This is a genomic window from Actinomycetospora sp. CA-053990 (genome assembly GCF_050948445.1).
GTDB classification, from domain to species: domain Bacteria; phylum Actinomycetota; class Actinomycetes; order Mycobacteriales; family Pseudonocardiaceae; genus Actinomycetospora; species Actinomycetospora callitridis.
Window position 1 is genome coordinate 5211949 of sequence record NZ_CP192043.1, and the last position, 230686, is coordinate 5442634.

Annotated in this window: 206 protein-coding genes, 1 tRNA gene and 3 pseudogenes (2 of these 210 running past the window's edge); 107 read left to right on the forward strand and 103 right to left on the reverse strand. The window is 73.4% G+C overall.

The features are described from left to right. Nucleotides 1-1222: the 3' portion of an MFS transporter gene (locus ACQPYN_RS26680; RefSeq protein WP_433029508.1), read on the forward strand. The gene continues 179 nt to the left of window position 1, outside the view; 1222 of the gene's 1401 nt are visible here — the last part of the coding sequence; its start codon lies beyond the left edge, outside the window; the stop codon is at nt 1220-1222. 16 nt (nt 1223-1238) lie between these two features. On the opposite strand, the gene ACQPYN_RS26685 is transcribed toward ACQPYN_RS26680, so the two are convergent. Continuing rightward, nucleotides 1239-2489 carry a hypothetical protein gene (locus ACQPYN_RS26685; RefSeq protein ID WP_433029510.1) on the reverse strand — a complete coding sequence of 417 codons (1251 nt, stop codon included), beginning with the start codon at nt 2487-2489 and terminating at the stop codon, nt 1239-1241. 140 nt (nt 2490-2629) lie between these two features. Beyond that, nucleotides 2630-3241 (reverse strand): hypothetical protein, encoded by a 612-nt coding sequence (locus tag ACQPYN_RS26690; RefSeq protein ID WP_433029512.1) that lies wholly within the window; start codon nt 3239-3241, stop codon nt 2630-2632. A gap of 356 nt (nt 3242-3597) precedes the next feature. Between ACQPYN_RS26690 and ACQPYN_RS26695 the strand changes: the two genes are divergently transcribed. Next, nucleotides 3598-4266, forward strand: coding sequence for a hypothetical protein (locus tag ACQPYN_RS26695; protein WP_433029514.1), 669 nt, complete (start codon nt 3598-3600; stop codon nt 4264-4266). 8 nt (nt 4267-4274) lie between these two features. Continuing rightward, complete coding sequence (locus ACQPYN_RS26700) at nt 4275-5189, forward strand: PrsW family glutamic-type intramembrane protease (RefSeq protein ID WP_433029516.1); 915 nt, start codon at nt 4275-4277, stop codon at nt 5187-5189. Nucleotides 5190-5240: 51 nt separating this feature from the next. Here the strand turns inward: ACQPYN_RS26700 and ACQPYN_RS26705 are convergent, their stop codons facing one another. Next, a complete protein-coding gene (locus ACQPYN_RS26705) occupies nt 5241-5798 on the reverse strand; it encodes a bifunctional nuclease family protein (protein ID WP_433029518.1) in 558 nt (185 codons plus the stop codon). Between the two features lie 83 nt (nt 5799-5881). Here ACQPYN_RS26705 and ACQPYN_RS26710 point away from each other — a divergent pair, with 83 nt between their 5' ends. From ACQPYN_RS26710 to ACQPYN_RS26720, 3 genes are read left to right on the forward strand one after another with little or no spacing between them, the layout of a single operon-like run. Further along, complete coding sequence (locus ACQPYN_RS26710; protein WP_433039066.1) at nt 5882-6412, forward strand: 2Fe-2S iron-sulfur cluster-binding protein; 531 nt, start codon at nt 5882-5884, stop codon at nt 6410-6412. Continuing rightward, complete coding sequence (locus ACQPYN_RS26715) at nt 6409-7431, forward strand: FAD binding domain-containing protein (protein ID WP_433029520.1); 1023 nt, start codon at nt 6409-6411, stop codon at nt 7429-7431. Before ACQPYN_RS26710 ends, ACQPYN_RS26715 begins: the two co-directional genes overlap by 4 nt. Beyond that, nucleotides 7428-9515: a xanthine dehydrogenase family protein molybdopterin-binding subunit gene (locus ACQPYN_RS26720; RefSeq protein ID WP_433029522.1), complete on the forward strand. Its 2088-nt coding sequence runs from the start codon at nt 7428-7430 to the stop codon at nt 9513-9515. The genes ACQPYN_RS26715 and ACQPYN_RS26720 overlap by 4 nt, the downstream gene beginning before the upstream one ends. A gap of 46 nt (nt 9516-9561) precedes the next feature. Here the strand turns inward: ACQPYN_RS26720 and ACQPYN_RS26725 are convergent, their stop codons facing one another. Next, nucleotides 9562-10344, reverse strand: coding sequence for an SAM-dependent methyltransferase (locus ACQPYN_RS26725; RefSeq protein ID WP_433029524.1), 783 nt, complete (start codon nt 10342-10344; stop codon nt 9562-9564). Between the two features lie 34 nt (nt 10345-10378). Next, the gene (locus ACQPYN_RS26730) at nt 10379-10849 is read right to left on the reverse strand and encodes a hypothetical protein (RefSeq protein ID WP_433029526.1); all 471 of its coding nucleotides are present in this window, start codon (nt 10847-10849) and stop codon (nt 10379-10381) included. 111 nt (nt 10850-10960) lie between these two features. Between ACQPYN_RS26730 and ACQPYN_RS26735 the strand changes: the two genes are divergently transcribed. Continuing rightward, nucleotides 10961-11761, forward strand: a complete 801-nt coding sequence (locus ACQPYN_RS26735; RefSeq protein ID WP_433029528.1) for a class I SAM-dependent methyltransferase — start codon at nt 10961-10963, stop codon at nt 11759-11761. Here the strand turns inward: ACQPYN_RS26735 and ACQPYN_RS26740 are convergent. The 5 genes from ACQPYN_RS26740 to ACQPYN_RS26760 all read right to left on the reverse strand — a co-directional run bounded on the left by ACQPYN_RS26740 (nt 11728) and on the right by ACQPYN_RS26760 (nt 15978). Next, nucleotides 11728-12594: an oxidoreductase gene (locus ACQPYN_RS26740; RefSeq protein WP_433029530.1), complete on the reverse strand. Its 867-nt coding sequence runs from the start codon at nt 12592-12594 to the stop codon at nt 11728-11730. The two genes, ACQPYN_RS26735 and ACQPYN_RS26740, sit on opposite strands and share 34 nt — an antisense overlap. Before the next feature lie 12 nt (nt 12595-12606). Next, complete coding sequence (locus tag ACQPYN_RS26745) at nt 12607-12939, reverse strand: hypothetical protein (protein ID WP_433029532.1); 333 nt, start codon at nt 12937-12939, stop codon at nt 12607-12609. Nucleotides 12940-12997: 58 nt separating this feature from the next. Next, nucleotides 12998-13519 carry a hypothetical protein gene (locus tag ACQPYN_RS26750; RefSeq protein WP_433029534.1) on the reverse strand — a complete coding sequence of 174 codons (522 nt, stop codon included), beginning with the start codon at nt 13517-13519 and terminating at the stop codon, nt 12998-13000. A gap of 65 nt (nt 13520-13584) precedes the next feature. Next, nucleotides 13585-14835, reverse strand: a complete 1251-nt coding sequence (gene fmdA / locus ACQPYN_RS26755; RefSeq protein ID WP_433029536.1) for a formamidase — start codon at nt 14833-14835, stop codon at nt 13585-13587. A 75-nt stretch (nt 14836-14910) separates the two neighbouring features. Beyond that, nucleotides 14911-15978, reverse strand: coding sequence for a substrate-binding domain-containing protein (locus ACQPYN_RS26760; RefSeq protein WP_433029538.1), 1068 nt, complete (start codon nt 15976-15978; stop codon nt 14911-14913). Between the two features lie 105 nt (nt 15979-16083). Between ACQPYN_RS26760 and ACQPYN_RS26765 the strand changes: the two genes are divergently transcribed. The 14 genes from ACQPYN_RS26765 (at nt 16084) to ACQPYN_RS26830 (ending at nt 32189) form a co-directional block, all read left to right on the forward strand. Further along, complete coding sequence (locus ACQPYN_RS26765) at nt 16084-16503, forward strand: MarR family winged helix-turn-helix transcriptional regulator (RefSeq protein WP_433029539.1); 420 nt, start codon at nt 16084-16086, stop codon at nt 16501-16503. Between the two features lie 705 nt (nt 16504-17208). Continuing rightward, nucleotides 17209-18492 carry a sensor histidine kinase gene (locus ACQPYN_RS26770; RefSeq protein ID WP_433029541.1) on the forward strand — a complete coding sequence of 428 codons (1284 nt, stop codon included), beginning with the start codon at nt 17209-17211 and terminating at the stop codon, nt 18490-18492. A 47-nt stretch (nt 18493-18539) separates the two neighbouring features. Further along, nucleotides 18540-19262: a LuxR C-terminal-related transcriptional regulator gene (locus tag ACQPYN_RS26775; RefSeq protein WP_433029543.1), complete on the forward strand. Its 723-nt coding sequence runs from the start codon at nt 18540-18542 to the stop codon at nt 19260-19262. 596 nt (nt 19263-19858) lie between these two features. Continuing rightward, nucleotides 19859-21331, forward strand: coding sequence for a sugar transferase (locus ACQPYN_RS26780; RefSeq protein WP_433029545.1), 1473 nt, complete (start codon nt 19859-19861; stop codon nt 21329-21331). A 60-nt stretch (nt 21332-21391) separates the two neighbouring features. Then, entirely contained in the window at nt 21392-22357 is a 966-nt protein-coding gene (locus ACQPYN_RS26785; RefSeq protein WP_433029547.1) for an NAD-dependent epimerase/dehydratase family protein, read from the forward strand. Beyond that, nucleotides 22344-23192 carry a WecB/TagA/CpsF family glycosyltransferase gene (locus ACQPYN_RS26790; RefSeq protein ID WP_433029549.1) on the forward strand — a complete coding sequence of 283 codons (849 nt, stop codon included), beginning with the start codon at nt 22344-22346 and terminating at the stop codon, nt 23190-23192. Before ACQPYN_RS26785 ends, ACQPYN_RS26790 begins: the two co-directional genes overlap by 14 nt. Further along, nucleotides 23189-24283 carry a hypothetical protein gene (locus ACQPYN_RS26795; protein WP_433029551.1) on the forward strand — a complete coding sequence of 365 codons (1095 nt, stop codon included), beginning with the start codon at nt 23189-23191 and terminating at the stop codon, nt 24281-24283. The genes ACQPYN_RS26790 and ACQPYN_RS26795 overlap by 4 nt, the downstream gene beginning before the upstream one ends. Further along, the gene (locus ACQPYN_RS26800; protein WP_433029553.1) at nt 24280-25296 is read left to right on the forward strand and encodes a UDP-glucuronic acid decarboxylase family protein; all 1017 of its coding nucleotides are present in this window, start codon (nt 24280-24282) and stop codon (nt 25294-25296) included. The genes ACQPYN_RS26795 and ACQPYN_RS26800 overlap by 4 nt, the downstream gene beginning before the upstream one ends. A gap of 53 nt (nt 25297-25349) precedes the next feature. After that, the gene (locus ACQPYN_RS26805) at nt 25350-27059 is read left to right on the forward strand and encodes an AAA family ATPase (protein ID WP_433029555.1); all 1710 of its coding nucleotides are present in this window, start codon (nt 25350-25352) and stop codon (nt 27057-27059) included. Between the two features lie 48 nt (nt 27060-27107). Then, nucleotides 27108-27989 carry a glycosyltransferase family 2 protein gene (locus tag ACQPYN_RS26810; RefSeq protein ID WP_433029557.1) on the forward strand — a complete coding sequence of 294 codons (882 nt, stop codon included), beginning with the start codon at nt 27108-27110 and terminating at the stop codon, nt 27987-27989. 102 nt (nt 27990-28091) lie between these two features. Next, complete coding sequence (locus ACQPYN_RS26815; RefSeq protein ID WP_433029559.1) at nt 28092-29588, forward strand: lipopolysaccharide biosynthesis protein; 1497 nt, start codon at nt 28092-28094, stop codon at nt 29586-29588. After that, the gene (locus tag ACQPYN_RS26820) at nt 29585-30973 is read left to right on the forward strand and encodes an O-antigen ligase family protein (RefSeq protein ID WP_433029561.1); all 1389 of its coding nucleotides are present in this window, start codon (nt 29585-29587) and stop codon (nt 30971-30973) included. The genes ACQPYN_RS26815 and ACQPYN_RS26820 overlap by 4 nt, the downstream gene beginning before the upstream one ends. Then, entirely contained in the window at nt 30885-31580 is a 696-nt protein-coding gene (locus tag ACQPYN_RS26825; protein ID WP_433029563.1) for an FkbM family methyltransferase, read from the forward strand. Before ACQPYN_RS26820 ends, ACQPYN_RS26825 begins: the two co-directional genes overlap by 89 nt. Nucleotides 31581-31658: 78 nt before the next feature. After that, nucleotides 31659-32189 (forward strand): VanZ family protein, encoded by a 531-nt coding sequence (locus tag ACQPYN_RS26830; protein ID WP_433029565.1) that lies wholly within the window; start codon nt 31659-31661, stop codon nt 32187-32189. A gap of 113 nt (nt 32190-32302) precedes the next feature. On the opposite strand, the gene ACQPYN_RS26835 is transcribed toward ACQPYN_RS26830, so the two are convergent. The 5 genes from ACQPYN_RS26835 to ACQPYN_RS26855 all read right to left on the reverse strand — a co-directional run bounded on the left by ACQPYN_RS26835 (nt 32303) and on the right by ACQPYN_RS26855 (nt 38178). After that, the gene (locus ACQPYN_RS26835) at nt 32303-33109 is read right to left on the reverse strand and encodes a class I SAM-dependent methyltransferase (protein WP_433029567.1); all 807 of its coding nucleotides are present in this window, start codon (nt 33107-33109) and stop codon (nt 32303-32305) included. After that, complete coding sequence (locus tag ACQPYN_RS26840; protein WP_433029569.1) at nt 33106-34257, reverse strand: hypothetical protein; 1152 nt, start codon at nt 34255-34257, stop codon at nt 33106-33108. The genes ACQPYN_RS26835 and ACQPYN_RS26840 overlap by 4 nt, the downstream gene beginning before the upstream one ends. Before the next feature lie 99 nt (nt 34258-34356). Beyond that, entirely contained in the window at nt 34357-35382 is a 1026-nt protein-coding gene (locus tag ACQPYN_RS26845) for a right-handed parallel beta-helix repeat-containing protein (RefSeq protein ID WP_433029571.1), read from the reverse strand. Between the two features lie 190 nt (nt 35383-35572). After that, complete coding sequence (locus tag ACQPYN_RS26850; RefSeq protein ID WP_433029573.1) at nt 35573-37186, reverse strand: FAD-dependent oxidoreductase; 1614 nt, start codon at nt 37184-37186, stop codon at nt 35573-35575. A gap of 32 nt (nt 37187-37218) precedes the next feature. Continuing rightward, nucleotides 37219-38178, reverse strand: coding sequence for a glycosyltransferase family 2 protein (locus ACQPYN_RS26855; RefSeq protein ID WP_433029575.1), 960 nt, complete (start codon nt 38176-38178; stop codon nt 37219-37221). A gap of 200 nt (nt 38179-38378) precedes the next feature. Between ACQPYN_RS26855 and ACQPYN_RS26860 the strand changes: the two genes are divergently transcribed. Together ACQPYN_RS26860 and ACQPYN_RS26865 are read left to right on the forward strand one after the other, a co-directional pair. Further along, entirely contained in the window at nt 38379-39707 is a 1329-nt protein-coding gene (locus tag ACQPYN_RS26860; protein ID WP_433029577.1) for a UDP-glucose dehydrogenase family protein, read from the forward strand. A gap of 118 nt (nt 39708-39825) precedes the next feature. Then, the gene (locus tag ACQPYN_RS26865) at nt 39826-40575 is read left to right on the forward strand and encodes a sulfite exporter TauE/SafE family protein (protein ID WP_433029579.1); all 750 of its coding nucleotides are present in this window, start codon (nt 39826-39828) and stop codon (nt 40573-40575) included. Between the two features lie 3 nt (nt 40576-40578). Here the strand turns inward: ACQPYN_RS26865 and ACQPYN_RS26870 are convergent, their stop codons facing one another. Then, a complete protein-coding gene (locus ACQPYN_RS26870; RefSeq protein WP_433029581.1) occupies nt 40579-40863 on the reverse strand; it encodes a hypothetical protein in 285 nt (94 codons plus the stop codon). Nucleotides 40864-41560: 697 nt separating this feature from the next. Here ACQPYN_RS26870 and glmS point away from each other — a divergent pair. The 8 genes from glmS (at nt 41561) to ACQPYN_RS26910 (ending at nt 53007) form a co-directional block, all read left to right on the forward strand. Further along, nucleotides 41561-43381 carry a glutamine--fructose-6-phosphate transaminase (isomerizing) gene (gene glmS, locus ACQPYN_RS26875; protein ID WP_433029583.1) on the forward strand — a complete coding sequence of 607 codons (1821 nt, stop codon included), beginning with the start codon at nt 41561-41563 and terminating at the stop codon, nt 43379-43381. After that, nucleotides 43378-44391 carry a carbohydrate-binding protein CenC gene (locus ACQPYN_RS26880; protein ID WP_433029585.1) on the forward strand — a complete coding sequence of 338 codons (1014 nt, stop codon included), beginning with the start codon at nt 43378-43380 and terminating at the stop codon, nt 44389-44391. The genes glmS and ACQPYN_RS26880 overlap by 4 nt, the downstream gene beginning before the upstream one ends. Nucleotides 44392-44421: 30 nt before the next feature. Next, the gene (locus ACQPYN_RS26885) at nt 44422-45750 is read left to right on the forward strand and encodes a hypothetical protein (RefSeq protein ID WP_433029587.1); all 1329 of its coding nucleotides are present in this window, start codon (nt 44422-44424) and stop codon (nt 45748-45750) included. Continuing rightward, on the forward strand, nt 45747-48020 hold the full coding sequence (locus ACQPYN_RS26890) for a bifunctional polysaccharide deacetylase/glycosyltransferase family 2 protein (protein ID WP_433029589.1): 2274 nt from the start codon (nt 45747-45749) through the stop codon (nt 48018-48020). The genes ACQPYN_RS26885 and ACQPYN_RS26890 overlap by 4 nt, the downstream gene beginning before the upstream one ends. Before the next feature lie 4 nt (nt 48021-48024). After that, entirely contained in the window at nt 48025-48930 is a 906-nt protein-coding gene (locus tag ACQPYN_RS26895; protein ID WP_433029591.1) for a chitosanase, read from the forward strand. Between the two features lie 78 nt (nt 48931-49008). Next, the gene (locus ACQPYN_RS26900) at nt 49009-51771 is read left to right on the forward strand and encodes a LuxR C-terminal-related transcriptional regulator (protein WP_433029593.1); all 2763 of its coding nucleotides are present in this window, start codon (nt 49009-49011) and stop codon (nt 51769-51771) included. A 68-nt stretch (nt 51772-51839) separates the two neighbouring features. Next, a complete protein-coding gene (locus ACQPYN_RS26905) occupies nt 51840-52244 on the forward strand; it encodes a VOC family protein (protein ID WP_433029595.1) in 405 nt (134 codons plus the stop codon). Nucleotides 52245-52398: 154 nt separating this feature from the next. Beyond that, a complete protein-coding gene (locus ACQPYN_RS26910; RefSeq protein WP_433029597.1) occupies nt 52399-53007 on the forward strand; it encodes a hypothetical protein in 609 nt (202 codons plus the stop codon). Here ACQPYN_RS26910 and ACQPYN_RS26915 read toward each other — a convergent pair. Continuing rightward, entirely contained in the window at nt 52991-53173 is a 183-nt protein-coding gene (locus tag ACQPYN_RS26915) for a hypothetical protein (protein ID WP_433029599.1), read from the reverse strand. The genes ACQPYN_RS26910 and ACQPYN_RS26915 overlap by 17 nt on opposite strands. 212 nt (nt 53174-53385) lie before the next feature. Here ACQPYN_RS26915 and ACQPYN_RS26920 point away from each other — a divergent pair, with 212 nt between their 5' ends. Together ACQPYN_RS26920 and ACQPYN_RS26925 are read left to right on the forward strand one after the other, a co-directional pair. Next, entirely contained in the window at nt 53386-55365 is a 1980-nt protein-coding gene (locus tag ACQPYN_RS26920) for a DUF222 domain-containing protein (RefSeq protein WP_433029601.1), read from the forward strand. A 54-nt stretch (nt 55366-55419) separates the two neighbouring features. Further along, nucleotides 55420-56259 (forward strand): chitosanase, encoded by an 840-nt coding sequence (locus ACQPYN_RS26925; protein ID WP_433029603.1) that lies wholly within the window; start codon nt 55420-55422, stop codon nt 56257-56259. A gap of 7 nt (nt 56260-56266) precedes the next feature. Here ACQPYN_RS26925 and ACQPYN_RS26930 read toward each other — a convergent pair whose 3' ends face one another. Next, the gene (locus tag ACQPYN_RS26930) at nt 56267-58531 is read right to left on the reverse strand and encodes a bifunctional polysaccharide deacetylase/glycosyltransferase family 2 protein (protein ID WP_433029605.1); all 2265 of its coding nucleotides are present in this window, start codon (nt 58529-58531) and stop codon (nt 56267-56269) included. Between the two features lie 2 nt (nt 58532-58533). After that, nucleotides 58534-59307 carry a hypothetical protein gene (locus ACQPYN_RS26935; RefSeq protein WP_433029607.1) on the reverse strand — a complete coding sequence of 258 codons (774 nt, stop codon included), beginning with the start codon at nt 59305-59307 and terminating at the stop codon, nt 58534-58536. 130 nt (nt 59308-59437) lie between these two features. Between ACQPYN_RS26935 and ACQPYN_RS26940 the strand changes: the two genes are divergently transcribed. From ACQPYN_RS26940 to ACQPYN_RS26970, 7 genes and pseudogenes are all read left to right on the forward strand, one after another. Then, nucleotides 59438-60304 carry a class I SAM-dependent methyltransferase gene (locus ACQPYN_RS26940; protein ID WP_433029609.1) on the forward strand — a complete coding sequence of 289 codons (867 nt, stop codon included), beginning with the start codon at nt 59438-59440 and terminating at the stop codon, nt 60302-60304. Nucleotides 60305-60390: 86 nt separating this feature from the next. Then, a complete protein-coding gene (locus ACQPYN_RS26945; protein WP_433029611.1) occupies nt 60391-60780 on the forward strand; it encodes a hypothetical protein in 390 nt (129 codons plus the stop codon). A gap of 89 nt (nt 60781-60869) precedes the next feature. Further along, nucleotides 60870-62462: an Hsp70 family protein gene (locus tag ACQPYN_RS26950; protein WP_433029613.1), complete on the forward strand. Its 1593-nt coding sequence runs from the start codon at nt 60870-60872 to the stop codon at nt 62460-62462. Nucleotides 62463-62472: 10 nt separating this feature from the next. Beyond that, the gene (locus ACQPYN_RS26955; protein WP_433029615.1) at nt 62473-63972 is read left to right on the forward strand and encodes a dynamin family protein; all 1500 of its coding nucleotides are present in this window, start codon (nt 62473-62475) and stop codon (nt 63970-63972) included. An 89-nt stretch (nt 63973-64061) separates the two neighbouring features. Beyond that, nucleotides 64062-64607 (forward strand): annotated as a pseudogene (locus ACQPYN_RS26960) (dynamin family protein); the annotation flags it as partial. A 178-nt stretch (nt 64608-64785) separates the two neighbouring features. Then, nucleotides 64786-65841: a hypothetical protein gene (locus ACQPYN_RS26965; RefSeq protein ID WP_433029617.1), complete on the forward strand. Its 1056-nt coding sequence runs from the start codon at nt 64786-64788 to the stop codon at nt 65839-65841. 14 nt (nt 65842-65855) lie between these two features. Continuing rightward, entirely contained in the window at nt 65856-66620 is a 765-nt protein-coding gene (locus tag ACQPYN_RS26970) for a hypothetical protein (protein ID WP_433039167.1), read from the forward strand. Nucleotides 66621-66629: 9 nt separating this feature from the next. Here ACQPYN_RS26970 and ACQPYN_RS26975 read toward each other — a convergent pair whose 3' ends face one another. The 14 genes and pseudogenes from ACQPYN_RS26975 to ACQPYN_RS27040 form a co-directional block, all read right to left on the reverse strand. Next, on the reverse strand, nt 66630-67742 hold the full coding sequence (locus ACQPYN_RS26975; RefSeq protein WP_433029619.1) for an HNH endonuclease signature motif containing protein: 1113 nt from the start codon (nt 67740-67742) through the stop codon (nt 66630-66632). A 1361-nt stretch (nt 67743-69103) separates the two neighbouring features. Next, complete coding sequence (locus ACQPYN_RS26980; protein ID WP_433039067.1) at nt 69104-69721, reverse strand: SGNH/GDSL hydrolase family protein; 618 nt, start codon at nt 69719-69721, stop codon at nt 69104-69106. Between the two features lie 109 nt (nt 69722-69830). Beyond that, on the reverse strand, nt 69831-71276 hold the full coding sequence (locus ACQPYN_RS26985; RefSeq protein ID WP_433029621.1) for a polysaccharide biosynthesis tyrosine autokinase: 1446 nt from the start codon (nt 71274-71276) through the stop codon (nt 69831-69833). Further along, on the reverse strand, nt 71273-71746 hold the full coding sequence (locus tag ACQPYN_RS26990) for an acyltransferase (protein WP_433029623.1): 474 nt from the start codon (nt 71744-71746) through the stop codon (nt 71273-71275). The genes ACQPYN_RS26985 and ACQPYN_RS26990 overlap by 4 nt, the downstream gene beginning before the upstream one ends. A gap of 59 nt (nt 71747-71805) precedes the next feature. Further along, a complete protein-coding gene (locus ACQPYN_RS26995) occupies nt 71806-72855 on the reverse strand; it encodes a glycosyltransferase (RefSeq protein ID WP_433029625.1) in 1050 nt (349 codons plus the stop codon). Between the two features lie 14 nt (nt 72856-72869). Beyond that, the gene (locus ACQPYN_RS27000; protein WP_433039069.1) at nt 72870-74111 is read right to left on the reverse strand and encodes a lipopolysaccharide biosynthesis protein; all 1242 of its coding nucleotides are present in this window, start codon (nt 74109-74111) and stop codon (nt 72870-72872) included. 8 nt (nt 74112-74119) lie between these two features. Further along, nucleotides 74120-75556 carry a hypothetical protein gene (locus tag ACQPYN_RS27005; RefSeq protein ID WP_433029627.1) on the reverse strand — a complete coding sequence of 479 codons (1437 nt, stop codon included), beginning with the start codon at nt 75554-75556 and terminating at the stop codon, nt 74120-74122. After that, nucleotides 75556-76941: a UDP-glucose dehydrogenase family protein gene (locus ACQPYN_RS27010; protein WP_433029629.1), complete on the reverse strand. Its 1386-nt coding sequence runs from the start codon at nt 76939-76941 to the stop codon at nt 75556-75558. The genes ACQPYN_RS27005 and ACQPYN_RS27010 overlap by 1 nt, the downstream gene beginning before the upstream one ends. Then, nucleotides 76942-77919 carry a GDP-mannose 4,6-dehydratase gene (gene gmd, locus ACQPYN_RS27015; RefSeq protein ID WP_433039071.1) on the reverse strand — a complete coding sequence of 326 codons (978 nt, stop codon included), beginning with the start codon at nt 77917-77919 and terminating at the stop codon, nt 76942-76944. It abuts the gene before it with no gap. Beyond that, entirely contained in the window at nt 77916-78734 is an 819-nt protein-coding gene (locus ACQPYN_RS27020; protein WP_433029631.1) for an FkbM family methyltransferase, read from the reverse strand. The genes gmd (ACQPYN_RS27015) and ACQPYN_RS27020 overlap by 4 nt, the downstream gene beginning before the upstream one ends. Before the next feature lie 152 nt (nt 78735-78886). Next, a complete protein-coding gene (locus ACQPYN_RS27025) occupies nt 78887-80218 on the reverse strand; it encodes a glycosyltransferase family 4 protein (protein ID WP_433029633.1) in 1332 nt (443 codons plus the stop codon). A gap of 67 nt (nt 80219-80285) precedes the next feature. Further along, entirely contained in the window at nt 80286-81758 is a 1473-nt protein-coding gene (locus ACQPYN_RS27030) for a sugar transferase (protein WP_433029635.1), read from the reverse strand. Between the two features lie 431 nt (nt 81759-82189). Next, entirely contained in the window at nt 82190-84508 is a 2319-nt protein-coding gene (locus tag ACQPYN_RS27035) for a hypothetical protein (RefSeq protein WP_433029637.1), read from the reverse strand. Between the two features lie 73 nt (nt 84509-84581). Further along, nucleotides 84582-85817 (reverse strand): annotated as a pseudogene (locus ACQPYN_RS27040) (BTAD domain-containing putative transcriptional regulator); the annotation flags it as partial. Here ACQPYN_RS27040 and ACQPYN_RS27045 point away from each other — a divergent pair. The 3 genes from ACQPYN_RS27045 to ACQPYN_RS27055 all read left to right on the forward strand — a co-directional run bounded on the left by ACQPYN_RS27045 (nt 85720) and on the right by ACQPYN_RS27055 (nt 88565). Next, nucleotides 85720-86649, forward strand: a complete 930-nt coding sequence (locus tag ACQPYN_RS27045) for a hypothetical protein (RefSeq protein WP_433029639.1) — start codon at nt 85720-85722, stop codon at nt 86647-86649. The pseudogene ACQPYN_RS27040 and the gene ACQPYN_RS27045 sit on opposite strands and share 98 nt — an antisense overlap. 222 nt (nt 86650-86871) lie before the next feature. Beyond that, nucleotides 86872-87609, forward strand: coding sequence for a class I SAM-dependent methyltransferase (locus ACQPYN_RS27050; RefSeq protein ID WP_433029641.1), 738 nt, complete (start codon nt 86872-86874; stop codon nt 87607-87609). A gap of 140 nt (nt 87610-87749) precedes the next feature. Then, complete coding sequence (locus ACQPYN_RS27055; protein WP_433029643.1) at nt 87750-88565, forward strand: class I SAM-dependent methyltransferase; 816 nt, start codon at nt 87750-87752, stop codon at nt 88563-88565. A 7-nt stretch (nt 88566-88572) separates the two neighbouring features. Here ACQPYN_RS27055 and ACQPYN_RS27060 read toward each other — a convergent pair whose 3' ends face one another. The 5 genes from ACQPYN_RS27060 to ACQPYN_RS27080 all read right to left on the reverse strand — a co-directional run bounded on the left by ACQPYN_RS27060 (nt 88573) and on the right by ACQPYN_RS27080 (nt 94306). Next, nucleotides 88573-89682 carry a glycosyltransferase gene (locus tag ACQPYN_RS27060; RefSeq protein WP_433029645.1) on the reverse strand — a complete coding sequence of 370 codons (1110 nt, stop codon included), beginning with the start codon at nt 89680-89682 and terminating at the stop codon, nt 88573-88575. Then, nucleotides 89679-90410: an FkbM family methyltransferase gene (locus tag ACQPYN_RS27065; RefSeq protein WP_433029647.1), complete on the reverse strand. Its 732-nt coding sequence runs from the start codon at nt 90408-90410 to the stop codon at nt 89679-89681. Before ACQPYN_RS27065 ends, ACQPYN_RS27060 begins: the two co-directional genes overlap by 4 nt. Further along, the gene (locus tag ACQPYN_RS27070; protein ID WP_433029649.1) at nt 90407-91675 is read right to left on the reverse strand and encodes a lipopolysaccharide biosynthesis protein; all 1269 of its coding nucleotides are present in this window, start codon (nt 91673-91675) and stop codon (nt 90407-90409) included. The genes ACQPYN_RS27065 and ACQPYN_RS27070 overlap by 4 nt, the downstream gene beginning before the upstream one ends. A 31-nt stretch (nt 91676-91706) precedes the next feature. After that, nucleotides 91707-93173, reverse strand: coding sequence for a sugar transferase (locus ACQPYN_RS27075; protein ID WP_433029651.1), 1467 nt, complete (start codon nt 93171-93173; stop codon nt 91707-91709). A gap of 221 nt (nt 93174-93394) precedes the next feature. After that, a complete protein-coding gene (locus tag ACQPYN_RS27080; RefSeq protein WP_433029653.1) occupies nt 93395-94306 on the reverse strand; it encodes a glycosyltransferase family 2 protein in 912 nt (303 codons plus the stop codon). Nucleotides 94307-94469: 163 nt separating this feature from the next. On the opposite strand from ACQPYN_RS27080, the gene ACQPYN_RS27085 reads away from it, so the two are divergent. The 3 genes from ACQPYN_RS27085 to gmd (ACQPYN_RS27095) are packed head-to-tail and all read left to right on the forward strand — an operon-like array spanning nt 94470 to nt 97662. Further along, nucleotides 94470-95714, forward strand: coding sequence for a glycosyltransferase family 4 protein (locus tag ACQPYN_RS27085; protein ID WP_433029655.1), 1245 nt, complete (start codon nt 94470-94472; stop codon nt 95712-95714). Continuing rightward, nucleotides 95711-96688, forward strand: a complete 978-nt coding sequence (locus tag ACQPYN_RS27090) for a GDP-L-fucose synthase family protein (RefSeq protein ID WP_433029657.1) — start codon at nt 95711-95713, stop codon at nt 96686-96688. Before ACQPYN_RS27085 ends, ACQPYN_RS27090 begins: the two co-directional genes overlap by 4 nt. Continuing rightward, nucleotides 96685-97662 (forward strand): GDP-mannose 4,6-dehydratase, encoded by a 978-nt coding sequence (gene gmd, locus ACQPYN_RS27095; protein WP_433029659.1) that lies wholly within the window; start codon nt 96685-96687, stop codon nt 97660-97662. The genes ACQPYN_RS27090 and gmd (ACQPYN_RS27095) overlap by 4 nt, the downstream gene beginning before the upstream one ends. Nucleotides 97663-97704: 42 nt before the next feature. Here the strand turns inward: gmd (ACQPYN_RS27095) and ACQPYN_RS27100 are convergent, their stop codons facing one another. The 3 genes from ACQPYN_RS27100 to ACQPYN_RS27110 form a co-directional block, all read right to left on the reverse strand. After that, the gene (locus ACQPYN_RS27100) at nt 97705-99774 is read right to left on the reverse strand and encodes a Wzz/FepE/Etk N-terminal domain-containing protein (RefSeq protein WP_433029661.1); all 2070 of its coding nucleotides are present in this window, start codon (nt 99772-99774) and stop codon (nt 97705-97707) included. Continuing rightward, nucleotides 99771-101141 (reverse strand): hypothetical protein, encoded by a 1371-nt coding sequence (locus ACQPYN_RS27105; protein ID WP_433029663.1) that lies wholly within the window; start codon nt 101139-101141, stop codon nt 99771-99773. Before ACQPYN_RS27105 ends, ACQPYN_RS27100 begins: the two co-directional genes overlap by 4 nt. Nucleotides 101142-101238: 97 nt before the next feature. Further along, complete coding sequence (locus tag ACQPYN_RS27110) at nt 101239-102321, reverse strand: hypothetical protein (RefSeq protein ID WP_433029665.1); 1083 nt, start codon at nt 102319-102321, stop codon at nt 101239-101241. 98 nt (nt 102322-102419) lie between these two features. Between ACQPYN_RS27110 and ACQPYN_RS27115 the strand changes: the two genes are divergently transcribed. Continuing rightward, nucleotides 102420-103541, forward strand: coding sequence for a glycosyltransferase (locus tag ACQPYN_RS27115; protein WP_433029667.1), 1122 nt, complete (start codon nt 102420-102422; stop codon nt 103539-103541). A gap of 22 nt (nt 103542-103563) precedes the next feature. On the opposite strand, the gene ACQPYN_RS27120 is transcribed toward ACQPYN_RS27115, so the two are convergent. Continuing rightward, complete coding sequence (locus tag ACQPYN_RS27120) at nt 103564-104877, reverse strand: glycosyl hydrolase family 28-related protein (RefSeq protein ID WP_433029669.1); 1314 nt, start codon at nt 104875-104877, stop codon at nt 103564-103566. A 126-nt stretch (nt 104878-105003) separates the two neighbouring features. Here ACQPYN_RS27120 and ACQPYN_RS27125 point away from each other — a divergent pair, with 126 nt between their 5' ends. Beyond that, nucleotides 105004-105129 carry a hypothetical protein gene (locus ACQPYN_RS27125; protein ID WP_274194126.1) on the forward strand — a complete coding sequence of 42 codons (126 nt, stop codon included), beginning with the start codon at nt 105004-105006 and terminating at the stop codon, nt 105127-105129. A 344-nt stretch (nt 105130-105473) separates the two neighbouring features. Here the strand turns inward: ACQPYN_RS27125 and ACQPYN_RS27130 are convergent, their stop codons facing one another. Next, nucleotides 105474-106190: a GNAT family N-acetyltransferase gene (locus ACQPYN_RS27130; RefSeq protein ID WP_433029672.1), complete on the reverse strand. Its 717-nt coding sequence runs from the start codon at nt 106188-106190 to the stop codon at nt 105474-105476. 236 nt (nt 106191-106426) lie between these two features. Between ACQPYN_RS27130 and ACQPYN_RS27135 the strand changes: the two genes are divergently transcribed. Next, nucleotides 106427-106591 carry a hypothetical protein gene (locus tag ACQPYN_RS27135; protein ID WP_433029674.1) on the forward strand — a complete coding sequence of 55 codons (165 nt, stop codon included), beginning with the start codon at nt 106427-106429 and terminating at the stop codon, nt 106589-106591. A gap of 13 nt (nt 106592-106604) precedes the next feature. Here the strand turns inward: ACQPYN_RS27135 and ACQPYN_RS27140 are convergent, their stop codons facing one another. The 4 genes from ACQPYN_RS27140 to ACQPYN_RS27155 form a co-directional block, all read right to left on the reverse strand. Further along, a complete protein-coding gene (locus ACQPYN_RS27140; RefSeq protein WP_433029676.1) occupies nt 106605-107231 on the reverse strand; it encodes a histidine phosphatase family protein in 627 nt (208 codons plus the stop codon). Next, a complete protein-coding gene (locus ACQPYN_RS27145; RefSeq protein WP_433029678.1) occupies nt 107180-108163 on the reverse strand; it encodes a lysylphosphatidylglycerol synthase transmembrane domain-containing protein in 984 nt (327 codons plus the stop codon). The genes ACQPYN_RS27140 and ACQPYN_RS27145 overlap by 52 nt, the downstream gene beginning before the upstream one ends. Before the next feature lie 230 nt (nt 108164-108393). Beyond that, a complete protein-coding gene (locus ACQPYN_RS27150; protein ID WP_433029680.1) occupies nt 108394-109308 on the reverse strand; it encodes a methyltransferase domain-containing protein in 915 nt (304 codons plus the stop codon). Continuing rightward, complete coding sequence (locus ACQPYN_RS27155) at nt 109248-110267, reverse strand: glycosyltransferase family 4 protein (protein WP_433029682.1); 1020 nt, start codon at nt 110265-110267, stop codon at nt 109248-109250. Before ACQPYN_RS27155 ends, ACQPYN_RS27150 begins: the two co-directional genes overlap by 61 nt. A gap of 41 nt (nt 110268-110308) precedes the next feature. Here ACQPYN_RS27155 and ACQPYN_RS27160 point away from each other — a divergent pair, with 41 nt between their 5' ends. Then, nucleotides 110309-110848 carry a DinB family protein gene (locus ACQPYN_RS27160; protein ID WP_433029684.1) on the forward strand — a complete coding sequence of 180 codons (540 nt, stop codon included), beginning with the start codon at nt 110309-110311 and terminating at the stop codon, nt 110846-110848. A gap of 54 nt (nt 110849-110902) precedes the next feature. On the opposite strand, the gene ACQPYN_RS27165 is transcribed toward ACQPYN_RS27160, so the two are convergent. Next, complete coding sequence (locus ACQPYN_RS27165) at nt 110903-113152, reverse strand: transglycosylase domain-containing protein (RefSeq protein WP_433029686.1); 2250 nt, start codon at nt 113150-113152, stop codon at nt 110903-110905. Between the two features lie 325 nt (nt 113153-113477). On the opposite strand from ACQPYN_RS27165, the gene ACQPYN_RS27170 reads away from it, so the two are divergent. Then, the gene (locus ACQPYN_RS27170) at nt 113478-113909 is read left to right on the forward strand and encodes a L,D-transpeptidase (RefSeq protein WP_433029688.1); all 432 of its coding nucleotides are present in this window, start codon (nt 113478-113480) and stop codon (nt 113907-113909) included. Nucleotides 113910-113922: 13 nt separating this feature from the next. Here ACQPYN_RS27170 and ACQPYN_RS27175 read toward each other — a convergent pair whose 3' ends face one another. The 4 genes and pseudogenes from ACQPYN_RS27175 to ACQPYN_RS27190 all read right to left on the reverse strand — a co-directional run bounded on the left by ACQPYN_RS27175 (nt 113923) and on the right by ACQPYN_RS27190 (nt 116086). Beyond that, on the reverse strand, nt 113923-114324 hold the full coding sequence (locus tag ACQPYN_RS27175) for a 6-pyruvoyl trahydropterin synthase family protein (protein WP_433029690.1): 402 nt from the start codon (nt 114322-114324) through the stop codon (nt 113923-113925). A gap of 45 nt (nt 114325-114369) precedes the next feature. Continuing rightward, entirely contained in the window at nt 114370-114597 is a 228-nt protein-coding gene (locus ACQPYN_RS27180) for a hypothetical protein (protein WP_433029692.1), read from the reverse strand. Between the two features lie 192 nt (nt 114598-114789). Continuing rightward, nucleotides 114790-115035: an FmdB family zinc ribbon protein gene (locus tag ACQPYN_RS27185; protein WP_433029694.1), complete on the reverse strand. Its 246-nt coding sequence runs from the start codon at nt 115033-115035 to the stop codon at nt 114790-114792. 86 nt (nt 115036-115121) lie between these two features. Beyond that, nucleotides 115122-116086: pseudogene (locus tag ACQPYN_RS27190) on the reverse strand (zinc-dependent alcohol dehydrogenase). Nucleotides 116087-116137: 51 nt separating this feature from the next. Between ACQPYN_RS27190 and ACQPYN_RS27195 the strand changes: the two are divergent. Then, nucleotides 116138-118459 (forward strand): CDP-alcohol phosphatidyltransferase family protein, encoded by a 2322-nt coding sequence (locus ACQPYN_RS27195; RefSeq protein ID WP_433029696.1) that lies wholly within the window; start codon nt 116138-116140, stop codon nt 118457-118459. Between the two features lie 19 nt (nt 118460-118478). Here the strand turns inward: ACQPYN_RS27195 and ACQPYN_RS27200 are convergent, their stop codons facing one another. The 3 genes from ACQPYN_RS27200 to ACQPYN_RS27210 form a co-directional block, all read right to left on the reverse strand. Beyond that, nucleotides 118479-118751, reverse strand: a complete 273-nt coding sequence (locus tag ACQPYN_RS27200; protein ID WP_433029699.1) for a hypothetical protein — start codon at nt 118749-118751, stop codon at nt 118479-118481. A 31-nt stretch (nt 118752-118782) separates the two neighbouring features. Beyond that, complete coding sequence (locus ACQPYN_RS27205; protein ID WP_433029701.1) at nt 118783-119457, reverse strand: Clp protease N-terminal domain-containing protein; 675 nt, start codon at nt 119455-119457, stop codon at nt 118783-118785. Between the two features lie 259 nt (nt 119458-119716). After that, nucleotides 119717-120406: a hypothetical protein gene (locus ACQPYN_RS27210; protein ID WP_433029703.1), complete on the reverse strand. Its 690-nt coding sequence runs from the start codon at nt 120404-120406 to the stop codon at nt 119717-119719. 149 nt (nt 120407-120555) lie between these two features. Here ACQPYN_RS27210 and ACQPYN_RS27215 point away from each other — a divergent pair, with 149 nt between their 5' ends. Further along, entirely contained in the window at nt 120556-120960 is a 405-nt protein-coding gene (locus ACQPYN_RS27215; RefSeq protein ID WP_433029705.1) for a hypothetical protein, read from the forward strand. A 10-nt stretch (nt 120961-120970) separates the two neighbouring features. Here ACQPYN_RS27215 and ACQPYN_RS27220 read toward each other — a convergent pair whose 3' ends face one another. After that, nucleotides 120971-121210 carry a hypothetical protein gene (locus ACQPYN_RS27220; RefSeq protein ID WP_433029706.1) on the reverse strand — a complete coding sequence of 80 codons (240 nt, stop codon included), beginning with the start codon at nt 121208-121210 and terminating at the stop codon, nt 120971-120973. 251 nt (nt 121211-121461) lie between these two features. Between ACQPYN_RS27220 and ACQPYN_RS27225 the strand changes: the two genes are divergently transcribed. From ACQPYN_RS27225 to ACQPYN_RS27240, 4 genes are all read left to right on the forward strand, one after another. Further along, nucleotides 121462-122589 carry a DUF4397 domain-containing protein gene (locus ACQPYN_RS27225; protein WP_433029708.1) on the forward strand — a complete coding sequence of 376 codons (1128 nt, stop codon included), beginning with the start codon at nt 121462-121464 and terminating at the stop codon, nt 122587-122589. Next, nucleotides 122556-122981 (forward strand): class F sortase, encoded by a 426-nt coding sequence (locus ACQPYN_RS27230; protein WP_433029710.1) that lies wholly within the window; start codon nt 122556-122558, stop codon nt 122979-122981. Before ACQPYN_RS27225 ends, ACQPYN_RS27230 begins: the two co-directional genes overlap by 34 nt. 19 nt (nt 122982-123000) lie before the next feature. Next, complete coding sequence (locus ACQPYN_RS27235; RefSeq protein ID WP_433029712.1) at nt 123001-123513, forward strand: mycothiol transferase; 513 nt, start codon at nt 123001-123003, stop codon at nt 123511-123513. A gap of 78 nt (nt 123514-123591) precedes the next feature. Then, complete coding sequence (locus tag ACQPYN_RS27240; protein WP_433029714.1) at nt 123592-124869, forward strand: GH39 family glycosyl hydrolase; 1278 nt, start codon at nt 123592-123594, stop codon at nt 124867-124869. A gap of 3 nt (nt 124870-124872) precedes the next feature. Here ACQPYN_RS27240 and ACQPYN_RS27245 read toward each other — a convergent pair whose 3' ends face one another. The 7 genes from ACQPYN_RS27245 to ACQPYN_RS27275 form a co-directional block, all read right to left on the reverse strand. Further along, on the reverse strand, nt 124873-128553 hold the full coding sequence (locus ACQPYN_RS27245) for a hypothetical protein (RefSeq protein WP_433029716.1): 3681 nt from the start codon (nt 128551-128553) through the stop codon (nt 124873-124875). A gap of 11 nt (nt 128554-128564) precedes the next feature. Further along, on the reverse strand, nt 128565-129368 hold the full coding sequence (locus ACQPYN_RS27250; RefSeq protein WP_433029719.1) for a polysaccharide deacetylase family protein: 804 nt from the start codon (nt 129366-129368) through the stop codon (nt 128565-128567). Continuing rightward, nucleotides 129365-130294, reverse strand: coding sequence for a glycosyltransferase family 2 protein (locus ACQPYN_RS27255; RefSeq protein WP_433029721.1), 930 nt, complete (start codon nt 130292-130294; stop codon nt 129365-129367). The genes ACQPYN_RS27250 and ACQPYN_RS27255 overlap by 4 nt, the downstream gene beginning before the upstream one ends. Continuing rightward, nucleotides 130291-131403, reverse strand: coding sequence for a GNAT family N-acetyltransferase (locus ACQPYN_RS27260; protein ID WP_433029723.1), 1113 nt, complete (start codon nt 131401-131403; stop codon nt 130291-130293). Before ACQPYN_RS27260 ends, ACQPYN_RS27255 begins: the two co-directional genes overlap by 4 nt. Then, on the reverse strand, nt 131400-131861 hold the full coding sequence (locus ACQPYN_RS27265) for a hypothetical protein (RefSeq protein WP_433029725.1): 462 nt from the start codon (nt 131859-131861) through the stop codon (nt 131400-131402). The genes ACQPYN_RS27260 and ACQPYN_RS27265 overlap by 4 nt, the downstream gene beginning before the upstream one ends. Further along, entirely contained in the window at nt 131858-132760 is a 903-nt protein-coding gene (locus tag ACQPYN_RS27270) for a glycosyltransferase family 2 protein (RefSeq protein ID WP_433029727.1), read from the reverse strand. The genes ACQPYN_RS27265 and ACQPYN_RS27270 overlap by 4 nt, the downstream gene beginning before the upstream one ends. A 105-nt stretch (nt 132761-132865) precedes the next feature. Further along, complete coding sequence (locus ACQPYN_RS27275) at nt 132866-133621, reverse strand: LuxR C-terminal-related transcriptional regulator (protein ID WP_433029729.1); 756 nt, start codon at nt 133619-133621, stop codon at nt 132866-132868. A gap of 281 nt (nt 133622-133902) precedes the next feature. On the opposite strand from ACQPYN_RS27275, the gene ACQPYN_RS27280 reads away from it, so the two are divergent. Beyond that, nucleotides 133903-134559, forward strand: coding sequence for a LuxR C-terminal-related transcriptional regulator (locus ACQPYN_RS27280; RefSeq protein WP_433029731.1), 657 nt, complete (start codon nt 133903-133905; stop codon nt 134557-134559). Nucleotides 134560-134561: 2 nt separating this feature from the next. Beyond that, complete coding sequence (locus ACQPYN_RS27285) at nt 134562-135815, forward strand: cytochrome P450 (protein ID WP_433029733.1); 1254 nt, start codon at nt 134562-134564, stop codon at nt 135813-135815. Between the two features lie 7 nt (nt 135816-135822). Here ACQPYN_RS27285 and ACQPYN_RS27290 read toward each other — a convergent pair whose 3' ends face one another. Continuing rightward, nucleotides 135823-136908 carry a GNAT family N-acetyltransferase gene (locus ACQPYN_RS27290; RefSeq protein ID WP_433029736.1) on the reverse strand — a complete coding sequence of 362 codons (1086 nt, stop codon included), beginning with the start codon at nt 136906-136908 and terminating at the stop codon, nt 135823-135825. Nucleotides 136909-137047: 139 nt separating this feature from the next. Further along, nucleotides 137048-137401 (reverse strand): VOC family protein, encoded by a 354-nt coding sequence (locus ACQPYN_RS27295; protein ID WP_433029739.1) that lies wholly within the window; start codon nt 137399-137401, stop codon nt 137048-137050. A gap of 239 nt (nt 137402-137640) precedes the next feature. Between ACQPYN_RS27295 and ACQPYN_RS27300 the strand changes: the two genes are divergently transcribed. Next, a complete protein-coding gene (locus tag ACQPYN_RS27300; protein WP_433029741.1) occupies nt 137641-138261 on the forward strand; it encodes a hypothetical protein in 621 nt (206 codons plus the stop codon). 20 nt (nt 138262-138281) lie between these two features. Here ACQPYN_RS27300 and ACQPYN_RS27305 read toward each other — a convergent pair whose 3' ends face one another. Continuing rightward, nucleotides 138282-139391 carry a C39 family peptidase gene (locus ACQPYN_RS27305; protein WP_433029743.1) on the reverse strand — a complete coding sequence of 370 codons (1110 nt, stop codon included), beginning with the start codon at nt 139389-139391 and terminating at the stop codon, nt 138282-138284. A 47-nt stretch (nt 139392-139438) separates the two neighbouring features. After that, complete coding sequence (locus ACQPYN_RS27310; protein WP_274190567.1) at nt 139439-139603, reverse strand: hypothetical protein; 165 nt, start codon at nt 139601-139603, stop codon at nt 139439-139441. A 203-nt stretch (nt 139604-139806) separates the two neighbouring features. Between ACQPYN_RS27310 and ACQPYN_RS27315 the strand changes: the two genes are divergently transcribed. Continuing rightward, on the forward strand, nt 139807-139968 hold the full coding sequence (locus ACQPYN_RS27315) for a hypothetical protein (RefSeq protein WP_274194169.1): 162 nt from the start codon (nt 139807-139809) through the stop codon (nt 139966-139968). A gap of 9 nt (nt 139969-139977) precedes the next feature. Here ACQPYN_RS27315 and ACQPYN_RS27320 read toward each other — a convergent pair whose 3' ends face one another. Beyond that, the gene (locus ACQPYN_RS27320; RefSeq protein WP_433029747.1) at nt 139978-142014 is read right to left on the reverse strand and encodes an acyltransferase family protein; all 2037 of its coding nucleotides are present in this window, start codon (nt 142012-142014) and stop codon (nt 139978-139980) included. A gap of 124 nt (nt 142015-142138) precedes the next feature. Between ACQPYN_RS27320 and ACQPYN_RS27325 the strand changes: the two genes are divergently transcribed. The 4 genes from ACQPYN_RS27325 to ACQPYN_RS27340 all read left to right on the forward strand — a co-directional run bounded on the left by ACQPYN_RS27325 (nt 142139) and on the right by ACQPYN_RS27340 (nt 145035). Continuing rightward, complete coding sequence (locus ACQPYN_RS27325) at nt 142139-142729, forward strand: TetR/AcrR family transcriptional regulator (protein ID WP_433029749.1); 591 nt, start codon at nt 142139-142141, stop codon at nt 142727-142729. A 40-nt stretch (nt 142730-142769) separates the two neighbouring features. Beyond that, on the forward strand, nt 142770-143666 hold the full coding sequence (locus ACQPYN_RS27330) for a phospholipase effector Tle1 domain-containing protein (RefSeq protein WP_433029752.1): 897 nt from the start codon (nt 142770-142772) through the stop codon (nt 143664-143666). Beyond that, a complete protein-coding gene (locus ACQPYN_RS27335) occupies nt 143660-144283 on the forward strand; it encodes a hypothetical protein (RefSeq protein WP_433029755.1) in 624 nt (207 codons plus the stop codon). Before ACQPYN_RS27330 ends, ACQPYN_RS27335 begins: the two co-directional genes overlap by 7 nt. A gap of 206 nt (nt 144284-144489) precedes the next feature. Next, nucleotides 144490-145035, forward strand: a complete 546-nt coding sequence (locus ACQPYN_RS27340) for a hypothetical protein (RefSeq protein WP_433029757.1) — start codon at nt 144490-144492, stop codon at nt 145033-145035. Between the two features lie 90 nt (nt 145036-145125). On the opposite strand, the gene ACQPYN_RS27345 is transcribed toward ACQPYN_RS27340, so the two are convergent. From ACQPYN_RS27345 to ACQPYN_RS27355, 3 genes are all read right to left on the reverse strand, one after another. Then, nucleotides 145126-145932 carry a hypothetical protein gene (locus ACQPYN_RS27345; RefSeq protein WP_433029759.1) on the reverse strand — a complete coding sequence of 269 codons (807 nt, stop codon included), beginning with the start codon at nt 145930-145932 and terminating at the stop codon, nt 145126-145128. A gap of 119 nt (nt 145933-146051) precedes the next feature. Then, entirely contained in the window at nt 146052-146966 is a 915-nt protein-coding gene (locus ACQPYN_RS27350; protein ID WP_433029761.1) for a hypothetical protein, read from the reverse strand. Nucleotides 146967-147707: 741 nt separating this feature from the next. Further along, nucleotides 147708-148031: a hypothetical protein gene (locus ACQPYN_RS27355; protein ID WP_433029763.1), complete on the reverse strand. Its 324-nt coding sequence runs from the start codon at nt 148029-148031 to the stop codon at nt 147708-147710. A 158-nt stretch (nt 148032-148189) separates the two neighbouring features. Between ACQPYN_RS27355 and ACQPYN_RS27360 the strand changes: the two genes are divergently transcribed. Then, nucleotides 148190-149074: a heparin lyase I family protein gene (locus ACQPYN_RS27360; protein ID WP_433029765.1), complete on the forward strand. Its 885-nt coding sequence runs from the start codon at nt 148190-148192 to the stop codon at nt 149072-149074. A gap of 51 nt (nt 149075-149125) precedes the next feature. After that, nucleotides 149126-150196 (forward strand): endonuclease/exonuclease/phosphatase family protein, encoded by a 1071-nt coding sequence (locus tag ACQPYN_RS27365; RefSeq protein ID WP_433029768.1) that lies wholly within the window; start codon nt 149126-149128, stop codon nt 150194-150196. 25 nt (nt 150197-150221) lie between these two features. Here the strand turns inward: ACQPYN_RS27365 and ACQPYN_RS27370 are convergent, their stop codons facing one another. From ACQPYN_RS27370 to ACQPYN_RS27390, 5 genes are all read right to left on the reverse strand, one after another. Next, nucleotides 150222-150575: a hypothetical protein gene (locus tag ACQPYN_RS27370; protein WP_433029770.1), complete on the reverse strand. Its 354-nt coding sequence runs from the start codon at nt 150573-150575 to the stop codon at nt 150222-150224. 215 nt (nt 150576-150790) lie between these two features. Next, the gene (locus ACQPYN_RS27375) at nt 150791-151585 is read right to left on the reverse strand and encodes a DUF1990 family protein (protein ID WP_433029773.1); all 795 of its coding nucleotides are present in this window, start codon (nt 151583-151585) and stop codon (nt 150791-150793) included. Nucleotides 151586-151667: 82 nt separating this feature from the next. Beyond that, on the reverse strand, nt 151668-151883 hold the full coding sequence (locus ACQPYN_RS27380) for a hypothetical protein (RefSeq protein WP_433029775.1): 216 nt from the start codon (nt 151881-151883) through the stop codon (nt 151668-151670). Nucleotides 151884-151912: 29 nt separating this feature from the next. Continuing rightward, a complete protein-coding gene (locus ACQPYN_RS27385) occupies nt 151913-152140 on the reverse strand; it encodes an SRPBCC family protein (RefSeq protein ID WP_433029777.1) in 228 nt (75 codons plus the stop codon). A 125-nt stretch (nt 152141-152265) separates the two neighbouring features. Next, the gene (locus tag ACQPYN_RS27390; protein WP_433029779.1) at nt 152266-153612 is read right to left on the reverse strand and encodes a UDP-glucose dehydrogenase family protein; all 1347 of its coding nucleotides are present in this window, start codon (nt 153610-153612) and stop codon (nt 152266-152268) included. Between the two features lie 123 nt (nt 153613-153735). Between ACQPYN_RS27390 and ACQPYN_RS27395 the strand changes: the two genes are divergently transcribed. Continuing rightward, nucleotides 153736-154554, forward strand: coding sequence for a class I SAM-dependent methyltransferase (locus ACQPYN_RS27395; protein WP_433029781.1), 819 nt, complete (start codon nt 153736-153738; stop codon nt 154552-154554). On the opposite strand, the gene ACQPYN_RS27400 is transcribed toward ACQPYN_RS27395, so the two are convergent. Genes ACQPYN_RS27400 through ACQPYN_RS27415 form a run of 4 tightly spaced genes read right to left on the reverse strand, consistent with a single transcriptional unit; the run spans nt 154542 to nt 156931 of the window. Further along, nucleotides 154542-155975, reverse strand: coding sequence for a PepSY-associated TM helix domain-containing protein (locus tag ACQPYN_RS27400; RefSeq protein WP_433029783.1), 1434 nt, complete (start codon nt 155973-155975; stop codon nt 154542-154544). The two genes, ACQPYN_RS27395 and ACQPYN_RS27400, sit on opposite strands and share 13 nt — an antisense overlap. Before the next feature lie 31 nt (nt 155976-156006). Beyond that, nucleotides 156007-156357: a DUF5134 domain-containing protein gene (locus tag ACQPYN_RS27405; protein ID WP_433029785.1), complete on the reverse strand. Its 351-nt coding sequence runs from the start codon at nt 156355-156357 to the stop codon at nt 156007-156009. 11 nt (nt 156358-156368) lie between these two features. Further along, the gene (locus tag ACQPYN_RS27410; RefSeq protein ID WP_433029787.1) at nt 156369-156701 is read right to left on the reverse strand and encodes a hypothetical protein; all 333 of its coding nucleotides are present in this window, start codon (nt 156699-156701) and stop codon (nt 156369-156371) included. After that, nucleotides 156698-156931 carry a hypothetical protein gene (locus tag ACQPYN_RS27415; RefSeq protein ID WP_433029789.1) on the reverse strand — a complete coding sequence of 78 codons (234 nt, stop codon included), beginning with the start codon at nt 156929-156931 and terminating at the stop codon, nt 156698-156700. The genes ACQPYN_RS27410 and ACQPYN_RS27415 overlap by 4 nt, the downstream gene beginning before the upstream one ends. A 333-nt stretch (nt 156932-157264) precedes the next feature. On the opposite strand from ACQPYN_RS27415, the gene ACQPYN_RS27420 reads away from it, so the two are divergent. From ACQPYN_RS27420 to ACQPYN_RS27440, 5 genes are all read left to right on the forward strand, one after another. Further along, nucleotides 157265-157822 (forward strand): sigma-70 family RNA polymerase sigma factor, encoded by a 558-nt coding sequence (locus ACQPYN_RS27420; protein ID WP_433029791.1) that lies wholly within the window; start codon nt 157265-157267, stop codon nt 157820-157822. Nucleotides 157823-157884: 62 nt separating this feature from the next. Next, nucleotides 157885-158214: a zf-HC2 domain-containing protein gene (locus ACQPYN_RS27425; protein ID WP_433039073.1), complete on the forward strand. Its 330-nt coding sequence runs from the start codon at nt 157885-157887 to the stop codon at nt 158212-158214. After that, nucleotides 158118-158615: a hypothetical protein gene (locus tag ACQPYN_RS27430; RefSeq protein WP_433029793.1), complete on the forward strand. Its 498-nt coding sequence runs from the start codon at nt 158118-158120 to the stop codon at nt 158613-158615. Before ACQPYN_RS27425 ends, ACQPYN_RS27430 begins: the two co-directional genes overlap by 97 nt. Before the next feature lie 52 nt (nt 158616-158667). After that, on the forward strand, nt 158668-160491 hold the full coding sequence (locus ACQPYN_RS27435; RefSeq protein WP_433029795.1) for a cytochrome c oxidase assembly protein: 1824 nt from the start codon (nt 158668-158670) through the stop codon (nt 160489-160491). Between the two features lie 101 nt (nt 160492-160592). Then, nucleotides 160593-161321, forward strand: a complete 729-nt coding sequence (locus tag ACQPYN_RS27440) for a DsbA family protein (RefSeq protein WP_433029797.1) — start codon at nt 160593-160595, stop codon at nt 161319-161321. Between the two features lie 103 nt (nt 161322-161424). Here ACQPYN_RS27440 and ACQPYN_RS27445 read toward each other — a convergent pair whose 3' ends face one another. Beyond that, nucleotides 161425-163608 carry a heavy metal translocating P-type ATPase gene (locus ACQPYN_RS27445; protein WP_433029799.1) on the reverse strand — a complete coding sequence of 728 codons (2184 nt, stop codon included), beginning with the start codon at nt 163606-163608 and terminating at the stop codon, nt 161425-161427. Beyond that, complete coding sequence (locus ACQPYN_RS27450; RefSeq protein WP_433029801.1) at nt 163605-164213, reverse strand: vitamin K epoxide reductase family protein; 609 nt, start codon at nt 164211-164213, stop codon at nt 163605-163607. Before ACQPYN_RS27450 ends, ACQPYN_RS27445 begins: the two co-directional genes overlap by 4 nt. A gap of 266 nt (nt 164214-164479) precedes the next feature. On the opposite strand from ACQPYN_RS27450, the gene ACQPYN_RS27455 reads away from it, so the two are divergent. The 5 genes from ACQPYN_RS27455 (at nt 164480) to ACQPYN_RS27475 (ending at nt 170265) form a co-directional block, all read left to right on the forward strand. Continuing rightward, a complete protein-coding gene (locus tag ACQPYN_RS27455; protein ID WP_433029803.1) occupies nt 164480-165343 on the forward strand; it encodes a hypothetical protein in 864 nt (287 codons plus the stop codon). 2 nt (nt 165344-165345) lie between these two features. Then, on the forward strand, nt 165346-166107 hold the full coding sequence (locus tag ACQPYN_RS27460) for a hypothetical protein (RefSeq protein WP_433029805.1): 762 nt from the start codon (nt 165346-165348) through the stop codon (nt 166105-166107). Then, a complete protein-coding gene (locus ACQPYN_RS27465) occupies nt 166104-167102 on the forward strand; it encodes a hypothetical protein (RefSeq protein ID WP_433029807.1) in 999 nt (332 codons plus the stop codon). Before ACQPYN_RS27460 ends, ACQPYN_RS27465 begins: the two co-directional genes overlap by 4 nt. Beyond that, nucleotides 167099-168307 (forward strand): OmpA family protein, encoded by a 1209-nt coding sequence (locus tag ACQPYN_RS27470; protein WP_433029809.1) that lies wholly within the window; start codon nt 167099-167101, stop codon nt 168305-168307. Before ACQPYN_RS27465 ends, ACQPYN_RS27470 begins: the two co-directional genes overlap by 4 nt. Nucleotides 168308-168567: 260 nt before the next feature. Further along, the gene (locus ACQPYN_RS27475) at nt 168568-170265 is read left to right on the forward strand and encodes a methyltransferase domain-containing protein (RefSeq protein WP_433029811.1); all 1698 of its coding nucleotides are present in this window, start codon (nt 168568-168570) and stop codon (nt 170263-170265) included. On the opposite strand, the gene ACQPYN_RS27480 is transcribed toward ACQPYN_RS27475, so the two are convergent. Next, nucleotides 170234-171223: a hypothetical protein gene (locus ACQPYN_RS27480; protein WP_433029813.1), complete on the reverse strand. Its 990-nt coding sequence runs from the start codon at nt 171221-171223 to the stop codon at nt 170234-170236. The genes ACQPYN_RS27475 and ACQPYN_RS27480 overlap by 32 nt on opposite strands. A gap of 262 nt (nt 171224-171485) precedes the next feature. Here ACQPYN_RS27480 and ACQPYN_RS27485 point away from each other — a divergent pair, with 262 nt between their 5' ends. From ACQPYN_RS27485 to galE, 3 genes are all read left to right on the forward strand, one after another. Then, a complete protein-coding gene (locus ACQPYN_RS27485; protein ID WP_433029815.1) occupies nt 171486-171818 on the forward strand; it encodes a hypothetical protein in 333 nt (110 codons plus the stop codon). A gap of 397 nt (nt 171819-172215) precedes the next feature. Beyond that, complete coding sequence (locus ACQPYN_RS27490) at nt 172216-173595, forward strand: glutamate-1-semialdehyde 2,1-aminomutase (RefSeq protein ID WP_433029817.1); 1380 nt, start codon at nt 172216-172218, stop codon at nt 173593-173595. A 5-nt stretch (nt 173596-173600) separates the two neighbouring features. Continuing rightward, on the forward strand, nt 173601-174581 hold the full coding sequence (gene galE / locus ACQPYN_RS27495; RefSeq protein WP_433029819.1) for a UDP-glucose 4-epimerase GalE: 981 nt from the start codon (nt 173601-173603) through the stop codon (nt 174579-174581). On the opposite strand, the gene ACQPYN_RS27500 is transcribed toward galE, so the two are convergent. After that, nucleotides 174556-175521, reverse strand: a complete 966-nt coding sequence (locus ACQPYN_RS27500; protein WP_433029821.1) for a polysaccharide deacetylase family protein — start codon at nt 175519-175521, stop codon at nt 174556-174558. The genes galE and ACQPYN_RS27500 overlap by 26 nt on opposite strands. Nucleotides 175522-175618: 97 nt before the next feature. Further along, the gene (locus ACQPYN_RS27505; protein WP_433029823.1) at nt 175619-176743 is read right to left on the reverse strand and encodes a GNAT family N-acetyltransferase; all 1125 of its coding nucleotides are present in this window, start codon (nt 176741-176743) and stop codon (nt 175619-175621) included. A gap of 234 nt (nt 176744-176977) precedes the next feature. Here ACQPYN_RS27505 and ACQPYN_RS27510 point away from each other — a divergent pair, with 234 nt between their 5' ends. The 9 genes from ACQPYN_RS27510 to ACQPYN_RS27550 all read left to right on the forward strand — a co-directional run bounded on the left by ACQPYN_RS27510 (nt 176978) and on the right by ACQPYN_RS27550 (nt 191965). After that, complete coding sequence (locus tag ACQPYN_RS27510) at nt 176978-178303, forward strand: nucleotide sugar dehydrogenase (RefSeq protein WP_433029825.1); 1326 nt, start codon at nt 176978-176980, stop codon at nt 178301-178303. Further along, nucleotides 178284-179480 (forward strand): glycosyltransferase family 4 protein, encoded by a 1197-nt coding sequence (locus ACQPYN_RS27515; protein ID WP_433029827.1) that lies wholly within the window; start codon nt 178284-178286, stop codon nt 179478-179480. Before ACQPYN_RS27510 ends, ACQPYN_RS27515 begins: the two co-directional genes overlap by 20 nt. Nucleotides 179481-179616: 136 nt before the next feature. Continuing rightward, entirely contained in the window at nt 179617-182109 is a 2493-nt protein-coding gene (locus tag ACQPYN_RS27520; protein ID WP_433029829.1) for a hypothetical protein, read from the forward strand. Continuing rightward, entirely contained in the window at nt 182106-183692 is a 1587-nt protein-coding gene (locus ACQPYN_RS27525; RefSeq protein WP_433029831.1) for an O-antigen ligase family protein, read from the forward strand. The genes ACQPYN_RS27520 and ACQPYN_RS27525 overlap by 4 nt, the downstream gene beginning before the upstream one ends. Beyond that, on the forward strand, nt 183689-184807 hold the full coding sequence (locus ACQPYN_RS27530) for a glycosyltransferase family 4 protein (RefSeq protein WP_433029833.1): 1119 nt from the start codon (nt 183689-183691) through the stop codon (nt 184805-184807). Before ACQPYN_RS27525 ends, ACQPYN_RS27530 begins: the two co-directional genes overlap by 4 nt. Before the next feature lie 19 nt (nt 184808-184826). Then, nucleotides 184827-186029, forward strand: coding sequence for a glycosyltransferase (locus tag ACQPYN_RS27535; RefSeq protein ID WP_433029835.1), 1203 nt, complete (start codon nt 184827-184829; stop codon nt 186027-186029). Beyond that, the gene (locus tag ACQPYN_RS27540; RefSeq protein WP_433029837.1) at nt 186007-187170 is read left to right on the forward strand and encodes a glycosyltransferase; all 1164 of its coding nucleotides are present in this window, start codon (nt 186007-186009) and stop codon (nt 187168-187170) included. Before ACQPYN_RS27535 ends, ACQPYN_RS27540 begins: the two co-directional genes overlap by 23 nt. Before the next feature lie 115 nt (nt 187171-187285). Next, complete coding sequence (locus tag ACQPYN_RS27545) at nt 187286-189490, forward strand: alginate lyase family protein (RefSeq protein WP_433029839.1); 2205 nt, start codon at nt 187286-187288, stop codon at nt 189488-189490. A 129-nt stretch (nt 189491-189619) separates the two neighbouring features. Further along, complete coding sequence (locus ACQPYN_RS27550; protein WP_433029841.1) at nt 189620-191965, forward strand: oligosaccharide flippase family protein; 2346 nt, start codon at nt 189620-189622, stop codon at nt 191963-191965. A gap of 802 nt (nt 191966-192767) precedes the next feature. Here the strand turns inward: ACQPYN_RS27550 and ACQPYN_RS27555 are convergent. Then, nucleotides 192768-193823 carry a polysaccharide lyase gene (locus tag ACQPYN_RS27555; RefSeq protein ID WP_433029843.1) on the reverse strand — a complete coding sequence of 352 codons (1056 nt, stop codon included), beginning with the start codon at nt 193821-193823 and terminating at the stop codon, nt 192768-192770. Nucleotides 193824-194117: 294 nt separating this feature from the next. Here ACQPYN_RS27555 and ACQPYN_RS27560 point away from each other — a divergent pair, with 294 nt between their 5' ends. Further along, the gene (locus ACQPYN_RS27560; RefSeq protein WP_433029845.1) at nt 194118-195311 is read left to right on the forward strand and encodes a glycosyltransferase family 2 protein; all 1194 of its coding nucleotides are present in this window, start codon (nt 194118-194120) and stop codon (nt 195309-195311) included. Further along, nucleotides 195217-196431, forward strand: a complete 1215-nt coding sequence (locus tag ACQPYN_RS27565) for a glycosyltransferase (RefSeq protein WP_433029847.1) — start codon at nt 195217-195219, stop codon at nt 196429-196431. The genes ACQPYN_RS27560 and ACQPYN_RS27565 overlap by 95 nt, the downstream gene beginning before the upstream one ends. A 9-nt stretch (nt 196432-196440) precedes the next feature. Here the strand turns inward: ACQPYN_RS27565 and ACQPYN_RS27570 are convergent, their stop codons facing one another. After that, nucleotides 196441-197583 (reverse strand): class I SAM-dependent methyltransferase, encoded by a 1143-nt coding sequence (locus tag ACQPYN_RS27570; protein ID WP_433029849.1) that lies wholly within the window; start codon nt 197581-197583, stop codon nt 196441-196443. 49 nt (nt 197584-197632) lie between these two features. On the opposite strand from ACQPYN_RS27570, the gene ACQPYN_RS27575 reads away from it, so the two are divergent. Continuing rightward, nucleotides 197633-198181: a dTDP-4-dehydrorhamnose 3,5-epimerase family protein gene (locus tag ACQPYN_RS27575; RefSeq protein ID WP_433029851.1), complete on the forward strand. Its 549-nt coding sequence runs from the start codon at nt 197633-197635 to the stop codon at nt 198179-198181. A 2-nt stretch (nt 198182-198183) separates the two neighbouring features. On the opposite strand, the gene ACQPYN_RS27580 is transcribed toward ACQPYN_RS27575, so the two are convergent. The 5 genes from ACQPYN_RS27580 to ACQPYN_RS27600 are packed head-to-tail and all read right to left on the reverse strand — an operon-like array spanning nt 198184 to nt 203718. Next, nucleotides 198184-199209 (reverse strand): NAD-dependent epimerase/dehydratase family protein, encoded by a 1026-nt coding sequence (locus tag ACQPYN_RS27580; protein WP_433029853.1) that lies wholly within the window; start codon nt 199207-199209, stop codon nt 198184-198186. Between the two features lie 42 nt (nt 199210-199251). After that, nucleotides 199252-199926, reverse strand: coding sequence for a PIG-L deacetylase family protein (locus tag ACQPYN_RS27585; protein ID WP_433029855.1), 675 nt, complete (start codon nt 199924-199926; stop codon nt 199252-199254). A 3-nt stretch (nt 199927-199929) separates the two neighbouring features. Next, nucleotides 199930-200751, reverse strand: coding sequence for a glucose-1-phosphate cytidylyltransferase (locus ACQPYN_RS27590; RefSeq protein ID WP_274190618.1), 822 nt, complete (start codon nt 200749-200751; stop codon nt 199930-199932). After that, nucleotides 200748-202019, reverse strand: a complete 1272-nt coding sequence (locus ACQPYN_RS27595) for a methyltransferase domain-containing protein (RefSeq protein ID WP_433029857.1) — start codon at nt 202017-202019, stop codon at nt 200748-200750. Before ACQPYN_RS27595 ends, ACQPYN_RS27590 begins: the two co-directional genes overlap by 4 nt. 1 nt (nt 202020) lies before the next feature. Further along, on the reverse strand, nt 202021-203718 hold the full coding sequence (locus ACQPYN_RS27600) for a sugar transferase (protein WP_433029859.1): 1698 nt from the start codon (nt 203716-203718) through the stop codon (nt 202021-202023). 634 nt (nt 203719-204352) lie between these two features. Here ACQPYN_RS27600 and ACQPYN_RS27605 point away from each other — a divergent pair. The 4 genes from ACQPYN_RS27605 (at nt 204353) to ACQPYN_RS27620 (ending at nt 208947) form a co-directional block, all read left to right on the forward strand. Continuing rightward, nucleotides 204353-205363 carry a heparin lyase I family protein gene (locus tag ACQPYN_RS27605; protein ID WP_433029861.1) on the forward strand — a complete coding sequence of 337 codons (1011 nt, stop codon included), beginning with the start codon at nt 204353-204355 and terminating at the stop codon, nt 205361-205363. Between the two features lie 110 nt (nt 205364-205473). After that, a tRNA-Gln gene (locus ACQPYN_RS27610) sits at nt 205474-205544 on the forward strand. A gap of 257 nt (nt 205545-205801) precedes the next feature. Next, the gene (locus ACQPYN_RS27615; protein WP_433029863.1) at nt 205802-207874 is read left to right on the forward strand and encodes an oligosaccharide flippase family protein; all 2073 of its coding nucleotides are present in this window, start codon (nt 205802-205804) and stop codon (nt 207872-207874) included. Between the two features lie 122 nt (nt 207875-207996). Beyond that, a complete protein-coding gene (locus tag ACQPYN_RS27620) occupies nt 207997-208947 on the forward strand; it encodes a heparin lyase I family protein (RefSeq protein ID WP_433029865.1) in 951 nt (316 codons plus the stop codon). Nucleotides 208948-208975: 28 nt separating this feature from the next. On the opposite strand, the gene ACQPYN_RS27625 is transcribed toward ACQPYN_RS27620, so the two are convergent. Beyond that, complete coding sequence (locus tag ACQPYN_RS27625; RefSeq protein ID WP_433029867.1) at nt 208976-209911, reverse strand: glycosyltransferase family A protein; 936 nt, start codon at nt 209909-209911, stop codon at nt 208976-208978. Nucleotides 209912-210188: 277 nt separating this feature from the next. On the opposite strand from ACQPYN_RS27625, the gene ACQPYN_RS27630 reads away from it, so the two are divergent. Beyond that, nucleotides 210189-211226, forward strand: a complete 1038-nt coding sequence (locus tag ACQPYN_RS27630) for a hypothetical protein (protein ID WP_433029869.1) — start codon at nt 210189-210191, stop codon at nt 211224-211226. Between the two features lie 50 nt (nt 211227-211276). Further along, nucleotides 211277-212695, forward strand: coding sequence for an MFS transporter (locus tag ACQPYN_RS27635; protein ID WP_433029871.1), 1419 nt, complete (start codon nt 211277-211279; stop codon nt 212693-212695). On the opposite strand, the gene ACQPYN_RS27640 is transcribed toward ACQPYN_RS27635, so the two are convergent. Then, a complete protein-coding gene (locus tag ACQPYN_RS27640; RefSeq protein ID WP_433029873.1) occupies nt 212599-213435 on the reverse strand; it encodes a phosphatase PAP2 family protein in 837 nt (278 codons plus the stop codon). The two genes, ACQPYN_RS27635 and ACQPYN_RS27640, sit on opposite strands and share 97 nt — an antisense overlap. Nucleotides 213436-213599: 164 nt before the next feature. On the opposite strand from ACQPYN_RS27640, the gene ACQPYN_RS27645 reads away from it, so the two are divergent. From ACQPYN_RS27645 to ACQPYN_RS27660, 4 genes are all read left to right on the forward strand, one after another. Further along, nucleotides 213600-215336, forward strand: a complete 1737-nt coding sequence (locus ACQPYN_RS27645; RefSeq protein ID WP_433029875.1) for a diguanylate cyclase — start codon at nt 213600-213602, stop codon at nt 215334-215336. Nucleotides 215337-215458: 122 nt separating this feature from the next. Then, nucleotides 215459-216943 (forward strand): bifunctional UDP-N-acetylglucosamine diphosphorylase/glucosamine-1-phosphate N-acetyltransferase GlmU, encoded by a 1485-nt coding sequence (glmU, locus tag ACQPYN_RS27650; protein WP_433029877.1) that lies wholly within the window; start codon nt 215459-215461, stop codon nt 216941-216943. An 8-nt stretch (nt 216944-216951) separates the two neighbouring features. Further along, entirely contained in the window at nt 216952-217923 is a 972-nt protein-coding gene (locus tag ACQPYN_RS27655) for a ribose-phosphate diphosphokinase (RefSeq protein ID WP_433039074.1), read from the forward strand. 9 nt (nt 217924-217932) lie between these two features. Next, a complete protein-coding gene (locus ACQPYN_RS27660; protein WP_433029879.1) occupies nt 217933-218544 on the forward strand; it encodes a class I SAM-dependent methyltransferase in 612 nt (203 codons plus the stop codon). Here the strand turns inward: ACQPYN_RS27660 and ACQPYN_RS27665 are convergent. Further along, nucleotides 218520-219188: a class I SAM-dependent DNA methyltransferase gene (locus ACQPYN_RS27665; protein ID WP_433029881.1), complete on the reverse strand. Its 669-nt coding sequence runs from the start codon at nt 219186-219188 to the stop codon at nt 218520-218522. The genes ACQPYN_RS27660 and ACQPYN_RS27665 overlap by 25 nt on opposite strands. A 172-nt stretch (nt 219189-219360) precedes the next feature. Between ACQPYN_RS27665 and ACQPYN_RS27670 the strand changes: the two genes are divergently transcribed. Then, nucleotides 219361-220068: a 50S ribosomal protein L25/general stress protein Ctc gene (locus ACQPYN_RS27670; RefSeq protein ID WP_433029883.1), complete on the forward strand. Its 708-nt coding sequence runs from the start codon at nt 219361-219363 to the stop codon at nt 220066-220068. 9 nt (nt 220069-220077) lie between these two features. Next, entirely contained in the window at nt 220078-220668 is a 591-nt protein-coding gene (pth, locus tag ACQPYN_RS27675; protein WP_433029885.1) for an aminoacyl-tRNA hydrolase, read from the forward strand. 10 nt (nt 220669-220678) lie between these two features. On the opposite strand, the gene ACQPYN_RS27680 is transcribed toward pth, so the two are convergent. The 3 genes from ACQPYN_RS27680 to ACQPYN_RS27690 are packed head-to-tail and all read right to left on the reverse strand — an operon-like array spanning nt 220679 to nt 223463. After that, a complete protein-coding gene (locus tag ACQPYN_RS27680) occupies nt 220679-221323 on the reverse strand; it encodes a response regulator transcription factor (protein ID WP_433029887.1) in 645 nt (214 codons plus the stop codon). After that, the gene (locus ACQPYN_RS27685) at nt 221314-223068 is read right to left on the reverse strand and encodes a sensor histidine kinase (RefSeq protein WP_433029889.1); all 1755 of its coding nucleotides are present in this window, start codon (nt 223066-223068) and stop codon (nt 221314-221316) included. Before ACQPYN_RS27685 ends, ACQPYN_RS27680 begins: the two co-directional genes overlap by 10 nt. Then, nucleotides 223065-223463: a LytR/AlgR family response regulator transcription factor gene (locus tag ACQPYN_RS27690; protein ID WP_433029892.1), complete on the reverse strand. Its 399-nt coding sequence runs from the start codon at nt 223461-223463 to the stop codon at nt 223065-223067. Before ACQPYN_RS27690 ends, ACQPYN_RS27685 begins: the two co-directional genes overlap by 4 nt. Before the next feature lie 110 nt (nt 223464-223573). Here ACQPYN_RS27690 and ACQPYN_RS27695 point away from each other — a divergent pair, with 110 nt between their 5' ends. Then, nucleotides 223574-224122 (forward strand): DUF6653 family protein, encoded by a 549-nt coding sequence (locus ACQPYN_RS27695; RefSeq protein ID WP_433029894.1) that lies wholly within the window; start codon nt 223574-223576, stop codon nt 224120-224122. After that, nucleotides 224119-224868 (forward strand): CPBP family intramembrane glutamic endopeptidase, encoded by a 750-nt coding sequence (locus tag ACQPYN_RS27700; RefSeq protein WP_433029896.1) that lies wholly within the window; start codon nt 224119-224121, stop codon nt 224866-224868. Before ACQPYN_RS27695 ends, ACQPYN_RS27700 begins: the two co-directional genes overlap by 4 nt. Nucleotides 224869-224905: 37 nt before the next feature. Here ACQPYN_RS27700 and ACQPYN_RS27705 read toward each other — a convergent pair whose 3' ends face one another. The 5 genes from ACQPYN_RS27705 to ACQPYN_RS27725 all read right to left on the reverse strand — a co-directional run. Then, nucleotides 224906-226669, reverse strand: coding sequence for an ABC-F family ATP-binding cassette domain-containing protein (locus tag ACQPYN_RS27705; RefSeq protein ID WP_433029898.1), 1764 nt, complete (start codon nt 226667-226669; stop codon nt 224906-224908). Nucleotides 226670-226759: 90 nt separating this feature from the next. Next, the gene (locus ACQPYN_RS27710) at nt 226760-227764 is read right to left on the reverse strand and encodes a 4-(cytidine 5'-diphospho)-2-C-methyl-D-erythritol kinase (RefSeq protein WP_433029901.1); all 1005 of its coding nucleotides are present in this window, start codon (nt 227762-227764) and stop codon (nt 226760-226762) included. A gap of 32 nt (nt 227765-227796) precedes the next feature. Continuing rightward, a complete protein-coding gene (gene rsmA / locus ACQPYN_RS27715; protein WP_433029903.1) occupies nt 227797-228657 on the reverse strand; it encodes a 16S rRNA (adenine(1518)-N(6)/adenine(1519)-N(6))-dimethyltransferase RsmA in 861 nt (286 codons plus the stop codon). A 31-nt stretch (nt 228658-228688) separates the two neighbouring features. Next, on the reverse strand, nt 228689-230218 hold the full coding sequence (locus tag ACQPYN_RS27720) for a transglycosylase family protein (protein WP_433029905.1): 1530 nt from the start codon (nt 230216-230218) through the stop codon (nt 228689-228691). A gap of 292 nt (nt 230219-230510) precedes the next feature. Further along, on the reverse strand, nt 230511-230686 hold the 3' end of the coding sequence (locus ACQPYN_RS27725; protein ID WP_433029907.1) for a TatD family hydrolase. The gene runs 739 nt beyond the window's last position; only the last 176 of its 915 coding nucleotides appear in the window; its start codon lies beyond the right edge, outside the window; the stop codon is at nt 230511-230513.

Below are 230686 nucleotides of genomic sequence, written 5' to 3' on the forward strand. Positions count from 1 at the left end.
CTGGCTCGTCTCCGGGCTCTACCTCGCGACGGCGATCGGCCAGCCCGTGGTCGGGCGCCTCGTCGACCTCTACGGCGCCCGACGGCTCTTCCTCGCCGGCGCGGTGCTCATCGGCGTCGGCGGCCTCGTCGGCGCCCTGGCCCCGTCGATCGGCGTGCTCGTGCTGGCCCGGGTCCTGCTCGGGCTGGGGACCTGCGCGGGCTATCCGGCCGCGATGACGCTGATCCGCGGCGAGGCCGACCGCACCGGGCAGGACAGCCCGGCGACCATCCTGACCGTGCTCGCGGTGTCGACCCAGACGGTCGCGGTGATCGGTCCGACGCTCGGCGGGTTCCTCATCGGCGTCGGCGGCTGGCGGGCGACGTTCACGGTCAACGTCCCGCTCGCCGTGGCCTGTCTGGTCCTGGGCGCGCTGTATCTACCCCGGCGTGCCCCGTCGGGACGCACACGCCTCGGCGAGACGCTCCGCGCGATCGACCCGCTCGGCATCGCCCTGTTCGTCGCCACGCTCGTCACGCTGCTGGTGTTCCTGACGCACCTGCGCGCCGACCTGTGGTGGCTGCCCGTGCTCAGCGTCGCCGCGGGGGCCGGGCTGACGTGGTGGGAGCTGCGCGCGCCGGCCCCGTTCCTCGACCTGCGCCTGCTCGGCGGCAACCTCCCGCTGCTCGCCACCTACGCCCGGTCGCTGCTCGCGGCGGTCACGTCGTACGCCCTGCTCTACGGCTTCACCCAGTGGCTCGAGGAGGGGCGCGGGCTCTCCCCGCAGATCGCGGGGCTCGTGCTGCTGCCCGTGTTCGCCGCCGGGATCGTGGTCTCGTCGATCACCGGACGGTCGCCGCGCATCCGCGGCAAGCTGCTGGTCGGGGCGCTCGCGCAGGTGGCGCTGGCCGTCCTGCTGCTGTTCGTCGACGCGCAGAGCGCCCTGTGGTTCCTGCTCGCCGTCGCCGTGCTCGCCGGTATCCCGCAGGGCCTCAACAACCTCGCCAACCAGAACGCCGTCTACCACCAGGCCGATCCGGCCCGCCTCGGCTCGTCGGCCGGCCTCATGCGGACGTTCTTCTACCTGGGCGCCATCACGGCGTCGGCGACGAACGGCATCGTGTTCCGCGACGGCGCCGGCACCGCGGGCATGCACGAGCTCGCGCTCGTCATGCTCGCCGCGTCCGTGCTGTTCGCCGTCCTGACCGTCGCCGACCGTTCCCTGCGCCGCGTGGCGGCCTGAGCAGGCTCAGCCGCCCTCAGGCCCGCGCGACCTCGCGCATCTGGATCAGCCGGACGCGGGGCGCTTCCCGCTCCGCGGGGTCGTCGGCGGACGCGCGCGCCGCGGGGACGTCGACGACGCCGTCGCGCCGCGACTCGATCGCCAGGATCATCCGGTGGGCGCGACCCACGAGGTCGCCCTCGGCGCGGTCCAGCGCCGCGGTGAGCCAGTTGATCGCGCCGCGGTCCCAGCGGCCGGGCTCGGGGGTGTGCGCGGCCGAGCGCTCCGCGAGCGTCACGCCGAGCCGGTAGAGGGCCTCGGGATCGAGGTCGTCGGGCGCGACCTGCGTGGCCAGCCACAGCGCGACCTGGTCGTCTCCCCGCGCCAGCGCGACGCGTGCGGTGCGGGCGCGCTCCTCCGGGCCGAGACGGCCCCACAGGTCGCGGGCCAGCTCCTCGGGCACGGCCCAGCCGGCCGCGTCGCGGTCGGCGAGGTGGGAGAAGAGACGGTCGGCGGCGAGGTGCACGCGCCCGTCGCGTCGGGTCGCGCGCAGCAGCCGCATCCCGCCGTGGTCGGCCCGGACGAGGTCGCGGGCCACCCGTCGCAGCTCCTCGGGCTCCGGCGCGGGCACGCCCAGCGCGGCGAGGTGCACCGGCGCGACCTCGGCCAGCAGCGGCGGCGTCAGCGGGGCCGGGACGTGGAGGCGCTCCCAGTCCACCGCCGTGCGCAGCAGGGCGAGCGGCAGCAGCGACGACCACCCGACGGGGTCGAGGATCGCGCGCGCCCGCAGCACCGGACGCACCTGCTCCCCCGCCGGCGTCCCGTCCGCGGGCATGGTCACCAGCACCTCGTCGAGCAGCGCGCGGGTGGGGCCGGCGACGAAGGCGTCGAGGGACGTCCGCCGGGTGGTGAGCACCAGCCGGACGTCGGTGGACAGCCGCCCGACGACCTCGGGGACGACCTGGTCGAGCACTGCGGGCGGCGCATCGTCGACGAGCACGACCACCGGCCCGGAGCGCGCGGCCGTCTCCGCGGCCGACGTCAGCGCCCGCGCGAGGTCGACGGTGTGCGGGTCGGCGATCGCCAGGAACCGGGTGTCCCCGAGCATCCGGCGCAGCCCGCGGTGCACGGCCCGGGACGTCCCGGCGAGCCGGTCGCCGGTGACCACCACGAGCGGGCGGTCCGCGCCGAGGACGTTCTCGAGCCGGTCGTCGGCCGCGCGCGCCACGTACGGCGCCGTGGCCTCGGCGTCGTGCACCCCGACGAGCTCCGGGCCCACGTCCGCCATCCGTACCGCGCCGTCCCCGAAGGGTGACCCCGATCGATGCGTACGCCCCCATGTCACACACGGAGTGTCACGTGGATCGCCGCGACACGCCAGAAGGATGTACGTGCCTCGCCCGAGGACGGGTGCTAGCGCACGTCCGTTCAGCGCCCCACCGAGATGTCGGCGTGGCCCTCGGCCTGCGCGGACGTGAAGACGACGCCGTTCCGCTGACCCACGACCACGCGATAGGAGTCCGAGGCCGCCACCCCGGAGACGCTGTAGTCGAACAGGCAGGCGTCCCCGTACCCGGAGTACCCGTAGGACACGGAGCCGGACGAGCTGACGACGGTGCCCGAGCCGAGCGTGCCCTGCCCGACCTGACTGCCGGTGTCGTCGTAGACCACCACCGACTGCCCCGGCCGCAGATCGCTGTAGAGGCCCAGGCCGGTGCACGAGCTGCCGAGCGAGAGGGAGTTGCTGGCGTAGAAGGTGACGGTCCCGCTCACCGTGGTCGACGGCGCGAGCACCGACCCGAGGAGCCCGAGGACCACCACCACGGCCGCGACGGCGCCGAGGACCCAGGGCCAGCCCGGGCGGGTGGACAGCGGCGGGAGCACGATCGGCGCCGGCATCCCGGGGCCGCCCAGGCCCGCCGGCGGCGGACCCCAGGGGCGCGGCGGCGTGGCGTACCGCGGCGGAGCCATGACGGGCAGCGCCCCGCGTCGGAACCGGACGGTCTGCGCGTCGTCGATCATGAGGACCCCCGAACCCATGTGCTGCGCCGGATGCGCGGCCTTGCCCCTCACTCGTCGTACTCAGCTGCGCCGTTACGGCGTAGCTCGCAGGGGTGAACGGCCGTAACGACGGGGGTGGTCGCGGGCGATGCCGGGTCAGTCGGGCCACGGGGGCCCGGCCCCGTCGGGGGGTAGCAATCATGTTCACGTGCCGTTGCGGCGCACCGCTCGGACCGTCCGCCACCGGGTGCCCGCGTTGCGGAGCACGACCCGTCGGCCGGCCCCTGGTCCGTCACAAGCCCCAGCCCCAGCCCCAGGCCCGGCACCAGGCCCACCTCCCGCAGCCCGGCTCTCGTGCCGTCCCGCAGTCGGCCGTCGCGACGATGGTCCGCCCGGTGCCCGTACGGCCCGCCCCGCCCATCTCTGCCCCGCCCGTCGCCGCACCGTTCGTCCCGGCGGCCGCCCCGGCGCACTCCGGCGGGACCCCGGCGTGGATGGGCTGGACCGTCGCGGTCGCCGGGCTCCTCGTCGTCGGCCTCCTGGCCGCCGTCGCCGTCCTCGTGCTCCGCCCGGCGACCGTCACGGTCGCGGCACCCGCCCCCGTCACCACCACCCGGACCGTCGTGCCGAGCGCGCCGTCCGACGACACGGTCAGCGGCTACCGCTCCGGCTCCACCGACACGGAGGCCACGAGCGCCGCGCTGCTCGCCGAGGGCGTCGCGGCCGATCGGGCGTCGGTGGAGTCGCTGGTCGGCTCCTGGGTGCCCCAGCTGTCGTCGAAGCGGCCCGGCACCGTCGCCGACGGGATCACCTACGACAGCACCGCGATCCTCAGTCATTACAACGAGCTGTCCGACCGCTACGGCCCCGTGCGCCTGGTGGACTCCGGCGACTGGCCGGTGTTCCGCGAGAGCGACTACTGGGTCGTCGTCGCCGCCCAGCCGTTCAGCACCGCCGACCAGGCCAACGCCTGGTGCCGCGCGCAGGGCCTCGGTGCCGACGACTGCTTCGCCAAGCGCCTCGCCCACTCCGGCACCTCGGCCGCCAACACCGAGGTCCGGTGAGGACGGCCGTGACACTCCACGCCGCGCCTCGCCCCGCCGCCCACCGACCCGTCGTACCCCGCCCCGCCGCCTCGACGCTGCCCGACCTCGGCACCCTCATCCCTTGGCGCGCCTGGCGGCACCACCCCGCCCTGCGCACCGGGTCGGTCGCGGTCGTGCTCGCGCTCGTCGTCGTCCCGCCGCTGGGACTCCGGCTGGCCGAGCGGGACTACGACACCGCCGTCGTCCTCTTCGCCGCCTACTTCGCCGCCGCGTGGTGGCTGCTCCTGCGCACCGTGCTCCGCCCCGTGTCGCCGGGTGCCGCCGTCACGACCGGGCTCGTGCTCCTGGCGCTGTTCACCCAGGTCCCGATCGCCGTCCTGCTCGAGCAGCTGCTCGACGCGGACACCGAGAACCTCTTCGCCGGCATCCTCGGCGTCGGCCTCCCGGAGGAGCTCGTGAAGGCGCTGCCCGTGGCGGCGGTCGTCCTCGCCCTGCGCTCGCGAGGTCGACTGCTCGAGCCCCGCGACGTCCTGTTCCTCGGGGTCATCAGCGGCATCGTCTTCGGCGCGGCCGAAGCGGTGCTCTACGTGCTCGATGTGCCGAGCGAGCCCCTCACCACGGTGTGGCGGCTCGTCGCGAACCCCGCCATCCACGGTGCGTGGGCCGGCATCGCCGCCTTCCTCCTCGGCCTCGCCGTCCGTCGTGACCCGGCGCAGTGGGCGCCCCTCGCGGGCCTGGGGCTCGCGATCGCGGCGGTGCTGCACGGCGTGAGCAACTGGCTGGTCGGCTCGTGGGCGTGGGTCGCGGTCGCCGGCATCAGCGCGCTGCTGCTGCTCGCCTACTCGACGGTCGGCGTCCCGGCCGACCCCACCGAGCGCGCGATCGACCCGCCGACCGGACCCATCGCCTTCCGTGGGCCCGACGGCCGCTGGTGGGCCTGAGCCGGGCGCCTGCGACGGGGCGGCCGGCACGGGACGCCCGGTGGGGCCGCCCTACTCCTCGTCGGCCTTGAAGTCGTCGGGCGTGGCCTCGGCGAGCGCGCGACGCAGCCGTTCCACCTCGTCCTCGACGTCGGGAGACGCCGCGCCCGGGATCGGGTCCGCCTCGTCGGGCTCGTCCTCGGTGCCGCCGACCGTCGCCACGGCGCTCGCGGGCAGGGCGGCCTCGTCGAGGACCGCCTCGGAGACCTCGATCGGGCAGCCCTGGTGCACGGCGAGCGTCACCGCGTCGCTGGCGCGCGCCGACACCGCGCGGGTGCCGCCGTCGGACGTCCTGATGTCCAGCTCGGCGTGGAACTGCCCCTCGACCAGCTCGGTGAGCCGCACCCGTACGAGCTGGGCGCCGAACGCCTCGACCGCGTCGAGCAGCAGACGGTGGGTCAACGGTCGCGGCAGGGTGGCCGCGACCTCGGCGGCCGCGAGGGCCGTGGCCTCGGGCGCGCCGATCCAGATCGCGAGGTAGCGGCGCGCGCCGCCCTGCTCGCGCAGCAGGAGCACGGGGTCCTCGCTGCCCTGTTCCTGGCCCACCCCGGCGATCTCGACCTCTGCCATGCCTCCATCGTGCGCCGAGGAGGCGGTCCCGTCGACCGGTGCCCCGTGCGGGTGGTCCTGCGGACACGGGGTACCTCTCCCGGGTGCACGCCGATCTCTCCCTGACCGTCGACGGGCGGCGCCACGAGCTCACCGTCGACACCCGCACCACCGTGCTCGACGCCCTGCGCGAGCACCTCGACATCACCAGCGCGAAGAAGGGCTGCGACCACGGTCAGTGCGGTGCCTGCACCGTGCTCCTCGACGGCCGACGGACCCTGTCCTGCCTGTCGCTCGCGGTCGCCCACGACGGCTCCGAGGTCACCACCGCGGACGGGCTCGGCGTCGACGGCGAGCTGCACCCGCTGCAGGAGGCCTTCCTCGCCCACGACGCCTACCAGTGCGGGTACTGCACGCCGGGCCAGATCTGCTCCGCGGTCGGCATGCTCCAGGAGGCCGCCGCCGGCCACCCGAGCGTGGTCACCCCCGATCTCTCCGCCGACCTCACGGCCGGGGTCGACCTCGACCGCACCGAGATCGCCGAGCGCATGAGCGGCAACCTCTGCCGCTGCGGCGCCTACGCGCACATCGTCGACGCGGTCGACGAGGTCGCCCACCGGGAGGTGGCCCGATGAAGCCCTTCGCCTACGAGCGGCCCGACGACGCGCAGGGCGCCGTCGCCACCGTCTCCGCCGACCCCGACGCGGCGTTCCTCGCCGGCGGCACCAACCTCGTCGACCACCTTCGCCTCGGCCTCGCCACGCCGAGCACGCTGGTCGACGTCACCGGCCTGACCTCGACGGAGATCACCGATGCTCCCGACGGCGGCCTGTCGATCGGCGCCGGGGTGCGCAACGCCGACCTCGCCGCCGACGAGCGCGTCCGCGCCCGCTACCCGGTGCTCGCGCAGGCCCTGCTGGCCGGCGCGTCGGGCCAGCTGCGCAACATGGCCACCACGGGCGGCAACCTGCTGCAGCGCACCCGGTGCGCCTACTTCCAGGACCTCACGACGCCGTGCAACAAGCGCGAGCCCGGCTCGGGGTGCTCGGCGCTGGAGGGCTGGGCGCGCCACCACGCGGTGCTCGGCGCGACCCACGAGCCCGCCGACGTCGCGTGCGTCGCCACCCACCCGTCGGACATGGCCGTCGCCCTGGCCGTGCTCGACGCGCAGGTCCGCGTGCTCGGCGCCGAGGGCGAGCGCTCGATCCCGCTCTCCGCGCTGCACCGCCTCCCGGGCGGCGAACCGTCGCGCGACACCGTCCTCGCCCACGGCGAGCTCGTCACCGCGGTCGACCTGCCGCCCTCGCCGATCGCGGCGCGTTCGACGTACTACAAGGTGCGCGACCGCGCGTCGTTCGCGTTCGCCCTGGTGTCGGTGGCGGCGGCGATCGAGGTCGTCGGCGACACGATCACCGACGCCCGCGTCGCCCTCGGCGGCGTCGCCCACAAGCCCTGGCGGGCGACCGCGGCCGAGGAGGCCCTCGTCGGCGCGCCCGCCACCGACGACACCTTCCGGGCCGCGGCGCGCGCCGAGCTCGTCGACGCCCGGCCCGTCGAGAGCCCGCGCGGCGGCACCGCGTTCAAGCTGCCGCTCGTGACCGCCGCCGTCACCGCCGCGCTGCGCGGGCTGACCGGTGGGGAGGAGCACGCATGACCCTCACCCCGCACGCCATGGGCACGGCCATGCCGCGTCCCGAGGGCCCGGAGAAGGTCCGCGGGCGCGCCCCGTACGCCTTCGAGCACCCGGCGGCCGAGCCGCTCTACCTCTTCCCGGTGCAGGCGGCGATCCCCCGCGGACGGGTCACCGCGATCGACACGTCGGCCGCGGACGCGCTCGACGGCGTCGTCCTCGTGCTGACCCCGGACACCGCGCCGCGCCTGTCCGACGCGATCGACCCCGAGCACGGCGTGCTGCAGTCGGCGCGGGTGCACCAGCACGGCCAGTACGTCGCCGCCGTGGTGGCCACGACGTCGGAGACGGCGCGCGAGGCCGCCGAGCTGGTGCGCGTGACGTACGCGCCGGAGCCGCACGTCGCCGCGCTCGACGAGGACTCCCCCTGGCTCTACAGCCCCGACACCCTCATCACCGGCGCGCCGTCCGACGACACCCGGGGCGATCCCGACGCGGCGCTCGCGCAGGCCGCGGTGACGGTGCGCGCGACGTACCGGACGCCGATGGAGCACCACCAGCCGATGGAGCCGCACACGACCGTCGCCGTCTGGGAGGGCGGCCGGCTCGTCGTGCACGAGGCCACCCAGGCGGTCAGCTGGACCCGGCAGGCGCTCGCGGGCGCGTTCGGGCTCGCCGAGGACGACGTGGACGTCGTCGCCCCGCACGTCGGCGGCGGGTTCGGGTCCAAGGGCGGCACGCACCCGAACACCGTGCTCACGGCGCTCGTCGCGCGGGCCGTCCCGGGCCGGACGGTGAAGTACGCGCTGACGCGCCAGCAGATGTTCGACCTCGTCGGGTACCGACCCGCGACGATCCAGCACGTCGCGCTCGGCGCCGACGCCGACGGCCGGCTCACCGCGATCACCCACGACGTCGTCGAGCAGAGCTCCCGCATCCAGGAGTTCGTCGAGCCGACGGCGGCGTTCAGCCGCGGGATGTACGAGGCCGACACGCGGCGCACGACCCACCGCGTCGCGCCCCTCGACATCGGCGTCCCGACGTACATGCGCGCCCCCGGCGAGGCCCCGGGCAGCTTCGGCGCCGAGTGCGCGATGGACGAGCTCGCCGCCGCCCTGGGCGTCGACCCGATCGCGCTGCGGGTGCGCAACGAGCCCGAGGTCGACCCCGAGGAGGGCCTCCCCTACTCCAGCCGCAACCTCGTGGCCTGCCTGCGCCGGGGCGCGGAGCTGTTCGGCTGGGAGCGCCGCGACCCGACGCCGCGCTCACGTCTCGTCGACGGCTGGTGGCAGGGCACCGGGGTGGCCGCGGCGTCGTTCCCCGTCGTGCGGTTCCCCGGGTCCGAGGCGCGGGTCCGGGCGCTCGGGAACGGCGCGGGGCCGCCGCGCTACGTCGTCGAGATCGCGGCCTCCGACATCGGGCAGGGCGCGTGGGCGGCGCTCACCGCGATCGCCGCCGACGCCCTCGACGTGCCCGTCGAGCGGATCGACCTCGCCATCGGCGACACCGCCTTCGGTTCCGCGTCGCCCGCCGGCGGCTCCAGCGGCACCACGTCCTGGGGCGCGGCGATCACCGAGGCCGCGGAGCGCTTCCGCGACAAGTACGGCGACGACCCGGACGACGGCGACGAGGCCGACGCCACGACCCCGGACAACCCGTGGGTGGGCGAGTACGCGATGCACGCCTACGGCGCGCACTTCACCGAGGTCGCCGTGCACGCCGACACCGGCGAGATCCGCGTGCCGCGGATGCTCGGCGTCTTCGCCGCGGGCCGGATCGTCAACCCGCTGACGGCACGGTCGCAGTTCCTCGGCGGCATGACGATGGGGCTCTCCGCGGCCCTGCACGAGGAGAGCGTGCTCGACGACCGGTTCGGTCACGTCGTCAACCGCGACTTCGCCGGCTACCACATCGCGACCTGCGCGGACGTCGGTCGGATGGACGTCGAGTGGCTCGACGAGGACGACCCCTACGTCAACCCGATGGGCACCAAGGGCATCGGGGAGATCGGCATCGTCGGGGCCGCCGCCGCGATCGCCAACGCCGCGCACCACGCCACCGGCGTCCGCGTGCGCTCGCTGCCGATCACCCTCGACGCGTTCCTCTGACCGGCCCTACGTGAGCGAAGTTCACGGCTATAGCCGTGAACTTCGCTCACGGCACCCGGGCGACCGCGGCGTACACCCCGACCGGCTCGCGCTGCTCGGGCGCCGGCCAGGCGGTGACGTCGACGAGACCGGGCGTGAGCAGCTCGAGGCCGGGGTCGTCGGCGAACAGATCGGCGAGCTCCCGACGGGTCCGCGAGTAGGCCGGGGTCTCGCTCGCGGCCATCACCGCGGTGATCGTGTGCATCGCGGCGGCGAGCTCCGGGTCGTCCTGGTCGGCGCTGCCGTGCGAGACGACGACCAGGCTCCCCGGCGCCAGCACCGACCGGTACACCGCCAGCACCGCGGCGATGTCGTCGTCCGGCGCCACGAAGTGCAGCGCGGCGACCACGAGCACGGCGACGGGCCGGGAGAAGTCGAGCAGCTCGGCGACGCCCGGCGCGGCGAGCACGTCGGCGGGGCTCCGCAGGTCGGCGCGGGTGGCCGTCACGCCGTCGACGTCGGCGAGCAGCTCCTGGGCGTGCTGCACCGCCACCGGCTCGATGTCGACGTAGGCGATGCGCGCCCCGGGCCGCCGGGCGCGGGCGATCTCGTGGACGTTGCCGACGGTCGGCACCCCGGAGCCGAGGTCGAGGAACTGCTCGATGCCCTGGTCCAGGCAGAACCGCACCGCGCGGACGAGGAAGCCGCGGTTCTCCCACGCGATGCGCTGCAGCCAGGGGAAGTCGGCGAGCAGCGCCCGCGCGGTGTCCCGGTCGGAGCCGAGGTTGTGCGCCCCTCCGAGCATGTAGTCGTAGACCCGCGCCGCGTTCGCCCGTTCCTCCTCCGCCACGCCGTGCACCCTGCCCTACCGGCCGGGCCGGTGATCAGCGGGCGGCGGCGATGCCCGTGGCGAGGCGTGTCACGGCGACCCGTGTCTCGCCGACGGCGGCCACGCACGTCGCGGGGTCGGCCGGGGCGACGCCGGCGGGGCACCCCGCGCGGAGGAAGTGCTCGTGGCCGGTCTCCACCGCGGCGGACGGGTCGGTGATCTCGCGGTCGTCGGGCCGGGCGCCCGCCGCCGCGTTCGCGACGTTGCGGACCTCCTCCTCCCAGCGACCGCACACCGGCCACTGCCGCAGCAGGTCGCGCGAGGTGTAGCAGGGGTCCTGCTGGACGAGGCCGAGCTTGGTGCGCGCGGCGTCGAGCGAGGTGTTCGGCCGCGCGGGCGGCGACGAGGTGCCCTGCGTGTACTCGGTCGAGCAGCCGCCGAGGGCCCCGCCGAGGACCCCGCCGAGGACCAGGAGCGCCAGCGCCGTCGTCCCCGCGACCCGTGCTGCTCGCCCCGTCGCCGTCACCGCCTCACGGTGTCACGCGCGGCCGATCCCGGCGCGCCAGGACCGACGCGGCAGGACCAGGGTCCACCCCAGCCTCCCGGGCCGGGAGGGGCAGGAGGCAGGCTCGGGCTCGTGGGTGCCGGGGTCGTCGTCACGACGAGCAAGTCGCCGTCGGACGCGGTGTGCGCCGAGGCCCGGCGGCTGGCCGACGCCTGGGGCCTGCCCGTCGTCGACCGCAACCGGCGCTCGGTCGCGACCGCCCGCGGGGACGCCGCGACCGCGCTGGTGTGCACCGCGGAGGGCTGGGTCGCCGAGTCCGCGCGCGGGCGTCTGACGTTCCACCAGGGCACGGCGGCCAAGCGCCTGCGGGCCCTGCGTCACGGTGACACCGACCCGCTGATCCGCGCCGGCGAGCTCCGCCCCGGCGACCGCGTGCTCGACGCGACCCTCGGCCTCGGTCGCGACGCGCTCATCGCCGCCTGGGCCGTCGGACCCGACGGCGCGGTGCTCGGCGTCGAGGCCGACCTCGTCCTCGCCGTCCTCGCCACCGAGGGGTTCGCCGGCGCCATCCCGCGGCCCGGCTCGGCCCCGGTGCAGGTCCGCCACGGCGACTCCCGGCAGGTGCTCGCGGGCCTGGCCGCGCGCGGCGAGCACGTCGACGTCGTCCTGCTCGACCCGATGTTCACCGACCCGCGCGCCTCCGACCACGGCTTCGCCCTCGCCCGCGACCACACCGTCGGCACCCCGCTGACCCCGGAGTGGGTCGCGCTGGCGCGCGCCGTCGCACGGCGATGGGTGGTCGTCACCGCGGAGCGGAAGCGGCCGTGGTTCCCGGACGCCGGCCTCGTCCGCCTCGAAGGGACGCGGTCGGGCCGGTGGTTCCGGGCGGAACCGTGTCCTCAGGACACGGTCTCCGCCGGGAAGTCCGTGTGACGCCCCAGCTCCTCGACGGCGTCGAGCTCGGCGAGGCGGGCGTTGAGGGTCGCGCGGAGGGAGTCGAACGCCGACGGGCCGAGCGGCAGGCGCAGGGGCGGGTCGTCGAGCTCGGTGACGTCGAGGACGGCCCGGGCGGCGCGCTCGGGGTCGCCGGGCTGGGTGCCGTGGAGCGCGGCGAACCGGGCGCGCGACTCGTCGAGGATCGCCGCGTAGGCCTCCATCGGCTCCGCGCGCGCCGGTGAGCGGCCCGCGAAGTCGGTGCGGAACGGGCCCGGCTCGATCATCGTGACCTTGATGCCCAGCGGCGCGACCTCCACCGCGATCCCCTCCGACGCGCCCTCGAGCGCGAACTTCGAGCCCGAGTACGCCGAGCCCCCGAGCGCCGAGCGCACCCCCGCGAGCGACGACATCTGGATCACGTGACCCGACCCCTGGGCGCGCATGACCGGCAGCACCGCCCGCGTCACGGAGAGCGCACCGAACACGTTGACCTCGAACTGGTCGCGGATCTGCTGCTCGGTGAACTCCTCGAAGGCCCCGCGGCTGCCGTAGCCCGCGTTGTTGACGACGACGTCGATGCGCCCGAAGGCGGCCACCGCCAGATCGACCGCCGCCCGCACGGCCGCCGGGTCGGTGACGTCGAGCGGGGCGGTGCGCACCCGTTCCGGGTCGAGCGCGGCGAGGTCGTCGACGTCCTCCACCCGCCGGGCGGTGGCGACCACGCGGTGACCGCGCGCGAGCGCCTCCCGGGCGATCGCGCGCCCGAACCCGCTGCTCGTCCCGGTGATCAGCCAGACCCGGGCCGTGCCGTCCTGGGGTGTCGAGGACATGCGTTCCTCCACTCAGAAGCGTTGCGTCGGTGGCGCCGCGCGCGGCGGCACCGGGCGCTGCGGACCACCCACGGGGCCGGGGCCCGGGCCGCCGTGGGCGGGCGGTGGGGACGGGCGGCGCGCCGGGGCCGGGGTCGGCACCGACCGCGGCCGCCGCGACGGCCAGACGAGCACCACGGCCATGGCGAGCATGACCACGGAGAGCAGGTCGGCGACGGTCACGCCGTGCCGGCGGCTCAGCTCGAGCAGCACCTCGCCCTCGACGGGCTTGTTGATGCGCACCCAGATCACCGCCGCGACCACGAGCAGGCCCGCCAGCAGCAGACGCCGTGCCGAGAACACCATGCAAGGAGGACGTCCACGGGCCGCACATCGTTCCCCCGGCGGTCACCGATGTGACCCGTCAGTGCTCCAGCACCACCCGGAGGACGAGCACGAAGAACCCCAGCAGGCCGGCGGCGACCGCCCCGACGAGCGCGCCCGGCAGGCCCCGCCTCGCCCGCCACCCGCCGACGCCGCCGAGCACGACGAGGTACGCCAGCCCCAGCCAGCAGACGAGGTCGACGGCGTCCTCGGGGTCGTAGAGACCGCTCACCGCGCCGACCACGACGACGAGCAGCGGGACGACGGCGAGCACGAGGTACTGCGCCGCATGACCCGTGAGGTGCCGGAGCTCCGCGCGCGTCGGCGGGGCCGACTGCCGAGCGACGCGGGCGAGCACCGACGCGAACAGGTGCGCGGCGAACGTCGCCAGCAGCGGGCCCAGGATCACCTGCGCGGCCTCGGGAAAGTCCTCGATGCCGTCGTCGAGCGCGACGACCAGCACGGTCATCAGCACGACCGTGCCGTAGACGCCGGGCTCGACGTCCAGGCGCAGCGGCCCCCAGCGCACGAGGTGGGTGTCGACGGCCTCGGTCTCGGTCACGCGCGGCAGTCTCCCCGCTGACCCCGGCCGGACGCTCGGAAGCGCCCGACCGGGTGAGCAGCGCCCTAGCTCGCCGTGGCGCACTGCCCCCGGTCGACGAGCGTGGGTCCGTCGCCGGTCGGGCGGATGTCGAAGTCGAAGATCCCGGTCGGCAGGTAGAGCGAGCAGCACGCGTTGGGGATGTCGACGATCCCGCTGACGCGGCCCTCGATCGGCGCGGCGCACAGGATCAGGTAGGCCTGCTCGCCGGTGTAGCCGAAAGCCTTGAGGTACTCGATGGCGTTCAGGCAGGCGCGCCGGTAGGCGATCGTGGCGTCCATGTAGTGCTGGTCGCCGGCCTCGTCCACCGAGATGCCGATGAACGACACGAACTCGGTGTAGCGCGGCTCGTGGCGTCCCGGCTGGAAGATCGGCGTGTCGACCTTGTACTTGTTCACGCCGTCCTTGATCAGGTCGACGTGCACGTCGGCGTAGCCGCCCATCTCCATGGCGCCGCAGAAGCTGATCTCGCCGTCGCCCTGGGCGAAGTGCAGGTCGCCGATCGAGAACTTCGCGCCGGGCACGTACACGGGGTAGAGGACGCGGGAGCCGATCGAGAGGTTCTTGATGTCGACGTTGCCGCCGTGCTCGCGCGGCGGGACGGTGCGCGCGGCCTCCGCGGAGGCGCGCTCGAGGTCGGCGCCGCCCATCGTCCCGAGCAGGGCGTCCTTCGGCAGCGGGGGCAGGGCGAGCGGCGGGACACGGTTCGGGTCGGTGTCGATGAGGCGCTGCTCGCGGCGGTTCCAGGTGCCGAGCAGGTCGGCCGAGGGCGCGCACCCGGCGAGCCCGGCGTGCACGTTGGAGGCGATCCGGACCCCGGGCAGGTGCCGCGACGTCGCGTACATGCCCTGGAAGTCCCAGATGACCTTGCCGGCGCGCGGGAAGTGCTCGGTGAGGAAGCCACCGCCGTTGTTGATGTCGAAGATGCCGGTGTAGCCCCAGCCCTCCCCCGGCTCGCTTCCCACCGAGACCGTGCCGGACCGCGCGGGGCCGAGGTCGAGGTAGTCGACGACGAGCAGGTCGCCCGGCTCGGCGCCCTCGACGTGGATCGGACCGGAGAGCATGTGGTTGTGGTCGAGGACCATGTCGCGGATGTCGTTGGCCGAGTCGTCGTTGCGGACCTGGCCGTCGGTCCAGTCCTTGCACTCGATCCGGAACACGTCGCCGGGCCGCACCGAGGAGGCGGCGGGGATGTCCGGGTGCCACCGGTTGTGCCCCGGGACCTCCTGGTCGCGCATCGACTTGGACTGGTCCACGCGGAACACGGTCTCGGGCATGAGCACTCCGATCATCACCAAGCGAGAAGTTCCCACATGAGAGTACTTTCGCTCTGTGACGTCAAGGGGAGGACGTCAAGGGGCGACCGCGGGGAGGGCAGTGAGCACGTCGAAGTCGACGCCGTCCGCGACCGCGAGGTGCACGGGCTGGCGGGCCTGGCGCCCGCGGAACTCGACGGTGCCGCGCGGCCCCTCGTAGGCCGTCCCGTCGACGGCGGCGTCCCAGGCCTCGAGGCGGTCGGTGGCCGCGCGATGGGCGATCGCGGCGAGGGTGTGCAGCCCCTCGTAGCAGCTCTCGGCGGCGCTCGACAGCGCCGGCGCCTCGGGCCCGTGCTTGCGCAGGTAGCCGCCGAGCAGGTCGAGCGCGCCGGCCGTCGCCATCGAGCGGAAGTACGACGAGGCGACGAAGAGGTTCCCCGTCGCGTCCGCCCCGCTCGCCAGGAGCATGTTCTCCTCCATCAGCGGGCTGAACCGCACGAGGCGGTCGTCGAGGCCGCGCCGGGCGAACTCGCGGTTGACGTCCACGGCGTCCTGCCCGACGAGCAGCATCAGCACCCCGTCGCACGGGGCGCGCTCCACGCGGTCCACGAGCCGCTCGACGTCCATGGCGCCCAGCGCGACGAAGGCCTCGCCGACGATGTCAAGGTCCAGCTCGTGGGCGAAGCCGCGGACGGCGCGGGCCGAGAGGTGCGGCCAGACGTAGTCGTCGCCGACGACGAACCACCGTCGCACCCCGAGCTCGTCGCGCATCCAGCGCAGCGCGGGGGCGATCTGCACGTCCGGGGTCTCGCCGCTGCAGAAGACCCCGCGACGCGACTCCCCGCCCTCGTAGAGCGAGGGGTAGGCGTACGGCACCCGCCCGGCCAGCACGGGCACGAGGGCCTCGCGCACCGAGGAGATGTGCCAGCCGCTGACGGCCTGGACGCCGCCGGCGTCGACGCGCCGCCGGACGTCGGCGGCCACCTGCTCCGGCCGGTCGCCGCCGTCCACGATCTCCGCGACCACCTCGCGACCGAGGATGCCGCCGTGCGCGTTCACCTCGTCGACCGCGAGCTCGGTGACCGCCTCGCACGAGGGGGCGAACAGGCCCGCCGGACCCCGCAACGGGACGACCATCGCGACGCGCCACTCGTCGTGCGGCATCAGGCCCCCGGAGGTGGAGGGACGGCAGGACCGGCCAGAGCCCTTATGGTCACACCATCTGGGAATTTCTCAACAGCCCGCGATGACGCGGCGGAGGTGGGCCGGATGGCGCAGGAGGACGACTCGCTGACCGTGGCGCTCGTCCACGCCCTCGACGAGGTCACGCGGCGCGTCGAGGAGATCACCACCGGCGAGGGGCTCTCCCTCGACCAGTGGCTCGTGCTGCACCGCGTCGCCGTGGCGGGCGACCAGGCCATGCGCGACCTCGTGGCCGGGACGCGGCTCAACGACTCGACGCTCACCCGCGTCGTCGACCGGCTGGCGGCCCTGGGCCTGGTCTTCCGCGAGGCCGACCCGACCGATCGCCGCCGCGTGCGCGTCGCGATCAGCGCCCGTGGGCGGACGGTGCACGAGCGCCTCGCCCCGGCCGTCGTGGACGCCGAACGCCGGCTGCTCGATGACCCCCAGGCGACCGCCCTGCTCAGCGTCGTGGCGCGCCTGTCGGGCGACCGGACGGGCGCCTGATCACCCGTCTCCGGGCGTCGGGTTCACATCAGGTCGCTGCCTGGCAGAACGGGCGGCCACAGGAACAGCGCGAGCAGGAGCGAGAGGGGCGAGGAGAAGTCGGTGATTACGCAGCCGTTCGACAGGACCACGAAGAGTTCGATGGTCAGACAATGAGCCGTTCCAGCGACAACACTTTCGCGGCCGCGCATTTTCACTCTCGGCCCTGAATGGCCGCCCAGTTAGGCCAAGTGGGCTCTAACTAAGTGTGACCTCTGGTTCATTCGATACCTCCGACATCAACATCAAGTGCATCTGCATCTCGTTTTCGATCACTCAGCGCTGCTAGCGTGCGAACTCTTGAAGCCACGCTCGGAGTACTGGCTCGGCCATCGGGCCGGATCCTCTAGAGCGTTGGGGGGGGTTGTGGTCACTGGGTCGGGCGAGAGTCACTCTGCCCGGCGTCGCCGTTCTGGGGGAAAAGCGATGCAGAGACGCGATGAGAGGTGGTGGCCTAGCGGCGAGGACGCCATGGGCAGAACACCCTCGGCGGCCCTTCTCGGAGGCCCCGGGCTCCGGATGCCTCGAGGTCTGGTCCTCGGCACGGGCACCGTGGCCCTCCTGCTGGCGGGCTGGGTCCTGGAACACGGGCTGCCGTCAGCCGGGGCGACACTGGCGTTCGCCCTGCTCGCGGCGTGCTCCAACGGCGCTGCCACGATGCTCGCGGTGTTCGCCGCGCGCCTCACCGCGGATCCCCACGTCGGATGGGTCAGCCTGGCCCTGGGGGCCTACGGGCTGCTCGCCGTCCCGGCGTCCATGGTCGCAACCCTGAATCCCACTCCGGCCGCCGCCGCGGCACGGGTGCTCATCGACGGCATCATGGCGGGGCTGCTCGTGACCGCGGCCGCCGCTCCTCCGCTGACCCACCCTCGGGTCCGCCTCGTGCTGATCGGTGGCGCTCTGACGGTCCTCGGGGGCGCCGCGGTGGCCGCGGCCTCTTCCTCCTTTGTCTCGTCGGTGACCGCGTTCGTACCGGTGCCGTTGGGGTTCGGGCTGGTGTGGACCGGAGCGGGCGCCGCGATCGCGAGCCGAGGAGCGCATCGGCAGGACCAAGGGCTTGCAGTGGCTGGCACAGGCCTGGCCCTGCTCGGTGCGGCGCGCGTCGTGAACGCGGCGGCGTTCGACTGGCCGGTGGTCGGCGTCGCCGCGGCCTCGACCGGTCTCCATCTGGCCGCGATCGCTCTCGTGCTGTGCGGGTCCCTTCGCCTGGCGCGGCAGGCGCTCGGCTCGCTGGAGGACCAGCACGACTCGTTGGAAGAGGAACTCCGCCTGGCGGAGACTCGGCTCGCCCGGGCCGCCGAGCGCGATCACGAGCTGCGCAACGGCTTGGCCGGCCTCGCCGGAGCGACGACCTTGCTCGGCAGCGGCTGCCCGGACCCCGTCCAGCTGAGCACGGTCGTGGCCGCGGAACTCGATCGGCTCGACGAGTTGCTGCAGACACCGGTGGGTCGCGAGGCCGAGGCCCTGACGAGCTCCTTCGCCGTGGCCCCGGTCCTCCACGGATTGATCACGCTTCGCTGCTCGGCCGGGATGGTCGTCGAGCAGGAGCTGCAGCTCGGACTACAGGCCCTCGGCTCGTCCGCGAGGCTCGCGCAGGTCATCATCAACCTCTTCGAGAACGCGAACCGGCACGCACCGGGGAGTCCGGTGCGGGTCACGGCGGAACGGCGCGAGGACCGCGTCGTCATCCAGGTCCGCGATCAAGGACCTGGTCTCGGCCACGGGACCGAGGACGCCGTGTTCGAGCCCGGAGTGCACGACGGGGCCCGCGGGGGACTCGGTCTCGGTCTCTACGTCTGTCGTCAGCTGCTCGCTGCCGAGAACGGCACCATCACCGTGCTCCCGGCAGACCCGGACGCGCCGGGATGCGTCGCCGTCGTCGAACTCCCGGCGGCACCGGACCCGGCGCCGCCTGCCCTCGACCCGCCCCTTCTCCAGAACGTGTCGTGATGCATCAACTCGTCGAGGAAGACCCCGCACCGAACCAGCCGTACCCCGTGCGGATCATCGACGATCACGAGCTGTTCAGCACCACCCTCACCATGGCGCTGCGCAGCGAAGGCTTCGACGCGCAGACGCTCCCGGTCGCCGACGTCGCCGACTTCGTGAGCCGGCCCGCCACCGACCTGGCTGGGCTCGTCGTGCTGGATCTCGACCTCGCCCGGGACGCCCACGGGCGCTACATCCACGGCGCCGACCTGGTGGGCGGCCTGAGAGCGGCGCTGTGGAAGGTCCTGGTGGTCAGCGGGAGTGTGGACGAGCCCGGGACCGCCTCCGCGATCGCCGCCGGCGCGATCGGCGCGGTCACCAAGTCGCGCTCGTTCGCCGAGCTCCTCAGGACGGTGATCACCGCCGCGGGTGGGACGCCGGTGATGTCAGCAGCTGAACACCACCAGTGGCTCGAACGCCACCGTCACTACCAAGAGCAGGAGCGTGAGCTCTCCCGACGCCTGGCCCGGCTCAGTCACCGAGAGCGGGAAGTGCTGGAGCTGCTCGCCGCAGGAATGCGGGCCGCGGCGATCGCCGAGCACTTCGTGGTGAGCATGCCGACGGTCCGTACCCAGATCCGGTCACTCCTGACGAAGCTGGAGGTGAGCTCGCAGCTGGAAGCTGTTGCTCTGCTGCGCCAGCTGCCCGATCCTCCCGAGCGCTCGAGACGAAGCGGCCCCGCAGGAGACCCTGGGCGGCGGAAAGGCGTCGACGAGCACAGAACTGAGTGAATCGCGGTCCCGGTGACCCGGCCCGCTGTGCGCGGAGCAGGCGCAATCGCGTCGGGCCGCTTCGTCAATCTTCACGATGCGCCGTTGTTGTCGGCGGCGGCACCATATCCCCCCGGTAGAAGTCCCCGAGGGGGAAGGGAGATGTCTCAGAGCACGATCGTTGAGCCCGCGAGCGCAACGGTCGCGAGGCTCGCGACCTCATGCCGGTGCATCGGCTCAGCGTCGGCCGGATCGGCTCGGTGTGCCAGACGACCGCGGCGACGAGCACGACCACGAGTGAGGCGGCGACACCGACCTTCAGGGCCCATCACGCGCCGAGCGCCGCCCGCCGTTTGTCGGACCTGCCCCGGCGTCGGCACGCAGGCAACATCTGCCTCACGATGACACGTAAGCCTTTCCTGCGTCGCCATTGTTCGGGTGATACCGCACGGCCGGCTCCACGACGGACGGGCCCGACCCGGCTGCCCTCGAAATGCGCTGAGACAAACGTCGCAGGCCCGGGCCGTGGGGTTCCAATCGTCATTCTTGACGACGACTCCGCCCGTCGGCTGCGACGACTCTTAGGTCTTCATCGAGCGGCCAGAGGGGGTCCGGAGGTGGGCATCGCCAAGGCGGACACGGGCCGGTCGGCGCCGGACCGGCCACTGGTGGTCCGCTCGTCCCGGAGGGCGTGGGAGCGCCGCTACGTCCGGACCGTCGTCGGGATCGACGCCGTCGCCGCCCTGGTGGCCGGGATGGCCGCCTACGACGTCCGCTGGGCCGAATCCTCGGTGCCGGAGCCGCAGTGGGAGTACGTGGCGCTCAGCGCGGGTCTGCCGCTGCTGTGGCTGGCGGCGATGGCGGCCGCTCGTGCCTACGAGGCCCGCTTCCTGTCGGTCGGGTTCGAGGAGTTCCGTCGCGTCCTCGCCGCCGCGGTCATCGTGATCGCGTCGGTCGCCACCGCCTCCTGGGCGACGAAGGCGGAGATCGCGCGCGGCTACGTCCTCATCGCTCTGCCGATGGCGACGGCCCTGACGCTGCTGGGACGCTACCTGCTCCGCAAGTGGGTGCACCGCGAGCGTCGCCGCGGGCTCTACATGAGCGACGTCCTCCTCGTGGGCCATGCGCGCGCGGGCGCCGAGCTGGTCCGGCAGATGCGCCACGATCCCCACCACGGGATGCGGATCGTGGGGGCGTGCGTCCCGGGCGGGGGAGACTCCATCGACCTGGGCGCGCTGGGCGTGCCGGTACTGGGCGGGTTCGAGGACGTCGACCTCGCGCTGCGGATGACCTCCGCCGACGCCGTCGCCGTCCTTGCCTGCCCGGAGATGGACGGGTCCGCCCTGCGGATGTTGTCCTGGAGCCTCGCCAGGTCGGGGATTGACCTGCTGGTGGCCTCGGCGTTGATCGACGTTGCAGGTCCTCGGATCGCGATCCGGTCGGTCTGCGGGCTGCCGTTGCTGCACGTCGACGAGCCGCAACTGGCCGGCGGGCGGCGGGTGGCGAAGGCGCTCTTCGACCGGCTTGCGGCGCTCGGCGCTCTGATCGCTCTCTTGCCGCTGCTGATCATTCTCTGGCTGGCCATCCGGTTCACCAGCCCCGGGCCGGCGATCTTCCGCCAGACCCGGGCCGGGTGGCACGGGCGCGAGTTCAGCATGTGGAAGTTCCGCACGATGGTCCGCGGCGCCGAGGCGCTGCGGCCCGGTCTCGACGCGCTGAACCGGCACGGGACAGGGGAACTGTTCAAGATCTCCGCCGATCCGCGGATCACGCCGGTCGGGCGGTGGCTGCGACGCACGTCGCTCGACGAGCTCCCTCAGCTGGTCAACGTGCTACGCGGTCAGATGTCGCTCGTCGGACCCCGGCCGCTGCCGGTCACCGACCGGCGCTACGAGGGCGAGGCACGGCGGCGGTTGTTCGTGAAGCCCGGCCTGACCGGCCTCTGGCAGATCAACGGCCGCTCCGACCTGGACTGGGAGGAGTCGGTCCGGCTCGACCTGCGCTACGTCGAGCAGTGGTCGCTCGCGCTCGACGCTCTGATCATCTGGAAGACCGTGTTCGCGGTGGTGAAGGGCCGTGGCGCTTATTAGGCACCAGGCGGCCGACCAGGAACTCCGAAGCACGGCACCCGCACCGAGAGGATGGCTGCGATGAAGCGAGTGTGTGTCACGGGAGCGGGGGGGTTCATCGGACACCACCTCGTGACCTTCCTGAAGGAGAGGGGCTACTGGGTCCGCGGCGTCGACCTGAAGTACCCCGAGCACACCGACGTGGACGCCGACGAGTTCGAGATCCTGGACCTTCGCCGGTGGGACGCAGCGCTCCAGGCCACCCACGGCGTCGACCAGGTGTACGCGCTGGCCGCGGACATGGGTGGGATGGGCTACATCTCCTCGCACCACGCGGAGATCCTGCACAACAACGCGCTCATCAACCTGCACACGCTTGAGGCCGCGCGGGTTCACGGCGTGTGGCGATACCTGTACAGCTCGTCGGCCTGCATCTACCCCGAGTACCGACAGACCGAAGCCGACGTGGTGCCGCTCAAGGAGAGCGACGCCTACCCGGCCCAGCCGCAGGACGCCTACGGCTGGGAGAAGCTGTTCACCGAGCTCCTGTGCTCCTACTACGCCGGCGAGTACCCGATGGAGACCCGGATCGTCCGGTTCCACAACATCTACGGCCCGTACGGCACGTACGACGGCGGCCGGGAGAAGGCCCCGGCGGCGATCTGCCGCAAGGTCGCCCGCGCCGAGGAGGGCGGCAGGATCGAGATCTGGGGGGACGGGGAGCAAACCCGCTCGTTCTGCTACATCGCCGACTGCATCGAGGGCATCTACCGGATCATGCAGTCCGACTACGCCAAGCCCCTCAACCTCGGCACCGACGAGATGGTGTCGATCACGGAACTGGCGCACATCGTCGCCGAGGTGGCAGGCAAGCGGGACATCGGCCTGGAGCACGTCCCGGGCCCGCAGGGCGTTCGTGGCCGCAACTCCGACAACTCACTGCTGCGCGAGGTCCTCGGATGGGAGCCGACGACGTCTCTCCACGACGGGCTCCGCCCCACCTACCAGTGGATCGAGAAGAGGCTGACCAGCGGTGAGCGAGTCTGATCACCATCGCCGGTCGTCGGCGGACGGCCCTGCGCGGGTCGACGTGCTCGGCGTGGGCATCAGCTGCCTGACACTCGACTCCGCGGTCGAGGAGGTGTCGGGCTGGGTCGACCGCGGTGAGCACAGGTACGTCTGTGTCACCGGCGTGCACGGAGTGATGGAGTGCCGGCGTGACCCGCAGTTGCTCCAGATCCACAACCGCTCGGGCCTGACCACACCGGACGGCATGCCGATGGTGTGGTCGGCCCACTGGGCCGGCCGGCGCGATGTCCGCCGCGTCTACGGCCCGGACCTGATGGCGGCCGTCCTCGCTCGCGCGGTCGACCGCGGCTGGTCGTCCTTCTTCTACGGGGGTGGCCCAGGGACCGCGGAGCTGCTCGCGCACCGGGTCACCGAGAGGTTGCCGGGGCTGCGGGTCGCCGGCACGTGGACGTCGCCGTTCCGGCCGCTCACGGCGGAGGAGGACGGCGAGGTCGTCCGGATGATCAACCACTCGGGAGCCCGGCTGGTGTGGGTGGGCCTGAGCACGCCGAAGCAGGAGCGTTGGATGGCCGACCACGTCGGGAAGCTGCGGGCCAACGCGCTCCTCGGAGTCGGAGCGGCCTTCGACCTGCACGCCGGAACCCTTCCGCAGGCACCCCGCTGGATGCAGCGCAGCGGGCTGGAATGGGCCTACCGGCTGGGCCGGGAACCGCGGCGGCTGTGGCGCCGCTACCTGAGGAACAACCCGGCCTTCGTCCTGGACATCCTGGCCCACCCACCGAGGCTGGCCGGGACCATCCACCAATCGGCCGGCACGGTCGGGTCCGGCACGACGCGGGGAGCACAGGGATGAGCGTGACGGTCCAGCGGTCGGACGTCAGGCCGACCTTCTCCATCGGCGACGTCGTGGAGGTAAAGCCCGCGGAGGAGATCCTCGCCGGACTCGACGAGCGGGGCGAGCTCGGCTCGCTGCCCTTCATGCCGGAGATGCTGCAGTTCTGCGGCCGGCGGTTCGTCGTGGACAAGATCGCGTTCAAGACGTGCGACACCGCCACCTGGACGGGCCTGCGTCGGCTGACGGACACCGTCCACCTCGCCGGGGTCCGGTGCGACGGCCAGGGCCACGGGGGCTGCCAGGCGGGTTGCCTGGTCTTCTGGAAGACGGCCTGGCTCACCCTCGTCTCCGGGCCGGCCGAGGACGGGCCGCCGGAGGTGTCCGCCCGGAGCCGGTCCAGCTCGCACGGCGCGGCGCCGTCGTCGGGGTGCTCCGGCTGCACCCGGGAGCGGCTCACCGAGGTGGCCCACGGTGCGTGCCGCCCGCGGGAGACCGCGTCCGACGAGCACGTCTACTCGTGCCAGGCCACCGAACTGACCCGCGCGGCGCCGGTCGGCATCCCGCTGTGGGATCTGACGCAGTACGTGCAGGACGTCCGCACCGGCAACGCGCCCCCCGGTCAGGTCCTCCGCGGCATCGCCGTCGGCGCGTTCAACCGGATGCAGGACCTGACGCGCCAGAGGTTGCCCGAGAGGTTCCGGATCCGCGGCGGGGAGCGCTACCCCTTCATCCGGGGCACGGCAGACCGGACGCCCGTCGAGAGCCTCGGCCTCCAGCCTGGCGAGTGGGTCCGGGTCAAGTCCCTCGAGGAGATCCGCGCGACCCTCAACTCGGACAACCTCAACCGAGGAATGTCCTTCGACCGGGAGATGATCAGGTACTGCGGCCGGACGGCCCAGGTGCTGCGCCGGGTCGAGCGCATCATCGACGAGTCGACCGGCCGGATGCAGACGATGAAGACACCCTGCATCGTCCTGGCCGACGTCGCCTGCACCGCCGACTACCACCGCAGCTGCCCGCGCAGCGTCTACGCCTATTGGCGGGAGATCTGGCTGGAACGGGTCCCGGCATCCCTGACCGCATCACGAGCAGCAGGAGACAACTCATGAGACTTCGACGCGCGGTCGTGACCGGGGGTGCGGGTTTCCTGGGCTCGCACCTGTGCGAGCGACTCCTGCAGGAGGGTTACGAGGTCGTCTGCCTCGACGACTTCTGCACCGGGAGTTCGGCCAACGTCGAGCACCTCCTCGAGGACAGCCGATTCCGGCTCGTCCGGGCTGACGTCACCGACTACATCCATGTGTCCGGGAATGTCGACGTGGTGCTGCACCTGGCATCCCCGGCCTCGCCCATCGATTACCTGCAGCTGCCGCTTCAGACCCTCAAGGTGGGCTCGATCGGCACGTTGCACTCCCTGGGCCTGGCCAAGGACAAGCGGGCCCGGTTCCTGCTGGCCTCTACGTCGGAGTCGTACGGCGACCCGCTCGTCCATCCACAGCCCGAGACGTACTGGGGCAACGTCAACCCGGTGGGTCCGCGCGGCGTGTACGACGAGGCCAAGCGGTTCGCCGAGGCGACGACGATGGCCTACCGCAGCGCATGCGGGGTGAACACGACCATCGCGCGCATCTTCAACACGTTCGGGCCCCGGATGCGGCCCCGGGACGGGCGTGCCATCCCGACCTTCATCGGGCAGGCGTTGCGCGACGACCCCGTGACGGTGGCCGGTGACGGGAGCCAGACCCGGTCGGTGTGCTACGTCGACGACCTCGTCGAGGGCCTCGTCAGGTTGCTGCACTCGGACCTGACGGGGCCGGTCAACCTCGGCAACTGCGGGGAGATGAGCGTCCTCGAGCTGGCGCGTCTGATCATCGACCTCACCGGCTCGCGTTCCGAGATCGTCCTCGTGGACCGTCCACAGGACGATCCCTCCGTCCGCCGCCCCGACATCACATTGGCACGCACCGCTCTCGCGTGGGAGCCCACCGTCGATGTCCGCGACGGACTGCAACGGACGATCGACTGGTTCCGCAGCCAGAGCTTCGTCCTCGGTCCGATGTCGATCCCCGCTCAAAGCCCGCCGGCGATGTCGAGCGCGCGCACCGTCCAGCAGGCGGGTTGAGGCGGTCATCGGCGTGATGCGAGCAGAGGCCTCCCTGCCGGAAGGGAAGTTCGGTGGAAGCTGATCGTAATTTCGCAGCATCCGAGACGCTGTCGGGGCCCGACAGGGACAGCAACTGGGTCGGTGGGCCGGGTCTCGTCGCTTCTCTGTGGCGGTACCGGTTGATCATCGTGGTCGTGACGGCATCCGCCGCCGTCGCGGGCTTGGCCCTGTCACTCTTGCTTCCAGCGCGGTACGAGGCGAAGGCCAGCCTGTATCTGCGCGATCCCGGCAGCCCCGCCGTCCTCACCCTGGACGGGTCCCAGTCCCAGTCGGGCGATCACGCTGTCTTCATGGCCACACAGGCCGCGCTCGCAGGCTCGGACACCGTGGCCGAACGGGCGCTGCAACTCCTCAACCGCCGCGGAACACCGGACGACCTCAGGCGCTCGGTCGTGGTGGAGCCCTCGGCCGACCTCGCTTCCATCACGATCAGTGCCACTTCGGGCAACCCCGCAGACGCCACCGACCTTGCCAACGCCGTCGGCACCGCCTACGAGCAGGTGGCCCGCGAGCGCACGGCCGCGGACTCGAAGGAGGCGGTCGCGCAGCTGCAGCAGGTACTGAACCAGCGAAGTACCGAGTTCGACGTGCTCAGAGCGCAGGCCGCGCAGGCGAGCGGTTCTGCTGCGAGTTCCCTGGAGCGGAAGGCGCAGCACGTGGCCGATCTGATCGGCTCTTTGCAGGTCCGCCAGGACGAGATCGCTGCCCAGGCGGCGCTTTACGGATCGGGCGTCGAATCGTTCGAGCAGGCAGTCCCGCCTGTCTCGTCGTCAGAACCTGCGCCCGCACTTCTCGCGCTCTTGGGTGCGGCATTCGGGTTGGTCGGGGCCGGCGGTTGGGCATGGTGGGCAGCGGGGCGGGATCGCCGTGTGGATGCGGAGAGCGACGCCACTGCGATTCTCGGAATCCCGTTACTGGGCGAGATGCCGAAGCTGGGAGTCCAGCTGCCCCGGAGAGGTGAACCGTCGTCGCCGCCGGACGAGGTGAATCCGAGTGACGCAGAGGCGTACCACTTCGTACTGGGCTCGTTGGATCGCGCGCTGGCCAGGGTGGGCGGCAAGGTCATCGCCGTGGCGAGTGCGAGGCCGGGCGACGGGAAGACCGTGACCGTCCTCAACCTCGCGCTCGCGGTGAAGCGGGAGAGCCGCAAGGTGCTCTTGGTCGACGCCGACGAGCATACGCGACGGCTATCAGATCTGTGTTGCGAAGACGAGCACTTCAAAGTCCTCGGCGTGACTCGTGACGGTGACAAGTGTGCGGCGTTCACCGAGGAGGTCGCCCTCGGCGGCCAAGGCAGCACGACAGTCGAGCTCAGCGACGCGGTGCTGCAGATCGGGCCGAGCGAGCAGAATGGACAGCACCCGGCCGTCTTCTTCCGCTCAACGGCCTTCGGCAAGCTGATCATTTCGGCGAGTGAGCACACCGACCTGGTTCTGATCGACACTCCGTCCCTGCTCGATGTGTCGGAGGCCGTCACGATCAGCGATCAGGCCGACGCCGTTCTCCTGGTGGTCAGCCGGGGCACGTCGCTGGCCGACCTCCGGCGCGCCCGCGATCGACTTGCCTTGACCGACACCCCATTGATCGGCTACTTGCTCAACCACGGGTCTCCACAACGTGCCGATGTCGGCAGACGTACCGGCCGCCGCGGACTCAGCTGGGGCCTTCTACGGCGCGGCCGCCCAGAGGAACGAGTTCCACAAAAGGCATCGGCTGGCTGACCTCCGCTGAGCGTGCGCTCGCCACATCGAATCGGGACGGGGAGAGGCGTGGCTGACATTCGTATCGCCGCTGTGATGGCGGTGCACAATCGTCGGGCCTTGACGCTGGAGTGCCTGGACTCCCTGCGCAACCAGGGGGTGCCGGGTGGCACTCTCGACGTGTTCGTCGTGGACGACGCCAGCAGTGACGGCACGGCCGAGGCGGTGGCGCAAAGCCATCCTGAAGTCCGATTGCTCCGGGGCAACGGCCACTTGTATTGGAACGGCGGTATGCGGCGCGCGCTGGACGAGGCCATGGCGGGCGACTACGACTACTACCTGTGGATGAACGACGACACCATGCTCGTCGACGACGGCGTCCTCGCACTGCTCCTGCAGACCGAGCAGCACCTCAGTAAGGGTGGCCACGACCCCGTCATCGTGGTCGGAACGACTCGGCATCCGGAGACCGGCGAACTCACTTACGGCGGCCAGATGCGCCTCTCCCGCCGGCGCCGTACGAGCTGGACACTGGTGGAGCCGGCCAGCGAACCGCGACGTTGCGAGACGATGAACGGGAATACAGTGCTGGTCCCTCGAACGGTGGTCCAACGGATCGGCAACATCGACCCCGCCTACGTCCAGCAGATGGGTGACCTGGACTACGGGCTACGGGCGGGCACCGCCGGCTGCGAGGTCTGGATCGCTCCCGGGACGGTCGGCGTGTGCGCTTCGCACCCGGTGCGCCGGACGGACGTGCAGCCGTTGAGGGACGAACTGCGCCGCCTGTGGTCGGTGAAGGAACTGGCGCCAGGACCGTGGCTCGTCTTCACCCGCCGCTGGGCGGGCCGACTGTGGCTGTTCTACTGGCTGAGCCCCTACCTGCGTAGGGGGCTCAGCCTCGTCCTGCAGCGGGCCCACATCCGCTCGACCGTCTCCGGCGTTCGGTGAGGCGGACGGGTGGGCATGCCAGACCGTGATCGGCAACCGGACCGTATTCCGGAAGACGCCCACCTGACAGCCCGGACAGCGTCCGGCCTGCGATGGTCCTACATGGGTCAGGCGACGCTCGTGGTCGCCATCCTTGCCTACACCGCCGTCATCTCCCGCCTGCTCGATCCGGCCACTTTCGGGGTCTACGCGCTGGCCACCCTCGTCGTGTGGTTCATGGACTACTTCGCTCGGATGGGCCTGGCCTCCGCGATCGTCCAGAAGCCGGAGCTGACCGACACCGACGTGCGCGCGGCCTCGACCGCGGGCATCGTGCTCGGCCTCGGCTGCTGTGCGCTCACGTGGGTGGTCGCCCCGCTGTTCGCCGCGGCCTTTCACATGCCGGCGCTGACGCACGTCATGCGGGTGCTCGGCGTCGGGTTCGTCTTCGAGGGCTGGTCGATGACGGGGATGGGGCTCTTCATCAGGCAGCTCCGCTTCCGCGAGCTGTCGATCATCACCACGGGTACGTACATGCTCGGGTATCTGGTGGTCGGTGTGTCTCTGGCGGCCGCCGGCGCCGGGGTGTGGAGCTTGGTCGCCGGCGTCCTCGTCTCCAACGCCTCACAGGCCGTCTGGCAGTACGCCAAGCTGCGCCACCCGATCCGCCCCGTCGTCACCTGGGGCCCCTACGCCGGCGTGTGCGGCTACGGCGCCCGGCTCTCGGGCACGCACCTCATCGATTACCTGTGCAGCAACCTGGACACGCTCGTCGTCGCCCGTGTCTTCCCCAGCGCGGTGCTCGGCCAGTACAACCGGGGTTACTCCTTGGCCTTCAACCCGATCGGTTACCACGTCGCCCAGGCCTCGACGAACGTGGTGTTCTCCAGCCTGAGTCGGATCCAGGAGGACCTCGGCCGGCTGCGTCGGGTATATCTGAGCGGCCTGACCGTGGTCGCCGTGATCCTCTTCCCGGTCTGTGCCGGGATGTCGGTCGCGGCAACGGAACTGGTCCGGACCGTGCTCGGCTCACAATGGGGGCTGGCTGTCGGGCTCGTGCCCTGGTTCGCCTTCGGCGCCGGCTTTGCCGTGCTCTCCAAGCTGTCGAGGGCGGTGGCCGAGGCACGCGCCGAGCTGAACCGTTCCCTCGCCGCTCAGGGCGTCCAACTAGCCGTGCTCGGGACCCTGCTCCTGTTGAGCGCAGGAGCCGGCCAGCTGTGGCTGTTCGCGGCCTCGGTCGCCATCGGCGAGTTCGCGCGGCTGCTCGCCTACCTGGCCCTGATGCGACGGATCCTGGCCCTGCGCCTGCCCGATGTCGCCCGGGCCCTGATGCCCGCTGTGCTCGGCAGCGTGGCGGTGGCGCTGTTCGTCGCCGGGATCAGGCAGGCCTTCCTCGCCTGGGCACCGACCGTCGTGGTGTTCGCGGCCGAGGTGGTGGCGGGGGCTGTGGCGCTCGCGCTGTGCCTGCGGCTTGGCCCCATGCGCGAGGCCCGGGCAGAGCTCGCCAGGCGGTTGGACGACGCCGGGATGCTCGGTCGGCAGGGCGGCCTTCGTCGCCGCCTTGCCACGGCCATGGTCGGCCCGGTGGCATCGGCCGTGAGTCAGGCGCGCGAGTCATGATCACGCTCATCGGCATCGGACTCGCGGCCGGCGCCGCGGTCTGGCTCGGTGTGCTCGCCATCGACAAGCTGATCGAGCGCCCGACCATCGGGGCGACCGTCGTGCTGGCCATGACCCTGGTGCAGGCGGCCCTGGTCGATCAGGTGCCCGCCCTGACGCTGCCCGGTGGGACGCGGATCATGGTTCACGACGTGGCCTTCACGCTCGTGCTCATCGCCGGGCTGGCCAGGCTCCTGCGCATCACCCGCTTCAGCACCCCACAGCGCTGGCTGATGCTGTTCGTCCTACTGCTGCTGATCTCCACCGCCCTCGGTGCCGTCGACTTCGGCGTACAGAAGGGCGTCGCCGAGTTCCGGCTGTTCTTTCCCTACGTCAGCGGGGTCGTCTACTTCGCGACCTTTCCTCCGTCGGCGAAGTTGTTCGACCGCATCGGCAGGCTGTGGTTGGTCGCGAGCGTTGCGATGGTGGCGCTGGTATGCGTGCGCTGGCTCGACGTCTTCGGCGGGATTTCTCTCGGGGTACCACTCGAGAAGTTCGGGAACGACGCCGAGCTCAAGGTCATCAACGGCCCGTACACTTTCCTGCTGGCGCACGGCCTCATCCTCACGGCGGCTTTTTGGCCGCTGCGTGGCAAGCGCGCCACGCGGCTGAGGTGGCTGGCCGGAGTGCTGCTGCTGTTCGTCGTGCTGCTCAACCGGCGGACGGTCTGGCTGACGCTGATCGCGGGCGTGGCCGTGATGGCCTTTCAGGCGTACCGCAGCGGGATGAGACTCCGTCATCGCACGGTTGTGGGGGTGGTCTCGGCAACGATCGCGGCGGTCTCCCTCTACCTGGCGATCGCCGGCTTCGGCGCGCCGGACGAGGCACTGGCCCGACCAGCGGTGCACTCCGACACGCTCGAGTGGCGGTTCCAGGGCTGGGAGCTCCTTCTGCAGTCCTGGTGGCCGGACCCGGTCCACTGGTTCATCGGCCAGCCGATGGGCACCGGGTTCGAGCGGAGGATCGACGGGGCGGAATTGAACTCCGAAGCGCACAACTTCTACTTCAACACCCTCTTGCGCACAGGCGCGGTTGGCTTGATCGCTCTGCTCGGCCTGACCGTCGGCGTGCTGCGCAGGCTGTGGTGGGCTCCCTTCCGTGGCGGATTGCTCGCACCCGAGCTCTTCCCCGCCATGCTGACTATGCAACTCATCTGGTTCATGACCTGGACGCCAGGGCCCGAGCAGGGAATTCTCACGGGCCTGGCGGTGGCGCTTGCAGGAAAGGTGGGCGGACGTGCGAGCACGCGCGCGGGCCGTGGCAAGGAAGATCCTGGCCGGCTACGACCTCTCCCTGACTCGGCTGAGCAAGTCCACGCCGGCCCGGCGCGCCCGGTTCGTCGCTGATGCCGGGGTCACCGTCCTGGTCGACGTGGGCGCACACGTCGGGACGTACGCTCTTGACGCACGGAGGGGCGGCTATCCCGGTCGGATCGAGTCGTTCGAGCCGCTGCGCGACCCGTACGAGATTCTCGAGGCGAGGGCGAAAGACGATCCGCTGTGGCATTGCCATCGGCTGGCCCTCGGCGACCGCTCCGGCACCCTCACGATGCACGTCGCGGGCAACGAGGTCAGCAGCTCGGCGCTCGCAATGCTGCCTCGTCACCTGGAGGGGGACCCGCGCTCCGCATACGTGCGCTCGGAGCAGGTCGAGACGGCAAGGCTCGACAACGTGCTGATCCCGAGGCCGTCCGAAGTGCTCGGCATCAAGCTCGATGTGCAGGGCTACGAACGGCGGGTGCTCGATGGCGCGACCGTCGCCCTCGGCCATGCTGCCCTGCTCGAGCTGGAGCTGTCGCTGGTACGGCTGTACGAGGGCAGCCCGCTCGCGGCCGAGATGATCCAGTACCTGGCCGGCCTGGGATTCGAACCCATCTGGTTCGATCCCGCCTTCTACGATGAGCGAAGCGGGCGGATGCTCCAGGTGGACGCGATCTTCGCCAGAGTGTCCTGAGGTCATTCGGGCTGACCACCACGGCACGGAGTCGTCGATCGAGCTTCGAGCCCGGCCTCGATGTCCAGAGGGTCCACCATGTCGAACTTCGTCTTGTTCCCACCCGGGGTGGCGATCTCAGCTCTGTTGAGCATCTTGATCGGCCGCTCCGTGGCCCAAAAGCTGGCATGCGGACGAGCGGTCGGCTACGCGCTCGTTTTCTGGGTGGGTGTCATCCTCTCGGCCACGATGACGCCGAGTATCGGCGGCATCGACGATCCGGACCGGACGATGGCGTGGTGCGACCTGTCCCGCATCGGCCCGCCACCGATCGACCAACTCGGCACCCTCAACGACGTCAGTCTCAACGTTCTCCTCTTCGTGCCGCTGGGCGCAGTGGTCAGCGCGATCGCGCGACACCGGTGGAAGGCGCTCTTGTGGTCCGCGGCGCTGCCGTTCCTGATCGAAGGGGTTCAGTTCTTCGAGGCTCCGTTCGGGCGCGAATGCCAGAGCGCGGACGTGTTCGACAACCTGACCGGCCTACTTGCCGGTTACGTCGTTGGGACGGCGACGATTCTCGGCTGGAGGGCGTTGTCCCGCCTCTTCGATGCAGTCCGTCACAAGCAGTGATGAGGCATCTGCCGTCCGCAGCAACCAGTCGACCTGCCGTCCGCAGCAACCAGTCGACGCAATGAGCGCGGCACCTACCGTGGATGATTTCGGTCGATGACCGTCGAGAGTCCCTAGTGTCCCACGAGCCGCTGAGGAGAAGGCCCTGAGGGCTTAAGAACGATGCCGACCATCATGTTGCCCATCGGCGCGACGAGATCAAGCAGCCGGTAAACGCATCTCGCCGCGAGGAGCTGGAGCCTGCGAGGGAGACGGAGCTTCGACACCAGGCGATTGACCACGAGATTGTGATCGAAGAAGCGACATGAGATCACTTCCGCATCGTTTCGGAGAAGATAACTACGCGTAGCCTGTTCGAGGATGTTTCGATTCCAGCGGAAGACGTAATTCACTGCTTCCCCGTCGATTTCCCACGTCTTCCCGATCGCCCTCGCGACGAGTCCGGTGTGCGGCTCGATCACGACGACTGCGTTGCTGGCCACGCGCAGCATCTCGGTGAACCCCGAGATCGGACGCGGGAGGTGGTGCAGCCCGTCCTGGACCAGAACCACGTCGTAGCCACCGTCCTCGATCTCCGACATCTGCTCGGCGTTGAGAAATCTCGTCTTCAAACGCTTGTCGAAGCGGCGGCAGAGTCCCAACGCCTTTTCTGACAGATCGGACACAGTGACATCAACAAAGCCTTGGTTGGCGAGGAACGTTCCTTCGCCACCGACGCCGGCGCACACCAGGAGCACGGACTGCGTCGCGACGTCGAGCCGCCCGCGATTGTCGAGTTCCGTCAACGCGCGGTGCAGACGACGGTCACGGAGATACCTGATCAGGGGATCGCGCGTATAGTGATAGTCCCAGAGCCCTTCGGTCGAATCGCCGTGGAGACGATTTGCCCGTTCATGCTGCATCTTGATGCCGTCACTCATGGGCTCGAACTCCTATCTTTCCGAATTTTTCGCTGCTGGCTACTGCGGCGCAACGAGGTCATGGCGTCACGTGCCTGACCCGGGGGAATGTCGCGGCCGCAGTCGTCGACATCGGAGGCAGCCGTCGCACTCCGCTCACCGAGCTCCCCTGTCTCGTGGACGTGCATCTCATGTGGCGTCGAGACTCCGGATCGTCGCGGCCCGACGAGAGCAGCCGCGCAGTGTGCGGCCGCGCGCACCCAGTCCCGAGCGCGTGGTGGCAACGTGGCGACCACTCGCCGTCCGAGCGGGAATCGGTTCTTGAACAACGCTCGTTCGAACCTGCTGTCCGGGGTCGTCGACTGCGGAGGCCGCAGGGGCCAGTCGATAGGGTGGGTCGGCACGGCGCTCTCGCCACGCGCCAGGCGTCTGGTGTGGGTGGCCTCCTGGTCGAATCCGATGTTGGCGACGAGGTTGACGCCCGGGATCACGGAGACGCCGCGGTTGATCAGGATCGCGAAGGCCCAGCCGAAGTCCCAGGTGTCGACCCGGCCTTCGTGGACGCTGTCGAACCTCTGGCGCGTGATGTGGTACTCCGTGAACGGCATCCTCGACCGGACCAGAGCATGCGCCTGCGGTTCCGCCCACCTCGACAACGCCGGATCGTATCGACTCCACGCCCTTCGCCACGTCGCCCATCCCCATATCGGAGCCGTCCGAGTGAAGACGTAACTGCCCTCGGTCGAGTCCCACGTCCCGAGCGGGTTGTGCCCGCCGATCATCATGACCGCGGGGTCGTCGTGATAACGCTCGAGCAGCTCGGCGCAGAACGGGAAGAAGTCGGGGGTGGGGATGCAGTCGTCCTCGAGAATGATTCCACGCTCCTCGTGGGTGAGGAACCAGTCGATCGCGGCGCCGACACCACGCTTGCACCCCAGGTTGTCCGTCTGGTAGAGCCGTTGCACCTCGCAGGACCAGGTGACGTCTTCGAGCACGCGGCGGGTCCGGTCGCAGCGATCGACGTCGGAAGGGACGTCGACGCGGGGCCCGTCGGCGGCGAGGTACAGCCTCTTGGGTGCTGCGGCCCGGACGGCGTCGAACACCAGCCGAGTCTTCTCCGGACGATTGAACGCGATGATCAGCAACGGTGCGTCAGTGGCGAGGCGCATACTTCACGGACCCCTTTCTGTCACAAGCTCGAACGATTGGCCATCTGATGAGCAGACTCGGTTCGACTCCTCAACTCTTGCTGGTTGCTTGATCCACCGTCATCCCGATTCCTCGCAGGCGGCGGCCTGGATGGTGTTCGCAGTGAAGGCGATGTCCCGGTCAGCGAGGTCGGCGCCGTTGCCGGCTACGACGCCGGTGGGGTACCCCCCTCCACCAGTGGCGCAGATCATGTTGTCGTGGACGTGGACGCCGGCGAGCAGGTGGTCCGGCGGGGTCGAGTCCGGCCGGTCCTGCTGAGTCCCTGTGATCCCGTTGTAGTTGCCGGACAGACGGTTGCCGTAGACCTCGATGTTCGAACTCGAGGCCACCGTGATACCCCCGTCCCAGTACCAGCCCTTGGCCTGCAAGCCATTGTGATAGACGTGGTTGTAGCGGATGACGGCGTCCTGACTGATCTCGTAGAGAATGCCCTCCCCCCGGTTTCGTTCGACCAGATTGTGCTCGATGAGCACGTCGTGGGCGTTGATGTCGGCCCAGATTCCTTTGCAATCGTTGTCGTGCACGTAAGCGTTGCGGACGATGACCGCGCCCACGTCCCACTTCATGCCGCCGGCCCCCCAGTCGCAGTCGGCGAGCAAGGCATGGTTTTGGGCCAATTCAGGCCCGTCCATGGTGTTGACGTCATCGTCCACGCCGTCCAGGAGGATCCCGGTCGCGGCGTTGCCGGCGATCCCGAACTGGTCGTTGTCGTTGTAGTGGCCGCCAAGGATCCGCATGCCGTCGGCGACCAGCAGGCCGGCCCCGGCGTTGTGCAGCGACGAGACACTGCGGACCAACCAGCCACTGGCCCGCGGGTCCGGCTGGATGGCGCCGCCGAGTTTGCCGGGGTTGTAGTCGCGTACCACCATCGACTCGAGCGTCACGTTGCTGCCCCCGCCGGAGAACGCCATCTCCAGGCGCCGTCCACCGTCCAGGACCGCGTCAGGCTCCCCGCAGAAGGTGTCACCGGACTTCGGTCGGACACTGAAGTTCTGCAGGTGGACGCCTGCTTTAACGAGGTAGGTGGTGCCGGCTGGATGTGCATTCACAACTCTCTGGGCGTCGTCTCCGACGCCGATCGGCACATCGCCTCCGGTGAGGCACGACGACGCGGACGGCGGTGCCGACGCGCCCGGGGGCGCCTGGGGGGGACGTGGCGATGTAATGAGCGAGCCGGCCGTGATCGTGACGACGGCGACCAGGCCGAGTACCAGGCTCCCCGCGAGCAGCGCCCAGCGCCCCCTCCGGTCACGACCCGACCTGGGGGCGGGGTCATCAAGATGCATCGGGGTGAACGCGGATCTCGGCCAGCCGCTTCTTCAGATGGTCGGCCAACCGCAGAGCCAACGCTACGACCGTGAGCGTCGGATTGGAGCATCCGTAGGTCGGAAACACCGAGCTGCCCGCGACATAGAGGTTTCGGATGCCGTGCACCCGGCAGTCGGCGTCGACCACCCCCTGGGCAGGGTCGGTGTGCATCCGTGTCGCGCCGAGGTGGTGGAAGTTGCCCTCGAACAGGGTCGGTGGATGCTCGTCACCCAGCAGGAGCTCGACCTGGCCGAGCCCCGCTCCCCGCAATGCCTCGTCGACGGCTTCCTGCGACGCTCGGATCGAGGCGCGATCCGACTCGGCCGGTCGCCAGTCGACGCGAGCGACGGGCAGGCCGAACCTGTCGCGCCGGGTGCCGAGGGTCACCCGGGAGTCCGGGTCGGGTGCCTGCTCGCCCTGGGCGCGCAGAGCGAGGACGCCGCGGGCGTCGTCGGGCGTGAGCAGGCGCTCCCGGGCGAAGGCCCCGAGGTCCCCGACACCGGCGACGACGTTGCGGAGGTGACCGCCGATCCCCGCCGGCAACGGGCGGCGGCGCCGGGCCTTGGCCAGGGTCGCGAGCGATCGGACCGCCTCGTTCATCATGGAGAGGTTCCGGGGCAGCGGGAAGAACGCGCAGTTGAGGAGCTGTCGTTTCTGCTGCACGGCGTCCGTGACCCGCAAGGCCCCTTGCACCCGCACCCCGGGGGCCGGCTCATGGACGGCGTAGAGGCCGGCCTTGGCTAACAGCTCCGGAGAGGCTGGGAGGATGTACCCGGTGCGGGCGGACATGCGTTCGGCGAAGAACCGCCCGACCAGGTCGTGATCGTTGCCGAGCCCAGCGGGATGGACCTGGCGGCTCTGCAACAGCAGGCGCGGGTTCTCGATCCCGCCCGCTGCCAGCACAACCATCCGGGCCTGCACGAAGCATCGTGAGCCGTCCTCGCGCCGCAGCTCGACCCGGTCGACCTGGCAGGGATCACGGGCGGTGCCCAGGTCGACCACCGAGGCGTGGAGCAGCAGCGTCACGTTCGGAGCGCGGACGAGCTCCTCGTAGTACCCGTCGAAATCGTCGATTCCGCGCTGGAACACCGTGCTCTCGACCGTGCCTGGGAGGAGTGGCAGGGGCGGCGTCCGGTCCTGATCGGCCCAGCGACGGACGTCGTAGTCGAACGGGCCGAGCCGGCACAGCTCCTGAGCCTGGACGTAGTACGGCTCCAGATGCGCGCGGTCGAACGGCCAGCCGGAGTAGCGAATCCCGGGCCGGACCTCGAAGTCGACCGGGTCGAGTGGCCGAGCGGCCCAGCTGTCGTCGTCGGGCGTGAACCAGTGCCTGCTCGTCCCGCCGAAGGCCCGTACCCGCGACTGGTGCAGCCGATGGATCGGATGGCCTTCGCTCTGGCCTCGGTTCAAGCGCTGCGCGCGGCGTTCTGCGTCCCTGCCGCCACTCTCCAGCAGCCAGACCTCGGTGTCGTCGCCGATCAGCTCGCGGGCGATGGCGATCCCCGCCGGACCGGCCCCGATGATGCAGACGTCCACCTCGACCTGCTGGTCGTTGTCGAGCTCCCGCACGTCCGACAGCACCTGTGGCGCTCCTCCCTCGTCCCCGAGCGACGCTAGGTTGTCCGAAGCGGGATGGCGGCCGCGCTCGTGAACGCGAGCCGGACCGGCAGCCACTTGAGCGACGGGCCGAGCGCCCTGACCCTCGAGAGCCGGAACAGCCGAAGCACGTCTCTGGCGTCGGCAAGCCGCCCCTTCCGCAGCCGGCGATAGGCACCGGCCAGGATGAACTGATGCATGAAGTCGGCCTCCCAGCGACGCACCTCGCGCTCGGGGACGACGCCGGTGGCGACGGCCCGGTCGAAGATGCCGCCGAGCACATCGATCGTGCGCGGGTTCCACATGCCCATGGTTGCCGCAGCCTCGTGGATCGTGTAGGCGCAGGTGGTGACGGGCATGCACCGCGCGCCGTAGCGAGAGAACAGCCTGACCCACATGTCCGTGTCGGCGGGGTCGCCCACCTCGGGCTCGAACATGCCCGCCTCGACGAGTGCGGTCTTGCGTACGACGACCATCGGTTCTCGCACGAATGACGAGTTGCGGAGGAGCCGTCGCAGCGCCGCTGCGGGCGGCAGGTACTGCTCACGTTCGAAGGTCTGCTCGCGCCGTTTGACGCCGTCGACGTCCACGATGTGCGCCCCGAACATCACGACCTGCTCGCGAGGAGGCACGCGACGGAGGTTGTCGATCATGAGCTGTCCGGATGTGGGCAGCATGAGATCATCGTCGTCGAGCTGCTGGACCCACTCGCCGCTCGCCAGCTCAGCCGCCAGGTTCATGTTCTCGATCAGCGTCAGAGCCGGACGGTTCCAGGCGTAGGTGTGCCCGCCCGGCCAGTCCGTGAGCAGACGCTCCACCACGCGCCCGCTTGCATCGGTGTCCGAGCCGTCGGAGACCGTGACCTCGACGTGTTCGGCCACCGGGGCCATGGCGGTGACGAGCGAGCGCAACGCCCGTTCGAGCAACTCAGGACGGTTCCGAGTGGGCATGACAAGCGAAAGCACGGGGCTTGTCACGGAAAGACCTCCAGGCAGCCCATCGAGTCGTGAACCGGACTACGGTCTCAGGTGGTGCAGGGCACGTGAATCGTCAGAATTGAGGGCTTGTCGATCGCCCCAGCTGCGCTCCCACGCCAATCGTCACTCTTGACGACCGACACGGGACGCTCGCGCTGCGACCATCTCACCGTCTTGCCTGATGGACCCAGGAGTGAGGGATGTTCGCTCGACGTGTGGCGGTCGTCGGCACCGGCTATGTCGGTCTGACCACCGGCGCCTGCCTGGCCTCCCTGGGCCACACCGTGGTGTGCGCGGACATCGACGAGGCCAAGGTCGAGGCGCTGCGTCGGGGCGAGGTCGACCCGCTGGAGCCGGATCTCGCGGACCTCGTCACCGCCGGCCTCGCTGCGGGGCGACTGTCGTTCGTGGTGGGTGCCGACGCGGCGCTCACCAGCCCGGCCGGCTCCGTCGAGCTGGTGTTCCTGTGCCTGCCCACGCCGATGGGGGTGGGCGGGGTCGCCGACCTCACCGCCGTCGAGAGCGTCGTCGAGGAGGTCCGGGACAAACTGCCGCCCGGCACCGTCGTGGTCAACAAGTCGACGGTGCCCGTCGGCACCGCACGTCGGACCGCCGAGCTCATCGGCCGCGACGACGTCGCGGTGGTGAGCAACCCGGGCTTCCTGCGCGAGGGCTCGGCCGTGCGCGACTTCCTCGACCCCGACCGCATCGTCGTCGGGAGCGACAACCAGGATGCCGCGGAACGGGTGGCGGCGCTCTACACCCGGCTCGGAGCACCGACGGTGCTGACGGACGCGGTGAGCGCCGAACTCGTGAAGTACGCGGCCAACTGCTTCCTCGCCGTGAAACTGTCCTACGTCAACGCCCTCGCCGAGCTCTGTGAGCGGGTCGCCGCCGACATCGACGACGTCACCGAGGGAATGGGCTACGACCACCGCATCGGCCAGTCTTTCCTCACCCCCGGCCCCGGGTGGGGCGGATCGTGGCTTCCCAAGGACACCCACGCGTTGCTCCAGGTCGCCGACGTCTTCGACTTCGAGTTCCGCCTGCTGCGCGCGTCGATCGAGACCAACCTCCGGCAGCGCCAGCGGATGGTCGACAAGGTCCGGCTGGCCGTGACCGGGTCACGAACGGGGTCGCTGTCGCGCACCCGCATCGGCCTGCTCGGCCTCACCTTCAAGGCGGGGACCGACGACCTGCGCGACTCCCCCGCCATCGCCGTCGCCGCCCTGCTGCGGCAGGCCGGGGCCGAGCTGGTCGGATACGACCCGGCGGTCTCGCCGGACTCGGAGGCACCGGAGCTGGCCGGCATCGAGGTCGTCGACGATCCGGCCGTCCTCGCGAAGAACGCCGATGCCCTCGTCGTGCTCACCGAGTGGCCGGAGTTCCGCACGCTCGCCTGGTCGGACCTGGCCCAGCTCGTGGCGCAGCCGGTCGTCGTCGACACCCGCAACATCCTCGACTCCGACGTCCTCGGCCGCGCCGGGTTCACCGTGCACGCTCTCGGACGGCGCCGACCCGGTCCATAAGGCCGGAGGGACGCGCCCTGAGAGAGCGGCACGCCGTCGCGTCAAGGCCGGGACCCTCACGGGATCGTCACCGCCCCGGCACCCGGCGGCACCCGCCCATCGGTCCTAAGGTCCGCGGGTGACCTGGTGGCACGGCCTGATCATCGCCGTCGCCGGCGTGTGGGCGGGGACGATCAACACGGTCGTCGGGTCCGGGACCCTGGTGACGTTCCCGGTCCTCGTCGCCCTGGGCTATCCGCCGGTGACGGCCACGACGTCGAACGCGATCGGTCTGGTCCCGGGCAGCATCACCGGCGCGTACGGCTACCGCGGCGAGATCGTCGGGGCGCGGCGGCAGCTCATCCTGTGGTCGGTGATGTCGGCGCTCGGGGCGCTCGGCGGCACGGCCCTGCTGCTCTCCCTGCCCGAGGACGCGTTCGAGACGATCGTGCCGTTCCTCGTCGGGCTCGCGCTGGTGCTCGTCGTGATCCAGCCGCTGCTGACCCGCCGCCTCAAGGAGAAGCCCGCCGCCACCCGCCGCACCTGGCCGCTCTACCCGCTGATCTTCCTCGTCGGCGTCTACGGCGGGTACTTCACGGCAGCTCAGGGAATTCTGCTCGTCGGCGTCATGGGACTGATGCTCACCGAGCCGCTGCAGCGCCTGAACGGCTACAAGAACGTGCTCGCGGCCGTCGTGAACGTCGTCGCGGGCGCCGTCTACGCCGTCGTCGCCCCGATCAGCTGGCCCGTCGTCGCGATCCTCGCCGTGAGCTCGACGATCGGTGGCCTGCTGGGCGCGAAGATCGGCCGGCGCCTGTCTCCCACCGTCCTGCGTGCCGTGATCGTCGTCGTCGGGCTCGTGGCGATCGTGCGGCTGGTGCTCGAGTAGCCGCTACTCCGACGGCCGGCGGCGCTCGGCAGCCTCGACCTCGTCGTGGGCGCCGGACCGGGGGGCGGGGAGGTCGCTGTCCGCCGGCTCCCGGTCCGGGTCTCTCTCCTCCGACGGCACCGTCAACGGGTCCGGCTCCCGCCGGTGCCGTTCGGGGAGCACGTCGAGGGCGGAGACGCCGTTCGCGCGGATGAGGCGGGCGAGGACGAGGGCGGCCGCCACGGACGCGAGCAGCCAGACGCCCACGACGACCAGCACCCACCCCAGCACCGACACGGCGGCCCCCACGCCTGTCCGAGAACGATGTGAGACCACCGTCCCCACCTGATCACCCCAGGTGACCGTGCACCGAGAATAGGCGGGCCCGGGAATCGTCACAGCTGACCGCTGTCACGATACTGCGACGAATCGTGCAGATCGACCTCTCCACCGCCTCTGAGCGACGAGCCAGTGACAGCGAGTCATTTCGTAGAGGTCGCCGAGCGCTCTCGCTCCGAATTCCACAGCCTCGTGACTGATCATCCGGACTCTCATGATTCACGATGCGTGGTCACGGCTTCACCCTTGCGGCAACATCGCAGCCCTTTCGCTAGGCCGAAGAGCCCAACTTCGGTCACTCCTGGTGTGCAACGTCCCGAACACCCTGGTAGGAAGCAAGGGCCGAAACGCCATCGGCACTGCTGCCATTCGGGGGGATTGCATGCGGGGGTTATTCGTCGATCAATCGGGCTGACATCCACGCGCCGCGTGGGAGGTCACACGGTCCGGACAACGACAAACGGGCGTCGCACCGATGCTGCGACGCCGACACCAGAGACGCGATGATCGGGAAGACCTGCAGCCTGGACCCCGCTGCACCGTTCATCTCCGAACGATCTTCCTGAGCGTCCCGAACAAGCGCACCGGCACGTCCTGAGAACGGGACGCCCTGCGTTTTCTCGGTGTGTGCGCTCGCGTCTCGATCGATGATCTGGGGGGTCGTCACATGTGTGGAATCGTTGCTTTTCGCGGCCTCGAGCCGGCGCTGCCGGCACTGCTCGACGGTCTCGCGAAGATGGAGTACCGGGGATACGACTCGGTCGGGATCGCGCTCAATCCCGGGGACGGGCGGACGCTCGCCGTGCACCGCACGAGCGGCCGCATCCCGGCACTGACCGCGCTCGTCCCGCCCGGCGAACGCAGCACCGCGGGGGTGGGGCACACCCGCTGGGCCACGCACGGCGCGCCCACGGCGGTCAACGCCCACCCGCACGTCGACTGCTCGGGCTCGGTGGCGGTGGTGCACAACGGCACCCTGGACAACGTCTCCGAGCTGCAGGCCGAGCTGGTCGCGGCCGGCCACGTGCTCACCACCGAGGTGGACACCGAGCTGATCGCCCACCTCGTCGAGCAGTTCCTGCCGCAACCGCCCTTCCTCGCCGGCAGCGTCGCGGCCCCGTCGGCGGACGACGTGGTGCGGGCCGTCGAGCAGGCCACCGCTCGCCTGCGCGGGAGCTGGGCGCTCGGGGTCACCGTCCGCGGACTCGACGCGGTCGTCCTGACCCGCCACCGCAGTCCGCTGCTCGTCGGCGACGCCGAGCGGTTCGCGATGGCGTCGTCGGACCTGCTGGGGTTCGCCGTCGGGACCCACACGGTGCGGGAGCTCGACGACGGCGACGTGGTCGTCCTCGGGACGGAGCAGGCCTGGTACCACCGCGGGCAGGCCCTCGCCACGCCCCGGGCCGGCCGCCCGGCCGCTCCCGTCGAGCCCCTGGCCGACATGGGGGACGCGGAGGACTTCACCGCCAAGGAGATCGACGACCAGCCGGCAGCCGCCGCCCGCCTCGTCGACAGCCTCTCGGGGAGGCTCGCCGGTGGGCTCCTGCTCCGGGAGCTCGGGGTCCCGGCGCGCACCCGGCTCCGCCTCGTCGCGTGCGGCAGCTCGTCGTACGCCGCGCACGTCACCGCCGGGGTGCTCGGATCGGTCGCGCGCATCCCGGCGTACGTCGTCGTCGCCAGCGAACCCCCGCCTCCCGTCGAGGACCCGGACGTCCTCACCGTGGCGTTCTCGCAGTCCGGCGAGACGGCGGACGTCCTCACAGCCCTCGAGCACTGGACCGACCCCGTGCTCGCCGTCACCAACAACCCGCGGTCCACGCTCGCGCGCCGGGCGGACTCGGTGCTCGACCTCGCGTGCGGTCCCGAACGCGGGGTCGCGGCCACGAAGTCGTTCACCAACCAGGTCCTCGCCGGCGCAGCGCTGGCCGTGGCGCTGGGGGCCGCGCTCGGGCGGCTGTCGGCGGAGGACGTCGCGGGGCTCGAGGCCCAGCTCCGGGCCGCACCGGAGCACATGGACGCGACGCACCGGCTCGCGGCGCCGGCGGTCGAGCGGCTCACCCACGACCTCGCCGACGAACCCGCCTTCATCTACGTCTCGCGAGGCACCGGGGTGCCCTACGCCCTCGAGGGCGCGCTCAAGCTCAAGGAGCTCGCGTACCGCTGGGTCGAGGCCCTGCCCGCGGGCGAGCTCAAGCACGGGCCCCTGGCGCTGATCCAGGAGGGGACCCCGGTGATCGCGGTGCAGGCCCGTCCGCACGATCGCCTGGCGGTCAACACGCGGGAGATGACCACCCGTGGCGCCCGCCTGATCACCGTCGGCCCCGGTGAGGACGCCGACCTCCCGGTGAACGCCCCCGCGGTCGAACCTCCGTGGGGACCGCTCGAGTCCGTCGTCGCGCTCCAGCACTTCGCGCGCGGGCTCACCCGTCTCCTGGGCTACGACGTCGACCGGCCCCGGAACCTCGCCAAGTCGGTGACCGTCGAATGACGGCGGTCCTGAGCGGGAAGCGGTGGTCCCTGGTGGTGGGCGGGGTGGTGCTGGCGGCCGCCCTCGTGGCCGCGGTCGTGACGTCGTCCGGTCCGACGGCCGCCGCGCCGTGGAGTCCCGCGCCGTGGAGTCCAGCACCGCGCCAGGTCGCGCCGTACGTGGACGTCACCGGGGCGCTCCCCGCCGACCCGGGTTCCCTCGTGGGGCCGAGCGGCCCGGGCGACGCCGTCCTCGCTTTCGTCCTCGCGAACGACGGGGAGTGCACGCCCTCCTGGGGCGGCACCATCCCGCTCGACGACCCGGCCGTCGCCGGGGTCGTCAACGGCCTGAGGGCCCGGGGCGGCGCCCTGACCCTCGCCTCGGGCGGGGCGCAGGGGCCCTACCTGGAGACCGCGTGCCCCGACGCCGCGGCCCTCGCGGCGGCGTACGCCTCGGCGCTCGACGCCGTCGGCACGAACCGCCTGGACGTCGACGTCGAGGGCGACATCCCGGAGGCGACCGTGGCCGCGGCCCTCGCCGACCTGCAGCGCAGCCGGGGCACCGAGGTCACGCTCACGGTGCAGGTGGAGGACCAGGTCACCGGGATCACCCCCGAGGGCATGGCGATCGTCCGGGCGGGTCAGGAGGCCGGCCTGGAGGCGCGGGTGAACGTCATGCTCATGAACTTCTCGCCGGAGGGGTCCTGGCTCTCGGCGATGACCGGGGCGCTCGACGTCGCCCTCGGTCAGGTCGGCGCCCTCGAGCCGGGGAGCGACCCGGCCGACGTGGCCGGGCGGTTCGGCGCCACGGTCATGATCGGCCGGAACGACATGGACATGACCACGACGCTCGACGACGCCGCCGCGATCCGCGACCACGCCGAGACACGGGGGCTCGGCTTCCTCGGCTTCTGGTCCGCGGCGCGGGACAACGGGGGCTGCCCCGGCGCGCCGGAGGCGCGCAGCGACTGCAGCGGCGTCGCGCAGGCGCCCCACGCGTACACCGAGACGCTCGGCGGTTTCCGGGCGTGATTTCCAATGTCCATCGATGGGGGAACCACCATGACTGAGTTGATCGACCGGATGACCGAGACGGACGCGCGCCCGGAGCTCGCGGAGTCACAGAACCCGGTGTTCACGGAATCGCAGAACCCGCTCATCCCCGTCGCAGCGGAGCCGCACCCGGTCTTCGTCGACCTCACCGGACGTCGGCGACGGGGCATGCGTGCGATCGGCTTCCTCGCCGCCACCGCGTGCACCGCCTACGTCGCCGCCGTCGGGATGACCTTGTCGGCGGAGCGGACCGGCGTCGGCTCGGACACCGTCCTGGAGATGATCACCGACGCGCCCGGCGACGTCTTCGAGCAGCTCCGCGACGGCGCCGCGTCGCTCCTCGACCTGTGGCCGGACGCGGTCCCGGCGTCCGGGCCCGTCCTGGTGGCGCTGCCGGCGACCCCCGCGTTCCCGGCGGCGATCCCGGGCGGGACGGCGGCCCTGGTGATCCCGCCGGCGGCCTCGGTCACCGCTCCCGCCGCGTCGCTCATCGCCCCCGTCCCCGGGACGCTCGCCCCGCCGGCGGCCGCGGCCGTCGCAGAGCCCGGCGCGTCCCCCGCCGCGCCGGTGACGCCCCCGGCGGCCGGCGAGGTCGTCCCCGCCCCGACCGCCCCGGCGACCGGCGCCCCCACCCAGCCCGACCCTGGCCCCGCGGCCCCCACCGACCCGGTGGGCGAGACCCCGGTGTCCCCGACCGACCCCGGCCCGATCACCCCCGTGCCCACCGACACGACGCCCACCGACCCGGGCGGCATCACCGACCCCGGCGGCATCACCGACCCCGGCGGCGTCATCGATCCTGGTGGCGTCGTCGACCCCGGTGGCGTCGTCGGCCCCGGCGGTGTCATCGACCCCGGCGGCGTCATCGACCCCGGTGGCGTCGTCGGCCCCGGCGGTGTCATCGACCCCGGAGGTCTCGTCGACCCCGGCGGCACGCCCGACCCCGACCCGGGGCCCACGGACTCGGGCCCCACGGACTCGGGCCCCACGGAGCCGAGCGGCTCCGGGAGCACCGGCGGGTCCAGCAGCGGCTCGGGCGGCGGCTCGGGTGCCGGCTCGACCACCGAGCCTTCGACCGGCAGCGGCTCCGGGTCCGGCAGCGGCTCCGGGTCCGGCAGCGGCTCCGAGACCGGCAGCGGCTCCGACAACACCGGCAGCAGCGGCTCCGACAACACCGGCGGCTCCGACAGCGGCAGCGGCAGCGAGCCCGAGGCGTCGGCCGGCGAGGGCTCCTCCGGATCGAACGACAGCGGTTCGAACGACAGCGGTTCGGACAACAGCGGGTCGAGCTCCGAGGAGCAGCCCGACACGGTGAGCACGGGCAGCGGTTCGTCGTGAGCCTTCGCTTCCCGCGTCGTCCGACGAGGCGGGGAGAGAGGCGGGGGGATCGGCGGCGCCTCCACCTGCCGCTCCCCCGTCTCGGCCTCTTCCTGGCGATCCCCGCGCTCATCACGTTCATCTGCCTGCTGATGGTCAACGGCATGGTGAACGGGCAGATCGAGAACGACGCCTTCCCGCACGCGCACGAGGGCTCGGACACGTCGACGCACGTCCCGGCGACGGTCTCCGAAGGCGGGCCCGTCATGGACGCGTCCTCGCCCACCCCGCACAGCGTCCACATCCCGGCGAACACCATCGTGCTGACGTTCGACGACGGCCCCGACCCCCGGTGGACACCGGCCGTCCTCGAGGTCCTGCGGCGGCACAACGTCCCGGCCACGTTCTTCGTGGTCGGCTCGGAGGCGGCCCGCTACCCGTGGCTGCTGCAGGACATCCGTACAGCCGGATCGGAGGTCGGTCTGCACACCTTCACCCATCCCGACCTGTCCACCTCGTCGTGGATGCGGGTCGACCGTGAGCTCACCGAGACGCAGCTCGTCGTCAACGGGGCGACCGGCGAGACGAGCTACCTGATCCGGCCGCCGTTCTCCTCGACGGCCGGCGCGGTGGACGACCTCGACCTCGCCTCGTTCCAGCTCACCGAGTCGATGGGCTACACGACGGTGCTGTCCGACGTGGACAGCCGGGACTGGCAACGGCCGGGGGTCGACGCCATCGTCCAGAACAGCACCCCGGCTCCGGGCGTCGGCGGCGTGGTGCTCATGCACGACGCCGGTGGTGACCGCAGCCAGACGGTGGCCGCTCTGGACCGGCTCATCCCCACGCTGCAGCAGCAGGGGTTCCGGTTCACGACGCCGACGGTCGCGCTCGGCCTCCCGCCCAACAACCAGCCCGCACCCGTCGCGGACCGGGTGCTGGGGCAGACGGTCCTCGCGGCGGTGGGCGCCGCCGGTGCCGTCGTCCAGGGACTCACGTGGGCGCTGGTCGTCGTCGGGGTGCTGATCCTCCTCCGGCTCGCCCTGATGCTCGTCATCGCTGTCCGGCACAAGCATCGTCGGAATCGGCGCGACTTCTCGTGGGGCCCGCCCGTCACCGAGCCGGCGTCGGTGATCGTGCCCGCCTACAACGAGAGCGCGAACATCGCGTCGACGGTGCGGTCGCTCGTGGCCTCGACGCACCCGGTCGAGGTGATCGTGGTCGACGACGGGTCGACGGACGGGACTGCGGACATCGTCGAGGCACTCGGGCTCCCCGGGGTCCGCGTGCTGCGCCAGAGCAACGGCGGCAAGGCCTCCGCGCTCAACAACGGGATCGCGCACGCCCGCCACGAGCTCGTGGTGATGATCGACGGGGACACGATCTTCGCCCCCGACACCATCGCCCGCCTCGTCGAGCCGTTTGCGGACCCGACGGTCGGGGCGGTGGCCGGCAACGCAAAGGTCGCCTCCCGCCGGGGGCTCCTCGGGCGCTGGCAGCACATCGAGTACGTCATGGGGTTCAACGTCGACCGCCGCGTCTTCGACCTCGGGCACTGCATGCCGACGATCCCGGGCGCGGTCGGGGCGTTCCGGCGCGAGATCCTGCTCGACGTCAGCGGGGTCAGCGAGGACACGCTGGCCGAGGACACCGACCTGACCATGGCGATCTGCCGACGCGGCTGGTGGGTCGTCTACCAGGAGCACGCCCGGGCCTGGACCGAGGCGCCGGCGAGCCTGGGCCAGCTGTGGCGTCAGCGCTACCGCTGGAGCTACGGGACGATGCAGTCGATGTGGAAGCACCGCCACGCGGTGGTCGAGGGGGGTGCCGCCGGCCGGTTCGGGCGGCGGGGCCTCGCCCACCTCGCGATCTTCCAGGTGATGCTTCCGCTGCTCTCGCCGCTGATCGACATCTTCCTGATCTACGGACTGGTCTTCCTCGACCCGTGGACCACGCTCGCGCTCTGGGGCGCGGTGCTCGCCGTCCAGTTCGTCGCGGCGGTCATCGCCTTCCGTCTCGAGCGCGAGCCGATGGGGGTGCTGTGGGCGCTGCCGCTGCAGCAGATCGTCTACCGGCAGGTCATGTACGCCGTCCTCATCCGGTCGACGATCACCGCGCTGGCGGGCATCCGGCTGGGCTGGCAGAAGCTCCGCAGGCTCGGCGGGCTCGACACCCTCCTGGCGCGCAACGCCGCGGAGACCGAGCCGGCGCAGCAGGCGTCGCCCACCCCCGGATCGGTCGTCGAGGACCCGGAACCGTTGACCGAGAGGGCGGCCCTGCAGCGACGATGAACCGATGAACCGGCGCAGCTTCCTGGTCCTCAGTGGACTGGTGGGCGGCGGGCTGGTCGGCGGCGCGGCCCTCGCGGGGTGTCAGCAGCCCGGGCCAGCGGGGAGTGCCTCGGCGGGGGGTGCCCCGGCGGGTGATGCCTCGGCGGACATCCCCGGCGTCACCGACCTCGCCGACCCGGCCCGCCTCCGCACCGCGGAGGCCGTCACCAGCTCCTTCGAGAACTCCTCCACGACGCTGCCCTACGCGTCGGCCCAGGACATCGGCGACGGGCGGGGCATCACGGCGGGGCGGGCGGGCTTCACCAGCGGCACGCACGACCTGCTGCTGGTCGTACGGCGCTACGAGGAGTCGGCCGGCGGGGAACAGACGCCGTTGACCGGATACGTGCCGGCCCTGACCGCCATCGACGCCGCTGTGACCGCCGGAGGCGACGGGGGCGACACGACGGGTCTCGAGGGGTTCCCCGCCGCGTGGCGGCAGGCGTCGCAGACCGACCCCCGGCTCAACCGGGCCCAGGATGACGTCTACCGGCGGCTGTACTTCGAACCGGCCATGGCGCAGGCGCGCAGGATCGGCATGACCTCCGCCCTGGGGCAGCTGGTCCTCCTGGACTCGGCGGTCCAGCACGGCACCGGGACCGATCCGGACGGCCTGGTCACGATGATCGACGAGACCACCGAGGCCCACGGCGGCACGGAGCAGCCGGACCGGTCCGGGTGGCTGGCGGAGTTCCTGGAGGTGCGCCGCGCCCACCTGCTCGACCCGGCCGACGCGGAGACCGCCGAGGTCTGGCGGAGGTCGGTCCCGCGGGTGGACACCCTGGAGACGCTGCTCGAGGAGGAGCGCTTCGATCTGGCGACGCCCCTCGACTGGACATTCGCCGGCCAGGCCTTCCACTTCGCCGGATAGTTGTGGCACCGAACGGCACTGCTGGATGGTCCGCCCCCACGCGAGAATGGCCCCCCATCACGTGGGGGGAGCGTGCGCGTGACCGACCGACCGCCGACCGAGGTCGTCGGTCGCGCGCGCGAACGGGCACTGCTCGCCGCCGCGGCCGACCCGCGGCGCACCGACGGCACGGTCACCGTCCTCGCCGGCGAACCGGGCAGCGGGAAGTCGACGCTCCTCGACGAGGTCGTCGGGACGTCGTCGCGCCGGGTCCTGCGCACCGCGGGGGTCGAGAGCGAGGCGGTGCTCCCGTTCGCCGCGGTCGCCGACCTGCTGATGCCGCTCCTCGAGCACGTCGAGGGGCTCCCGGACGTCCAGCGCGAGGCGCTCGAGATCGCCCTCGCGCTGCGCGCCGGCACCGTCGGCAGCCCGCTCGCCGTGTGCGCGGCCGCGCTGGGCACCTTCGCCTCGGCCGCTGACGCCGAGCCGCTGCTGCTCGTCGTCGACGACTTCCCGTGGATCGACGCACCGTCCCAGCAGGTGCTGATGTTCGTGGCCCGGCGTCTCGGGCCCGAGCGGATCGCCCTGCTCCTGTCGGTGCGGTCCGAGGTGCCCGTCGACCCCGGGGTCTGGCGGCTGCCGACGATCGAGCTCGGTCCGCTGTCCCCCGACGAGAGCCGTGCACTGGTGGCGGCGCTGCCCGTGCGGGCGTCGCCCCGCGTGGTGGAGACGATCGTGGAGCGGTGCGCCGGCAATCCGCTCGCCGTCGTCGAGATCGCCCGCGCCGCCGGCCCCGATCTCCTCGTCCCCGACGACGCCGCGATGCCCGCCCTGCCCCCCGGCTCGGCGCTCGAGCGCACGTGGTCCGCGGCGATCGACGCCCTGCCGGAGGCGAGCCGGACCGCACTCGCGGTGCTCGCGCACAGCCGGACCCCGTGCCGCGTGCAGCTCGAGCCGGTGTTTCGCGACCTGGGCATCGGGGGCGAGGATCTGGCGCCCGCCGAGCGCCGCCGGCTCGCCCAGCGCGACGGCGAGGAGGTGTGCCTGCGCCACGGCCTGCTCCGCCCTCTGATCGCGGCGCGGACGTCGCAGGCCCTGCGGCGCCGGGTGCTGGACGGTCTCGCCCGGCACGCCCCACCGGACCTCGCCGTCTGGTACCTCGCCGAGGCGGGCGAGCCGCCGGACGACGAGCTCGCGCAGCGTCTCGCGGACGCGGCGCACACCGCCCGGCAGCGCGCCGGTCTGCTCGCCGCCGCCCGCACCTGGGCGCGCGCCGCGGACTTCACCGCCGACCCGGGACTGCGTGCCGAGCGCCTGCTCGCCGCCGCCTCCGATGCGTCGATGTCGGGGGGCGGGGCGGAGGCGGTCCGCTGGTGCGAGCGGGCACTGTCCGAGCGGGACGACGTCCGCTTCGCCGCCGACGTCGAGGTCGTCCGCACCCGGACGTTGAGCTGGCTGGACCCGGCGCGCGCGGTGGACCAGGCCCTCCGGACGGCGGACGCGGTCCTGCCGCACGACCCGCAACGCGCCGCGCGCCTCTACGGCGAGACGGTGATGCCCCTGACGATGATGGCGCGCCTGCGCGAGACCGAGACCGTGGCCGATCAGGCGCGGGCCCTCGACGTCGGCGACATCGTGACCCTCGCCGACCTGTGCCACACCTACGTCCTGGTGGGGCGGCGGGAGGAGGCGCACCCCCTGCTCGACGAGCTGCTCCGGCGCGCCGATGGGGCCGACCTGCTGTGGGACGCCCCGGCCCTCGCCACTGGCGCTCAGGCCGCCGTGTACCTCGAACGGTTCGACGAGGGCCGACGTCTCGTCGAGCCCGTGGCGACGACGGCCCGGCAGGCCGGGGCGCCGTTGGTCCTCGCGTACTCCCTCGCGGTGCGGGCCGAGGTCGACTGGTGGGCGGGTCGGTGGCCGAGCGCCTACGCGGACGTCACGGAGTGCGTCGCGTGGGCCGACGAGCTGGGGCAGGCGAGCAGCAAGGCCTTCGGCCTGTCCCTCCTGGCGCGGATCGAGGCCGTCCGCGGCGACGCCGAGTCCTGCCGGGCGCACGCCGACGAGGCGATGCGGCTCGCGGCGCCGCTCGGTGTCGAGAGCCTCCTCAGCTACGCGACGGGAGCCCTGGGCGCCGGCGCCCTCGCCGCGGGCGACGTCGCCGCCGCGACGGCCCACCTCGAGCGGGCGCGCCGCCAGTTCGACGAGCACGGCGCACGGTGCCTGCCCGCGGTCCCCTTCGCCGGCGACCTCGTCGACGCCACGGCTCGCGCCGGCGACCGGACGGCGGCCGAGGCCGCGGTGGCGTGGGTCGCCGCGAACGCCGAGCGCACCGGGTCGGCGTACGCGGAGGCGATCGCGGCGCGCGGCCGCGGGCTGCTCGCCGACGACCCCGACACCGCCGAGCGCTGGTTCGCCGCGGCCCAGCGGGCGCACGAGCGGTTCGCGGCCCCGTACGAGAAGGCCCGGACGACCCTCGCGCACGCCGAGATGCGCCGGCGGTGGCGACGTCCGGGGGCGGCGCGCCCGCTGCTGCTCGAGGCGGAGGCGGCGTTCGCCGGGCTGGGCGCGCACCCGTGGACCGAGCGGACCCGCAACGAGCTCGCGGCCACGGGGCACCGGGCGTCCGTCGAGGCCGCCGACGACACGGTCTCCCTCGAGATCCTGACCCCGCAGGAGTTCCAGATCGCCCGAGGCGTCGCCGAGGGCCTCAGCAACGTCGAGGTGTCCGCCGCCCTCTTCGTCTCCCGGAAGACGGTCGAGGCCCACCTGACCAGGGTCTATCGCAAGCTCGGCGTCCGCTCGCGCACCGAGCTGGCGGCGGAGTTCACGCGCCGTCGGGACACGGAGGGACCTCCCTAGTACCGCGCTCAACGATCACTCGACAGGATCAACCGCGAACACGAGGAGTACACGGAGGAGGGGTGGCGGTGAACGCGTCGACGAGCGAACGACCGGCGTTCACGGGCTTCCACCACTACGCCCCCCTCGTCCGCGACCTCGACGCCAGCGCGGCGTGGTACGAGCGCGTCCTCGGGCTGACCCACGCCGGGACGCGGTGCCCGGAGGACGAGGAGATCGACGGCGTGCTGCTGTCCGATCCCGACTCCGGGGTCGCGATCCGGCTGCAGCGCGCCGGCCAGGGGCGGCCGGCGTCGCACACCGCCTTCTCGGTGGCGTCGCGCTCGCAGCTCGACACCTGGGCGTGCTGGCTCGACGGGCTCGGGGTGACCCACGGCGGCGTCGTCGACGTCGACGAGCCGGCGCCCTACGCCTACCTCGTGTTCCACGATCCGGACGACGTCCCGCTGGTGCTGGTGCACGTGGCGGGGTGACGTCCAGCAGGGCCGCGGAGCGCGGTGCGCACGTTCGGGGGGACGTGTGGGGGGCTCGACGTCGGGGGGCGTCGTGGCACCGGGCTCCGTGTTCCCGGCTCCGGCGGCGAGAGGGGGCGCCGCCGGAGCCGGGCGGGCCGGGTATCCCGGCGGCATGACCGACTCGCTCACCCGGGACCTCGGCCCGGCGCTGCACCGCGTCGCCCGCGACGGCGTGGCCCACGAGCCCGGGGCGCTCTCCGAGGCGCTGCGCCGGGACGTCCTCGCCGAGCTCGACGCCGAGCGCTACGTCGCCCTGCCCGCGGTGGAAGGACCGCACCGCGTGCGCCAGCAGGGCGAGCACCTCGTCATGGTCGGCGACGAGATCACCACCCGTCCCGCCGTGCACGCCCTGCACCGGGCCGTGGTCGCGGCGACCGCTCCGCACGTGCCCGAGTGGCAGCCCGACGAGGTGACCGTCCAGCGCTACGCGCCCGGGAGCGCGGGCATCTCGACGCACCTCGACGGGCGACGCCACCGCTACCTCGTCGCGATCCTCACGCTCGAGGGGTCGGCGACGCTGCGCCACTGCACCGACCGCGAGGGCACCACCGCGGAGGCGTACGACGCGGACGCCGGCAGCCTCGTGCTGCTCCGTGGACCCGGACTGGGCGGGATCGAGGACGGTCGCCCGCTGCACGCGGTCGACGGCCCGCGGGAGCGACGCCGGACGTCGCTGACGCTCCGCGCGACCGCGCCGCGGGATGTCACATCCCGAGGCTGAGGTGCAGATCGATGCCCAGCAGCACGAGCGGCCACAGGAACAGCGCCAGGAGGAAGGACAGGAGCGAGGACAGATCGGTGATCCCGTAGCCGTTCGACAGGGCGACCACCACACCGATGATCAGATAGAGGATGGTCCCCAACGAGACGGTTCGGTTCCGACGCATCGCGCTCTCCTGTCCTCGGTGTGGGGCACAGCCAACACCGGTCGCGCTCCGTATCGGCGGAGGGTCTCGCGCGCTCGGGCCCGGTCCCGGAGTGGGTCGTTGCCGATACCGCACCCGAGCAGGGGATCGTTATCTTTTCGTGATGCTCGCCGGGGCTCGGGAGAGCCTTCGGTGGGCCGTCACTGTCGGGGGTCGGAGCTAGCGTTCTTTCCGTGAGTATCGTCCAGGATGTCCGGGTCGGCCTGGTGGCCGGGCTGGATGCTCTCGCGCCCGGCGCGGAGCTGGCCGCTGCTCTGGAGCGCCTGTCGCCGGCCGCGTTGACCGGTGAGGATCTGGCCGCCTATGTGCGGGGGCGGTGGCGGTTGCAGAACCGGGCGACCGCCGAGCTGCTCGAAGGCCTCCATCACCTGGGGCGCGCCCAGGCCGGTCGCACCGAGCGGCTGACGTCCTCGGACGAGTTCTCCGGCGACGAGGTCTCGGCCCTGCTGGGCTGGTCGCGCACCATGTCGAGCCGCAAGCTCGACCTGGCCGACGACCTCGCCGAGCGGCTGCCCGAGGTCGGCGACGCCCTGTATGCCGGGTGGCTCGACGAGCCGAAGGCCCGCACGGTCTGCGATCAGACCCGCGACCTGGGCGACGACCACGCGCACGAGGTGTGCCGGGTCGTGCTGCCCGAGGCGCCGGAGCTGCCGGTCGCCGCGTTGATCGAGCGGATCGAGCAGGTCGCGACGGCGTTGGATCCGGAGTGGGCGGAGCGGCGCCGGAAGCGGGCTGAGGCCCGGGCGCGGGTGATCCTGTCGGCGAACCCGTCGGGGACCGCGAACCTGTCGTTCTGCGACGCGCCCGCCCCCGACGGCATCGCCTCCCAAGCCCGTATCGACGCGCTCGCCGCCACGGTCCGCCATCTCGGGGTGCTGATCCCGATCAACCAGCTGCGCCTGCAGGTCGGGCTGCGGCTGCTCGACGGCTCCACCGCCGGCATGGACGACCACACCATCGCCCTGCTGCTCGCCGCCGAACACCACGCCCAGAACACCGCAGACGACCCCCACGACGGTCCCGATGACACCGGCGACGACGGCCTCGGGGATGACGGCCCGGACGAGGGGCCCGACGACAACGGCCCCGACGACAACGGCCCGTTCCGGTCCGGCGGTGCACCGCGCGCCACCGACGACCCCGGGCCGGCTGACGACGACCTCGTCTCGACCGTGCCCGCGCCGCGTTCACCGTCGGAGCAGGGCGTCCTCGACCTCCCCGCGACATCAGAGCTGCTCGGGCCGCTCGATGTGGTCGAACGTCGTCCCGGGCGCCTCCGGGAGGGCACCGTGGAGGTGCGGCTGCGGCTGAGCACCGCCCTCGGGCTCGACGAGCACCCCGGCAGCGTCCCCGGCTACGGGGCCGTCCTCGCCGACGACGCCCGCACCCTCGCCCTGCGCCACCGCGACGGCGAATGGCGCGTCGTGCTCACCGACGACCAGGGCCGCCTCCAGCACGTCCTGCTCGCCCGACACCGACCCCACCGACCACCCGGTCCCCGCGGCCGGCATCGGGCGCGGGGAGGCCGGGCCTCGATCGTCGAACTCCAGGTCCCGACGACGCTGCTGGCCGCCCTCGACCCCGACGACCACCCCGACCGGGCACCGCTGCTGCGGGAACTGCAGCAGCGCCTCGCCGACCTCGGGCGCCCCGGCGCGCCTCCGGACCGCCACGCCGGACCCGACGACCGGGCCAGGCGGCGTCCCGGCGCCGAGCTCGACCGCTGGATCCGGGTCCGCGACCGGCACTGCGTCGCGCCCTGGTGCCGGCGCCCCGCCCACAAGGCCGACCTCGACCACACCCTCGCCCACGCCTCGGGCGGGCCCACCTCCTCGTGGAACCTCGGCGCCTGGTGCACCCACGACCACCGCGCCAAACACCACGCCCCATGGACCGTCCGCCAACCCAGCCCCGGGCGCTTCGTCATCCGCACCCGCGCCGGCATCACCTACACCAGCCACCCCAAACCCATCACCGAGCCGCTCCCCGCGCCCCGTCCCGCCGCCGCGCCCCGGCCCCTGCCCGACGACGGCTGGACCGACGACACCCACGACGACATCGACCCCGACTGGTTCCGGAAACTCACCAACAAGCCCCGCCCCACGGCCACCACCCCGACCCGCAGCACCTACGACGACGAGCCACCGTTCTAGCGTGCCGAGGTCCGATGAGTCGCCCGCTGCGCGGGATGGCCTACCGTCGCGCCGGTGAACCGACGCGGCTTCCTGGTCCTCGCCGGGCTGACGGGGTGGGCCGTCACCAGCGGGTGCGGAGCCCCGGACGCCGCCGCCGGCCACCCCGAGCGCCTCCCGGGCCTCGCCGACCCGGACCGCCGACGCGTCGCCGAGGCGGTCATCAGCACGTTCGAGAACTCGACGATCGAGCTGCCCTACGCCGCGGCCCACCGCCTCGACGACGGTCGCGGCATCACCGCGGGCCGTGCCGGGTTCACCAGCGGCACGCACGACCTCCTGCTGGTGGTGCAGCGCTACGCCGCGGCGGCGGGCAACAACACCCCCGTGAGCCGGTACCTCCCGGCGCTGCGGGCCATCGACGCGAAGGTGCAGGACGGCGGCGACGGCTCCAGCACCAAGGGCCTCAACGGCTTCGAGGACGCCTGGAGCACGACGTCCCGCACCGACCCGCGGCTCAACGCCGCGCAGGACGCCGTCTACGACGAGCTGTACTTCCGCCCCGCCGTGGACCGGGCCGCGCGGGTCGGCCTGACCAGCGCGCTGGGCCAGCTCGTCATCCTCGACACGGCCGTCCAGCACGGCCTCGGCTCCCCGGACGGCCTCGACGCGCTGCTCGCGCAGACCGAGCGGAAACGGGGCCGGGCCACCGACGACGCCGCGTGGCTGGCGACGTTCCTCGCGGTCCGCCGCGCCGACCTGGAGAACCCGGTCGACGAGGAGACCACCGAGGTCTGGCGGGAGTCGATCCCCCGCGTCGACACCCTGGAGACCCTGCTGCAGCAGCAGCGGTTCGACCTGGCCACGCCGATCGCCTGGACGTTCGCCGGCGGGCGGTTCGACATCCCGGCCTAGGGCCTGGTCAGCGCCGGCTGAGCACCACGAGCCGCTCACGCGGGATCTCCGTCGTCCCCGGCTCCGGCGCGGCCGGCAGCAGGTCCTCCAGCCCCCCGACGCGGCGCAGCTTCTGCCACCCCAGCCGGATGCCGCCGGCGGCCGTGACCATCGACCGGATCAGCACCGCGTACATCAGCTGCCGGTAGACGATCTGCTGCAGCGGCAGGAGCCAGAGCACGCGCAGCGGCTCCCGCTCGAGCCGGAAGGCGATCACCGCGGCGACGAGCTGGATCGCCTGCACCGACGACCACGCGATCAGCGTCGTCACCGGGTCGAGGAAGAGCAGCCCGTAGATCAGGAAGATGTCCACCAGCGGCGCGAGCAGCGGCAGCAGCACCTGGAACACCGCGAGGTGCCCCAGGCCGGCCCGGCCGAAGCGACCGGACGCGCCGGTCTCGAGCACCGCGCGGCGGTGCTTCCACATCGACTGCATCGTCCCGTAGCTCCACCGGTAGCGCTGGCGCCAGAGCTGGCCGAGGGTCGCGGGCGCCTCGGTCCAGGCCCGCGCCGACTCCTCGTAGACCACGCGCCAGCCGCTGCGGCAGATCGCCATGGTGAGGTCGGTGTCCTCGGCGAGCGTGTCGTCGCTGACCCCGCCGACCTCCAGCAGCACCGAGCGCCGGAACGCGCCGACGGCCCCCGGGATGGTGGGCATGCAGCGCAGGACGTCGTAGACGCGGCGGTCGACGTTGAAGCCCATGACGTACTCGATGTGCTGCCAGCGCGAGATGAGCCCGCGACGGCTGGCGACCTTGGCGTTGCCGGCGACCGCGCCGACCGACGGGTCCGCGAACGGCGCCACCAGGCTCCCGACCGTCGCCGGCTCGAACACCGTGTCGCCGTCGATCATGACGATGAGCTGGTGGCGGGCGTGGGCGATGCCGGCGTTGAGCGCGGCGGGCTTCCCGCCGTTGGCCTGCCGGATCACCCGCACGTTCGGCAGTCGGAGCGCCTCGACGATCTCGGCCGTCCCGTCGGTGCTGCCGTCGTCGACGACCAGCACCTCGACGGGGTGCTCGCTCGCCACGAGCGAGCGCACGGTGGCCGCGATGTTCTCCTTCTCGTTGTAGGCCGGCACGATCACCGAGACGGGCCCAGGGTTCAGTCCAGGCACCCGCGGTCCCCACGAGAAGTCGGGACGGTGCCGCTGCCGGTGGTGCCGGACGGCGACGACGAGCATGAGCACCAGCCGGAGCACGACGAGCACGCCGACGACGAGCAGCAGCCAGGTCAGCGCGTCGACGACGACGCCGGCCACGGCGACCAGCCCGATCAGCGTCGCACCCAGCAGGTGGTGGACCGTCGAGACCGGACGGTTGTCCGCGGGCAGACCCACGGCGGTCTCCGGGGTGGTGAAGCGGTAGCCCTGCGCCTGCAGCTGCGGGATGAGCCGGTCGAGGGCCGCGACGGTCTGGGACCGGTCGCCGCCGGCGTCGTGCAGCAGGACGACCCCGCCCGCGCCGTTCGCGGGGATCGAGTTGGCGACGATCGCGTCGACGCCGGGACGCTGCCAGTCCTCGCTGTCGGTGTCCGACAGGACGGTGACGTAGCCGTCGGTGCCGGCGGTCCGGAACGAGCGCAGAGCGTCATTGTCCACCGCGTCGGCGGTCGAGGAGTAGGGCGGGCGCAACAGGTAGCTCGACTCGCCCAGGGCCCCGGCCAGCACGAGCTGGGTCTCGGTGAGCTCGCGGTCGATGCGCACGTCCGACGCCGCGGAGAGGTCGGGGTGGGTGAAGGTGTGGAGCCCGACCTCCGACCCGGCGTCGCGGATGTCGCGGAGCAGCTGCGGGTGCTGGGCGGCCATCGAGCCGACGACGAAGAACGTCGCGGGGACCTGGTGGCGGCGCAGGACCTCGAGGACCTGCGGGGTCCACACCGGGTCCGGGCCGTCGTCGAACGTCAGCGAGATCGTCTTCGCCGGCATGCGGGCGCTCACCGGGGTGGCGCCGCGGGCGTCGACGACCGGTCCGCCGTCGGTGATCGCCGGCGGGACCTCGTCGTGGGCCTCCTCGGTCGGCACCGCGCCGGTGGCGTCGACGCCGACCTGCGAGCGGGCGAGCCCGTGGACCAGCAGCAGGCAGCTGAACATCAGCAGGGCGACCACGATGAACAGCACGCCGGGCCGGGGCGCGAGGCGCTTCCATCCGCGGCCGGTGGCCGCGGCGCGGTGCGGGTGGCGCGCCGGCGGGACGGCCCGGGCGCGGGGACCTGAGGAGCGGTGGCTCGCCACGGTCAGGCTCCGATCGAGGTGGTGAGGGGGCCGATGTCGAGCACGGCGGGCGTCCCGGATCCGGAGCCGCTCGGGGTCGTGGTGTCGGTCGTCGTGTCGGTGGTGGTGTCGGTGGTCGTGCCGCTGCCCGCGGCCGTTCCCCCGTTGCCGGTGTTCCCCGACGTGCCGGTGCCCGTCGTCGGGCCCGCGCCGCCCGACGAAGAGCTCCCGCCCGAGCCACCGGTGGTCGGCGACGTGTCGGGCGTGGACTGCGGCGTCCCCGGCACGCTGCCGCCGTGCGGGGTCGTGGGTCGCGGGGAGCTGGCGGGCGCGGTACCGCCACCGGCCGATGCGGGTCCGCGGACGACCCGGAGGGGGACCACCGGTGCCGCCGCGCGGTGGACCGGCGTGCTGACGTGCGGAGTGGCGGCATGGCGCCCGCCGGTTGGCGACGCGTGCCGCGAGGTGCTCTTCTGCGACGTGGGCGTGGTGACCGCGGCGTCGGTGACGCCGTGGCGTCCGGTCGCGCTGGCCGGGACGACGACGTCCCCGGGGACGTCGTCGAACTCGTCGCCACCCTCGTCGTCGATCGACGGCGACGGCGCCAGGGCGACGCCGGACGCGTCGATGACGCCGGCGTGCGTGCTGACCGTGATACCGAAGGCCGCGAGGTAGGCGGTGCAGGCCGAGGCGCCGAGGTAGCCGAGCACCGTGACGCCGCGACGCCGGCGTCCGCTCGCGTCGACGAAGACCGGCGCCCGCTCCGCGGTCTCTCGTGCTGACTCCACACCGTTCATGGCTGACCCCCCGAGTCACCGACCGGCGGTCGGCGGGGCTTCCTCGTGAAGCCCGATCAACCACTCATCGTTACCACGACCTCCGATTGATACGTCTTGTCGCGTCACACGAAGGAGTGAACTAGCCCGAATGGGTCTTCGCGTGTGGTTCTCTCGTGACGCTCCGACAGCTCCACCGAGGAGGACATCCCGTGACCGTCACGATGGCGGCGCTGCAGGAAGCAGCGCACGGCGCCGACCACGACGACATCCTCCGTCGTGGTCGCCCCACCTGCAGCACGCCCGGCTCAACGCCCGCATCCGCACGACCCTCACCGCGACGCTCAACGAGCTCACCGAACGGCTCGGTCGACGGCCGCGGGTGCTCGAGGTGGGCGCCGGCCACGGCACGTTCTCCGAGACGATCCTGGCCACCGGCGCCGAGGTCGTGGTCACCGAGATGAGCGCGCCCAGCGCCGCCACCCTCGACGCGAGGTTCCGCCACAACCCCTCGGTCGAGGTGCTCCACGACCCCGACGGCGACTTCACCGCCGTCGGTCAGGTCGACGCCGTCGTCTACACCGCGGTGCTGCACCACATCCCCGACTACCTGGCCAACATCGACGCCGCCGTCACCCACATCCGCGAAGGCGGGGCGCTGCTCGCGTTCCAGGACCCGCTCTACTACCCCCGGCTCCCCCGCCGGACCCTGCTCGCCAGCCTCGTCGCCTTCTACAGCTGGCGCGTCGGGCAGGGCGACTACCGCCGCGGCTTCGCCACCATCGGACGCCGGCTGCGCGGCCACTACGACGAGTCCCAGGTCTCGGACATGTCCGAGTACCACGTCGTGCGCCAGGGCGTCGACGAGCAGGCCATCGCCGACCGGCTGCGCGAGGACTTCGCCGACGTCGAGGTCCAGCGCTACTGGTCGACGCCCTCCTCGCTGGCCCAGACCGTCGGCGACCGGCTGCGGACGCCGAACACCTTCGCCGTCTTGGCGCACCGCCGGTTGGCCTGATCGTGACCGAACCGGACGTAACAACCAGTCACCACGACGTCGATTCCCGGACAACTGACCCGACGGGAACCGAGGTGAACGGACCGATGAGCACCGAAATGTGGAACCGATCGACGCGCCTCGACGCCGTCGTCGCACGCCGACGTCACCTCGACGGGCAGGTCACCGCCCTGCAGACGTTCGAGCGCCGCCTCGCCGAGCGCGTCCACACCGCGCGCACGGCCCCCGGAGCCCCCGACAGGCTCCGAGAACTCCTCGCGCGCCTGCGCGCCGTCCGCGCCCGCCTCCAGGAGGCCGAGCTCGCCCGCGCGGAGGCCGTCGAGGCCGAGAGCCGTCTCCGAGAGGACGCCCGCGACGAGCGGGCCGAGCTCGAGCGGGCCCGCCGCGAGGTCGACGAGCGCGAGGAGTTCCGCCGCGCCTGCCTCGAGGCCCCGACCCGTCGCCTCGACGAGCACAGCACCCTCGTCGGCCACTGACCTTTCACTCCACGTCACCTTGCGGCGCAACGTAACGCTCGCGCCACACACCCGATAGGAGTAAGTAAGGCGACGCATCGGCGGGAACTGTGACTGAATGGTCACTCGCTGTTGATTTCGGCACGACGTTCACGACGGCCGCGATGGTCGTCGGCGACACCGTGACGATCATCGAGCTGGACGGTTCGGCGAAGATCCCGTCGGCCGTGGCGCTGGACGACGAGGGCGAGCTCGTCGTCGGGCTCGCCTCCGGCGACGAGGCGGGCTGGGCGCCCGATCGCGTCGAGCGCAACCCGAAGCGCTCCCTCGGCCGCACCAAGCACCTGGTGCTCGACGGGCAACCGATCCCGGTGGCGCGCGCGGTCGGGGCGCTCCTGCGCGCGATCGCCGACGAGGGGATGCGACGGCGCAACGGCGAGGCCCCGGCGAAGCTGGTCCTGACCCACCCGGTGCGGTGGAGCAGCACGCGGGTCGCCGAGCTGGCCGCCGCGGCCACCGCGGTCGGCCTGCCGGACCCGGTCCTCGTGCCCGAGCCGGTCGCGGCGGCCATGCACTACCTCGACGAGCGGATCGTCGACGGCGACCTCGTCGCGGTGTACGACCTCGGCGGCGGCACCTTCGACACCGCCGTCCTCCGTCGTACCGACACCGGCTTCGACCTCGCCGGGGAACCGGGCGGCAACGCCGACCTCGGCGGCGAGCGGCTCGACGACCTGCTCTACGGCCTCGTCGGCTCGCGCCTGGCCCAGAGCCACCCCGAGCTGTGGGACGAGATGACGACGGGCGAGACGCCCGCCGGCCGCCGCCAGGCCGCCGAGGTGCGCCGCGACGCTCGCCGGGCCAAGGAGGCCCTCTCCCGCCAGCAGTACTTCACGATGCACGTGGCGGCCGCCGGGTCGGACCTGCGGATCACCCGCCCCGAGTTCGAGGCGCTGGTCACCGCACCGCTGCGCGACACCGTGGACGAGCTCGCCGCGACGATCGAGCGGTGCGACGTCGAGCCGTCGGACGTCGCCGCGATCTACCTCGTCGGTGGTGCCAGCCGCACGCCGCTGGTCAGCCGCCTCGTCTCCGAGCGCTTCGGCGACCTCCCGGCCACCTTCGACGACCCCAAGTCGGTGGTCGTCCTGGGTGCGGCGCGCCTCGTCCGCGAGTCCGGCGTGGCGGTGCCCGAGATGGCGCCCGAGCCGACGACGGTCTCTCCCACGACGGTCTACCGGGACGCCCCGACGACGCCGCCGGTCGGCACGCCGACGGTCGCGATGGCCGCGGCGTCGAGCACCCCACCCGCCCCGAGCCGGAGCCGTCCGCGCTGGATGCTTCCGGTCGCGGTGGCCGCGCTCACCGCCGCGCTCGTCGGCGGCGGGGTGGCGTTCGTGGCGCCGTCGCTGGCGTCGCAGGAGACCCCGGTGCCCGCCGCCGCCACCGTGCCGGCCCCCGCGCCCGTGGTCGCGCCGGCCCCGGTCACCACCACGACGACGGCGGAGGCGGACCCGACCACGGCCGCCCGGCGCACGACCACCACGACACCGCGTCCGACGTCCGAGCGCCCGACGACGACGAAACCGAAGACCTCCGAGACCACGACCTCGGAGATGGAGGAGGAGCCGCTCACCAACCCGGGCTTCCCCGCGGAGTACGCGGACGACGGTCTCGGGACCCCCCTCGGCTCCGGCTACTAGGAACCCGGCCGTGACCGCCCAGATCTCGGCCTCGGCGCGGCTCGCGCGCACGTGCGACGAGCTGCTCGCCCGGGGCCTGCCACCCCACATCCACGGCGCGATCGCCGACGTCCGTCGCGAGCTCGGCCGGCCGCTGCGCCTGGCCGTCGTCGGCCGGGTGAAGTCCGGGAAGTCGACGCTGGTCAACGCCCTGCTCGGGCAGCGGGTCGCGCGCGTGGACGCCTCAGAGTGCACGCGCGCGGTGACGTGGTTCTCCTACGGCCACCAGGAACAGGTCGTCGTCCACGCGCGCGACGGCCGCTCGTGGACCCGCGCGTTCGCCCCCGACGGCTTCCTGCCCGCCGACCTCGGGGCGGCGCCGGAGGAGATCGACGCCGTCGAGGTCGTGCTGTGCAACGCGGCGCTCGCGGGCCTCACCGTCATCGACACCCCGGGGCTGGATTCGCTCACCGCGGACGCCGGTGCCCGCACCGACGCGTTCCTCGGCCTCGACGGCGCCTCGCGCCACGCGCTGTCGGTCGCGGACGCCGTGCTGTTCCTCGTCCCGCAGCTGACCCGCGACGACGACCGCCGCCTGCGCGCGCTGGCCGACGCGATGGGCCGCACGGTCGCCGCGTCCGGCTTCTCCCCCGCCACCGTGCTCGCCGTCGTGAGCAAGGCCGACACCCTCGACGGCGAGGCCGAGGACCCGTGGCCGGCGGCGGTCGCGCTGGCCACCCACTACGGCGACCAGCTCCAGGGCGTCGCGGCCGGCGTCCTGCCGGTGATCGGGCTGCTCGCCGAGGCCGCGGACGCCGCGCTGGTCACCGAGGACGTCGCCGACGCGCTGCGCCGCCTCGCCCTGCTGCCGCCCGACGACCGCGAGCTGCTCATGCTCTCCGCGGACCTCTTCACGACCACCCCCGACGTGGGGGTCGGCGAGGCCGAACGCGTCCGCCTGCTCGATCTGCTCGGCCTGCACGGGGTGCAGCTGTGCCTCGGCTGGCTCGACCAGGGCCACCAGGGCGCGCACGCGCTCACGAAGCAGTTGCACGCCGCGTCGGGCGTCGACGCGCTGCACGACACGGTCCGGCGACTCTTCACGGCGCAGGCCGACGCGATCGCCGCCCACCGCGCCCTCGTCGCGCTCGAACGCCTCGTCTACGTCGTCGGGGCGACGCCGTCGATGCGGGACGCGATCGAGGAGGCCCGCGAGGACACCGCCCTGCAGCACCTGCGCGAGCGCGACGTGTTCGCGCGCTGGAGCCGCGGCGAGCTCGAGCTGCCCGAGGCCCTCGCCGCCGACCTGCACCACCTCGCCGTCGGCACCGACGTCCCCGGGCGTCTGGGCGTCGACCCGCTCGAGGGGGCGGTGGGGCGCGACGTCCTCGCCCGCCGCGCGCTCGACGGCGCGACGCGGTGGCTGCGCTTCGGGAACGCGCCCGGCACGAACCAGGCGGCGCGACGCGCGGCGGAGGTCGTGCGCGACTCGTACACGGCGATGTGGGAGACGGTCGGAGGCGCGTCGTGACGGCCGCGTCCGTGCCCGCCGACGACACGGTGACCACCGCCGCGACGCTGCGCACCGGCCTCGGCGCGCTGGTCACGGGCCTGCAGCGGGTGGCGACGGCGGCCGAGGTCAGCGGAATCGTCGCCCCGCTGCTCGCCGAGTGCGCCCGCCCGCCGGGTGCCACCGCCCGGGTCGTCGTCGCCGGCGCCACCAAGCGCGGCAAGAGCGCGCTCGTCAATGCGGTGCTCGACCGGCCCGGGCTGGTGCCGGTGGACAGCGACGTGGCCACCGGGGTGCACATCGCGGTCCGACACGGCGACGTCGAGCGCGCCCGCGTGCACGTCGCCGGCACCGAGCCGATCGCGATCGACCTGGCCGACGTCGAGCGCTACGCCTCGGAGCGCCACAACCCCGGCAACGCCCTCGACGTGTCGGCGGTCGAGATCGAGATCCCGGCCCCGCTGCTCGCGGGCGGCCTGGAGCTCGTCGACACCCCGGGCGTCGACAGCGTCGTCGCCCGGCACGCGGACGTCACCCTCGCCGCGCTCGCCCTGGCCGACGCCCTCGTCCTCGTCGTCGACCCCGGACGGCCGCTGACCGCCCCCGAGCTCGCCTTCCTCGGCGAGGCCACCCAGCGCGTCGGTCACGTCGTGTTCGTGCTGACGAAGCTGGACCTGCACCGGGAGTGGCGACGGGTGCTCGACGACGACCGCGCCCTGATCGCGACCCACGCGCCGCGCTTCGCCCGTGCGCCCTTCGTCCCCGTCTCCGGCCGGCTGATGGCCGCAGCCTCGGACGCCCCGACGGCGGGGGCGCGACGCCCTCGCCGACCGGGTGGCCGCCGAGAGCGGTGGCGACGCCCTCGTCGCGGAGCTCGCCCGCGTGGGCGCCGACCTCGAGGTCGTCCGCCTCGGCAACGTCGTCCAGCTCGCGCTGGTGACCACCAACCGCGTCACCGCGGCGGTCCGCGCCGCGCGGCCACCTGCCGACGACCCCGCCGCGGCCGCCGCCGTCGAGGACGAACGGGCCCGCCTGCGTCGCCTCACCGATGCCGGGTCGCGGTGGCGCCAGGAGCTGGCCCACGCCTTCCGACGTCTGCAGCTCGACCTCGAGGCCCACCTCGCGGCCTCGGCGACGCGCACCGATCGGGACATCGCCGACTCGCTCGAGACGTGGTCCGCCCAGCGCGCGGAGACCATCGGGCGCGAGCTCGACGACGCGGTCCGCGTGCTCTGGCTCGACGCGGTGGTGCTGGTGCGAGACCGGGTGGAGGCGATCGTCGCCGAGCACGGCGTCGAGCTCACCCGCCCCGAGCTGGAGCTGCCCTTCCTCCAGCGCGACCCGACGCGGCGGCCGGACGCGGACGACGACCCGTCCCAGCGCGGGCTCGCGGGCGCTCTCGGCTCCTACGGCGCGGCGGCCGGCATGGCGTTCGGCGCCGACCGGATGCTCGCCCTGCTCAGCCCGCTGCTGGGGCCCGTCGGACTCGGTCTCGGCGCCGCCATCGGCGTCGCGGGGATCGCGATGCGCCGCCGCGCCATGGACCGCATGCGCGAGCACCGCGCCGCGCAACGCCTCGCGTCCCGCACGATCGCCGACGCCCGCGCGCACACCCAGCGGGAGTTCACCAAGCACCTCGTGGACGTCCAGTTCGGCCTCGAGAGCGTGGTGCACGACCTGCTGACCGCCCGCCGTCGCGAGCTCGACGAGGCCGTCAAGCGCTCGTCGGCCCTGCTCACCCGCACCGCCGAGGAGCGCGAGCGGCAGCGCCGGCTCACCGACGAGGCCCTCACTGCTCTCGAGGGCCTGCGCCGCGACGCCGCGGCGCTGCACCGGGTCGTCGAGACGGCCCGCACCCAGACCACCGCACCGACACCCGCAACCACCTGATCCGGGGGGACACCATGGACTGCGCATCCACCGATTTCGAGGACACCGGCAGCGACAGCGTCGAGGTCGACGACGGCGATGTCGCCGTCGACACCGACGACGACTCGTCCGCCACCGGCTCCGGGTCCGGCACCGACTCCTACGACGACGCGTCCTGGGACGAGGCCTCCGAGGATTCCGACGACTCCGGCGGTTGCGGCGACTCCGAGGCCCCGGACGTCGCCGCGAGCACCGGGACCGCCGGGGACGACGGCGGGTCCGGGGACCACTGCGCTTCGGCCGTCACCCATCCCTCGCTGGGCGACCCGTCCCTGTCCGATCCCTCGGTTCCCGAGCAGGTCGCCACCACCACCAGCACGTCGGCCACCCCGGCAGCCGCGTCGGCGGGGGCTCCGCTCGTCGCCCTGCCCGACCACTTCGGCGTCCCCGGCGAGACGATCGGCTCGTCCGACGGCGCCCGCATCCTCACCCCCGGGGTCTTCACCCCGACCTCGTTCGACGCCGCCGGCAACGCGACCCACGTCAGCTACTCCGGCATCGTCGCGCCGCCCACCGAGTCGGTGACCTTCAGCGGCAACCAGACGATGCCGGCGTCGACACACCCCCAGGTCCTCGCCACGCAGGCCCTGATCAACCAGACCAACACCGACATGAACACGAACACGCTCACCGGTGTGTCCGTCGACCGCAGTGGTAGTTCACCCACGTACTACGGCGCCGGCAAGCCGTTCGACGACTTCGGCGACGCCCTCGGCAACAAGCGCCACCCCGAGCCCTGATCGGCGGGATCATGGTGGGACGCGGGGTCGCCCGCCGGGTCGGGGTTGTCGCTCGGGATCGAGGAACTCGGGCGGGGTGAACCACGGCCGACCGTCGATGATCTGCACGGACCAGTGACCGTGGTGGATCAGTTGGTGGTGGAAGCGACAGAGCAGGCACATGTTGTCCAGCGCGGTGTCGCCGCCGTCGAGCCAGTGATCGACGTGATGTGCCTGGCAGCGACGGGGCCGTCGCGAGCACCCGGGGAACGCACAGCCTCCGTCGCGGACGTTGAGCGCCCGGCGGATGGCGTCGGACGCGGATCTCGCCCGCGGCCGCCACGGCGGATGTGCACGGCAACCGCGCCGGTAGCTGCTCCCCCGCGATCGACGTGCGTGGACCGAGGTCCGCGGCCTCCGCGACCAGCCGCTTCGCCACGAACGGCGCGAGCTGCCACATCTCCTGCAGCAGCCGTGCCGTGGTGCGATCCCCGACCGCTCCGCCACCCCCAGCTGCTCGAGCTCGGCGACCTGCTCGAGACGGGCGAACGCCTCCCGCCGGCGGGCGATCTCGCCGAGGCGGGCGCGCTCGAGCGCCTCCCGCTCGACCACCCCCAGCTCTCGTTCGCTCATGTGTTCGATTCTCGAGCCGACCCCCGACAGCGAGGAGTCAGCAGCGTCGCCGAGCACCGGCGTCGCACCGGCCGCCGGGCTCCCACCGGTGGTGCCGCCGCCCGTCGTGCCGGCGCCGGTCCGCATCGCCGTGTTCTCCGCATACCCGCCGGTGTGCGACAGACGCTTCGCGTAGCAGTCGTCCGGCCCGAAGCCGGCGCTCTGGCACCAGGCGTTGACGGCGTCGGAGGTCGAGAACGGCCGGTTGGCCAGCGTGATCCAGAAGTCGCGGCTGCGGAAGCTCGTGAAGTCGCCCGACCACACCAGGATCGCGTCGGGCTGCTGCCCGCGCAGGCGCTGGTGGTCGGTGAGGATCGTGGCCGCGTCGTAGGTCTGCCCGTCGACGACGAGGCCCGGCTTCTTCGCCGAGAGCTGCGGCGCCCATGAGCCGACGAGCGACTCGGCCGCCCCGGCGTCGGCACCCCGCTGCGTCTCCAGGGCCTGCGCGGGGTCCGCGGGCAGGGCCGGCACGGGAGTGGGACGCGGGTGCCGGGCCGCCGGCTGTGGTCGTCCCGGCTCCGGCCGACCACGGCATGCCTAAGACGAGGAAGGTGCCGAGGACGACGGCGACGAGCGCGAGCACGCAGGCCACGACGATCAGGCCACGGTTCGACCGGCGCGGCTCAGGCTCCGGTGCCGGGCCGACCGTCGGGAACGGCGGCGCCCACGGCGGGTGGGGCGGAGCCGGCGGCGGCCTGTGAGGTCCGGGCGGTCCGGGCGGTCCGGGCCATCCCTGCGTGGGCACGGCGACCTGCGGGGCAGTCCGGCGCGGAGCCGGCGGCCCGGGTGGAGCCTGGTTGCCGCAGTGCGGGCAGAAGCGCGCACCGGGTCGCCAGGGCGCCGCGCAGCCGCGGCAGGTGGCGTCAGCCGCGTCGATGGTGGTCATGCCCCGCCCCCGTATTGATTGACGGCAACTGAGCCGTCGACAACGGGTCGCTGGAGGATGCGGGGAGTCGTTACACCAGCGACAGGAAGCCGCTCGATCACTGCGCGGGCCCTTCGCCCTCACCCAGCACTTCGGCAACCAGGCCGGTCGCGAATTCGCCGACACCGATCCATCCCCAGCCGGCACATAGCGCAAGCCAGACGGCCCGACGAGCTCGAGACGCAAAGTCGCCAGCGGCAATGGACGTCGACCCAGGAATCACGCGGGACCTGGATGCTGGTCGCGGGCGGCGGTGAACGGCGGGTGGCAGCGTTCCGGAGATCAACGCCGCCTACTCCTTCGGCGGCCCCCCACTGCTCGTCTCCACTGTTGAGCAGGCTCACGCGTATGCGTATCGACCACTTCGCGGTCATTGACTTGGCCGTCTTCGCCGCCGTGACAGACGCTCCTGAGTGCACCGACGTCCCTCGGGCCACCAGCAACGCCCGCGTGAACTGACCAGCGGGTGCACAACACTTCGACGGCGGCCGGGCTACCGCCTATGCGGCACCAGCGTTACGGGCTACTCGCAGTCGGTTTCGTTCGCATGCGGCGACAGTAAACGCTCGGCGCTCGCTGATGAGCAGCAGGTAACGCAATGGCACACTCCAGCACGTCCGGGACTTACAACCTCTTGGACGCGGTCAACCGGTAGGTCGGCGTCGACGACAGCCTCTGTACTTTGGACCATAGTGACCGTAACGATCTGTGGTTCGGTGTCAATAGCGAATCCAGTTCGCCAATGCGTGTCCGCTCGCCCCGAAATACAAGAGAACATCTCCCCGGAATCAATGCCGAGACCTGTAATTAAAGACGACGCTGCAACGAAGCGCACGAGCGTAAAGACCAGAGGACCTCATATAGACCTTCGCGACAAATCCGAGGGGCAGAAGAGCAACTCACGAATCTAGCGAAATGGCTCGGGCACCGAAGAGGCCACCCGTCGCCCGAAGTCTACATAGCCCGGCGTTGTTAGGTGTATGTTGTCTGCGCGAAACTGAAGGGGCCAGTTCTGCGTTGAGATGTACGTTCGGCCAGCGGTCGCGCATACTTCAGCCAGGACCCTATCAACGCCCGCCGTTCCCGTCGCTCGAGCGGGAGCGGCTGGCGGTCCGACAACAACCACCACTGGCACTCGGTGTAGTCCCGCCAAGACCTGATCGGCCGCCGCACGTAGTTCGTCCTCTGACACACCAACGTCGTTCATTCCGCCTTGAACAATGACTACGTCGGGTCGGTGATCCAGTACGGAACCGATGCGTTGGGCAAAAGCCATATTCCGGCACGGGCCCGGGTTAACAAACCCCGACCCACCAAACCCCTCGGCGTACGCGGTCCAGCGGCGACTCATGCCCAGCACTGGGACCCAACCCGCAGACCTCGAAACCGCTGTATACGAGTCACCTAGTGCTACAACTGTGCGGGTACCCTCGGTAAGTGGAACGGCCGACGAGAGCGCTGTCGCCTCGGCACTTGCCTTCAGGCAAACGTCGCTAAGATTAGAGCCCGAACCTCGCGACGGCATGACAAAGAGAAGAACTGCCCAAGTTCCGACAGCAACAACAATCGCCGCCAGGCTCAATATCTTGAGCCGCGCCCGTCTCGAACCCAGAGTCACCGTTCTTCTCCGCTAGTTACCGGCGGGGAGCGGGCGAGGGACGACGGGAGATCGTGTCAGTCGTTGTCCCCGAGTCGTCGATAGACGCAGCTCGCTCCACGACTTGGCCCTCAGCGGCCCCGTACGAGTAGTAGGCGCCATACGTGGCCTTGGCTACAGGAACCATCGTGAAAATCGTACCGAGTAATCTGCCAGAAGCAGCGGAGATCGAATCCCTAGACGCGACCAACTGCTCCTGCTGCACATATCCATGCCTCGCGACAAGCAGAACTCCATCGCTTAGGTTCGCCGTGACGGCTGCGTCGACGACGGGACCGATAGGTGGTGAATCAACGAGAACATAATCGAAGCTGAGGCACAGTTCTTCCAGCAGCGCAGCCATCTTCTCGGTCCCGAGCAGTTCGCTGGGGTTTGGTGGCACCGGGCCCGAGGGGATCACCCAGAGATTTTCGTGCCGGGAGTGTGCGATCACCTCGCGCGTGGCTGCCCGGCCCGTCAAGATTGAGGTCAACCCGACAAGTTGGTCTACGTTCAATCGCTCTGCCAGCGCCGGCTTGCGAAGATCGCCGTCTACTACGACAACCCGTCGGCCAGCCTCTCCCATAGCGATCCCCAACTGCACAACTGTCGTAGTCTTTCCCTCTCCACTGAGAGTGCTCGTGACTACTAGCGCCCTCCCGCCGCTGACCTTGAACGGGATGAACTGCAGATTCGCACGGAGGCGTCGATACGATTCTGCGGCAACTCGGCGTACCGAACTCAAGCTGCCGGCCCGCGATCCATCTTCCTTTTCTAGTGGAACAACAGTTAAGGTGGGCGTCTCAAGCAGGGCTGTCAGCTCATCGTCCGACTTTACGGTCTTATCCCTGCTATCAAGGAAGAACGCAACACCCAATCCGACCACCAAGCCCAGCAAGAGACCCGTTCCAATACCCACAGCTGGTTGGGGCGCAACCGGGTTGAAAGGAACGGCTGCTGGTTGAACAACACGAGCCGAAACGCTCGGCGGCTGAGAACGATTCTGCGGCTGCTCCAGTTCGGCAACCAGTCGAGTGAAACTGTCGCCTACCGCATTCGCAATCATCGCAGCGCGTATCGGGTCGCGGTCTAGGACCGAGGCCGTCAAGATTACGGAGTCAGGCAGTGCCGCTGCCGATATCTGGTTGGAGAGCTCCTCAGGCGAACCTCCTAAGTTGAGCTGGCGGGAGACCTCATCAGCGATCCGACCTCCGGTTAGCAATTGAACATATGAGGTGACGCGTTGCTCGGATAAGAGCCCACCTTGGTAGGCGGTTGTCGCATTGCTTACATCGGAGGCTGACACATACATGGTCACGGTCGCCGAATACTGGCGTGGAGTCAGGGTTGCATACAAGAGCGCCCCCACAAGCCCCACTAGAACGCCAGCAGCTACAAGCTTCCAACGTTCCCGCACTACTTTGATAGTTCGATCGGTGTTCATATCGCACCCCCTCGCCCGAGATTAGCGCTAGCCGAACTCGCCCTCGGCTTCTGCGGCTTCGCAGGTCGCCCGTAGCAAATCCAACCGTCCGGTAGATCGCCAGTCACAAGACTGCCAGCCCCTACGATCGCCCCCCGTCCAATGACGACATTCCCGAGTATAACGGTGCCGTGTCCGATCAGGTTGTCGCCCAGAAGTCGTACCGTCGCGGATGGCAACCGACTGGAATCGAATATCGTGCCGACGTCCTCAAGCGAATGATCGTTGCCGATGAAACTTACGCGACTAGAAATCAGAACATCGGAGGAGATATCCGCATTCACTTCGCACAAGAAGTCTTGACCGATCCGAACGCGATCCCTCACGCTAAAGAAGTCAGGAGCTGACACTTGCGCTCTCTTGCCAACGGCGACATCGCTACCGATAGAGATCTCGCCAGCAGCGAGTGCACGGAGCCGCGCGTTCCGCATCCTTCGAACGGCACCTCTCACTGTCTTGGACACGCCCCCAACCCGGCGATCAACATCGTTCACTTTGCGCCTCCGCGCGCCAGGTCGAGGAATGGCGTTGCCATCGCTTCGACGGAGTACCGCTTCCTCGCCGCCGCAGCGATCTCAGATGCGTGCCAGTCCGACGCGAACGCAGCCTGGACCGCATGCGCGCAAGACTCTGCGTTCTCGCTTGCAAAAGTGAGACTGTTATCCGGATCGAGCGCCTCGATTTCCGGCGCGTGCGGCTCTTGCTCTGGGTAGACGACCGGCAATCCGAAGCCGAGGCCCTGTGTCACGTTGAGGCCTACGTAGCCTGTCGCGAGCATGAGCCTGCAGCGTCCAAATATCTTCCTCAAGACGTCAGAATCATTTACACGACCAAAGAACTCAACTGATTCCCGCACTCCGGCAGTTCTGGCGCGCTCCTTCATCGCTTCGAGCAACGGGCCATCTCCCACCACAAGAAGCCGACTGGAAGTCCCTCGTGCTCGGACGAACTCTCGCCACGAGTCGATGGCCAAGAGCGGCTTCTTCTCTTCCACAACACGGCCAATCCATACAACGTCCAGTCCCCCCTGAGTCACCTCCGTCATATCCTTGGCCCGATAGAGCGCGTTCGCGGCAACACGAATAGGTTTCTTCGGAAACAGCTCCTTCGCCCTTTCTCTCTCTGCTTCGGTGTAGGTGATCAAGCTCGAGCACATCTTCTGCATGGTTCGCCTAAGCTGGAGCGTTGCGACACCTCGATGCCCACGGGGGTCGACGTGACCCCAGCCGTGGGAAGGACGTCCTAGCACGAGCCTAGAAATCAAGATTGCCCACGTTGTGATGTTCCGAGGATTTAGCTCCACCACCACCTGCGGGTACTTCAGGACGAGGCGTAGCTTGACTGGCTGGTAGCCGATTCGACGACGCGCGAGAAAAAGATTCTGGCCGGTTCTCCTAACCAGACCTGAGTTGACTTCAGTTCGCAGCACCTGACCGAAATGTTGGTCACCTACGAAGAATTCGATGGAGGTGCCTTGCTCCTCAAGGTACGTGATGAAACCTTGACGGTATGCGCCCATCGCCATCTGCACAACAGCCACATTCGCTGGCTCTGTCATAAATGATCTACCTCGCTCTCGGTGTCCCTACCCTGAGAACCTATGTCATCGTTCTCACCAGAAATCTGTCGCCTCTTCTCTCGAATTGCGAGAATGAGACCCTGCACTACCGCACCTAGACAGTTGGCGATCGCAGCGCCCGTTGCGCCAAAATTCACGCCAAGCGTAAAGACGAAAGCCAGAGTTGATATCCCACCCGCCCATCCCGACATGGCCGCATACGCTGCCCGGCCCGTCGCCTGAGTACTTGAATTCAAGACACTGGCCACTGAAAATGGGATTAGACCAAGTATGAAGATGGCGATTGGGGCCGACGAGCTTTCGTAGTCGGAGCCTAAGAGGAAAGGTACCCAAATCCACGCGGTGGCGGCAAGCGGAGCGTACACGCATACCGCAAATACAAGGCAGCTTGCTAATTCGTTCCTGCGAACTCCCCGTCGGTCACGTGCCATGGTGGACAGCAAGATCTGGGAATATGCGACGGGCAGTAGTCGTAAGGGGGTCCCCAGACGACTGGCAGGTGCGAAGCTGATTGCGGCGGCCGGATTGATGAAGGCTAGAATCGTTACGTCAAGCTGTCGAATCTGCTGTGAAACGCTCGCAGACCAGAAGGGCCTCATAGCTCGGGCTCGATCTCTGACGACTCCGCTTAAGGCAACCTTCTGGAACGGAATGGAACTTGCGATTACCAGGAACGACGCCGCACCGAATGCGATCGAGCTAAGGGAAAATAGCCATGCCCATAATTGTGGCACTGAAATTGAGATCAGCATTGTGCAACCAACGCCTGCGCGGCGAAGGAGAAGGCTCGCCGCGACCGGTCGAAAACGCCCTCGGGCGATTAAGAGCGTCGCGCGAGTCTCACAAGCACGCTCGATCGCCAACCAGATTCCTAGCGGAGCGAGCGCCCAAAGTACTGCGCTATTGTCCTGGAAGGCCACAAATGAAATGGCTAGCACTACCAGGGTTGACACGGCGAGGCCGAATAGCGAACTTATTCGAAAGGCCTGCGTAACTGCCTCTCCACGCCAGTGGTTAGCTAACGTGTATCCCGTCGCTCCTCCGTCTATTACTGCTTGCAGCACCTGCAAAGCGCCGAATAGGGCCGCGAACGTAGCGAATTCCACCGGACCGGCAACCCTGGCTATAAGCACTAGCGTGCCGGCTTGTACGGCGGTCGCCGCCAGACGGGTCGCGGTTAGGGTCGCCGCAGGTCCTAATTTGGCCCCTCTCAGCATCGCGAGCCTCACCGGACCGCACGTCGCCGACTAGTATCCAAGGTGTGGCCGTGGTTGGACACTCCCGAGGCCCTTGGGAACTGGCCCGTGCGGCGAGAACTGAACGACAACGCCCAGTATCCCAACAGCACGAGAACTACGACTTGGAGTCCTATTGAGAGGATGAGGGGCGTGTTTCCACGTATCGAAGCAGGAACGAAGACCCAGAAGCAGAAATACGAGACCGCCCTCAGGGATCCGCGCTCCAGATAATGCGTTGGTCTGGCCATGAGCGCTCCAAGTAGGAGCATCCCAGCCGCCACTAGTAGGACTCCGCCGTCGGCAGCCAGCACTCCCACTGTCGAGAGGACCGGACAGTACGGCTGCGTGCACGGCCCACCAAAGTTGTAGATAAGGAGTTGGTCACTCCATAGGGTGGGCGAGACACTGGCAGGTAGGGGATTCAGCACGAACTCTCCGACCGAAGCCCGTCCTACACCGTAGGGAAATCCGTTAAGGAGATTAATATGTAGCAGTGCGATGTAGTCGAACATCTCGGTGTCATAGGATACGAAGTATTGCGAGAGCGCGCCAAACACGCCTTCCGTTTGGAAATAGGTCAGAAGTGCTTCCACGAAGGACGTGGACTCGGTCGTCCTCGCGCCCGCGCTGCGGACATATGGAATCGCGCTCAGAACGATGAAGCCAGCAGCGCCAAGCACGAAATAGCGTACCCGAATTCGAGCGCTCCAGGAACTCCATCCAACGGCGCAAGCGGAAGCAATGATGGTAGGAATTAGAAATCGTCGAGACCCCAGCGCGGTAGGCGGGACGACAGCGGCAATCACGACGATCCAGAACCATCTAGTCTCTGCCCGATTCAACTTTGCGTTGCGCTCCTTGCGAATTCTCAAGAACGCTACGCTGATCGCCGCTACGACCGGAAGCGCCGAAACTATACTAGGAATGCCCGCCTGAGTTTCGGCATTCTCACTGGAACGACCCGCAAAAAGGGTCCCTAGGTAGTCAATGCCTCCACCGACGTAGAGCTGTGCGGCCAGCCAGACAAGGACGGTTGCTAGGCCCAGTTTCGCGGCAAGAACGAAGTCGATGCGGTCATATAATGATTTCGCGTCATCACTTTCGCCGTTAGCGCGAGTCATTCGCTCAGTGGAGTTGGCTTGCACTTCGTTCGCGACATAGTATCCCGCGCATAGCGCGGATATCCCGACGAGTCCGACGCCTGCCGAGTACGCGAAACCTTTCAGAACATCGTGTCCGTAGAACGCCGAGTCTCCCGTCGCCGAGAGAAGAAGAGGCCGAACTCCGAAGATCGAAACTAGGACCAAGAGGGCGATAGAGAATGGCGACAATACTGGCCCAAGGCGCAACCGTGTCGCGAGCAACCAAGCCGCAGCGCCAACTACGAGCGAACAGATCGCAAAGATTACTGCGTAGTCAATCATCAGCTGTCCGCCGACGAGAGGTTCACGACCGAAGGGTGACTCGCGTCCCGGCGGCCGATCCCGATGCCGGTCAGGCCGGCGCGGCGCAGGGTGGCGGGGTCGACGAGGTTGCGGGTGTCGATGACCACCGGCTGCTTCATCACCCCGGCCATCGCGGTCCAGTCCAGCGTCCGGAACACCGGCCACTCGGTGAGCACCACCACCGCCTCCGCGCCCTGGGCGGCCTCCAGCGGGTCGGCCACCAGCGGCACGCCCTCGACCTCGTCGCGCACCACCTTGTCCGGGTTCCCCGGGTCGGCCACCAGCGCCGGGTCGTAGCCCACCAGGTCCGCCCCGGCCTGACGCAGCAACGCCGCGATCGCCAGGGCCGGCGAGTCCCGCAGGTCGTCGGTGCCCGCCTTGAACGTCAGCCCCAGCAGACCCAGCCGCACCCGCGTCAGCGACCCCGTGCGCTTCCCGGTCACCGCCAGCCGGACCTTGTCCACCACCCGCTGACGCTGCCGGGTGTTCGTGTCGATCGTCGCGCGCAGCAGCCGGAACTCGAAGTCCGCCGCGTCCGCCACCTGCAACAACGCGTGCGTGTCCTTCGGCAGGCACGACCCGCCCCACCCCGGACCCGGCGACAGGAACGCCTGCCCGATCCGGCGGTCGTAGCCGATGCCCTCGGTGACGTCACCGATGTCGGCCCCGACCCGCTCGCACAGCTCGGCCATCGCGTTGACATACGACAGCTTCATCGCCAGGAAACAGTTCGCCGCGTACTTCATCAGCTCCGCCGACGCCGCGTCGGTGAGCACCGTCGGCGCCCCCAGCCGCGCGTACAGCGCCGCCACCCGCTCCGCGGCCTCCGCCGCGTCACACCCGACCACGATCCGGTCCGGGTTCAGGAAGTCGTGCACCGCCGAGCCCTCACGCAGGAACTCCGGGTTCGACACCACCGACACGTCCGCGCGGTCGAGCAGCTCCGCGGTCCGCGCCGCCGTCCCCACCGGCACCGTCGACTTGTTCACCACCACCGTGCCCGGCGCCAGCAGCTCGCGGGTCTCCTCGATCACCGCCTCCACCGCGCGCAGGTCCGCGACCCCGCCCACACCCATCGGCGTCGGCAGGCACAGGAACACCACCTCGGCGTCCAGCCCGTCGGTGTGCGCCGCCACCGCCGACGACGCGCCCACCACGAACGACAGCCGGCCCGCCGACACCTGCTCGGTCACCAGCTCCGACAGGCCCGGCTCCACGATGTCCACCACGCCGCGGCGCAACCGCTCCACCTTCGCGGTGTCGATGTCCGCGCACACCACCTGGTGCCCCAACGACGCCAGACACGCCCCCGTCGTCAGACCGACATAGCCCGTCCCCACCACCGCCACCCGACGCGTGAACAACTAGATGCCCAATGAATGACGTTCGGCGTCGGTCATGAGGTGGGCGAGCTGTTCGGGCATGGTCTGGGCTTTCCACCCGAGTTCGGTCTGGGCCTTGGAGGCGTCCCCGATCAGCGCGTCGACCTCGGTGGGCCGCAGGTAGGTCTCGTCGAAGCGGACGTGTTTCTCCCAGTCGAGCCCGACGCGGTCGAAGCAGTACTGGGTGAACTCCCGCACCGTGGTCGCCGTCCCGGTGGCCAGCACGTAGTCGGTGGCCTGGTCGGCCTGGAGCATCCGCCACATGCCCTCGACGTACTCCTCGGCGTACCCCCAATCCCGGACCGCGTCGAGGTTGCCCAGGTAGACGTTCTCCTCGACCCCGGCGGCGATGCGGGCGGCGGCGCGGGCGATCTTGCGGGTCACGAACGTCTCGCCGCGGCGGGGGGACTCGTGGTTGAACAGGATCCCGTTCACGGCGAACAGGCCGTGGGCCTCGCGGTAGTTCCTGGCCATCCAGTAGCCGTAGACCTTCGCCGCCCCATAGGGCGAGCGCGGGTAGAACGGGGTGTCCTCGTCCTGCGGGGGCGGGGTCGCCCCGAACATCTCCGAGCTCGACGCCTGGTAGTAGCGGGTGTCGACCCCGACCATCCGGATCGCCTCGAGCAGCCGGGTGGTGCCGACGCCGGTGGTGTTGCCGGTGTACTCCGGCTCGTCGAACGACACCCGCACATGCGACTGCGCCGCCAGGTGGTACACCTCGTCGGGACGGATCTTCTCGATCAACGTCACCAACCGCGAGCTGTCGGTCAGGTCCCCGTAGTGCAGCACCAGCCGCTGATCGGTCTCGTGCGGATCCTGGTACAGGTGATCGATCCGGCCGGTGTTGAACGTCGAGGAGCGACGGATGATCCCGTGCACCTGATAACCCTTCGAGATCAACAACTCGGTCAGGTACGACCCGTCCTGCCCCGTGATCCCCGTGATCAACGCCCGCTTCACTGCGCCCCCCACTTGGCCATCTCTTCTTGCACGACACTCGGATTCTCGGCGGCGCCGGAATCGTCACCTGACTCGCCGCTTCGTCTGAAGAGCAGATCGGCTTGGAGGATCTCGTGATTCTCTCCACGGGCAGGATTCTCGATCGCGACCAGCTGAAAGTCATAGGAGGAGAGGTAGGCGATGATCTCGGTGCCCAGAGCCTGGCCCTCGTAGAGATGCCTGAATGAACACTCGAGGTAGATGTCCGCGAACCTTCGAATTTGTTGTCCGAGCCCCTTCAGAACCTCCAACTCCAGCCCCTGGACGTCGATCTTCAACAGACCGATCCCCAGGCCGAACTCCGCAGTGTGTCCATCGAGACGGTGTACCGGCACCGAGAATCGGTCGACCTCACCCGCGTTCGCGACCTGCTCCGCCAGCTCGCCGACCGGGAGGAGTGACGACGAATCCTCTCGGCCGGAAACTATGAGTTCCTCGTCGCCGTCCTTGTCGCTCAGAGCGACCTCGTGCACCTCGCCACGGTTGCCGACGACCGCCCGAGCAGTCGCCGCGCACAGTGGCTGCGGCTCGAAGCAGAATAAGCGGGAGTTTGGCCACTGATTCTTTGCGAACGAGGCGAACTGACCTCGGGATGCTCCTGCGTCAACGACGTAGTCATAGTGCCTGAGGAAGGGGACCTGCAGGTGCTCTAGCCCTGGGAACACGCCCTTCCGAAGGTCGCTCCAATAAGATGGTCGGGTCGCGAGCCTGCCAACCTTCACCATCCGCATCCGCAGGATCTCAAGCTTCCAACGAATGCTCATGATCGTCCGCACTCTCTAATCATGGTCCCCCCGGAGTCGGCGAGAGCAGAGTAACTAGAGCTCTGCCGACGGTAACGAGGGGTCGAATGTAGTAGCGCATTCAGCCCACGTGAAGAGGCTGAACGGACTAATCGTTTAGGCGCAACCGGACGAGCGTCGCCGACTCAAACCGCCTTCGCGCCGAGTCGACGCGAACGAGAGGTGAACGCGCGACGGGGTGCCGGAACAGCGGGCTCCTCCGTCGCCGGAGCAGCCATGGGAAGCACTGCCGCACGACGCGCGCCGGCGAGCTGCTCGACCCAGGTGACGTAGGCGGTGCGGGCGGCGCCCTCGGCGAGGGCGTCGCGGGCGAAGAGCTGACCGCGGAGGCCCATGGCCAGCGCCTCCTCCTTGTCGGCTCCGACCTCCATGACGACCTGGAGGAGGGCCTCGGGCTGCCCCGGCGCGACCAGCCGGCCACCACCCGACGCGATGACCTCGCTGGTGGCCGCGCTCTTCGAGCTGGTCGCGGCGACGACCGGGCGGCCGGAGGCGAAGTAGGAGGTGAGCTTGCTGGGGACGCACATCTCGGCGACCTCGGGCCGCTCGTTGAGGAGGAGGACGTCCGCGGCGGCCATGGCGGTCTGGAACTCGTCGCCGGGCAGCGGGTCGATGAACTGCAGGCGCTCGATACCGGCGCCGAGCTCCTCGAGGTACGCGCGCTGGTTGCCGGCACCCAGCAGGACGAAGCGCATCGGGAGGCCGTCACGGTCGGCGGCGCGGGCGGCCTCGACGACGTTCTCCAGGCCCTGCTTGGCGCCCATGTTGCCGGCGTGCAGGGCGATGATCTCGCCGTCGCGCCAGCCGAGGCGGTGGCGGAGCTTCTGGGTGTCGCCGACGACGCCCTTGATGTGCGTCCAGTTGCGGATCGTCGTGATCCGGTCGTCGTCGATGCCGAGGTCCACCAGCGAGCGGCGGAAGCTCTCGTGAATGGCGATGACGCCGTCGGCCCGGCGGAGCAGTGCACGCTCGAGCCGCTCCGCGGCCTTCGCGCCCCTGCCGCCGAGGGCGCCGGTCTCGGCGATCGCCCGGCTGTAGAGGTCCTGGGTGATGACGCCGACCGCGGTGCGGCCCGGGGTGCGCCACCGCAGGGCGGCGGCGACGGTGAGAAGCGCGGGGCTGACGGCGAGCACGACGTCGGGGCGGGGACCAGCGACGGCCGCGGCCTGCAGAGCGAAGACCGCCTCCATCTTGATGCGGCTCTTGCCGGTCGGAACCGCGGGGACCGGGTGCGAGACCCGCGTGATGCGGACCTTGCCGTCCTCCTCGTGGATGCGGCGGCCGCGGTAGCCCTCCGCGATCTCCCAGTGGGGGTAGTGCGGCAACCCGGTGATGACGTGGACGTCGTGGCCGGCCTCGGCGAGGAAGTGGGCCATGCCCGTCGTGTAGGGCGCGATCCCGGTGGGCTCCGGGGCGTAGTTGAGACCGAGGATCAGGACGCGGAGGGCCTTCGTCATGGTCGTTTCTCCTGTAGATGGCAAGGGGGTGCTAGGGAAAGGAGGTGCGAGGAGCTGAGAAGGGCGCCTAGTAGGCGCCGCGGCCGCGGAAGACCGCGCCGACCGTCTTCCAGAGGATCGAGATGTCGAGGGCAGCGGACCAGTTCTCGACGTAGCGCAGGTCGAGACGGACCGACTCTTCCCAGGTGAGGTCCGAGCGGCCGCTGACCTGCCAGAGGCCGGTGAGGCCCGGGCGGACGCAGAGCTTGCGCAGCGCGTCCTCGGTGTACGTGGCCACCTCGCGCTGGAGGGCGGGGCGGGGACCGACCAGCGACATCGAGCCGCCGATCACGTTGAACAGCTGGGGGAGCTCGTCGATCGAGAAGCGGCGCAGCACCCCGCCGATGCGGGTGATGCGCGGGTCGCGCTTCATCTTGAACAGCGGGCCGGCGCCCTCGTTGGCGGTGGCGAGCTGGGCGACCTGCTGGTCCGCGTTCACGACCATCGAGCGGAACTTGATCATTCGGAACGTCTGGCCGGCGCGTCCGACGCGCTCCTGGCGGTAGAACACCGGGCCGCCGTCCCGACGGATGAGCACCGCGAGGGCGAGGAACACCGGGGCGAGGATCAGGACCAGCGCGGCAGCGGCGGTGCGGTCGAAGAGGTTCTTGGCCATGCGGGCCGGGCCGCCCCAGCGGGGCTCGGTGAGGCGCAGCAGCGGCAGACCGTCGACCGGGGCGACGTGCAGGCGGGGGCCGGTGATCTCCATGAGACCCGGGTCGACCACCAGCTCGACGCCGGCGCCCTCGAGGTCCCAGGCGAGGCTGTGCAGGCGCTTCGGCGTCCAGCCGGGCGTCGGGGCGACCGCGACGACCTCGATGCCGAGCTCGTGCACGTGGCGGGCGACGTCGTCGAGGTCGCCGACCACCGGCACACCGGCGATCTCGCCGGCGCCGGTGGAGGTGCAGGCCGCGGTGACGGTCCAGCCGTGGTGCGGGACGCGGCGGGTGCGGGCGACGAGGTCCGCGACCGCCGCCTCGGAGCCGACGACCAGCACCGAGGACATGCAGCGGGCGTCGCGGCGGGCGCGGTGCAGCACGCGGCGCACGGCGTAGCGGCCGAGCAGCAGGCCGGCGCCGGTGGCGGGGATGACCCCGAAGATCCAGGGGCGGACCTGCTCGACCTTGAGGGCCATCCCGGCGAGGGCCAGGAGGACGGCCGCGACGGCGGTGCCGCGGAGCACGCGGTTGAACTCGTCGGCGCCCTGGCCGAGGACCCCGCGGTCCCAGGCCCGGTAGCCGACGAGGCCGGCGAGCACGAGAGCGGCGGCGACGGCGTTGAACTGCGTGGAGGGCCCGAGGCCCCAATCGCCGATGATCGTGGCGAGGGCCGAGACGAGGGCGATGACCGTGAGGTCGGTCGCGACGACGATCCGGGTGAGCCGGCGCTGCCAGCGCCGCGAGCTCGGGCGGACGGTGACGGAGGCCGCGGGATCGGCGGCGGCGCGAGGACGCGGGACCGAGTACTCAATCGATTCCGTCAGTCCGATTCCACTGCTCACTGTGATCCCCCCGGATGTCACGGATGGTGAACGACCATCCGCCCCTCTGACCCCGCGGCATCGGCTGTGTGTGAACCGGCCCGCGTTCTTGTGCCGCTATCGCGTGACCGAGCCAGGGTCGTTACACACGCACTGCGGCCGTTCCCCGGCGTGTCGCAACGACACGCGCTGTTTGATGACGTGCGTTCACCCGTTCAGCTCTGTGTGGTCTGGATCGCACCACCGTTGCGTAACGTTCCGGACGGCAACGATCTGCGGCCTACCGACCGAACGTTCACCCAGCTGGGGCTCGCGCGTCGTGCTTCCGCCGCGCTCGCATCGGCGTCGGCGTCCAACCCTGCGCACTCCACTGCTCCATCCGGGCCAGCAGCTGACATCACGTCGCCTTCACGGCGAAAGGTCGGTGAAAGCGGAACCGTGTCTGCTCTGCGTCACGGGCCGGTGGCAGGAGGGAGCGGTGCGATGTCAATCGCGTCGCGCCGCCGGACCGAGCCCGGGGCCACGGGCTGCGACCCGTCCCGGCCTGACGAGGGGGGTACGTCAGGGCGGCGGGAGCAGTCCGAGCGGGCGGGCGTCCGGCGGGGTGGGGGGACCACCCGCCGGACGCCCCTGCCCCGGCTTGACGTAGCGGACGAAGCCGCGGGCGGCGTCGGCCCAGGGGGCCCAGCCGAGGCCGTCGGCGATGGTCGCGGCCTGGCCGAGGAGCTTGCGGGCCTCCGTGCGGTCGCCGAGGACGGCGGCGGCGAGGCCCTGGTAGAGCGCGAGCGGGCCGAAGGTGGCCGAGCCGATGCCCACGACGACCAGCGCCCCGGGGTCGGGGGCAGGTCGCGGCGGACGACCTCGGCGGTGGGGACGTCGCCCAGCGCGAACGCCGCGCAGGCGGCGAGGCAGAGGCCGGGCCGGTCGAAGAGCCGACCCTCGCGCCCCTCGCGCTTGCGGTGCCAGTCGGCGAGGTGGGAGGCAGCCTGGTCGAGGTCCTCGCCGACCGCGGCGTCCACCGCGGCGGCGGCCGACCACGCCGCGACCAGCGGGTACATGGCGGCCGCTCCGGCGGGCAGACCCTGGAGCGAGGGCAGGGTGCGGCCGAGCAGGTGGCGCACCAGCAGGTGCACCCCGTAGGCGCCGACGGCGTCGGGCAGCCCGAGTTCCTGGCCGCGGTGCAGGGCGGCGAGCGCGGCGGCGTCGGCCTCGTCGGTGTCGCCGCGGGCCAGGGTGAGGCCGGCGTCGAGCAGCGAGACCATCCACATCGTCCGCGGCCGGTGACGGTCGACGGCGAGCGGCTCGAGGTCGCGCCGTGCCGCGACGGCCGCGTCCTGCCGGCCGGTGGCCAGCAGCGCGGCGATGCGCAGCTCCTCGGCCTCGAACCACAGCGCGTCTTCGCCCTCGCTGTCGGCAAGAGCGGCGGCCTGCTCGCAGACCGCGAGCCGCTGGGCGGCCGGGACGGGCGCGTCGACGAGGTGGTTGGCCTCGAGGACGCGGATGCCGGCGAGCAGGCCCGGGTCGCCGAACCCCGTCGCGGCGAGCTCCAGCAGCTCGGGCAGCGCCGTGGGGTCGTCGACGTCCCCGTGGAGCTGCTCCTCCTCCAGGATCAGGCTGCGCAGCACCTCGGCGCGCTGCCGCTTCGACAGCGGCAGCGACCGGGCCCGGCGCAGTCGTCGGGCGCGCCGGGGTCGCCCGGCGACGCTGATGCCCATGGCGTCGTGCCCGACGGCGGCGACCACCGCGTCGTCGACCTCGCCTGTGTCCGTCGCGGCAAGGCCCTGCTCGGCGCTGAGTGCGGCCTGCTCGACGACCTCGTCGAGCACCTCGTCAGCCTCGTCGTGTCGGCCGAGCGCCTCGAGCACGAGACCGCGGTGCAGCGTCACCGAGCTGGGTCGCGACGAGTCGAGCACCGCGTCGAGCTGGACGAGGGCTTCCTCCATCGCGCCCTGGCGGTACGCCGCGATGCCGGCCCCGAGACGGGCGTCGCCGAGCTCGAGGGTCGGCAGGAGCGGGCCGGCGCCGACGGCGTGACGCAGCAGGGTGAACGGTTCCGGCCGGCTCTCGGTGACGAGGACGCGGTAGCGGGCGTGGTGCAGCGCCTGCGCGCTCGCCGGCGGGACGGCGTCGAGCACGGCGTCGCGGGTCAGGGCGTGCCGGAAGGCGAAGCCGTCGGTCGTGGCGGCGAGCAGACCGCGGTCGACGGCGCTGCGGAGCTGCTTCGACAGAGCCCGCGGGGCGACGTCGAGCAGGGTGCCGAGGTCGGCGAGCGAGAGCGGGGCGAGCACGGCCAGGCCCTCGAGGGCGTCGCGGGCGTCGGGCTCGAGACCGGCGAGCTGGTGGTCGAGCAGGGGGCGCAGGCGCGCGGGGATGACGGTGGCGAGCTCGTCGACCGCCTTCTCGCCGTCCGGGGCATCGAGGCCGGAGAGCGACTCGATCACCGCGGAGACGTGCAGGGCGTGCCCGCGGGTGCGCTCGTACAGGGCCTCGGCGACGCGTGCGGCGCCGTCGGGCGCGAGCCCGGGCAGGTGCCGGACGACCAGCCGGCGCACCGCGGCGGAATCGAGCTCGCTCAGGCGTACGTCGCTGACGCACTCCAGCAACGCGAGCTCGGCGTGCGTCCCGCCCCAGATCGGGTGGGCCTGCGCGTCGGGCTCGCGGGCGGCGACGAGCAGCGCCACCCCGGCGGGCAGGCCGAGGCGGGCGAGGCCGCGCAGGGCGGCGAGCGTCGCGGAGTCGGCGAGGTGCAGGTCGTCGAGGGTCAGCAGCACCGGGCCGGGCCGGGCGGTGAGCCGGTCGAGCAGCGCGCGCCCAGGGCGGGCTCCCCGGAGTGACCGGGGGGACGCCGAGGTCGGCGAGCGCCTCGGCCCACGCGGTCCAGGGCGGCGCGTCGACGTCGCACGAGCCGCCGCCGACGGCCGCCCCGCGCATCCAGGCCTCGCGGCGGGCGGCACGCAGCAGCGCAGTCTTGCCGATGCCGGCCTCGCCGGTGATCAGGCGGATCGCGCCCACCTCGGGGGCCTCGAGCAGCGCGCGGACGGCGGCGAGCTCCTCCTCGCGGCCGACGAGCGTGGGTCGCGGCTGGCGGGCCGGGGTGGGGGCGAGCAGCCGGAGGGTGAGGTCCTCGATCTCGGCGCCCGGCTCGACGTCGTAGTCGTCGCGCAGCGCCCGGCGCGTGGCCGTGAGGATCTCGAGGGCCTCGCTCGTGCGGCCCTGCCGGTGCAGGCCGGACGCGGCGATGACGGCGAGGCGCTCGCGCGAGCGGTCGGCGGTGAGGTCGGCGACGACGAGGTCGACGGCCTCCTCCGGGCGGTCGAGGTCGAGCAGGGTGGCGCCCATCCGCTCGACGAGGCGCAGGCGGCGGTCGACGGCACGGACGCGCTCGACCTCGAGGCGCTGGCCCACCGGCGTCCCGGCGAACGGCTCGCCGCGCCACGTCACGAGCGCCCGTGCGCCGCACTCGAGCACGGTGTCGCGCGAGGCGTCCGCGGCGAGGGCCGCGGCGGCGTCGTCGTGGAAGCGGTGCAGGTCGACGGCGTCGCGGGGCAGGTCGAGCCGGTAGGTCTCGCCGATCGGGACGATCGGCAGCCGCGTCCCCTCGTCCGGGGCCTCGCGCCGGAGCCGGCTGACCAGCACCTGCAGCGCACCGTCGGGCCGCTCGGGGAGGTCTTCGGCCCAGATCTCGTCGATCAACGCCGGCACCGCCACGGTGCCTCGGCACGCCGCGGCGATCAGGGCCAGGAGGGTGCGCAGCCGCCGCCCCGGCCGTCCGATCTCGCCCGACGCGCCCTCGATGGCGACCTCGCCGAGCACACGGATACGGACATCCGAGGACGACGACGGTGACATCGAACCCCCAGGGACACTCACAGTGACGGAGACAGAGGACATTACGTCCTTCGAGGTCAGAAGCAAGGACGAGGTCCAGCCCGGAGACTTACTCCTGGTCACACAGATACCCGGTGAGGCGCTCGGCCAACTCATGGAGCGCTTCGACGGCACCGTGCTCTCGCACTCCGGGATCGCCGTGAGCATCGACGAGGACGGACGCCCCCGGCGCGACGGCCCGGCGAACGGCATCGCCAGCGCCCTGGCCGACAACCTCCGGTACGACGTCGGCGGCATCCGGTGGGACAGGTTCGAGGAGTTCTGGCCGAGCCGCGATCTCTACACCATCGCGATGCCGGACGCCCTGCGCGAGCAGGCCCTCGACTACCTCGATCACTTCGAGCCGACGCCGGGCAAGGAAGGCGCCTTCTCGTTCCTCAAGCTCGTCAACGTCGCCGCCGGCCTGCGGTCGGTCGAGCTCTGGGCGACCGACCGCGACCTCAGCGACCGCCTCTACCGCGCCTGCTGTGACGTCGCGACCTCCTGGGCGGCCACCTCGACATCACCGAGCTTCTACTGCGCCGAGTTCGTGGCCACCGCCTACGGACGACCCTTCACCCGCGCCGAGTTCACCCCGCCCCCGGCACGGGGCCTGCGCCGGGACATCGCGGAGCCGGACTGGGCCTCGACCGTGATGGAGCGTCTGCAGCACCGTGTCGACGACCTCGAGGACGCCGACGACCGGTCCGCCGCGACCATGCTCGCCCTCCTGTCCTCCGACGACTGGGACTTCGTCGTCGACGCCTCCACGGCCATCGCCCAGTCCGGCGGCAAGGCGATCGGCGACCTGCTCGACGGGATGGTCGACCGCGTGCGCTCCTGGGTGCGCGGAGACGAGGAGGCCGACCCGGGCGAGGAGCCCCGCGTCCCGGAGGCCCTGCCCGACCCCCGCCCGATGCCGGGCCTGCCCGACCCCGACGCCCCGCTCCCCCACGGCCTCGTCACTCCGCGGATGCTCTGGCAGGTCTTCGGGCGCGACGAGCTGTGCCGCATCGAGCAGGAGCCGTCGCTCGGGGGGCGATGACCACCACAGCGTGACGTCGTCGAGGACGAGCGCCTTCCTTCTCCCCGTTCGTCGTAACCCTTTGGTCCCGACGAGTGCGATGAGTAGTCGATCGGATCGGAGAACTGTCACTGTCCCCCGATGGGGGTCACCACACAGACCGCGCATCGGAGCGTGCTCTCGCGGGTCCGGCGTCGGCTCCATCGACTGAATGACAGGACCCGCGAGAAGAGCGAGCAGGTGATGAGCGCGCTCGGGGTGCACCACAGCGAGGAACGGCTGATCGCCGACGCCGCGGACTACTGGGCCGATCGCAGCGACCCGCGCTGGCTCGACGACTCCCACTGGTGTGGCGGGCGACGGATCGACGAGGGCCGGTTCGACCAGATCGGCACCGACCACCTCGCGCTCTTCGACCAGCTCGCCGCCATGGTCGGCGGACGCCCGCATCTCGGCCGGGTGCTGGAGTGGGGTGTCGGGGGCGGCGCCAACGCGGTGCGGTTCGCGCCGCGGGCGGAGAGCTTCGTCGCGCTCGACATCAATCCCCACTCCACCGCCGAGGCCGCACGCGTCATCAAGGACCACAGCCACACGCCGGTCACCGAGGTCGTGGTCGACGTCGCGGCGCCGGACGCCGTGCTCGACGACGTGCCCGCCGGGAGCGTCGACCTCTTCCTCTGTCTCTACGTGCTCGAGCTCGTCCCGAGCCCGGAGTACGGCCTGCGCCTGATGCGCCTCGCGGCCGCGATGCTGCGTCCCGGCGCCCTGGCCTTCGTCCAGATCAAGTACAGCACCGGCGCCACCGACACCTGGTCGCCACGACGCAACTACCGCTTCCACAACGCGAACATGACGACCTACCGCCTCGACCACTTCTGGACCGCGATGGACGACATGGGCCTGCGGCCGGTGGGCATGACGCTGGTGCCCGAGAGCGCGCTCGACCAGCACTACGGGTACGTGCTGATGCAACGCACCTGAGGTGCGCCGATTTTGCGACACCGCAGGACGATTCCGACACCGTCCGTAACTGCTCGGCGCATTCCCTTGCCGGACGCCTCCCAGATGGGTGAACACTGCGTCGTGGGTGCACGCTCTGTCGCGCTCCACGTGGGGGAAGCATGGGTGTCGTCGACGCGAGCCGCGTCCTCGCCGGCGCTCAGCGCCGGGCGGTCCGGCTGAGCGACACGGTGCTGGGTGCGTTCGGGAGGCACCACAGCGAGCAACGCCTGATGACCGACGCCGCCGGCTACTGGGCCGACCGCGACGCCCCCCGCTGGCTCGACGACTCCCACTGGCGCGGCGGGCGGTTCATCGACGAGGCCCGCTTCGCGGCGATCGGCACCGATCACCTGGCCCTGTTCGACCGGCTCGCCGGCACGGTCGGCGGTCGTCCGGACCTCGGGTGCGTCCTGGAGTGGGGCGTCGGCGGCGGGGCCAACGCGGTGAGCTTCGCTCCGCGGGCGGAGCGCTTCATCGCGCTCAACATCAATCCCGCCTCTCCGGCGGAGGCCGCTCGCGTGGTCGCGGAACGCTGCGACACACCGGTCACCGAGATCGTCGCCGACGTCGCCCGCCCGGAGCTGGTGCTCGACGACGTGCCCGCCGGGACCGTCGACCTGTTCGTCTGCCTCTACGTGCTCGAGCTCGTCCCGAGCCCGGAGTACGGGCTGCGCCTGATGCGCCTGGCCGCCGACCTGCTGCGGCCCGGGGCCTTGGCCTTCGTGCAGATCAAGTACAGCATCGGGCGCGCCGAGACCCGGTCCCCGCGACGCAGCTACCGCCACCAGACCGCGAGCATGACCAGCTACCGCCTCGACCACTTCTGGACCGCGATGGACGCGATCGGCCTGCGACCCCTCGCGATGACGCTGGTGCCCGAGGGCGTCCTCGACCACCAGTACGGCTACCTGCTCCTGCAGCGCCCGTCGTCGTAGACGGCCGTCAGCGCCGTCGCCGCTCCCCCGCGTCGAGCAGGGCCCGCGCCATGGCCTCGTTCGAGTACGCATGCCGAGCCTCCTCGGCGATGGTCTCGGGCGACCAACCGCCGTCCCGGGCGCGTCCGAGGGCCGCGACCAGCGCTCGCCCGCACGACTCGGCGTCGCCGGCGGTGAACGCGATGCTGTTCCCCTCGTGCAGCGCCTCCAGCTCGGGGGCGTGCGGCTCGTCGTCGGGATACACGACGGGGGTCCCGAACCCGAGCGCCTGGACCGCGTTGAGACCGACGTACCCGGTGGCCAGGAGGACCGCCGAGCGGGCGAAGATCGCGGAGAGCTCGGCGACGTCGAACACCTTGCCGTGCAGGACGACCCGCGACTCGAGGCCCTTCTCCCGCGCCGCCCGGGCGAGGTCGTCGGCGAGCGGACCCTCGCCGACGACGTGGAGCGTGCAGTCCGGGGGCAACGCGTCCTGCGCCGCCGCCAGCGCGTCGATCGCGAGCAGCGGCTTCTTCTCCGCGACGAGCCGGCCGATCGCCACGATGTCGGTCCCTCGCCGGTCGTTCGCAGGCCGCATCAGCCGTTCCGGATACAGCGAGTTCGCGGCGACGACGATGTGCTTACGGGGGAATATCCGGCGCATCTCCGCGGCCTCGGAGCGCGTGTACATCACGAGCCCCGAGCACGCGGCCTGCATCACCCGGCGCAGCAGCATCGTCGGGCCGGAGGGACCGTGACGGGGATTCGCGTGGCCCCACCCGACGGTGGGACGCCGCAGCACGGCCCGGATCAGGATGATGCACCAGGCGCTGAGGACCCGGGGATTGATGTCGACGATGGCCACGGGTGCGGGCACCGCGACCCGCACCGCCCCGGACTGCCAGGCCAGCCGCCGCCCCAGGAAGAACCTGTTGGTCCCGGTCGGGGTGGACAGGGCCGAGTCGATCTCGGTGTCGACGCCCGTCGTGAAGTAGACGTCCCCGTGGTGGAAGGCGATGTCGGCGTCCCACTCGGCGAGGACCTCGAGGAGGTGCTGGTGGTAGGCCGGCAGGACCATGGTCGTCACCGCGATGCCCGCGCGTCGGGCCCGACGCGGCCGCGCCACCCGCGTCGTCATCGGACGGACCCGTCGGCGCTCGGTGACCGCCGGAAGAAGCCGTCGAACTGCAGGATCGTCCCGTCGTGGGGGTCGTGGAAGCCGGGTTCGAGCCCGACGAGCTCGAAGCCGAGGCCCGCGAGGACGTCGAGCACCTCGCGCATCACGGGCGCGCCGTCGTAGAGCTCGCGGACGCTGAGCTCCGCCTCGATGAGCACGACCCGGTCGAGGAGACCGCGGGCGCCCTCGAGGACCGAGAGCTCGTGGCCCTGGACGTCGAGCTTGAGCATCAGCGGACCGGGCACCGCTCCGATCTCGTCGACCTCGTCCAGGCGGACGAGGTCGACGTCGGCCACGCCCACCATCGCCGCGCCGGGAGCCGCGTGCTCGTGCGCCTCGGCCATCGTGTGCAGGCTCGAGCTCGCGGAGTTGCCCGCGACGTTCAGGCTCGCCGACCCCGAGGTGTCCGAGGCCGCGACGGGCACGCACGCCCACCGGATGTCGTCCAGGGCGGCCGCCTGCAGCTCGGCGAACGCCGCGGGCAGGGGCTCGAACGAGACGATGTGGCCGTCGAACCCCCACCGGCGCAGGGCCGTGGCGTACTGACCGGCGTTGGCGCCGACGTCGAGCACGGTCCGGGCACCGGACGCCGCGATCAGCGCCTGCCGACGCCGCTCCGTCGGGCGGTACCGGGCCACGTCGACGCCGACGCGTCGGAACAGGGACTTGGTGGTGTCGGCGAGGGTCATCGACGGGCCTTTCCGGCGGGTTCCCGGGCCGGCGGGTGCCGGCGGACGACGTGCGCACGCACGCCGAGGTGGACGACGATCCAGAGCTGGCTGACGACGAAGCCCGCGGCCGCCCACACGGGTCCGCCGACGACGGCGAGCGCGTAGGTCGACACCAGGCCCAGGGCCAGCCCGATCGCGACCGCGCGGGCGACGACGCCCTGGTGGCCGCGGTTCTGCAGGACGAGCGCAAGGCCCTGGTTGACCGTCGACACCGCCGCGCCGACGGCCAGGACGGCGAACGTCCCTCCCGACGCCTCGTACTGCGCGCCGAGGATCAGGGGGATCAGCGGCGGTCCGACGACAGCCGCGAGCAGCGGGGCGAGACAGATGCCGGCGGTCACCCGGCCGATGCGGCGTTCCTCGACGCGCAGGCCGGCCTCGTCGTCCCCGGCACGGGCCAGCCAGGGCAGGCCCACCAGGGCCAGGGCCGACGAGAGGAACAGCAGCGGCCCGAGCAACCGGCCCGCGCCGGCGTAGATGCCGGCCGCGGCCGGGCCGCCGCCGAGGGCGACGAACGGGGTGTCGAGCTGCTGACCGATCGAGGCCAGGGCCGCCAATCCGAACGACACCGACCACCGTTGGGCCCGGGCCAGCTCGCCCCACGGGGCGCGGCCGGCGGAGGGCCGCCCGAGGAACAGCCGGTCCACGACGGCCTCGATCGCGAAGCTCGACGCGAGCCCGATCGGCAGCGCCAGCTCGGTGACACCGGCCAGGAGGAGCACCACGACGACGATCAGCCCGCCGAGGCGGCCGAGGAGCTGCGCCGTGGCGGCCTGGGCGAAGCGCTCCTGGGCGCGGAGGAGGGCGTTGGCGGACTGCGCCTCCCAGACCAGCGGGGCCACGGCGCCGAGCACGAGACCGGTCGCGAGGTCCGGGGCGATCACGACGCCCGCACCCGCGCTGACCAGCGCCAGGGGGAGCAGCACCCGCCGTTTCGACCGGTGCACCGCGCGGGCTGCGGCCACGTCGAGGCGACCCCCGGCGGACTCGCGGACGAGGTAGGTCATGAGGCCGAGGTCGAACACAGTCGCCGAGACGACCGAGATGGCGAAGCACGTCGCCACGATCCCGAGGGCTTCCGGGGTGATCGCCCGGGCCGCGAAGACGTAGGTCAGGCCGAGGAGGACCTGTCCGGCCACGAGCGACCCGGCGACGCCGCCGACGCGACCGACGAGCATCCGTGCGGCCGCGGGGCCACGACCGGAGACCGTCGACTCGGGCATCGCACCATCCTGTAGATCCGGACCGGATCGATCACCGGCCACGGGCGAAGAGCACCTCGTTGATGGTCCGCAGCAGGACCTTGGCGTCGAGCCAGAGCGACCAGTTCTCGATGTAGAAGTTGTCGAATCGCGCGCGGTCGGAGATCGGGGTGTCGGCGCCGCGCAGGCCGCTCACCTGGGCGAGACCCGTCAGCCCCGACGGGACCCGGTGGCGGTGGCCGTAGCGCGGCAGCTCGGAGGAGAACTTCTCGACGAAGTGCGGGCGCTCCGGGCGGGGCCCGACGAGGGTCATGTCGCCGCGCAGGATGTTCCACAGCTGTGGGAGCTCGTCGAGCGAGGTGCGGCGCAGGACCCGCCCGACCGGACCGACGCGCTCGTCGCCGACGACCGACCACCGCGTGGCGGACTCGCCCTCGTCCGCCGGCCGCATCGACCGGAACTTCAGGCACTCGAAGAGCTTGCCGTCACGTCCCACCCGCGCCTGGCGGAAGATCACGTCGGGCCCGCCCTCGAGGCGGACCGCCAGCGCGCAGATCGCCATCATCGGGGCGAGCAGGACCAGCACCGCCGCGCTCACGACGACGTCGAAGACACGCTTGAGCGTCCAGCTGACGCCGTCGAGCGGAGGCGTGCGGATGCGCATGATCGGCACGGAGCCGATGTGGTCGCCGGTGCCCGTCTGCGTCACGAAGGCGGGCAGCCGGGGGACGATCAGCAGGTCGCAGCCGGCGCACTCGGGGCTGCGCACGCGGTCGAGCAGCTCGGCCTCGTCGAACTCGCCGCCCGCGACGAGCACCACCTCGATGCCGTTCTCGGCCACGATCCGCTCGAGATCGGCCAGCGCACCGACGTGCGGGGCGAACGCCGACGCCGCCGGGTCGTCCCCGTCGTCGAGGTGGCCGGCCACCGACAGGCCGTAGCGCGGGTGGCGCTGGAGCAGCTCGATGACGTCCGCCGCGAGCGTGCCGCCGCCGACCACGAGCGTCCGGTGCGCGACCACCCCGCGCGTCCGGGCGGCGAGGATGAACCGCGTGGTCGCCACCCGCCCGAGCACCACGAGACCCAGACCCGGCAGGACGATGAGCAGGAACGTCTCGACGCCCTGCCCGTCGTGGCGCAGCGCGAACACCGACGCCACGAGGGCCACGGCCACCAGCAGACGACCGATGACGCCCGGGATCTCGTCGAGCACCGAGAGGTGCAGGCGCGCGCGATAGCGCCCCCCGCCGGAGAGCAGGGCCAGCGCGATGGCCGTCATCGCGAGCACGGCCTTCGCGTACTGCGGGAGCCAGAGCACCGGCGCCGCCAGGAGCACCGCGTCGACCGGGAGCACCAGCATCCAGGCCTGCCAGTGCACGGCCGACCGGAAACCGAAGAGGGGGCGCGCCTCGGCGAGCGGGCTCGGAGCGTCGTACGTCGTCACCGTTGCGGATGGCTGCGGGGCCTCCTCGTCCTGCGCCTCGCTCCGGGAGCCGACGTCGGTCGCTCCTGCAGCCACCGGACTCACCACGCCACCGTCCTCGCGTCACACGGGGTGTCCGGCGGCCGGGGGGAACCGTGGATCATCACCCGATTGAGCGAACGGCAATCTACGGGCAGATCCACCAATGGGTGAAGCCACTAGTCAGATCGGTGACATTGTGCTGGGCCTGGCGGCGTAGTCACCCGATCGCGCTGTGTGAGAACTTCCTGCTCAGGGCTGTACGCCTGGCGAAGTCACTATGACGATCGTCTCGCCCGGGGCGCGAGCACCCGGGCCGCGGCGCGGTGCGCGCGGCTGTCGGGATCGGTGGACGCCGACATGATCACGTGGTGCCGCAACCATGTCAGCGGCCACCGCGCGAGGCCCCGGACGACATCGCCGGGGCGCACCACGTCGGCGTGGTCGCGTCGCAGCCCGCGCACGAACGCGCGCTGCGCCCGCAGGTTCCGCCGCCGGGCCGCCGCGCTCTCCGAGCCCGACGCCAGCCGGAACCGGGAGAGCGTCTCGGGCAGCCCGTAGAAGTCCCCGACGGTGGTCAGCCGGACCGCCAGCGCCACGTCGAGCACGAACGGGGCGTCGGTCGGGAAGCCCCCGACCTGCTCGAACGCCGAGCGCCGGAAGAGCATGTTGCCGGGTCCGCCGAGCGGGTTGCCGCCGTGGCGCACGACACGGCGCACGACCGACGCCCGGCCCTGACGCCCCACGAGGTCCGGCGTCCGGAGGGTGCGGTCGCGGGCGATGATGCGGTCGTGGTCGTCGACGAGGTGGTGCCGGCTCGACACGATCGCCACCTCGGGCTCTGCCTCCAGGACGGCCACCTGGCGCGCGAGCGCGTCGGGCTCGATGAGGTCGTCGGCCATGAGCACCTTCACCAGCGGGGCGCGCGTGGCGGCGACCGCCGCGGCGAAGTTGGCGATCATCGGCACGGTCTCGGTGTGCCGGTAGACGCGGAGCCGGGGGTCGTCGTAGGACTCCACCACGGCCGACGAGCCGTCCGTGCACGCGTTGTCGAGGACGACGAGCTCGAAATCCGTGAAGGTCTGGGCGAGGGCGCTCTCGATGGTGCGACCGATGTAGTCGACCTTCTGGAAGAGCGGGATGCAGATCGAGGCGGACGGCCGCACGGACACCTCCGAACGTTGGTCCATGCGTTGGTGCTCACTCTTGACACCGACCTCGCCTTCCACCCGACTATGGTGCCGAGCGTCGTAACGGGGGGTCAATTCGCTGGGCCGTGAGAGCGGACATGTCCACTGTCTGGACGTATCGGAGCTACACAGAGTGCTGACCGACCGGCGAGGCTCCGGCACCTTGGACGTTCTCGTGCTCGGCATGCACTACCCGCCCGAGCACACGGGCAACGCGCCCTACACGGCCGGCATGGTGGCCGCCCTGGCCGCCGCCGGGCACCGCGTCCGGGTCGTCACCGGCTACCCGCACTACCCGCAGTGGGTCGTGCACGACGGGTACGAGGGGCTCCGCCACCGCGAGACCGACGGCGGCGGCGTGCCGATCACCCGCGTCCGGCATCCGGTGCCCCGCGAGCCGAGCGCGCTGCGACGCGCGGTCATGGACGCCACCTTCACCGCCCATGCGGCGTCGATCGGACGACAGGGTGCCCGGCGCCCCGACGTCGTGATCGCCATCAGCCCGGTGCTGCTCACCGTGCTCGCCGGCCTGCGCTGGAAGAGGCGCGGGCGGACGGCGCTCGGCGTCGTCACCCAGGACCTCTACAGCCGGGCGCTCACCGAGACCGGTATCGCCTCCGCCGGCGCCGGGCAGGCGGCCGCGAGGCTCGAGGGCTGGCTGCTCTCACGGGCCGACGGGGTGGCGGTGGTGCACGAGCAGTTCGCGGACGGCCTCGCCGCGCTCGGCGTCAAGAGGGATCGGGTGACGACGATCCGCAACTGGTCGCACGTCGGGACCGGGGCCACCGACAGGGCCACCACGCGCCGGGCACTCGGCTGGCGCGACGACGAGGTGATCGTCCTGCACGCCGGCAACATGGGCCTCAAGCAGGGCCTGGAGAACGTCGTCGACACGGCGCGGCTCGCCGACGAGACCGCGGCACCCGTGCGCTTCGTCCTGCTCGGGGACGGCAACCAGCGCGCGGCCCTCGAGCGCCACGGTGCCGGCGTGGGCCGGCTGGAGTTCCGCGACCCGCTGCCCGGCGACCACTTCTCGGACGCCCTCGCCGCCGCCGACGTCCTGCTGGTCAACGAGGCCACGACCGTCGCCGAGATGTCGGTGCCCAGCAAGCTCACGTCGTACTTCAGCGCGGCCCGTCCCGTCGTGGCGGCGTCGTGGGACCGCAGCGCGGCCGCCGCCGAGCTCCGTCGATCGGGGGGCGGCGTGCGCGTGGATCCCGGCCGGCCGCAGGATCTGCTCGACGCCGTGCGTCGGATCGCCGAGGATCCCGCCCGCGCCGAGGCCCTGGCCAGCGCCGGCCGTGCCTATGCGCAGGAGCACCTCGGCGCCGCCGCCGCACACCGTGACTACCAGCGCTGGGTGGAGGGCCTCGCCGCCTCCCGGACGCACCAGGGGGAATCGACATGACCGACCCGCTCGCCGGCTGGCAGATCGGCCGGCCGCTGCCTCGCGATGCGCGCGTGTTCGTCGCCGGCTCGTCGGGGCTCGTCGGCTCCGCCGTCGCGCGCCACCTGCGGGCCGCGGGCTTCACCGACGTCGTCGGCGTGCGCTCGGCGCAGGTCGACCTGCGCGACGCCGACGCCACCGCCCGCTTCCTCGACGAGACCCGGCCGGCCGTCGTGGTCGACGCCGCCGCGCGCGTCGGGGGGATCGCGGCGAACGCGGCCGAGCCCGTCGAGTTCCTCCACGACAACCTGCGCATCCAGGCCAACCTGCTCGACGCCGCGCACCGCGTCGGCGTCGGGCGCCTGCTGCTGCTCGGCTCGTCGTGCATCTACCCGAAGTTCGCCGACCAGCCGATCCGCGAGGACTCGCTGCTCACCGGCGCGCTCGAGCCCACCAACGACGCGTACGCGATCGCGAAGATCGCCGGGATCATGGGCGTGCAGTCCTACCGCCGCGAGTACGGCCGATCCTGGATCTCCGCGATGCCCACGAACCTCTACGGGCCGGGCGACAACTTCGACCTCGAGAAATCGCACGTGCTGCCCGCGCTCATGCGCAAGTTCCACGAGGCCCGCGTGTCCGGGGCGCCGACCGTGACGGTCTGGGGCACCGGGACGCCGCGCCGCGAGTTCCTCCACACCGACGACCTCGCGGCCGCGTGCCTGCACCTGCTCGAGCACTACGACGACCCGTCGCCGATCAACGTGGGCGTCGGCGAGGACGTCCCGATCGCCGACCTCGCCTCGCTCGTCGCCGACACCGTCGGCTTCACCGGCGACATCGTCTACGACACCTCCCGGCCCGACGGCACGCCGCGCAAGCTGCTCGACGTCTCGCGCCTGCAGTCGCTGGGCTGGAAGCCGACCATCGGGCTCGCCGAGGGCCTGGCCTCGACCTATCAGTGGTTCCTCGACCAGCAGGGGGCGCAGCGGTGAAGCGGGCGTTGATCACGGGGATCACGGGGCAGGACGGGTCGTACCTGACCGAGTTGTTGATCTCTAAGGGCTATCAGGTGCACGGGATCATCCGTCGCTCCTCGACCTTCAACACCGGCCGGATCGATCACCTCTACCAGGATCCGCACGAGACCGATCAGCGGCTGGTGCTGCACTACGGGGACCTGACCGACTCGAGCCGGTTGGTGACGTTGATCGAGAAGATCCGTCCCGACGAGGTCTATCACCTGGCGGCGCAGTCGCATGTGCGGGTGTCGTTCGACGAGCCGGAGTACACCGGCAACACCACCGGGGTCGGCACCACCCGGCTGCTCGAGGCGATCCGGATGGTCGGGGTCGACACGAGGTATTACCAGGCGTCGAGCTCGGAGATGTTCGGCGCGACCCCGCCCCCGCAGAACGAGGACACCCCGTTCTACCCGCGCTCGCCCTATGGGGCGGCGAAGGTCTACGGGTACTGGATGGCGCGGAACTACCGCGAGGCCCACGGCCTGTTCGCCGTGAACGGGATCCTGTTCAACCACGAGTCCCCGCGGCGTGGGGAGACGTTCGTGACCCGCAAGATCGCCCGCGCCGCCGCCCGCATCGCCGCCGGGGTCGAGGAGAACGTCTACCTCGGCAACCTCGACGCGGTCCGGGACTGGGGGTACGCCGAGGAGTACGTCGAGGGCATGTGGCGGATGCTGCAGGCCGACCAGGCCACCGACTACGTCCTGGCCACCGGCACCGCGACCACGGTCCGCGAGTTCACCCAGTACTGCTTCGACCGCGTCGGGCTCGACTGGGAGCGCCACGTCAAGTTCGACGAGACCTACCTGCGGCCCACCGAGGTCGACGCGCTGATCGGGGACGCGTCCAAGGCCCAGCGCGAGCTCGGGTGGAAGGCCCAGACCATGCCCGAACAGCTCGCCCACCTCATGACCGACGCCGAGACGGCCGCCCTCGGGTCGTGACGGGTTGAGCTCCGGGCTGGGGCGCGCCGGTCCTGCGAGGGATCAGCTTCCGGCACCGGACCCGTTCGATCCCGGCGGGGTGTGGCCGTTCGTGGACGGCACCGCCGTGGTGTGACCGTTGCTGCCGCTCGGCGCGCCCGCGGAGGCGACCTCGCCTCCCGTGGTGGTGCTGTCCTCGGCAGGGCCGGCCGTGGTCGTGGCCCGCGTGGCGCGGCGGCGGGGGCGCGGCGCCGGGGTCTCGGTCGTCGGCGGGTCGTCCGCGTTCTCGCCGGTCGTGCCGTCAGCGGCTGGAGTCGGCTCCGTGGTCGGCGGGGGCGCCGCGGCGGCGCGCTTCGCCGTGGTGCGCTTGGCGGGCGTCTTCTTGGGCGGCGTGCCGCCGTCGGCAGCGGGCTCGGTGGCCGTGTTGCGGCTGCGGACGCGGACCGTGGGGTGGTCGGTCGGCGCTGCGTCGCCCGTCGCGTCCTCGCCGGTGCTCGGCCCTGTGGTCGACGCGGTCGTCGATCCCGTGGTGCGGGTCCGGCTGGTGGTCGAGCGGGCGCGGGACGGACGCTTCGGCGCGGCCGGTGGGCCCTCGGCGTCGGAGGTGGTCGCGGTGGTCCGGCGCGGCCGCTTGGGCTTCGGAGCGGGCTCCGGGGTGGGCTCGGGCGCGGTCTCCGGCACGGGCTCGGGGATCGTCTCCTCGACCACCGGGGCGGGCTCCGCCGCCGGCGCCGGGGTGCTCGACGGCCCGGCGGGCAGGGCCAGCACGGGACGGCGGCCGCCGAGGGCGTCGCGGACGTCGACGGCCCACGTCAGGACCGCGCCGAGCACGACGGCGCCCGCGAGGCCGAGCGCGGAGGCCGCGACGTCGACGTCGTCGGGACGCGTGCTGCCGCGGCGGCAGACGAGCACCACGCCGTCGGCGTACCGGGCGATGTCGACGGCGTCCGCGGCGTCGGTGACCGGCGGGGTGTCGACGAGCACGTGGTCGTAGCGCTCGCGCAGCGTCTGCAGCAGGGACACCAGGCGCGGGCCGACGACGAGCTCGCTCGGACGCGACCCGGGCGAACCGGCGGTGACGACGTCGAAGCCACCCCGCGACCAGCGCTGGATCGCCGCCCCGGGCTCGAGGCGCTGCTCGAGGACCTCGCGGAGCCCCACCTGCCCGTCGAGGGACAGCGTGGTGGCGAGCGACGGGCTGCGCAGGTCGGCGTCGACAAGCACCACCGAATCGCCGGACGCGGCGAACGCCACGGCGAGGTCGACGGCCGTCGTCGAGGTGCCCTGGTCGGACCCGGTACCGGTGAGCACGAGGCAGCGGCGCTCGCCGGCCACCGAGCGCAGGCTCGCGCGGGTCCGGCGGTAGGACTCGGCGCGGGCGCGCTGGCGGCGGGCCCGGCGGCCACCGGCGCCGACCGACGGCTCGGAGAGCAGCGCGGGGTGCTTCGGGGGGCGGCGCAGGGCGGGGACGGTGCCGAGCACGGGCGCGCCGAGCCGCTCGCTGAGCGTCTCCGAGGAGTCGATCGCGTCCCGCAGGGCCCGGCGGGCCAGCGCCACGCCGATACCGACGACGAGGCCCACGAGCAGCGCGACCGCGAAGAGGATCGTCGTCCGCGGACCGGACGGCTCGTCGGGCGTGGTCGGCGGGAGGATCACCTCCGCCGTGGCGATCGGCCGGTTCACCGCTCCCCCGGTCGACTCGATGGTGCCGACCAGGCGCGTGAACGCCGTGGCCACCGCGCCGGCCACGAGCCGGGCCTGGTCGGGAGAGCGCTCGGTGACGTCGAGGGACAGCACCACGGTCTCGGTGACCGAGCTCGCGCTGATCGCGCCCTGGATCTCGTCGGGGGTCGGACTGCCGCCGAGCAGTGCGGACGCGTCGATCGCGACCCGCTGCCCCTGCAGCAGTTCGGTGTAGGACTTCACGCGCTCGGTGGAGAGCTGGGCGCCCGAGTAGGCGTCCGTGGACGACGACTCCTGCTGCGCCGACGCCACGTAGAACACGGCGGACGACGTGTACGTCCGGGGCAGGAGGAGGTCGAGCAGCACCGCGCCGAGCAGGCACAGCACCAGCACACCGGCGATGAGCTTCCGGTCCTCGCGCAGGACGGTCCAGTACTCGCGGGCGCTCATGGTCGGTCTCCTCCGAGGGCCGCCACGGGTTCGGGCGGGATGGGCGGGGCGTGATCGGGGGCGCTGGTGGCCGGGCGGCCGACCCACCAGCGGTGCCATCGAGCGAGGGCGGGTGCGCCGGCCTCGGCGCGTTCGGCGGCGGTGAGGCCCTCGGCCGCACAGGCGACGGCGACGAGCGCGAACGCCCAGGTCGACGCGGCCGCGGGCTGGGAGAGCAGGAGCGTCAGGAAGACGACGAGGGCGACGGGCACCGCCCGGCCGACGGGCTCCGCACCCCGCCCCGGGGCGACGAACGCGGGGACGAGGACCGCCAGCGAGACCAGGACGACGAAAGGCAGGCCGTTGACGGCGACGTCGGCGATGAGGTTGATGCCCGCCTGCTTCTCCGTGCCGAGCCCGCCCCACGGCGACTCGCTCAGCGCGCGGACACCCGCGGCGGTGGCGTCCTGGCGCTCGGCGAGCGAGGTCTCGTTCGACGTCTGCTTCGCGCTCAGCCCGAGCACGGGCGCGTAGAGCGCCACCCAGGCGGCGCCCGCGATCGCGCCCAGCCCGCCGATCTGGCGCAGGAATCCGCGCAGGGCGACGCCGCCGCGCGGGCGCAGGAACAGGTCGAGGGCGAGCACGACGACGAAGACGCCGAAGCCGGCGGTGGACAGCGTGCCGGCGAGCCCCGCGAGGAGGAGCACCTTCACCCAGCGCGCGCGGTAGCCGACGGCGTCGGCGAGGAACCATGCCGCGGCGCAGGACATGGCCATCCAGCCCGACTCGCGGCCGAACCCCGTCAGCCGGGGCACGTCGATCCCGAAGACCTCGGAGGTCGAGTAGCTGATCGTGAACGGGAAGTACACCGGTTGTGGCCCGACCGCGCCGACGGGCACGGACGCGATCTGCCCGGCCCCCAGGCCGGCGACCGCCCAGACCAGCGCGGTGACGACCCACGAGGCGCACACCAGGACGACGACGATCACGAAGCCGCGCCCCACCGCACGCCGCGTCCGCGGGTCGGCCAGCACGACGGCGAACGCGACCAGCGAACCGATCGTCAGCACGAAGTCCTGGAAGAGGTCGCGGACGCGGTCCGGGGCGAAGGCCGTCGCGCCGTGCCCGACCATCCACAGGTAGGCGACGGCCAGCACGCCGACGACCAGCGGGACCGCCGGGACGGGGCGGGCGGGCACCCGCTCCCGGCGCAGCAGCGCGGCGACGCCGGCCAGCACGGCGAGGGCACACCCGGCCAGCGCGGTGAACTCGCCGAACACGCCGGGACGCAGCAGCGGGAGCGTCAGCAGGACCAGCCCGGCGGGCACCAGCGCAGGGAGGGTCGGCGCGGTCAGCGAGCCCCACAGGGTCCGCGTCCGCGCCGTCATCCTCGTCCCCCTGGCTCGTCGAGGCTCGCTCGTCCGTTCAGCGTAGTCAGGAGGGTATCGATCGGGTCAACGGCGTCCTCGAGCAGGGTTGCGGATCTCACTCTCGGTCGCCGAGTAGCCCGCCGACGAAGTCCTCCGTGCCGAGGTCGGCCCCGGCCTTGCGGGCAGCGGCCATGTACTCCTCACGGTCGGCGAGCAGGCGGACGAGGGCGCCGGCCACGTCGGCCGGGTCGTCGACACGGGCCTTCACCCCGCAGCCGGTGGTGTCCAGGACCGTCGCGATCCACCCCCGATCGGGCCCGAGCACCGGGACGCCCCGGGCGCAGGACTCGGCGACGATGCCGCTCGGGGCATCGTTGTCGTGCAGGACGGCGGCGACGTCCAGCGAGCGCAGCGCGGCGTCGAACTCGGCGTCGTCGAGGAGACGGTCGTCGACGGCCAGGCGGCCCTCGGCGCGCAGCTGCGCCGCGTCGGGATGGGTGGCGAGGACCTCCCGCACGTCGGGCTCGCAGCGTCCGGCGAGGACGACGTCGACCTCCGGGCGCTCGACGCACGCACGCAGGAGCACCGGCACGTGCTTGCGGGCGCTGATCACCCCGAGGATGCCGACGCGCACGCGGTCACCGGTCCTCGGCGGATCGAGGGGCTCGGTCGGCGGCGTGACCGGATCACGGACCGGGGTCACCCCGGGGAAGCCGGGCCGCCGGGTGACGACGCCGAAGGCGTCGGTGAGGAAGTGCACCCGCACCCCGGGCAGCCGGCGCAACGCCGCCACGAGCGCCGGCTTGAGCACCATGCCGAGGGTCGCGCGCTCGGGCCCGCCCGGCAGGGCGGTGCGCATGAGCAGCAGCGTGATGCGGGGCCGGCGCGGGCGGGCGCGGCCGAGCGCACCCCGCACCACCGCCCGCAACAGAGGGCGGACCGCCTTGTCGCCGTCGGGGACGACGAGGTGGCCGACCCCGCGATCGGTCGCGGTGGTCAGGGCCTCGCGCAGGGCGACGTCGTGGTCGTCGGCACTCACGACCACCGTCTCCGTCTCGGTGCGGCCCAGGTGATGGGCGAACTCCGAGGAGGCGGCGACCCACGGAGACACGATGAGGATCCGTTCGCCGCGCGGGAGCGCCTCGACCAGGTGACGCACGTACTGCAGACGGTGGCCGTCCGGCGCCAACTCGAGCACCGCAGTAGGCCGAACGTGATGCATATTGCTCCAACCTGACGGACGCCGACTGCCGTGGCTACGTTACGCACGCTGGCGGCCCGTGAGGTGAGGTGTTGATGGAGATCGCGTGGCTCACCGACGCGCAGGCTCCTTATCGCGAACCGCTCTTCGCGGAGCTCGCGCGGCGCAGCGACCTGACGGTGCACGTCCTCTTCGAGGAGGAGCCGGAGCGGCACTTCCGCTACCGGCCCCACCCCGGATACGCGTCGGCCCTCGTGCCCTGCTGGCAGATCCCCCGGAAGGGCCCGCTGGCGAGCCTCGACTCGTACCAGGCGATCCTGCGGCCGGGCGCCACGCGCCCCGTGCTCGACGCCGACGTGATCGTGATCCCGACATGGGCGCAGCTGGCCAGCGCCTGGACGATGGTGCGCGCGGTCCGCCGCGGCGTTCCCTACGTGATCTTCTCCGAGAGCACGCTGACCAGCCGCCGCTTCTCGAGCGGGCCCGTCGACGGCGTCCGGCGGTGGCTGTTCACGCACGCCGGCGCGGTGGTCGTCCCCGGCCCCGCCGCGCGCGAGGCCTCGATCGCGTCCGGCGTCGCCCCGGAGCGCATCGTCGAGTCGGTCAACTCGGTCGACCTCGGGCTGTTCGGCGACCGACCGCGCGAGCTGCGGGCGCGCGCCGGCGAGACGACCGGACCCGGCGCGGAGGCGCACCGCTACGTCTACGTCGGCCAGCTCATCGCGCGGAAGAACGTGGGCGCGCTGATCGAGGCGTTCGCTCGCCTCGACGGCCGCCCGGAGCTCGACGTCGTCGGTGACGGGGCGGAGCTCCCGGCCCTGCGGCAGTCGGCGTGGGACCTGGGCGTGGCCGACCGCGTGCGCTTCCGCGGCTTCCTCGACGAGGACGGCGTGGTGGCGATCCTGGCGACAGCACAGACCCTCGTCCTGCCCTCGCTCGAGGAGGTCTACGGCTTCACGCCGCTGGAGGCGCGCGTCGCCGGACTGCAGGTGGTGGTGTCCGAGAAGGCCGGGATCGCCGACAACCTCCGCGACGTCGACGGCGCCTGGATCGTGCCGCCGGACGTCGACGGCCTGGCCCGGGGACTCGAGGGCTCGCGCCGGGCGTGGACCGGGTGGGCGACGGACGTGCCCACCGACTCGGCCTCCCCCGAGCGCTCCGCCGACGATGTCCTCACCGCCGCCAAGATCGCCTCAGGTGGCGCTGCGCGCACGTGAGTGTTCCGGCGACCCGGAACACTCACGTGGCGACGCCGTTGAGGACGTTGCCGGCCACGACGACGGTGCCGGTACCGCGGAGCGCGAAGGTGTCGGCGACGTCCGGTCCGTCGACGCGGTTGCCGGTGATCGCGCCGGCGGGCACGCCGTCGAACGCCACGGCACGGATCCCGGCGCCGCAGCGCATCACGTTGTCCGCGACGACGACCTCGGTCGGCGGGTCCAGCGGCCGACCACCCGCGGTCAGGCCCTCGCCTCCCGGCAGCGCCCCGACCAGCGGGATCGGCCGCGTGTTCATCGTCGCGTCGTGGCGGTTGGCGCGGACGGTCACGCGACGGGCGCCGGCGATGATCTGCACGTGGGCGAACTCCTGGAGCCCGCAGGCCGTGAAGGTGTTGCCCTCGACGAGCACGTCGGTGGAGAAGTCCTCGACGTGCACGGCCTCCATCCGGTAGCGCTCCACCGTGCAGCCGCGCACCACGACGTCGGCGCAGTAGGCGATGCCGACCGCGAAGCCCGGGGAGTCGTTGTCGCGGAAGGTGCAGCCCTCCACGCGCACGTCGCGGAACGAGCCGAAGGGGCTGTTGAACTCGAGGTCGGTGTTGGCGTTGCGCACGAACGAGCTGCCCCGGACCACCGTCCGCTGGGTCACCGCGCGCGACTGATTCGCTTGGTAGAGCCCATAGGTGGTCGTCGCGACGGCGGTGTCGGTGATCGCGAGGTCGGTGCTCGTGCCGTCGGCCGTACCGAACTGCAGGCCGTGGGCGAACGTCGTCAGGGCGTCGGTGTGTCCCACGAGCGCCGAGCGCGACAGCCGGAACCCATCGGCCCGGCCGAGGCGCACGAGCACGGTGTCGACGTCCACGAGGCGCTCGAGGACGAGCCCGTCGAGCGTCACCCCCGGCGCGTCGACGAGCAGCCCGACCAGGGCGTCGCGCAGACCCGGCCCCGGCTCCGGCCGCAGGAACGACCGGCCCGGCTCCCCCGCGACGACCACGCCGGGCGGCACGCGCAGGGGCTCGCCCAGCACGAGCCGGTAGGTCCCGGCGGGCACCGCGACGGTGCTCGGCCCGGCGGACGCCTGCTGCAGCGCTGCCCGGAAGGCCGCGGCGTCGTCGGCGCGCCCGTCGCCCCGGGCGCCGAGGGCCCGGACGTCGACGACCGGCCCCTGCCGCAACGGGGCCCCGCCCGGCGTGGGCACGTCGCCCGGGATGCCGGGGACGGGCGGGGCGGCGGCGCCCGCGCAGGCCGCCGGCGCGGCCGCGGCCACCAACCCGGTGGCGGCGGCGAGCCTCAGCGCCCCGCGGCGCGACCACGCCCGGCCCGAGTCGATCACGGCGCCAGTATGCCGACGAGACCCGGCCGGGTGGGTCTTCCGCATTCCCTCGCGCGGCGCGTAACGACGGCCCCGGGCCCGCCGACAGAGCAGCGAGACGTTCGAGGACGACGGGGGTTGCCTGCGATGACGATGATCCTGACGGCCGTGGCCGGCGCGACGGCCGGTGCGGCGGCGTGGCTGATCGCCCCCTGGGCGAGCATGGCCGTCCACGGCACCGTCGACGAGCGGACCTGGGCCGCGCAGCGCTGACGGCGCTCGGTCGCCGTCCGGGCCTCACAGTTCGGTCTCGTCCGCCCCGCGGGGCGACGCCCTCCCCCACGATGCTCACAGCACGTGGTGTGCGAGGTCTCCGGGGGGAGTGCCGACGATGGCGAAGCGCGGACGGGGAACGGCGGTGGCCGCCGGGCTCCTGGTCGGGGCGGCACTGGGATGGGCGCTCGCGCCCGTCGTCGACATGGCGCGACACGGCACGCTCGACCAGCAGAAGGTGCGGGCCTGGCGCGAGACCCGGCCGCGAGTCGTTCCACCTTGTGACGAGCTGAGCGTCCCGGCACCCCGCAGGGGCGCCGGGACGTCGGCCACCACACCGGTCGCTAGGGCTTGAGCACCCGCGCGCGCTCGACGCCGGCGGCGTCCATCTCGTGGAACTCCATGCGCCGCCGGCCCGCGAGCCTCTTCTCGACGCGGTCGACGTAGGGCAGGAAGCCCGCCCGCTCGCAGCCCTTGAGGCTCGCGATGTTGTCGGTGCCGACGAAGGTGACGACGTAGCGCGCCCCGAGGTCGGTGGCCTTCTCCGCGATCAGCGACATGCCGGCGCTCATGATCCGCTTGCCCTGGTGGCGCACCGGCGTGAACGCGCCCTCGAGCAGCGCCTCGTCGGGGCCGAGCACGGGGAAGATGCCGTGGAAGAACGACTGCACGTCGTCGTTGTCCTCGGCGGAGAACAGCCACTGCACGTAGCAGGGCTCGTCGTCGGAGTTGACCGCGACGTAGGGGCTCCCGATGCCCTGGTCCAGGAGGCGACCGCGGGTCTGCCGCTCCCAGCGCTCGGCGGTGTCGACCTCGGCGTGGGTGTCGAGGATGTGCTCGACGTCGTCGTCGCGCATGGCGCGCACCGAGATCGGGATCTTCGCGACGGGCGTCTCGTGCGGGACCGCGAGGTCCCGCTTGAGCCCGTAGGAGTGTGACGTCGACAGCGCCCGCTTGCCGACGGAGCGCATCGTCGGGATGAAGGTCCCCGACTCCAGCGTCGTCCTGGCGAACCGGGCGTAGCGCGTGAGCGTCGTGCCGGCGCTCGAGTTGTCCTGCACAGCGAAGTCCTCACCATTGGGGAATCGGCCATGGTCGCCGATCGCTCTCGTCCGAGCGACCACCACCCGGGGTGAGACGCGCACTCGAACGGAGGGTTCGCTCCCCGACCACTGATGTCACCCGATCAGGGGACAGATCGAGCCGGTTGCCGTGATCGAGCTAACGATCCGTGTCGATCAGACGACAATGGATCGAGCGCCGGCGGGGAGCCGGCTCAGCACCCTCGGGGGGTCCCATGTCCAAGCACTCGGCTCCGCAGCAGCCCGGCCGCGGCACCGGCGACCCCGTCGTGCTGATCCGCCCGGTCGCCCTGAGCGCCGCGGATTACCTCGGTCGCCTGCGCACCGCCGCGACGACCCTGGTGCCGGTCACGGTGCGGGGCCGGCACTCGCGGGGCTGACCCGCCCGGACCGTCAGGCCGGCAGCCCCGTGCCCGCGTGCTCCGTCCCCGCGTGCTCCGTCCCCGCGTAGAGGGGACCCGCGTCGTTGACGGCCAGCAGCAGCGGCACCGACCCGCTGGTGTCGATGCGGCACACCGCGGCGTCGACGAGGAACATCCGCCACGCGATCTCGATGCCGACCCCGAGGGCCCAGCTGATCGCCGCCTTGATGGGCGAGACGTGGCTGACCACCACCACCTCGCCCTCCGCCGCCTCCGCCGCGAGGTCGACGCACGCGGCGGCCACGCGGTCCCGCACCGCCACGAGCGACTCGCCGCCCGCCGGCACGTGCTCCGGGTCGGAGCGCCAGGCCTGCCAGGCGTCGCCGTCCAGGGCCGTCATGGGCTGGCCGTCGAGCTCGCCGTAGTCCATCTCGGTCCACCGCGTGTCGACCTCCACCGGGACCTCGGCGCCGAGGAGTGCCGCGGTCTCGCGGGCCCGGACGAGCGGGCTGGTGACCAGGCGCGTGGGCCGCGGGAGCCCCGCGGCGAGGGCGCGGGCCTGCCGCCGTCCGGTCTCGGTGAGCGGCGGGTCGGCCCGCCCGCACATCAGCCCGCGGGCGTTGGCCTCACTCTGACCATGGCGGACGAGGGTGAGCACCTACGCCACGGTAGTGCCGCCGGAGCGGCCGTCCGGCGCGCATTCGGGCGACGGGCAGCGTCCGCGAGCAGCACCAGGGCGCCCGGGGCGCACGAGATCAGGGCGAGGACGCCGTAGACGACGGCCGTCGCGAGCCCCTCGCCCGGGGCGAGGCCGACGGCGGCGAAGGCGACGGCCGCGACCGCCTCCCGCGGGCCCCAGCCGCCGACCGTCAGGGGCACCGACATCGCCAGGAGCGCCACGGTGACGAGCGGGAGCAGCTGGCCGAGGGGTGCGGTGACCCCGGCGGTGCGGGCGGCGACGACGAACAGCGCGAGCAGCCCGGCGAGCGCCACCAGCGACAGCAGGACGACGGCGGGCGCGGTGCGCCAGCGGCCGAGGCCCTCGCGGACGTCGCGCATCGCCGCGACGAACCCGACGCGCCACCGCGCCGCGCGCCGCGCGGTCCAGAGCCAGCCGACGACGCCGGCGACGAGGAGGACGACGCCGGCCGCGACGAAGCCGAGCCCGGGGCCGACGACGGCGTGCACCACGGCGGGCTGGGCGAACAGCACGGCGGCGCCGACGGCGACGACCACCACCTGGCCGGCGACGCGCTCGATCACCACGGCCCGCGCGCCGCGCCCGTCGCCGGGTCGGTGGTGGCGCACGGCGCGGTGCACGTCGCCGAGCACGCCGGCGGGCAGCAGCGAGTTGAGCAGCGTCGCGCGGTACGCGTCGGCGGTCGCCTCGCCCAGCGGCAGCGTCAGCCCGACGCCGCGGGCGACGACGCACCAGCGGGCGGCACCGGCGACGGTGGTGAGCGCGCCGAGCAGGAGCGCGGCGGCGACCACGGGCCCGGAGATCCCGGCGAGCGCCTCGACCACGCCACCGGCGCCCAGGCGCACGACGAGCAGGACGGGGAGGCCGAGGCCGACGACGAGCCGGATCACCGTGCCGAGGCTAGACATCCGGCGGGGCACGGGGATCGCCTTCGGAGAATGAGGGGCAGCGTTCTCGGGGCTGCTGCGGGGCGAGGGGACGTCGGTCGTCGCTGTCCGGGTCGGGAGTGGGGGCGAGCAGGTCACGGGCGCAGGGAGCGGCACGTCGAATCAGTCCAGTGGGGAGCTGGGGAGCGGGTGGTCCGGGGTCGTGCGGGGTCGGGTCAGTGGGGGCAGTGGGGTCAGGGCAGGGCCAGCAGGTCGAGGTGGCCGACGTGGACGCGCAGCCGGCCCTGCTCGGCGGCCTCGAGGCGTCGGTCGAGATAGGCGTCGGCGTGCCGCGCGAGGTCGGGGTCCTGCGCCACGGCCGCCGACACCCAGCCGTGCAGCCAAGCGACGGCGAGATCGACGTCGTCGAGCCCGAGCTGCCAGGGGCTGACCCGGGAGACGACGTGAGCGCCGCGGCGGGCGAAGGCCCGTTCCGCGACGGCCGGGGCGGAGGGGCCGAGCAGCCGGCGGCCGTCGACGACCCGCTGCTGGTGGGCGTCGAAGGCCGCGGCCATGGGGACGTCGCGTGCCTCCGCGGGCTCGAGGCGGACCTGGCCGACGACGCTGAGCGTCAGCAGCGCCGCGCACCCGGCGCCGACGCACGCGGCGGCGACGGCCTCGACCTCCTCGGCGGTGAGCACGTCGAGCAGGGCCGACGCAGTGACGAGGTCGATCCCGGCGAGGTCGTCGGCGGTGAGCGTGGTGACGTCGACCGCGCGGGTCTCGGCGGTCACGGGCGAGCCGTCGCGGGCCCGGTCGGGGAGGTTCGCGGCGGCGTGGACGAGCAGGTCGGGGTCGCGGTCGGCGAGCACCCAGTGCTGCGGGCCGGGCAGGCGGGGCGCGAGCCAGCGCGCCATCGACCCGGTGCCGGAGCCGAGGTCGAGGATCCGGCCGACGGCGGGGTGACCCGCGCGGAGGTCCTCGACGAGGTCGATCGCGCGGGCCTCGGCGTCGGCGGGCTCGCGCAGGGCGAGCCAGTCGGGCGCCGCGGGGGCTCCGGGCCGGGAGTGGCCCGGGGCGGGGTGGCGGGGGCCGGGGAGCTCCCCGCTCAGCTCGGGGCGCGCAGATCCGCCAGCGCCTGCTGCACCCGTCGCGAGGTCTGCGTCCACGTCGAAAGAGTGCAATGCCGAGATCTCGCTGAGATCCGTCGCCCATTGCGATGCGCCTCATCGGCGAACCAGCGGTGTAGTCCTGCGACGAGTGCGGGAACATCCTCAGCGGAAACTAAGATTCCGGCCCCGTTGAGGGTCTCGGGCAGTCCGCCGGTGTCGCTCGCCATCACGGGGATGCCCCGCGCGAGCGCCTCGGTCACCACCATCCCGTACGTCTCGACCCGCGAGGGCGCGACGAGGAGATCGGTGGCGTCCCAGGTCCTGTCCAGTGCAACGCCCGAGAGGGGCCCGGGGTGACGGATCCGGTCGCCCAGACCGTGCCGGGCGATGCTGGCACGCAGGTCGGCGACGAAGGCGGGGGCGCGCCGGGTGGGGCCGACGAGGTCGAGGGTCCACGGGTGCTCCGGTAGCGCGGCCAGCGCCTCGACGAGCAGGTCCTGCCCCTTGGTGGGCGTGACGGCGCCGAGGCAGAGCAGGCGGTGCACGCCGTCGGTCCCGGCGGCGAGCGGGGCGGGGTCGACGCCGGGGACGGCGACGACGACGTCGGCGAGGCCGTGCCGCTCGTGGAGCCGCCGCGCCGCCCAGGGACTCGTCGCCACCACGGTCCCGGCGGCGCGCAGTACCGCGCCCTCGCCGGCGTCGAGGTCGGGCGCCTCCTCGCCGAGGGGCAGGTGCACGAGCACCGCGAGCGGACGGCGCGCGGCGTGCGGGACGACGATCTCCGGCACCCCGCACGCCACCAGACCGTCGAGCAGCACCGGGCCATCGCCGTCGGCGAGCACCGCGTCGAGCTCCCGGCGCGCCGCGTCGTCCGGTCGAGGCCAGGCGCCCGCGACCTGGACGTCGCGCACGGCCGCGCCGTCGGCCCGCAGCCCCTCGACGACCCGCGCGTCGTAGACGTCACCCCCGCTGACGAGGGCGGGGTCCGCGGGAGGCCGCACGACCGTGAGCGTCACGGGGCCCAGGATTCCGTGCCGGGGGCGCCTACGGTGCCGGTGTGGCCGATCCGTCCGCTCTCCCGCCCCTGGCCGCCGAGGACCACGTGTGCGCGCCCTGCGGCTGGCGCTTCGCCGAGGTGTCGCTCGAAGAGGCGGCGGCGGTCGCGGCGTCGGTGCCGGACCGCGTGCGGGCCGCGGTGACGGCGATCCCGCCGGACCGGCGTCACGGCCGGCCGCGCGAGGACGTGTGGTCGGTCGCGGAGTACGTGTGTCACCTGCGCGACGTGGCGATGGCCTTCACGATCCGGCTGCACCGGGCGCGGACCGAGGACCGGCCGGCCCTGGAGCCGGTCTACAACGACCTGCGTGTGCGCCGCTTCCGCTACGACCGCCACGACGTCGCGGCGGTGCTCGACGAGCTCGACCTCGTGACGCCCGGCCTGCTCGACGAGGTCGCGCGCTACGACGTCGCCGGCTGGGACCGGACCGTCACCCGGCTGCCCCACGAGGAGCGGACCGCCCGGTGGCTGCTGCGCCAGGCCGCCCACGAGGGCGTCCACCACGTCGCCGACATCGCGGGGTGCGCTCCGCGCATGTGAGCACTTTCGCGTGCTGGAGCACGCGAAAGTGCTCACATGGGGCGCAGCCCCACCTCACTGCGGCGGACCCGGCGGCGGGGTGGGGCGGCCCGACGAGGTCGTCACCGTCACCGTCTGCCCCTCGACACCCCCGCCGAGCGGGTTCTCCCCCACGACCGTCCCCGCCGGCGCGCGGCTGTCGACGGTCGTCGTCGCGACCGCGAAGCCGGCGTTCCGCAGCGCCGCCGTCGCCTGGTCGGCGAGATCGCCGATCACCGACGGGATCGTCGTCAGCCGCCCGCCGGTGACGAACCGCGGGTCGGGCGTGGGCAACGGCTGGACCGGACTGTTCCCGAGGATCGGCGTCATGGCGCGGTACCAGGTCTGGGCCGGTGTGGTCCCGCCGAAGAGGTTGCCCGTCGCGCACGACGTCGGGGGCGCGCCGGTGCAGATCGGGCGCGGCGACGACGAGTCGTCGAACGTGATCGCCGCCGCCGCGAGCGACGGTGTCGCGGCGACGAACGCGCCCGACTCCGAGGTCTGGGTGGTGCCGGTCTTCGCGGCGGTCGGCCGGTTCCAGCCGGCCGCGGTCGCGGCGGCGGCCGAGGTCCCGCCGGGCTGGTCGTCCTTCGACAGTCCGGTCATCTCGGTGTCCGCCAGGGGTCCCGGCACCGCCTGCTCGCATCCCGCCCGGTGCACCGGCACCGGCGCGCCGGCCGCGTCCGTCACCGATGTGACGGGGCTGGGCGGGCACCAGACGCCGTGGCTCGCGAGCGTCGCGCCGACGTTGGCGAGCTCGAGCGAGCTGGTCGGCGCGACGCCGAGCGTGAACGACGCCTGGTTCTGCGCCGTGACCGTGTCCGCGATCGACGGCAGCCCCGGTCCGGGCGACTCGGCGAGCGACCGCATCCCCAGCCGGACCGCCATGTCGACCACCGGCGCGATCCCGGTGGTCTCCTCGAGCTTGACGAAGGCGGTGTTCGGCGACTGCGCGAGGGCGTCCTGCAGGGTCATCTGCGGCGGGTAGTCGCCGTCGTTGGACACGACGAAGCCCGGGGTCAGCGGCGAGGCGTAGCCGTTGCCGGGCACCGGGATGACGGTGTCGATCCCCCCGCCCTGCGCGAGGTACGCGGACGACGTGAAGATCTTGTAGACCGACCCCGCCCCGAGGTTCTCGGGTGTGCCGGGCAGGTCGTATGTGGTCTGCTGCTGCGACGCGTCGAGCCCGTAGCCGCGGTTGGCGACCATCGCGGTGACACGGTGGGCGTCCGCTCCCGGCGCGACGATCGAGAGCACGTCGGCGACGTGCGGCTGGGTCGGGGGCACCTCGGCGTCGACGGCCGCCTTGGCCTGCTCCGTGGCGGCGCGGTTCATCGTCGTGTGCACGGTGTAGCCGCCGCGGCGCAGCTCGTCGGCGCTGATCCCGCTGCGGGCGAGGTCGTCGAGGACGTACGAGCAGAAGAACCCCGCATCGCCCGCGCCGAGGCAGCCCTCCGTGGGGCCGTGCAGCGCAGGATCGACACCGAGGGGCGCCGCGGCGGCCTCGGCGGCCTGCGCGGGGGTGATGTCGCCCTGCTGCGCCATCTGATCGATCACCACGTTGCGCCGGGCCACCGCGGCCGCGGGGTGGCGCACCGGGTCGTCCTGGGCCGGGCTCTGCACCATCCCGGCCAGGAGCGCGGCCTGCGGCACGGTGAGGCGGTCCGCCGTCGTGTCGAAGTAGGTCCGGGCGGCGGCCTGGACCCCGAAGGCCTGGTTCCCGAACGAGACGACGTCGAGGTACCAGGTGAGGATCTGGTCCTTGGGCACGCCGTGGTCGAGCTGCTCGGCGACCTCGGCCTCGCGGACCTTCCGACCGAGGTCCGGCGCCGTCGCCCGGAGCTGCTGCGCGGGTGTCCGCGCCGCGACGTACTCGTCGTAGTTCTTGACGTACTGCTCGGTGAGCGTCGAGGCGCCCTGGGTCGCGCCGCCGGTGCTGTTGTTGACGAGCGCCCGCACCACGCCGCGGGCGTCGAGCCCGGACTCCACGAAGAAGCGGCGGTCCTCGATCGCGACGATCGCCGCCTTCATGGCCGTCGAGATCCGGTCCGACGCCACGACCTGGCGGTCCTGGTCGTAGAGGTAGGCGATCGGCGCGCCGGCGTCGTCGGTGATCGTCGTGACCGAGGGCATCTGCCCGGTCAGCACGCCGGGCGTCGTCGCCTCCACACCGCCGATGGCCTGCCCCGCGAGGTGCCCGAGCCCGCCGACGACGGGGTAGGCGAGGCCGGCGAGCAGCAGGCCGCCGATCACCCCGATCCCCAGGAGCCGCGATCCGAGGGCCACCGATCTCCGCACGGAGGTCCATCATCCGCCGACCGTCTGAGGCGGACGTGAGCGCGCGCTCGTCACCCGATCGAGTGGGCGGAAAGCGCGCCGCCGATGCGTCGACCGTCCTGGTGCGGGTTACCCGGCAGGCGACCGACGCCGTGGGCTCCCCCATGACGATCGCCCGGGACGCCGTCGTGAGACGGTCCCCGCCGATCCACCACGGCCGACCGTCGCCCCCGACGACTTGGAGTCCCCGATGGCCCGGCACCGCCGGACGTCCGACCGTGCCCGCACCGCGCGAGCGGTCCTCGCACCGATCGGACTGGCCGCCGTCAGCGCCGTGGGGGCCTCACCCCTCGCGCTGGCCGCACCCGCCGCACCCGCCGCTCCCACCCCGACGACCGTGGGTCAGGGTGACGCCGTCCCCTGCACCGACACGGCCGACGTCTGCGTCGACCTCAGCCAGAACAAGGCGTGGCTCGCCGACGACGGCGTCGCCACCGGTGACGCCATGACGATCACGTCCGGCTCGCCCGCGGACCCGACGCCCACCGGGACGACGACGGTGCAGCGCAAGGAGCGCCACCACGTCAGCCAGGAGAACCGGGACGCGCCGATGCCGTACTCGATCTTCTTCGACGACGAGGGCCGGGCGTTCCACAGCGGCGACACGGCCGGCACGTCGCACGGGTGCATCCACCTCGAGGTCGAGGACGCCCGCGCGGTGTTCGCGGCCCTCGACATCGGCGACGAGGTGCAGATCCGGCCCTGAGTCGCCGATGCGTCTACGAGAGCGTCAGCTCGTAGCCGGCCGACGCCACGTGGGACTCGTGCAGCGTCACGGTGATCCCCGCGAGGCTCCGGCCGCCGTCGCCGAGGCTCCCGTCGCGCGCCCGGTCGGCGAGGCGCTCGGCGATGACCTTCGCGAGGTACTCGGTGGTGGTGTTGACGCCCGCGAAGTCGGGGTGCTCGTCGAGGTTGCGGTAGGTGAGGTCCGCGAGGGCCGTGTGCAGCTCCTCGGTGGCCCGGCCGATGTCGACGACGATGTTGTCGGCGTCGAGCTCGGCCCGCCGGAACGTCGCGTCGACGACGAACGTCGCGCCGTGCAGTGCCTGCGCCGGTCCGAACACCGCCCCGGTGAAGCTGTGAGCGATCATGATGTGGTCGCGGACGGTGACGGCGAACATGCGGACTCCTCGTCGACGGGTACGCGCCCCATCAGATCAGCCCGCTCAGATCAGCGCGGCGACCACCGCGACGGTCACGCCCACGGCGAGCACGGTGAGGAAGAGCCAGAGGTCGCCGAGCAGGCGTGCGCGCCAGGAGGCGTCGGGCGACGACGGCGCGGCGACCGGCAGGGAACGGACCTCCGGCGCCGGCGCGTCCGGGATGCGAGAGACCACGCGCACGGGTCGGGCGACGCGACCCGTGGCGGGTGCCGACGAGGTGGTCACGGACATGACGGTCTCCCGAGGACGGAACGACGGAGGGTAGCGATGACGCCGCCCTGCCTGGTGCTCACCGACACAGGGAACCTGGCTACGTGACTGTAGGCAACGTCGATGTCGTCAAACGGACCGGGGTTGGGCCGAACCGGTGACGACGCTCGACGCACCGTCGCCGACGCGTCACTCCCGCCGGGCCGGGGGCGACTAGCTGCCGCAACCCCCGCCGCAGCAGCCGCCACCGCCGCCGCCGCCGGGGGGCGAGGCCATGGCCCGCGGCGTCCCGGTCGGCTGGGCCGTCCGGGCCTTGCCGCCGAGGCCGACGGTGTTCAGCAGCTTCACCGTGTCGTCGTGACCGGTGGGGCAGGGGGCGGGGTCGCTCGCCGCGCTCATCGGCCGGTCGACCTCGAAGGTCGACGCGCAGGTCCGGCAGCGGAACTCGTAGCGCGGCATGGACCGCAGCCTACGAACGGGGAGTTCGTTCGCATAGAAGCTCGGCGAACATCCAACTCAGCACGCCGATAGGGTTCGCTGCTACCTCAGTACGAGACCCGCACCCCCAGGCCCGGGCGCTCACCGGACGCCAGGGCCGCGAGGACGTCGGGCAGCTCGTCGAACGCGCAGGTGTCGGTGATCAGCGCATCGAAGCGCGCGTCGGCGAGCAGGCGCAGGGCGAGCCCGAGGCGATCACTCAGACTCCACCGGGGGCGGCGGGCCGGGGCGACCTTCCCCACCTGGCTCGCGCGGATCGTCAGGCGTCGCGAGTGGAAGGCCTCGCCCAGTGGCACGCGGGGCGCGCGCTCGCCGTACCAGGACATCTCGATCACCTCGCCCTCGTCGCCGAGGAGCTCCAGGGACCGGGCGAGCCCGGCCTCGGTGGCGCTGGCGTGCAGCACGAGGTCGCACTCCCCCGCCGCGGCGTCCGGCGTCGCGAACCCGACGCCCAGCGCGTCGGCGACCGCGCGCCGGGACCCGTCGACGTCGACGAGCTCGACGCGCACCCCGGGAACGTCGCGAGCACCCCCGCCACCGACGCCCCGACCATCCCGGCGCCGACGACGGCGATGCGGTCGCCCACGCGCGGCGCGGCGTCCCAGAGGGCGTTGACCGCGGTCTCGACGGTGCCGCCCAGCACCGCACGCCCGGGCGGGACGCCGTCGGGCACCTCGACCACCATCGACGCCGGCACGACGAAGCGCTCCTGGTGGGGGTGCAGGCAGAACACGGTGCGCCCGGCACCCGGCCCCGACTCGACGACGCCCACCGCGAGGTAGCCGTAGATCACGGGGCCCGGGAAGTCGCCGGCCTGGAAGGGCGCGCGCATGCGCTCGTACTGGCTCGGGGGCACCTCGCCGCGGAACACCAGCGTCTCGGTGCCACGGCTCACGGCGGAGTGCAGGGTGCGCACGACCACGTCGTCGGGACCCGGATCGGGCAGCGGGACCTCGACGATGCTCGCCCGCCCGGGTGATTCGACCCGGAACGCCCGTGTCGTGCCGGTCATCGACGACCCTCCTCACCCCGCGACGATCACGGGGCCGCCATGCTGGCACGCGTGCAGAGCGAGCACGGCCCGTCCGCGATCCTGACCGTCGAGCTCCTCGGCGGCGCGCTGGCGAGTGCGGGCCTGCTCGGGGTGCTCGCCGAGGGGTTCGGGCTCGGCCCGTTCGGCCTCGTCGTCGGGGCGGCGGCGGCCGCGGCGCTCCTCGCGGTGCTCGTCGGTGCCGGCGTGCCGGCCCTGGGGCCTGCGGGACGGGTGACGCTGGCCCGCGGGGTGCTCGTCGTGGGCGTCACCGCGCTGGTCGCCGACCCGGTGTCGACGCCCGCGCTCGTGGTGCTCGCGGCCGTGGCGCTGCTGCTCGACGGGGTCGACGGCCAGGTCGCCCGGCGCCGCAACGTGACCTCGGAGTTCGGCGCGCGCTTCGACATGGAGCTCGACGCGTTCCTGCTGCTGGTGCTGTCGTGGCACGTCGCGGGCCAGCTCGGGTCGTGGGTGCTGCTCATCGGGCTCGCGCGCTACCTGTTCGTCGCCGCGGGCGTCGTGCTCCCGTGGCTCGGCGGGGAGCTCGAGACGAAGTTCTCCGGCAAGGTCGTGGCGGCGGCGCAGGGCATCGTGCTGGTCGTCGCGGCCTCGCAGCTGCTGCCCCTCGTGGCCGCACAGGTCCTCGTCGGGGTCGCCCTCCTGGCGCTCCTGTGGTCGTTCGGCCGCGACGTCGTCCGGCTCTGGCGCAGCGCCGACACCCACCCCGTGCGCGTCCGTCGCGGCCTCGCCGCGGTGGTGACGGCGCTGGCCGCGCTCCTGGTGCTCGTCGCGCTGCTCACCCCCGGGGACATCGCGCGCCTCGTGCCGCAGTCCGGCCTCCGCATCCCGTTCGAGGTCCTCGTCGCGCTCGTCGTGGCCGTCCTCCTGCCCCGCTGGGCGCGGCTCGTGGCCGCGTGGATCGCCGGCGTCGTGCTCGGCCTGATGCTGGTGCTGACGCTCTTCGACCTCGGCTTCTCCGTGGCGATCGCGCGCCCGTTCGACCCGGCGCGCGACGCGGTGCTGCTCACCAACGCCTACGACTTCGTCGCCGAGACGTCCGGTCCCGTGGTCGGCGTCGTCGTGGCGGTGCTCGTGGCGCTGCTCGGGGTCGCGCTGCTCGTCGGTACGGGCGGCGCGGTGGCCCGGCTCGCGCGGATCGCCGCCGACCACCGTTCCGGCGCGCTGCGGCTCGCCGGGGTGCTCGCGGTGGCCTGGATGGTGGCCTGGACGCTCTCGGCGCAGCTCCTGCCCGGCGTACCCGTGGCCTCGCGCGACGTCTCGATCCGCGCCGTCGACCGGGCCGTCGCGATCGGGGACGGCGTGCGCGACCAGCAGGCGTTCGAGCGCGAGGCCTCGGTCGACGCCTACCGCGACGTGCCCGGCGACCGCCTGCTCACCGCGCTGCGCGGGCGCGACGTCGTGGTCGCCGTCGTCGAGAGCTACGGCCTCTCCGCCCTCGACGACCCCGCGATGGCGGGGCCCGTCCGTGCGGTGGTCGCCGACGGCGAGCGGCGCCTCGGCGCCGTCGGGTACGGCGCACGCACGGGCGTGCTGACCTCCCCCGTCGCCGGCGGCGGCAGCTGGCTCGCGCACGCCACGCTGCTCTCGGGGCTGTGGATCGACGGGGAGCAGCGCCACACCGACCTGACGTCGTCGAGCCGCCTCACGCTCTCGCGCGCCTTCCACGAGGCCGGCTGGCGCACCGTCACCGTCCAGCCGGGCACCACGGGCCCCTGGCCGGAGGCGGCGTTCTTCGGGCTCGACCGCGCCTACACCCACGACGACCTCGGCTACCGGGGCCCGCGCTTCAGCTGGTCGCCGATGCCCGACCAGTACCTGTTCTCCGCGTTCGACCGCCTCGAGCGCGGCCCCGGGGCGCCCCCGACGATGGCCGAGCTCGTCCTGACCTCGAGCCACGGGCCCTGGGCGCCGCTGCCGCGCACCGTGCCGTGGGACGCGGTCGGCGACGGCAGCGTCTTCGGCCCCGAGGAGCCGCAGCACTCGTTCCAATCGATCTTCACGACGAACTCGGCCGAGGTCCGCGACGACTACCGGCGGTCGATCGAGTACACGCTCTCGACGCTCTACGACTGGGCCGAGCGCCACGCCACGGCGCGTCCCGACCGCGCGCCCGTGCTCGTCGTCCTCGGCGACCACCAGCCCTCGCCCGTGGTCACCGGGCCGACGGCGAACCGGGACGTCCCGATCTCGATCGTCAGCCGCGATCCGGCCGTGCTCGCCGCCGTGGACGACTGGGGCTGGTCCGACGGGCTCACCCCGGACCCGGGCGCGCCCGCGTGGCGGATGGACACCTTCCGCGACCGCTTCCTCGACGCGTACGGGCCGCGTCCCTGACCCGGCTCAGTAATCATTCTCAGTGGAGGTCGCCGACCTCGAAGCGCCCCGACCCGTAGCTGATCACGGTGCCCTTCTCGACGTGCGAGAGGAGATGGGCGAGCGCGTCGCGGCCCTTCGCGGCGGCGTCGACGTCGTCCAGGTGGCCGGTGACGTCGATGTTGTCGTGGCGCTCGGTCTCGACGGCCACCATGAACCCGCCGTTGGGATGCGGCGTCGTCTTGACCGCGACGACCTCCGACGCGCGGTAGAGGTCGCCGTCCTCGGCACGGATCCAGCTGGGCTTCGCCATGCCCGGATCGTGCCTGCCCGCGCCGAGATCGTCACGCCTCTGCCGTCACGCCCCCTGCCGTCACGCTCTCTGCGGGCCGCCGCCAGGCCGAGGACAGCAGCCCGCTCGGGTCGCGGGGCATCGGACGGGGCGCGGGCTCGGGGCGCTCGCCCAGGCCGGCGAGCGCGTCGGTGAGCTCGTCGGTGTCGACGCCGAGCGCGGCGAGCATCTCCGCCGCCTGGCCCCACGGCCGCGCGAGCAGCGCCGTGAGCAGGCCCGCGGCCCTGACGACGCCGTCGCTCGCCCCGGCCGCGAGCACCTCGGCGACCGCAGGCCCCGCCACGGGCACGTCGTCGCCGCCCTCGTCCACGGGCTCGGACAGCGAGGCCGAGGCGACCAGCGCCATCGCCGCCCCCACCGTCGACGCCGTCACCCCCGCGTCCGCGAGGAGCTCGCGCTCCGGGCCCTCGGCGCGCACCAGGGCGAGCAGCAGGTGCCCGGTCCCGAACGCGCCGTGGCCCCGGTCCGCGGCCTCCGCCCAGGCCAGCGCGACGATGCGCTCGGCGTCCCCGGCGACGGTCGGCGCCGGCAGGTCGTCACGGTCGCCCGCGTCGTGCTCGGTGTCCGTGCTCGTCGCATCCACCGGGCGGTCGAACGAGACGTCGAGACCCCGGAGGGCGTCGAGGGCCTCGGCCAGCGCGTCGTGGATGGGCGTGGAGATCCCCATGACCCGAGGTCTCTAGCGCGTCCCGGCACCCCGCGCCAATCTCCGCGGCGTCGTCCGCGCACGTCCGGGTCCCGGCCCGCACCCGTGGTCACACCGTCGGGCCACCACCGCGATCACCCCGCGACCCTTGTGACGGGCGTGGGGGACGCCGGTCACGCGCCGTGCCCTCGGCGGCCGCGCCGCGCGCGACCGCCGCCCGTCCGGCGGAATCGGCGACGACACGCCGCGCCGACGGAGATGCTTCGGTTTCCGAAGCATCTCAGTCGCCGGTCTCGACCCCCTCGTGCACGGCGTGGTCGTAGTAGCGCAGGACGCCGCGCGCGCCGTGGGCGGCGAAGCCCGCGGTGGGGTCGGCCGGCTCGTCGGGGACGCCGGCCAGGAGGTCGCGCAGGTGGCGGTCGACGAGACGGTCGAACGCCTGCCAGCGGGCGACGGCGGGGGCGACGTCGACGGCAGTGTCGGCGGCAGTGTCGGTGGCCGCGTCGGCGGGCTCGCCCCGGAACGCCCGCTCCGCCTCGGCGACGGCGTCCGCGAGCGCCGCACGCGTGGTCGCGTCGACGCCCTCGAGGTCGTCGGCGGCGTCGAGCACCAGGCGCGCGGCCCAGAGGACGTCGTCGACGTGGTAGCCGAGGAACCGCCGGCGCCGGGACACGTCACCCAGGCCCGGCCAGCGCTTGCGCGCCGCCTGGCGGGTGCGTCCGGTGACGGCGGCGAGGTCGGCGAGGCTGGCGCCGAGCCACACCGCGGCCTCCGCCCGTCCCTCGACCGCGTCGGCCGCCGCCGCCCGCACCGCGGCCTCCACCGTCAGCGCCGCCTGCAGCTCGGCGACCGCCCGGTGACGCGCGGCCCGCTCGCCCCCGCGGTCGTCGGGCTTGCCGCCCGGGTCGGCGACGTCCACCCGTCCGGCCGCCTCCACGACGGCCCGCTCCACTGACAACTCCAGGTTCACAGCATCGAGGATGCCCTTCCTGTCAACCCACGGTTCACAGCACGACCATGATCACGGAAGGTGCCGGGTAGGCGGCAGGTCCACACCGCGCTAGCCTGAGCGAGTGAGATCGGTGGGGCGCCATCTCACGCTGAGCAATGGTGGGGGAAATGATGTCGAGCACGATCACCGCCGAACGGCGGACGACGCAGGAGCGCGGACGGGCCGAGCGGACGGCCGAGCTCCTGGCCGGGCTCGCGGCGCTGCGCTCCCTGCGGGGGATGACGCCTCCGGAGGCGCGGGCCGCTCAGGTGATCGGCAAGCCCTGGGACACCGCGGAGATCGTGGAGCTCGCCATCGCGTGGGTGGGCACGGGCCTCGACGTCCCGACGCTGACCGACCTCGCCGGGCGTGACTGGGACGACCCTGTGCTGCCGACGCTCTTCGACATCGTGCTCGACGACCTCGGCGCCGGGCGCCCGGCGTCGAGCACCGCCCGGCGCCGCGTCGCCGCCTACCTCGCCCGGCGCGCGACGGGACTCGCCCGCGTGCCCGTGCCCCGCCGTACGGCCTGACGCGCACGCCTCACCGCAGGCGCGCCTCACCCACGAAGCCGGTGCGCGGCCCCTCGTCGTGCACGCGCGTCATCACGACGGCGTCGGTGCGCAGGGTGGTGCCGTCGCCGAGGTCGAGCGTCGGGTGGGACTCGCGGGCGTCGAGGTGGGCGACGATGCGCGCCCGCAGCGCGGCCGCCTCGTCGTCGTCGAGACCGGTCACGGTGTGCTCGTGACCGCTGCGCAGGGCCACGTACAGGCTGGAGCTCATGGCTCCAGCGTGATCCCCGCGAGCGCCGCCCGGGGCGGTGTTCGCCCAGAGCAGGACGGACGCCCGGATCCCGGAACTCCTCGTCCCGGGTAGTGCTCCGTTCGGGGGTACTGACCCACTAGGGTGACCGCGTGCCGTGGGGTGAGTGGCCGGACACGCTCCGCGCTCGCCGTTGGTGTCGGCCCGCTCCCTGATCGTCGCGCTCCCCCGTTCGTCCCCCGCCGTCCCCCCGCCGCCGAGGAGCTCCCCCCGTGACCGGAGCGCAGGACCAGCCCGACACCCCGCCGACCGACGCCCCGTCGATCGACGCAGCCCCGTCCCCCGCGCGGCGCCCGCCCTGGCGCCGGCCCCTGGTGTGGGTCGCGCTCGCCGCGGTGCTCGTCGCCGTGGCGGCCGCGACCGTGACCCTCGGCGTCACGTCCGCCACGGCCGACAGCTCGACCGGCATGCTGCGCGTCGCGCACCTGTCGCCCGTGACCCCGGCGGTCGACATGTACGTCGCCGGCCCGGACCTGCCCGAGACGCTCGTCGCCCCGGGCGTGGCCTATCGGGGCACCTCGCCGTACCTCACCGAGCCCGCCGGGACGTACACCCTCACGGCCCGCCCGGCCGGCGCGAGCCCCACGAGCCCGCCGGCGGTGCGGGTGTCCGTCGACGTGCCCGCCGGCACCGCCCAGACCGCGGCGTTCGTCGACTCGGCGACGTCGGGCAGCCCGGAGCTGCAGGTGCTCGACGACCAGACCGCCCCGGCCGCGGCCGGATCGACCCAGGTCCGCGTCGTGCAGGGCGCGAACGGGGTCGGCGCGCTGGACATCGACCTCACCGGCGGCCCGCCGCTCGGGCGCGACCTCTTCTACGGCTCGACCACCCCGTACGCCACGGTGCCCGCGCGGACGTGGGAGGTCGACGTCCGGTCCCGCCTGGGGTCCACGACCACCGAGACGGTGCCGCTGTCCGACGGTGGCGTGACGACGCTGTTCGTGGGGCGCGAGCCGGACGGCCAGCTGATCGTCGAGGCCGTGCCGGACGCCGCGACCGTCGCCGGCGTGCCCGGCCCCGGCACCGAGCCCACGTCGGAGGCGCCCACCGGGCCGGCGACGCCGACGCCCCGCCCGACCCCCGACCCCGAGACCCCGCTGCCGACGCCGCCGCGCGTCCCCCGGTTCCGCGCGGCGGCACCGGGGCCGGCCTCGGTGGCCTGGCCGCCCCGACCGGGCTCGGCACGATCAGCGCCGTCGGCGCCTGGGTCGAGAGCTGGTTCTCCGAGGAGCCCGACGTCCCGCCCGCGCCCCGGATGCCGCTGGCGGCCGCACTCGCGGCGCCCGAGGGTCTGCGTCCCACCGGGATGCAGATCCCGTCGGTCGGGCTGGCGGCGCTGAACATCGCCGACCTGCGGATCGACTACCGCGGCGCCCTGCAGGTGCCGACCGACTTCGGCCAGGTCGGTTGGTACACCTCGAGCGCGGTGCCCGGCGACCCCGGACCCGCCGTGTTCGCGGGCCACGTCGACACCCGGCGCGGGCCGGCCGTCTTCGCCCAGCTGGACCGCCTGCGGCCGGGCGACATGATCGAGGTGCCGCGCTCGGACGGCGAGAACGCGCGGTTCTCGGTCGACAGCGTCGAGTACTACCCGAAGGACACGCTGCCCTCGGACCGGATCTACGGTCCGTCGACGACACCCCAGCTGCGGCTGCTCACGTGTGGCGGCCCGTTCGACGAGGACACCCTGTCCTACCGGGACAACGTCGTCGTCTTCGCCTCGGTGCGCTGAGGCGGGAGGAGGAGGAGCCGTGGATGCCATCGACGTGCTGGTCGACGCCTTCGGGCGCGCCCGCAGCGACGCCACCCGGGCGGTCGACGGGCTCACCGCCGCCGACATGGTGTGGCGCCCCGACGACGAGGCGAACCCGATCGCCTGGCTGGTGTGGCACCTGACCCGGGTGCAGGACGACCACGTGGCCGACCTCGCCGGCACCGAGCAGGTGTACACCGCCGACGGCTGGGCGCGCCGCTTCGACCTGCCCCTCGACGACGCCTCGATCGGCTACGGCCACACCAGCGAGCAGGTCGCGTCCGTCCGCGTCGACGACCCCGCCCTGCTCACCGGCTACCTCGACGCCGTGCACGAGCGCACCGTCGCCTACCTGCGGGCCCTGCGCGGGGAGGACCTCGACGAGGTCATCGACGACCGCTGGGATCCGCCGGTGACCCGCGGGGTGCGGCTGGTGAGCGTCGTCGACGACGACATCCAGCACGCCGGCCAGGCCGCCTACCTCGCGGGGCTCGCGCAACGCCGTCGTTGAGATTCTCACCACTTCCCCACCGTCCGGAGGACTAGTCTGGGCGCCCGGTGATCGCCGTGTGGGGGTGTGGGGGGCCAGATGCGTTCCGAGCGCGACCGGTGGGCGCGAGGGCTCGCGGCCCTGACGGCGGTGGCGGCCCTGCTGATGGTGGCGGGGTGCGACGCCGGCACGCCCCGGGCGTCGGCCGCGCCGTCGAACAGCCTCGGCGTGGGCTTCACCCACACCCAGTTCAGCGCCGTCGACGGCAACCCGCAGGCCACGCAGCAGATCGCCGCCGTCCTCGCGGCGCAGCCGATGCCCCAGGCGCAGCACATCATGGGGTTCGGCGTGGGCAACCCCGAGCCGTCGCCCGGGGAGTACGACTTCGCGAGCCTCGACGCCCGCATCGACTTCATCCGCCGCAGCGGCGGCACCCCGGTGATCACCCTGTGCTGCGCGCCGGACTGGATGAAGGGCGGCGCCGAGGGCAGCACCGACTGGAGCCGGCTCGAGGTGGCCCCCGAGCCCGAGCACTACCAGGACTTCGCCGACCTGGCCGCCGAGATCTCCCGCCGCTACCCCGACGTCCGCCACTTCCAGGTGTGGAACGAGTTCAAGGGCTTCTTCAACGAGCGCACCAAGACCTGGGACGGGGAGGCGTACACCGAGCTCTACAACCTCGTCTACGACGCGCTGAAGGAGGTCGACCCCGGCAACCAGGTCGGCGGCCCGTACATCGAGATGACCGCGCCTCCGCCGGGCGTCGACACCGGGCCCTCCGAGCTCACCGGGCCGTGGGGGCTGGTCGACCAGCGGATCCTCGACGCCTTCGACACGTGGAACGAGCGCAAGAACGGCGCCGACTTCGTCGTCGTCGACGGGCACACCACCACCGAGGAGGGCGCCCCCGACGACGTCACGGCGCTGACGAAGATCGCGGCTGTCAACCAGTGGATCCACGGGCGCACGTCACTGCCGCTGTGGTGGGCCGAGTGGTACGTCGAGCCGGACGCGGCGCGCTGGGCGCCGGAGAAGCGCCTGGCCCAGCGCACGGCCGGGCTCGTCGAGTTCGCCCGCACCGGGGTCGACACGTCGTTCTACTGGAACGCCGCGCGCAACGCCTCCTCGCCGACGGGACTCTGGACCGCGGACGGCCGGCCCGAGCCGTTCCTGACGACGCTGCAGGAGTTCGCCCGCCAGTTTCCCCCGGGCGCCCCGGTGGGCGACCCCGGCGTCGCGGCCCCCGTCTTCGGCGCCCGCGGCCCCCGGGCCACGGTGCTGGTCAACACGAGCGACGCCCCCGCGACGGCCGCGCTCGACGGCGCCGACGTCGAGCTCGCGCCGTACGAGGTCCGGTGGGTCCCGTCGGGGGCCTGAGGGTCACGTCAGCGCCAGCAGCCTCTCGATCACCACGGCCCCGAAGGCCAGGAGCAGCAGCCCCCAGGTGACGACCCACCCCCGCAGCGCGGCCCGCCCGGGGCGGCGCAGCGCCCGGACCTGCAGCGTCAGCAGCACGACGACCAGCCCGATCAGGATCGTCACCCCGACCGGCGTCCACGGCGTCGCCCCGATGCGCACGCCGAGGTTCTCCGGGGTGCGGTTGATCGGGTCGAACGCCTGGTCGTTGCGCGGGACGTAGATCTGGGCGTCGCCGGTGTCGACCACCTTCTGCAGCCGGGGGTCGGCCGCCAGGGCCGCGCGGAACCGCTCGCCCCAGCCCTGCGGGTAGCCGGCGCTGACCTCGAGGTACTGCTCCTCGGCCCGCGAGGTCATGAAGTAGGTGCTGCCGCCCCAGTAGACGAGCTGCTCGACGACGGGGTCGGTGGTCCGCGGGTCCAGCGGCGCGAGCATCGAGCGCGGCCCGACGCCGACCGGATCGGTGTAGCCGATCGGCATCATCGGGGTGGCCCCGGAGTCGAGGGAGTCGGTGACGAAGAGGATCTGCGCGTTGCCGGGGCGGTCGTACACCCACTGCACGGCCGCCATCTCCCCCGGCGAGACGCGCTCGAAGGACTCGTTGCCGTAGGCGGCGACCCCGTAGGCCGCGCCGAGCACCAGCACCACCAGGCCGGCGGCCACGTAGCGCCACACCGAGCCGAACGCCTCGCGGAACCCGGCCCCGCGCGCGGTCTCCGGGAAGAACGCGAGCGCGATCAGCACGCACGCCCCGGGCAGGGCGAACATGTACACCCGGAGCCCGATCTCCCCGCCGTAGTTCTGCACGAGCACCGCGAGGAACGGCACCGCGAGCAGCAACGCGACGACGCGGTCGTCCACCCCGCGGTGACGGCGCCGCAGCAGGCCGACGAGCGACCCGATCGCCAGCACGCCGAACAGGGCCACGCGCACGAGCACCACGACCGCGTGCGCCGGGTCGCCCCCGGTGCGGGCGGTGATGCTGGTGGCGACGTTGCCGGAGACGTCGCCGACCCCGCCGAGGACGTCGGGCAGGTGGCCCGTCCAGAAGGACGCGGTCATGAGGCTCACCCAGGCCACCAGCAGCACCCCGAGCAGCACCGGCAGCCCGCGCAGCGTGGAGCGGCGCGCGAGCGCCAGCGCCCCCGCCGCGATGACCATGACGAACGGGGTGAGCTGGTGGCTCACCGTGGCCGCCGCGAAGAGCACCAGGAGCATCCCCAGCAGGGCGATGCGCGTCGCCGACGAGGACGGCCGCGCGGCGTGCTCGCCCGGCATCGTCGGGGTCCCGATCACCCGGCCGACGAGCTGCCGTCCCCGGCTGCCGGCGCGTCGCAGCCACGACGGCGTGCGGCGCGCCACGCCCGCGAGCCACGCGGGCCGGCCGGCCGGGAGGGCCTCGCGGCCCATCGGCCGGAACCACGTCAGCAGGATGCCGATGAAGATCAGGTACAGCAGGAACGTGTAGCCCTGCGGCGAGAAGTAGTCCTGCCCGATCCACTGCAGGACGGTGAACAGCAGGGCCGCGAACCACTTGCCGCGCCAGCTCACCCGCAGCGTGCGCAGGATCAGCCACAGCGCGAGCAGGTAGAGCAGGTTCGACAGCAGCGGCGTCACGCGCACCAGCGGGAGCAGCGCGTCCGGGGGGACCCCGTCGGACACGAACGACACGAGGGCGAAGAAGCCGGGCCAGCTGAAACGCGCGTCGAGGTCGGGGGCGACGGTGCCCGACAACGAGATGAAGTCGACGAACCCCAGGTGCACGTACGACGTGGGGAAGCGGGGCAGCGGCTCGAGCAGCGCGGTGATGCCGTGCAGCACGCCGCACACCGCGACGAGCTGCCCGGTGAGCAGGACCCGGTGCTCGCGGGCGAGCGCGAGGGCGACGACGACGCTGAGCAGCAGACACGCCACCCCGATCACCGTCGCCACCGGGAGCACCGACACCAGGCCCCACCCGGTCAGCCCGGTGAGGTCGACGCGGCGCAGCGGCACGACGATGAGCACCACCGACAGCAGGCTCGCCTCGGCCACCAGGATCGCGGGGACGACGGGCAGGACCGCGGCCAGGAGGCGCCGCCGGCGCGAGAGCGGAGGTTCCGGAGGCACGGGGGCGGAGGCGGGCGTCGGCTCGGGGGGCGGCTCGGGCGGCGGGGTCGGTGCCGGGGCGGCCGCGCGCGGGCGCACGTGGACGGTCACGAGTGACGAGCGGGTCGCCGGGTCGGGCACGATGAGCGGCACCGGCCGTGGCCGCGGCGAGGGGACGCGGACCTCGCCGGCGGCCGTGGGCGTGGGGGCGGGCGTGGGACGAGCCTTCACGGTGATCACCCGCAGCAGGCTGGGAAGCACCGCGAGCGCCACCGCCGCCTGGCTGACCAGCACGAGCACGCCCACCCCGGTCACCTGGTCGATCGGCATCCCGAGCGTCCCGCCGCCGACGAACAGGCCCACGACCACGGTGCCGACGACGACGGTCCCGGAGACGACCTGCCAGCGCACGATCGACCGGGCCCTCCCCTGGGCACGCAGGACCCCGAGCCAGACCTCCATCACCGCGCGGCCCATCGCCGCGAGCGCGAGCAGCTGCAGCAGCGGCGCGGCCGCGGCGTACTCCGGCCCGAGGACCTCGAGCACGGGGCGGGCCACCACGAGCAGCGCTGCCGCGGCCGCGCCGAGCAGCGCGATCGAGCGCACGAGCGCGGAGCGCGCGTACCGCGCGAGGCGGTCGGCGTCGAAGACGCCCTCGACGGTGAGCGTCTGCGCGAGGTTGTTCGGCACCAGGTTGAGGACCGCGGCCATCATCCAGGCGATGTAGAACACCGCGAACGTCGACGGCGGCAGGGCCGCGGCCACCACGACCGGGATCAGGTAGATCGCGCCGAACCCGAACAGCGCCCCGACGAAGTCTCCGGCGAGGAACCCGCGGATGTCGCTGCCGGTGGTGACGGTCCCGGCGGTCTCGCGCGCGTGGCGGGGTGCGCGCCGGGCGAAGACGAGGACGTTGACCGGGATGCAGAGCAGGATCATCGGGACGATCCACGCGACGTAGACGCCGGTGGCGGGCAGCGTAGCCGCCAGCAGGATCAGCAGACCGGCCTTGAGCAGGCCGAACAGGGTGTTCTCCAGCGCCACCCATCCCGCGCCGCGCATGCCGACGAGCACGCCGTCCTGCACGGTGAAGATGTTCGCGGCCACCGCGACGCCGACGAACCCGACCGCCGCCCACGGGCTGGCCAGCAGGCTGAACGAGGGCCCCCACCAGCCCAGCGTCAGGACGAACCCGCCCGCCAGGGCCGCCACCGCCAGCGAGCTCAGCCCGTAGCTGGCCAGCACGAGACGGGTCGTACGGGGCCCGCTGCGGGGCAGGAACCGGCTGAGGGTGCCGGTGATGTTGATCCCGACGATGGCCGCGAGCAGGGTCATGGCGGAGATCAGCGCCGAGGCGCGGCCGACGTCCTCGGGCGTGTAGAGGCGGGCGGCGAGGAACCAGTAGACGAGCCCGAGCAGCCCGGTCATCCCGGTGTTGACGATCAGCGCGTAGGAGTTCCGGGAGAACGGGTCGGTGAGGTGGTCACGCAGGCGGGTGCGCCACGAGCCCCTCGGGACGGCCGCCCCGGTCGTCAGCGCCGCGGCACGGGCGTCCACGGATCCCGCCGTCACGAGGGACGTCGCCCGGACGAGACCGCCGCCAGCGCCGAGCGCCCGCGGCGCACGACGAGGTACCCGGCGGTGAGGGTGCGCTGCTTCCAGTAGATCCGGGCGTGCTGCTCCCCGCGGACCACGCGCCCGAAGGTGTCGAGGTCGGTGTCCCGCGCGACGGTGAGGCGCGGCAGCGCGTAGCCGTCGGAGCCCGGCGCAGCCGCGAGGTTGCCGACGGCCGCCGCGAGCCGGTACCCGGCGTCGGCCACGGCCCGGCGCACCCGCGCGCTGGAGTAGCCGAAGGGGTAGGCCAGGTGCGGGACCTCGTGCCCGAGCCGCTCCTCGAGGAGACGCCGGCTGCGGGAGAGCTCGTCGCGCAGGGCGGCGTCCGGCAGCTGGTCGAGCTGGGCGTGGCTGTGGCTGTGCGCGCCGATCTCGACGCCGGCCGCGTCGCACTCGCCGACCTGTGACCACGAGAGCATCCGGTCCAGCGGCTCGCCGGCGGCCTCGGCGCCCGCGTCGTCGAGCCACCCGGTGGTGACGAAGACGGTCGCCCGCGCGCGGGCGCGCACGAGCCGCGGGAGCGCCTCGCGGTGGAAGTCGGCGTACCCGTCGTCGAAGGTCAGCACGACCGGACGCTCGGGGGCCGCCACCTCGCCGCGCCGCACGGCCGCGAGCTCGCCGACCGTGAGCGTGGTGAAGCCCTCGGCGGCGAGGAGGTCGAGCTGCGCGGCGAACCGGTCGGGGTGCACCGACAGCCCACGGACCGCGTCGGCCGGGTCGGCGGCGACCGAGTGGTACATGAGCACGGGGACGGTCACGGCGCGCTCCGCGCCAGCGTGCCCACGGCGTAGCCGGCCGTGGTGGTGAGCAGCCCGGCGGTGATGGCGCCGGCGCGCGCCAGCCCGCCGCGGTCACCACGCCAGGCCTGCGCGACGCCGCGGACCACACCCCGGCGCAGCGTCACCGCCGCGTAGCTGCGCTCGGCGGCGAGGGCGGCCGTGGCGCCGACGCTGCGCGCGACCAGCGCCTTCGACAGGCCCTCGGCGTAGCAGCGCGCGCGGAAGTAGCGGAAGCCCTCGCGCACCGCCGGCACCCGGTGCCAGATCACCGCCCGCGGGTCGTACACGAAGCGCGCGCCCGGCCGGTGGGACGCGAGCCGGATGCAGAACTCGGTCTCCTCGCAGCCGAGCGGGCGCGCGCGGGCGGCGGTGCGCCCGATGTGGGTCGGGAACCCGCCGGCGATGTCGAACGCCTCGCGGCGGAACGACGCGTTGCCGCCCAGCAGGTTGCGCACGGCACCCACCTCGCGGCCGACGAACGTGCAGCCGACCACCCAGTCGAACTCCTCGGGGAACCAGACCGGCCGGTCGGTCGTCCAGCGCGGCAGGGTGAGGCCGCCGACCCCGAGCACGGCCGGGTCGTCGTAGCCCTCGGCGAACGTCCGCACCCACTCGGTCCCGGCGACGGCATCGTCGTCGAGGAACGCGACGACCTCCCCCGTCGACGCCGCGACGCCGGTGTTCTTCGCCCCGGACAGGCCGCGGACCTGCGCGTTCGCGACCACCACCGCGCCCGGGAGCGCGTCCTCCAGGCGATCCCGCAGGGCCGGGTTGTGGTCCACCACGACGATCACCTCGTGCGGCGCGACGCTCTGGCGGTCGGCCACCGACGACACCGCGGCGAGCACGTCGTCCCAGCGTTCGTCGGTGTAGGCGCAGATGACCACCGAGACCGTGCGGCTCATCGCGGGTCGACCTCCTTCCGCACCCGGCGCCCGAGCGCGTCGCGGGTGCGGGCGGCGGCACGCAGGACCTGGTCCGCGGCGCTGTAGAGGCGCGGGTTCGCCAGCACGGTGCGGCGCAGGCGCCGGACGGGGGCCCGGCGCAGCCAGTTGACCGCGGCCGAGGGCACCGCGCGGATCACCCGCCCCTCGGCGACGAGGATCTCCCGGGTCTTCAGCTCGTCCTTGTAGGTCTTGTCGCCGCGACCGAGATCGATGACCTCGACGCCGTCGGCGGCCGCCTCGTGGGCCATCGCCAGGTGCTGGAGCAGGCCCGGGGAATAGCGCCGGAACGCCGTGTCGTAGGCCGGGAACCAGGCGGCGATCACCGATCCCTGCCGCAGCCCGAGGTGTCCGGCCACTGGCGCACCGTCGGCGTAGAGCATGGTCAGCAGCCCACCGAACGTGTCGCTGCGCTCATGGAGGAGGCGTTCGACGAGCTCGACGATCCACCGGTGGGCGAAGCGGTCCGACCGTCCGGTGCGGCGGTACTGCGCCGACTTCCAGGCGGTGAGGGTGGCGAGCGCATCGGGATCGCGCTCGTCGAGGACGGCGGTGACGGGGCCGATCTGGCGCCCCAACCTCGCGTACTTCTTCTCGAGGTCCCGCAGGAACGACGGGGAGCGTCCCTGGAGGATCCCGCGGTAGTGGTCGTAGCCGTCGGCGAGGTCGATCGTCGGGGACGCCGCGCGCAGCTCCTCGTAGGCGGCGAACGGGCGCTGGCCGGCGACGAGGTGGTCGAACTCCCACACGGTGATGCCGCAACCGCGGAGCAGGGCGACGGCGTCCCAGCCGACGCCGGGGGCGTGGACGAGGCCCTGGGCGTCGGTGAGGCCCGGCGCGACGGGCAGCCCGCGCCCCAGGCTCGCGCGCTCGAACGGGAAGAAGCCCACGATCTCGTCGTGCTCACGGAGCACGCCCACCCGCGTCCGTGGCCGGACCCCGCCCACGATCCGGGTGAACTCCGGGGACAGGAACGGGCTGTGCAGCGACGGCGTCGCCGCCTGGAACGCGCGCCACCGCCCGAGCTCGGCCTCGCCGAGCTCGTCGGGACGGACGACGTCGACGTTCACGGGCCCACCTCGACCGCCGACCCCGCGGCCCGGTCCCCCTCGGCCCGGTCCCCCTCGGCCCGGTCCTCCGCAGCCCGGTCCTCCGTGGCCCGGTCGCCGCGCCGGGTGGCCAGCTCGACGCCCACCCACACCGCGACGCTGATCCCCGTCACCACCAGGACGCCGACACCGACGTCCCACACGCCGAAGGCGAGCATCACCTGCGCCACCACGGTGTCGAGCGCGAGGACCCAGCCCACGGCGAGCACCACCCGCGCCACCGGTTCGAGACGGTGGGTGGGCACCAGGACGGCGAGCACGGGCACCACGAGGAGCACGGCCGTGACCGCCGGCGCGGACCGGGCGTCGAGGACGACGGCGACCCACCAGCCCGCCGCGAGTGCGAGCACGGCGCCGGCGAGGCTCGCGACGTGACGCACCCGCCGGGTCGGGCGCCGGGGGACAGCGCCCGACGTCACGTCAGGACCTCCCCGGGGTCCGTCAGGACGGTGGGGTCGAGGGCGCGGCGGGCCTCGTCGCGCTGGTGGACGAGGCGGCGCAGACGCTGGACGGCGAGGCCGCTGGGCCCGCGGTCGTGCTCGCGCAGCAGGGTGCGCAGCACGCGCGTGCCGTCGCGGACGACGTGGAGGTTCGACCGTCCGTAGCGCCGCGGCATCTCCATGCTGGGCACCTCGGCGATGCGCAGGCCGGCCCGCAGTGCGGAGACCGTCAGCGACGTCTCGACCTCGAAACCGGGCCGGGTGAGGTCGAGGTAGGGCAGGCACCGCCGGTGGAAGGCCACGTAGCCGTAGCAGAGGTCGGTCAGGAACGTGTCGTGCATCCGGTTGACCATGCCGACGAGCACGCGGTTCCCTCCGCGGCGCAGCCGCGTGATGTCGCGGGACCCGCCCCCGCCCATGAAGCGGGAGCCCTTGACGAAGTCGTAGCCGTTGTCGAGGAAGTGCAGGAAGTGCGGGATCTCCTCGGGGGCCATGCTGCCGTCGGCGTCGATCATGACGATGTGCTCGCCGGTGGCCGCCAGGAAGCCCTCGCGCAGCGCGTCGCCCTTGCCCTGCCCGGACTGCTCGACGATCTGGATGTCCGGTCGGGCCGACTTCGCGAGCATCACCGTCGCGTCGCGCGAGTGCCCGTCGACGAGCACCACCTCGTCGACGCAGCTGGGGACCTGGGCGAGGACCCAGGAGATGTTGGTGGCCTCGTTCATGGCCGGGACCACCAGCGAGACCTTGTTCGGACGGGTCGCGGCCGGCCGTGCCACGACCCGCGCGACCGGGACCTCGGGGAACACGGTGAGGGGCGGCGGGACGACGGGCACGCGGCGTCCCTCCCCCACGTCCCCGTTGCGCTGGACGGTCAACGTTCCTCCATCGGAAGGGAGGCGAATTCCCTGGACGAGGGACGTTACGACTCGGCTCGCGGCCCCGGATCGCTTCGGAGGAGCAGGCGAGCTAGTACGAATTCATCAGGGATCGACGATCCGGCCCACCTCCTCCTCCTGCTCCCGGACCAGCCGCACCGGCCGCGACGGGGGCGAGCTCGCCGTCACGCCCGCGTGCTCCGCGACCTCCGCGAGCGGGGCGAGCCTCTCGGCGCGGGCGATGCGGACCGCCTCGAGCCGGCCGTGCACGCCGAGCTTCCGGAAGATCCGGTGGGTGTGCGTCCGGACGGTGTTGACGGCGACGTCGAGATGGTCGGCGATGTCGCGGGCCGAGAGCCCCTCGACGAGGGCGCGCAGCACCTCGACCTCCCGCTCGGTGAGCGCGCTGAGCCGCCCGGTCGGGCGCCGGGCCTCCGCGACGTCGTGGCGCATCCCGTCGAGGACGGTGGCGAGGAGCCGCGACGGGTAGATGCCGTGGCCGGCGTGCACGAGGCGGACCGTCTCGGTGAGGTCCTCCACCGACGACCCGGACGGCAGCCAGCCCGAGACACCGGCCCGCGCCGCGTCGCACGCGCTGTCGTCGTCGCCCGGCTCCGCGAGCACCACCACGCGCGGCCCGACCGGACGCTCGCGGAGGAGCTCCACGGCGCGCTCCCACCGCGACGGGCGAACGGCCAGGTCGAGCACGACGACGTCGGCCCGCCGGGCCGCGAGCTCGTCCCAGGCCTCGTCGGCGCGCGCGGGCACGACGACGGTCAGCGACGGTTCACCGGACCACCGCGCGACGAGCAGGTCGTGCAGCAGCCGGTCCGCGACGACGAGCACCTGGACGGGACGCACGATCCGAGGACGTTAGGGATGACGTGCGCCACAGTCGTCCTCAAGATGCAGGAGAAACCGTCCGCAATCCGAAACGGAACCGTTCTGTGACGGGCCGTCAAGCAACCTCCGCGACGGTACGACCACACAGGCTCCGCTCCTACCCCGAACGTCCTACACAGCCCGGGAAAGGCACCCGGATGCCGTCACTCCCCGTGCTTGACGTGCCCTCGACCGGGTGGTCACGCTGAACACACCGCCGGCGTGCTGGGACGCCGAGGGATGTTCCTCCGGGGGGAACGATGGATGTGGTCGTAGGTGGGCGCGGGACGCTGCTCACCGATCTGCTCGGGACGACGCTCACCGCGCACGGGCACGCCGTGACGCTCGGCCCGGCCTCCCGGGACGAGCTGGTCGCCGTCGTGGCGGCCGCCCGGCCGGACCTGGTGATCGCCGACCACCTCGCCGACGCCGACCGCGACGTCGCCGTGTTCGTCCGCGCGCTGCGCGACGCCGGTGGCGGGCGCTCCGCGGTCCTGGTGCTCACCTCCGACGACCTCCGCTCCTCGGTCGACGCCGCCCTGGCCGCCGGCGCCCGCGCCTACCTGCACCGCAGTCACGGGATCGAGTCGCTGCTGCGGGCGCTGCGGCGGGTGGCCGCCGGCGAGATCGTGATCAGCGCCCCGCGCGCGCCGGTGGACCAGGACCCGGCCGGGGCCCGCGCGCGGCGGCTGGTGTCGTTGCTGACCGAGCGCGAGGTCGAGTGCCTCGCCCTGCTCGTCGAGGGCGTGAGCACCCGCGAGATGGAGCGCCGCCTCGGCATCGCCACCCTGACGGTCCGCAGCCACGTGCAGTCGATGCTCTCGAAGCTCGGGGTGCACTCGCGGCTGGAGGCCGCCTCGCTCGCCGTGCGTCACGACCTCCTGGTCGGCCGGGCGCTGCCCTCCCGGGCCGGCTGACGGTGCACGCCGACGCCGCCACCCTCCCCGACCTCACCGACCTCGCGTTCTGGGCGGCTCCCGAGTCCGCGCGGCTCGCCGCCTTCGCGCACCTGCGGGCCCTCGACCGTCCGGTGTTCTTCGCCGAGCCGCGGGTGCCGTTGCTCCGCCCCGGCGGCGGGTTCCACGCGCTGGTGCGCCACGCCGACGTGCTCGAGGCCAGCCGCCACACCGACGTGTTCTCCAGCGAGCCCGCGGCGGTGAGCCCCGAGCCGCCGCCCTGGCTCCCGATGGTGTTCGGCCGACCCCTGGTGAACATGGACGACCCCCGGCACGCGCGCCTGCGCCGGATCGTGTCCCGCGCGTTCGCACCCCGCCGTCTCGAGGCCCTCGACCTCGAGATCGGGGAGATCGTCGACGAGATCGTCAGCCGGCTGGAGCGCCGGGGCTCGGGCGACTTCGTGGCCGACGCGGCCCGCGAGCTGCCGATCCACGTGATCTGCTCGATGCTCGGGATCCCGCGCGAGCGACGCGGGTACGTCCTCTCGCGCATCGACGTCATGACCGAGTACTCCGGGGTGCGCGGGGAGATGCACCGCCTCGCCACGGCCCGGCTGCTGCTGGGGAACCTGCGGGCGATCGTCGACCTCCGCCGATTCGTCGTGGGCCTCGGGAGGCAGCGCCGCCGCGACCCGGGCGACGACATCCTGTCCGCGCTGGTCACCGCCGACGTCGACGGAGAGCGGCTCTCGCTGCGGGAGCTGGGATCGTTCTTCGACCTGCTCCTCGTCGCGGGCAACGAGACCGTGCGCAACGCCGCGTCGCACGGGCTGGTGCTGCTCTCCGAGAATCCGGGGCAGCGCGAGCGGCTCGCGGCCGATCCGGACACGCTGATGGGCACCGCGATCGAGGAGATCGTGCGGATGTGCTCGCCGATCATCCAGTTCCGGCGCACGCTGACCCGCGACCACGAGCTGCGCGGCCATCCGCTGCCGGCCGGATCCAAGGTGGTGCTGTTCTACGGCTCGGCCAACCGGGACGAGACCGTCTTCGACGCCCCCGACGCCTTCGACGTCGGGCGCCGTCCCAACCCGCACGTCGGCTTCGGCGGGCCCGGCGCGCACCTCTGCCTCGGCGCCCACCTCGCCCGCCGCGAGCTGGGAGCCCTGTTCCGGGCGGTGCTCGCGCGCCTGCCCCACCTGCGCACGGCCGGTCCGGCGGAGCCGCTGCGGTCGTCGTTCGACCACGGGATCGTCGCGCTGCCGTACACCGTGTGACCACGTCTCAGGAGCGCACGACCCTCGTGCGCACCGAGGCGGCCCTCTTGAGGACCCTGTCGGCGGCGGCGTAGAGGCGCGGGTCGTCGAGCACCCGGTTGCGCAGCCGCCGCACCGGCTCGCGGCGCGCCCAGTGCATCGCGGCGGACGGGCCACGGCGCACGATCCGGCCCTCGGCGACGATCAGGTCACGGCTGCGGAAGCAGTCCTTGTAGCCCTTGGCGCCGCGCCCCATGTCGATCTCGACGATGCCGTCGGCCGCGGCGTGCTCGGCGAGCATGAGGTGGTGCAGCAGGCCCGGGGAGTACTGGCGGAACCCGAGGTCGAACGCCGGGAACCAGCCGGCGAGCGACGATCCGCTGCGCAGGCCGAAGTGCCCGGCGACCGGGGTGTCACCGGCCCGGAGCACCGAGAGCGTGCCGGCGAACGACTCGGTGCGCGTGTCCAGCAGCGACTCGAGCAGCTCGCGGATCCAGGGGACGCGGAACCGGTCACTGCGTCCGGTGCGCTGGTACTGCTGCGATTTCCATTCCATGATCTGGCGCAACCCGTCGCGGTCCGCGGTGCCGAGCGTGAACGTCACCGCGCCGTGGGCGCGCCCGAGCGCCCGACCCTTGCGCTCCAGCTCGGAGAGGAACGACTTCGACCGCGAGCGCACGTGCGCCCGGAACGCCGCGTAGCCGCCGCCGAGGTCCATCACCGGCGACGGGACGCGCAGCGACTGGAAGCGCTCGAACGGTTTCTGACCGTCGACGAGGTGGTCGAACTCCCACACCGAGAGCCCGCACGCCCGCAGGAGCTGCTGCGGATCCCACTCGATGTCCGGGGCGTGCACCAGCCCGTGCGCGTCGGTGAGCCCGGGTGCCGGCGGGGTGCCGTAGCCCAGCGGCCCGCGCTCGAAGGGGAAGAACCCGACGCTGCCGGCCGACTCCTCCAGCACCGCGACGCGCAGCTGCGGGCGCACCCGCCCCACGGCCAGCACGAACTCCGGCGCGAGGAACGGGTGCGCCGTCGCCCCGGAGCCCTGGAACGCGCGCCAGCTCTCGAGGTCGGACGCGCCGAGCTCGTCCGGACGGACCACCCTGATCTGCACGTCGTCGCCCCCACGTCGCCCGGGGTCCCCCGCCCCCGGCCCTGTGCCCGGCAAGCCTAGGGACGTGAAGGGCGCGTGACGTCGTGCGAGTGGACCACTCGACGTAAGCACCGTGGGGGTGGCCGCCTGCCCTCGGGCGCTACCTCGGGCAGAGGCAGAAGGGGTGGCCGACGGGGTCGAGGAGGACCCGCCACCGCTCGCCCGGCTGGTCGTCGGGCAGCGAGGCCCCGAGCTCGCGGGCCCGGTCGATCGCGGCGTCGAGGTCGTCCACCGCGAGGTCGAGGTGGTAGCGCTTGGTGCCCTCGGGGTCGGGCCACGGCGGCGCGACCCAGCCCGGAACGCGGCCGAAGCCGATCGGCGCACCCTCGCCCGAGATCATCGCGTACTCGTCCTCGGCGTGGACGACGTCCCAGCCGAGCAGGGCGCCGTAGAAGGTGGCCTGCGCCCGCGGGTCGGGGCCGTCGAGATTGATCATGGCGAGTGTCGTGGACATGCCGCCGACGCTAGGACCCGTTCCTGACAGGGTGCGTCATGTTCCCCTGACCAGCTGCTGGGCGTCCCGGGTGACCACGTTCACCCCATCCGGTGGACCCGCCCGATCCGGGCTCCTGAGGGCTAACGGTTCTCGCGGTCGCTCCGACAACCGGACACACAGCGTCCGACCGGCCGCTGGAACGCTAGGCCGTTCGGGGGTCGATCATGGGGCAGCACCACCGGCGGGAGGACACCCTCGTGACGCTGGCCGTGGTCCCGGGCCCCGTCCCGGCGCCCGCCCACCGCTTCGTGCCGCAGGACGCCCCGCCCGCCGGGCTCGGCTACCCCGCGCCGACGGCCTACCGCCCGCACCCGGTCACCGGCGTGCCCACCCCGCCCCACGGCGCGGTGGCCGCCCACCCCGCCCGCGCCGTCCGCACGGCGCCACGCACCGCTCGCCCCGGCACCCGCGCCCCGCTGGCCGTCGCCGTCGCGGGTGCCGCGATCGCGCTGATCGGGATCGGCTCGCAGCTCCCGTCGCTCGTCGACGCCGTGTCCACCACGGCCGCGAGCGCCCCCAGCCCCGCGAGCGCCCCCGTCTCCCCGACCGTCGCCCACCAGTGCGCCACGGTCGTCGCCGACGCCCTGGACGACACCGTCACCTCGCTCGGGCAGACGCCGAGCGACGGGTGGACCGGGGTCGTCGACGCCAGTGGGGACGCGCTCGCCGCGACCTACGGCGCCACCTCGCCCGAGCACGACGCCTTCGTCGCCGGCTCGGACGACATCCTCGGCTGGCTGCGCGACGGCTCCACCGAGGACTACGGCACGGTCACCACCCGCGTCGCCCAGACCGTCGCCACGGCCTGCGGCTCCTGACCCGTGAGCGAAGTTCCCGGCTATAGCCGGGAACTTCGCTCACGTGGGGGGCGACGGCGGACGATGCCGGCGGCGGCGAGCAGGGCGGAGACGCCGGCCGTCGCGACCGCGACGTCGCGCAGCACGATCGGCAGGAACACCACCCCGGTCGAGCCCACCGAGAGCAGGCCGCGGCCGTCGCCGATCGCCGGCTTCGAGACGTCGGCCGGAGGAGTGCCGGACGTCGCGGCCGGGTGGCCCTCGGGTGGGAGCTGGTGCTCCGGGGCGTTGTCGGCGGGCGCGGTCTGCGGCGGCGCGATGTCGGTCACGAGCATCTCGTGGCCGGAGTCCGACCAGGCGTCCTCGAACGTCTCCCGCGGCACCACCGAGATCGCGCCGCTCGGGTCGCCGGGGTCGGCGAGGTAGACGTTCTCGTCGTCGATCCCCGTCACCACGACGGCGTGGTTGGCGTCGGAGCCGCCGTCCGAGGTGTCGTCCTCCGCGCCGTACCAGACCTCGTCGGAGTCGACGTAGGCGATGATGTCGCGGTCCCGGTCGAGCAGGAGCTCGAGGTCCTTCAGGCTCCCGTGCGTGGTGGTGGCGGGGATGCCGTAGCTCTCGAGCAGCGCCTCGCCCTCCGACGACGTCATGCCCGACGCGTCGTCCGGGGCCCCGTCCCCGTTCGTGTCGGTGGTGGTGAGCCAGCCGTGCTCGACCGCGCGGGCCACGACCTCGCCCTCGCCGACGTTGGTGCCCTGCCACTCGCCCACGACCTGCGCGACCGCCGCCGGCACGCAGTAGCCGTTGACCGACTGCGCGTACCAGTACGAGGAGGCCTGCTCGGGGTCGCCGTGCATGCCCTGGTCCTCGCGGGCCGCCGAGGCGTCGGCGGGCAGGGCCCCGTCCCGGAAGTTGTCCTCGTGGCGGTACCAGTCGGTCGACCAGCCGCCGTCGGTCACCGGGTGGACCTCGTCGTCGGTGACCAGCCGGTCGCCGTCCGCGTCGCTCCACGCCAGGTCGAGCACGCCGTCGCCGTCGGTGTCCACCGCGGTGACGTCGACCAGCCCGTCACCGTCGAGGTCGGTGAAGAGGTCGGTGGGCTCGTCGGCGGGCACGTCCTGCGCCACCGGGTGTCCCGCGTCGAAGTCCACGCCGCTTCGACGTGGGCGGTGGGGCGGAATGTTCCGAGGCCGGGCCCTCAGGCCTGCGTGATGAGCGCGTCGGTGCGGATCGCCGAGATGTGCCGGTCGCGGGCGGTGCGACGAGCACGGTCCGACGCCTGGTTCTGCGCGACGCTGACGCCCAGCAGGGCACCGGTCACGAAGAACACGCCGATGACGACCACGGCCACGATGACGAACATCCGTCTCTCCTCTTCGAGAGCGCCGGGAACGCCCCGGCACTCATGGATCCAGACGGCTGTCCCCCCGTGGAGGTTGGCGGCCGGCGCCCGTCGGCAACGTCACGGACCTCGTCTCCCACCCCGGACGCAACCTCCGCGCCGTCACGCGCCCGTGACACGGGAGCGGGCGTCGCGGGGGTGGGACGGGGGTACGCAGCCCGGTGATGAGCAGCGACCCGAAGGTCCCCACCGAGAAGAAGCCCGACGAGAAGAACCCGGACACGGCGCCCGACGCCGCCCCCGAGGAGGTCGAGCCGGCCTTCGACATCGACCTCGAGCCCGACGAGCAGGGCCTGGCCGGCTCGGGCGAGGAGCCGAGCGGCTGACCGCCGGGCTCACCAGCCCAGGAGCCCGGGCAGCCGCTGACCCACGGCCGTGGAGAGCGTGCGGCTGTAGGACGCCGTGAGGTGGTTGTCGTCGAGGTAGACGAGCACGTTGCCGATCTCGGGCGGGCAGGTCGTCGGGGTGCAGATCTCGTCGCTGAGGTCGAGGAACCCGACGTTGTCCGGCACGCCGTCGAGGAGCGCGTACGGCGGGTCCGCGGCCAGGAGCTCGCCGCGGGGGATCTCGCAGTCGGGGGCACCGCGGCCGAGCGCCTCGAGGCACTCCGCGGGGCGGTGGTCGAAGCGCGGGTTGTCGCGCACCGCGACGACGGGGACGCCGGCGGCGTCGAGGCGCTGCCAGGCGGCCACGAAGCCCTCCGGGGTCTGCTCGGTGAGCCCCTGCCGGACGTCGCGTGACGCGCTGACGACCACCGCGTCCGGCGGCGCGGCGGCGAGGTGCTCGATCGCGGCCTCGTTCCACTCGAGGCACGAGGCGTCGCCCGGGTCGGTCTCCGAGGCCGTCGAGAACGGGCAGCGCGCGCGGACGAGCGTGTGCACCTCCCACTGCTGCTCCCGCGCCAGCGGCTCGAGGGCCGGGAGGATCTGCTGCATGTGGGAGTCGCCGACGAGGGTGACCCGGCGCTGCGGCTCGCCCTCGGCGCGGATCGGCACGCACTCCTCGAGCACGGGGTGGTCGGCCACCGGGGCGCACCCGGCGCGGTAGTCCGCCCAGTCGTCCTGCAGCCGCGCCAGCGACGGCTCCACCGGCGCGGCGGGGTCGCCGTCGACGACGTGGTCCGCGGCGAGTGCCCCGGAACTCAGGGCCAGGGCGCCTGGGTGGGAGGGGTCGCCGAGGGCCACCGGCGCGCCGGCACCGGCCGCCGCCACCGCCGACCACAGACCGAGCGCGACCAGAGCCGGGACCAGGCACGCGGCCACGAGCGCCGGCCCCCGCACCCGGCCCAGCCGCGCGAGCGACACCCCGCGCAGCGGCTCCTCGAGCAGGTGGTGGGTGGTGATCGCGAGGGCCACGGACACCGCCACGACCACCAGGCCGCCGACCGGCCCCGCGGTCGGGAGCCCGGCGAGCACCAGGAACACGACGAGCACGGGCCAGTGCCACAGGTAGAGCGGGAAGCTGATCGTGCCCAGGTACTGGGCGGCGCGCGTGGAGAGCAGCCGGTCGGCGCCCCCGGCGCGGCCCGCCACGATGATCGCGACCGCGGACAGCACCGGCCACAGCGCGAGGAAGCCGGGGAAGGCGGCGCCGACGTCGAGGACCGCGCCGCACGTCACCAGGCCCGCGACACCGACCCAGCCGAGCACGGCGCGGGCGACCTTCCCCAGCCGCACCCGGTCGATCACCAGGGCGAGGACGCCGCCGAGCGCGAACTCCCAGATGCGCGTGCGGGCGTCGAAGTAGGCGAAGGCCTGGTCGGACGACGTGGCGATCACCGAGTGGGCGAAGGACGCGAGCGTGACCGCGGCGAGGGCCGCGAGCAGCGCGGCCTGCACGTCGGCGCCACGGAACCGTGCCCACCGCGCCACGGCGAGCACCAGCAGCGGCGCCAGCAGGTAGAACTGCGCCTGGATCGACAGCGACCAGAAATGCTGGGCGACGCTCGCGGCGCCGTTGTCGGCGTAGTAGTCGACCGAGTCCAGCGCCAGGCGCCAGTTCTCGACGAAGAACGCCGAGGCCAGCAGCTCGTGCAGGTTGCGCGACCACGTCGAGGCCGGCAGCAGCACCGCCGCGACCACCGTGCTCACGGCCAGGACCAGCCCGGCGGTGGGGACGAGCCGCCAGAACAGCCGGGTCCAGGTGGTGGCGAGCGCGACCTTCTCGCCCCGGATCGCGCTGCGCGCGGTCATCCCGAGGATGAAGAAGCCCGAGAGCAGGAAGAAGACGTCGACGCCGCCGGAGACGCGCCCGATCCAGACGTGGTAGACGACGACGAGGACGGCGGCGAGACCCCGCAGCCCTTCGATCTCGGGACGCCGCGCGCTGCGGGTCGTGCCCGGCGCGCGATCGACGGTCTCGAGACCCGCCACTCCCGTTCCCCCTCGCCCTCACCCCGTCACACCCTGCGGCAGCCCGCTCGCTGCCGGTGACCAGCTTCCCGCACGGCCCGTGAGGTGCGGATGCCGGGCCGGGGCACGTGCTCTACTGGGCGCGATGGAGACCGCGGAGATGCCCCGACGCACCCGCAAGCGGCACGAGCGCCACGACCGCGTCTTCGAGGCCGCGGTGGCGCTGATCGTCGAGAAGGGCTTCGACGAGACGTCGATGAACGACGTCGCCGCCCGCTCCGGCCTCTCGCGGACGACGGTGTTCAACCACTTCCCCCGCAAGATGGCGTTCCTCGACGAGTGGGCCCTGCGACGGCGCGAGCGCGCGGCCTCGTCGTTCGCCCACGACCCCGCGGCCCCGCTGCCGCTGCGCGAGGTCCTCGGCCGTTACCTCTCGGCGCTGGCCGACCTCAACGTCGAGACCCGGCGCGAGACGGTCGCCCTCATGCCCCCGCGGCTGCGTCACACCGACTGGCTGGTGACCCACCCCCTCGTCCGCGACCTCGCCGAGTTCGTCATCGACTCGGGCGTCGCGCTGCGCCCGCACGCCAGCGCCGACCAGGTCGGCCGGATGCTGGCGCTCGGCTACTTCTCGGCCGTGATCCGCTGGATCGACGTCGAACCCGCGCCGTTCGACCTCGCCACCGAGCTCGCCGACCTGCTCGAGACCGTGCTCGCGGGCGCCCTCGCCGAGTGATCGCCTCGCAGGATGATCAACGAGGCACCACACTGATCGGGTGAGCGTGCCGCGGCGTCTCGTCGTCTCCTGCGACGGCACCTGGAACACCGCCACCGACGACACCAACGTCGCCCGCCTCCACGCACGGCTCGCGACCGCCGACGATCAACTGCCGCGCTACTTCCCGGGCGTCGGCACCGACGGCGGGCCGCTCCGCCGGGTGCTCGACGGGGCCCTCGGGACGGACCTCGGCGAGCACGTCCGCGAGGTCTACCGCTGGCTGGCCGAGACGTTCCGGCCCGGCGACGAGCTCGTGCTCCTCGGCTTCAGCCGCGGGGCGTTCACCGTGCGCAGCACCGTGGGGATGCTCGCGCAGTGCGGGCTGGTGGCCTTCTCCCCCGACCAGGACGACGCGACGCGCACCGCGGTCGTCGCGCGTGTGTTCACCGAGGGCTACCGGGCCAAGGGCGACCTGTCCGGCGCCGGGATCGCGTTCCACCCCGGCTTCGGCCCCGACGACACGGCCCCCGTCGCGTTCCTCGGCGTGTGGGACACGGTCGGCGCGCTGGGGATCCCGCGCACCTTCGGGCTGCTCTCGGGCCTGACGGGCCGGGCCGGCGTCGCGTTCCACGACCTCGAGCTGGCCCCGGACGTCCGGCACGCCCGCCAGGGCCTGGCGGCCGACGAGCGACGCGGGCCGTACGTGCCCTCGGCGTGGCCGACGCCGCCGCCCGGGCGGCACGCGTCCTTCGCCCAGGTCTGGTTCCCCGGCGGGCACGGCGACGTCGGCGGCGGCAAGCCCGAGACCGGGCTGTCCGACGGGGCGCTGCGCTGGATGGTCGAGGAGCTCGACGCCACGGTCACCCCCGCTGGCGCGACGACGTGCCGCCGCTCCCGCAGGGCCGGCCGTGCGCGGACCTCGACGACGGCGTCGACGGGGTTTGGCGCGTGCTGAGCCCCCGCCCGCGCGCCGTCCCGCGGATCGTCGAGGGCGCGCCGGACGTCCACGCGTCCGCGGTGGCTCGCCGGCACTGTCGTGTCCAGGACGACCTCGTCCCGCCCTACCGCCCCGGACGCGTGCTGGAGCCCGGCGAGACGGCCGAGGTCACGGTGGAGGCCGCCGAGCCGTGGGTGGAGACCGGGCTCTACGTGGTGCCGGGGCGGTACGCGCTCGCGGTCTCCGGGCGCTGGCGCGACCACCTCGTCACCTCCCCGGGGACCGGGGCGTCCCCCTGGCCGGTCACGTCGTGGCCCGCGTACGCGGTGGGGACGGTGCTCGACGGGGCCCGCCGGCTGATCGAGCGCGTCACCGGCAACCCGCGCAGCGACGTCGTCGGCAGCCGGCGGGTCCCCGAGGCGCGGTGGCTCGAGCTCGTCGTCACCGTGGCCGACGACGTCGTCGACGTCGACGGCACGGTGCGGGAGGGCACGACCCTGCCGATCGGGCCCACCGGCGGGCGCGAGCTCGTCGTGGGACGCGGCGGCTACCTCTACGCCTTCGCCAACGACGCGTGGACCGGCTACCTCTCCAACGCCGGCGCGGTGAGCCTGTGGGTGACTCGGCTCCCCTGACGGGGACCTCCACCGGCCGTGGAGACATGTCGCGCCGCGGTTGTCCCTCGTCCGAGTGAGTCCGCGACACGACCGTTATCGAGTCGTGACATCCCTCGTTGTCCGCCTCGGGGAACGCAGCGTCACGTTCCCCGAGGCACCCGGGGCTCGCCCCCGCGCGCCGTCCACCGCTTCCCACCTGACGCGAGGGGTTCTTCCGTATGGGCATGCACTCTGCTCGCCGCACCGGCTCGATGACGACCGTCGCCGGTCGCGGGCTGTTCACCGCCACCGCCGCCTTCGCCCTGATCGGCGGCGGCACCGGGATGGCGTTCGCCGGCGAGGCGCCCTCGTCCCACGGCCACGAGAGCTCGCACGGCGAGGCCGAGCACTCCGGCGAGCACCAGAACGACTGCGAGATCCCGATCGTCGACCCGGCGAACGAGCAGCTCGACGCCACCGTCAACGGCGCCACGGGCAACGCCACCGCCCAGGCCCTCGAGGCCGGCAACGAGGCCGTCGCGCCGGTGCACGACGCGGCCTGCCCGCCGGCCAGCGAGATCCTCGGCCAGCTGCCGTCCGCCGGCGGCGAGGAGGAGGAGGACGAGGCCACCTCGGAGGCCACCGAGCAGGCCACCTCCGAGGAGTCCCAGGCCACCTCGGAGCAGTCCGAGCAGTCCGAGGAGTCCGAGCAGTCCGAGGGCACCGCCTCCTCGGCCACCCAGGCGCCCACGGTCACCGACATCCCGGCCATGGTGCCCGCCGCGTCCTGATCCAGGACGCCGCACAGCCCGCGGCCCCGGTGACGTCCCCGAAACGTCACCGGGGCCGCTTGCTGTCCGCCTGCGACGCTCGCGCCCGGGTCAGCCCGCCGGCAGGAGCGCCCCGATGTCGGTGACCTGGTCGGCGGGCGGTGGCGCCACGGTGACCGGCAGGCCGTGCTCGGTGAGGTCCACGGTGACCGCGGTCGAGGTCGCGGGACGGCCCGGGCGCTCGGGGGCCGTGGTGGTCTGGGCGATGCGGCGCAGCAGTCCCTGCTCGTCGACCCAGCAGTCGGTCGGCAGACGGTTCGTGCCGATCTGCGCGACGAGGCGGTCGATCGCCGGTCGCTGCGCCGGGTCCGCCGCCGCCGGGGTGACGAGCAGGTCCACGGTCGCGGCGTAGTGCGTCGTGGGCGTCCCGTCCACCGGCTCCGGCCCCACGAGACGGGCCTCGGTGACGCCCTGGAGGGCGGCCACCTGCTGCAACGGGTCGGTCGGCGTCCCCGCGAGCTGCGGCAGCGGGCCGCCGAGCGTCGCGGCCGCCAGCCGGTCGAGGGCGATCGACGCCCACGGCCGTCCACCGGGGACCAGGAGCGCGATCGCCGGCGGCACCTGGGCGTAGAGCTGCCCACCGACCAGCAGGACCCGGGTCCCACCGCCGAGCAGGGGCACCGTGACGGTCGTGTCGGCGCTGCGCGCGACGAGGTCCGCGACGCCGCTGCCCGTCACCTCGGTGCCGGGCGTGCCCGGCGGGCCGGTGCGGGACGTGAACGCCACCCGCGCGGTGCGTTGCTCGTAGGTCCGGCCGACCGCGTCGCGGACCTCGGTGAGCGGGTCCTCGCTGCCGCATCCCGCGACGAGCGCGAGCAGGAGCACGAGGACGGCCAGCACCCCGGAGCGTCGCGCCACCGGGTCAGTATCGCTTCCGGGTGAACCGCGACGGCCCCGACCCGCGAGGAGCGGGCCGGGGCCGGGGCGGCGCTGGGGAGCGGGGCCAGAGGGGGATGTGACAGCGGGGTGTGACGAGGTCAGTGCAGGCTGCGGGTGCGCCGGGCGCGGGAGTTCTCCTCGAGGCGCTGGCGCCAGAGCTCCCAGGTGTCGGGGTCGATCGCCTGCCCGGCCGGCGGCGTGTGCGGCGTCCGCGGCGAGGGCAGGAGGGCCGGGCGGGCCGTCCGGGCGCTGCCGGCCGGGAGGGCCGGCATGCTGCCGGTGAGCGGCTCCCAGGGCCAGGACTCGCGCACCGCCCGGGAGCGATGGAAGCCGAGGCCCATGATCCAGCCGAAGATCAGGTGGCCGACGAGCGAGAGCGTCAGTGTCGTCGCCGTGACCGGGAACATCATCGTCTGGCCCTGCGGCGCGATCCACACGGTGGCGATCAGGCCGGCCCACACGGGGAAGACCGAGAAGGCGACCGCGGCGAGCACTGCCGTGCGGCGCGAGCACTTCTGCAGGCCGAGGGCGGACGCGACCGCGAAGAACGTGATGCCGATGCCGCCGCCGTCGCCGATGTAGCGCCAGAGGTAGCCGACGACGGCGCCGGAGGTCATGTCGTTCGGGTCGCCCGTGATCCAGGTGCCCATGGTGGGGATGAAGTCGGCCCACCAGCCGAAGACGTGGACGGTGGTGAGCCGGAAGCCGTCGTAGATCGCGCAGCCCACGACACCCCAGAGCATGCCCTGCGCGATGACGCGGTCGCCCTGGTGCGGCGCGAGCACGGTGAGGGCGACGATCCCGGCGGCCAGGGGGATGACGAGGATCGGTGCGGAGTCCTGCATCCTGATGACGCCGAACACGTGGGCGGAGATCGCCAGCAGCGGCAGGGCCGCCAGCATCAGGTGGAGCCCGATCCGCAGCAGGCCGGCACCGTCACGGCCGCGGGGACCTCTCGTGGTGCCTGGACCCGACCCCGTGGCGGGGCGCTCCGGTGTGGTCGTCGTGTTCATCGCCGGGAACGCTAGGGAATCGGCCGGGCACGCACCGCGAACCTGAGAGAGCCTGAGGAGAGCGCCGCCCACGCGCCGTCGGGGCGCGACGACCGGCCGCGCCACTCACCCGTTCGGAGCACGGCGAGCGGTGACGCCGACCGCGAACCCCTCATCTCCGGCGGATCGGGCGGATCCACGGCGACGACCCGCCCGGGACACGCGCCGAACGGGCTGCGGCCCGGGTCGGCGTGAGGACGCTGCGACGCCGACGCCGTCCGTCGGACCGGTCGTCGACGCCGGGCCGACACCGCCCCGTGACCGGACCGAGATCTGCGCGGTCCGAAGCCCGGGGGTCGGCCGACCGCGTGTGGCGGAGGCGTGCAGGCAGGATGGAGCAGCCATCCGCCGCGAGGGGCACGCCGTTCGGCCCAAGGACACGCTCGGAAGCACCTTGAGGCCTCGGTCGGGTGACAATCTGTTCGCACATGAGCACGATCCGCACGGCCGCGGGGTGGGCGCGAGACGCCCGCCCGGACCGACCCGGGAGACGCCCTCGATGACCGACGTGGTGACCCACGCCGACCCCTCGCCCGGCGACGGCCGACGCGGACCACGCAACCGCCGCGCTCACCGCGGCCTCCGCGTGCCCGGCAGCGTGCCCGGTGGCGGCAGTGACCGCACCGACGACGACGGCCGCCCGCGTCACCGGCGTGCTCCCGGCACTGCGCCGTTCGTGGCGCCGACGACCGGCGCAACACGTCACCGCGCCGCCCACCGTGACGTCGACGCGGCTCCCGGCCCCGCCGGCGACGACGACCCCACGACCCCGATCGCGATCCCCCCGATCGCGATCCCCCCGATCGCGCTCCCTCCGATCGCCGACGCACCCACGGCGCAGGTCGACCCCGCCGAGGCCCCGACCACCCACGTCGCCGCGACCGCGGCCCCCGCATCGACCTCGGTGACCTCGGTGACCGCGCTGACCTCGCCGACGTCCACCGGCCGGCACGCCGCGATCGACGCCACGCAGGCCCGGTCCGTCCCCGACACCGTCACCGCGATCGGGCCCCCAGCGGTCGCCACGCCGCCCCGACCTCCCGGGTCGCCACCGCCGCGCCGACCACGACCGCGACGCCGACCACGGCCGCAGGCCAGGACGGCGCGAGTGAGACCGCTGCGCCGTCCGCGCGCCGCCGGGGCCTCCCCTGCGCGCCACGATCGGCCTGATCGGCGGTGGCGGGGTGGCCGCGCTCTTCGCGCTGACCACGCCCGGCTCGCCGGTGTCGACGTCCGCCCCGCTGGAGGCGGCCCCGTCGTCGGCGGCGCCCGCGGGCCTGTTCGCCCCGGTCGTGCCCAGCAGCCCGGACGCCTCGTCGTCGTCGGCCCTGCCCGTGGTGCCCGTGACGCCGCCCGCGGTGTCCACCACCCCGACCAGCGAGGGGCCGCAGCCCGTGATCGGCGCCCTGTTCGACGCCGCGTCCGGGGCGTTCTCCGATCTGTTCGACAACAGCGCCAACGACGGGCTGGTCGAGAACGGACCCCGCCCGCGGATCGTCGAGAACCCGGACGACCCGGACCGTCAGGCCTGGCAGTTCTCCCTCGGGCCCGGCGGCAAGCGCAGCGAGGTGCTGCCGCAGGGCCCGGGCACCGAGCCGGTCGACGGCGACCAGCAGTTCGTCCGCTACACCGCGCAGCTCTCCGACGACTTCCCCACGGACACGGGCAACTGGCAGGTCATCCTGCAGTGGCACCACACGTCGCCCAACGGGTCGCCGCCGCTCGCGCTCCAGGTCACCCGCGGCCAGCTGTACATGGTCAGCGAGGGCGACGACATGCAGGCGATCGGACCGGTGTCGCCGGGGCAGCGGATCGACCTCACGATGAAGATCACGTTCGCGCAGGACCCGAGCGAGGGCTCGGTGACGGTGTGGCGGGACGGTCGGCCCACCGGTGTCACGAACTGGAGCCCGCGCGACGGGACGATGAGCACGCACGCGGCCTACCTGAAGATGGGCATGTACCGCGCGCAGGCCATCCGCGAGGGCGGCTCGATCATCGTCACCGACCTCAAGATCGGGCGGGACGCCGCGGGGGTCGGCGGCATCGGGCCGCGCGCGAGGGACTAGCTCCAGCCTGGCCTCACGCGCGACCGGCACCCGCGCCCCTAACCTGGCGCGGTGCCCAGCCGCGTCCCCGACCTGGTGCGGGGACGCCCCGAGCCAGTGCGCGGTGCGCCGCGGGGCGGGTGGCGCCGCGCGACGACGACGGTCGGTCTCGCGGTCGTCCCGGTCGTGCTCGCCGCCCTGGTGCTCCTGCCCGACCTGGTCGGTCTGGACCGCCACCTGCCGTTCGCCGTGTTCGCGGCCCTGCGGCCCCTGCTCACGGTGCTCGCGGCGGCGGGCGTGGTGCTCGCGCTGGTGGTGCGCCGCTGTCGGCCCCATCGGCGGCCCCGACGGCGGCGGGCCGGCGCCGTCGGACTCGCCGGGGTGGCGGTGATCGTCGCGCTGGCCGCCGCGTTCGTCGTCCCCCGCGCGATCGCCGACGAGCCGCCCCCGCCCGGCGGCACCCCGCTGACCGTGCTGTCGTTCAACGCCTTCGAGGGTCACGCCGACGTCGACGCCCTCGCCGAGGTGATCCGCCGGGAGCGACCCGACCTCGTCGTGCTGCCCGAGGCCGGCGAGCGCTTCCGGACGCGGATCGCGGCCCTGGTGCCCGGGTACCGGTCGTGGACCAACGTCCCGGTGCGCGCCGCCGACGTCCGGGGCATCGTCGTCCTCGCGTCACCGCGCGCCGGCGACGTCACCGCCCGGACGATCTCCGACGCGCCCGGCACCCCGACGGACACCCGCTACCCGTGGGCCGAGGTCACCGGCGGGATCCTCGGCCCGGTGCGCCTCGGCGCGGTGCACGTCGTCTCGATCGTGCCGGGGTGGATCGGCTACTGGCCCGGCGAGCTCGAGCTGCTGGCGCGCTGGTGCTCCCGTCCGGGCGGGGGCTCGCTCGTCGTCGGCGACTTCAACGCCACCCCGGACCATTCCGCCTTCCGCTCCGGCACCCAGGGGTGCGCCGACGCCGCCACCGAGCGGGGCGAGAGCCTGACCTCGACCTGGAACGCGGGGTGGCCCCGGGCCGTCGGCGCGCAGATCGACCACGTGCTGACCAGCGGCGGCCCTCGGGCCCGCGACGTGACGGTGCTCGACGTGCCGGGCTCGGACCACCGGGCCCTGCTCGTGCACCTCCGGCTCTAGAGGCCCGGCTCGAGGAGGCCCGGCTCTAGGACGCGTGCCGCGCCGGCGCCGGCATCGCGTGGGCGTGCCGGGGGCGCACGGGCTCACCGCGCAGGTCGCGGTGCCCGCCGACGAGCCCGCACCACGAGCAGTCGGGCATCGGCACGACCACGCGGTGGGGCCCGGTGACGGGGCCGCGGTCGGGCTCGACGACCGCGAGCCCGGCGGGGGCGCGCCGACCGCGCACCGAGCGGACCACCCGGAGCAGCGCGAAGCGCAGGACCACCACGAGCAGGAGCCCGGCGAGGGCGACCACCGCGAGCCACTTGGCGAGGAGCACGGCGCAGAACGCGATGAGGAGTCCGACGATCGCCGTCGTCACCCTCGCGTCGTCGTCCACGCGGACGAGGGTACGTCCACCGAGGGACCGACCCGTGTCACATCGACCCCGCGTGTCCCTGCGTGATCATGAGTCACACGAGAGGGAGGGGAGTCGCTCACGGACCGGTGAGGGGCCCGGAGACGACCCGGAAACGAAAAGCCCCGTGGGCCACCGGGTCGGGGGTCCGGTGGCCGCACGGGGCACCCGGGATGTCGTGTCGGGTCGACGGGTCGTTACACCGTCTGCGAAGAATTCTCGTGCGGAGACTCGTCGGGCCACGCGACGGTCCGGGTCCGCACCGTCACACCGCCCGGGGTGCGCCCACCGGCCAGGGCGGCGGCACGCACGCAGAACTCGACCCACAGCAGGTACTGGATCTGCTTGGCCAGCCCGAGGCGGCTGTAGAGCACGTCGGCGACGGGGTCGCCCGCGCGGGCCCAGGTCGTGATCGCGAACTCGAGGTCGCCGTCGACGAGGTCGCGGGCCGCGAACTTGATCTGACCGGCCTCGAGGTGCCCGGCCAGCGTCCCCAGCAGGAACGACGTCGGGTCGCGGCGCAGCACCCGCACCGGCCCGTCCCAGGGCCCGGGCATGCGCACGACGAGCTCCTCGCCGACCGCCATCGCCCCGCTCGCCGCGACGTAGTCGAAGCGGGCGACCCCGGGCACGACCGCGCGGTTCATGTTGCGGGCGAGGGCGTCGACGAGCTCGACCGCGCCCCGCTGGGCACCGACGACACGCACCCGGAACTCGCGGTGCAGCGCCGGCCCGTACCCCGCCTCGAGGGGCTGGTCGCGGTCGGTGGCGTCGGTCATGCGCGGCGGCAGGTCCCGGTGGTCGCCGATCTCCTCGAGGACGTGCACCGCGACGTCCGGGCGCACACAGCGCCAGAGGACGCCCGCGACGCCGCGCGGGAGGCGGGTCAGCATGAGGGCCTCGCGCAGCACCTGGCGCGGCCCGGGGATCCAGGCGGAGGTGCCGAGGGAGAGCTCCGGGGCCGGCACAGGTGTCGTGGGGGTGGCCGTCATGAACCGTGCGTACCCCGGAAGGGCGCCGTCCTCCCCCGACGCCGCCGACGTCACGTCGGCGCACGTCCGCCCAGGTGGGGCGTCAGGACACCGTGCTGGTGACCCGCGCCGCGTCGCCGGCGCGACGACGGGTCTCGCAGTGCTTCTTCAGATCCCCGGCGAGGGTCTGCAGGTGCGCCTCGATCGTGCGCCCGGTGATCCACGCGACCGTGCCGCCGACCCAGCCGGCGCGCTCGTGGACCACCGTGACGCGGGTGCGGGCGCCGTCGCCGTCGGGGGCGGCGAGGGCGAAACGCACGCTCGCGCGGGCGCCGACGCCCTCGTCGCTCAGCGTGATGCGGCGCCGACGGGGTGGAACTCGGACACGCGCCAGACGCGCTCGGGCAGGCGCGGGGCGCGCAGGCGCACCACGCCGTGGAGCGTGAGGGCGCCGCCACCGACGAGCCTCGCGTCACGGACCGCCGTGGTCCACCGCGGCCAGCGCGTCACGTCGGTGAGCACGGCCCAGACGTGGTCCGGGCAGGTGTCGATGTCGACCGCGATCTCGCAGCGCATGGCTCGCCTCTCCGATGAGACTCGGCACGCGGCCCGCGCGGCCGCCCCCAACGTCCACCCACGGTAGGCGGGGGTCGGTGCGCAGACCACCCCCGGCCCCCGGGGTGCCCCGGCAGGCGAGGCGATCAGGCGTCCCGGCGGCCGATCCCGATGCCGGTCAGGCCGGCGCGGCGCAGGGTGGCGGGGTCGACGAGGTTGCGGGTGTCGATGACCACCGGTTGCTTCATCACCCCGGCCATCGCGGTCCAGTCCAGCGTCCGGAACACCGGCCACTCGGTGAGCACCACCACCGCCTCCGCGCCCTGGGCGGCCTCCAGCGGGTCGGCCACCAGCGGCACGCCCTCGACCTCGTCGCGCACCACCTTGTCCGGGTTCCCCGGGTCGGGCACCAGCGCCGGGTCGTAGCCCACCAGGTCCGCCCCGGCCTGACGCAGCAACGCCGCGATCGCCAGGGCCGGCGAGTCCCGCAGGTCGTCGGTGCCCGCCTTGAACGTCAGCCCCAGCAGACCCAGCCGCACCCGCGTCAGCGACCCCGTGCGCTTCCCGGTCACCGCCAGCCGGACCTTGTCCACCACCCGCTGACGCTGCCGGGTGTTCGTGTCGATCGTCGCGCGCAGCAGCCGGAACTCGAAGTCCGCCGCGTCCGCCACCTGCAACAACGCGTGCGTGTCCTTCGGCAGGCACGACCCGCCCCACCCCGGACCCGGCGACAGGAACGCCTGCCCGATCCGGCGGTCGTAGCCGATGCCCTCGGTGACGTCACCGATGTCGGCCCCGACCCGCTCGCACAGCTCGGCCATCGCGTTGACGTACGACAGCTTCATCGCCAGGAAACAGTTCGCCGCGTACTTCATCAGCTCCGCCGACGCCGCGTCGGTGAGCACCGTCGGCGCCCCCAGCCGCGCGTACAGCGCCGCCACCCGCTCCGCGGCCTCCGCCGCGTCACACCCGACCACGATCCGGTCCGGGTTCAGGAAGTCGTGCACCGCCGAGCCCTCACGCAGGAACTCCGGGTTCGACACCACCGACACGTCCGCGCGGTCGAGCAGCTCCGCGGTCCGCGCCGCCGTCCCCACCGGCACCGTCGACTTGTTCACCACCACCGTGCCCGGCGCCAGCAGCTCGCGGGTCTCCTCGATCACCGCCTCCACCGCGCGCAGGTCCGCGACCCCGCCCACACCCATCGGCGTCGGCAGGCACAGGAACACCACCTCGGCGTCCAGCCCGTCGGTGTGCGCCGCCACCGCCGACGACGCGCCCACCACGAACGACAGCCGGCCCGCCGACACCTGCTCGGTCACCAGCTCCGACAGGCCCGGCTCCACGATGTCCACCACGCCGCGGCGCAACCGCTCCACCTTCGCGGTGTCGATGTCCGCGCACACCACCTGGTGCCCCAACGACGCCAGACACGCCCCCGTCGTCAGACCGACATAGCCCGTCCCCACCACCGCCACCCGACGCGTGAACACGGCTTCCCCCTAGGTTCTCGCCGACGAATCCGCAGCACACGCTGCCAGATCACGCTCCGGGCACGAGGGCGTGGTCCGCCCGTCGGGCTGCGCTGCCGGGAGGGGAGCTGCGAGGGTGCCCGCATGTCGCCCGAGTCGGTCGACCTCCGCGGGTCGGAGACGACCATGTTGATCACGCTCTACCTGCGCGACCGGGACGCCCGCTCGGCCCACCCGGTGCTGGGCGACCGGTTCGCCGGCGAGGTCCTGGCCCGGGTGCAGCACGACCCCGGTGCCCTGCGCTGGTTCAGCTCGGACACCGCGACGATCTGCTCCCGGGCGCGGCGCCTCGACGAGTGGACGGTCGCGTTCCTCGGCGAGCACCCCGACGGCCAGGTGCTGCACCTCGGGTGCGGGCTGGACAGCCGCCCGCTGCGCGTCGCGCGCCCGGCAGGCTCGCGCTGGATCGACGTCGACGTGCCGCGCGTCGCCGACCTGCGCCGCCGGGTGTACGACCTGCCCGAGGACCCCGGACACATGGAGACGGTCAGCGCCTCCGTGACCGACCCGGGCTGGTGGGAGCGTGTGGACGCCGACCGCCCGACGCTCGCCCTGGCCGAGGGCCTGTTCATGTACCTCACCCCGTCGGACGTCCACGACGTGCTCGACCGGCTGCTCGCCCGGTGCACGTCCGGGGAGGTCGCGTTCGACGCCGTCGCCGGCTGGACGTTGCCGGTCTCGAACGCCGCGTTCGGGCTGCTGGGCGTCGACACCCGCTTCGCCTGGGGCTTCGACGGCGCCGAGCTGACGGCCCGCCACCCGCGGCTGCGCGAGCGCGACGACGTCACCGTCTCCGCGCTCGCCACCGCGGACACGGTCGGGCTGCGGCACTGGCTCTACCGCGGGTTCGACGCCGTCCCGGTCCTGCGCGAGGCGATGCGCCTGCACCGCTACGCGTTCTGACGCTCCTCCGGGAGCGCCGTGCGGCGCCGATCCAGCAGCGTCTCGATCAGCAGGAACGCCAGCAGGCTCGCGCCGAGCAGTGGGACGGCGACGCCCACCGCGATCGTCACGACGACCACCGCCGCGTAGAGCCCTCGCGGCAGGGACCGCAGGACGCCGTCGGCGGGCACGTGACCGGGCCGCCGGCCCGGCCCGCGGCGCCACCACAGGACGTAGCCCCAGACGATCATGCAAGCGAGGCCGGTGGCGAGGGCCGCGAGGACGACCTGGTTCGCCACCCCGAACAGCAGGCCCATGTGCGCGTCGATGCCCCAGCGGGCGAGCTTCGCCGCGAGCGGCCAGTCGTCACCGCGCACGACGTCGGTGACCTGCCCGGTGTCGGGGTCGACGGCGATCGCGTCGAGGCGCTGGGGCCAGGTGCGGTCGATCTGGCTGACGGTCGTGGCCGCGCCCTCGCCGCCCGGGGTGATGTCGAGCGGCCCGTCGAGCCCGGCGTCCGCGGCGGCGCGGGCGGCGACGTCGAACGACGCGGGCGTGGCCGTGGTCGGCGTCGTCATCGCCGTGCCGCCGTGGCCCGCGTGCTCGCCCGCCTCCGGCGCCACGGCGACGGTGCCGGTCAGCGCGGTCTCGGGCTCCGGGGTCTCCCAGGAGAGCTGGGCGCGCAGCGTGCTGATGTTCTCGCCGGCGTAGGTCGACCACGTCAGCCCGGTGGCCGACAGGAACAGCAGCCCGGCCGCCGCCCACAGCCCGACGACGGCGTGCCACGAGAGCAGCCGGGCCCGGCGGCCGCCCGAGGTGCGGGGCACGAGCAGCGCGCTCGCCCGCTCCTTGCGCCGGCGCCGGACCAGCCCGATCCACAGCGTCAGCCCGGCCAGCACGAGCACCCACAGCCAGGAGGCCGCGAGCTCGGTGTAGAGCCGGCCGGCGTCGCCGAGGTGCAGGTTGCGGTGCAGCTGGTCGACCCAGGCGCGCAGCGGCATCGCCTGCCCGGAGCCGTACGTCTCGAGCACGCCGCGCAGGTCGCCGGTGTGCGGGTCGACGAACGCGGTGCGGTAGAAGGACTCGGGCAGGCGGGGATCGTTCGCGATCACCTGGGTGGTGTCGGTGGGGGTCGCACCGGGGCGCACGGCACGCAGCTCGGTGCCGGGCAGGGCGTCCATGCCGACGCGGACCTGGTCGGCGAGCGGGACCTGGGTGTCCGAGGGCGGCACGGTCAGCTCGTCGCGGTAGACGACGGGCTCGAGTGCCGGCATCAGCGTGTACACCAGCCCCGTCAGGGCGGCGACCAGCAGGAACGGCCCGACGAGCACGCCCGCCCAGAAGTGGATGCGCAGCACCAGGGGCCGCAGCAGCGACCAGGTGCCCGCACGGGTCGGGGCGGCGGCCGGGCTCGGGGGCGCCGGCTGCTCGTCGACGGTCACGGGGGGAGCCTCTCGGGGTGTCGTCGGGGAGCTAGTGCACGAGGAGCATCAGGGCCATCGCGGCCCCGGTGACGGCCTGGCAGCCGAGCTGGACGGCGGGAGTGTCGACGGCCCGACCGAGGGCACTCCCGAAGCCGGCACCGCCAACCGTCGCGCCACCGGTCCCGCCGCCGACCGTCACGGTGGCCGGGGCGCGCAGGCGCACGAGCACGGCGACCGTCGCGACGGTGTGGACGACCAGGTAGAGCGCGAGCGCGGTGGCGACGGCGCTGAGCGCGAGCGGCGTCGAGGCCGCCGACGCGCCGTGCCCGGCGTGCCCGGCGCCGTGGTCCATGCCGGCCATCCCGCCGGTCGGCACCATGATCACGTACATCACGGCCATCGCCGCGTTGCTCAGCAGCAGGTGCGTCGGGTGCGCGCCGCAGCGGTCGCCGCCGACCGGCGACCCCAGCGGCCGCCCCGGTGGCGCAGCGCCAGCAGGCGGGCCGCCCACACGACACCGACCGCGCCGAAGGCGACGGCGCCGGCCGCCGGGGGCACGAGGTCCGCGGTCGCGGGCAGCACCATCGCCGCCATCCCGAGGCCCATGACGACGTGGTTGGCCTCGGCGGCCGCCGCCGCGCGCTCGTGACGGGCGCGCCGACGCCACAGGCTCACCGCGCAGAGGGCCGCGGCGGCCAGCAGCAGGGTGGCGAGCAGCCCCGCGAGGGGCGAGGGGAGGTTCACGGCGCGTCCGCGAGGAGGCCGTCGAGGACCCCGTTGCGGGCGTCGTCGACGATCACGGCGAGCTGCGCGAGGCTCATCTGGATGCGCTGGCCGAAGTCGTCGGTGATCACCACACGGCGCTCGTCGCCGGCGTCGGGGTCGACGTAGAGCTCGGGGCACCCGCAGGAGCACTGCCCGCAGAACGTGGCGACGTGCTGCAGGCCCGCCAGCAGCGGGTCGTGGTCCGTCATGGCGGTCCTCCAGGGCGTGGGCTGTCCGTGACCAGCGGCGACGGTACGGCGGTGCGGTCCGGTGGCATACCGCTCGCCCCACCGCACCGGGCCGGTGTGCCCGGACGGCCGAGCGTTCTCAGGAGACCACCCGTTCCTTCTCAGGTGACCGCCTCCGCAGGGCTCAGCGAGCACGATCCGGTGGAGCGCCTACCGTCAGCGGCAGCACGGTAGGCACCGTCGGCGTGACGCCGAGCCCCGTTTGTCGACACGGTCACGCCCGGGAACTCCGGGACCCCCTGCGACGACGCGGACGGCGGGTGGCCCGACGGTGGCACACGACGAGGAGCTCCGGTGGACGACGCGAGGATCACCGCGCTGGCGCTGCGCGCCCGGGACGGCGATCGCGGCGCCGCCGGGGAGTTCGTCGCGGCGACGCAGCACCAGGTGTGGCGCCTGCTCGTGCACCTGGCCGACCCGTCGGTCGCCGAGGAGCTGACCCAGGAGACCTACGAGCGGGCCCTGGGCTCGCTGCGCCGGTACCGGGGCGACGCGCCCGCCCGCAGCTGGCTGCTCTCGGTCGCGCGCCGCGTCGCCGCCGACCACCTGCGCCGCCGCTCCCGCCGTCCGGTGAGCCCGGCGCCGCTGGCCGAGGACGACCGCCCGGTGGGGCGTGCCCCGCGCGGTGACCTCGCGGAGTCGGTCGCGGTGCGCCACGCCGTCGACGCGCTCGACCCCGACCGTCGCGAGGCGTTCGTGCTCACCCAGGTGATCGGGCTGTCGTACGAGGAGGCCGCCGCGGTGTGCCGGTGCCCGATCGGCACGATCCGTTCCCGCGTCGCGCGGGCCCGGGCCGACCTCGTCGACGCGCTCGCCGACCGTCCCGCCGAGCGGCCGCACCGCTCCGGGTGAGGGTGGCCGGGAACTCCAGGAACCCCGGGAACTACCGCGCGGGTCGCGGCGACCAGCACGCCATGGACTGCGACGGGTGCCGGGAGGCGATGTCGGCCGCCCTCGACGGCGAGGCCGACGCCGCCGAGCAGGCCCGGATCGACGCGCACCTCGACGGCTGCCCCGCCTGCCGGTCCTGGCAGCGGGACGCCGCGCTCGTGACGCGGCACGCGCGCACGGCGGCGGTCGGGGCGGGGCCCGACCTGGTCGACCGCGTCGTCGGCGCCGCCCCGCGGCCTCGGTGCGGTGGCGCCGGGTGTCCGCGCGGGCCGGGCTCGCCGCCGTCGGGCTGGCGCAGGCGGTGCTCGGGCTCGTCTCGCTGCTCGGTGCCGCGACGCACGCCCACGCGATGACCGATCCGCTGATGGTGCTCGGCGCGGGCATGGCGCACGCGACGCACGAGACGGCGGCGTGGAACCTCGCGCTCGGCGTCGCGTTCCTCCTCGGCGCGCTGTTCACCCGGCACCTCGCGGGGCTGCTGCCGGTGCTGGGCGCCTTCATCGCGGTGCTGGCGGTGCTCAGCGGCCTCGACCTGGTCGCGGGACGCGTGGAGCCCGGCCGTGTGGTGTCGCACCTCGTGCTCGTCGCCGGCTTCCTGCTCGGGCTCGCCGTCGTGCGCTCCGGGCCGCGCCCCGGGACGGGCCCGAGCCCGGGGGCGCGGTGGTGGCGGCCGGGTGGTCGCGGCGTGGTCCCCGACGACGGCCCCACCCGGCCCGCGCCGACGCCCTGGGAGCGTGAGTCCGACGTCGCGTGAACCGGGCGCGCCTGAACTCGGGGTTGCCGGAGCGAGGGGCGCCCTCGCTGCCGTGGTGGTGGGCGCGGTGGTCGCCGGGGTGGTCGCCGTGGCCCTCACACGGGGTGGGGCGCCGTACGCCGCGCTGGGCGTCACCGCCCCGCCGACCGTGGTGCAGGTGGCGACGCCGCTCGCCCGCCTCGTCGTGCTGCTGGCGGGCGGTGCGTGCCTGGGCGGCCTGCTCGGGGCCGTCATCGCGCGGCCGACCACGGGCGGTGGACGGGCGCTCGGCGCGCACGGCTACCGCGCGGTGCGCCGGGCCGGCGCCGCCGCCGGCGTGTGGGCGGCCGGTGCCCTGGCCGCGGCCGCGCTCACCGTGCTCGGCGGCACCGGGGGCGACGCCCACGTGCTCGCGGCCCCGGACGCGTTCCTCACCGCCGCCGGCGCGCTCGAGGAGCCCACCGGCTTCCTCGTCGCCGCGGTCCTCGCGGCGGTGGTGTGGGTGCTCTGCCGCGTGACGCTGTCGTGGCGCACGGCGGTGGGCGCGCTGCCGCTCGCCGCGCTCGCCGTCGTCGCCCCGGTGGTCACCGGGCAGGTCGCGAGCGCCGGCGCCGGGCACGACGTCGCCACCGACGCCGCCGCGCTGGCGGCCGTCGCGGGCGCGGTGTGGTTCGGCCTGCTCGCTCTCGAGGTCCTCGCGCCCGGACCCGACCGCGCGCGCCCGGTGGTGCTGGTCGCCGCCGGCGTCGCGGTCGCGGGCACCGTCGTCGTCGAGGTGGTCCTCGTGCGCGGGGGCTGGCTCACCGGCGTCCACGGCCCGCTCGCGCTCGTCCTGCTGGTGCTGCTCGTCGTCGCCCTCGTGGCGCGACGACGGGCGCTCGTGCTCCTCACCGCCGCCGCCGGCGTCGCTGCCCTGCTCGCCGCCGAACCGGCCCCGGCCCTCGCGGCCCCGACGACGATCCAGGACACGCTGCTCGGCTACTCGCTCGACGCCCCCACCGTGCTCGGCCTGCTCGGACCCGGGCGGCTGAACCTGCTGTGGGCGGTGGTGGCGCTCGTCCTCGCGGGGACGTACCTCGCCGGTGCGTGGCGGCTCCGTCGCCGCGGCGACGCCTGGCCGCCCGAGCGGAGCGCCGCGTGGCTCGCCGGGTGCGCGCTCCTGCTCTGGGCGACGAGCTCGGGGCTCGGCTCCCACGCGATGGCGACGTTCAGCGCGCACATGGGCGTCCACATGCTGCTGTCGATGCTGGTCCCGGTCCTGCTGGTGCTCGGCGGTCCGGTGACGCTCGCGCTGCGCGCCCTGCCCGCGACGCCCGACGGGCCCCGCGTGTGGCTCCTGTCGCTGCTCGACGCCCCGCTCGCGCGGGTGCTCACCCACCCGCTGGTGTCGCTCGCGCTGTTCGTCGGCTCGTTCTACGCGCTGTACTTCTCGCCGCTCTACGCGCTGGCGCTGCCCTACCACTGGGCGCACCAGCTGATGTTCGCCCACTTCCTGCTCACCGGCGTGCTCTTCTTCTGGCCGATCATCGGCGTCGACCGCGCGCCCCGGCCGGTGCCGCACCTCGGTCGGCTGGCGCTGCTGCTCGCGGCGATGCCGTTCCACGCGTTCTTCGGCGTCGCGCTGATGGGCGCCGGCACCGTGATCGGCGAGCAGTTCTTCCGCCAGCTCGCCCTGCCGTGGGTGCCGGACCTGCTCGCCGACCAGCACCTCGGCGGCGGCATCGCCTGGGCGTCGGGCGAGGTCCCGCTGCTCGTGGTGGTCCTCGCGCTGCTCGTACAGTGGTCGCGCGCCGACCAGCGCGACGCGACCCGCCGCGACCGGCACGCCGACCGCGACGGCGACGCCGAGCTCGCGGCGTGGAACGCGATGCTCGCCGACCTCGCCCGCGGCCGCTGAGCGACCGTCACGACCCGCCGGGAACCGACGGGCCCCGCGGCGCGACCGGCAGGACGAGCGCCGCGAGGGTCGGCGCCCCCGATACGAGGAGGAACCCCCGGATGGCCACGCGCCCGAAGCGCCCTGCACCGCCGAAGCGCACGACGTCCCGAACGCCGTTGATCGTCGGGATCGTCGCCGTGGTGCTGGTCGCGGCCGTCGTCTTCGGGGGCGTGCTGTTCTCCGCAGGCGGCTCCTCGGACGCCTCGGGTCAGGCGATCCCGGTCACCCCGGTCGCGGCCTCCTACCCGACGATCGTCGAGGGCGGTGTCGTGACCGCCGGCGGGCCGGCACCCCACACCATCGACCTCTACGAGGACGCGCTCTGCCCCGCCTGCCAGTCCTTCGAGCAGCGGGCGGGCGAGCCGATCACCCAGGCGATCGCGGCCGGGCGCGTGCAGGTCCGCTACCACCTCGTGAACCTGCTCGAGCAGCGCTCGAACCCGCCCGGCTACTCCTCGGCGGGCGGCAACGCGATCATCTGCGCGGCCGAGAACGGGGCCTTCCCCGCCGTCCACGCGAGCCTCTACGCCGCCCAGCCGCCCGAGGGCGGCCGCGGGTACGACACCGCCCAGCTCGTCGACCTCGGCCAGCGCGCCGGCGCCGGGCCGGGCTACGCCGAGTGCGTGACGAGCAACCGCCACGCCGGCGAGATCGCCCAGAACTTCGAGCAGGCGTCCAACGACCCCGCCCTCCAGCGCCAGGGCAGCTTCGGCACCCCGACCATCGTCGTCGACGGGAAGCTCCAGCAGCAGGGCTCGACCGAGCTCGACCAGGTGCTGGGCGGCTGACGGCGCGCTCCGATCGGTGATCAGGGGCGCGTCATCCACGGAGTGCGCGCCCACGGCGCACACCAGGTGCCCCTGATCATCGCAGCGCAGGGCGGAGGGCGACTCAGCGCAGGCGCAGGCTCGAGGAGACGACGAGCAGGGACGACAGCGCCATGGCCAGGCCGGCGAGCAGGGGGTTGAGCAGGCCGGCGACGGCCAGCGGGATCGCGGCGACGTTGTAGCCGAAGGCCCAGGCGAGGTTCACGCGGATCGTGAGGTGGGTGGCGCGGGCGAGGGCGAGCGCCTCGGGGACGGCGGTGAGGTCGTCGCGCACGAGGATCACGTCGGCGGCCTCGAGCGCGACGTCGGTGCCCGTGCCGACGGCGAGCCCCAGGTCGGCGGCGGCGAGGGCCGGGCCGTCGTTGATCCCGTCGCCGACCATCGCCACGACCGCACCCGCCGCGCGGCGCTCCGCGAGCACGGCGAGCTTGCCCTCGGGCAGCACGCCGGCGACGACGTCGTCGATCCCGACGGCCGTGGCCACCGTGCGGGCGGCGCGCTCGTGGTCGCCGGTGAGCAGCACCGGGTGCAGGCCGGCGGCGCGCAGGGCCGCGACGGCCGGGGCCGCGCTGGGCTTCACGTCGTCGGCGAGCACGACCGCGCCCCGCACGACGTCGTCCCACCCGACCGCGACCACGGTGTGCCCCGCCTCCTCGGCGGCCTCCCAGTCGGCGCGCAGGTCCTCGGGCACCCCGGCGTCGAACAGGTCGGGTCGCCCGACGGTCACCTCCACCCCGTCCACGACCGCCCGCGCGCCGAGCCCGGGCAGGGCGACGAAGTCGACCGGTGCGGGCACCTCCCCCGGGTGGTGCGCCACGACCGCCGTCGCGATCGCGTGCTCCGAGCCCCGCTCGACGGCGGCGGCGCGCGCCAGGACGACCTCGGGGCCCCGCACCGCCACCACCGCCATCCGGCCCGTCGTCAGCGTCCCGGTCTTGTCGAGCACCACGGTGTCGACGCGGCGGCTCGTCTCGAGCGCGTGGTGGCCCTTGAGGAAGATGCCGCGCCGGGCGCCGCGCCCCGACGCCACGACCATGGCCATCGGCGTCGCCAGGCCCAGCGCGCACGGGCAGGCGATCACGAGCACGGCGAGCGCGGGCGAGAACCAGTCGGCGCCGAGGAACCACCACCCGAGCCCGGTCGCGACCGACAGCACTACCACCGCCGGCACGAACCACGCCGAGATCCGGTCGACGAGGCGCTGGACGTCGGCCTTGTCGGCGCGGGCGTCCCGCACCAGGCGCACCATCCCGGCCAGCGCGGTCGCCTCGCCGACCGCGGTCGCCTCGACCACCAGCCGCCCGGACACCGCGACCGTGCCGCCGACCACGGGGTCGCCGACCTCCGCCTCGGACGGCACCGGCTCCCCGGTGAGCATGCTGCGGTCCACCGCCGAGCGCCCGGACACCACCCGCCCGTCGGCCGCGACCTTCTCGCCGGGCCGGACCACGAACCGGTCGCCCACGCCGAGCTCGCCCACCGGCACGCGACGCTCGCTGCCGTCGTCGTCGAGCACCGTGACGTCGCGCGCGGCGAGCCGGGCGAGCGCCGCCAGCGCGTCGCCGGAGGCGCGACGGGCCCGGCGCTCGACGTAGCGGCCGGCGAGGACGAAGGTCGTCACCCCCGCCGCGACCTCGAGGTAGACGGGGCCGCTGGGGTGCAGCAGCAGGTCCCAGGTGCTCGCGCCGGGGGCCGGCCCCGCGCCCCGCACGACGGCGACCAGCGACCACACGGTCGCCGCGATGATCCCGAGCGAGACCAGCGTGTCCATCGACGTGGTGCCCTGGCGCAGTCCGGCCAGCGCGCGCCGGTGCAGCGGCCACGCCGACCAGACGACCACCGGCGCGGCGAGCGCGGCGAGCACCCACGGCCAGCCGGGGAAGCGCAGCGAGGGCACCGCGGCCATCGCCAGCGCCAGGTCGGCCACCGGGACGAAGAGCGCGGCGGCGACCACGAGGCGACGCCAGAGGTCCCGCAGCTCCGCGTCGTCGGACGGCTCATCCTCCGAGGCGACCGGGCGCGCCGGCCGCGCCGTGTAGCCGAGCTTCCCGACGGTCTCGACGACCGTGGCCGTCGTGACGTCCGGCGACGCGAGCACGACCCGGGCGCCCTCGCCGGCGTAGTCGACGCTGGCCTCGACCCCGTCGAGGCGGTTGAGCCGGCGCTCGATCCGGGCCGCGCAGGCCGCGCAGGACATGCCGCCGATCTCGAGGTCGACGACGGTGGACGCGACGGGCGGGGCCGTCACAGCCCCACCAGCCCCGCCGCCCACGCGGGGAACGTCGCGACGATCGCGACGACGATCACGAGGTACCAGGCGGCGAGCCCCCAGCCGTGACCGCGCAGCGAGGCCGGCGCGCCGCCGAGCCGGCCCGCGCGCAGGTTCTCGACGGTGACGCACCAGAACATCGCGATGACCGCGACCCACGCGACCATGCACCACGGGCACAGCGCACCGATGACCACGAGGCTCTGCACGATCAGCCAGTGCACGAACAGCATCCCGGCGGTCGTGCCCGCCTGCAGGCCCCACCAGGCCCAGCGCGGCAGCACGGCCCCGCCGAGCACCAGGGCGCCCAGGGCCGCGGCGACGGGGAACGTCGCGAGCCCGATGACGGGGTTCGGGAAGCCGAGCACCGACGCCTGCGCCGTGCGCATGATCGTGCCGCAGGACAGCACCGGATCGATGCTGCACGACGGGACGAACGTGGGGTCGGCGAGCAGCGCGAGCTTGTCGAGCAGGAGCAGCAGCGAGACGACTGCGCCGACCAGGCCGCCGACGAGCAGCACGCCGCCGACACCGCGCAGAGAGACGGTGGCGTCCTCACCCGCCCGCGTGTCGGAGACGTCCACCCCCTGATGGTGCGCCCCGACGACGGGGAGGACATCGGTGGGTGGGGACGGGATCGTGGCCATCGTCGTACCGGTCGTCGTCGGACCCTCGCGAGTTCCCCGATGCCTCCGGCACGTGAGTGATCTGGGTCGTCGGGACGGCCGATATCGCTCACGTGCCGAAGGCATCGGGCGGCGGCCTAGACTCGACGGACGCAACCGGTGCGACCCCGGGCCGACGCAGGAGGAACCCGCCAGGTGGAACGGCAGCCCCGGACGAGCTCCCGATGACCAGGCCCGCAGGGCCGGACGGGCCGTCCCCCTCCGCGACGGGTTCCCCGCTGCCCCGTTACGGCTGGATCGCCCGGGCCCGCGACTGGTGGCAGGCCCGCGCCGATGCCCGCGCCGGGCTGCCGAGCCTCGAGCCGGGACGCCCGGTCGGCACGCCGGCGCTCGAGGAGTTCCACCAGATGTTCCTGGCCCGGGTCCACCGCGAGCGGCTGCGCGTCGACCTCGAGGTGTCCCCGATGCACCAGACCCGGGCGACCCTCGCCGCACGCCTCCCGGAGACCGAGGAGGCGCTGGCCCGGGCCCGCGCACGCCTCGACGCGTTGCCGGTGCTCCTCGACACCGACCAGCTCGCCGTGCGCCGCGGCGGCGAGGGCGAGACCGCCGACGACGTCGTCGCCGCCCGCCGCGGCCGCGAGCACGAGGCCACCCGGCGGCCCCTCGTCGACGAGGGCGCGCGGCTGCACTCCCAGCTCACGCAGATGCGCGTGGAGTTCGCACGCCTCGGCAGCTCGATCCGCGCGTGCGAGCTCGTCGGCGCCACCCGCGTCCGGCGGCTGCACGCACAGGTCATGCGGCGGGTCAGCGCGTACGAGCGCCACCTCGTCCGCCGGCACCCGGCCGGCGACCGCATCGGCCCCGCGCTGGCCGCCCAGCACCCCGTCGTCCCCGGGTGGGTCGTCGCCGCCGAGACGGCCGACCCGGGTGCCGCGGGTGCCGGGGACACGGGCCCCGTCCCGGCGTCGTCACCGCACGGCGCGACCCCGCCGTGGGGCACCGCCACCGCACCCGCCGCCCGCCGTGCCCCCGAGACCGCCCCCGAGACCGCCACCGGGTCCGGCGCCCCGACCCACCAGGAGTAGCCATGGCCACCCGCAGGTTCTGGCCCGGGCGCCGCAGCGAGACCGCCCGTCCCCCGACACCGACGCCTCCGTCGGGCCCCCAGCAGGGATCGTCGAGCGCGCCGCTCTCGCACCTGCCCGGGGTGAGCTTCGCGGCCGCGTCGCCGGAGGAGCGCCGCTTCGCCCAGGTCTACGCCGCCGACCGTGTCGGGCCCATGCCCTACCCGAACCAGGCCTCCCCCGACATCGGGGCGGCACGCGGGCGCGTGCGCACGCTCGTCGCCGAGCTGCTCGAGGGCGTCGACGAGGGCACCGGCGGCGCGCTCGACCCGCTGATCGCGTCCTGGGCGTCGGGCTGGCTCTCGCGCATCGACTCCCAGCACGCCGACCACCAGGCCGTCATCGACCGCCTCGTCGGTGGTGCGCGCCAGCAGCTGGCGGACGCCGAGGCCGCGCACGAGCGCGACCGCCGCGCGCTCGGGATCGCCCGGCGCGACTACGACGAGGCCCGCGAGCGGCTCACCGAGCCGGTCGGCGGTGACGACGACCGGCCGCCCGCCCGTCGTGACACGGGGCGGCACGCGGACCGGGCCGGGGACCGCACCGAGGACTTCTTCGTGCCCCCGGCCGATCCGCCGACCGGGCCCCTCCCGCGTCGGCCGTCCGGGCGCGGGCCGAGCGACCCGTCGACCCACCCGTCGACCTACACTGCGCCGTCCTCCCCCGACCGTGGAGACCCGATGACCGACGACCGTGCCGACAGGGCCGACAGGTCGGGCCGATGAGCGCCGACGGCGGTCTCCGCGCGCGCTTCGGCCGCTCGCGGGGTGATCGCAGCGGGGACCTCGGCGGCGCGCGGCCGCGCTCGTACCGCGACGCCACGCTGATGATCAACCGCTCGCGGGAGGACTACCTCTCGCTGACGATCATCCTGCTCGCCATCGGCGGCGACATCGCGGCGTTCTACGTCGTGCTCGCCCGCGTGTTCCGCGGCTCGCCGCTGCTCATCGTGCTCGGCACGGTCGGGTTCGCGGCCGCGGCCGTGGGGCTCGCGCACCTCGTCGGCCAGGGGCTGGCGCGGCGGCGCTGCGGCGACCCGCGCGCGTCGGTCACCCTCACCGTGCTGGCGGCGCTGACCTGGCTCCTGCTGGGCGTCAGCGCGTTCTACACGCGGCTCATGACCCCGAGCAGCTCCTCGTCCGGTGGCTTCGGCTCCGGGTCCGGTGGGGGCTTCGGGTCGGGCGGCTCCGGGGGTGGCTTCGGCTCGGGCGGGTCCGGCGGCGGCTTCGGCGGCTCCTCGTCGGGCATCGAGCTGACGGCCCTGCTGCCCGCGATGCTCTTCGGTGCCCTGTTCCTCGCCAGCGGGATCGCCGCGATGGTGGCGACGTTCCTGTCGTTCAACCCGGTCGCGGGCGCCCTGCGCCGCGCCGAGCGCCGCATGCAGGACGCGACCGAGAAGGAACGGGCGAGCCGCGCCGAGCTGGAGCGTGCCCGCGAGGCGCTGCGCCAGCAGGAGAACGAGCGCGAGCGCGAGGACCAGCGCTGGCGCGCGGCGCGCCAGCAGGTGGTCGCCGAGATGCTCGAGCTGCAGAACTACGCCCGCACCCTCATGGCCTCGAAGAAGGGCAACCCGTCGGTCACCGACGGGCTCACCGGCTCGGCGTTCTACCCGCTGTTCACCCCGGCCAACGAGGTCGTGCCCGGCGAGGAGGCGCCGCCGGAGATGCGCCCGTTCACCCCGACCGTCCCCGAGCCCAGCCCGAACGGAGACCATCGTTGACGAGCCGCACTGCCGGCCTGCTGTCCGTTCTGCTGGCCGCGGCGCTGGCCGCCGGCTGCTCGAGCGGTGAGGACGCCGCCGGCGGCGGGTTCTCCGGCGGGGGCGGGAGCGCGCTGTCCTGCCCGGTACCGGTCGGCCCCCTGGCGTTCGCGGTCTCCGGCCGCTCGAACAGCCCGGAGCCGGGACTGCCGCAGGCCGTCCAGGACGCCACGGTCTCGGTGCTCACCCGCGCCGTCGACGAGGGCTACGAGCCCCGCATCACGCTGGTGAACGTCGACGGCCGGCCCGTGTCCGCGGGCAGCGAGACGTTCTCCAGCGACGCCGGCAACGGCATCGCCGCCGAGGACGACCGCAACCAGTTCCTCAACGGGTTCGGCGAGGCGGTCACGGGCCTGCGGGCGCAGACCCCGGAGGTCGACGTGCTCACCGCGCTCGACCTCGCGGGGCGCTCCGCCGGCGGCAACCGGCCCGGCACGGTCGTGCTCGTCGACTCCGGGCTCTCGACGGTCGCCCCGCTCGACTTCCGCCAGCGCGGGCTCCTCGACGCGCCGCCCGCCGAGACCGTCGAGGCCCTGCGCGCGAACAACGCGCTGCCGGGGCTGCAGGGCGAGACGGTCGTCCTCGCGGGCCTCGGCGACGTCGCCGAGCCCCAGCCGGCGCTGAGCCCCGCCCAGCGCTCCTCGCTGGTCGCGCTGTGGACGGCGATCGCCACCGCGGGCGGCGCCTCGTGCGTCGCGGTCGTCGACGAACCGCGCGGCGGCGACGCCCCGAGCGACGCGCCTGCGGTGAGCGTCGTCGACGTCCCGCCGCCGCCGACGATCACGCCGGGACAGACCACCGCGCTCCCGGACGACAATTCCGTCGGATTCCAGCCGGACACCGCCGAGTTCCGCGACCGGAATGCCGCGCGCGCCGTCCTCACGCCGTTCGCGCAGTTCCTGACGGAATCGCCGTCGCGACGGATCGCGCTCACGGGCACCAGTGCGCGCGCGGGCACCGAGGCCGGCCAGGTCGACCTGTCGACCCGGCGCGCGGAGGCGGTCAAGGCCCTGCTCGTCGAGCTCGGGGCACCGGCGGACCGCATCTCCACGCGGGGGGTGGGCAGCCGCTTCCCCGGCTACGTCAACGACGTGGGCCCCGGCGGCCGTCAGCTGCCGGGACCCGCCAGCGCCAACCGCACGGTGATCGTCGAGCCCTCCGGGTGACCGTCCGGTGACAGACGGTCGACACCCCGGCTCCCCCGCATTCCCGGGGAAACGTGGCTGCCGTCACAGTACGATGTGGTCACGGAGATCCCCCGGCGCGCGCACCCGGTCGGAGCAGCGTCGATGGCGCCTTTCGACCCAGAGTGTGACGTCGCGCTGAATCGATTCTGCCGACCGTACGGCCTTGCTGGTGCTTCCGACTCGGCGCCTGCCTGCCTAGCGTCGTCTCCCCGGAAGCGTCACCGACGTCCGGAGGACACATGACCACAGCCGCAGACCGGAGCCCCGACACCGCGGCTGGCCTCGAGGAGACCTACACCGAGGCCGATGTTCATCAGGAGTTCGGGGAGAACCCGAACGAGGTCCGAGACACGAACCATTACCAAGAGGAATACGTCAAAGGGTTCGTGGACAAGTGGGACGACTACATCGGCTGGGAGGGTCGCGCCGCCAGCGAGGGGTCGTTCTTCATCGACCAGCTCAGTGCCCGGGGAGTCGAGAAGGTTCTCGACGTCGCGACGGGCACCGGCTTCAACTCGGTCCAGCTCCTGAAGGCGGGTTTCGAGACGGTCTCCGCCGACGGCAGCGCGGAGATGCTTGCGAAGGCCTTCCAGAACGGTCGCCAGCACGGGCACGTCCTGCGCGTGGTCCAGGCCGACTGGCGCTGGCTCAACCGCGACGTCCACGGTGAGTACGACGCCATCATCTGCCTGGGGAACTCGTTCACCCACCTGTTCAACGAACGGGACCGCCGCAAGGCGCTGGCCGAGTTCTACGCGATGCTCAAGCACGACGGCGTCCTGATCCTCGATCAGCGCAATTACGACGAGATCCTGGACAACGGCTTCTCGTCGAAGCACAAGTTCTTCTACTGCGGCGACACCGTGACCGCGGAGCCCGAGTACATCGACGACGGGCTCGCCCGTTTCCGGTACACGTTCCACGACGACGGTTCGGTGTACCACCTCAACATGTTCCCGCTGCGCAAGGACTACGTGCGCCGGCTCATGCGTGAGGTCGGGTTCCAGAAGATCGATTCGTACGGCGACTTCCAGGAGACCTACGGGACCGAGAGCCCCGACTTCTGGATCCATGTCGCGGAGAAGACCTACCGACCGGACGATGAATTGACCGAGAACTACTCGACCGCGGTCCACACCGCGCGGGACTACTACAACTCGACCGACGCCGACACCTTCTACCACGAGGTGTGGGGCGGCGAGGACATCCACGTCGGGCTCTACAACAGCCCCGACGAGCCCATCGCCCCCGCCTCGCAGCGGACGGTGGAGCGGATGGCCGAGGGCATGAACATCACCGCGGAGACCCGCATCCTCGACATGGGCGCGGGCTACGGCGGATCGGCGCGCTGGCTGGCCAGGACCTACGGCTGCCACGTGACCTGCCTGAACCTCTCCGAGGTCGAGAACGACCGGAACCGCGAGAAGAACCGCTCGCAGGGTCTCGACCACCTCGTCGACGTCGTCGACGGGTCGTTCGAGAGCATGCCGGTGCAGGACAACTACTACGACCTCGTCTGGTCGCAGGACGCGTTCCTGCACTCCGGCGAGCGCCGTGAGGTCGTCGCCGAGATCAACCGCGTGCTCGTGCCGGGCGGTCAGGTCGTCTTCACCGACCCGATGGCCGACGACAACGCGGACACCTCGGCGCTCGCGCCGATCCTCGCGCGCCTGCACCTCGACACCCTCGGGTCGCCGGGGTTCTACCGCGAGGAGTTCGCGAAGCACGGCTTCAACGACTTCACCTTCGAGGACCACACGGACCAGCTCACGACCCACTACGGGCGCGTGCTCTCCGAGCTCGAGGCGGCGGAGCCGAAGTTCGAGGGCGCCATCTCCGACGAGTACATCTCGAACATGAAGACGGGCCTGAAGAACTGGGTGAACGGCGGCAAGAGCGGCCAGCTCAGCTGGGGCATCTTCCGCATCCGTCGCTGACGGATCGCGCGGCACGAACGCCGTGACGCACGGGGCCGGCCGGGCCTTCCCGGCCGGCCCCGTGTTGCATTCCGGGGTGGCTCGAGGCGCCCCGACATGCAAGCCCTGCGTCCACGCTGGCACTCAACGCCAGGATCGCCACAGGCTCACTTCGGCGACACGCCGAGGATGTCGTCCAGCGCGCCGGCGAGCGCCGCGGCCACGGCCTCGCGCCGGACCGGGTCGCGGCGCAGCGACCGGGACAGCTCCAGGTGCACGAACGCCGCACCGCACGACGCGGCGTCGAGGCCCTGGACGTTGCGGCGCCCCAGGAGGTCGGCCCAGCGCGGGTCCTCCCCGTGCCCACACGCTCCCCCGCCGCCCGCAGCCGCGCCTCCACGGCGTCCAGCAGCGGCCCGCCCGCGGCAGCCCCCGGGGAGAGCACGACGTCGACGCCGTCGCGGTCCGCGAACCCGTGCAGCTGGATCTGCGGCAACCCCCGCGCGGTGAGGACCGACGCCACCCGGGAGAAGGGGGCATCGGCACGGGACGACACGTCGGCCGGGCAGTCGACGCGGTCGGTCGCCTCGGGCGGCGCGCCGGCGATGCGGTGCGCCCCGGCCTGGAGCAGGAGGGCACCGGCACGGCGGTCGCGCAGGGCGAGCCCGACGAGCTCGGTGTCGAGGTCGGCGTTCGGGTGCGGCACCTCGACGACGACGTCCGGCACCACGCCCGGACGGAGGACGACGACGAGCCACGCGCGCTCGCTCGTCGGGTCGGAGGCGAGCACGAGCGTGTTCCCGGAAACCGTGGCCTCGAGACCCAGCGCCGCGACGTCGGCGGTCTCGCCCCGGCCCAGCGCGGCGGCCAGCGCCTCGATCGCTACGCACTCGTCCTCGTCGGGCGGGCGGTAGGGCACCCGGCGCGTCATCGCGGGGACGAGATCGGCGACGAACGCCGTCACGTCGATCTCGCCCACCGGCACGACTCTGCCAGCCGCGGCGCCCCGGCCGCCGGGGCACGTCCGACCTGCGCGGCGTGCCCCTCGCCCGCCGCGCAGGTCAGCGCGCGGGCTGCGGCGGGCCCCAGACCGGACGGGAGGCGGCGACGGGCGTCCCCGGCGCGCGGCCGCGACGGATCGGCGGGCGACGCGGGGGTCGCGGGCCGTGCGCGCCGGGTGCGGGCGGCGGGACGGCCGGCCCCCGACGGGGACGAGGGCACGCGGCGCGGCGGATGCCGGGGTGACCGACGTCGGGGTGACCGACGTCGGCGCGTCCGGCGGCGGCACGGTCGGCGGCACCACGAGACCCCGCGGGGCGACCGGGGCGACCGTGGCGGCGACCGGCGCGAGCCCCGGGACGCCGGTGTGCGCGGTCGGCGCGGCGGGCGACCCGGGCAGGACCGTCGTGGTGGCCGGCGGCGCCGGCGCCAAGGTGATCAACGGGGACTTCGAGCGCCTAGAAGCAGCGAGATACCCGTTCGCTGCGTCGGGGGCCGGTCCGCCGGGGGCCGGTCCGCCGGGGGCCGGTCCGCCGGGGGCCGGCGCGGCGGGTGCATCCGGCGTCGCGACGTAGGGCCACGGGCCCCGGTGGACGGGGGAGGTCGCGAGGCGACGGCGGGAGCGGCCGGGCGGCCCCGCGGGCCCGTCCTCGAGCCGCGCGTGGCGCCCGTTCGGCCCGGATGATGTTGCTCCGGGAGGTGCGGCCGGTGCTGCCATGCGGACCAGTGTGGAGGTCGCCGAACGCCCGTCCTGCCCGGGGGACGGGGGTTCGGCCGATCCGGTGGCGGCCCCGCGGACGGTCGTGACGGGGCGCAGCGCAAGATGGGAGGACGGCCCGTCCGTGGACGTCGCTCCTCCTGCCGGAGCAACGCCCGCGTGACGTCGGACGTCCGTGCACCGGGGCCCCGCGCCGACGACGCCGCGCGACCCCCGTCGATCGTCCCCACGTCGCACCAGGGAAGCTGAGGCCCATGACGTCCGTGTCGTCGTCACCGACCGATCCCGGGACCGTCGACGGTCCGCAGCCCGTGTTCGCCGAGTCGTCCCGCCTCCAGGCGCGACTGCACGACCTCGTCCCGGGCGGCGCCCACACCTACGCCCGCGGGTCCGACCAGTACCCCGAGCACATGACGCCGATCATCGAGCGCGGCCGGGGCGCACGGGTCTGGGACGTCGACGGCAACGCCTACGTCGAGTACGGCATGGGCCTGCGGTCGGTGACGCTCGGGCACGCCTACGAGCCCGTGAACGCGGCGGTGCGCGAGGTGCTCGACCGGGGGCTGAGCTTCTCGCGCCCCAGCCGGCTCGAGGTCGACGCCGCCGAGGACTTCCTGGGCCTCGTCTCGGGCGCGGACATGGTGAAGTTCGCCAAGAACGGCTCCGACGCCACGACCGCGGCTCTCAAGCTCGCCCGTGCCGCCACCGGGCGCGAGACGGTGGCCGTCGCCGACCAGCCGTTCTTCTCCACCGACGACTGGTTCATCGGCAACACCCCGATGAACGCCGGCATCCCCGACGCGGTCCGCGCGGGCACCGTCGGCTTCACCTACAACGACCTCGGCACGCTGCGCGCGCTCTTCGACGCCCACCCCGGCCGCATCGCCGCGGTGTTCATGGAGGCCGCGACCGCGCTGCACGAGCCCGCGCCCGGCTTCCTCGAGGGCGTGCGCGAGATGTGCACGGCCGAGGGCACGGTGCTCGTCTTCGACGAGATGATCACCGGGTTCCGCTGGTCGGCGAGCGGCGCGCAGGCCGTCTACGGCGTCACCCCCGACCTGTCGACGTGGGGCAAGGCGATGGGCAACGGCTTCCCGGTCTCGGCGCTGGCCGGGCGCCGGGAGCTCATGGAGCTCGGCGGGCTGCGCACCGACGCCGACCGCGTCTTCCTGCTCTCCACCACCCACGGCCCCGAGACGGCCGGGCTCACCGCGTTCCGCGCCGTCGTCGAGGCCTACCGCCGCGAGGACCCGGTGGCCACGATGCGCCGTCAGGGCACGACGCTCGCCGAGGCGTGCAACGAGGTCGTCGCCGCGGCCGGGCTCGGCGAGTTCGTCGACGTCGTCGGGCACCCCGCCTGCCTCGTCTTCCGCACCCGTGACGCCTCGGGCCGGCCGTCGCAGGAGATGCGGACGGTGTTCCTCGGCGAGCTGCTGCGCCGCGGCGTCCTCGGGCAGTCGCTCGTCATCTCGGCGGCCCACACCGACGCCGACGTCGAGCAGACCGTCAACGCCGTCGCCGGGGCGCTGCCCGCCTACGAGCGCGCGCTCGAGCTCGGCGCCGACGCGGTGCTCGACGGCCGTCCCGTCGCGCCGGCGCTGCGCTCCACCGCCGACCCCCGCCGGATCCGATGACGGCGGTGACGGGGACGGGCCGCTGGCTCGTCACCGGCGGCGCCGGCTACATCGGCGCGCACACCGTGCGGGCGCTGCGGGCACGGGGCGACGACGTGGTGGTGCTCGACGACCTCTCCACCGGGCTCACCGAGCGCGTCGACGACGACGTCCCCCTCGTGCGTGCGAGCGTGCTCGACGAGGACACGGTCGCCGCGACGCTCACCGAGCACCGCCTCGACGGTGTCCTGCACTTCGCGGCGCGCAAGAGCGTGCCCGAGTCGGTCGCGCACCCGCTGTACTACTGGCGCGAGAACGTGGAGGGGCTGCGCAGCGTCCTCGCGGCCTGCGGGCGCGCCGGTGTGGAGCGCTTCGTGTACTCGTCGAGCGCCGCGGTCTACGGCGCGACGACGGGCGCCGCGGTGGCCGAGGACGACCCGTGCGAGCCGGTGAACCCGTACGGCACCACCAAGCTCGCCGGCGAGTGGCTGCTCGCCGACGTGCACCGCGCCACCGGGCTGCGCTACGTCGCGCTGCGCTACTTCAACGTCGCGGGCGCCCGCGACGCGCGCCTCGCCGACCGGGGGCAGGCGAACCTCGTGCCGATCGCGCTCGACGCCGTCGCGCGCGGCGGGGCGCCGACCGTCTTCGGCACCGACTACGACACCCCCGACGGCAGCTGCGTGCGCGACTTCGTGCACGTCGACGACCTCGCCGACGCCCACGTCGCCGCGACCGCCCTGCTCGACGAGCCGTGCGCCGAGACGCTCAACGTCGGCGTCGGGCGGGGGTTCTCGGTGCTCGAGGTCATGGCCACGGTGGGCCGCGTCGCCGGCCGCCCCGTCGACCCGGTGGTCGCGGAGCGGCGCCCGGGCGACCCGGCGGCCGTGGTCGCCGACGTCTCGCGCATCGCCGGCCGCCTCGGGTGGCGCGCCCGTCACGACCTCGAGGACATCGTCACCTCGGCCTGGGAGGCGCGCCTCAGCTCGTCGGCGTCAGGCTCCTGACCGCACGGTCGGTGATCTTGCGAGCGAGGCCCGTGCCCTTGCGGGCGACCTTGCCGAACAGCTCGCCGACGTCGGTGAGCGGCGTGAGCACGATCCGGTGCATCGCGAACGGCGGCTCGTTCGGCCCGACGAGACCCGGACGGGTGGTGATGGCCGCGCGGTAGCCCGCACCGCGCGCCACGGACATCGTCCGGTCGTCGTAGTCGCCGGCGTTGCCGTTGGGGTAGGCGAGCAGGTCGACGGTCTGCCCCAGGCCCTCCTCGAGGGCGCGGCGCGACGCGGTGAGTTCGTGGCGCTGGGTGCCCTCGTCCTCGCGGGAGAGGATCGGGTGGGTGACGGTGTGCGACCCGATGCCGTGCCCGGTGGCCGCGAGCGCCCGCGCGCCGTCCCAGTCGAGGAACATCGGCGGACGTGGCGCCTGGGTGGACAGCGGCGGGGCGATGCGCTCGGCGATGCGGGCGACGGCCTCGACGCGCGTGGCGCGGTCGACGAGCTTGAGCTCGTCCTTCAGGGCGTCCTGTGTGGCGCGCCGGGCCGCCGGCGTCGACAGGTCGTGGGTCCGACCGGCCCACTCCAGGCTCGGCGCGGTGACGCGGGCGAACGCGTCGGCGAGCTCCTCCCACCAGGCGCCGATGCGCCCCGAGAGGATGTCGGAGACGAGGAAGAAGGTGCCGTGCATGCCGCGGCGGTCGAGCGCGGGCACGGCGGCGTCGAGCCAGTCGGCGTAGCCGTCGTCGAACGTCAGCGCCACGGCCCGCGGGGGCAGCTCGCCGCCCGCGGCCAGGGTGTCGACGGCCTCGGAGAGCGGGACGACGGTGCCCAGCCGGTCGATCGCGGCGAGCTGGCGCTCGAAGCCGCGACGCCCGGCGCCCGGGTCGGCGGGGTAGAAGGGCGTCGGGTCGATGTTGTGCCAGCCCAGCACGAGCAGCCGTCGACTCATGGCGACCGAGCGTATCGGCCCCCCGGAGCACGCCGACGAAGCGGCTTTCCTCGCACCCAGTGCAAGCGTGGACGCAGGGCTTGCACCCGGCGGGTGCTCAGCGCGAGCGCGTCCCCGGCATGCGGGCGAGGACGGGCTTGGCGAGGTCGCGCAGGCGCGCGCGCAGCTCCGGGGACAGGCCGTCGGTGGCGCGGCGCACGCCGGCGTCGACCTGTGCCAGCAGACGCGTCGGGTCGAGGGCGCCGGCGACGACGAGGGTCTCGACCGCGCGCTCGTCGGTGGCGAAGCGGGCCTTGTAGGTCTCGTCGCCGAGCAGCAGGTCGTACTCGTCGGCGCCCTCCTCGATGGCCTCGCGGACCGTGTGCGCCATGAGCACCAGGCCGACGCTCTTGTCCGCCCACGCGGTGTCGAAGCCGGCCTGGAAGTAGGCGTAGCGCCCGCCGATGCGCCAGGCGTAGAGCGCCGCGACCGCCGTGCCCTCCACCTCGAGGAACGACATCCGCAACCAGCCGCGCTCCAGCGCCGCGGCCGCGAAGTCCTCGTGGAACGCGTGCACCGTCGGGCTCGTGATCGTCGAGCCGCCCTCGCGCTCGTCCCAGCGCGAGTTGTGCAGGCGGAAGAACTCGGCGACGTCCGCGCGGACCTCGCCCGGCACGGCCGTCGCGCGGAACTTCGCGCCCTCGCCGTCGACCAGCGCCCGCTCCTTGCGGCGGACCTGGCTGCGGAAGTTGCGGCTGCGCGCGCCGAGGAACGTGTCCCACGTGTGACCGGTCAGCGGGACGAAGGGCATGACGCTGCCCCGCAGCCGGGTCGCCGCGACCCGCCCGCGCAGTCCCTCGCCCAGCGCGCCGACCCACGGGGCGCCGGCGTCGACGTTGTGCAGCACGACGGCCTCGCGCCCCAGCGCGCCCGCCGCGGCGCGGGCGACCTCGGCCTCACGTCCGGCGACCGCCACGGGGGCGAAACGGTCGCCCACGTTGGCGCCCGCGAAGCGCACGGTGCGCCCCGAACGGCACAGGGGCAGCAGACCCGCCAGTGCGCCGTCGGCGTCGCGCACGCGGACCACGAACGGCGGGGCGTCGGCGCCGTAGTGGCGGGCGTAGGCGCCGTACCACTCGGGCGTCGTGAACGCGTTCCCCGCGGCCTCGGCCAGGGCGCGCCACTCGTCGACCAGACCCGGCTCGTCGGCGGGGTCGGCGAGGATCTCGACGTCACGGCTCACGTTCCCGAGGCTAACGGGCGCTCCGGTTCCCCCATCGGGGCCGACCCGCGACTCAACCTCCGGCCCTCCCGCACGTCTTCAGGAACGGTGAGCGGAGATTCGGCGTCGGGACCGGGTCCACTGCCCGACGGCGGTGGCCCGGAAACGCCTCGGTACCGTGGAACGGCCCCGGCGCGCGGATCCGCTCCCCAACGGCCCGCCGCGACCCCGACCCTTCTGCGAGGACCCCCTGCGATGAAGGTCAGTGTCTTCGGTCTCGGCTACGTGGGCACGGTCAGCGCCGCCTGCCTCGCCTCGGAGGGCCACGACGTCGTCGGTGTCGACGTCAACCCCGCCAAGCTCGCGATGATCGGCGAAGGCCGCACCCCCGTGGTGGAGGAGCGCATCGGCGACATCATCAGCGAGGTCGTCGCCTCCGGGCGCCTGACGGTCACCGACGACGTCGCCGCCGCCATCCACGGCACCGACCTCTCGCTGATCTGCGTCGGCACGCCCTCGGCGCCCAACGGCAGCCTCGACACCACCTATCTGCAGCGCGCCGCGCAGGAGATCGGCAGCGCGCTCGCCACGCGCGACGACAGCGCGGGCCGCCACACCGTGGTCTTCCGCTCGACGATGCTGCCCGGCACCTGCCTGGGCGTCCTCGTGCCGCTGCTCGAGGAGGCCTCGGGCCTCATCGCCGGCCAGGACTTCGGCGTCGCGGTGAACCCCGAGTTCCTGCGCGAGGGCTCGAGCGTCAAGGACTTCTACGACCCGCCCAAGACCGTGGTCGGCGAGCTCGACCCGGCCAGCGGCGACGCCGTGCTCTCCCTCTACGCCGGCCTCGGGGCCCCGGAGTTCCGGGTCGAGCCGCCGGTGGCGGAGATGACGAAGTACGTCGACAACACGTTCCACGGGCTCAAGATCGGGTTCGCGAACGAGATCGGCGCGCTGGCCCGCGAGCTCGGCGTCGACTCCCACGACGTCATGGAGATCTTCCTGTCGGACACGAAGCTGAACATCAGCCCGGCGTACCTGCGCCCGGGCTTCGCGTTCGGCGGCTCGTGCCTGCCCAAGGACCTGCGCGGGCTGGTGCACGCCGCGCGCCGCCACGACGTCCGGGTGCCGATCCTCGAGAACGTGCTGCCGTCCAACGACGAGCACATCCAGCGCGCGTTCGAGCACGTCGCGGCCACCGGCAAGCGCCGGGTCGGCGTGTTCGGCCTCGCGTTCAAGGGCGGCACCGACGACCTGCGCGAGAGCCCGCTGGTCGAGCTCTGCGAGCGGATGCTCGGCAAGGGCTACGACCTGCGCATCTACGACCCCGCCGTCGTCGAGTCGGCGCTGCTCGGGGCCAACCGCGCGTTCATCGAGGCCCACCTGCCCCACCTGCGCGACCTCCTCGTCGACACCGTCGCCGAGGTCACCGACCACGCGGAGGTGCTCGTCGTCGGGAAGGCGGACGACGACGTCCGCACCGCGCTCGGCCACGGCACCCCCGTGCCCGTGATCGACCTCGTCCGGCTCCCGGACGCGGCGGCGCGTCGCCAACAGGAGGGATATGTCGGCCTTGCCTGGTAGAGCCCTGATCGTCGTCGAGAACCTCTCGGTCCCGTTCGACCGGCGGGTCTGGCAGGAGTGCCAGACCCTCACCGGCCACGGCTGGGAGGTCGAGGTGATCTGCCCGCTCGGGACGAAGCGGGACACCGAGACCGAGGTCGTCATCGACGGCGTCCGGATCCACCGCTACCCCCTCGTGGCCGCCACCGGGGGGCCGCAGGGCTACCTCAAGGAGTACGGCACCGCCCTCTGGCACACCAACCGGCTGATCAAGCGCATCCAGAAGCGCGCGCCGGTCGACGTGGTCCACCTGTGCAACCCGCCGGACCTGCTGTTCCTCCCCGCGCTGCGCGCGAAGGCCCGCGGCGCCCGCATCATCTTCGACCAGCACGACCTCGTGCCGGAGCTCTACCTCTCGCGCTTCCGCGAGAAGCGCGACTCGATGTACTGGGCGATGCGCCTGCTGGAGTGGGGCACCTACCGCACGGCGGACACCGTCATCGCCACCAACGAGAGCTACCGCGCCGTGGCCACCGGACGCGGCCGGGTGCCGGTCGAGGACACCTTCGTCGTCCGCAGCGCCCCGGCCGTCGAGCGGTTCCGGCTGCGCGACGCCGAGCCGGCGCTGGCCCGCGGTCGCGAGCACCTGCTCTGCTACCTCGGCGTCATGGGCCCGCAGGACGGCGTCGACTACGCGATCCGCGCGCTGGCCGACCTCGCCGAGCGCCGCGACGACTGGCACGCGGTCTTCATGGGCACCGGCGACGCGTTCGACGACGTCGTCGCGCTGTCGCACGCCTACGGGCTCGACGACCGCGTCACGTTCACCGGGCGCATCTCCGACGAGGACGTGCTGCGGCACCTGTCCACGGCGTCGGTGTGCCTGGCCCCCGACCCGCGCAATCCGCTCAACGACGTGTCCACCATGAACAAGATCATGGAGTACATGGCGATGGGGCGGCCCGTGGTGTCGTTCGACCTGGTCGAGGCACGGGTCTCGGCGGGCGAGGCGGCGGTCTACGCCCGCCCCAACGACGTCGGCGAGTTCGCGGGCCTGGTGTCCGAGCTGCTCGACGACCCCCGTCGCCGCGCGGCGATGGGCGAGATCGGCGTGGAACGGGTTTCCGGGCCGCTCTCGTGGACGAACTCCGAGAAGGAACTGCTGGCCGCGTACGAATCGGCCACGCGAGGTCGCTGAGCATGAACCACGCCGCCGACCCCGCGCGAAGGCGCTCCGACGGGCGAAGCACGTCTGAGACTCCGACGCTCGACATTAGGATGCCGGCAGGTAGCCGCTCCGAGCGACACGCCGAGGACCCGAGGAAAGGCACGTCATGAGCCCGCTCCAGATCCAGTGGGATCGCATCCGTCGCCGGTGGGTGCTGATCCTGGTCATCGGCATCGTGGCAGCGGCCGGTTCGCTGGGGGCCTCGCTCCTGCAGGGATCGACCTACACGGGCCGGTCGGCGCTGACGATCGTCTCGCAGGACCGCGCGCCCGAGCAGGACACCGTCCTCGCCCAGGGCTACGCCGACTACTTCAACCAGGCGTCGTCGCAGCAGCAGCTGCGCCAGACCGCCGGTGTCGACTCCTCGGTGGGCCTCAACGCCCGCATCGCCGCCGCCAGCCCGATCGTCTACATCGAGGCCGTCGCGGACAGCCCCGAGGTCGCCTCCGACGCCGCGACGAAGATGGCCGTCGCCCTGCGCGACGACGTCAACTCCAGCCTCGGCGGCGACGCGCAGGCCCAGCAGCTCGCGGAGCTCAACCAGCAGCTCGCCGCCGCCCAGGGCGCCGGCAACCAGAGCCAGGTGAGCACGCTCCAGCGCCAGATCAGCGACCTCCAGGGCCAGAGCACCAACCAGCTGCAGGACCTGCAGCTCAACGCCGGTGTCGTCGCCAACCCCACGAACGCGGGCCGCAACGCCGCCGCCGCCCTGGTCGGTGGCCTGCTCCTCGGCGCCCTGCTGGCCATGGCCCTGGGCCGCTTCGAGAACCGCATCGTGACCCCGAACGAGGTCCGCGACCGCCTCGGCCTCCAGGTCCTCGCGGCCGTCGGCGGCAAGCGCAAGTCGGGTGAGAACGCCCGCAACGAGATGCTCCGCGCGCTGATGGGCCTCACCAACGCGCACGGCATGCCCGTGCCGGGCTCGCTCGCGATCACCGGCCCCACCACGACGCGCGCCTCGAAGACCCGGGTCGCCGTCGCGCTCGCCGGCCTGCGCGCGCTGCAGGGCCAGACGACGCTGCTGGTCCAGGCCGACTTCGAGAGCGACGCCGGCGGCTCGTCGGAGCTCGCCTCGATGTCCGGTGTGGCCGACTTCCTCGCCGAGCGCGGCGACAGCCGTCTCGACGGCAAGGTGTTCTCCAACGGCCGCGCGCTGCTGGTGTCCCCGCGGGGCAGCAAGCGCGACGACCTGTTCGCGCTGTTCTCCCGCTCGCACGTCTCGCGCCTGCTCCAGCAGGGCTCGATGCTCGCCGACCTGGTGATCATCGACGCCCCGCCGGTGCAGTCCGTCGAGGGCCAGGTCGTCTGCTCCGCCGCCGATCGCTCGCTGCTGGTGGTCGAGGAGGGCGAGACCCGCTCCCGCGACGCCTCCGCGGCGCTCGAGGCGCTGGCCCAGGCCGGCGGCACGGCCCTCGGCGTCGTGCTCGTCCGCAACCCGAGCCAGCTCGTCGACCCCGGCTTCCTCGCCGAGCGCTCCTGGTCGCCGGTGCGCCTGCCGGCCGGCCCGTCGGCGCCGCAGGCCCGCCCGGCGCCCGCCGGTGGCCCCGGTGGCGCCGGTGGTCCGGGCGTGCCCGCCGGCCAGCCCGGTCCCGGGCGCCCGGCCCAGGTCCCGCCGGCCGACCGCACGGCCCCGATCTCCCGCGAGAAGCTCGAGGAGGCCCGCGCCGCGATGGGCGCCGGCGCCGCCGGAGCGGCGGCGGGTGCCGCGGCCGGCTCGGCCTCGGGCGGTCCGGAGGGCACCAACGGCGCCCCCGTGAACGGCGCCGCGAAGCCCACCAACGGCACCGCGGTGCGCAGCGCGACCGGCGGCTCCGGCGGTCCCGCGGGCGCTGGGAACCCGGCCCCGAAGGGCTCCAACGGCGCCCCCGTCGACCGTCCCTCGCCGCGGCGCGAGGAGCGCCGGGACGACAAGCCGGCGGGTGGCACGTCCGCCTCCGGTGCGAAGCCGTCCCCGGCCGCGAAGCCCTCCCCGGGCGGCCAGCCCGGTTCCGGCCCGGGCGGCCAGCCCGGCGACCGCTCCGGCGGCCCCCAGGGCGGCACGAAGCCCCCGGCCGGCGGCACGGGCCCCTCGGCCGGCGGCGCGTCGTCGCCGTCCGCGTCGGCGGCTCCCGCCAAGCCGGCCCCCGGTGGCGCTCCCGGCCAGCCCGCGCCGTCGGGTCCCGAGGGCGCGCCCGGCGTCAGCGTGCACACCCGCCGCGGCTCGGGCGTCAAGCCCTCGCCGAGCCCGAAGCCCGGCGTCGGCGCCGGCCCGCAGCCGAAGGGCCCCCAGCCCGCCGGCGGCCAGCAGGGCGCCCCGCAGAACGGGCAGCCCTCCGCGTCCGCGCGGCCGTCCACCTCGGCGCCGAAGCCGGCCACGTCGTCCGGCCCGAAGGCCGGGAGCGCGTCGGCGTCGCCGAGCTCGCCCCCCGGCGCCAAGCGCGTCGGCACGGCGCGGTTCTCCTCGAGCGCCTCGTCCTCCGGCGCGACCCCGAACGGCAACGGCGGCTCACCGTCCTCGAAGGACGGTGCCCCCGCCAAGGGCACGGACAGCGCGGCCCCGAGCGCGCAGCAGGCCGGCGGGCTCTCCGCCCCCACGGTCACGCTGCGCACGGAGAAGTGAGCCTGCTCCCGGGGCGCTTCCGCGCCTCGTCCCGCCGTGACCTGGTCGTCGGCGCCATCACGGTCGTCGGCGTCCTCGGGCTCGCGTTCGCGGCGCCGGACGACGTCGGCATCCTGCTGGCGGCGCTGGCCGTCGGGGCCGGGGTGGGCCTGCTGGCCCTGAGCAACCCGCTGCTGGCGCTGCTGCTGGTGTTCGTCTCGAGCTTCCTGCGCACCGCGCAGAAGGAGTTCGTCTCGATGGAGGCCCTGACCCCGGCGTTCTACGCGATGGTGCTGGCCCTCGCCCTCGCCGTGGCCCAGCGCTCCAAGCAGATGCCCCGGCTCGGGGTCATCGAGTGGCTGATGACGGTCTACGTCGTCTGGAACGTCCTCTCGATGTGGCTGCCGCACGAGTACGAGGCGATCGACCCGGTCACCGGTGCGTCCGTGGACGTCTGGCGCTGGATCTTCAGCGGCGTCCTGCTGCCGATCGTGGTCTACATCGTCGCCAAGAGCGTCCTCGACGACGAGCGCTCCGTGCGCTACCTGCTGTGGACCACGGTCGCGATGGGCGCCTACTCGGCGTGGGTCAGCATCCTGCAGTTCCACGGGCCGAAGTCGCTGGTCTGGCCGTCGTACATCGTCGACTCGCCGAACTGGAAGGGCCGCGCGAACGGGGTGTTCAACCAGCCCGTCGTCAACGGGATGATCCTGGTCATCGCGTTCGTGGTCTGCCTGTTCCTGGCCTCGCGCCCGGACACCACGAAGTGGATGCGCCGGGGCCTGTGGGTCCTCTCCGGGATCCTCGCCTACTCGGTCTACCTCACCCACACCCGCGCCGCGCTGCTCGCGCTGGTCGTCGTGGTCGGGCTCGGCATCGTCTTCGCCGCCGGGTGGCGCCGCGCCTTCGTCGTCTCGGGCCTGCTCGGGCTCGCGGCCGTCGGGGCCAACGCGTCGACGTTCTTCTCGAGCGACCGGTCGGCCGGCGGTGTCGGGTCGTCCAACGAGGTCTACGACCGGCTCAACATCATGGCCACTTCGCTGCGCGCGATCGGTGAGCACCCGTTCGTCGGCATCGGCATCGGCCGCTTCCAGGTCTACAACACCTACGAGCACGTCACGTGGTCGCAGGAGATCGACTGGAACCGTGGGCTCGGCATCATCTCGCACGAGAACGAGCTGGGGATCGGCGCCGAGCTCGGCATCCCGGGCCTGCTCATGTGGCTCGCGATCCTCGTGACGGTGTTCTGGGCGCTGTGGCGGGCCATGCACGACCTGCCGCGCGACACGTTCCTCGGCGCCCCGCTGGCCCTGGTCGGCGGGATGGCGATGACGGTCCTGGTGGTCAACGGCATCACCGTCGACCTGCGCGTCCTCGACTTCGCCAGCATGATCCCGTTCCTCTACGCCGGCATGGTCGTGGGCCAGCTCGACCGCTTCAACGCCGACCGGTTCACCGCCCGCCCGGGCGCGGCCGGGGGCGGACTGCCCGGCGGCATGACCCCCGACGAGGTCTCGGCCTGGTACGACGCCCACCCGCGGGACGAGGCCGGCACGTCCGGCGGCACCACCCGGGGGCGCGGTGGCCTCGTGGGGGCCCCGTGACGGGACGTCCCCCGCGCACCCTCTGGGTCTCCACCAGCACGACCACCCAGGGCGGCATCGCCACCTGTGTGCGGACGCTGTCGGCGACCGGGCTCTGGGAGCGGTGGGGCGTCCGGCACGTCGCCACGCACCGCGACGGCTCGTCGGCCACCAAGGCGCTGACCTTCGCCCGCGGCCTCGTGCGCTACGCGGCCGAGATGGTGCTGCGTCGACCCGACCTGGTGCACATCCACATGTCGTCCGCCGGCAGCTTCGTGCGCAAGGCCGCGCTGGCCTGGCTCGCGTACCTGCTGCGGGTGCCGGTGGTGCTGCACGTGCACTCGGGGCGCTTCCACCTCTTCCACGACCGCGCGCCCGCGCCGCTGCGCCGGGTCATCGCCGCGACGCTGACGCGCGCCGACGTGGTGATCGCGCTCGGCGAGCTGATGCGCAGCCGGCTCGCCGCGATCGCCCCGGACGCCCGCCTCACCTCGCTGCCCAACCCCGTCCCGATCTCCCCGGTCACCCGGCGGCCCGCGGGCGCGGCACCGCACGTCGTGTTCCTCGGGCGCATCTGGGACAAGAAGGGCGCGTTCGCGCTGCTCGAGGCCTGGGCCAAGGTCGGCCCGGGCAGCGGCCACCTCACGATGGCCGGCGACGGCGAGCACGAGCGGGCGCGCACGACGGCCCGCGAGCTGGGCGTGGCCGACTCGGTCACCGTGCACGACTGGCTCTCGACCGCCCAGGTGGACGCGCTGCTCGCCGACGCCGACGTCCTCGCGCTGCCCTCGGAGAACGAGGGCCAGCCGATGGTGGTGCTCGAGGCCATGTCGCGGGGGCTCGCGGTGCTCGCGACCCGGGTCGGCGGGATCCCCGAGATCGTCTCCGACGGCGTCGAGGGGCTGCTCGTGCCCTCGCACGACGCGGGGGCGCTGGCCGACGCGCTCGGCGACCTGCTCGCCGACGAGGGCCGCCGGCGCGCGCTGGGCGAGGCCGGTGCGGCCCGAGCACGGTCCGAGTTCGCCGCCGACGCCGTGGCGGCACGCATCGAGGGCATCTATCACGAGGTCCTGTCCGGGCGCGGACAGAGGGCTCGGGGGCCCGTGTCGTCCCCCTCGCTACGCTCGGATACATGATCGACGGAACGGTCGCGCAGTGAGACGGCCCCGACGTCCGGTCCAGACGGAGGGCCCGCTGCGGGTCCTCTTCGTCGTCCCGCACATGGCCGTCGGCGGGGCCGAGCGCCACGTCGCCACGCTGCTCACGGGGTTCGACCCCGAGCGTTTCGCCGGCTCGCTGCTCTGCCTCCAGCAGCAGGGCGGCCCGGGCACCGACCTGGCCACCGTCCGGGACGCCGGCCTCCCCACCGTCGAGCTGCACCGCGGCAAGCGCAACATCCCCGGCCTGCTCGTCGACCTCGTGCGCCACCTGCGCCGCGAGCGTCCCGACGTCGTGATCCTGCGCGGCTTCAACGCCGAGACCCTCGGGCGCATCGCCGGCGTGCTGGCCGGGGTGCCGCGCCTCGCGGTGTGGGTGCACAACTGCGGCGACGTCGTCCCGCACAGCCGCCTGCGCCGCACCGTCGACCGGGTGCTGGCCAAGGTCACCGACGCCGTCTACGGCGTCGCCCACGCCCAGACGCCCTACATCACCGGCGAGCTCGGCCACGACGCCGACAAGGTCCGCATCGTGCACAACGGCACGCAGCTCGGGTTCACGACGCCGGAGGCCTCCGGCCGCGACACCGCGCTCGCGCACGAGCTGGGCATCGCCGACGACGAGCTGGTGATCGGCACCGCGGCGGTCATGCGCCCGGAGAAGGACCAGGCGACGCTGCTGCGGGCCTTCCGGGGGGTGGCCGACGCCCGGGCCGACGTGAAGCTCCTGCTGGCCGGCGACGGTCGCGAGCGCCCGCGCCTCGAGGCCCTGGTCGACGAGCTCGGCCTCCGCGAGCGGGTGCTGTTCCTGGGCCACCGCGACGACGTGCCACGCCTGCTGCGGGTGTTCGACGTCTTCACGCTCAGCAGCAAGACCGTCGAGTGCTTCCCGATGTCGGTGCTCGAGGCGATGAGCGCCTCGCTGCCGGCGGTGTGCACCGCCGTCGGCGGGGTGCCCGAGATGATCGAGGACGGCGTCACCGGCCGCGTCGTGCCCCGCGAGGACCCCGAGGCGCTGGCCGCCGCGTTCCTCGACGTGCTGGGCGACCCGGCCCGCGCCCGGGCCATGGGGCTCGCGGGCCGCCGCCGGGTGCGCGAGGAGTTCACCCTGCAGCGCTCGATCGACCGCGCGCAGGCCGTCATCGAGGAGACCGCCGGCCGACCCGTCCGGGAGACCGATGCCCTCGCGACCGGGCGCTGAGGCCGGCCCGGTCAGGGTCACCCTCGTCCTCGACGTCGCCGCGGTCGGCGGCGCCGAGATCGTCCTGCGCAACACGTTCGGCCACCTCGACCCGCGCCGGGTCGTCACCGACGTCGTCTGCCTGCGCGAGGCCGGCCCGCTGGCCGACGACTTCCGGGAGGTCTCCGACGGGGTGACGACGCTGCCCCGCGGTGGCCAGTTCGATCGCGCGGGGCTCGGCCGCATCCCCCGGCTCGTCGCCCACTTCCGGCGCCGCCGCACCGACGTCGTCGTCGTCTCGCACCACCATCGGGCGGCGCTGACGCTCGCGCGGATCGCGGCGGTCCTGGCCGGCGCTCGCTCGGTCGTCGCCGCCCACGACATGGACCTCACCCGTGTCGGCTCCCGCGTCCTGCCGCGGTACGTCGTCGAGACGCTGTTCCTGAGCTCGGGGCTGGCACTGCTCGCCCCCAGCCAGGGCCGCTACCTGCACGAGGAGGAGGGCGTGGGCGCCTCCTGGCGCAGCCGGGCGCGCGAGTACGTCGTCCCCAACGGGATCCCGGCGCCCGAGCCCGTGCCGCCGGGGCGCCGCGCCGAGGTGCGCGCCGAGCTGGGCGTGGCCGACGACGACGTCGTGGTGCTCATGGTGGCGCGGCTGAGCCGGCAGAAGGCGCACGACGTCATGGTCGACGCGATCGCCCGCGCCGACCGCCCGAACCTCCGGCTGGTCGTCGTCGGCGACGGCAGGCGGCGCGAGGAGCTCGAGGCGCTCGTCGCGGACCGGGGTCTGGAGAAGTCGGTGACGTTCCTCGGGCTGCGCCGCGACGTCCCGCGGCTGCTCGCGGCCGGCGACGTGTTCGCGCTGTCCTCGGTGCACGAGGGCGTCCCGATCTCGGTGATCGAGGCGATGACCGCCGGGCTGCCGGTGGTGGCCACCGACGTCGGCGCGCTGCGCGACCAGGTCACCGAGGGCGTCGACGGCTTCCTCGTCCCCTCCGGCGACGCCGAGGGGCTCGCCGAGCGCCTCGCGCGGCTCGCCGACGACCCCGCGCTGCGCGCCGAGCTCGGGCGTCGCGCGCAGGCGCGCGCCCGCGCCGAGTTCACCGTCGAGAACACCGCCGCGGCGTTCACCGAGATGGTCGAGTCGGTGGCTCGGCGCTAGCGGGGTCTCGGAGCGAACGCGCGGTTCGCTGCTTCTACGCGCGCGAACTCCCCGTTGATCACGCCGCTCGGGGCCCCGACGGGGCCACGTTCGGGGCTCCGCCTACCGTTTCCCCATGCCCGGTTTGCGCTCACTCGCCCCGGCCAAGCTCACCTGGTACGCCCGGCGGCTGCAGTCGATGGGCCCGCGCGAGGTCGCGGACCGTGCGCTGACGGTCGGCGCGACGGCCGCCCGGCGGGTCACCGGGGACCGCGAGCCCGATGACGCCACGCTGCTGGGAGACGGAGCGCAGCGGAGCTCGACCCGTCGGGAGGGAGACGCCGACCCCGACTGGGCGGCCATGCTCGACGACTTCCGGGCCGGCACCGGGCGTCCCGTCCTGCTCGACCGCGACACCGCGACCGCCGTCGCCGCCGCGCAGCCCGAGGCGGTCAAGGAGCTGCTCGCCGCGGCCGACCGCGTCCTCGAGCACCGGTTCACGTTCTTCGCGCACCCCGAGGCCCACTACCCGGGCCCGATCGACTGGTCGTACGACCCGCTCTCGGGCGTGCACTGGCCCGACCTGCCGTCGCACGCGATCAACCACCGCGCCGGGCACGGCGACCCCAAGTGGATCTGGGAGCTCAACCGGCTCCAGCACCTCCCCTGGCTCGCCGAGGCCTGGCTCCTGACCGGCGACGAGCGCTACGGCACCGAGGCCCTCGACCAGCTCGACGCGTGGATCACCGCCAACCCGCCCGGGCGCGGCATCGCCTGGCGCGGGGCGTTCGAGGTGGGCGTGCGGGCGATCTCGGTGCTCGTCGCGCTCCAGGGCCTCGCCGACCACCCGGCGCTGACCCCGGGGCGCTACGCGCGGGCGGTGCGCATGCTCGCGGCCGGCGCGCGGCGCTGCTGGCGCGACCGCTCGAAGCACAGCTCGGCGAACAACCACCTCGTCGGCGAGCTCGCCGGCCTCGCGACGGTGGCGATCCTGCTGCCGGAGCTCGCCGCGTCGGCCCGCTGGGAGCGCGACGCCGTCGCCGCCCTCGCCGTCGAGGCCGACCGCCAGATCCTTCCCGACGGCGTGGGCGCCGAGCAGGCCGTCGGCTACCAGGTCTTCACCGCCGAGCTGCTCGCCGTCGTGGCGCTGCTGCGCCGCCTGCGTCCCGCGCACGTCCCGGCGCCGGCGGACGGGACGCTGCTCGCGGCGCTCGGGCGGTCGGCGGCGCACCTCGCCGACCTCGTCGGCACCGGCGACCCCACCCCGCGCACGGGGGACGACGACGAGGGCTTCGCGCTGCGCCTCGACCCGGCCCCGACCCGCGAGGTCCGCCCGCACCTCGCGCTCGCCGCCGCCCTCACGGGCCTCCCGGCCGCCCGCCGCGCGGGCACGACCGACCTCACCTCGGCGTGGATCGCGACCCGCCTGGGAGCGGAGTCCGGCGCCGACCTCGCCTGGGAGCCCGGGTCCGCGTACGCCCCCGACGGCGGGCTGGCGATCCTGCGCGCGGGGCACCGCCGGGTGACCGTCGACATCGGCCCGCTCGGCTACCTGGCGATCGCGGCCCACGGGCACGCCGACGCGCTGGCCGTCGGGCTCGCCGTCGACGGCCACGACCTGGTCGGCGACCCGGGCACCGGCAGCTACTTCGCCCACCCGGAGTGGCGCACCGCGCATCGCAGCACCCGCGCGCACGCCACGGTCGCCGTCGACGACGCCGACCAGTCGGTGATGGGCGGACCGTTCCTCTGGACCGAGCACGCGACGGTCCGCGTCCACGGCGTCGACCTGCCCGCCGGCCGTGTCGACGCCGAGCACGACGGCTACCGGCGCCTGGCCACCCCGGTGACCCACCGCCGCGTCGTCGACGCCCCGCCGGACGACGACGTGGTGCTCGTGGTGGACGTCCTCAGCGGTCCGAGTCCCGCCCGCACCACCTGGCCCCTGCACCCCGACCTCACGGTCGACGACAGAGCCGACGACCACACCGACGACCACACCGACGACCACACCGTCGTGGCCCGCCGCGACGGCCGGCCGGTCCTGCGGATCGCCACCGCCGCGACGGCGCCGCTGACCGGCTGGCGGCTGTACGGGGGCGACGAGGGGGCCGGCGAGCTGGGCTGGTGGTCCGACCGCCTCGAGGCCCGCCGGCCGTGCTGGTTCGTCGGCGCGCAGGTCAGCCCGGACGACGGCCCCGTGATCGTCGCCACCCTCCTGGCCGCGGGCGCCGCCGGGGACGTCGACGCCCCGGCGATCGAGACCGGCCCCGACGGCACGGTCCGCGTGCGCTGGAGCGGCACCTCGGGCCCGCGGGAGACGGTCGTCGGTGCCCCCTGACGGGCGCGGGGCACACCGCGGGATCCGGGAGCGTCCTCCCGGCCCCGATACGATGAGGTGCCACGTCCGTGCCGGGCGCGGCGCCGCGGGATCGTCCGGTCCCGGGGTCACGACGGCGATGACAGGTCCATGACGCAGCCTCCGGACAGCGACGGCCACCCCGAGCGGGGTCCCGAGCGCGACCCCGGCTCGCGTGACCACCGCTCGCAGGAGCACGCCGAGCCGGACATCGCCGAGGCGATGCCCGAGGCCACGTCGGACCCGCTCTCCGAGGGTGGCTCCACCCCCGAGGTGAACGAGCCCGACGAGCACAACCCGTCGCTCGACGGCCTCGGCGGACGACTGCGCCGGGGCGCCCAGTTCGCCGCGATCGCGCTGGTGTTCACCCAGCTCATCTCCCTGGGGCAGACCGTCGTCGTCGCCCGGCTGCTGACGCCGGCGGAGATCGGCATCTTCACGCTCGGCACCCTGCTCGCCAACTTCGCGGTAACCATCGCCGACGGCGGGATGCGGGCGGCGCTCATCCAGCGCGAGGAGGACGTCGAGAAGGCGACGGAGACGGCCTTCTGGGCGAGCCTGATCACCGGCGTGCTCATGTCCGGCGCCGCGCTCGCCGCGGCCCCGCTGCTGGGGATGTTCTTCTCCAGCGAGATGGTCGGCCTGGTCTGCGCGGCCACCTGCGGCACGCTGCTCATCCACTCGCTGGTCAACGTGCCCGAGGCGCTGCTGCAGCGGCGCTTCAACTTCAAGCGCCGCCTCATCGTCGACCCGCTGACCGCGGGCACGTTCGCGGTGGTCACCGTGGCCTTCGCGCTGGCGGGGCTCGGCGTCTGGGCCATGGTGATCGGGCTCTACGCCTCCCAGCTCGCGACGCTGATCTCGTGCTGGGTGATGTGCAAGTGGCGACCCGGGAAGACCCGCCCCAGCTACCGGGTGTGGCGCGAGCTGGCCGGGTTCTCGTTCCCGCTCATCGTCTCGAACCTCACCGACAAGTCCCGCGAGCTCGTCCAGTCGACGCTCATCGGGCGCGGTCTGGGCGAGGGCGGCGCCGGTCAGTACCGCTACGGCCGGCGCATCGGCGTGCTGCCCGGGACGGCGATCATCCAGGTCGCGTCGTACGTGCTGTTCCCGGCGTTCTCGCGCATCGCCTCCGACGCCAAGCGGTTCCACGACGGGTTCCTGCGCAGCCTGCGCGCGCTGTGGATCGCGACGATCCCGTTCTCCGCGGTGCTCATCGCCCTCGGCCAGCCGATGATCGTGGTCCTGCTCGGCGAACAGTGGCGGCCCGCCGGCCTGTTCGTCGCCGCGATGGCGGGCTACGGGCCCGGCGCGGCCATGAGCGCGATCGGGATGGAGTCGATCAAGGGCGCGGGCAAGAGCCGCCGCATCCACATCCTCACCGGGCTCTCGGTCGTCCTCGGCGTCGGCGGCCTCGTCCTCCTGCTGCCGTACGGCCTGCTCGGCGTCGGCATCGCGGTCTCGATCGACGCGGCGGTCGGCGGGTTCGTCAGCCTCGTGCTCGCGCGCGACCTCGCGAACGTGACGTGGCGCGAGCTCCTGAGCCTGCTCATCCCGCCGACGATCGCGGCGGTCGTGGCCGGGGTGGCCGTCGGCTTCCTCGAGCAGACGGTGGTCAACGCCGACCAGCTGCCGATCCTGCTGGGCCTGCTCGCGCTCGCCGGCGAGACGCTCCTGCTGCTCGGGATCTTCCTGGGCGTGCTGCTCCTCATCGCCCCGGCCTCCGTGCGCGAGGTCCTCGCGGCCGTCCGCAGCCGGGGGAAGTCGAAGGGCGACGACGACACCGAGGGCGCCGAGGCCGCCGAGCCGGACGCCGAGGACGCCATCGAGGGCTGGCGCCGCGACCTGCTCGACGCGCCGACCGTCGTCCTGCGCCTGCCGTTCATGGTCGACGACGTCACCGACCACGTCCCCGTCCGGCGCCCGGCCCCGCGTCCCGGCCCACCGCCGCGGCCCCCGTCCCCGTCGGGGCGCCGCCCCCGGTGCCGCCGGCAACGGGGCGCCCAGCGCACCGCCCCACGGCCCGCTCCTCGACGCCCCGACCACCGCCCTGAGCGAGCCGGTGTCCCCGCTCGACGCCCCGACCACGGCCGTCGAGCCCGCCCCGGCCGCGCCGCCGGGGAAGGCGAACGGGAACGGCAACGGCCACGGAGGGCGCTCCCGGCGCCTCGTGTCGGTGGTGACCCGGCGCCAGGGCCGCAAGGACCCGCCACCCGACGGGTCCTGACCACCCACCCGCCGGCTCAGCACCCCGGCGGCGCGCCGCCGGTGCCGTCGGCGAACGGGCCCGCGCACGCCGCGCGGCGCGGGCTGCCCAGCGGACCACCGCCCGGGGTCGTGGCGGTGTTGTTGTCGACGAGGTCGAGCATCCCGAACAGCTCCTTCATCTCGTCGGAGTCGATGTTCGGCAGCTCCTTCTCGGCGCCGGCCTGCACCGACAGCGAGTTCGTGCTCTGACCGGAGGTGTCGTCGACGACGTAGGCGCCGTAGGTGCGCATGGCCTCGGCGATCTTGCGGACGTCGGGGTCGCGCAGGCCCGCGATGTCGGTGTCGGGCGGGACGGCCAGCAGCGATCCCATCCGCACCCCGTCGAGCGTCCCGCCATACTGGTCCTCGAAGTACCCGTCGGCCTTCGTCGCGGGCCAGCGGAACCCGCCGCCGGCGGTGCTGCAGGTCCGCTTGCAGTTCAGGCTGATCTTCAGCGCGTGACGGATGGGTGCCGCGCCGGACACCTCGCCGACGCGGACGCTGCCCCCGAGCCCCGAGAGCCCGGACCCGCCGTGGCACCCGGGCAGCCCGGTCGAGGTCAGCGACACCTCGGGCCACCCGAACTCGAACGACGGGTCGCCGCCCGCCTCGAGCTTCAGCGGCTGGCCCTGCACCACGGTGCGCCGCGAGCCGTCGTCGACGAGGAACGTCGAGCAGTGGTTCCACGAGCCGTCGGCGGTGAGCTCCGGGTCGGTGTGCACCGGCACGTCGCGGCCGTCGGCGTCGAGGGTCTTCACAGGGAAGGAGGGGTCGACGGAGATGTCCTCGATGTCGAGGTAGATGCGGTCGGCGCCGCTGTCGAAGGGCACGAACCGCGCCGACTCGGCCAGCGGCAGATTCCATGGGGAGTCCCACGAGAACGGCTGGCGGTAGAGGTCACGCACGGGTCCGGACCCGGCGGCGAGCGCCGTCGAGGACGCGGGCGCGAGCAGGGGGCCGCCGAGGACCCCGAGCACGGCGACCAGGGCGGTCGTCAGGAACCGCGCGCCCCTCACGGCGCCGTCACCCGGAGGCCGTCCATGGTCAGGGCGACCGTGCCCTCGGAGTTCGAGCCGCGGTAGATGCCCTGCTTGAGGTAGTTCTCGCCGTCGACCATCGTCGCCCGGTTGGTGCGCTGCACCGTCTGCTTGCCGTTCTCCCAGGCCTCGACGAAGCCGGAGCCCGCGTTCCGGGAGAACTTCACGTGCAGGACGTAGTCGACCCACTGGCCGCGGCGGATCGGACCGATCGTGCGTCGCGGCGCCGACTTCACGCCGTCACCGCCGATGTCGACGGAGCCCCGGCTGAGGTCGATCGCGAGCGGCGGCGACCCCGACGAGCTGTGCCACTGCAGGATGATGAAGTAGCGGCCCGAGACGTCGGGCATGTTCTCCGGGTACTGCACGGACCACTCGTAGAAGCGCTCGTCGCCCTCGTGCACGAGGGCACCCGCCGCGCTCGACTGGACCTCGCTGCGCTCGCCGCCCCCGAAGTTCGGCACGTCGCCCGGACGCACCGTGAACCGCGCCGCGTGCTGCCCCTGCCGCGCGCCGGGGGCGTCGACGATCGCCATGTTCGCGTTGCCGCGCCCGACCGTGGAGCAGCGTCCGTTGACCAGCTTCGACTGGCAGACCTCCCACTGGCTGAAGTCGCCGGTCTCCCAGTCGCCGGTGAAGAGTGCCCGGCGACCGACCGGTACCGCGCCGCGCGTGCTGTCCATCGCACCGCCGTCGAGGGTGGCGCCGACGTCCACGCCGAGCCCGGTGTCCACGTCGACCTCGGCCGACGGGGTGCCCGGGGTCGACGGGGTGCTCGAGGTCGACGGGGTGGGCGACGGGCTGGTCGACGGGGTGCTCGAAGCCGACGGGGTGCTCGAGTCGGTCGGGGGCGTCGGCTCCTCGGCCCAACCGCTCGCCGCATCGGTCGCGGAGACCGCGAGGGCGAGCGCGACCGCGGCCACCACCCGGCCGGTCCGGCACACACCCGTCCGGGCGCCCCGGGCGACCTGCCGCTCACCCCTCCCGCCGTCGTGCTGCGACGTGCTGCCACCGGTGCCGATCCTCGCCACGCGTACCCCTCCAGACCGTCGACCGTCGAACGCCTGCCGCTTAGCGCGACCGGACTAGTCATGGCGTCCGTTCGTCGTATCTAGACGACCACTCGTCGCTGCCGACCACAATTACACGGGCTGATGAGGTCTGAGTGCACGATGGGACTGCTGTGACTCCAGTGAAACACGGGTAGAACATCCCGTTCTCCACGTTCGGGGCCCGACTGTCACCGGAACGGGGAACCCGGGGCGTATGCGTAGGCCCCCGGGCGGCCGAACGGGCGACCGGGGGGCGGCGGTAGCGTTCACCGGGTGACCACCAGCTCCGACGGCGGCGGCCCGGACCGCGCTGCGGGCTCGCACGTGCCGGACGGCCCGCCGGCGTTCAGCTTCCTCACCACCGCCTACAAGGCGGCGGACACCCTCGGCCGCACCATCGACGCCGTGCTCGCGCAGACGCGGGGCGACTGGGAGCTCGTCGTCGTCGACAACGGCAACGACGACGCGGTCGCCGCCGTCGTCGAGGCCCACCGCGATGATGCCCGCGTCCACCTCGTCCGCCAGGAGAACAAGGGGGCGGTGGGCGGCGTCCGCGCGGCCGCGGAGCACGCCACGGGCCGCTACCTCGTCGTGCTCAACGCCGACGACGCCGTCACGCCCGACTTCTGCGCGCGCACCGGCGAGGTGCTCGACGCGGACCCGGGGGTCGCGGCGGTCACCTGCGACGCCGTGCAGTTCGTCGATCCCGGCCAGCAGCTGCTGGCGCGCACCTACCTGCAGACGGCGGGCCTCGCGGAGGCGCCCGAGGGCGCGGTGCGCCTCGGGGTTGCCGACATCATCGACGGCCCCTGCCCGTACTACAGCGCGCCGATCCGCCGCGAGGTCTGGGACGCGCTCGGCGGGATGGGGCACGACACCGACGCGCCGGTGGTGCACGACCTCGAGTTCTGGCTGCGCGCGATCCTCGCCGGCCACGACGTGCGGCTCATCGGCGACCGGCTGGGCCTCTTCCGCCTCGAGCGGGGCTCGGAGAGCCGTCCGCTGGACCCGGAGGCCACCGAGGAGTTCGAGCGCCAGCGGGAGCTCGTGCTGCGCCGCGCCGCGGACGCCGCCGCCGACCCCGACGCGCGCGAGGCGCTCGATCGCGTCCTGCGGCGCCTAACCTACCAGCAGGCGATCCGGCGGGCGCGGGTCGCGTTCTCGCAGGGGACGCCGCGGCGGCGCGCCGGCACGTCGGGGAGGCCCACGCGCAGCGCCCGTCCGCCCGCACGGGCGCCCTGGTGGTCGCCCTCAGGGTGGCCCCCGGCGCGCTGTCGGCGGTCCACCCGCTCAAGCGCGGCCTGCAGGCACGCGTCGCCCGCCTGCGCGCGCGCGACTGGCGGGCGCGCTGGTCGCGCCGGCGGACGGTGCGATGAGGATCCTGGTCCTGGCCTCGCGCCGGATCGAGTCGCGACAGAGCGGCTACGACCTGCGCGTCGCGAACCTCTGCGCCCACCTCCCGGGTGAGGCCCACCTCGCCGTGATCCCGCTGGAGGAGGACCGGGGCTCCGGTCCGACCGGGCTCGCGGTGGACCCGCTCTTCGCCTCGGTCGAGGTGCTCTCCGCGTTCCCGCCCGGCCGCGAGCGCCCCCGCCGCTACCTGCGCCGGTCCAACGACCACTACATGCAGCTCTCCCGGCCCGGCCGGTTCGCCGCGGCCCGCGACCGGTTGCGCGAGATCGTGGCCGAGCGCGGGATCACCCACGTCGTCGTCTTCGGCGTCGCGCTCGCCGAGCTGGCCGCGACCCTCCAGGGCGTGTCGGTGGTGCTGGACGTCTGCGACAGCGGGGTGCTCACCACCGAGCGGGCCCTCGCCGCGAGCACCCAGCCCTCCCAGGGCCTCCAGCGCTGGATGGACAAGCTCGCCCTGCGCCGCAAGAGGGCCACCGAGTCGCGCCTGCCCGACCGCTTCGACGTCGTCGCGACGATCAGCCTCCCGGACACCCGCGCCATCGAGCGGCTGCGGCGCGGGCGCCGGGAGTCGATCGCGACCGTGCCCAACGGCGTCGACGAGGCCTTCCTGACCCCGCTCCCCGCACCCGGCGACCGCCACGGCGTCGTGTTCTGGGGCAACCTCGGGTTCGCGCCCAACCGCGACGCCCTCTGGTTCTTCGTGCACGAGGTCTGGGCGCCCTACCTGCGCGACGAGGGCGTCGAGCTGTGCATCGTCGGGCCCAACGCCCCGTCGTGGCTGGCGGAGATCGCGGCCCAGGACCCCCTGGTCGTCCTCACCGGTTACGTCGAGGACCTGCGCAGCGCCGTGGCGCCCTACCCGGTGATGATCAACCCGATGCGCACGGGCAGCGGCCTGAAGAACAAGGTGCTCGAGGCGTTCGGCCTCGGCATCGCCGTCGTCTCCACCCCGCTCGGCGTCGAGGCGCTGCCCGAGGTGCGCGACGGGGTGCACCTGCGCACCGCCGAGACGCCCGACGCCTTCGCCGACGCGGTGCGCGAGGTGCTCAAGGACCCCGAGCACGCCCGGGCGTTGCGCGAGGACGCCCACCGGCTGGTGGACGAGCACTACCGCTGGGAGGCCGTCGGGCGCCAGTGGGCCGGGCTCTTCGCGGCCACGACGAGCCCGGCCTGACCCGACCCGTCACCGGGCGGGCGGCACCACCCGCACGGTCGGGTCGACGATCACCCACCGGCCGCCGCCGGCCTCGACCTCCGGCATCCGGCGGCGCATCTCGGCGAGCATGTCGGTGACGAAGAGCACGACCTCGTCCGGGCGGCGCTCGGCGACCGCCTCCGGCGCCACGATCGGGACGCCCACCCCGGGCAGGCGGCGGCCCTGCTTGCCGGGCGAGGCGTCGGCCACCGCCGGGAGCAGGTCCGGCCCGATCCCGGCGCGGTTGAGCAGGGGGACCGCACGCGACGCCGCCGCGTAGCCCATGACCGCACGCCCGGCGTCGCGGGAGCCCTCGAGGTGGGTGCGCAGCTCCTCGGCGCTGCGCCGGGCCGCGTCCTCGAGACCCGCCACCACGGTCGGGTCGGTGACGCCGAGGGCCGCCTCGCGCTCGACGAGCGACGCCACCGACGCCTCGTCCCGGGTCCCGTCCGCGCCCCGGCGCCGGGCGGCCAGCAGCACCGTGCCGCCGTAGAGGTCGAACAGGAACCCGTGGGTGACGTCGAAGCCGAGCTCGTCGAGCATCCCCGCCAGCACCGGCGTGGCGTAGTACGCGAAGTGCCCGTGGCGCAGGGCGTTCCAGCCGCCGTCGGCCACGATCGCGGCCAGCGTGTGGAACTGCAGCAGCAGCACACCGCCCGGCGCGGTCGCGTGGGCGCGCTCGAGCAGGCCCGCGCGCTGGTCCGCGGCGTGCATGAGCCCGAAGCAGTCGATGACGACGTCGGCCGGGCCGTCCTGCGCCGTGGCCTCCTCGAGGCCGGTGGCCGCGAGCAGGTCGAGCCAGGAGCCGCCGTGCGGGCTGCCGAACTCGGTGACGGACCCGCCGCCGCTGGGCAGGAGCCCGGCCGCCTCGACGCGCGCGACGGCGTCCCGGGCCTGGGCGACCAGGGCGTCCGGCTCGGCGCCGCGCGGCTCCTCCGGGGTCGTCGGGTCCTCGGCGAGCTGCGCGAGCCCACACGTCGCGCACAGCCACATCCGCAGGGGGTGCACGGCGTCCGGGCCCAGGTCGTCGAGGGCAGGGAAGTGGTCGGAGGCGGGCTGGTCGCCGAGGTCGAGCACGACCGTGCCGTCGGAGCCGGAGCACCAGCGGCAGGTGAGGGTGTCGGATTCCACGGCGGGATCCTCCCGGAGGTCGTCGGGGGCGGGATGGGAGGGTCGGCGGGTGGAGGTTCGCACGGCAGGCATCGACGGCGTCCGGGTGTTCGTCCCGACGCCCCACCGCGACGACCGGGGGCTGTTCACCCGCACGTTCGACACCGCGATCGCCGCGGAGCACGGCATCGATCTGGGCCCGGCGGCCCAGGACAGCCAGTCGCGCTCGCGCTACGGCACGGTGCGCGGCATGCACGGGCGACGGGGCGCCGGCGAGGCCAAGCTGGTGCGCGCGGCGCACGGCGCGGTGCTCGACGTCCTCGTCGACGCCCGGCCCGGGTCGTCGACGTTCGGGCGGGTGGAGACGTTCCGGCTCGACGACGAGGACTTCTGGCACCTCTACGTGCCCCCGGGCCTCCTGCACGGGTTCCAGGCGCTCACCGAGGTCGCGGACGTCTGCTACCGCATCGACCGTCCGCACGCCCCCGGCGAGGACCTCGCCGTCGCGCACGACGACCCCGAGCTCGCGATCGCCTGGCCGGAGCCCGTCACCGCGATCTCGGAGCGCGACCGCACCGCCGGCTCCTGGGCCGACCTGCGCGCCCTGCTCCGCGCCTAGGGTCAGGAGGGGCGCAGGGAGCCGTCGAGGGTGCCGGCGGCCTGGCGGTCCTTCAGGACCGCGAGGCGGGTGAAGCGCCGGTCGAAGGCCTCCTGCGTGAGGCCGCGGGCGCGGTACTCGCGGATGAGCTCCTCGGCGCCGTCGGCCACCGACCACTCGGCGCGGAAGTCCGGCAGGAACTTGCCGATCTTCGCGAAGTCGACCCGGTAGGAGCGCGGGTCGCCGCCGGTCTCGCCGGTGATCACCAGCTCGGCCTCGGGCACCGCGACCTTCACGGCGTCGGCGATGTCGCGGACCTGCACGTTGTTCTCGGTCGACCCCACGTTGAACGCCTGCGCGCGCACGACGTCGGCCGGTGCGGCGAGCGCTGCGACCACCGCGCCGCCGATGTCGCGGGCGTGCGCCAGCGGCCGCCAGGGCGTGCCGTCGCTCATCACGAGGATGCGGTCGGACAGCAGGGCGTGGCCGACGAGGTTGTTGAGCACGATGTCGGCGCGCAGCCGCGGGGAGAAGCCGAACGCCGTGGCGTTGCGCATCGACACCGGTACGAAGTCGTCGTCGGCCATGTCGACGAGGTCGGCCTCGACGCGCACCTTCGACTCGGCGTAGGGGGTCACCGGCCTCATCGGCGCCTCCTCGTCGAGGACGTCCTCGGTGCCCGACGCCCCGTACACCGAGCACGTGGAGGCGTAGACGAAACGCGAGACGCCGGCGTCCTTCGCCAGGCGGGCGAGGCGCGTCGAGGCGTGGTGGTTGATGTCGTACGTGTGCTCGGGCGCGAGCGCCCCCAGCGGGTCGTTCGACAGCGCGGCGAGGTGCACGACGGCGTCGAACCCGCGCAGCTGCTCGGCGGTGACGTCGCGCAGGTCCACGGCCAGCGCGGGCGGCTCGGGCGCCGGGAGCTCACCGAGGACGCAGTCGGCGTAGAGGCCGGAGTCGAGCCCGGTGACCTCGTGCCCCGCCTCGGTGAGCATCGGGGCCATCAGCGTCCCGAGGTAGCCCTGGTGACCGGTGAGCAGCACGCGCATGGCGGGCGTCCTTCCTTCGTGCACTGATCGTGGCTGAGTGCGTCAGCGTGACGGTACGGGGGGCCCGAGCAGCGCCCGCGTCAGGTGGAAGCCCTCCGCGTAGCGCACCCCGGCCTGCACCCCGCGGATGCGGGCGAGGCCCGAGAAGGCCTCGTCGTCGAACCAGGCGCGGGAGACCTGGGACGGGTAGTGCTCGTGGAGCAGGCGGCTCTTCTCCGCGACGACCTCGGGGTCCAGGGGCCAGAGCAGGGGCGGCTGGGCGAGGTCGGGCTCGGCTTTGAGGATCTCGTAACCCAGCGCCAGGTGGTCACGGAAGACCGTCGGGACGAGGCGGGCGAGGCCGCGGTGGTCCTGGTGGTCGTCGCCCCGGTGCCCGGCGAGCACGAGGTCGGGCTCGCAGGTCCGGCGGAACTCCTCGAGCGCCTCCTTGGCCCACTGCCAGTGGTGGGGCAGGCGCCCGTCGGGCATGTCCCGCACGGTGACCGCGAGGTCCGCGCCGGGGCAGAAGGCCGCCAGCGCGGCGCGCTCCTCGTCCTCGCGCGGCGTGCCGCCGCCGGAGAGCACGAGGGCCCGCACGCGCAAGGGCCGGGTGGTGCCCAAATTCTGATGAGCACGACAGAGGGTGAGGATCGTCCCGCCCGCGCCCAGCGGGATGTCGTCGCAGTGCGCGGCGAGCAGGACCAGCTCGTCGAGGGCCTCGGGGATCAGCGTGCGCATGCCTCAGCGGCCGAGGGCCTCGTCGACGAGGCCCTCCAGCGGCGTGCGCTCGGGCTCGCGCTCCCACACCATCCAGGGGCGCGTGCCGGCCCGGTACGCGGCCTCGAGGGCGTTGCGCTCCTTGAGGGTGTCCGCAGGCTGCCAGAAGCCGTCGTAGGTGTAGGAGAGCAGGCGGCCCTCCTTCGCGAGGCTCGTGCACGCGTCGCCGACGAGGTCGCCGTTCTCGGGGATGTAGTCGATCGCCTCGGGACGCAGGGCGAAGTAGCCCCCGTTCTCCCGGATCCGCATGTCGGTGACCGGGTAGATCGAGTTCACCCGGTCGCTCGGGTCGACGTCCACGATGTGGAAGACGGCCTGCGGGGGCACGGCGAGCAGCGAGGCGACGGCGTCCGAGCCCCGGAACGTCTCGATCATGTCGTCGATCGGGGCGTCGGTGAGCACGTCCGCGTAGTTGGCGAGGAAGATCTCCTCGTCCTCGACGAGGTGGCGCACCCGGCGCAGACGCTCGCCGATCGGCGACTCCAGCCCGGTGTGGACGAAGTGGATCGTCCAATCGGCGATGTCGGAGCCCTGCAGCTCGACCTCGCCCTTGCGGAGCACGAAGTCGTTCGACTCGGTCTCGCGGTAGTCGAGGAAGTAGTCCTTGACGTGGTGGGCCCCGTAGCCCAGGCAGAGGATGAACTCCTTGTGCCCGAAGTGCGCGTAGTAGCGCATCACGTGCCAGATGAGCGGGCGCGGCCCGACCATCTGCATGGGCTTGGGTGCGTCGGAGTCCCCGTTGCGCATCCGCATGCCGTAGCCACCGCAGAAGAGAACGACCTTCACGGTCGCAGCACCTTGCCAGACCCGGGTTCGACCACCTGCAGCGAGGGGATCGGGAAGACGAGCGACCCGCCCCAGTCGGCCACGTGCGCGAGCTGCGCGGTGATCTCCTCCCGCAGGTTCCACGGGAGGACCAGCACGTGGTCGGGCCGGTCGGCGTCGATCCGCTCGGGCTCGTGGATCGGGATCCGCGTCCCCGGGGTGTAGCGCCCGTGCTTGTAGGGGTTCCGGTCGACCGTGTACGCCAGCAGGTCGGGGCGGATCCCGCAGTAGTTCAGCAGGGTGTTGCCCTTGCCCGGCGCGCCGTAGCCCACGACGGTCTTCCCGGCGTCGGCGGCGTCGACCAGGAAACGCATGAGGTCGTTGCGGATGCGCGAGACCTCGCGGGCGAACCCGGCGTGGCCCTCGACGGTGTCCAGGCCGGCCGCGGTCTCCTCGGCGAGCACGTCGGCGACGGCCTGCGACGGCCCCTGACCGACCTCCGTGGGCCGCGCCCAGCACCGGATCGACCCGCCGTGGGTGGGCACGAGCTCGACGTCGACGAGCTCCAGGCCGCCCGAGCGCAGCGCCTTCTGCGCCGTGCCGAGCGTGTAGTACTGGAAGTGCTCGTGGTAGATCGTGTCGAACTGGCGGTACCGCATCAGCGTGAGCAGGTGCTGCACCTCGATCGACACCCAGCCGTCGTCGGCGACCATCGCCCGCAGGCCCTGGGTGAAGCCCACCAGGTCGGGGATGTGCGCGTAGACGTTGTTGGCGACGACGAGCGCCGCAGGCCCGTTCTCCGCGCGGACCGCCGCGCCGGTCTCCGGGGACAGGAACGCCGTCAGCGTCGGCACGCCCTTGTCGCGGGCGGCCTGCCCGACGTTGGCGCTCGGCTCGACGCCCAGCGCGCGCATGCCGTCGGCGACGACGTGCTGGAGCAGGTAGCCGTCGTTGCTCGCGGCCTCGACCACGAGCGAGTCGGGACCGAGCCCGGCGCGCTCCGTGGCCGCGGTGACGAAGCGCCGCGCGTGGTCCACCCACGACGTCGAGAACGACGAGAAGTACGCGTACTCGGTGAACGTCTCGTCGGGGTCGATCAGCGGGGGCAGCTGCACGAGCAGGCACGACGCGCAGACCCGCGGGTGCAGCGGGAACGTCTGCTCCGGCGCCTCGAGCGCGTCCGCCGTGAGGAAGAGCTCGCACGGCGGGGTGGCGCCGAGGTCGACGAAGCTCGTCAGGTCGGGCGAGCCGCAGAGCCGGCAGGTGATCTTGTTGTCCACGCGGTCCATCTCAGTAGGCGCCGTCGCCGCGGAACACCGCGGAGACCGTCTTCCACATGATCACCAGGTCCATGGCCGGCGACCAGTTCTCCACGTACCGCAGGTCCAGGCGGACCGACTCCTCCCAGGAGAGGTCGGAGCGGCCGCTGACCTGCCACAGCCCGGTCATGCCGGGGCGGACGAGGAACTTGCGCTTGGCGGCGTCGGTGTAGACCTCGATCTCGCCGGGGAGCGGCGGGCGGGGTCCGACCAGCGACATCGAGCCGCCGATGACGTTGAACAGCTGGGGCAGCTCGTCGAGCGAGTAGCGCCGCAGGAGCTGGCCGATGCGGGTGACCCGCGGGTCCTTGCGCAGCTTGAACAGCGGTCCGGAGCCGTCGTTGGTGCCGGCGACGAGGTCCTCGCGGAGCTTGTCGGCGTCCGGCACCATCGACCGGAACTTGATCATCTGGAAGGTCTTGCCGCGCTGCCCGACGCGGGTCTGCCGGTAGAACACCGGCCCGCCGTCGAGCTTCACGACGAACGCGATGACCGCGAACACCGGGGTCAGCAGCAGGAGGATCGCCGCGGTGGTGACGCGGTCGAACATCAGCTTGAACACCCGCGGCACGCCCGAGAGGCGCGGCTCGGTGAGGCGCAGCAGCGGCAGGCCGTCGACCGGCGCGACGTGCAGGCGCGGCCCGGCGACCTCCATGAGGCCCGGGTCGACGACGAGCTCGGAGCCGGTGCCCTCGAGGTCCCACGCCAGACGGTGGAGGCGCTTGGGGCTCCAGCCCGGCGTCGGCGCGACGGCGACGACGCCGTAGCGCCCGCTGCCGACGCTGGTGGAGAGGTCGTCGAGGTCCCCGATGACCGGGACGCCCGCCACGTGGCCCTGCCCCTCCTCGCCGAGACCGGTCGGCGTGCAGGCCGCGATGACGACCCAGCCCATGTGCGGCACGCGCCGGGTGCGCTCCACGAGGTCGCGCACCGACTGCTCGGTGCCCACGGCGAGGACGGGCAGCATCCCGCGGCCGCGCTTGCGCGCCTGGTGCAGCCAGCGCCGCAGCATGTAGCGCCCGGCCATCGCCAGCAGGCCGGCCACGGGCAGGACGCCGAACACCCAGGGCCGCACGCCGAGGCGCTCGATCGCGAGGCCGCCGAGGCCCAGCACGATCGCCGCCGAGACGAAGGCGCGGATGAGACGGCTCCACTCCTCGGCGCCCTGGCCGAGCGTGCGCGGGTCCCAGGCCCGGCAGGCGACGATCGCCAGGGTGACGAGCACGCCCGCCGCGCCGCCGAGGAGCCACGGGTCCGAGCTCTGCGGGCCGACGCCCTCACCGAAGCCGACGAACGCGCCGAGCACGACGCAGATCGCGAGGGTGGCGAGGTCGGAGACGGCCACGGCGAGCGCGAACTTCAGCTGCCAGCTCGTGGCCACCGCGACGCTGCCGGGCTGCTCCGGGCCCTCGTCCTCCCAGATGCGCACGAAGCCCGGCGCCGTCGGCGCGGGCTCGACGAAGACGCCGGGCTCCATTCCGGCGTCGATGCCCGAGGACATCGGGGTGTCGATCCTGGGGTCGATCCTGCCGCCGATCCCGCGCGTGATCCCGGTCTCGACCGGGGTCCCGGTCGAGGCCCCGGTTGAAGCATCGAGGGGCACGCCGGCCGGGCCGTCCGCCTGGGACGACCCCGCCTGCTCCTCGATCCGTGCTTGTCCGTGCTTCACGTCGCCCCCGTCGTGGGTCGTACGCGTGGGCGGACCCACTCGTAGCACCTCGTCGGCCATGGACACCTTTCCGCTCGACGTATGACGCCCAGGGCCGCGGTGAGGTTGCGTGGCCGTTCACCCGAATTTCCGTCGAGCCGCCGGCACCTCACCGTGGTGCCGTCCGGATCAACGAATCGCCACCGGCGCGGTCACGCCGATGACGCCCAGGATTGGACCGGGCGGGGCACGGCCACGGTCGAGAACCCCGACCCGGGTACGCGCCGCCACCGTGCCGGGCATCGTGCCGCACGCCCGGAGCAGCCCCGGCGGCGCGGGTGCCCCGAACGCGCTCCCGACGGTCACGGTGGCCGCCCGTGGACGACACCACCGTGTACCCGGACGAACAGGACGGACCGGACCCGACCGATCGCCGTCGGTACCGCCGTAAGGGGCACTGTCCTGCTCGGTATGGTGCCGCCGGACGAACCACCTCGCCGGTTTCGTCCGGATTCGGCCCGGTGTCGCCGTCGATCACCGGTGATCGACCCAGTGATCGACCGGGCGCTCGACCCGGCGATCGACCCGGCGATCGACCCCGGGATCGGCCTCCCGGCCGACGCCGCCCCGACCGCGCCAGACGAGGAGCGCCCCGATGCCCCACGACGCCGTCGCCCGCCGGGCGACCCGGCACGGTCGCATCGGCCGTCGCACCGGCCGTGCCACCCGCTCCGCGGTCGCGGTCACCGCCCTGCTCGCCGCCCTGCTCTGCGCGGGAGCCCCCGTCGCCCCGGTGGCCCCGGTGGCCACCGCCTCGCCCGACGCCCCCGGCGCCGACCGGGCGACCTGGGAGCTCCCGGCCGCCGGCGACGTGCTCGCCGCGTTCGACCGCAACGGCTACAACGAGCAGGACGGCGCGCCCCGCCAGATCGCCTCGCCGACGGCACCGGGCCGCCAGGCCCTGGAGTTCCGGCTCGACGGCGGCGACCAGCGCAGCGAGGTCCAGCCCCGCGTGCCCGACCAGGTCGAGGGGGACGTGTGGTTCTACACCTACCGCGGGGGGCTGGCGCGGGACTTCCCGACCGACACCGAGGCCTGGCAGGTCGTCCTGCAGTGGCACCACACCGGTGACTCCGGCTCGCCGCCCCTCGCCCTCGAGATCAAGCAGGACCGGCTGCTGCTGGCCACGGAGGGCGAGAACCTCCAGGACCTCGGGCCGGTCCGGGGCGGCGACCGCCTCGACGTCACGATGCGCGTCGCGTTCTCCCAGGACCCGCAGCGCAGCGCCGTCGACGTCTGGCGCGACGGCCGTCCCGTCCTCGAGGGCCACCGCCCGCCGGCCGGGACGATGCTCGACGGCTCCAACTACCTGAAGGTCGGCCTCTACCGGGCCACGGCGATCGACGAGGGCGGGCGGCTGTGGGTCGACGACCTGCGGGTCGGGCGCACGATGGCCTCGGTCGCTCCCACAGCCCCCATCGGCACGGGCTCGGTCACGGCCGGCGAGGACGAGGACGCCGCGGCCGACCCCGCCGTCGCGGCCTCGCCGTCGGGCACCGCCGCCGACCGTGACGGCGACGCCGTGACCTGGGTGGCCGGCGTGCTGCTCGTCGCGGTCGTGCTCCTGCTGGTGGCCACCCGCCGTCACGCCCGCGCCCGACGCTGAGCTCCGGGCCGACCGGCCCCCGAGGAGGGATTCCGGCGGGGCGACTCGGTCACCGCGCGCGCCGGTCGCCGGGTCGTGCGTGTCACCATGGTCACCGTCGCAGGCGACGATCCGCCGTGGTGTAAGGGCAACACCTCGGATTTTGGTTCCGATGATCCAGGTTCGAATCCTGGCGGCGGAGCAGCGGCTCACGGTGGCTCCTCTCGTCCGATCGGCCGATGGTGTGGGGTCGAGCAGAAACGATGCCGTCGCGTCAGGGTCAACCCCGAGGGCGAGAGCACCGCCGGACGCGCTGCGTGTCCGCCTTCGCTACGCTGCGGTGGTGCCCCGCTCCCCACGTCGGTACGTCGGACCGACGACCGCGCTCGCGGGTGGCGTGTCCCCGGGCCGGTGCCGTCCTCCGACACCCGGCGCCGGAGAAGTGACCCCTCCGACCGCATGAGCGGCCCCGAGCAGCCCGGCACGGCGGACAGGACCGCCGAGGCGACGGCACAGCCGTCGGTCGACAAGCTCTCGAAGACCCTCCAGCGCGGGGCGAAGATCTCGGCGATCGTCCTGGTCGTCACGCAGTCGATCTCGCTGATCCAGACGCTGGCGGTCGCCCGCCTGCTCAGCCCGGCCGAGGTCGGCGCCTTCACCGCCGGGTCGATCCTCGTCAACTTCCTCGTGACGTTCTCCGAGGGCGGCCTGCGCGCCGCGCTCATCCAGCGCGAGAAGGACCTCGAGGACGCGGCGGACACCGTGTTCTGGGTGACGCTGGTCAACGGCATCGTGATGTCCGGCATCGCCTTCGCCGTCTCCCCGCTGATCGGGGCCTTCTTCGGCGGGGACGTGGCCGGGGCCGTCTGCGCCGCCACCGCCGCGGTCCTGGCCATCCACGCGCTGACCAACGTGCCCGACGGCCTGATGCAGCGGCGCTTCAACTTCAAGCGCCGGATGATCGTCAACCCGTCGACGGCGGTGACGTTCGCGGCCACCGCGATCGCGCTCTCCGCGCTGGGATTCGGCGTCTGGGGCCTCGTCATCGCCCTGTACGCCTCGCAGATCGTGACCCTGGTGCTCACCTGGTGGCTCGCGGGCTGGTGGCCCGGCCGCGGGCACTTCAGCTTCACGGTCTGGCGGGAGATGGCGCGGTTCGCCCTCCCCCTCATCGCGAGCGAGTTCGCCCAGAAGGGCCGCGAGTTCGCCGAGGCGGGCCTCACCGGCCGCGTCCTCGGCGAGGCCTCGCTCGGCATGTACCGCTACGGGCGGCGCATCGCGGCGCTCCCCGGCACGGCGATCATCCAGATCGCCTCCTACGTGCTCTTCCCGGCGTTCTCGCGCATCGCCAAGGACGCGGGCCGGCTGCGGCGGGGCTTCCTGCGGGCGATGACGGCGCTGTGGGTCACCTCGCTGCCCGCCGGGGCGCTGCTCGTCGCGATCGGCGAGCCCCTGGTCGTCGTCGCGCTGGGCGAGCAGTGGCGCGGCGCCGGCCTGGTGCTCATGGGCATGGCCGGCTACGGGCCCGGGATGGCGCTCGGCTCGATCGGCAAGGAGTCCATCAAGGGCACCGGCCGCAGCCGCCTGCTCAACTGGGTCACCGGCACGAGCGTCGTGGTCAGCATCACCGCCCTGGTGATCCTGCTGCCCACCCTCGGGCTGCTCGGCGTGGGCATGGCCGCCTCGGCCGAGGCGCTCTGCGCGGGCACGCTGGCGATCGTCATCGGCATGCGGGTCGCCGGCGTCCGCATCGGGGACGCCCTGAAGGTCCTGCTCCCGGTGCTGGTCGCCGGGGTCGCCGCGATGGGCGCGACCTTCGTCCTCGAGAACGGCTTCTTCCACTCCGACGAGCGCTCCATCGTCATCGGGCTCGGCCTGCTCATGGTCGACGTCCTCGTCTTCCTGGGCATCTACCTGGGCCTGCTGCGCATCCTCGCCCCCTCGGTGAGCCGCGAGCTCGCCTCCGGGGTGCGGTCGGCGCTGCGCCGCCCCAAGAAGCGTCCGACGGGGTCCGACGCCGCCGTCCCGGAGCCGGAGCCCGAGGTCGTGCCCACCGCGGCGGTCCCGACCGCCGTGGGCACCCCGACCGAGGCGATCCCCTCGCGTCCGGCCGCACCCGGGTGGAACGCGCTCGACGCCCCCACCGTGCTCATCGCCTCCGGCGAGGGCGTCGAGACCGCGCCGCCCTGGGCCGTCGCGGTCACCGAGCGCCTCGCCATCACCCCCGTGGCGCCGTCGACCCACGGCCACACGAACGGCCACACGAACGGGCACACGAACGGCCACACGAACGGCCACACGAACGGGCACGCCAACGGCCACACCAACGGCCACACCAACGGCCACACCAACGGCCACACCAACGGCCACACCAACGGCCACACCAACGGCCACACCAACGGCCACACCAACGGGCGGGGCCCGGGCAAGGCGCGACCGGGACACCCCGCGCACGCACGGCGTGACGGCCGCCACGAGCGTGACGCGGAGCCGCTGCAGATCGTGCGTCGCTCACGTCACGACGGCTCCTGAGCGCGGTCGAGCCGACCGGGCCTTCACCCTGTCCGGGTACTGTCGAGCAGGCCGGGAGGTGCGGTGACCCATCGCGACGGGGCACCCCTCGCGGCTCATCCGACAGGCGATCCGGGAGCGGTGTGACGGTCAACAGCAACGGTGGACGGACCCGGGCGCGACGAGTCGCCGCCGCCCTCACCACCGCGATCGTCGCCGTGCTCGTCGCGCTGGTCGCGCCGCCCGCCCTCGCCGACGAGCAGAGCCCTCCCGGGGGCAACCCGCTGATCTGGCGGGCGGACACCGGCGGCGACATGCTCGGCTCGTTCAACCGCAACGACTACAACGAGCAGGACGGCGCCCCGCGGGAGGTCTCCTCCCCGACGGGCCACGGCGGCGCCCTGCAGTTCACCCTCGACGGCGGCGAGCAGCGCAGCGAGCTCCTGCCGCGGGTCCCCGACGGCCGCGAGGGCGACGTCTACTACTACGGCTACCGCGGCCAGCTGGCCGACGACTTCCCCGTGGACGCCGACCGCTTCCAGATCTTCATGCAGTGGCACCACTACGGCGACGAGGGTTCGCCGCCGGTGGCGATCGCCATCCAGAGCGGCCAGCTCATGGTCACCGGCGGCGACGACAACCGGAACGAGCGCTACGAGCAGCCGATCGCCCGCATCCAGCCCGGCGACCCGATCGACATCATCGTGCGGATCGTGTTCTCCCGGGACCCCGGCACCGGCACGGTCGACGTGTGGTCCCAGGGCCGTCGCACCGTGACGGCGTTCCACCCGCCGGACGGCACGCTCTACGACGACGGCGACTACATGAAGGTCGGGCTCTACCGCTCCGAGGACCTCACCGACCGCGCCCAGCTGACCATGGACGACGTGGCCGTGGGCCGCACCCGCGCGGCCGTCGACTCCGCGATGGTCGACCAGGGCGCCTCGTCCAGCGAGGGCAGCCCCGACGCCTCGCCCGACGAGTCCTCCGGGTCCGACTCGGGCCTGCGGACGGGCCTCGCCGCCGGCACGCTCGCGCTCATCGCGATCGTCGTCGCGGCGGTCGTCGTGGTGCGGCGCCGCCAGAGGATCTGAGGCCCGGACAGGTCCTCCGGGCCGGGCGTCAGGCCGCGGCGGCGGCGCGGTCGCGACGGTGCAGCATCCAGCCGAGCGGGGCCGTCGCGGCGTGCAGCAGGCGGGCCCTGGGGCTGGTCAGATCACGCCCCTGGTCGCGGAACGACCGTCCCTGGTCCCAGGAGAACCGCGAGTAGTTCGCCGCGGCGCGCACGAACCAGCGCGGGTCGTGGCGGAACCAGTCCAGCTCCTCGTTGAGGGTGACGCGCCAGCGCAGCGCGAACGCCGGCGCGCGCCACACCGCGGACGAGCGGCTCTGCTGCGTGATCGAGTCGTTGCCGTCCACGTGGTAGGTGCGCAGCACCTCGTTGACGAACCGGGTGCGGTAGGAGCGCGAGATGCGGTTCCACACGATCGCGTCGGGCACGTTCGGCTGGCCGTCGACCTCGGGGAACGGGAACTCCCGGCGGACGGCCGTGGTCTGGAAGCCCCACTTCTCGCCGGTCACGTGGTACCGGTAGCGGATCTCGAGCGCGTCGGAGTCGGTCGGGTCGTGCGGGAAGCGCGAGCCGACGATCTCGCCGTGCTGGTCGTCGCAGAGCGCGGTGACCGCCGAGAACGAGGCGCGCTGCGACTCCGGGATGCCGGCCCAGTGCGCGGCGAAGCGCTCGAGCGCCTCGGGCCGGCACTCGTCGTCGGAGTCCAGCGGCAGGAACAGCTCCCCGTGCGCCTCGCGGGCGCCCAGGTTCGCGGCCTTGTGCTTGCCGCCGTGGTCCTGGACCAGGTAGCGGATCGGGAAGTCCGCCTCCGCCGCCCACCCCGCCACGAGCTCGGCGGTGCCGTCGGTGGAGCCGTCGTCGACGATGAGCCACTCGAAGTCACGCAGGGTCTGCGCCTGCAGGCTCGCGTAGACCCGCGGCAGCGTGTGCGCGCGGTTGTAGGAGGCGGTGAACACCGTGAACTGCGGTCCGGGGAGCGGGGCCACGACACGAGATTAGCGGGCAGAACGGACGGCCCCCGCCCGGGTCCGGACACCCGGGGCCGGGTCGCTCGGTCGGGGAATGCACCCCGCTCTACTCTTTCGGCCCATGCGCCCGGATCGGACCGCCTCGAGGTTCACCCGCACGCCCGCCTATGTACTCGGTGGGTACGAAGCAGGGCTGGCTGTCGTCGGCTCACTCGGCCGAGCGGGTGTCCCCGTCGTCTCGGCCGTCACCACGCCCCGGGAGACGACGCGGCACTCCCGGCGGATCGCCGCCTGCGTGACCGTGCCCGACCCCGCCGACCGCACCCTCGAGTACGTCGAGGCGCTGCTGCGCCTCGCCGACGAGTACGGGCCGGGCCTGATCGTGCCCACCACCGACGAGAGCCTCGAGGCGGTCGCCGCCCACCACGAGGCGCTCTCCGCGCGGCACACGGTCGCCTGCGCCACCGACGGCGTCGCCCAGGGCTTCCTCGACAAGCGCATCACCTCGGAGATCGCCGACCGCGCCGGCGTCGAGGCGCCGCGCACCGCGTCCCCGACCTCGCACGACGAGCTCGAGGCGCTGCTCGGCCGGTTGCGCTTCCCGTGCCTGGTCAAGCCCGCCGAGAGCTACCGCTACAACCGCGCCTTCGGCGTGAAGATGAAGCGGGTGCACACCCCCGACGAGCTGCGCACCGCCTGGGGCGAGGCGCACGCGCTCGCCATCGGCACGATGGTCCAGGAGCTCATCCCGGGCCCGGAGACCGGCGGGGTCAACTACAACGTCTACGTCGTCGACGGCGAGCCGCGCGTCGAGATGACGTCGCGCAAGCTGCGCCTCTCGCCGTCCGACTTCGGCTACCCCAGCGCCGTCGTCAGCGGCCGCGTGCCCGAGGTGGTCGAGCCGGGCCGCGCGATCGTCGCCGCGATGGGCATCGAGGGCTTCGCGAACGTCGAGTTCAAGCAGGACGAGCGCAACGGTCGCTACTACCTCATGGAGGTCAACGGCCGCCCGAACATGTCGGGCCGCCTGGCCGTCCGTGCGGGTGTCGACTTCCCGCTGGTGACCTACCGCCACCTCGTCGAGGGCGTGCTGCCGACGCAGACCCCGTGGCGCGAGGGCGTGCACTGGGTCAACGAGTTCAAGGACCCCCGCGTCCTCACCTCCCGCTGGCGCGACGGCCGGCTCGCCCCGCTCGGCGGCCTGCGGCCCTATGTGTCCTCGCGGGTGCTCGCCACGTTCGACGCGTCCGACCCCCGACCGTTCCTGGCCCGCCTGGGCTCCGGGATCACGCCGGACAAGACGCCCGCCGCGCCGCACCGCGCCGCCCACTAGACCCCGCCGGGAAGGGGAGAACGCCCGCCCTTCCGGGTATCCGCACGGCCATGTCGAGCCGAGACACGGCCCCGGAGGGGCCCCACACCGTGGACGGCGTCACCGTGACGCCCCCGAGCCTCGTCCGGCGGGCCGTCACGGCCTCAGGGATCGGCAACGTCACCGAGTGGTACGACTTCGGTGTCTACGCCTATCTGGAGACGACGATCCAGGTGGTGTTCCTGCCGCCGGGCACCACGGGCGGTCCGGTCATCACCGCGGCCCTGTTCGCGGCGTCGTTCCTCGCCCGGCCGTTCGGCGGGCTGTTCTTCGGGCCGCTGGCGGACCGCATCGGCCGGACGAAGACGCTGGCCACGACCATGCTGCTCATGGCGGCCGCGACCTTCGGGATCGGCGTCCTGCCCACCTACGCCTCCATCGGGCTCGCGGCGCCGCTCCTGCTGCTGCTGTGCCGGCTGCTGCAGGGCTTCTCCACCGGCGGGGAGTACGCGGGGGCGATGACGTTCGTCGCCGAGTACGCGCCCGACCGGCGCCGGGGCTTCCTGGCGAGCTTCCTGGAGTTCGGCACGATCACCGGCTACCTGCTCGGTGCCGCCGTCGTCACCGTGCTCCAGGCCGTCCTCGGCGAGGACTCCCCCGAGCTGCTCAGCTGGGGCTGGCGCATCCCGTTCCTCCTCGCCCTGCCGATGGGCATGATCGGGCTCTACCTGCGCTACCGCCTCGAGGAGACCCCGGCGTTCTCCCAGCTCTCGGAGTCCGGGGAGCAGGGCCAGCAGTCGTTCCGCGAGTTCTTCCGCGCCGCGGCGCGCCACGGGTGGAAGCCGGTCCTCGTGTGCGCCGGCCTCGTGATCGTCTTCAACGTCACCAACTACACGCTCACCACGGTCGTGCCCACCTACCTCACCGAGACCCTCGGCGAGTACGGGGCGCCGACGCTCACGACGACGACGTCGCACGTCCTGCAGATCATCCTGTTCCTCGTGCTCCTGGCGATCGTGCCCGTGCTCGGCAAGCTCGCCGACCGCGTCGGCCGCAAGCCGATCATCCTCACCGGCTGCATCATGCTCCTGGTGCTCGCCGTCCCGGCCTTCCTGCTGATGCGCACCGGGGCCGTCCCCGGCGTGCTCGCGGGCCTGCTCCTGCTCGGACTGACGATGGTGTGCTTCAACGCCACCATGCCCTCGACGCTGCCGTCCCTCTTCAGCACCGGCGTGCGCTACGGGTCGCTCGCGATCATCTTCAACATCGCGGTCTCGGCCTTCGGCGGCACGACGTCGGTCATCGTCGAGGGGCTCATCGCCCTCACCGGGGTGCTCGTGATGCCGGCGGTGTACCTGATGCTCGCGGCCGTCGTCGGCCTCGTCGCCGTGCGCTACCTGCGGGAACCGGGGAGTGCGCCGCTGCCGGGCTCGAACCCGGCGGCCGCCTCGGACGAGGAGGCCCGCGAGCTCGCCGGCGTGTCCGGGTGAGCGTCGAGCGGGGGCAGGACGTCGGTCGGGCGCTCGCGGGGGTCGAACGCGCGTGGGTCCGGGCCGGGGTCGGTGACGACGTCCGCCCAGGCGTCGACGGCCAGGGCCACCACCAGCACGACGGCGACGGCCACGCCGAGCGCGCCGAGCGTGTCGGTCGGGTAGTGGTAGCCGCGCCCGACGAGTGAGGCGACGACCGTCCCGACGAGCACCGCGAGCCCGCCGACCGTCAGCAGGCGCAGGGCCCGCGGCAGCGTGGGCAGCCCCAGCACCAGGACCGCGCCGGCCACCGCCAGCGAGCCCACCGAGGTGGCGTGCCCGCTGGGGAAGGCCAGCTCGTCGCCGCGCGTGCGCTCGACCAGCGGCTTGAGCACGAGCGACGTCGTCACCATCGCCGTGGGCGGGCCGGCGAGGACGAGGGCGAGCCCGCGCCCGCCGCGCAGCCACCAGGCGAGCGGCGCCAGCACGAGCAGGGCCACGACCACGGGCGCGGGGCCGCCGAGCGTCGCGAACCCCTGCCCGACCGCACGGGCCGTCCCCTGCCGCATCTCGAGCAGCCCCGAGAGCTGCCGGTCGGTGCGCCCGCCGTCCGAGTCGCCCGCGTAACGCCAGGCCAGGGCGGCGACGGCCGTCGCCGCGACGGCCGCGAGCACGGCCGCACGGCCGCGTAGGTGATCACGGATCAGGGGTGCGGCGCGGTCGGCGAGCGACCACGCGGACCCCGGGGACGAGCGCGCCATGGTGATCGAGGATGCCTCATCACCGGGGTGGGTACAGGCGCCTCCCCGGCACGTAGGAGAGTGACCCCCGACGATCGGCGCTGCGTCCACCTCTCGGCGCCGCCCTTCGCCCGATCGTCCGAATCAGGACTCCCGACGGGGGTCCCGGGACGCCGGAGGTGGCGATGCTCCCGGGAAGCACGACCAGCGCACCGGCGCGCCCGCCTGCCCGCGTGCCCGCGCGGGCCGAGCTCGTCGGCCGCGCCAGCGCCGCCACCCTGACGGCCACGCGTGTCCCGTGCCCCGACCCGCAGGGCAGCCTGGCCACGCTCGAGGCCGTCCTGCGCGCGACGGCCGCCGGCCCGTGCGACCCGGGTCTGCGGGCGCTCCTGCTGCGCCAGACCCTGGTCGCGCGCGTCGTCCTCGCCGCCGACCCCGGCCACGTCGCCTCCGGCCCCGCGCTCGACGAGCTGGTCGACGAGCTGCTCGCGCTGGTGACCGAGCACGGGCTGACGCTCTTCGCCGCCGACGCCCACATGCTGCTGGCGCGCCGCGCCATGCTCGACGCCGACGACGACCGGGCCCTGTCGGCGGTGTCGACGGCGCTGTCGCACCTCGAGGAGCCCGTCCTCGTCGACCACGCCCCCACCGTCGCGGAGCACCGGGAGAACGTGCAGGGCTCCCGTCGCCTCGCGGCCGGCACGCTGGTGTCCCTGGGCATGCACGACCTGGCGGAGACGCTGCTCGACCAGGCCCACGCGCTCTCCGACGACCACGCGGGCCCCGCGTACGAGCACGTCCGCGTCGGCCTGTCGTGGGGTCTGCGCCTGGAGCGCGGCGGGCGCCAGGGCGCCGAGCGGCTGCGCGCGGCCGCCGACGCCGCCGAGGGGCTGCGGCGCGGCGCGAGCGCCGTCGAGCGGCCCCTGCTGCGCGCCGCCGGCGTCCTGGGCCGCCACGCGCCGGGTCCGGCGGCGACGACCGTCGAGCGCCACCTCGCCCGCCACGACGCGCTGGCCCTCGCCCGCGTGCCGTACCTCCTCCCAGCACGACCGCCTGCTCGTCCACATCGCCCGGGCCCGCGCCCTCGAGCGGGCCGGCGACGCGGACGCCGCGGCGACCCTGCTCGCGGGGTGCGCGCCCGTCCCCCGCGCGGCGAGCAGAGCCTGATGCTCTCGGTCACCCGGGAGCTCGCCCGGCTCCGGGCGCTGCTCGCGCTGTCGTGCGACGCGCCGAACCGCGCGGCGAAGGCCGCACTCGGCGACTACACCGCGGACCTCGAGGCCGAGCTGTGGGCCCTGCAGCAGGCGCGCGTGCTGTCGCTGCAGACCCGGCTCGCGCACGACCGGCTCAGCCGCGAGCACGGCCAGGTCGCGGCGCTCGCGCTGGCCGACCCGCTCACCGGCCTGCCCAACCGCCGCGCCCTCGACGGCTTCCTCGACGAGGCCCTCGCCGCCGCGGCCCTCCGCGGGGCGGGCCCCGGGCCGGCGGTCGTGATGATCGACGTGGACCGCTTCAAGCAGATCAACGACGCGATCTCCCACGCCCGCGGCGACGAGGTGCTGCGCGGCGTGGCGGCGGCGCTGCGGTCCTCGCTGCGGGCGCCGGACCTGGTCGCGCGCTACGGCGGCGACGAGTTCGTCGTCGTCCTCCCCGACACCGCGGCCGCGGACGCCGGGGCGGCGATGGCGCGGGCGCGGGCGGCGGTGGCGGCGCTGCCGACCGGGGGCGAGGCCGGCGGGACCTCGACCCACCGGCGCCGCTGCGACGTCGTGACCCTCTCCGTCGGTGTCGTCGCGGCCCGTCCCGGCGAGGACGCCACCGAGGTCCTCGCCCGGGCCGACGCGGCGATGTACGCGGTCAAACGGGCCGGCGGGGACGCGGTCCGGGTGCACGAGGCGACCCCGTCCGGCACCCGGCCCTGAGGCGCCCCGAGGGCCCCGGGGAGCACGCCCCCATCCCCGCGCGAGGAGACGGTCGTAGGATCGGCCGCGACGAGCCCCGGACCCGGGGCCGGCCCGCGCACGAGTGGGAGCCAGTAGAGCCGATGCCGCCGAGCCCGACCGCCGTCGTCGTCCTCGCCGCCGGTGAGGGCACCCGGATGCACTCGGCCACCCCCAAGGTGCTGCACCCGGTCGGTGGCCGCAGCCTCCTCGGGCACGCCGTGCACGCCGCCGCGGGCACCACCCCCGAGCACCTCGTGGTGGTCGTGGGGCACGAGCGCGAGCAGGTCGGCACCCACACGATCGGGCTGGCCGCGGAGCTCGACCGCGAGGTCGTCACCGCCGTGCAGGACCGCCGCCGCGGCACCGGGCACGCGGTCGCCTGCGGCATCGCCCGGCTGCCCGACGACCTCGAGGGCACCGTCGTCGTCTCCTACGGCGACGTGCCCCTGCTCGACGCCGCCACCATGCGCGCCCTGCTCGCCGAGCACGTCGACGGCGGGTATGCGGTGACGCTGCTGACCGCCGAGCTCGACGACCCGCGCGGCTACGGGCGGGTCGTCCGGGACGACGCCAACCAGGTCACCGCGATCGTCGAGCACCGCGACGCCACGCTCGAGCAGCTCGCGATCAACGAGGTGAACTCGGGCGTCTACGCCTTCGACCTCGCCTTCCTGCGCGAGGCGCTCGGGCACCTCACCACCCACAACTCCCAGGGCGAGCTCTACCTCACCGACGTGGTCGCGATCGCCGCCGACTCCGGGCGCGGGGCGGGCGCGGTGGAGACCGCCGACCCGTGGCTCGTCGCCGGCGTCAACGACCGGGTGCAGATGGCCTCGCTCGGCGCCGAGCTCAACCGCCGGCTGCTCGAGCGCTGGATGCGCGCAGGCGTCACGGTGGTCGATCCGACGAGCACCTGGATCGACGTCGGCGTCCGCCTCGAGCGCGACGTCACCCTGCACCCGGGGACGCAGCTGCACGGGCGCACCACCGTCGCCGAGGGCGCCACGGTCGGCCCCGACACCACGCTCACCGACGTCGTCGTCGGTGCGCGCGCCGCCGTGGTGCGCACGCACGGCTCGTCGTCACGCATCGGGCCCGAGACCTCGGTGGGGCCCTTCGCCTACCTGCGCCCGGGCGTCGAGCTCGACGCCCGCGGGAAGATCGGCACGTTCGTCGAGGTCAAGAACGCCCACATCGGCGAGGGCAGCAAGGTGCCCCACCTCACCTACGTCGGCGACGCCACCATCGGCGAGAGCAGCAACATCGGGGCGTCCTCGGTGTTCGTCAACTACGACGGCGTCACCAAGCACCGCACGACCGTCGGCTCCCACGTGCGCACGGGCTCCGACAACACCTTCGTCGCCCCCGTGACCATCGGCGACGGGGCGTACACCGGTGCCGGCACCGTCGTCCGCGAGGACGTGCCCCCGGGCGCGCTCGCGGTGTCCTCGGGGCCGCAGCGCAACGTCGAGGGCTGGGTCGGGCGCAAGCGCCCGGGCACCGCAGCGGCGCAGGCCGCCGAGCAGGCCGGCAAGGCCGCCACCCGGGCCGCCGGCTCGGACGACCACGAGCAGGAGGACCCGTGACCGTGAGCATGTCGTCGATCCCGAAGAAGAGCCTGATGCTCTTCTCCGGGCGGGCACACCCGGAGCTCGCGGAGGAGATCGCCAAGGAGCTGGACGTCACCATCACGCCCCAGCAGGCGTACGACTTCGCCAACGGCGAGATCTTCGTCCGCTTCGAGGAGTCGGTGCGCGGCTCCGACGCGTTCGTGATCCAGAGCCACACCGATCCCATCAATCAGTGGATCATGGAGCAGCTCATCATGATCGACGCCCTGAAGCGGGCGTCGGCCAAGCGGATCACCGCCGTGGTGCCGTTCTACGGCTACGCCCGCCAGGACAAGAAGCACCGCGGCCGCGAGCCCATCTCGGCCCGCCTCGTCGCGGACATGCTCAAGACCGCGGGCGCGGACCGGATCATGACGATCGACCTGCACACCGACCAGATCCAGGGCTTCTTCGACGGTCCCGTCGACCACCTGCTGGCCAACAAGGTCCTCGCCGAGCACCTGCGCGACACCTACGCCGACCACGAGCTCGCCGTCGTCGCCCCCGACTCCGGTCGCGTGCGCGTCGCCGAGAAGTGGGCCGACATGCTGGGCGGCGTCCCGCTGGCCTTCATCCACAAGAGCCGCGACAAGACCAAGCCCAACGAGGTCGTCGCGAACCGCGTGGTCGGCGAGGTCAGCGGCCGTACCTGCATCCTCGTCGACGACATGATCGACACCGGCGGCACGATCGCGAAGGCCACCGAGGCGCTGCTCGCGGACGGGGCGACGGACGTCGTCATCGCCGCCACCCACGGCGTGCTCTCCGGGCCGGCCGTCGAGCGCCTCTCCACCTGCGGGGCGCGCGAGGTCATCGTCACGAACACCCTGCCGATCCCGGACTCCAAGCGCTTCCCGTCGCTGACCGTCCTGTCGATCGCGCCGATCATCGCCCGCGCGGTGAAGGAGGTCTTCGAGGACGGTTCGGTGACGAACCTCTTCGACGGCAACGCCTAGCCTGGTGCCATGGGCCTGTGGAGCGAGCACGTCGTCCCACGGGTCACCGACCTCGCGCTCGGCACCGCCGACGTGCGTGCCGTGCGCGCCCGGGCCGTCGAGCGGGCGCGCGGTGAGGTCGTCGAGCTCGGCTTCGGCAGCGGGCCGACGCTCCCCCTGTACCCGGCGGCGGTGACCTCGGTGCGGGCCGTCGAGCCCTCGGCGGTGGCCCGGCGTCTCGGGGCCCGCCGGATGGCGGCAACGACGATCCCGGTGCAGCACGTGGGCCTCGACGGCGCGGACCTCGACCTGCCCGACGCCACCGCCGACACCGTCGTCAGCACCTTCACCCTCTGCACGATCCCGGACGTCGAGCGCGCGCTGCGAGAGGTGCGTCGCGTCCTGCGCCCCGGCGGGGTGTTCCTGTTCCTCGAGCACGGCCTGTCGCCCGAGCCCGCGACCGCCCGCTGGCAGCACCGCCTCGACGGCCTCCAGCAGCGCCTGTTCGCCGGCTGCCACCTGACCCGGCCGATCGACGTCCTCGTCCGCGATGCCGGCCTCACCGTCACCGACCTCGAGCACGAGAGCCTGCGCGGCCCGGGGCCGATGTCGTACCTCTACCGGGGCGTCGCGACGCCCTGAGCCCGCCGGCGGGCGATGACGGCGCCCTGGGGAGTCCTCGACGCGGCGCTGCCCGGCTCCGGCGCGCGCACCACGCGGGCGACGACGTCGAAGCCCGCGCCCTCGAGGAGCGCCACGACGTCGTCGGGCCGCAGACGGCGGAAGTCGAGCGAGACCCGGTGCCCGAACGCCTCGTCGTGGTGCGACACGTCGTCCCCGATCTGGAAGCCCAGCAGGAGGTGGCCGCCGGGGCGCAGGACCCGGTGGAACCCGCGGACCACGGCCGGCAGCTCGGGCGGAGGGATGTGGATGATCGAGTACCAGGCCACGACCCCGCCCAGCGCGCCGTCGGCGACGTCGAGGGCGGCCAGGTCGCCCACCGCGAACGGGATCCCGGGGTGGGTCCGCCGGGCGAGCGCCACCATGGCGGGCGAGAGGTCGATCCCGCGGACCCGCGGGCCGAGCCGGTGCAGGTGGGCGGCCACCTCGCCCGGCCCGCAGCCCGCGTCGAGGACGTCGGCGTCCCCCACCATCTCGGCGAACGCCCCGACGACGGCGCGGTCCATCACCGAGCGGGCGAGCTCGGCGCCGAACAGCTCGGCGTAGGGCTCGGCGATGGCGTCGTATCCGGCACGCGTCGCGGCGCGATCCGCGGGTTCGTCCACGGCCACGCACCCTAGGAGCGGGGTCCGACGGGCCCACCGGTATCGTGGACCACGCACTTCGGCGAGGGTCGCTCTCGAGAGCCGACCGTCATCGACGCGGTGCGGCCGTCCCCGGCGTCCGGGTGGGCCGCGCGCGGCGCGCCGACCCAGGACGAACCGCAGGAGACGCACCATGGCCGACACCCGCATCGCAGCGGAGCCCCGCACCGAGTTCGGCAAGGGTGCCGCGCGCCGTACGCGTCGCGCCGGCAAGGTCCCCGCCGTCCTCTACGGACACGGCACCGACCCCGTGCACCTGTCCTTCGACACCGTCGAGTTCGCCGCGGTGCTGCGCGAGAACGGGCGCAACGCCCTGCTCACCATCACGGGCCTCGAGGGTCAGCCGCCGATGGCGCTGGCCAAGAGCATCGTCCGCGACCCCATCAAGGGCTTCTTCGAGCACGTCGACCTCGTGCTCGTCCGGCGCGGCGAGAAGGTCCAGGTCGACGTCCGTCTCGTCCTCATGGGCGACGCCGCCTCGGGCACCCTCGTGTTCCAGAACGAGGACACGCTGACCATCGAGGCCGACGCGACCGACATCCCCGAGGAGATCCCGGTCGTCATCGAGGACGCCGAGATCGGTACCCAGATCAACGCCGGGGACATCCGCCTGCCCGACGGCGCCGTGCTCGTGACCGACACCGACATCCTCGTCGTCAACGTCACCGAGGCGCCGACCGAGGAGGCCATGGAGGAGGAGATCGACACCGAGGGTGCGGGTGTCGAGGAGGACGCGTCCGAGGACGAGGCCGCCGAGACCGGCGAGTCCTCCGAGGCCGCCTCCGGCGACGGCTCCGGCGAGGGCGCCGAGGCCTCGTCCTCCGACGCCGACGAGAGCTGACCTGCCCGCGTGAGCTCTCCCGCTGCCCGGCCCGACGGCCCCCTGCTGGTCGTCGGGCTGGGCAACCCCGGCCCGGAGTACGACGGCACCCGGCACAACGTCGGGTTCGTCGTCGTCGACACCCTGGCCGGGCGGATGGGCAGCCGGTTCTCGGCCCACAAGCGCTCCGGCGCCGACGTGGCCGAGGGCCGGCTGGCCGGCCGGCGCGCCGTGCTGGCGAAGCCACGCGGCTACATGAACCTCTCGGGCGGCCCGGTCGCCGGCGCCGCCCGCTTCTTCTCGGTGCCGCCCACCGAGGTGATCGTCGTGCACGACGACCTCGACCTCGAGTTCGGCGTCGTGCGCCTCAAGCGCGGAGGCGGCGAGGGCGGCCACAACGGGCTGCGGTCGATCTCCAAGTCGCTCGCCACGAAGGACTACCTGCGCGTGCGCTTCGGGATCGGTCGGCCGCCGGGACGTCAGGACCCCGCCGACTACGTGCTCAAGCGCTGGTCGGCGGCCGAGCGCAAGGAGCTCGACGTCTCCGTCGAGCTGGCCGCCGACGCCATCGAGGCGCTGGCCGTCGAGGGCCTGGAGCCGGCGCAGAACCGGTTCCACTGAGCCCTCCGGCTCAGGAGCGCAGGTACGCCAGCACCGCGAGCACCCGCCGGTTGTCGTCCGGCGCCGCGTGCAGCCCGAGCTTGGTGAACGCCGAGCGCGCGTAGGCCTCCACCGTCTTCTCGGACAGGTGCAGCCGGTCGCCGATGCCCGCGTTCGAGCGCCCCTCGGCCATCACCGCCAGCACGTCGCGCTCCCGCTCGGACAGCGTGTCGAGCGGGTTCCGCACCCGGCGGCGTCCCACGAGCTGCGCCACCACCGACGGGTCGACGACCACGCCGCCCGCGGCCACGCGCCGCAGGGCGTCGGTGAGCTCCTCGACGTCGGCGACGCGCTCCTTGAGCAGGTAGCCCGCACCGCCCGCGTCGGACTCGACCAGCGCCACGGCGTAGTGCGACTCCACGTGCGCCGAGAGCACGAGGACCCCGACGGCGGGGTGCTCGGCCGCGAGGGTGCGCGCGGCGTCGAGGCCCTCGGTGGTGTGGGTCGGCGGCATCCTGATGTCGACGATCACCGCGTCCGGCGGGTCGGCTCGCACGGCCGCGAGCAGCGCCTCCGCGTCGCCCACCTCGGCCGTCACCTCGATCCCGCGGTCGGCGAGCAGGCGCGCGAGACCGCCCCGGAACAGCGCCGCGTCGTCCGCGACGATCACCCGCACGGCAGCGTCGCCGTCACGCGGGTCCCGCCGCGGGCGGGGCTCGACACCGCGAACCGCCCGCCCACCGCCGCGACGCGGTCGGCGAGACCCCGCAGCCCGGAGCCGTCGGCGTCCGCGCCGCCGCCACCGTCGTCGACGACGTCCACCCGCAGGTCGGTCCCGTCGGCGACCACGTCGACCGCCACCCGCGACGCCGACGCGTGCTTCGCGGCGTTCGTCAGCGCCTCGGAGACCACGAAGTAGCAGGCCTGCTCCACGGCCTCCGGGGGCCGCTGCCCCGGGATCGCGCCGAGGACCACCGGCAGCGGCGCCCGTTCCGCGAGCGAGGCCAGCGCCGGCCCGAGGCCCTCGTCGGTGAGCAGCGGCGGGTAGATGCCGCGGGCGAGCTCCCGCAGCTCCGCGAGCGCGCCGGCGAGCTCGTCGCCGGCCTCGGCGAGCAGGGCGTCGAGCTCGTCCGTCGTCCCGGCCCCGAGGCGGGCGCGGGCCAGGCGCAGCGCCAGCCCGACGGCCACCAGGCGCTGCTGCGCGCCGTCGTGCAGGTCCCGCTCGACCGCCCGGCGCGCGCCGTCCGCGGCCTCCACCAGCCGGGCCCGCGACGCGCGCACCTCGCGCAGCTGGTGGCGGACCTCGGCGTGCAGGCGCTCGTTCTCCACCGCGAGCCCCGCCCCGGCGGCCACGGCCTCGACGAGGTCCGGCTCGCCGGTGAGCACGGGGTCGTGCAGCAGCACCGCGATCGGGCGGCCGTCGCGGACGAGGTGGGCGACGGCGCGGTCGGCGCGCGGGCCGACGTCGACCGGGTCGCCCGCGGCGTCGACGTAGTCGTCGGTGCCGGGCAGCCGATAGGCCACCTCCGCCGACGGGTCGTGCAGCGTCCGCGCGACGACGCTGCGCAGGCGCCCGGGCTCCGCAGGCCCGTCCCCGAGGTCGACGACGAGCCGGCCGACGCCGGAGCGGTCGAGCCGGCTGCGCAGCAGGCCCAGCAGCAGCGCGACCGGCCACACCACCAGGACGACCTGCGCGGACCACGCGAGCACGACCCCTGCCGACGGGGGCAGGACCAGCAGGATCGCGGTGCGCTCGACGAGCAGGGTGGCGACGACGACGGTGCCGCCGACCAGGCCCGGGGTCAGCGCCCGGCGCTCGGCGACCCCGGCCGCGTGCCACCGCGACCACACCGAGACCAGGAGCGCCACCAGCAGCACGACCACGACCGCCTGCACGACGAGGTCGACGAGCTCGGGCGTGAACCCGCCGTTCGACGGGGCGATCACCAGCCCGTTGGGCGGCGGCCCCTCGCCCCGCCCCCGCTGCGCGCCGAGGGCGAGGAAGACCGCGTCCAACGGGGCCGAGAGCAGGTAGCCGACGACGACGAGGACGCGCTGGGCGAGGCTGGTGGTCCGGCCCGTCGGGAACGTGACGAGCAGGTGCACGAACAGGCTCAGCGACACCGAGCTCAGCAGCACGCCCGCGACGAACGCCGGCGTCGTGTCCACCGCGAGCAGGAAGCGGGCGAGCCACGCGAACCCGAGCAGCACCATGAGCAGGCCGGTCCGGCTCGCCGGCCTGCGCCGCCGGGCGACCAGGCCGACCCCGACAAACGACCAGCCGACCGCGAGGTTGAGCACCAGCGTCGGCGCGACCAGCTCGAGCGGGACCTCGTAGCCACCACGCACGAGCGCCGCCGCGGCCCCGACGCCGGCCAGGACCGCCGCGGACACGACGAACCACTCCGCCCGGCGCCTCACGGCGACCCGCAGTGTCCACGGGTCGAGCTCCGCTGCGCTCCGTCTCCCAGCACATCCCGCAGCGCGTCCCCGGTCAGCTCGTGCTTCGCGATGAACCCCCGCGCGGGGCTCGCGTCCACGCGCGGTCCGTAGTCGCCGCGTGACCGGCTGGACACGAGCACGACGGCGGGCGCGTCCTCGTCCCCGGCGAGCACCTCGGCCACACCGAAACCGTCGAGGTCCGGGAGCCGGATGTCCAGCAGCACGACGTCGGGCGCGAGCGAACGGACCGCGACGAAGGCGTCCGCCGCGTCCCCCGCCTCCCCCACGACGTCGAAGCCCTCGGCCACCAGCAGACGCCGCGCGAGCGAGCGGAAGCTCGCGTGGTCATCGACGATCAGCACCCGGGCGGTCACGCTCCGGACGCTGGCACCGTCGCGGGTGCGCCGGCTACGGGGCCACCCCTGGCGATCCGCGAGGGTCAGCCTGCTGGTCGGTCTCCCGGCGCGCGCGGACCCTTCTCGCCATGACGACGTCGACGCCCGAGGGCCGCATCGCCGGCCTGTTCGGTCTCCGGGGGGAGCAGTGGATGCGCCACGCCAACCCGTGGAGCGTCTGGGTCCGCTTCGCCGTGCTGCCGCTGCTCGCCCTCGCGGCGTGGAGCCGGGTGTGGATCGGCTGGTGGGCGGTGCTCGCCGGCGCCGTCGCGCTCGTGTTCATGGTCGTCGAGCCGCTGCTGTTCCCCCCGCCCCGCTCCACCCGGAACTGGGCGTCGAAGGGGGTGTTCGGCGAGCGCATCCTGGCCGAGGGAACGAGACGGGACCTCCCCGCGCAGTTCCGGACCTCACGGGTCCCCGTGATCACGACCGTCTGGCAGACGATCGGGCTCGCCGGCCTCGTCGTCGGCCTCGTCCGCCTGGACCTCCTGCTCACCCTCGCCGGGCTGTGCCTCTGCGTGTGCGCGAAGGCCTGGTACATCGACCGCGCCGTGCTGCTGTTCGAGGACGTGAAGACCCGGGACCCGGAGTGCGCCGCGTGGGAGTACCCGACCCCCGACCCGAGGAGCTCCTCGTGACCGCCGTCCGGAACCACCCCCTCGTCACGTTCTTCGTCCTGTCCTTCGTCATCGCCTGGGGCTTCGTGCCCTTCGGCTCGTTCGGGGCGTTCGCCCCGTTGATCGCCGCGCTGATCGTGGCGCCGATCAGCCGGGGACGCGCCGGCCTGGTCGAGCTCGGGCGACGTCTCGTGCGGTGGCGCGTCCGGTGGTACTGGTATGCGCTCGCGATCGGGGTGCCGGTCGCCGTGCACCTGCTCGCGTTCGCGCTGGACGGCACCACCGCCACCGTCTCGGCCGGCACCGTCGTGCTGATGTTCCTGCTCCGCGTGGTGAACCCGACCGACGGGGCCCTCGGCGAGGAGCCGGGGTGGCGGGGATTCGCCCTGCCCGGGATGCAGACCCGGCTCTCCCCGCTCGCCACCACCGCGATCCTCGCCGTGGTGATCACCGTGTGGCACCTGCCCCTGGCGTTCCTCGCCGAGGGTGACCTGCGCTCGAACGTGGCGATCATCGTCGTGGGCACCGTCGCGGTGACGTTCTGGTACACGTGGCTGTTCGACCACACCGGTGGCAGCGTCCTGCTCGTGGTGATCGCCCACGCCGCCGAGGGCGCCGTCCAGCACGAGGGCCTGCTCTACATGGTCGTGTGGCTCGCGGTGGCCGTCGTCCTCGTCGTGGTGGACCTCAGGTTCTGGCTCCGGCCCGCGCCCGTGGACGCGACGTGGGCCCCGGACGTGCCGACGACGACCGCACGGGCGCGCTGACGGCACTCTCGAGAGATCGTTCTGGAGAGTCCCCGCGTCAGTCGACCGCGTTCTCCAGCCACGCCTCCTCCAGCTGCTCCCGCTCGCTGACCAGGGCCCGGAGCTCGGCGTCGAGCTCCTGGAGCCGGCCCGGCTCGGTGGCCGCCGCCGCGAGCTTCTCGTGCAGCTTCTTCTCCTGGCTGTCGATCTTCTCCAGGCGCCGCTCGATCCGCGTCGCCTCCTTGCGGGCGGCGCGGCGCTCCGCCTCGCCGCGGGGCGCCCCGCTCCCCGGCGCCGACGACGCGGAGATCGACGGCGCCGCGGGCTGGCCCGCCCGGCGGCGCAGGTACTCGTCGATGCCGCCCGGGAGGTCGGTGATCTTCCCGTCGCCGAAGAGGGCGACGGCGCGGTCGCAGACCCGCTCGGTGAGGTAGCGGTCGTGGCTGACGACGACGAGCGTGCCGGGCCAGCCGTCGAGGAGGTCCTCGAGCTGCTGGAGGGTGTCGACGTCGAGGTCGTTGGTGGGCTCGTCGAGCAGCAGGACGTTGGGCTCGGTCATGAGCAGCCGCACGAGCTGCAGGCGCCGGCGCTCGCCGCCGGAGAGGTCGGCGACGGGCGTCCACTGGCGGTTCGCGGGGAAGCCGAAGCGCTCGGCGAGCTGGGAGGCGGTCTGCTCGTAGCGCCCGATCGTCACCCGCTCGGCGATGTCCTCGACGGCCTGCAGGACGCGCCGGTGCATCGGCAGGTCGGCGAGGTCCTGCGAGAGATGGGCGAGGCGCACGGTCGTGCCCTGGATGCGCTGCCCGCCGTCGAGGGCGCGCTCGCCGCCGACGGCCCGCAGCAGCGTCGTCTTGCCCGAGCCGTTGATCCCGACGATGCCGATGCGGTCGCCGGGACCGATGCGCCAGGTCTGGCGGTCGACGAGCTTCCGGTCGCCCACGGTCAGCGTGGCGTCCTCCAGCTCGACGACCGTGCGGCCGAGGCGGTGCTTGGCCATCGTCACGAGCTCGACGGTGTCGCGCGGGGCGGGCACGTCGGCGATGAGCGCCTCGGCCGCCTCGACGCGGTACTTCGGCTTCGACGTGCGCGCCTGCGGCCCGCGCCGCAGCCACGCGAGCTCCTTGCGCGCGAGGTTCTGCCGGCGCTGCTCGGCGGCGTCCGAGAGCCGGGCGCGCGCGGCGCGCGCGAAGATCCAGTCGCCGTAGCCGCCCTCGTACTGCTCGACGTGCCCGTCGACGACCTCCCAGGTGCGCGAGGCGACGGTGTCGAGGAACCAGCGGTCGTGGGTGACGACGACGAGCGCGGTGCGGCGGGCGAGCAGGTGCTCGGCGAGCCAGCCGATGCCCTCGACGTCGAGGTGGTTGGTGGGCTCGTCGAGCACCAGGAGGTCGAGATCCTGCACGAGCGCCGCGCACAGGGCGATCCGCTGGCGCTCGCCGCCCGACAGCCCGTCGACCGACGCGTCGAGGCCCCGGTCGCCGCCGGGGCGCAGGCCCTCGACGACCGCGCGGCTGCGGGCGTCCGCGGCCCACTCGTGGTCGGGGACCGGCCCGCCGAGCACGGCGTCGCGGACCGTCGCCCCGGACAGCTGCGTCTGCTGGCTGACGAGCGCCATCTGCAGCCCGCCGACGGGGCTGCGGCGGCCGCCGTCGGGGGTCAGCGTCCCGGCCAGGACCTTCACCAGCGTCGACTTCCCGCCGCCGTTGCGGCCGACGACGCCGATGCGGTCGCCGGTGTCGACGCCGAGGGACACGCCGTCGAGGACGGGCTTCGGACCCCCGAAGCCGATCGACACCGACTCGAGGTTGACGAGGTTGGGCACGGTTTCCAGTCTCCAGGGGCGCGAACGGGGAGTTCGTGCGCGTAGAAGCAGCGAACAGCGCGTTCGCTGCGAAGAGCGGGGCGGGGCAGGTCAGGCGTAGGCGCCCGGACCGGGGTCGAAGCTGGGCGGGGGCGGGCCGGCGGGGCGAGGGCCACCGCCGTCGGTGACGCGGGCACCCGGTACGGGGCCGTGGGCGACGCGGACCGTGCGGCACACGCCGGCGCCGGCGAGCTCCGCGGCCACGCGGACCGCGGCGTCCTGACCGGCGCAGAGGAACACGCACGTGGGCCCGGACCCCGAGACCACGCCCGCGAGCGCGCCGGCGTCGACCCCGGCGCGCAGGGTGCGGCGCAGGCCGGGGTCGAGGCTCACGGCCGCGGCCTGCAGGTCGTTGCCGAGCAGCAGCGCCAGCGAGCGCGCCTCGCCCGAGGCCAGCGCCTCGAGGACGGGCTCGACGTCCCCGACGCGCCGGGGTGCCTCGGGCCGGTCGCGCAGGCGATCGAGCTCGGCGAAGACGGTGGGGGTGGACAGGCCGTGGTCCGCGACCGCGACCACCCAGTGGAACGTGTGGCGCGAGAGCACCGGCACGAGCCGCTCGCCGCGCCCGGTGCCGAGCGCGGTGCCGCCGTGCAGGGCGAAGGCGACGTCGGAGCCGACCTCGGCCGCGACCTCCATGAGGTCGTCGCGCCCCAGGTCGAGCCGCCAGAGCGAGGAGGTCGCCAGCAGCGCGCCGGCGGCGTCGGCGCTGCCGCCCGCCATCCCGCCCGCGACCGGGATCGCCTTGCGCAGACCGATGCGGACGTCGGGGGTGCGATCGGCGCGACGGGCGAGCGCCTCGACCGCGCGCCAGGCCAGGTTGGTGGTGTCGGCGGGCACCTCGGAGGCGTCGACCCCGTCGATCGGGGAGACCGCCACACCGGGCTCGACGGCGCCGGGGACCGCGGCGGTCACGGACACCTCGTCGGTGATGCTCAGGGCCTGGAAGACGGTGACGAGGTCGTGGTAGCCGTCGGGTCGGAGATCGCCCACGGCCAGGTGCAGGTTGATCTTGGCCGGGACGCGGACGGTGACCGGCGGTCCGACGGCGGAGAGCACCCGTCCAGGGTACGGACCGCGCGCGACCGCCCTCAGGGAGTCGGGGCGTGCCGGCCCGCGCGGGCGATCGCGGTGAACGCGGTCACGTCCAGCGCCTCCCCGCGCGCGCCCGGATCGACCCCGGCGGCCCGCAGCACCGCCTCCGCGGCGGGCGCCGAGCCCGCCCATCCCGCGAGGGCGGCCCGCAGCGACTTCCGGCGCTGGGCGAAGGCCGCGTCGACCACGGCGAAGACGTCCTCGCGGTCGGCGCCGTCCTGGCGATCGTGGCGGGTGAACCCGACGAGGCCCGAGTCGACGCCGGGGACCGGCCAGAACACCGCGCGCGGGACCGGGCCCGCCCGCCGCGCGTCGGCGTACCAGGCGAGCTTGACCGACGGGGCGCCGTAGGCGCGCTCGCCGGGCCGGGCCGCGAGCCGCTCGGCGACCTCGGACTGCACCATGACCAGCCCCCGGCGCAGCCCCGGGAAGGCCGCCAGCAGGTTCAGCACCACGGGCACGGCGACGTTGTAGGGGAGGTTCGCCACCAGGACGTCCGGGGCGAGCGGGAGGTCGCCGGGCGCGATGCGCAGGGCGTCCGCGGTGACGACCCGCAGGTCCCTCTCGGGTGCCCGCTCGGCGGCCGTCGCCGGCAGCCGGTCGGCGAGCACCGGGTCGATCTCGACGGCGACCACGGCGCGCGCGGCCTCGAGCAGCGGGAGGGTCAGCGACCCGAGGCCCGGGCCGACCTCGAGCACGACGTCGTCGGCACCGATCTCGGCGAGACGGACGATGCGGCGCACCGTGTTGGCGTCGTGGACGAAGTTCTGGCCCAGGCGCTTGGTGGGTCGCAGGTCCAGCTCCGTGGCGAGAGCCCGGACGTCACCCGCCCCGAGCAGGCGCGCCGGACTCGTCACACGGTCATTGTCGCCCAGGGGGCGCGACCGCCTACTTGCGGCCGCAGACCGGCCAGGCGCCGTAGCCGCCGCGGTCCTCGCGGACGCGCTCGGCGACCGCGATCTGCTCCTCGCGGGAGGCCTGGTGGGGCAGCGCGGCGTACTGGGTGCCGCCGTAGGCGCGCCAGGTCGAGCGGTCGAACTGCAGGCCGCCGTAGTAGCCGTTGCCGGAGTTGATCGACCAGTCGCCGGTGGCCTCGCAGCGGGCGATCCGGTCCCACTTGGCGCCGTTGCTGACCGCGGGGGCCGAGGACTTCGGCTTGGTGCCGCGGGCCATGACGCCGCCGACGGCCTGGCGGGTCACGCGGGACTCGCCGACCTGCGTGCGGCCGGTCTCGGTGCCGTTGGTGGCGTTGACCGTCCAGGTGACGACCTCTTCGCCCGCGGTCCCGGCCTGCTGGACGCGCGTCTTGCCCTCTTCGAGGTCCGGGTCGTCGACCGTGCGCATCGGCGGCGCGATCGGACGGGTCTCGGTGACCTGGTTGACCGTGTTGCGGGTGACGGTGATCGTCGAGCCGCCGGCAAGGGCGTCGCCGCCCGCGACCGTGTCCGTCGGGCTGAGCGCCAGCCCGTTCTGCGCGAGCAGCTCGGGGGCGTTCAGCGCGGTCGTCGTGACCTGGCGGGGGGCGGCACCGCCGTCGATCAGCGTGACGGTCTTGGGGACCCGCACGTCGAGGTTCATCCCGTTGACCGGGATGGCGGCGTTCATCGGCGCCGAGGCGACGACGCTGTTGGTCGGGAGGCCGAGCTGCGCGAGCGCGTCGGACACCGTGCGGGCCGTCGTCGTGATCGTCTGCGGGCGGCCGTCGACCATCAGCGCGACGTCGCGCGAGCGGTTGATGACGAGGTGGTCGCCGTCGTGGACGTCGGCGTTCGGGCCGGGGGCGAGCTGGTCGGCCGGGCCGAGCTCGATGTCGCCGCTCTCCAGCGCGCCGGCGACGTCGCCGGAGAAGGTGTGCACGACCTGGTCGACGCCGTCGACCGTGACCGTGACCTCCTTGTCCAGCGCCACCGCGGTGCTGCCACCGGCGGCGACGGCCAGCAGGGCCACCGCCACGCCACCCTTGACCGCGTTCGAGCGGCGCTTGGTGTCGGTGGTCAGGCGCTCCGGGTCGTCGAGCGTGGTGAGCCCGGCGGGGGCGGCGCCGTCGAGGGTCCCGTCGACGTCCTGCGCGCCGGTGAACGACTCGAGGTCGTTCCACTCGTCGAGGTCGTCCAGGGCGATCGCGCCGTCGCCGGGCGCCGCGTCGCCGGTGGCGATCGGCAGCGGGCCGGTGATGTCGTCGAACCAGCCCGGGGCCTCGCCGGTGTACCCGGTGTCGTAGCCGAACTCGTGGGCGGCGTCGTAGCCGTAGTCCGGGGCGTACTCGTCCGCCGCGAAGCCCTGATCGTGACCCTGGTCGGCGCCGGCGTACCCGTACCAGCCGCCGTGACCGTCGGAGACGATCGGCAGGCCGGCGGTGTCGTCGCCGTCGGCGTACGAGCCCGCGCGTCCGCGGGCGGTCGCGGTGTCGGCGCTCATCGGGCGTCGACCGCCGCGACGAGCGAGGAGGACCTCAGGGCCAGCAGGGAGCGCACAGACACGGGGGAGTCCACATCGTTCGTACTTCCGGGCAGGAACCGCGCCCTGGGGAGTGCGTCACGACCTCGTGACGTCCTCCCTGTGGTGGGGACCTGGGGAAGTCCTCATCACGCGGGCCTCGGGGGTGGTTCCATCCCGGCGAGTCACAGCACGGTAACGAGTTGGGTGTCGCCACCATCAAGCCGACACGACCGTGTTGCGCCGAACGGCGTCCCGGCGACGACGAGCGTGCCTACTCTGCGCTCTCTCGTGCGACGGAGAGTGAAGGTTGAGGCTGTTCGGCCAACCGGAAGGCCCGCCGGGCGTTGTCTGCGCTGATCTGGGCCAACCGCTCCGCGGGCTCGTCACGGAGCTCCGCGAGGTCTCGCACCGTGTGGGGGACGACGTAGGGCTCGTTCGGCCGACCGC

What these genes read in the sequence shown, in the direction of transcription:
- ACQPYN_RS26685 (WP_433029510.1), bottom strand. Translation starts at nt 2,489, where the DNA reads ATGGCGGACGTGGGCCCGGAGCTCGTCGGGGTGCACGACGCCGAGGCC.
- ACQPYN_RS26690 (WP_433029512.1), bottom strand. Translation starts at nt 3,241, where the DNA reads ATGGGTTCGGGGGTCCTCATGATCGACGACGCGCAGACCGTCCGGTTC.
- ACQPYN_RS26705 (WP_433029518.1), bottom strand. Translation starts at nt 5,798, where the DNA reads ATGGCAGAGGTCGAGATCGCCGGGGTGGGCCAGGAACAGGGCAGCGAG.
- ACQPYN_RS26715 (WP_433029520.1), top strand. Translation starts at nt 6,409, where the DNA reads ATGAAGCCCTTCGCCTACGAGCGGCCCGACGACGCGCAGGGCGCCGTC.
- ACQPYN_RS26720 (WP_433029522.1), top strand. Translation starts at nt 7,428, where the DNA reads ATGACCCTCACCCCGCACGCCATGGGCACGGCCATGCCGCGTCCCGAG.
- ACQPYN_RS26740 (WP_433029530.1), bottom strand. Translation starts at nt 12,594, where the DNA reads ATGTCCTCGACACCCCAGGACGGCACGGCCCGGGTCTGGCTGATCACC.
- ACQPYN_RS26745 (WP_433029532.1), bottom strand. Translation starts at nt 12,939, where the DNA reads ATGGTGTTCTCGGCACGGCGTCTGCTGCTGGCGGGCCTGCTCGTGGTC.
- fmdA (WP_433029536.1), bottom strand. Translation starts at nt 14,835, where the DNA reads ATGCCCGAGACCGTGTTCCGCGTGGACCAGTCCAAGTCGATGCGCGAC.
- ACQPYN_RS26760 (WP_433029538.1), bottom strand. Translation starts at nt 15,978, where the DNA reads ATGCCGCACGACGAGTGGCGCGTCGCGATGGTCGTCCCGTTGCGGGGT.
- ACQPYN_RS26765 (WP_433029539.1), top strand. Translation starts at nt 16,084, where the DNA reads ATGGCGCAGGAGGACGACTCGCTGACCGTGGCGCTCGTCCACGCCCTC.
- ACQPYN_RS26785 (WP_433029547.1), top strand. Translation starts at nt 21,392, where the DNA reads ATGAAGCGAGTGTGTGTCACGGGAGCGGGGGGGTTCATCGGACACCAC.
- ACQPYN_RS26795 (WP_433029551.1), top strand. Translation starts at nt 23,189, where the DNA reads ATGAGCGTGACGGTCCAGCGGTCGGACGTCAGGCCGACCTTCTCCATC.
- ACQPYN_RS26800 (WP_433029553.1), top strand. Translation starts at nt 24,280, where the DNA reads ATGAGACTTCGACGCGCGGTCGTGACCGGGGGTGCGGGTTTCCTGGGC.
- ACQPYN_RS26815 (WP_433029559.1), top strand. Translation starts at nt 28,092, where the DNA reads ATGGGTCAGGCGACGCTCGTGGTCGCCATCCTTGCCTACACCGCCGTC.
- ACQPYN_RS26820 (WP_433029561.1), top strand. Translation starts at nt 29,585, where the DNA reads ATGATCACGCTCATCGGCATCGGACTCGCGGCCGGCGCCGCGGTCTGG.
- ACQPYN_RS26830 (WP_433029565.1), top strand. Translation starts at nt 31,659, where the DNA reads ATGTCGAACTTCGTCTTGTTCCCACCCGGGGTGGCGATCTCAGCTCTG.
- ACQPYN_RS26835 (WP_433029567.1), bottom strand. Translation starts at nt 33,109, where the DNA reads ATGAGTGACGGCATCAAGATGCAGCATGAACGGGCAAATCGTCTCCAC.
- ACQPYN_RS26840 (WP_433029569.1), bottom strand. Translation starts at nt 34,257, where the DNA reads ATGCGCCTCGCCACTGACGCACCGTTGCTGATCATCGCGTTCAATCGT.
- ACQPYN_RS26860 (WP_433029577.1), top strand. Translation starts at nt 38,379, where the DNA reads ATGTTCGCTCGACGTGTGGCGGTCGTCGGCACCGGCTATGTCGGTCTG.
- glmS (WP_433029583.1), top strand. Translation starts at nt 41,561, where the DNA reads ATGTGTGGAATCGTTGCTTTTCGCGGCCTCGAGCCGGCGCTGCCGGCA.
- ACQPYN_RS26880 (WP_433029585.1), top strand. Translation starts at nt 43,378, where the DNA reads ATGACGGCGGTCCTGAGCGGGAAGCGGTGGTCCCTGGTGGTGGGCGGG.
- ACQPYN_RS26885 (WP_433029587.1), top strand. Translation starts at nt 44,422, where the DNA reads ATGACTGAGTTGATCGACCGGATGACCGAGACGGACGCGCGCCCGGAG.
- ACQPYN_RS26895 (WP_433029591.1), top strand. Translation starts at nt 48,025, where the DNA reads ATGAACCGGCGCAGCTTCCTGGTCCTCAGTGGACTGGTGGGCGGCGGG.
- ACQPYN_RS26910 (WP_433029597.1), top strand. Translation starts at nt 52,399, where the DNA reads ATGACCGACTCGCTCACCCGGGACCTCGGCCCGGCGCTGCACCGCGTC.
- ACQPYN_RS26915 (WP_433029599.1), bottom strand. Translation starts at nt 53,173, where the DNA reads ATGCGTCGGAACCGAACCGTCTCGTTGGGGACCATCCTCTATCTGATC.
- ACQPYN_RS26935 (WP_433029607.1), bottom strand. Translation starts at nt 59,307, where the DNA reads ATGAACGGTGTGGAGTCAGCACGAGAGACCGCGGAGCGGGCGCCGGTC.
- ACQPYN_RS26940 (WP_433029609.1), top strand. Translation starts at nt 59,438, where the DNA reads ATGGGTCTTCGCGTGTGGTTCTCTCGTGACGCTCCGACAGCTCCACCG.
- ACQPYN_RS26945 (WP_433029611.1), top strand. Translation starts at nt 60,391, where the DNA reads ATGAGCACCGAAATGTGGAACCGATCGACGCGCCTCGACGCCGTCGTC.
- ACQPYN_RS26970 (WP_433039167.1), top strand. Translation starts at nt 65,856, where the DNA reads ATGGACTGCGCATCCACCGATTTCGAGGACACCGGCAGCGACAGCGTC.
- ACQPYN_RS26980 (WP_433039067.1), bottom strand. Translation starts at nt 69,721, where the DNA reads ATGCCGTCGCGAGGTTCGGGCTCTAATCTTAGCGACGTTTGCCTGAAG.
- ACQPYN_RS26985 (WP_433029621.1), bottom strand. Translation starts at nt 71,276, where the DNA reads ATGAACACCGATCGAACTATCAAAGTAGTGCGGGAACGTTGGAAGCTT.
- ACQPYN_RS26990 (WP_433029623.1), bottom strand. Translation starts at nt 71,746, where the DNA reads ATGCGGAACGCGCGGCTCCGTGCACTCGCTGCTGGCGAGATCTCTATC.
- ACQPYN_RS27000 (WP_433039069.1), bottom strand. Translation starts at nt 74,111, where the DNA reads ATGCTGAGAGGGGCCAAATTAGGACCTGCGGCGACCCTAACCGCGACC.
- ACQPYN_RS27005 (WP_433029627.1), bottom strand. Translation starts at nt 75,556, where the DNA reads ATGATTGACTACGCAGTAATCTTTGCGATCTGTTCGCTCGTAGTTGGC.
- ACQPYN_RS27025 (WP_433029633.1), bottom strand. Translation starts at nt 80,218, where the DNA reads ATGACGAAGGCCCTCCGCGTCCTGATCCTCGGTCTCAACTACGCCCCG.
- ACQPYN_RS27045 (WP_433029639.1), top strand. Translation starts at nt 85,720, where the DNA reads ATGGAGCGCTTCGACGGCACCGTGCTCTCGCACTCCGGGATCGCCGTG.
- ACQPYN_RS27050 (WP_433029641.1), top strand. Translation starts at nt 86,872, where the DNA reads ATGAGCGCGCTCGGGGTGCACCACAGCGAGGAACGGCTGATCGCCGAC.
- ACQPYN_RS27055 (WP_433029643.1), top strand. Translation starts at nt 87,750, where the DNA reads ATGGGTGTCGTCGACGCGAGCCGCGTCCTCGCCGGCGCTCAGCGCCGG.
- ACQPYN_RS27060 (WP_433029645.1), bottom strand. Translation starts at nt 89,682, where the DNA reads ATGACGACGCGGGTGGCGCGGCCGCGTCGGGCCCGACGCGCGGGCATC.
- ACQPYN_RS27065 (WP_433029647.1), bottom strand. Translation starts at nt 90,410, where the DNA reads ATGACCCTCGCCGACACCACCAAGTCCCTGTTCCGACGCGTCGGCGTC.
- ACQPYN_RS27070 (WP_433029649.1), bottom strand. Translation starts at nt 91,675, where the DNA reads ATGCCCGAGTCGACGGTCTCCGGTCGTGGCCCCGCGGCCGCACGGATG.
- ACQPYN_RS27080 (WP_433029653.1), bottom strand. Translation starts at nt 94,306, where the DNA reads ATGGACCAACGTTCGGAGGTGTCCGTGCGGCCGTCCGCCTCGATCTGC.
- ACQPYN_RS27090 (WP_433029657.1), top strand. Translation starts at nt 95,711, where the DNA reads ATGACCGACCCGCTCGCCGGCTGGCAGATCGGCCGGCCGCTGCCTCGC.
- ACQPYN_RS27100 (WP_433029661.1), bottom strand. Translation starts at nt 99,774, where the DNA reads ATGAGCGCCCGCGAGTACTGGACCGTCCTGCGCGAGGACCGGAAGCTC.
- ACQPYN_RS27105 (WP_433029663.1), bottom strand. Translation starts at nt 101,141, where the DNA reads ATGACGGCGCGGACGCGGACCCTGTGGGGCTCGCTGACCGCGCCGACC.
- ACQPYN_RS27115 (WP_433029667.1), top strand. Translation starts at nt 102,420, where the DNA reads ATGGAGATCGCGTGGCTCACCGACGCGCAGGCTCCTTATCGCGAACCG.
- ACQPYN_RS27125 (WP_274194126.1), top strand. Translation starts at nt 105,004, where the DNA reads ATGACGATGATCCTGACGGCCGTGGCCGGCGCGACGGCCGGTGCGGCG.
- ACQPYN_RS27135 (WP_433029674.1), top strand. Translation starts at nt 106,427, where the DNA reads ATGTCCAAGCACTCGGCTCCGCAGCAGCCCGGCCGCGGCACCGGCGAC.
- ACQPYN_RS27175 (WP_433029690.1), bottom strand. Translation starts at nt 114,324, where the DNA reads ATGTTCGCCGTCACCGTCCGCGACCACATCATGATCGCTCACAGCTTC.
- ACQPYN_RS27180 (WP_433029692.1), bottom strand. Translation starts at nt 114,597, where the DNA reads ATGTCCGTGACCACCTCGTCGGCACCCGCCACGGGTCGCGTCGCCCGA.
- ACQPYN_RS27185 (WP_433029694.1), bottom strand. Translation starts at nt 115,035, where the DNA reads ATGCCGCGCTACGAGTTCCGCTGCCGGACCTGCGCGTCGACCTTCGAG.
- ACQPYN_RS27200 (WP_433029699.1), bottom strand. Translation starts at nt 118,751, where the DNA reads ATGGCGAAGCCCAGCTGGATCCGTGCCGAGGACGGCGACCTCTACCGC.
- ACQPYN_RS27205 (WP_433029701.1), bottom strand. Translation starts at nt 119,457, where the DNA reads ATGGGGATCTCCACGCCCATCCACGACGCGCTGGCCGAGGCCCTCGAC.
- ACQPYN_RS27215 (WP_433029705.1), top strand. Translation starts at nt 120,556, where the DNA reads ATGATGTCGAGCACGATCACCGCCGAACGGCGGACGACGCAGGAGCGC.
- ACQPYN_RS27220 (WP_433029706.1), bottom strand. Translation starts at nt 121,210, where the DNA reads ATGAGCTCCAGCCTGTACGTGGCCCTGCGCAGCGGTCACGAGCACACC.
- ACQPYN_RS27230 (WP_433029710.1), top strand. Translation starts at nt 122,556, where the DNA reads ATGCAGATCCCGTCGGTCGGGCTGGCGGCGCTGAACATCGCCGACCTG.
- ACQPYN_RS27240 (WP_433029714.1), top strand. Translation starts at nt 123,592, where the DNA reads ATGCGTTCCGAGCGCGACCGGTGGGCGCGAGGGCTCGCGGCCCTGACG.
- ACQPYN_RS27255 (WP_433029721.1), bottom strand. Translation starts at nt 130,294, where the DNA reads ATGAGCCGCACGGTCTCGGTGGTCATCTGCGCCTACACCGACGAACGC.
- ACQPYN_RS27280 (WP_433029731.1), top strand. Translation starts at nt 133,903, where the DNA reads ATGGATGTGGTCGTAGGTGGGCGCGGGACGCTGCTCACCGATCTGCTC.
- ACQPYN_RS27295 (WP_433029739.1), bottom strand. Translation starts at nt 137,401, where the DNA reads ATGTCCACGACACTCGCCATGATCAATCTCGACGGCCCCGACCCGCGG.
- ACQPYN_RS27310 (WP_274190567.1), bottom strand. Translation starts at nt 139,603, where the DNA reads ATGTTCGTCATCGTGGCCGTGGTCGTCATCGGCGTGTTCTTCGTGACC.
- ACQPYN_RS27315 (WP_274194169.1), top strand. Translation starts at nt 139,807, where the DNA reads ATGAGCAGCGACCCGAAGGTCCCCACCGAGAAGAAGCCCGACGAGAAG.
- ACQPYN_RS27325 (WP_433029749.1), top strand. Translation starts at nt 142,139, where the DNA reads ATGGAGACCGCGGAGATGCCCCGACGCACCCGCAAGCGGCACGAGCGC.
- ACQPYN_RS27340 (WP_433029757.1), top strand. Translation starts at nt 144,490, where the DNA reads ATGCACTCTGCTCGCCGCACCGGCTCGATGACGACCGTCGCCGGTCGC.
- ACQPYN_RS27350 (WP_433029761.1), bottom strand. Translation starts at nt 146,966, where the DNA reads ATGAACACGACGACCACACCGGAGCGCCCCGCCACGGGGTCGGGTCCA.
- ACQPYN_RS27375 (WP_433029773.1), bottom strand. Translation starts at nt 151,585, where the DNA reads ATGACGGCCACCCCCACGACACCTGTGCCGGCCCCGGAGCTCTCCCTC.
- ACQPYN_RS27385 (WP_433029777.1), bottom strand. Translation starts at nt 152,140, where the DNA reads ATGCGCTGCGAGATCGCGGTCGACATCGACACCTGCCCGGACCACGTC.
- ACQPYN_RS27395 (WP_433029781.1), top strand. Translation starts at nt 153,736, where the DNA reads ATGTCGCCCGAGTCGGTCGACCTCCGCGGGTCGGAGACGACCATGTTG.
- ACQPYN_RS27405 (WP_433029785.1), bottom strand. Translation starts at nt 156,357, where the DNA reads ATGGCCGTGATGTACGTGATCATGGTGCCGACCGGCGGGATGGCCGGC.
- ACQPYN_RS27415 (WP_433029789.1), bottom strand. Translation starts at nt 156,931, where the DNA reads ATGACGGACCACGACCCGCTGCTGGCGGGCCTGCAGCACGTCGCCACG.
- ACQPYN_RS27425 (WP_433039073.1), top strand. Translation starts at nt 157,885, where the DNA reads ATGGACTGCGACGGGTGCCGGGAGGCGATGTCGGCCGCCCTCGACGGC.
- ACQPYN_RS27440 (WP_433029797.1), top strand. Translation starts at nt 160,593, where the DNA reads ATGGCCACGCGCCCGAAGCGCCCTGCACCGCCGAAGCGCACGACGTCC.
- ACQPYN_RS27455 (WP_433029803.1), top strand. Translation starts at nt 164,480, where the DNA reads ATGACCAGGCCCGCAGGGCCGGACGGGCCGTCCCCCTCCGCGACGGGT.
- ACQPYN_RS27460 (WP_433029805.1), top strand. Translation starts at nt 165,346, where the DNA reads ATGGCCACCCGCAGGTTCTGGCCCGGGCGCCGCAGCGAGACCGCCCGT.
- ACQPYN_RS27465 (WP_433029807.1), top strand. Translation starts at nt 166,104, where the DNA reads ATGAGCGCCGACGGCGGTCTCCGCGCGCGCTTCGGCCGCTCGCGGGGT.
- ACQPYN_RS27475 (WP_433029811.1), top strand. Translation starts at nt 168,568, where the DNA reads ATGACCACAGCCGCAGACCGGAGCCCCGACACCGCGGCTGGCCTCGAG.
- ACQPYN_RS27490 (WP_433029817.1), top strand. Translation starts at nt 172,216, where the DNA reads ATGACGTCCGTGTCGTCGTCACCGACCGATCCCGGGACCGTCGACGGT.
- ACQPYN_RS27500 (WP_433029821.1), bottom strand. Translation starts at nt 175,521, where the DNA reads ATGAGTCGACGGCTGCTCGTGCTGGGCTGGCACAACATCGACCCGACG.
- ACQPYN_RS27510 (WP_433029825.1), top strand. Translation starts at nt 176,978, where the DNA reads ATGAAGGTCAGTGTCTTCGGTCTCGGCTACGTGGGCACGGTCAGCGCC.
- ACQPYN_RS27515 (WP_433029827.1), top strand. Translation starts at nt 178,284, where the DNA reads ATGTCGGCCTTGCCTGGTAGAGCCCTGATCGTCGTCGAGAACCTCTCG.
- ACQPYN_RS27520 (WP_433029829.1), top strand. Translation starts at nt 179,617, where the DNA reads ATGAGCCCGCTCCAGATCCAGTGGGATCGCATCCGTCGCCGGTGGGTG.
- ACQPYN_RS27540 (WP_433029837.1), top strand. Translation starts at nt 186,007, where the DNA reads ATGCCCTCGCGACCGGGCGCTGAGGCCGGCCCGGTCAGGGTCACCCTC.
- ACQPYN_RS27545 (WP_433029839.1), top strand. Translation starts at nt 187,286, where the DNA reads ATGCCCGGTTTGCGCTCACTCGCCCCGGCCAAGCTCACCTGGTACGCC.
- ACQPYN_RS27550 (WP_433029841.1), top strand. Translation starts at nt 189,620, where the DNA reads ATGACGCAGCCTCCGGACAGCGACGGCCACCCCGAGCGGGGTCCCGAG.
- ACQPYN_RS27565 (WP_433029847.1), top strand. Translation starts at nt 195,217, where the DNA reads ATGAGGATCCTGGTCCTGGCCTCGCGCCGGATCGAGTCGCGACAGAGC.
- ACQPYN_RS27580 (WP_433029853.1), bottom strand. Translation starts at nt 199,209, where the DNA reads ATGCGCGTGCTGCTCACCGGTCACCAGGGCTACCTCGGGACGCTGATG.
- ACQPYN_RS27585 (WP_433029855.1), bottom strand. Translation starts at nt 199,926, where the DNA reads ATGCGCACGCTGATCCCCGAGGCCCTCGACGAGCTGGTCCTGCTCGCC.
- ACQPYN_RS27595 (WP_433029857.1), bottom strand. Translation starts at nt 202,019, where the DNA reads ATGGACCGCGTGGACAACAAGATCACCTGCCGGCTCTGCGGCTCGCCC.
- ACQPYN_RS27605 (WP_433029861.1), top strand. Translation starts at nt 204,353, where the DNA reads ATGCCCCACGACGCCGTCGCCCGCCGGGCGACCCGGCACGGTCGCATC.
- ACQPYN_RS27615 (WP_433029863.1), top strand. Translation starts at nt 205,802, where the DNA reads ATGAGCGGCCCCGAGCAGCCCGGCACGGCGGACAGGACCGCCGAGGCG.
- ACQPYN_RS27635 (WP_433029871.1), top strand. Translation starts at nt 211,277, where the DNA reads ATGTCGAGCCGAGACACGGCCCCGGAGGGGCCCCACACCGTGGACGGC.
- ACQPYN_RS27640 (WP_433029873.1), bottom strand. Translation starts at nt 213,435, where the DNA reads ATGGCGCGCTCGTCCCCGGGGTCCGCGTGGTCGCTCGCCGACCGCGCC.
- ACQPYN_RS27645 (WP_433029875.1), top strand. Translation starts at nt 213,600, where the DNA reads ATGCTCCCGGGAAGCACGACCAGCGCACCGGCGCGCCCGCCTGCCCGC.
- glmU (WP_433029877.1), top strand. Translation starts at nt 215,459, where the DNA reads ATGCCGCCGAGCCCGACCGCCGTCGTCGTCCTCGCCGCCGGTGAGGGC.
- ACQPYN_RS27655 (WP_433039074.1), top strand. Translation starts at nt 216,952, where the DNA reads ATGTCGTCGATCCCGAAGAAGAGCCTGATGCTCTTCTCCGGGCGGGCA.
- ACQPYN_RS27660 (WP_433029879.1), top strand. Translation starts at nt 217,933, where the DNA reads ATGGGCCTGTGGAGCGAGCACGTCGTCCCACGGGTCACCGACCTCGCG.
- ACQPYN_RS27670 (WP_433029883.1), top strand. Translation starts at nt 219,361, where the DNA reads ATGGCCGACACCCGCATCGCAGCGGAGCCCCGCACCGAGTTCGGCAAG.
- ACQPYN_RS27695 (WP_433029894.1), top strand. Translation starts at nt 223,574, where the DNA reads ATGACGACGTCGACGCCCGAGGGCCGCATCGCCGGCCTGTTCGGTCTC.
- ACQPYN_RS27720 (WP_433029905.1), bottom strand. Translation starts at nt 230,218, where the DNA reads ATGAGCGCCGACACCGCGACCGCCCGCGGACGCGCGGGCTCGTACGCC.